Consider the following 217,589-nt stretch of genomic DNA (forward strand, 5'->3'; position numbering starts at 1 on the left):
GTCACAAAATGGGGAAGAACAATCAGCCAAATCACTCCATCACTCATAACAACACCAATCAACGCTGCAGTGAATTAACAGTGGACATGGCGTTGTCATATTGGCTTCACCCTTATCAACAAATGCTGATGCTCGGGCTTTTAGGGCAGAATGATGGGGTACGGAGGCGCGTTAAACATCTGCACAAACTGGGCTTAAGAACAGTACCGCTTCACTATCGATACGTTCCGCAAGATGCCGATACTAAATGTCTGGTTTCGGCATCTGGTTGTCCTCAAACATGAAAAGGACTAATTGGAGACCTTGGTTTGAGAGGATGGCTGTAATCGGTAATCTTCTTTATTAGGATCGGCAAAACAACATGATAGACTTAAGTAAAATTCGGCCATTGCGAAGAAGCCGCAACTACGAAATTTATCAGCATCCGTTTATTGAGCGCGCGCTGTTGAAAGTCCGGGTGGATGAACCGGTGCGTAACCACGTAATTCCTCGATATGCCGAGAGGCGCTATGGCAACCTCCGTCAGTGGAACCGGGAAGCAAACGAATACTTAGCCGCGTTGACACGAGGCTGCCCCGAGATTGAACGCCTTGCGGATTTTATGGGGTATGCTCCAACATCTCAAGGACCAGCGCTGGTGGTCGAAAAGATGACCGGTCCTGATGGCGATTTGGCGCCAACGCTGGAATCGGAACGGGCCGCATTGGGCGATGACATATCAGAGCGCAAACAGCTGCACAGTGAATTCATGGAACTCATGGACGACCTTGAACGTGGCCGGATTATCGTGGGCGACCTGAGTTTTGAAAACATTGTACGGGCGCAAGAGCGCAATGGAAAACTGGTCGTTATCGATGGCTTGGGCGAAAGAGTGCTGTTTCCGCTGACGTTGGTTTCTGACTTAGCATTCCGCAAATCCATCGAGCGCCGCCGGACGCGCATGGGCCAGGCATTTGGTCTAGGCTAATGACACCCGCTCTACGGCAATCAACAGGCGTCGATTTGGCTTCGCTGCCTAAGCCACCAGCTGAATAGGCGCCTTCCCGGCCTAACCAAACAAGGACCTGCTGGACCTAATCAACAGGGCTTGTCAGACGACTAGCCCTTTGCCGCGTCTATCAATTCAAAGAACTTTTTTCGAACCTGGCCGAGCTTACGGTCATTGTAACTACGAACCCATCTTCGCAGAGGAATGACTTGTTTAGACCCAAAGCTGTCAATCCAAACCCATCGCCCGGATCCGTCGGGCCATGTTTGATAGACAAGATTGCCAGTGTTCTTGTTGCTTATGATGACGCGTTCATCTGACAGTTGGTCGAAGTGACTATTGAGATCGCTCAAATGCTGAGGGGTGAGACGATCTTTGGCAATCAACTGACCCAGACTTGGGGAAAGCTGTCCATCCGGATCAGAAATGCGTTCATAGACAAGCGCCAAACCTTTGTCTGTCGGTGCGGTGCCAAACACCCTGCAAACGGGCATCCCTTCCGGACTTTCCTGATGGCGGATCATCAGAAAAAAGGCTTCATCAAACTCACGCATGAAACCCTTAAAAGCGGTAGCTCTGCGAAACAGTCGGTCATACCACTTGTCGGTTACAAGCCTCGAACCTGCATCCATCGTGTGAGGTTGCGGAACCTTTAACAGCAACCCCTTGTCAAATGGGTGTTCATATACGAATTGCCTGTTTCCCTTCGCGATAACAGGGTTGTTTCCTAGTTCAAGCAGAGTGGGATTTTGTTGGCATTTCATATTTTCTGTTTAAGTTGATTCCGAACCAACGCAAGTTGTTTTTTGACCATTGATATTGTTAGGTTAAACGCCGGAGAAAATTGCGATCATGATGCTTGGAGTTCAAGCTGCACAGGGACGGTCACCATCTTGATTGTTGCCGGGAACCTATGGGGTCGCCGCAGTATCCGTCGCTATGCCCCAGCGGATGCGCCCGATCTCAGGAAGGGTCAAGTCCAAACGCTGACCACCTGACTGTACCATCCGACACTCTTTGCAAGCGATGACAAACAACTTGGAAATACCGGTGCGGTGTCCTGAGTTTTCAGATCTTTCGACCCTTGCGCACCCGTAATTTTCCGTTTCGAGGAGGTTTCGGCTATCACTTCGTATTCATAAGCCAGCACCGGCGGGTAGGGCTCTATTGCAAACTTTTGGCTGTTGACGCGCTTAGCTTTAGAGCGTGGATGGCTTTCGATCCCAGCTAGTCGAAAGTCAGTTCATACTCTCTTTCAAAGGCGCGCAATATCCCAAGGATGTGATCCTCTTTGCTGTGTTCTATTATGTCAGATATGGCGTGTCCTGCCGTGATCTTGAAGAAATCATGGCCGAGCGTGGCGTTGCAGTAGGTCATACGACGCTGAACCGCTAGGTGACAAAACACGCTGGTGCCATCGCCGAACTAGCGCGCAGAAGTAAGGGACCGTTTAACCACTCCTGGCGGATGGACGAGGCTTACATCAAGGTGAAAGGCGCATGCGTTTATCTCTTTCGAGTCGTTGACAAAAGCGGAGCTAAAACAGCTGGCATCAAGGCCATAAACAAGATGCTAAAGGGCTTTGGATGCCCGATGCTAATTGAGATGCTCAGGCGGAAATATTTGAATGGCATTGTGGAACAGAATGATCGATTTATCAAAGGACGAACCCGCCCGATGCTCGTCTTCAAGTCCTTTGCTTCAGCTTCAGCCACTCTGGCAGACATCGAAGTCGCGCACATGATCCGAAAAGGCCAATTCACACCTGGACTTTGCCCCTTTCAACAGGTCGAAGAACTGGCGGCCTGACACCGCAGGTCGGATGCATTTCTCCGAGCTGTAAGAAACTTCGCAACAGAACCTTTCATGGGTGCCATAAGGATCATTGTCCTCGGTCAACCCGTCATATGCTTGGACGGCCTCAAGACTGGCCTTAAAGACTCTGGCCCTTCGTTATCGATTGCCGTGGTAAAGACCCAATGACCGCTGCTACCTGCAGGTTCACGCTTGCGGAATCCATCATTCTGTTCCACAGGCTGGGCGCTAATCTGCGTTTGTGACATGGTGGTTTCTGCGATTTGTGCATTCATGATAAAGCCCTCCTTCGACGATACGTTGGCCGATATGCACCCGGCTTGTCCGCCATCGTTTGAGTGTGGTCCAATGGACCAAAGGTGTGGGTTTCGCCCGAACGCCCATTGGCCGTGAGACATCGAAACCGGCACCTTTTGCGCGTTTTTTCCCTGGAAAGGAGCGGGGCCGATGGAAAAGACCCGTTTCTGATCTGAGGACTGGGCGTCAGACTGAAATTGGGGGAATTTGGGAGGGGCACGCACTCTGCGCGCGGGAGGAACCAGGATTTTCATGGTTTCTGCTTGAGGCGAATTGAAATGAGAAATTGGAGCCGGACCAACGGTGCGGCTCTCTCTTCGCGCCTTGCCCTGGACCGGTTCAGATACGAGAGATTTGACTCCCTGGCGCCCGGGAAAACAAGCGCCGCAGACCGCAAGGCGGTCTGCTATCGCAACGATTAGAGTCACGGTGAGCCGCGCGCCCCGCGCGAATTTTACCACGCCAAAGGCATGACACAGTCAGCGGTTAGATGCGTTGACTTGTTCCCAATTATAAAATCACTGGATCACGGCATTTAGTGTCACATGACATCCAATTCACAATATGATTGCGTTTAAGCAGGAGTACCTATTGGGAAACGATGTGAGGTTTGACCAAGCTGGTAGATTGGAGATAGATCCTCATATGGCTCACCACCCTATCTTATGGACATTCCGTCGCTGCCCGTACGCGATAAGGGCCCGCCTCGCATTGGCGAGTTCACGAGTTACAGTCGAGCTGCGCGAAATTCTCTTACGGGACAAGCCAGAGGCCTTCTTAAAAACATCCCCATCCGGAACAGTGCCCACGCTTCGACTTCCAGACAAAGTTATAGATGAAAGTCTGGAAATCATGGTTTGGGCGCTCCAACAAAATGATCCACAGCGGCTTTTAGACATGCCTCAAGAAGGTTGGGGTCTGATTACGGTAAATGATGGTCCATTCAAGGCGGCTTTAGATCACACAAAATACACCACACGGTATCCGGATTTAGACGCCAATGAGGAACGCAGGAAAGCGGCAAGCTACTTGCTCAGCCTCGACGAGCGGTTAGTCGGGAAGGCCTGGCTTTTCGGAGATCGCCCCACCCTTGCCGACCTGGCGCTTCTACCGTTTGTGCGCCAGTTTGCGCATATAGATCGGGCATGGTTTGACGTTCAGGAGTGGCCGAATCTAACAGCGTGGCTGGATCAATTCCTGGACAGTGAGATATTTTTGCTTGTGATGAGTAAATACGCAACTTGGTCAGAGGGCGACTCTCCGATTTGGTTCAAAGGCTAAGTCGAACACGTCGTATCTCGACCCACAGCCGACATCCAGCAGCCAACCGAGATGCTGCAGGTGCACCCCGCTTTGCCGCCATTCGCTACACCGACAAGATCAGAGGGCTGTCAAACTCAAAGATTGCGAAACCAAACAGCTGTTTATCGCAGTGCTGCTATTGGCCCCGTTGGTGAAATCTTGGGTGCAAGATTTAGATTCAGCTTTGAAACTCACCGTCGGACAACTCTCGAACGCAGTCCAGTAAGGCGCTTGAGTATCGAGACGTTTCGTCTTTCAACCGAAACAACGGCACGGATACGCTGACCGCAGCAATAGGCTGGGCATTTTCATCCAGGATGGGCGCTCCAAAACATGCAATGCCGGTTTCGTTCTCCTGATTGTCAAAAACGAACCCCTGCGCGCGGCATTGATTGATCTGCGCGCGCAATTGGATTGGATCCGTGGTTGTGAACGGGGTGATCGATTCCAGAGTCGCATTTTCCAGGAAAGCGGCCAGCTTTTCTTCAGGCAAAGCCGAAAGGTAGGCTTTGCCGACTCCGCTGGAGTGAAGCGGGACAAACGTTCCTATGGTCGAGTTCATGCGCACCGTCTCAAGGCTTTCGATCTTGTCGATATAAACAAGCCCGTCACCGCTTGGCACGGCGAGATGTACGGTTTCGCCCGTCTGATCCCGGACGCGACCCAAGGCATCCCGCGCCCTGTCACGAATGTCAGACTTGGCTAGCGCAGAACGGGCAAGATTGATCAGGCGCGGGCCGGGTTTGTAGCTTTTGTCCTTTAACTGCACGATCAGCCCTTCTGACTCCAAGCCATTTAGTAGGCGGTACAGCGTTGGGCGCGTAAAGGCGCATTCATCCAGAAGTTCGGCCAGAGTTGGCGGGTTTTTACAGTCGCAAATATGCTGCAACAGTCCGATGCTGCGCGCAAAGCTTTGGGTTCCCTGGACCTGTTTTGCCATTCCTACCTCTCCGATTGACGGGGTTTTTTGATGGTGTATATTCCATATGTTGAGCATGTTGTCCATATTGTGGAATTGCAAAACTGATCGCAATGGGTAGGAGCCGAAATGCCACTGACCGAAACTGACGAAAATCCTCGCGTGCCATACAAGCATCCGATGCCGCAGGATGCCTTGCCCGAGATTGTGATCCCTGACGCGCTGGCCGAAGATGATCCGCGCATGTGGGTGCAACAGGCTGAGCACGTGTTTTTTCGCCCGCTCTGCCTGAATGTCTCGCAAGGCTACTGGATGAACCTGCTGAAAGTCACCAAGTCCGGTGTTTTGTCGCGCCACCGCCATGCCTGCCCGGTGCATGGTTTCGTGCTGAAGGGGCGCTGGCACTATCTTGAGCATGATTGGTTTGCCGAAGAAGGCAGCTATGTATTCGAGCCGCCCGGAGAGACCCACACACTTGTTGTGCCCGATGATGTCCAGGAAATGATCACCTATTTTCAGGTCAACGGGGTGATGTACTACTGCGATCCCGACGGAAATCACCTGGGTTATGAGGATGTGTTCACTAAGATCGATATGTGCCGTGCGCATTTCGAAGAGGTTGGCCTTGGCGCTGACTACGTGAAAAATTTTATCCGGTAAGACATCATGAGCAATGTAACCTATGACTTCGCAGGCCGTACCGCCGTTATCACCGGCGGGGCAGCCGGGATCGGAGCCGAAATCGCAAGCCACTATGCGGCTGCCGGCGCCAACGTGGCGATCTGGGATCTTTCAGGACCAAATGACGCCCCCGCGGGTGCAATCGCTTGCAAAGTGGATATCAGCCAACCAGACCAGATTGCCTCAGCAGTTGCAGAGACCAGAAAAGCCTTCGGTGGCATAGATTTTCTGTCTCACAATGCGGGTTTCGCCGGCCCAACACTTCCGGTCGCGGAAAACGATCCGGCGGTCTGGGCCCGCGTAATTGAGGTCAACCTGATCGGGACTTTTTACTTGGCTCAAGCCATCGTTCCCGTGATGCAAAAGGCTGGCTTTGGTCGGATCGTCAACATGGCCTCGCTTGCAGGCAAAGAAGGCACCCCTAACGCCTCGGCCTATTCGGCGTCCAAGGCAGGCGTCATCGGTTTCACCAAGTCGATTGCTAAGGAACTGGCGCAGACTGATATTCGCGTCAATTGCATCGCACCCGCCGCCATCAAAACGGCGATCCTGGATCAGATGACGCCAGATTTCGTGCAAATCATGATCGACAAATCCCCCATGAAACGCCTCGGCTGGGTTGAAGAAGCAGCGCGCATGGTGATGTGGCTAAGTTCCGAAGATTGCACATTCAACACCGGCGCAGTCTTTGATCTCTCAGGTGGAAGAGCGACCTACTGATGGCGCACGTTCGGGATTTAACGCCTGGCCTCGTGGAAATGGCTGCAACTGTGGTGGCGGCACAGCATGGCCCCCAGGGCCTGTATGTTGTTCCCGATTTTTCATAGGCCTACGTGCGTGCAGCGCTGTCACAGCAGAAATACGACCTCCTCTGTTTTACCCATTTTGAAACTTCGACCGGATTGCAGCAACCGGTCGAGGCTCTCGCCAAAGTCGCCTCTGAGGCGGGCGTTCCTATTATGGTCGATAGTGTCAGCGCACTTTGCACATATCCCGCGCATTTGGATGGCTGGGGGGTGTCGGTGATGACGGCCGCCTCGCAGAAAGGGTTGGGCTCTGTACCGGGGGTCGGGATGATCGCCGTATGAGATGAAGCCTGGAACCTGATCAAAGCGAAACAGTCTCCGCGCGACGGCTTCACGGATGTAATCCGAAGGCGAGATCAATACGACGCCTCAAGAAATTGGCATCCAAGCCTGACATCCATGCCCGTGGCGGTCGTTCACGCGCTGGACGTCGCGCTGGATGACATGCTGAAAGAAGGGCTGTACGCCCGTCACGCCGAGGCACGCGATTTCTATCGCGATGGTCAGGCGGAAGTACCTAAATAACATCGTGGAACAGGACTGTCGCCTCATCAAGAGACACACTCGACCGATGTTAGGGTTCAAGGCCTTTGCTTCAGCGGTGGGTTCGGCACAAGTGTGGGTTTAAGTCGTTCAAATTCGATACGGCCACGCTTGTTAGGATCCAAGTCATCAACATGATCCGGGAACAGCAATTCTCTAGCGCAACGAACTCGAGCTTTCGGATGTCTGCTGGGATTACAGGATAACTTCGCCTGCCATAACGTCGACGCTGGTCTATCAAAAACTTTGCGACACAAGCCAGCAGGGATCTCATCTGGCAAGTTTTGGATATGGAATCCATCAGAAAGTTAGCGGAAAATGCTAACATTCAATGCGCAGATCGACCCAATAAGGGCGGTGATCGGAACCAGTTGCGCTGCAATCCACCCAGGCCCTCTCTACTGAATGGACCAAATCAGGAGTGATCAAACAATAGTCCAGCCGCAAAGGCTGTGCAGGTGCGCGATCAGGCGGGTCGGGCCACCACGTAAATCCGTCGCCATCGGATCTATTCTTTGCAACGACCCAGCTGTCCGCAAGGCTGTCCCAGTGTAGGTTGTGACCGGTCGCTATGTCAGGTTCGCCGGTCAAAGCAGTGTATTCCGGACTGTCAGGAACTAAATTGAAATCGCCCAGCATAATTGTACTATTGGGGGCTTTCGGCTCGTGTTCACCCTGAGACCAATCCATGGCGTGAAAATTTGCCAACTCGATAGGGTCATGCTTCGGTGCCGATCCGGTCCAAGATCCCCCACGAGCCTGCGCACCCTGATGCAGGGAAATCAGGTATTGCACCTGCAGCAACTTTTCTCGCCGGGACGCAGACGATAAATGCAGAGAATAGACCCGCAGCGGACCGCCCGGGGTGTCCAGGATACACTCCAGTGCGCCAGTCTCCATCCCAAGGCTGCAAGCGGTAGCAATCTTGGGTAACAGGTGGCGGCGCACCTCCAGGATGCGGTATTTAGACAGCAACATCACGCCGAATTGGCGACGGCGGTTTTCAACGCGGCCGTCTGTGCCGAAGCTGCTGGCGTCCATGTCGAACGCCGGAAAATAGCTCCAATGGTAGTCGGGCAGGAAACCCGCCAATTGTGTCGGCTGGTCTTCCATGCCACTGCGACGCCAGTTGCGCTCGATCTCTTGCAAGGCGATGATGTCGGCGCCGCGCACCTCATCGGCGATACGAGCGCAGTCATAAACCCCGTCCATACCCAGAGTGTAGCGGCTATTGTAGGTGACCAATTTCATGGAACTTCTCAATACAGCGACGGATTGTTTTGGGGCCGCCCGCCGCTGTTTTCCGGAGCTTTGATTACAGCAGCCAAGTCTTGACCAGAGCACCGTCGAACATAGTGCCACCACCTGGATCGCCTTCCCAACCGCCGATCTGTTCGCTGACCCCATCGATAAAATCATTGAACATCGGGATTATGGCGCCGCCTTCGTCGCGCACCATAAGACCCATCTCGTGGTAGAGCGATGTGCGCTTGATCGGATCAAGCTCTGCCTTGGCCTGCAACAGCAGTGCGTCGAAGTCTTCGCGCTTGAAGCGAGTATCGTTCCAGTCGGCATCCGATTTATAGGCAGTGGAGTACATCTGATCCTGCACCGGACGGCCTGCCCAATAGGACGCGCAGAATGGCTCTTTGTTCCAGACTTCGGACCAGTAGCCATCGCTAGGCACGCGCTGGATCTCAAGCGGGATACCTGCCTTGGCCGCACTTTGCTGATACAGCGCTGCGGCATCCACCGCGCTGGGGAATGCAGCGTCCGACACTTTCAGCACAATCGGTCCATCGTGACCGGATTTTTGGTAGTAATGGCGGGCTTGATCCGGATCAAAGCTGCGCTGCTCGATATCGCCGGAAAACAGCGGATAAGCAGCGTTGATCGGCATGTCATTGCCTACGCTGCCAAAACCGCGCAGCACCTTGTCGACCATCTCCTGCCGATCGACCGCCAGTTTCAGCGCCATTCGTAGGTCGTTGTTGGCAAACGGCGGCGTGTCGGTGTGCATGACAAAGACATAATGGCCGCGGCCCGATATGGTTTCGATCCGCAGGCCAGGCGCGCGACCCAGCAACTTGGCGATCTTGGGCGACACCCGGTTGATGAAATGGACCTGACCGCTCTGCAGCGCTGCCGCGCGGGCGGTGTCATCGTTCAACACCAGGATCTCAATCTCATCGGCGTGGCCGCGGCCCTCGTCCCAATAATTGGCGAATTTTTTGAATGCGTAGCGGGTGCCGGCTTCGTTGACCTCGACCGTGTAGGGCCCGCTGCCAATGCCTGCAGCCGGGAGCGCCATACCACCATCCGGCTGAACCACCAGGTGGTAGTCCGCCATCAGGTATGGAAGGTCTGCATTTGGTGTATCCAGGGAAACGCTAAAATAATCGCCATCCACCTTCATCGACTCGATGCCACGCATGATACCCAGCGCACCAGATTGTGCCTCTTCGTTTGAGTGGCGCTGCATGGTCTTAAGTACGTCGTCCGGCGTCAACGTTTTGCCGTTGTGAAATTCCACACCCTTGCGAATCTTGAAGGTCCAGGTCTTTGCGTCATCGGACGCCTCAACCGACTCCGCCAGGCGGGGAACAATCTCACCCTGAGGGCTGACTTCCACTAACAAATCGCCAAAGGCCGTGAGCACATTGGCTGTCACGGAACTGGCTGACAGTGCCGGATCCAGGCTATCGGTGCTGGCGCCGCCTTGCAGGCCCGCACGGATCATACCACCCTTTTTCGGACCTTCAGCTCGCACTGCAGAGGCCAGAAGGCTGTTAGCGCTGGCAGCGGCCACACCCAGCGCGCCAAGGCGGCCGATGAATTCTCGGCGGCTTATGAAGCCTTTGGCCGCCTGTTTCACATAGTGATTGATGATGTCAGACATGTTTTCCCCTGCTGGCGGCACCGGCCCCAGCAGGGCCATACAGCCTTCTTGTTGTTCATATGCCCAAGTCAGGGCATTCACAGATTTGTTGACAGAAAGTGGCTTTATTTACTACGTCCATTTGGGTTAAATGTTGCAAACCAATTTGGAGTTCGCACGTGCCAGGGCAAACCAAGCATTTTGCTCCGCTGCCATTTTTGAATTTGGATCGCGAGGTTGGCACACCACTCTATCTGCAACTGGTTCAGCACCTACGCCGGATGATCCAGAACGGGGAAATAAAACCTGGGCAGAAACTGCCCTCAACCCGCTGGCTAAAAGAACACCACGGAATAGCCCGCAGCACCCTTGTCGCCGCATTTGAGCAATTGGCCAGCGAGGGTTACCTGCAAAGCCAAACCGGTTCCGGAACTTTCGTCAACCCGGAGTTTCCAGGCCTAAACCCCAGCGTCAGGAACGTGCCGGAAACCACCCTTCCACCAAGGTTATCGAAGCGCGGCCAGGCGGTAACAGAGGGCCTGGATTCATCTTACTTTAATCCGGTCATAGTGCGCCCCTTCCTGGCCAACATTCCTGCCATAGATCTGTTCCCACACAAGATCTGGGGCCGGATCGAAAACCGAATCCGCAACCGGCTCGACAGTACGATGATGGCCTATGGCCAGCCCGGTGGTTTTGTGCCCCTGCGTGAGGCAATCTGTGATTACGTACTGAACCGGCGCGGCCTGAAATGCAGCCCGAGTCAGGTCATTGTCACTACCGGCTCCCAGCAGTCCTTGAATCTGATTGCTGCTCTGCTGCTAAACCCTGGCGACAAAGTGTTGATGGAGGATCCATCCAGCCCGGTGGTACGGGCTAGCTTTCTGGCTCAAGGCGGAGCCGTCGTTCCTGTCCCGGTGACTGAAACCGGTGCAGCCGTTCCGCCTGACGGCCCGAATTCTGATGGGGCACGTCTGGCCTATCTGACACCCTCCTGCCAGTATCCTCTGGGCGCCGTGATGCCGATAGCCCAGCGGTTAGAATGGATGGACTGGACCCGCCGCAATGATGCCTGGCTCATCGAGGACGATCTGGACAATGAGTTTATGTTCGGCGGACGCCCTGACCCGGCGATCTACTGCGACGACCACCATGCGCGTACCATCTACGTCTCCAGCTTCAACAACGCGCTCTTCCCGTCGCTGCGGCTTGGCTTCATCATTGCACCCCGGGCGCTGGCCAGGCCGCTGATGGCGCTCAGCGCCGTCACTGACCGCGGCCCCAACACATGGCTGCAGGCGGTGTTGGCAGAGTTTATTGAGCAGGGATATCTGAACACTCATATCCGACGCATGCACAGTGCCTATACACGTCGCCGCAAGGCGATGATTGACAGCTTTGCTCGCATTGCCAACCCGCTAGTGACCTTGCACAAGAACACTAGCGGGCTGAGAGTGATTGCAGACCTGCCTGCCAGCCTGCCGGATACGGAAATGCTGGATGGGTTGGATGCTCACGGCGTGGCGGCCTATGCGCTCTCATATTATTGCATGCAGCGGCAGGACTTGAATGGGTTATTATTGGGTTTTGGCTGCACCCATGAGGATGACATTCCGGCTGCGGTTGCGGGTCTTTGTTCAGGCCTCTCTGAATTCAACAACAATAAAATTTGAGGAAGCAGACTTTCACCTGAACAAAGTATTACCTTTTTGGGACTTGGGCATTGTCAGGTTGTTTTCATTTGACTGAGAGTTGCCATGCCGAGATGGTTTAGGCGGCCTGTTGGCCGCTGTACTGAGTCCACAGATTGACGGCATCCGCTCGTGAATGGCGATAAGAACAGGCTGAAAGACGGTTGCGTTTGGGTCGGAATAGGGCGGCGGTTTGATCGTAGACCGACAAGAACGGTTGCGCCTGAGAGGGTGACTTGAACTGGCCCATAACCTTCTGTCACCGCCTCGTATGTCCGTGCAAAGCCTCAACGCGATTGTTCAGGCGATGATCAGTCTCCGGGGCCGCTTCTGCCATCGCAGCGCGGCAAGAACGTAGTCTGTCCGTGATGGTCACGCGCGGTTGCCCAGGTCTTGAACGGCTTCCTGAATAAGCGCATCGCGGCGGCCTTGTTGCGACACGGCTGAACAAGGATATCAAGTGCGTCGCCGTTGCCATCGACCGTGCGCCACAGCCAATGTTTTCGACCATTGATAGGCACTACGACTTCGACGAGGTGCCATTTGTCCGCCGGACGTAGCCGATGACCGAACGCGGGAAACGGAAACCCCTGAGGCGGGACAGATCAGACTGATCCAACATGGCATCGCGCTACAACCGCAAACCCATTTTTACAACCTGGCAACGCCTTCTAACCACCAGGCACATCTGGGTTAGTCCCAATAGTTTTCGATTTGAGAGATAAATCCGGGAACAAAAACACAGCTCTTTGACCCATCACCAAAAAACTGATTGGCGACATGCACGCCTCCACTCTTCACATAGCGCGTCGTTGGCAGCATTTCTTCCCCTGCTCGACAGCTTCCAACTTAGCCAAGATGCATCTGGGTACGGTCGCAAAAATAGTTAGGTAAAAAAACAATTGAATGGATTTGAGTCGCGCCTAGGTTACGTCTTAAGCAGTGCGTGCCCAGGCGCGACGAGTTTTTACACAATAAAACCAAACGTGTGGGTGGCTAAAAATAAGTGAGAAAACCAGCTTGCTATCATGCGCAATCCTACCTGCTCGTAACTCGCAATTGTTTTGTTGTGTTGCAGGAAACTGGTGATGAAACCACGCTCAATGGTCAAAACGACTTGACCCATTCTAGACATTCGAACACTGCAAAAATTGGGATGACCGCTTCAGCAGAGCCGGACTTCGGACACTGCATAACATCGCACGGTTGGTTCGCCGTTCAGCAGGACCTAGAAGACCTTGGCCGCTTATCTCTCGGATGGATTTCCGAATTGGAAGTTCAACTGGCGGTTTGTCCTGAGGTAAGACAACGGCGTCCCCAAAGCCTCCTCTGCTTTTAAGATCACAGAAGCCGAAGCACGGGCGTCTTCACCTGCATCATGGTGATGAAACTCAAGGCCGAGGTATTTCTTAAGATTTGCCAACCCGTGCCCGCCGGCGCCCTTCAAGGACGGCCATGCCCGACGGGCAATCGACACGCTATTCGTCCAATGCGACGAGATCATTGGCAGCCCATACCGGGTACAAGCAGCCGTCATCGCCTTTTCATCAAACGTACTGTGTTGCACAAGATTGTGGGTGTTCAGGACTTCAAACAAGGATGCGTAAACCGTTGGGAATGTTCCAGCCCCAATCACGGTTTCGGCAGAAATCCCGTGAAGCTCAGTATTGAAAACCTCGAATGGTCCCTCGGGGTCAATCAGTACAGAATAGGTTTGCATGGAACCAGTGTCGCTAACAAAACAAAGCCCAATCTGGCATATGCTACCGATAGAATTGCTCGCCGTTTCGACGTCCAACGCAATAAATCGAAAAGGTCCGGCAGGCGGCGTACTAAGATGTCCAAATTTGTTAAATGTGTCCACCGTTTGAACGCTCTGAATCTGTCGGATTTCCTCAGCTTTCGCTGCCAGTTAGACAACTGAACATCTTAGTTTTTGCAGGTCGAATGGGTCTTGGCAAGCCGTTCTCGCGCGCAAGGAGTTTAGTCTGCCTATACGACGCTTCACTCACGGCCCATACCTGCCGTTCAGCGAGCAGCGCAAATGCCGTGGTGCGTCCGTCAAACCGGACTTTCGACCTGAGCGCTAGATCTGGAGGTGGTCGACTAGCACTCTGCGGACCAAGCGCCGATTCGTTGCAGACACACGAATGGCGGCTTTAGGAGATTTCCCTGCTTGATGTTGGGCGGCAGAGAAGCTGATCACCAAGCTGGAAGCTGTCGCACCTGACAAGTACCGGACGTCGTTTCTTCAGCCGGATGAAGTACTGGGAGCCGCGGCCATTCGCCTGGCTATTTGGCGCCGCCGAAAGATAGCCCTTATATTTTCGGAGCACTCAAGCCAAGAGACCCGTCGTGTGATCTGGCCCATACTGCTGGATTATAGGGACACCAGCCGCATCATCGCTGCATGGTGCGAGATGCGAGAAGGCTTTCGGTACTTTCGGACAGAACGGATCATTAAGGCGCAGGTCCTCAATGACAGCATTCCTCGGCGAATGGACCTACTTCGTGCAAAGTGGCGAAATGCAGCGGATGCAGAACGTAAGCGTTATGAAGAGGAGGCAAAAGACAAGGGTACGAAGGACCGCTTTGAGGAAGCAGCAGCGCAGCGGCAGGTTTGGGCCGTCCTCGTGTCAGATTTTAGCGAGGCAGAGGGCTTTGCCGCGATGGCACCGAGGTCCGTAAGGAGCCCTTTGTGCCTGATGCTGCTTTTTGCCCAAATGTCGGCTGTTCGAGCTTTGTCGATTTCCACCTATTCAGTTTCGCGGAGGGCCGTAGCGAAGCCAAATTTCACCGGACAAAGGCTGCCGTACTGCGAGAGGTGCCGCCGACGGGCGGAAACTTGATGTCTTTTCTCAAAACCTTGACGTGCCCGCACAATAAATCTGATCTGCGGATTGCCAAATTGGTCTCACACACAGCGCATCAACAGCGCCAAACCGAAAGGGACCAAGAAATGAAAAAGGCACTGATCACATCCGTCACTGCACTCGCCATTGTTCTGAGTGCTGGAATGTCCATGGCCGGTCCGTTGCGTGACCACGGTCGGGGCGGGAATGTACATGATGTTCGCTCAACGATTTCGCAAGCAATCAGCCACTCTGACCGGATGGCCAAAACCCAACAAAGCAATAGCATGGCTGACGGTCGCTTCGCTGTGACATCAAAGCAGGATCTGGGTCAAACCAATCTCTCCTCGACCCAGCAGCAGAGTACATATGGAACGAACTGGAGCTCGGAATTGCCCAATGTCGTAGCCATCGGTATTGCAGACGGTGGTAGTTACACTTGGATCATAGGAAATACGTCGGGTGGCGGCCTCGATGATAACCCAACCTGGATGCACCACCGGTAGCACATTGCGGACCTAGGCGGGTCTTCCTAGAGGAAACGCGACATGCCGCTATTTATCACCGGGCCCGGACAGCTAGTACCAGGATCCCGGCTGAACCGGTCTCTCCATGAGGCCGGTTCAGCACATTGTCCATTCGGTAAGAGAGCAAGGAAATCGACCTCGACCCAGTCCAAACTTTCGGCTGGTACAGCGTGTTTTTCGCGGTTGCGCGTGTTGATTTATGCCCAATCAAATTGGCGAGCGGTTGCCTCGAAGCCAATGCCTACCTGGCAGTGAACGCCCCACCAGATATTGCACTGTAGGCGGGTGCCAATTTGATGCCTTCCCTCAAAACCTTGACGTGCCCGCGCAATAAACCTGAGCCGCAGAATACCATGTTTATTGCACACACAGCGAAATGAACACGCTTAGCTGGAAGGTGCGAAATGATGAAAAACGTAATGATTGCATTTGTCACTGCATTCGCTATTGCTATGTGTGCTGGAATGTCCATGGCCGGTCCGTTTCGAGGCCATGACCAGCGCGGATAAGCACAGGACGTTCGCTCCGCAGTTTCGCAAGCACATAACCACGCTGGTACAAAAAATGTCAGTGATCGCAGTGTTTTGACAAACAGCGATGAACGTCGATATGACACAGTTTCCCTAAGGGAGAGGTTGCAGGCGGACAGTTGTTTGGCGGGCTGGAATTTGGCATCGACCATCTGTCATCAGGTGTCGGTAACCGCTTGGCCAGCGCCGATATCTCGGCCGTCGGCTACGATGCTACCCTCAGTGCACTTTTGGTTGCGGACAGTCAGTTTTATATCGACGGTCAGCTGCGCGATGGGTATTTCGACAGCCAGATAAGCCCGAACGGTGAGGCCGCCGTGGATGCCGATGACAGCGGGTATGAGATTTCCATTGAGATTGGCACGCCTGTTCATGCTGCTGAACGGCGTTGTTGAAGAACTCGACTAAGGAGAATTCACAATGTGAATCCATGTGATTAGGAGGGCGGAATGCCGAAGCCGACTCCCACTCGCCATCGCACGAAGAACTGGGCCAACTACAATGCTGCTCCGAGAATGCGTGCCTCGTTGTTGATTTGGATTGATCGGGGATGACCTGGCTGGCGCGGCCCGAAAGCTGTTCAAGTTGCCTCTGCGGCAGACTGCAGGTGTGGTTGCCAGCCTGCTGGAGTTGGCAGGGCTGGATTGGCTGGAGCTAGACTATTCGACCCTCTGCCGCAGGCAAAAGACACTCACCGTTCGGATCCCATGCCGACGGCCCCTTGAACCTCTTGGTCGACAGCAGGGGGATGACGTTCCTCGGCAATGGCGAATGGCAAACGCCCAAGCATGGCGCGTAACGCCGCACCAGCGGCGCAAAGTGCATCTGGCTATGGGCAAAGGGGACGTCAGACATCCGCGCGGCTGAATTCACTTCGAGCCGCGACAGCGGTAGCCCGGTCCTGCCGGACCTGATCAACCAAGTCCCGGAAGACCAGCAGATCGGTACGGTGATTGCCGATGGCGCATATGACACCCGACGATGCTACGCAGCCATCATCGAACGACAGGCCACCGCAATCATCCCGATCCGCAAAAACGGGCGTCTTTGGAAAGAGGACTGCCCGGCGGCCAGGCTCCGGAACGAGATCCTCCGCGCCGGTCAAGGGGCCAGCGCCGCGCGGAACGCGCGTCGTCTTCTCGACAAAATTCCGGTTCCTACCCCGCGTGAGGCACGCGTGGGTCCCTCCCGGATTTGGCCGTTCCGACCCCTTGACAGTTGTGGAACGTCACAGATCTTTGATCTCACTCGATGCCCAAAGCCTTAGTAATTCAGTGAAGCGCATCCTTCAATTCTGACCCAAACGTCAAGCATTTTTGACCCAACACAAATAGCAGCATTCTTCGACACTGCGGCCAATGCCCCATTCTCTCAGTCGCACTACAGCGACCAATACTTAGGGGTCGGGCGTTGACAAGCTCTTGGCCGGGCTGCGCTGTTAGTTGGCGATCACCCAGTGGCATTGCACTTGCCAATCATCACCAATGTTTAACACAACCCACCAGGCAGACAGAGTATTGGGGTCAGCTACCTCTCGTCGCTAGTGCCGTTTCGACCTGCCAACAAGAAATACCTAGTGAATTAAATATCAAATTTCATTGTCACCGAGTCTCAAAAATTGATTGGTATTGCAGAAACTTTTGACGCTTCGCTCAGCTCAGCTAGAGTGCCACAATGTTGCAGCCAATTTAAGGATCGGGGACCGGATGCCTCAATCGATTTTTGTTCTTGTGCATGGCCTCTGGCATGGCGGTTGGTGTTGGTCTCGGGTCGCCGACATCCTCCGGACACGGGGCCATCAGGTTCACACGCCGACAAATACCGGTGTCGGGGATCGGTCACATTTGATCAACGCAGAGATTACCTTGGAGACTTTTGCGCGCGACATCGAACAGCATATCTTGTTTGAAGACCTCCATGACCTGATTTTGGTCGGTCACAGTTTTGGCGGTGCCACGATTTGCGGAACCGGCGATAAGGTGGCTGAAAGGATTTCAAAGGTAATCTATCTTGATGCAGCAATATTGCAGCCGGGCGAGAGCTGGTTCGATTTGCTGGATTTCGAAATTGCCCAGGCCCGCCAGGATCTGGCCAATCAGTTCAGCAACGGCCTTAGTTTGCCCCCGGTTGACCCGGAAATTCTGGGTGTGACTAAGGCGGCGGACATCGCTTTCCTGAAGCCGCGCTTGACCCCACATCCTTTGGCAACGTTAAAGACGTCATTGGCCATGCAAAAGCCTGCAGGAAAAGGGTTGAACCCCCACTATATTCACTTATCAGATCCGCCCTATATGCCTGCAAACGGATCGCTCGACCGCGCGAGGCGATATGGCTGGCCCATTTCCGAAATTGCCGCCTGTCACGAGGCGATAGTAACCGCACCATTGGCTGTTGCCGATGAATTGGAGCGCATCGCGAACGAGAAATGACAGGATATCTCAAGTTCCCAATCTGGGTGAGTAAAAGCGAATTTAGTACACGGCTAGTGTTGTGATCTGGTAGTCAGATCTTCGGTATCGCCACTGTTGAGCACACAACAGTACTAGCCTTGACAGAATGGGCGTTGATCTTGTGCGGACACCAAAAACCCTATTGGCGCCGCAGGTCGGGACGTTCTCAACGTGAAGCAAAGTCAGTTCAGATCAACCGAACAAATTGATAATCACCCGTCAATTACTCACTGCAATAATGCGCCAGTTTTTGGGTAAAACCACCGTGACTTGCAGGCGAAGTCCAAAACCGTCGGGGCCCCCGCGTGGGCTTTCAGCTCAACACGTTGCGCCACTGCAAAGCTGAAGCGGCAGTTAGCGCCCGATTATGTTGCTACTTCGCTTCAGTGAGTGCCCGAACGATACAGACCCCTTGAGACGTATTTTTGCCGTCTGCCAGAAAAGCCAACTCTGCAGCTCTTTTAGACTTTGATGACTGGAGTTCAACTCGGGCTTCGGGTGAGAGCAATGCAACCATGCACTCAGCCAGTAATAGGTTTTGATTGTCAGTCATGTCGCTACGCGACAGGTATTTCACATAGCTGTCTGTTGCCAGCTGGTCTGCGGACACAAATTTTGCCGGTATCAACACGAGCGAGCAGATAGTAGCCAACCTCATTACTTTCACTGTTCGTAAGTTCCTGTCCGGTGTTTGAGCTTTGGCTGACGCTAATAAAAATCGCGCTTCGGTATACAGACTCCGTCGGGCCTGGCGCCAAACAGAGTACGCTTTTAATCGGCGACCAGCTTTGTCACCATTAGATCGACCCCTGTATTCGTACGATACCGACCTATGTTCACCTGCAAGGACGGCCCAGAGCCGGCATCCAACCCGTTGTTTTGATGCTGCAATCGCAACCCGTATCGCAGGCATTCGATGCACGTGCTCGACAAAGCATTCACAGTGATCTCCGAAATTCTGTTGCCTTGTGTTTGGCAAGGGCAAGGGAAACGATCGGCGGCAGATTATGCTCTTTTTTGGCATCGAACCATCGTTCACGGCACATATCTATCATTCAACCGGCGGGCACCGGACTGTGCGGCAAACGCACGCCTTGCTGAAGCAATAGGGCTTGATCGAAGGGCAATCGGCTTATTCTAATTGTTCTGCTGCTAGGGATTGGTGATGGTGGTGCCAAGGCAGCAAGTACAAGGGGCGCTGTTCGGCCAATGTTGAATATTCCGGAAGAAACGATCAATAACTGGCAGAGAATTGTGAACCTCATCGCCAAATTGGCGGATGTGCCTGCTAGTCTGGTGATGCGCACCCACACCCCCGAACACTCAGTCTTCGTCAGGAACGATACTGCGGACCACCCTTATGACGTCGGGCTGTGTTTCAGATTGAACGAAAAACTCTACTGCCATGGCGTTCTGGAACAGGGCGAATTGGTGGTGGAAGACGCGCAGTACGATCCCCGATGGGCGGACAATGACGACATGGAACACGGTATGAGTTTCTATGTCGGCTTCCCGCTCTACTGGCCGGACGGGTCTGTATTCGGGACAATTTGCGTTTTGGACTCGAAACTGAACCGACGTGCTCTGATGTTCCGCGAAGGGCTGAAAGAGTTTGCTCGCGTGATCGAAGCGGACCTTAAACTGCTTGTCGAAGCGGACCGACGCGTTCAGCTTGAACGACAACTTCAGGAAAGTCTGGATCAACTGGAAACACGTGTCGAAGAACGCACCGCCGAGTTGGAAGAGGCAAACATCGCCCTGCGCGTTTTGCTGCAAAGCGTTGAGCGGTCGCGCGATGACTATGACCAGAACATCATGCGACAGATCAAAGGAGTTGTCGCGCCGACTTTTGCCAAGCTGCGCAGCCGGGTCATAGGAAACGACGCGGCGCTGGTCTATCTTGATATTCTGGAAGAGAATTTAAGATCCATCACTGCCTCGATGTCCGACGAAAAGCGGGATGTGTTCGAACAGCTGACCCCGTCCGAACAGGACATCGCCCAAATGATTATGCGCGGCCAGACCACAAAAGATATTGCTCAGGTTTTGTCGCGTGAGCCGAGCACAATCGAGTTTCATCGCAACAACATACGCAAGAAACTGGGCTTGCGGAAAACGGGTCAGAACCTGCGTAGCAAGCTGCGGTCCCTGCAATAATCATGGGGATGATCCCCATGATTTACTCTTGGTTTTCTCACACTCATCTGACCGACTACCGTTGTTACCCTTTTGTCCATGGTGCCAATCCGGGTGCCGGGCAACTACAGGGAAACACATAATGGAACGAGAAGACCTAAAGCTGGAACCGACGTTGGTGAATGGCAAGAAAGACGATCTGACGCCAGGCCTTTCGCGACGTTCTTTTTTCATGGCCGCCGGAGCAGCAGGAGTGGGTGGTGCTGCGTCTTTGTTGTCCAGCACATCGGCTCAGGCGCAATCGACCGACTGGACCCAGCCGGGGAACAACAATGGTGTTATCGAATTGCAGAAAACCACGGGCACTGCTGTCGATGGCGATCTGGGGATCGACTTCTACGGCCATTGCGCGCTGAAATTCACCTCGCCGAGCGGGGCGACGGTGTTGTTCGACCCATGGCGCGATGACCCGTCCGGTGCCTGGGGACTGTGGTTCAAGAATGAATTCCCCGAGGTGCCAGTGGACATCTGCATGTCCACCCACACGCATTTTGACCACGATGCCATTCACCGCCCGGTCTCAACTATGGTGCTGGACCGGATGGTTGGAAACTTTGAGTTTGCCGATATCAAGATCACGGGGTTTGCCGACAAACACGCGTGCCAGGCTCCGGGTTGGTACAATTGGACAAACGCCTTGGCTGAATTCGGCGTTGAAGCCTGCCCGCCCAATAATGTTAGCCATATGGACATGGTGGTCTATGTGATCGAGGCCGGTGGGTTGCGAACCCTGATCTGGGGCGACAATAGGCACAACCCGCCGCAGGAATTCTGGGATGCCATCGGGGAAATCGACATCCTCACTCTGCCGGTGGACGGATCGCAACACATCCTCAGTTATGGTCAGGGCGATGATATCGTGTCGCGCCTGAATCCCAAAGTTATCATTCCGACACATTATCTGAGCGAGACCACCAGCTATACCCTGACCACCTTGCAGGACGCGGATGAGTGGGTGAAGTCCCAACCCAGCTACAAGATGTTGGACGGCGCCAATCTGTCGCTGAACGCGGCGGACGTTGCAGGAATGGACAAAGAGTTCATGTATTTTGGCAACCACGCCCAGACAGGGTAAGGGCTGGCTTTGCGCCCTTGCTCAACTCAGTAGAACGGCCAGCGAATTCTTCCGCTGGCCGCTCGTAGTTTCAAAATTTGTTTTCGAAAATAACATAGCTCGGCGAATTTCAGTCGAATTGAAGGCTCGCGGTCCAAACCTGCCTTTCACCGACCAATCAAATGCTGCGGTCGCAGCCTGCTTCGCCGTCATTCACTGCAAGTGCAAAGTTACGTGCACGCCGGAAGCCGGGAACGCAATAGAGCTGCCCTTAGAAGAAATACTTGATGCCAAAGTAAGGCCCGTGCCGGTCGGCGTCATAGGCGAATTCTCCTGAACTCAGCATGCCGCTGTAGTCGACGCTGAAATAGCGGCATCCAAATGTGAGGGCGGTTGTCTCTCAGGGTTGGAAATCAAAACCAACACTCGCACCGATTTGAAGGTCATTTCCGCCAGCAACGAAGCAATTCCGGGCCAGTTTTGGCTCAGTCGCCACATCCCGCGCTTGCCGATTACGGGTTCTATCCAATCCTGATCGGCGCCCAATACAGGCGGATTGCCAGGCGTCGGAGTGGAGATGTCTGTTTCCTAACTGATGGAGTTGTACCTCTGTCCCGCCTGAATATCGATTGCATACCGCTGGTTTTTTGCACCGAATGCTCCGTCAACGATACGGTAAGCACCTAGCACGCCAGACCATTTTGACGCACGTTTACGTTCAGCTCGGCACCCATCGAGCCAGGCAGCGTCGTATCCTGTTCGATGCCAACTTAGTTGGCGTCGACGATTATTCCAAAATCTCCATTCCATGCCTCATACCGGCCAGCCGCTGCGAAATCGAGCAAGTCCAGCACGTCGCCAAGATCTAGATCAGCGGCTTGACCAGCCACGGTGGATGTCCCTGTGGTTCGCAAGGGTGTGAATAGATAGAACGCAGCACCATGACCCCAGCTGGATTCGTCCTGGTCCGGCGCGGTCAGTGATTGAGCACAGGAAAGTGTCGGCAGCGTTAGAAGGCACGTCGCAAGCGCAATCACGCTGAAAATTATGCGGTAAGACGTAGCTTTGTCTTTGGGGTTCCTGAAACTTAGTAGTTGAATCTGAGACCGATTCCGACGCCTTGATCAAAAGGACGATCTGCTCCGATCCCGATCAGCACATCTGCATAGAGGGCAATACCGGGGCTAAGATTTTTGCCAATCTGAAACTCAGCGGTTGCAGGCCAGGCGTTGTTTTCCCAATCATAGGGCGCTTTGATATCTGCTTTGACCCAATACTCATCGCCAAACGGTTGAAGCGCAATCAGGCGCATTGCAGTTTGGCTGACATCAGTCGGGCCATTGTACGACGCGAAATGCTGGACCAAAGGGATCAGCGTCAGCCCGGTGTTTGTGTTGGCAAAGGCAAAGCCACCAAACGGGGCGATCTGATCCGACCCGGTGCCAATGCCTTCATCGGGGTCGCCAAAATCAAGGATCCACTCCAACCCAAGCGCGGATTTGACGGTCCAGGTGTCATTCAGGGGTTTCTGTGACGGGAAATAGATCAGCTTCAAACTGGTCTTTTCAAACCCGCTGAACCGTGCGCCAGTCGCATTTGTCGAATTGTAGTGGAGCTCATATTTCAGCTTCAGATCAGGGCGCAGCATATATGCGCCATCAATGAACACATCCTGACGGTCTGCCCCACCTTCAAGATCAAAATACTGATAACGAATGTCCGTGTTGTTGACAGCAGCCAATGGGTTCGACGCGTTTTCCTCAGCTCCGACAGCAATACCTGACATCAGCAACGCGGACGCCAGATATGAATGAACAACGAAATGGCGGGCCATCGTGTACCTAAAAACTTAGTGCGATTGGTGAGACGGTGGCTTTGCCGCCACCGTCCCAAGTTCGCTATTGCCAGCTGGAAAAGACTTCTCTGGTCAGTTCGCTTTCAGGGCGAAGGTTCTCGATACCTTCGTAAGGAACACCCTTTCCAAGTGGCAGATGCGGGTGTTTGGCAATGGTTTTTTGATGGCGCTTGACCATGTCCTGAAAGGACGCCCCTGACCACAGAGAGTACCCTACAAGGGGATGTTCTTCGCGTGGGTCACGGTAGACATTGAACACGGGAGCCGCCGCGCCGGGTTGCCCGGGGGCAGGCAGATGCATCTTGAACTCCTGCTTGACTACTGAGCGCAAGACCGGCCCCTCGTACACATAGACGTAATCGCGGCGCGAGTTGCCTTCGCCCTCAAGCAGCAGCGCGGTCTGGTCAATCCCGTCAATCACACGGTCGCGCGGAATGCGGTCGGTTGCCCCTGCAATCCGGGCAAAGGTAGTGAACAGATCCGAGACATGCACGATATCACCAGCTGCGCTTCCCGGTTCGATTGCTCCGGGCCACCGGATAAATGCATCTGTACGCACGCCGCCTTCCAGGTGCTGGGTCTTGCCGCCGCGATAAATCAGCTGGTTTAGACCTGATGTCCCCTCGTAGTGATACATCAAGCCATTGTCAGCCATGATCATGACGACGGTGCTGTCTGCCTTGCCAGTTTCATCGAGCTTGGCCAGAACTTCGCCAATCCAGCCGTCCAGAACCTGTAATTTGTCGGCATGGAAGCCACCATTGCGGGAAACGGCCTCATCAGGGTAGGCAAAGTTCAGCGGGTAGAGCGGCCAGTACTGCATGAAAAACGGGTCGTCCTGCGAAGCCAGCTTCTCCAGCTGCTCCAATGCCTGACGCTGATAGCGCAGGTTCATTTCCTCGTATTTTGCCTGTGTCCATTCTTCGCCCGGCGCTATGTCTACTTCGCGAGCAAGGCCGCCCGCTTCACCTTCTACGCCAGTTACCAGCCCGTAGGGTTTGAACCGCTGGTCCAATTGAAACTGGTTGGACTGACCCGACGCATGGAAGCCAAGCATGTTGTTGGCAACCATCGCATCTCGTGTCATCAAGCTGAGCTGAACCTGCTGATGCAAGGGAAAGGCCGCCCAGTCAAACCCCTGATTGTGCGGGTAGGATTGTTCAATATCGCCCTGATGCCATTTCCCGACATGGGCGGTGTTGTACCCTTCTTCCTTCAGGATTTCGGCAATCGTCACCTCTTCGGACGCCAGGCCTTCACCGACCAGAGCAACCTTGACCTCTTCCACGCCCGCGCGCACCGGGTGTCGGCCGGTCAACATTGCCGTTCGTGTCGGTGTACAGGACGGCTCGGTATACATTCTCATCAAGGACATGCCTTCTGTGGCAAAATCGTTGATGTTGGGTGTATCGAAACCGGTGACGTAGTTCATCGTCCGGTTGCCCATCTGACCGAAACTGACATCGTCAATCAGAATGTAAAGAATATTAGGTGGTTTGCCGCCATTGGCGCCGCGGATCTCGGAAAGCTTCGCTTCGATCTCCGTATCCTGAGCGTCCCATTGTTCGCCAAATTGCGCGCGGAGAAAGTGGAATTCTCCATCATGAATGATGGGCGCATCCTGAGCGAAGCCCGCGCCAGCCATCAGCACCATGGCAGAGGCATGTTTCCATATTGATCTCATCGGTATCTCTTCCCCATTTTCGAATTACATCTTTCCTGCGCGCCGCAGGGACTGGGCGATTTCATCCCTAAGACCATCCAGGGTCTCGCTGATGTCGCATTGAATCTGATACGATTGGCTTCCCGGCTCAGCATTCATGGAGAGATACTCGTCGCTGAGAAGCTGGTAGTCTTGGCAGATCTCATCGAACACAGTGTCCACGCGCCGTAAGTCCGCAATTGCGGCCTGGTGGTCGGGAAACAGCGTATCAAGTTCGAGGCCTTTCAATTTCGATGTCTCGTTCGATAGATCAGCAGATATACTGGAGTGTTGGACGAATTCACTTTTAACAATAGGTATATCGGGGCATAATACGGTGTAGTCATGGATGTAACTCGCTGAAAATATGGAAGTATTTAGAGACAAGTCACCTCCTCTGAATGAGGGCATTGCGCCTGACGCTGAGGATGTGCGGGCCGCACTTCAACGACTTGTCAGATCCTCGACTTTCGCAAGTTCACAGCGATTGCAGGACTTTCTTGTCTATGTGGTCGAGGAATCGCTTAATGGCCGCGCTAATGACATCCGTGCCAAAACCATCGCCATGGACGTCTACGGCGGGACCATGTCCGAGATGGCGCGTCGAGAAAATGTGGTGCGGGTGGATGCCGGTCGCCTGCGTCGCAAGCTGGCCGACTATTATGTCGAAGATGGCCGCGATGAAATCACTGTTTTCGATCTGCCAAAAGGCGGATACGCACCTGAGATCTCGATTAGGTCGCCCGGGACGGATCAGCCTGAATTTTCCGAGAGGGAAACTAAGAGGCACACCTGGCTTCGCCCGTTCGTTGGGATTACAGGGGTTTTCATTTTTATCTGTGTTGTTGCTGCAATTGCGTTAATGTCGACAAATCGTGGGGTTCCAGTCAACCTGCCAGTCGATGGCCTGAGCCAAGATGAGCGCAGCGCCATTTTTGATGCATCCCCCATGCGGCTTCAGGCCGTCAACCTGGCCAACTCAGGACGCGATTTGATTTTTCCGGCGTTGGAGCCCGCGCGGCTGAACGGAGCCCTGACAATATTCAAAGGGGCAATCGAAAACGACCGTAGCTATTTCGGAGGCCACGCAGGAGCCGCGCAGGTTGCAGCAACGATAGTGTTGGTTACACCGGACGCCGATCCGACCGGGGACATGCTGCGTTACGCGGACACACAGGCCAGCAGGGCCATTGAATTGGCACCCGAAACGGGGTGGAGCCAATCTGCAAAGGCCTGGGTCGAATTTACCAAGGGAAATTGGCCTGAAGCTATGGAGTTCTCGTACAGGGCACAGCGTTTAGCACCAAACGACGTGCACGTGCTGGAGTTCGTCTCACTGATCCTGTTGTACGCAGGTGAGTTCGAAGAAGTCGTGACGATCAGCGAAGATGCGCTGTCGAAAATAGATTTGGACCGGGGTTATGTGTTTCAGAACGCGATGGGGTCTGCAAAGTTTCATCTGAAGGATTTCGAAGGTGCCGTTTCCGCCTTTGAGCAGGTGACCGAAAAGGGCGGCCCCGTCGGCCCTGTGTCTGTGGCTTATCTTTTGGCGGCTCACCAGATGCTGGGTAACGAAAGTGAAGCTCAGGCCTTGGCGGATAAACTCTCGCGTGAGTGGCCTGACAGTCGGGTGGATATTTTATTTCAGAGACTGTTCGCGGACCGGGCATACGGAGTGGAATTAGGTGAAGCTATGAAACAAGCCAATTGGAAGCCAAAAGTTAACGAATGAAGCTCGTGTCTTGGCTATCGGAGCCATTCCAGTACGAACTAGCCACAGTGGTTGTTTAACCAAACATCGTTCCCAGCTAGGAAGTGGTATAGCTCACTGCCTCATTGCCGCTGGAGTTCGCAGACGGCCCTAACCGGACTTTCACTTTGAGGGGAAGATTTATTACCTTTTCTAGAAGTAGGCAGTCCTATTGTTCCTCACTCATCAGATCGCGAAGTAGTTCCGCATGGGTCTTTCTGGTCATCTGGCTTACGTTGAAACGTAGAAACGAGTTCTTGGATTGAGTTGGGCTAAAGACATTTCCGGGCGCCAGAACGACACCTTTCTTGAGAGCTTTTCGCGCTATCGCTGCAGCATCCTGTCCGTCTGGCAGCTCGCACCAAAGATAAAATCCACCTCTGGGTTTCACAAAAGGCCTAATGCCTAACGCTTCTAACTCGTCGGTTGCGCGGGTACGGGCGCGATCCAGTTTAGCCCTGAGCGCCTCCATGTGTTTGCGATAGCTACCGTCAGTGAGCGCCGAATGTAGCAATTCTGTCACCATAGGGCTTGGACCTCCGAAGCTGATCGCAACCTGAAGTTCGGTCAGGGAGACAATCCAGTCAGGACGCGCTGCAATAAATCCACATCGCAACGATGCCGACAGGGTTTTGGAAAAACTTCCAATCGTGAGAACACGGTTAAGCCCATCCAGGGAAGCCAGTCTTGGCGAAAGATCAGGTTCGAACTCAGAGAAAATGGCATCTTCCACGATTTGCAACTCATACGCTTCGGCCAGAGTCAGTACACGATGCGCAGTCGCCGCAGTTAGTGTCACACCTGTTGGGTTGTGCAATGCCGAATTGGTCAGATAGAGCCGCGGCCGCTCTTTCCTAAGCACGTTTTCAAATTGGGCAAGGTCGGGGCCGTTAGGCGTGTAGGGGACACTGACAATGGTACTCTGGTGTGCTCTCAGAAGGGCCTGAAAGTTGAAATAACATGGATCATCCACCAACACAGTATCGCCAGGCTTGAGTAGCAATCTGCAAATCAAGTCCAGCGCCTGCGATCCAGAATTGGTGAGCAAAACGGTATTGGGATCTACCTCTATGTTCTGGTCGCACAGCATTCGAGCCACATGCTGGCGCAGACCGGAATGACCCTGTGCACAGCTGTAATCTGTAAGCACATTGTCGCCTCCACGTGCCACACGGCGCATTGCTCGCCGTAGCGACTCGACAGGCATCCAATCGGCAGGCATCCAGCCACATCCAGGCTTTGCCATGTCCTGGCTGGCGTCTATCGATTGTCGCGCGACCCAAAGCGGATCAATCTCGCGCTCAAGCAGCGGTCCAGTTTGCGAAACCTCGAACGGTTGTACGCGGTCTGACACAAAAAAACCTGAGCCGCGACGAGCAAAGATAACTCCTTCAGCGGCCAAGACATCATAGGCCTCTACCACTGTCGAAGGCGACACGCCCAAGCGAGTCGCAAGGCCCCGGACTGAGGGAAGTTTGTCACCCGCACCAAGTGCCCGCGATCGAATAAGACGCGTGATATGTTCCATCACAAGAGCTCTACGGGTCGCAACGGCCATACTCGATCTCCTCTGTATGGGGCCATACAGCAGTACAGTTTTTTCCAATTGTATTGCTTTGTACCTGCGTTTGTCGCGCCACTCCAGCTACAAGGTTCAAAAAAGGACCGTTAATTTATGAACTCCTCGTTTTCTGGCTGGGGCAGCGGACTGCTCGGTGTATTGATCTTCAGTGGGTCACTTCCCGCAACGAGGGTGGCGGTCAGTGGCCTAGACCCGTTCTTCCTGACATCCGCCCGAGCGGTTCTTGCGGCTGTACTTGCGCTTTCCCTGCTGGCCTTTTTCAAAGAAAAGCTACCTTCGCGTGAGAACCTGTTTTCTCTTGTGGTTGTAGCCTTGGGTGTAGTGATCGGCTTTCCGCTTTTAACAGCGCTGGCGCTACAGCACATCTCCGCTGCACATTCCATCGTTTTCATTGGCCTCCTGCCGCTAGCCACCGCGACATTCGGCGTTCTGCGCGGCGGAGAACGCCCGACCGCGTTGTTCTGGGTATTCTCGATCCTTGGCAGCTCGGCCGTCGTCGGCTTCGCCCTCAGCCAAAGCGCTGAAGTATCACTCGTCGGGGACCTCTTCATGGTCGCTGCCGTCCTCGCTTGCGGGTTGGGCTATGCGGAGGGTGCACAGATATCGCGTCGCTTGGGTGGATGGCAGGTGATTTCCTGGGCGCTGGTCCTATCCTTACCTTTTATGGCGGCTTTCGCGATTTTGACATGGCCCCCTACATCAAACGGGCTGACCCTGCCGGTCTGGCTCAGTCTAGGCTACGTCTCTATCTTTTCGATGCTGGTCGGTTTTATCTTCTGGTATCGCGGTTTAGCACTAGGCGGCACAGCAGGTGTCGGACAGCTTCAACTTCTCCAGCCGTTCTTCGGCCTGATCCTCGCGGCTCTTTTGCTCGCGGAGCCCGTTGCGCCGTCCATGATCGGGGTAACGATCTTAGTGGTGATTTGCGTAGCCGGGGCAAAGCGTTTCGCCAGGCGGCCGATTCCGGACTCATGATCCAAGATTAAGATATCCCAGTGCACCCATCGAACCTGCCGTTCGCCGCAAGCGCGAGATAAGAGGCTCCAAGAATTCGCACAACCTCAGTTGAATTTTAGGTCAGGCTACGCTTCGGGACCCAACCAATCCTGTGTCTTACCGTCGGCCTTCAATTTCTGAGCGAGCAAGCTCAGCTCTTTGTAGATAATTCCTGCAGCAGGGTGCCAAGCGGCTACATCTTTCGCTTGTTGCGAGACGACAAAGGTGTCGCCTCGTGATGCGGGTCCCGTAAGCGCTCCCAGTGGTCCATAGGCGGCAACATTCTCACAGGTGGCATGAAGCAGCGTGGTGTTCAGTTGCTTTGCAATGTCATCAGGCACTCCCGCGGTAGCCCAGGCTTCACGCGCGATCGCCTGCAAAACCACAGTGAAGTTATTCGAAATCACGGCGGCCGCATGATAGAGGCTTTTGCTATCGGAATTGATATGAAATGGGATTCCACCAATCTCGGTCAGAAAGTCTTTGATAAAATCCAAGGCAGAAACTTCGCCCTCAATGCCACAAAGTGTTCCCTCGAATTGCTGGATCGCGGTTGCCGGCTCTGCGAACGTAAGTACCGGGTGCACGCTGGCCAGTCGCCAGGCTAGCTTCTGAAGCGGCGCCATTTCGTCTGCCGGGAAAAAACCACTGCAGTGAAACGCAACTGGAGGCGGTTCATTGACATCGTGTTGACCAACAACTTTTGCGAGTTCGGTTGCTGCAATTGAAATCTGAGAATCCGGCACCGCCAAAATCCACAGGTCGGCCGGCGCTAAGTCTGCATATTTCTCCACCGCTCTGCCCATTCCCGCAATTTGGGCTGCGTTTTGCGCTGATCTAAATCGAGGACTCAGTATGTCCTGAACCGAATACTTGGATGAGTGTCGCAAAAGGCCGAGGATGGTTTGCCCCACGCGACCGGCACCAACAATATTTACTCTGATTTTTGCCACTTAATGGCCTCCGACCTATACGCTCTTGCTTCCTTAGGGAACATGCTAAGCGACAGACTATTTCATCAACACCAATTTATCCAAGGCAACAATCAACCGGAGCGACCCATTCCTGCCGTTCGACCTTGGTCACCGTCGCCGGGACGCGACCCGTCAGAGGAGACATTCGCCGCGAGCGCGAAAACGGGGCCGGTCGAACTCAAAGTCAGCGGACAAAAACGGTCTTTTTTCCCTGGCCATAGTCCTCGGGCACAACCTCATGAGGCTCAAGAAATTGCTGAGATGGAGGGATAATTTCGTATGAGCGATACCTGAACTGCGACTCCTTGTTCGTCACCTGACCGGACCGTACGCCAGCATGATGGGCTCACAGCGGATGTTGTCGGATCGACGCGTGGCCCGCGCGGACGGGTTCCGAACTCTTGGATTGCCCAGCTCGCGTTAGCCCGTCAGATCTGTTTGGACTACTAGTCAACCGCCGACATACACACCCGACTTAGGCCGATAGAAAATCTTCTGATCGTGCAGCCGCCCAAGCAGATCCTGAATTCGGTGCAAGCTGTCATTCCGTTCTTTCTTTTCGTCTTCGCTTTCACCAGGGGCTCCAACCGACAATGAGGTTAGTGCGCGCCGCAGGGATACTTCAATCAGATCGATGTCCTCGACTGAGAGTTCGAACAAATCGTTGTATTGGGGCATTCTGGTTACTCCTACCCGGGCGTGGGTTTCCAGAGTGCATCACGTTCCAAAGTAAATCCACCCTTGCATGATGCGGTGCTCAAGGTGGCACTCAGAACTTTTTGGTTGCTGGCCAACCGTAATGATCGCCGTATTTTTAGCTTAAAAGACAGTGTTTTTTAAGCCGACAAACAGTGAATTCGCTGCGTTTGCCCGAATGTCGGCTATGCTAACGCCTGCCAACCTGATGATCGCCAATCCAGGCGCGCTGATCCCAGGTTGTGATTTCACTCGTCAACCACCTCATCACAGGCCCTTGGTCGGTCGCGTTTATTGTGAGGAAATCCACCGTCCTCAGGATCGCGTTCTGTGCGAATTCGTACTCCAAAACCTTTAACTCGCCGCCTAAGATTTCTCGCTCCACCGAAACGACCGGCAACTCTGCCCAGCCCAAGCCACCCATCACAAGCGCTTTTCTAGTGATCGGGGTACTTGAGGTCCAAATGTCCGGGCTGAAAATGCGGTCTCCAGCGATTGAAGCGACTGAACTCGGTTCCACCGCTTGACGGTATTGCGACAGGTCTTTCCGCCCCACGGTCGCCAGTTTAGCCAGCGGGTGGTCAGCGTGACACACGGGCACGACCCTCTGAAACCCGACGCCGAGGCATCTGTAGCTTTGAGCCTCCTTGGGTGCCTCACATACAAAAGCAGCGTCCGCATCACCTGATTGAACTGCCTTGAGAACAGAAGGCCTCGAAAGCTGCTCCACACGGAGTTCTAAGCATGGGAACTTATCGGCTGTGCCAGTTAACAGGCTTCGAACACGATCCACCAACAACCCATCTTCGACAAAGAAGGAAAACCTGGGCTCAATAGATCCGCTCAGCGCTTCGGCTTGCCCTCGGAGCATGTCCATGCTGCTCAATACCGACCTTGCGTGCTTCAGTAATGACTCACCGGCATCCGTTAACACGGGGCGATAGCCATCTCTGTGGAATAGCGACAGATCCAGATCGATTTCCAGATTGGAGATCGTCGCGCTGACGGCAGATTGTGCTTTGCCCAGTTTTCGCGCAGCGGCAGAGAACGAACCACACTCAACTGCGGTGACAAAAGCGCGTAACTGCTCGATCTCGGGCATTCGTAACTCCATCGGAAAATCGTATGGACTTTAACTTTCTATATCTATCCTTCCTCTGATTAAAAAGCGTCTGATCAAGAGATTTCTGCATTGAGGACACACGGTATGAAAGCGCACTCCCCATTGAGCTTGGCAGCGGTAATTGCGTGCACATTCACTGTCGGCACAGCGACCGCGCAAACAACAGCCTGCAGTACTGCTTTGGACATTGATCTGCCATCGGAGTGCAAAGACGTGACAGTTAGTCATCCGATCGACGGGCTTGAGAATTTTCGTGAACTCACGACACCTGATGCGGGGATCAAGCCCGGTGTGCTCTTTCGCTCGGATCAGTTGGACGGCCTTTCCGATGCCGCCATTGCCGAGCTGAATGGCCTCGCTATCGAGACCATCGTTGATTTGCGCACCCCGGAAGAACTGAAAACGTACCCAAACGCGCAGATTCCTTCGGTGGATTTCAACGTCAATCTGCCCATTGGCTCAGATCCAGCCGACATCGCCAAGATCATGCCCATCGAGATCGCGTCTCAAATCCGCCCAATGTGGTTTGAAGGCAAGTTCGATGAGATCGACCAGTTGCTTGCGGATCACGATGTCGACTTGCGCCAGATCAGGATTGACCGTTACCGGGATTTTGCGACCAAGTTTGATCCGCAAGTGTCCCGGTTCCTGCATCTGCTCACCGATGCGAACAACTTTCCGATGCTATTTCACTGCGCAGGCGGAAAGGACCGTACGGGATACATGGCGGCCGTCACCATGTTGACTTTAGGCTATTCCGAAGAGGATGCCGTGCGCGACTACCTGACCACCAATGCCTTCACCTACGACGAGCTCGAGCAACTGGTTGGCAAGGGCCCACACTCGCTGCGTCCGGCCTTCGGAGCGCATCCGGAACAAATCAAAGCCTCCCTTCAGGCGGTCAAGGATGCTCATGGTTCTTTTGACACTTATCGCCGCGATATTCTCGGCATTAGTGATGAAGAAGTGGAGTCGATTAGGCAAAACCTGCTTTTGCAGAACTGAGGCGCTGACAAAAGGATGAAATAGTTACAAAGGGTGGCCGCTCAATTTCTTCTCGCGGCGCGCAGCGTGGACCAATTGGCGGGGTGCGCCCGAAGTTCTTGACGACTTCAAGCTTGGGCATGGCGTGGTGGTAGCCGATGACGCCGGCAGCATTTCTCTGTCACCGGGCACCCTAACAAGAACTGACGCGAAACCTCAATCAGGCAATTGACGAACGGTTTGGTCTGTATGGCGGCAGCAAGTTTTATCATATCGCAGTCATTGTTGGCGGCTGCATGCTGGCCCCGCCAGGTGCACCGATCTTACTGAGCCCAAAGTCAGCCCTGATTGCCGAAGTTTCTATCTGGGATGATGCGCCAGACCATAAGCTGACCGATCAACCCAAACAATTCACAGTGCTTGAATAAACAACGCTGGCGTCCTTCATTGCAGGTTCAGCTCATATGCGCACGAAGCGGGAGCAGTTAGATGGCCTATCCGAAAACCCAGCTCAACAGATCGAAGCATGGCTTGTTCGGCAGCAAGAAGAAAATGCCTGGCTCAGTAGTCGCGGGATGGAAGGTCAGCCAGAACATCTGGAAGCGTCTTGGAACGATAAGAAGATGTTCGGCTCGCCAATAGCCGACATTCGGCAACCTGCGGCGTCAGTTGCTTCCGGGCTCGCAGCTGGCCTCGGAGCGAGCCCAGCATTGCCCCTACCACTTCTGTGTTAATCCAACTGACGATCCAAAGGACATCTGGCAAACTGCCTGTCGCTGCATCGCGACTTCACTGAACCAGTCGTCGTACATCGCGAAACATTTTTGGTACGTCCCAAGAACTATAAAGAATGTATTACGCAAATTTTGGACGCTCTGGAACGCATTGGGGCCCGAGAGGAATTGGCTCAACCAACCCTATCCACAGTAGAAACCGACGATGGGCTACTCCGTTCGTTAATCCCTCACCTTGCAGGAAACAAAAACGATCTTCTTCTTTTGTTTTTTGACCGCCTGAACGAGCGTGGGAAGGCGAAGTTAGGCACATTGATAACTATTGAGGGTCAAGACGTCTGCGCCGAACATGTATTGAATCTGCTTCTTGATGGTCTTCTAGGTGATGAACATCTCAGCAAAATGGTAGATGAGCTTTGGCCTTGCGCGAATTCAGACCAGTTTATTCAAGCGCGGTTATAGGGCCTGTATCACCGGATATGTGACGAATTGACTGATAGCATGGCGGCCGAAGGGAACGGCGTAGTCAAAGCTGATCGTTTTCATCAGTCCTAGAAATTTGAACCTTTAGCACCCAGGACATCAATTGAGGTGACGGCTAACCTGATCGAACAGGAACATCGGTTCATAAAACGTCGTATTCGGCACATGTGCGGGTTCAAATTGTTTAAATTCACCCCGGTTACTTTGGAAGTCATCGAGGTCTCCAATATGCTCCGGAAGAGGCAATTCCAGAACACAGTGACGTCTGGATTTCTGCTATTTGCAGAGATCGCAGAATATGTGCGACTAGTAAGTCGCCGCCTCAGACCGCTTTAGAAGTTTGCGACACATCCTGTCGCAGTGCATGATTTTGCAGCGGGGGCAGTGGTTCGGTCCACTAAGCTAAATGCAAAATGTTCTGGAAGCTCCCGAGTCAGTCTGGTCGAAATACCCTACACTTGGGTTTGGGAAATTTTCCGCCAATAAGAAGAGTAACACGCTAACAAGAAACAACACAGTGACAGCTTCGATGGAAGTAAGAATGCCAACCAGTTTTTTTAACTGGTCCTCCCAAAGGCGTAGGTAAACAGCAAGGAACTACGTTTCGCCGTTTTCTTGGCGTTAATAAAACGCAAAGATGCACCATAATTTACTGATTAATAAGCGCAAAAATTAAACATTAGGCTAATCCTAATGTTTGGTGAGGAAGTCAGTTATTAGAAGGATCGCGCTGCCCGTATATACCTGAGTGGAATTTCGCAATGCTCGGGGAGGCGCAATTGTCTGACAAGGTAAATATCGCGATCGACGTGCGGGATGCAGTAAAACGCTACGGCGATTTTACGGCGCTCAAGACGATCTCGCTGTCGATCATGGACAATGAGTTCTTTACACTCCTTGGCCCGTCCGGGTGCGGCAAGACAACTCTGCTGCGAATGATCGCCGGTTTCGAGGCCGTAACCGAAGGTGGCATCTACCTCTATGGTGATGAGATAGAGAACCTGCCGCCCAACAAACGCCCAGTTAATACAGTTTTCCAGAACTATGCGCTGTTTCCGCATATGACCATTCTGGACAACGTGGCGTTCGGATTGGAAATGCGGGGCAAGTCGAAATCCGAGGCACGAAAGAAATCAGGTGAGATGCTGGAGCTGGTGCAGCTTTCCCAATTCTCGGCACGTAAGCCCAGCCAGTTGTCGGGTGGTCAGCAGCAGCGTGTTGCGCTTGCCCGGGCCCTGGCACCGCAGCCCAAGGTTCTGTTGTTGGATGAACCATTATCTGCGCTGGACCTAAAACTGCGCAAGGCGATGCAACTGGAGCTGAAGCACCTGCAGCGCGAAACCGGGATCACCTTTATCTTTGTCACCCACGATCAGGAAGAGGCCCTGACCATGTCTGACAGAATCGCGGTCATGTCGGCAGGCGAGTTGCAGCAGCTGGGTGCACCAACCGATATCTATGAGCGTCCGCACAACATGTTCGTGGCGGATTTTATCGGCGAAACGAACCTTTTGGAGGTCTCCGTCGATGGTATTGATAACGGTCGCGCAACCTGCCATCTGGGCGGTGGGCATGAGTTGACTTGCAACGCCGTCGAAGGGGTTGGCGTTGGGTCCAAGGTCCACATGTCGATACGCCCCGAACGTCTGTATATGTCAGCCGAGCCGGTTGAGACCGAAGGCCTGCACGGGCGCGTGAAAGACAACATCTTTGTCGGCACCGACATCACCACAATAGTGCATCTGGACGAGGGTCCTGATTTTGTCGTGCGCACTTCGAATTCAGATCGCGGCAACAAGCGTATCTTCGAGCCGGGCGCCGAAATGTTTGTCAACATGGAGCTGGGGGCCGCGCGCCTCCTGGTGGACTGATGGCAGCGGGTGCAGCAAGCGGCGGCAGCGCAACGACAGACACATACAAAGAGGCCCGTACATGGCTGTTGTTGCCTGCATGGGTGACACTTTCCATTCTGGTGCTGGCCCCAGTTCTCATGATGCTGATCTACTCTTTCCTGACGAAAGAATTCCGCGGGGGTGTGATCTGGGAATTCTCTCTGGCTGCCTACGATCAATTCTTCTTTGATCGCGGCTTGTTCGGGGACGAGCCCCCCAAGATTGAGTGGACCTATATCACTATTTTCTGGCGCTCGATCTGGCAGGCGGCGGCGGCGACGCTGCTGAGCCTCGCGATCGGGTTTCCGACCGCCTATTTCATTGCGACCCGGTCCGAGAACATGCGTCCGGTCTGGGTATTCCTGATCACCATCCCGTATTGGGTGAACCTGTTGATCCGGACCGTGTCGATGAAATTCTTGCTGCGGGATCAGGGGCCGCTCAATGATTTTCTGATGAATATAGGCCTGATCGACAGCCCCCTGCACATTGTGAATACGAACTTCGCGGTGCAGCTGGGCCTGTTCTATTCATACCTGCCCTTCATGGTATTGCCGATTTATGCGGCGGTCGAACGCTACAACTTTGCTCTGTCGGAGGCCGCGGCGGACCTTTACGCGTCGAAATGGACGACGCTGCGGCGGATCCTGCTTCCTGCGGTCAAACCAGGCGTGTTTGCGGGCTGCATTCTGGTCTTTGTCCCTTCGATGGGATCGTTCCTTGCACCCGACCTGTTAGGTGGCGCCAAGAACTTCATGATCGGTTCACTGATCGAAGAACAGTTCAAGGGCAATGCTGGCAACTGGCCGTTCGGAGCGGCGGCATCGATGGTCCTGCTGACGATGGTGCTGATCATTCTGATGTTCTCGGCCCGGCAACAAGCCAAAGCCGACAAGGCGGGGGGCTGATCAATGGCAAGCAAGCAATTCGACATCAAGTCATATCCCGGATTCAAGGGTATTACACTGCTGTGTCTGGTCATCCTTTATGCGCCGCTGGTCGTGGTCACGATCTACAGCTTCAACGCGTCGCAATCACTGACCAACTGGGAAGGTGTATCGCTGCGCTGGTATGCAGATGTGTTTACCGGCCCGGAAAGTGGCAAGTTCAAAACGGCAGCGAAGAACAGCTTTATCATCGCCATCATCGCGGCAACTACGGCGACGACCATCGCGACCCTGGCGGCGACGGGGATGGTCCGCGGGGGTAAGTTCCGTTTTCGCACTGTGTCTTTCGGGTTGATCAGCCTGCCGCTGATGGTGCCGGAAATCGTGCTGGCGGTTGCGACCCTGATCTTCTTCAATTCGATCGGTTTCGAACGCGGGCTTCTGACGATCCTTCTGGCCCATATCGCGTTCTGCATTCCCTTTGCCTACCTGCCGATCTCAGCCCGCATGCAGGGGATCGAAGACAGCTATGAACAGGCGGCACTGGATCTCTATGCCACGAAACGGCAGGCATTCACCAAAATCCTTTTGCCATTGATGATGCCCGGCATCATCTCGGGCTTCCTACTGGCGTTCATCGTCAGCCTGGATGATTTCATCATCACCAATTTCGTGAAGGGTGCAGGCGTCGAAACGCTTCCTACCGCGATCTTTGGCTCGGTCAAGCAGGGGATCAAACCGAATATCATGGCGATTTCGACCATGTTGCTGAGTGTGTCCATCGTCATGGTCACGATCAGCTATTTCGTCAGCAAGTCTGACAACACAAAATAACCAACAGATGGAGAGTCACATGAAACATATGATGAAAAGCGGCGTCGCTGCTCTTGCCTTGGCCATTGGCGCAAATGCCGCAGCAGCCGAGGGCGAACTGGTTCTGTACCACTGGTTTGAATACATCCCGCAAGAGCTGCTGGACAAGTTCACCGAAGAAACCGGCATCACTGTCACCATGGACACTTACGATTCGAACGAGTCCATGTTGGCTTCGCTCAAGGCTGGTGGCATCGGCACTTATGACGTTTCTGTGCCTGGTGATTACATGGTCTCGATCATGGCGGGTGAAGGCATGCTGGACACGATCGCCGATGGTGAGCTGAAGAACAAAGGCAACATCGCCCCTGATTGGGCCGATCCCAGCTTTGACCCCGGCCGTCAATCTTCGATTCCGTATCAGTGGGGCTCGACCAGCTTTGCAGTTAACCGCGATGCTTATGACGGTGACATTCAGACCACCGACATCTTGTTCAACCCGCCGGCTGAATTGCAGGGTCGCATCAACATGCTGGACAGTCAGGGCGAAGTGATGGCCATGGCCGCGTTGCACATGGGCATTCCGCAGTGCTCCACAGATCGTGAACAGCTGAAGGCGCTGAACGCCATGCTGCAAGAAGCCAAACAGCATTGGGCCTCGTTCAACTCGGACACCGCGAAAGAGGTACTTGTCTCGGGCGATGCGGCCGTAGGTCAAATCTATGACGGTTTCTCTGCCAAGGCGCGCGAAGAAGGTGCCAACGTGGAATACGCCTATCCGACACAAGGTTACATTGCGTGGATGGATAACGTGGTTCTGCTAAAAGATGCGCCCAACCGCGGCAACGCGCTGATCTTCATGGATTTCCTGCTGGAACCTGAGAACATCGCTGCCGTGACCAACTTCGCGCAATACAACGCGGGCGTGAATGGAGTGGAGAGCTTTCTGGACCCAGCGCTGGCAGCGCAGCCTGAAAAGAATCCACATGCCAATGCCGGACCGGGTGTCTTTATCGAAGTTTGCGATGAGGAAACTCAGGCGGTGTACGATCAAATCTGGACCAATCTGAAGAAGTAATTCAGGTCACATACTTATCTTGAATGCCCCTGGTTTCCGCCGGGGGCAATTTGGTTTGTGGCAACCCCTTTGTTGATCTACCGCCTGATATCTTCGAGGATGCGATCCATCATTGCGTCGCAAGCGTTCAGCTGGCTGATCTCCAGGTATTCATCCGGTTTGTGGCCCTGACGTTCCATTGATCCGGGCCCGCAAACAACAGTCGGCACGCCCAGTTCGCTGAAGAACCCGGCCTCTGTACCGAAGGCCACCTTTGTGGTGACGTTGCTTTGCGCCAGTTTCTGCGCATAGGCAATGACGCCTTCGGTCTGGGCGACCTCCAGTCCGGGATAGGCGTTATACTGTTCAACCTCGATACGCGCCTCGGGACACAGGTCCTGATACTGTGCACCGACCCTGATGGCCGCCTCCTGAATTTGTGACAAGATGTCTTTGCCATGATCCGAGGCGACATGACGGTATTCAAATGTCAGTTCAGCGCGATCCGGCACAATATTCAACGCCTTGCCGCCAGACATCATGCCCACATGGAACGTGGTGTAGGGCACCGAATAGGCCGGGTCACTGTTGCCGCTTTTGGCATAGGTTTCTTGCAACGCGCGCAGTTCACCTACAAAATCAGTTGCCAGGTGCAGCGCGTTGACGAATTTCGGGGCCAGAGCTGAATGCCCGCTTAGGCCGTGGCAGACGGCACGTAGCGCGGCTTTTCCTTTGTGGCCTACGGCCACCTGCATCTCGGTCGGTTCACCCACAAAACAGGCGCGTGGCTGGCCCAGCATAGGGGCGAGCCGGTCCAACATGTGCTGGATGCCGACACAGCCGACCTCTTCATCATAAGAAAGCGCGATCTTGAGAGGTTCGCGCAGATCAGCCCCGGCGGCACGATCCGCCAACGCCATGACAGAAGCCACGTACCCCTTCATATCCGTGGTGCCACGCCCATAGACGCGATTGCCTTCACGGGTCAGGCGGAATGGGTCCTTGGTCCAACTTTGGCCTTCGACCGGGACAACATCAGTATGCGCGGATAGTAGTACGCCATCACCCGCAGGTCCTTTCTCGGCGTAAAGCCCGGTCTTGTCGCCACCAGGGTCGGTGATGCGATGAACGGTGAATCCGCGCGCCTCCAAAAACTCTTCGACATAAGCGGCAAGCTCAAGGTTCGAGTTTTTGCTGACCGTATCGAAGCCAACAAGCCTGTCGAGAATATCCAGGGTAGAGGTCATAGGATTGAACCTGTTTTTTGGTTTGACAGCCGCTTTGGTCTTGGCTGTGAGAGGGTCATTCTCTCCAAGCCTATACGACGGGCAAAATACTTAAATCTGGGAATGGCGAAGCAGAGGTTAGGAGATCTCTAAGTCACGCAATCACCCTTCGTCCTGCGCAAAAAGACCAGGAAGCGATCCTGAATCTACGGCATGAGCACAATGATCAATGAATGCTCTTGATGTGTTTGTTTCATTCTCGGCCCGCGCGCGCAGCAAGCCAAGACGCATTGGGCGCATTTCCCCGGCCAAGGGCACAAAGATCAGCTTTTTGCCATCCGGCGACAAAACGTTGAGGGGGCGGATGTTGGCAATCGAAAAACCGAACCCGTTCGCCACCAAAGATCGCATGACCGACATATCTGCGGTGCGCTCCGCGATATTCGGTTTGATATTGGCTTCGCGGAAAAAGGACAGAAAATACTCACCACTGAATGGCAGGTCCAGCAAGACCATTGGGCTGTCCTGCAGGTCGGGGATCGTCAGCTCGCTGCGATTTGCCAGCGGATGACCTTCGCTCAGAACGACATAAGGTGGCAGTTCATGGAGTGGCCGGAATTCGAGATCGGCGGGAATGTCCAGATCGTAAGTCAGGGCGATGTCCAGTTCAGCCCGGCGCAACTGGCTGAAAATAACGGCCTGATTCAGTTCACGCTGTTCGATACGTACATCGGGATAGGTGTCCTCAAAGTCGCGTCGCAACCCCGGTAGAACAATCTGAGCAAATGTAACCAGACACCCGACGGACAGGATACCCTGTACCTTCCCGGTGATTTCCCCGGCCAGTGTGGCCAGCAACTCGGCCTCGCGCAGAACGAACTCGGTACGTTCCATGATTTTGTGCCCGGCCTTGGTCAGCGACAGACCACGCGCGTGTTCGCGCACAAAAAGGGCGACGCCGAATTCCACTTCCAACTGGGTGATCGCCGCCGAGATCGACGGCGACGAGACGTTCAGCTTGTCGCTGGCGGCTGCGATGCTGCCTGCCTTTCCGACGGCCACAAAATATTCAAGCTGTCGCAGCGTGTATCTGAAAGGCAAAGGCGCATCTCCGCGGTCTTGCGGATCAAGCCTTGTACTTGATCCAAGTCGTTTTCAAAGCAGTATACTTTTCAAGCGAGTGCAATGACAAATCGCGCCCAAAGCCTGACTGCTTCATGCCTCCAAACGGCGTCATTGCAGACAGCGCGTCTACCGTATTCACCGAAACGGTCCCTGCCATCAGCTTGTCTGACACCCGGCAAGCGCGGGACAGGTTATCGGTCCAGACTGACGCTGCCAGCCCATAGACCGAGTCATTGGCCATCGTCACGGCCTGGTCTTCGGTGTCGAAGGGAATGACTGACAGGACGGGGCCGAAGATCTCATCGCGCGCCAGCGGGTTGTCATGGTCTACGTCGTCGAAGATGGTCGGTTGGACAAAGCAGCCCTTGCCATCCAATGTGATCCGTTCGCCCCCAGTCACAAGGTTGGCGGTTTTCTTGCCTTCCTCGACAAAGCGCATGATCCCCTGTGTCTGCTTTTCATCAACGATGGCACCCATTTTCGACGCCGGGTCCAGCGGGTCACCGGGTTGCATCGCCTGCGCACGGGCGATCAGCTTTTCGACAAACGCATCCTTGACCGAGCGTTCCACGTATAGCCGCGAATTGGCCGAGCAGACCTCGCCCTGATTGAAGAAGATGCCAAAGGCGGCCATGTCAGCGGCCGAGTCCAGATCCTCGCAATCGGCAAAGATCAGATTGGGGCTTTTGCCACCTGTTTCCGGCCAAACCTGTTTCAGATTCGACTCGCCCGAATACTGCATGAACATCTTGCCGATTGCGGTCGACCCGGTGAAGGCAAGGCAGTCCACATCCATATGCAGACCCAGCGCTTTGCCCGCAGTCACGCCAAAGCCAGGCACGACGTTGAATACACCATCCGGAACGCCAGCCTCAGCCGCCAGTTCCGCCAGTCTCAGCGCTGACAGGGGCGACTGTTCGGCCGGTTTCAGCACAACCGAGTTGCCGGCCGCAAGCGCCGCGGCGGCTTTCCATGTGGCCATGTCCAGCGGGAAGTTCCACGGTGTCACTGCTCCGATCACGCCCAGAGGAACACGTTTGACCAGCGCCAAATCGCCAGGCCCGGTTGGGGCGACTTCGTCATAGACCTTGTCGATAGTCTCGGCATACCACTGGAAGAAATGCGCCGAACCGGGGGCATCGATAGTGGCAGCATCCGTCACTAATTTGCCCATGTCGAGACTGTCCAGTAGCGCCATCTCTTCCAGATTGTCGCGGATCAGGTCGACCAGTTTCAGCATCACCGCCTTGCGGTCACCGGGGGCCATGCGCGACCAGCGGCCATCCTCGAATGCGGCGCGGCCTGCGGCGACGGCACGGTTGATGTCTTCCTCATCGCATTCGGCAACCTGAGTCAGCACTGCGCCTGTGGCGGGATTTATGCTATCAAAGGTCTTGCCCGATGTGGCATCGACAAACTTGCCGTCAATGAAAGCCTGCCCACGAAATGACAGACCGGCGGCGCGACTTTTCCAATCTTCGTGCGTATAATCCAACATGATGTCTCTCTCGCTGATTATTCGTCGCCGGGTACGCCATAAGAAGGCGCTTCTCTCGGGTCGAGCGCGCGCTGAATATAGGCGTCCAGCTGCGGTTTATAGATGTCCCAGGCGGTTGCGATGGCCTCAATCGGACAACCCTCGGTCCAATCGCATCGTAGATCGGCTACCGGCCAGCTGACCTTGTCGACGATCTTCATGCCTGCTGAATGTACCGGACCGGCCTCGCCCCCCGCGTCCAGACCGGCGCGCATGGCTGCGATCAGGCGGTCTCCGATATGACCCGAAGCCGACAGAAACCCGTCGACGATGGCCTGCGGGACGCCGTCGTTGTCCAGAAGATTGCCACCCGAGGCGACGTTTTCGGCCTGCGCTTGTGTCCAGATGCCAAGGCTGTTGGGACCGGAATGGATCGCCGTGCGTCCAGCGGTGTCCACGGCCAGAACCTGACGGTACTCAATGAATTTCATGCGGGCCGTCATCTCGGCGATGGCCTCAGGCGCGGTTTTACCTTGTTCCATCAGATCCAGCGTCAGCGGGCCAAGGCTGGGGTCGGTTACGTTCTGCGATGCGACAGCACCGACACTGGCGCGGGCAAACGAACAGCGGGCGGCCACGGCGGGTGAAGACGACGAAATCGCCAACCCGAACATGCCGGTATCGGCACAACGGGCGACCAGTGAAAAAGTCATATAGACCTCCTTAACGACAAAGACCGGGCTGCGCGGGGTGAGAGCGTAAGTGCGCAGCCCGGTATCCTCAAATGATCGGCAAGATCAGTCGGGAATGACTGCGGTGCCGTCAATCTCAACCAACCAGTCCGGGCGTGCGAGTGCCTGAACCACCAGCCCCGTCGAGCAAGGGTAGACCCCTTTGATATACTCGCCCATGGTGCGATAGACGGCCTCGCGGTGGCGGACATCAGTGATGTAGACGACGACCTTGACCAGATGTTCCATTGAACCGCCGGCCTCTTCGATCAGCTGCTTGATGTTCTGCATGACCTTGTGGGTCTGCTCGACCGGATCGTGGCTGTCGATATTGACCGCATCATCCAGGTTCTGCGGGCACTGGCCACGCAGGTAGACGGTTTTTCCACCTTGCGTGACGACGGCCTGACACAGGTCGTTATCGAGGTTCTGCTCGGGGTAGGTTTCTTTGGTGTTGAATTTGCGAATGCGAATGTGCGCCATTTCGGTGTCCTGTTGTCTTATTCTGCGGCTGCTGGGGCGATGATTGCCGCCTGACCATCGTAATCGGCATAGGCGCGCTGGATCGCAATCTGATCGGCTATGTATTTCGCATCGTGCCAAACGCCCCAAATGAAGGTGGAGCCACGACGTGACTGCCAAGGCAGGCCAAGGAAGTATATGTCAGGTTCGACCGAAACGCCGCGCTGGTGGATCGGCGCGCCTTTGGCGTCAAATGCGTCCGCCTTGATCCAACTGAAATCCTGACGGAATCCCGTGGCCCAGATGATCGTGGAAATACCTTTTTTGGCAAAATCGACTGACCCAAGCGGATTGGTCAAACAGTCCGGGTCTTCAAAGGGTTCGCGCGCCTCAGACTCTTCCGGCAGATCAATTCCGGTGCGTTCCACATAGGCGTCAGCAAGATCAAGCATCTCTAGATAATTGGCGTCGCCTGCGGCTACGTTGCGCTGTAGATCATCCGCGAAGCTGAGAACGCCGTTCTCGAAGTTTTTGGTCATACCAGTAAGGGTGACCCCCTCATTTCCAAGCCGGCGGAAATCCATCGTATGCCCACCATGGGCCCCGCTAACTGAGATGGTGACATGCTCGGTTCCGGGTTTTTGCGCAGCGATATCCCAAAGTCCCAGCACGCCCAGCCACCAGACATTGTCGCGACCGCGGTATCGGCGAGGCGGGCGGTCATGCGGACCAACCGACAAAAAGACCTTGCGGCCTGCGCGGTTCAACTCGTCCGCGATCTGCGCGCCGGACGACCCGGCACCGACCACCATCACGGCACCTTCTGGCAGTTGGTCGGGGTTCTTGTAGTAGAAGGAGTGGATTTGCTCGACACCAGCCGTTGCCGGCACGATCGGCGGAATGACCGGTTGCTGGAACGCGCCCGTGGCGGCCACAATGCGTTTGGCATGAATCTCGCCGGCAGAGGTTTCAACCTTGAAGCCTCCTTCACCCGGCAGACGTTCTGCTTTCAGCGCCTCTACACCTTCGCGAATGGGGGCTTTGACCATTTCGGCGTATTCGACAAGATATTTGGCAACCCGGTCCTTAGGCACGAACGCATCGGGGTCGTCGCCGTTGAACTGCAGGCTGGGAAAACGGTCATGCCAGGCCGGGCCATTGGCAACCAATGCGTCCCAACGACCGGTACGCCATGCTTCTGCAGTGCGGTTCTTTTCCAGAATGATGTGGGGCACATAGTTGTTTGCCAAGTGCTCGCTCAGCGCGATACCAGCCTGTCCGCCGCCAACAACCAGCGTATCCGTTTTCTCAATGGACATGTGTCGGTTCCCTATAACTGCATCTCGAATTGACCCTGAGAGGTCATTGCCATCGCTCATTACATGCCGGTCTTGGAGGACGAGCGATCACAATGGACCGAACGCCTTGCACTTTCAGAATTCGGACATCAGCACCTAACCGGTGAGCTAGCCGATACCTGGGTAACGGCCGCTTTGGATTGCCGCATTCTGTGCCACTCCAGCACGCTATGCACGTTTCCAGGTTAAGGTTTCACAAGTTCGAAACAGGTGAAATAACTGTCTAACTTACTCTTAATTAGGCTTTGGCTAACTTGTCGGGTTTTATGTTGAGCTCCCAGGCAGTTGCCTATTCTCCGACAGATAAGGCGCGATCAGGTAATACAGTTCCCCCTGCGAAGAGATCTGGCATTTCCGGTAAAGTTGCTTGCGCAAGACCTTTACGGTCTGGGGGCTAATGCCAAGTGTCAGGCCAATAGAAATCGACGAATGTCCTTGCAGGATCAACAGCGCCACCTGGGCCTGTCTTGGGCTTAGGCTGATGTCCTGCTCGGCGGACATGCGCCGGCGCAGTTGTTCAACGGTATCTTCCGGCTCACCTTCAATCGGGGGCTTGATGTCTGGCCAGTTCATTCTGACCAGCGCACTAACCACTGGCGCGATGTGTTTAGCCGCGCTGTAGTCTCTGGACGAGAACCGCGATGCGGTGGTTGCGTCCCTGCCGATACAGACTGTGATTGAACTGATCGGGGTAAGGCAGGCGAAATAAGCAAGCTCATCTGTCAGCGTTGTGTTGGCGTAGTAGGATTTGAAGTACTCGTTGCGCTGAAACTGATCAGGGGCGACATCGGTTAAACGATAAAGACCGTCTGCAGCGCGGCTTTGATGTAGGCCAAAGAACGGATCCAGCAGATAGGCTCCTTTGACATAGTGGCTGTCGATGCGCTCGAAAACGCGACTGTCGCGAGCGTGGGTCATCAGAACCTGGGGCGCACGATCCTTAAAAAAGGCGATGATCGCGAAGTTATCGAATGAGCATGTCGCATCCAGCCAACGGTGCAATGCATCACCGAAGCGTTCTGATCCGATTGCCATAATTGCGGTCGACAAGGCGTCTGGTGCCGAAATTTGTGACATATTCGGGTACCCCCCTGGGGGTATATACCCCCTGAAATCGCCAAAGTAACGTAAATACTCAATTTAGGTGGTATGTATCCGCCGGCGCGATCATGGCCCGAACAAGGGACGCGCCGGATCAGCAGAACTGCTACAGGAAAACAAAGGGGTTGATCATGGCTAAAGATACGCTCGACATTCTTTCGCAGGATAAGCACCTGATTCAGTCTTTCGCCGATCTGGACGCGCTAAAGAAGCAGGGCGCTCGCACCGTCATATCGCGGGCAAAGGGCGCCTACGTTTATGACAGCGACGGAACAGAGCTGATCGACGGAATTGGCGGTTTATGGTGCGTCAATATCGGCCATGGCAATGACGAGATGATTGCCGCGATCTCGGATCAGTTGAAAACACTGGACTATTACTCGACCTTCTACAACTTTACACACCCGGCAGCGGCGGCGCTGGCCGAGAAGATCGCTCAGCTTGCGCCGGGTCATCTGAATTCGGTCTATTTCAGCAATTCCGGTTCGGTCGCAAATGACAGCGCCATTCGGATGCTGCACCATTATAATATCCGCAAGGGAAAGCCAGAAAAGAAGCTGGTTCTATCGCGGCACGGCGCCTATCACGGATCGACTCATCTGGCGATGGCGATGACCACACCTGGCTATTCCGAAGGTTGGCACGCGGCCAGCGAACTCGTGCATCACCTGCGCTCACCCCACTACTGGCGCGAATGCGGCGAGATGACCGAGGGTGAGTTCCTTAACGATCTGATCGACGATCTGACCGCCAGTATTGAGCGGATTGGCGCAGAAAACATTTGTGCGTTCATCGCCGAGCCGATCCAGGGCGCAGGCGGTGTTGTGACCGCACCTAAAGGTTATCACAAGCGCGCGTGGGAGGTCTGTAAGGCCAACGATATCAAATACGTCGCCGATGAGGTCGTCACCGCCTTTGGCCGTCTTGGGCACTTTTTTGCCTCGGAAGATGTGTTCGACATGGTGCCAGACATCATCACCACGGCCAAGGGCTTGACCTCAGGCTATCAACCGCTTTCGGCCACGATCGTCTCGGATGATATTCACGAAGTGATCTCGGGGCCCGACGGTATGTTCCTGCATGGCATGACCTATTCGGGCCACCCTGCGGCTGCGGCGGCAGGTCTGACCAACATCGCGATTATGGAGCGCGAGCAGATCCCGCAGCGGGTGCAAACAACCGGTGCACGGTTCGAATCCAACCTGCGCGGTCTGACCGACATCGAAATGGTCGGCGAAGTGCGTGGCAGCCATTTCATGATGGGGATCGAATTCGCCAAGGACCGCGCCAGCAAGGAAAGTTATCCGGATGAGGCGCAAGTGGGGCTGAAAGTAGCCCAAGCCTGCCAGAAACGCGGCCTGATCGCACGCCCCTTGGGTAACGTGCTGATCTTGTCCCCGACATTGATCATGGACGAGCCAATGATTGATCGCATCGAAGCCATCCTGCGCGACGCCATCACAGAAGTTGCCGCCGGTCTTTAGATCTTGATTTACTGGGGGATGACGGCCCTCCGTGAACCCTATCAGCCAGCCTTAAGGAGCCAGCCATGCGCGATCCACGCTATGATATTCTGTTCGAGCCGATGCAGATCGGCCCTCTGACCGCTAAGAACCGGTTCTATCAAGTTCCCCATTGTAACGGCGGCGGATATCGTGATCCCTCAGCGGCGGCTGCGATGCGTGGGATCAAGGCTGAAGGCGGCTGGGGTGTGATCTTCACCGAGCAGTGCGAGATGCACCACACGTCTGAGATCACACCCTTTATCGAGCTGCGTCTGTGGGAGGACAAGGACATCCCGCAACTGCGCAAGATGTCGGAACGGATGAAAACACATGGCGCTTTGGCGGGCATTCAGCTGGCATATTCCGGCATCAACGGGCCGAACCTCTATACCAAAGAAGTGCCGCTGGCCCCTTCTGCCCTTCCCATTCGGACTTTCACAAACGACCCGGTTCAAGCCCGCGCGCTGGACAAGCAGGACATCAAAGACCTGCGCCGTTGGTTCGTGAACGCTGCCAAACGGTCAAAGGACGCAGGATTTGACTTGATCTGTCTTTATGGTGCGCACGGGTTTGGTATATTCCAACACTTCCTCAGCCGTGCCACCAACCAGCGCAGCGACGAATATGGCGGCAGTCTGGAGAACCGCGCCCGGTTCAGTCAGGAGGTCATCGCCGACATGCGCGACGCGGTCGGCGATACGATAGCGATCACGCTGCGGGTCAGCCTGGATGAAACCATCGGTGAGCTTGGCTTTTCGAACGCCGAGGTGCGTGACTATATTGAAATGAACAAGGACCTGCCGGATCTTTGGGATTTGGCGCAAGGAACTTGGGAAGACTGTTCTGGCCCTTCACGTTTCAAGGAAGAGGCCGCACAGGAAGAACTGGTGCGTGGTATTCACGATCTGACCGACAAGCCTATTGTCGGCGTGGGCCGGTTCACTTCACCAGACGTTATGGCCAAGATGGTCAAGTCCGGCACGCTGGATTTCATCGGCTGCGCCCGTCCATCTATCGCCGACCCGTTCCTGCCCAAAAAGATCGAAGAAGGCCGGATAGAGGACATCCGCGAATGCATCGGCTGCAACATCTGCATCACGGGTGACATGACAATGTCGATCAGTCGTTGCACCCAGAACCCGACCTTCATGGAGGAATGGCGCAAGGGCTGGCACCCCGAGAAGATGAACGAAAAAGGTGATAGCTCGAACGTGCTGATCGTGGGCTCGGGCCCTGCGGGGCTTGAGGCCGCGTGGGCGCTGTGTCGCCGCGGCTACGACGTTGCCGTGGCCGAGGCCCGCGACGTTATCGGAGGCCGTGTGGCGCGCGAACGTCTGTTGCCGGGCCTATCGGCCTGGGGTCGGGTAGTGGACTATCGTGACTATCAACTCAGCCAGCGCCCAAACGTGGAAATCTATCGCGAAAGCGAGCTGGATGCTGAAAGCATTCTGGAGTTCGGCTTCGAAAACATCTGTATCGCCACAGGAGCGACATGGCGCAACGATGGTGTCTCGCGTCAGCACGTTGTGCCGATGCCAATTGCTGAAGGCGCCAGGGTCTATACCCCGGACGATCTGATGGATGGCACAATCCCATCCGGCCGAGTGGTGGTGTACGACGACGACCACTATTATATGGGTGGTGTTCTTGCCGAACTGTTGGCCAAGAACGGCGCGCAAGTGACGCTGGTTACACCATCGGCTTATGTCAGTGACTGGACCAACAACACGTTGGAACAGATCGCCATTCATCCAAGGCTGGTCGACGCGGGGGTCGAGATCGTGCTCAACCAAGGCGTCACTGAAATCCACCCGGATCATGTGGTCTCAAACTGTGTCTACACCGATCGCACTTGGAAGATCGAGGCGGATGCTGTTGTGATGGTTGCATCCCGTCTGGAAAACAACGGCGTATTCAATGATCTGAAGGCACGCGAAGCGGATTGGGCAGATGCAGGCATCAAGTCGGTCAAACTGATCGGCGACGCCAATGCACCGGGTCCGATCGCTTGGGCAACCTATGCCGGTCACCGCTATGCACGGGAACTCGATGGGAAAGGTATCGGTGACGCTTTGCCCTTTCGCCGTGAAATTACAGAACTTGCGGTAGACTAATATCTTTGTGGGGTTTTGGCGGCGAAGTGTGAACTTTGCCGCCTTATGCGCCTGAATGTCATTTGACATCAGCGGAACACCAACAGACGCAACAAATCCGTTACGACAAAAAAATACTCTTTCTCAACTCAACGGCGAATTGCTTTCATTTGCTTACGAACTCAAAACGGTGTGAACATCCGCGTTAGGTTCGAAATTGATAGTGTAATGCACGCGCAGCGAAAGTCAGCGTTTCCGCAAAATCCCGACAATTCCGTCCGATAGACGTCGGTATGACCTACAGTTCGTTTTTTTTGAGATAACTACGGGTCATACCACCATTTATCTGAAGAAGTTGATGAGCCTGGTGCTGATTAACTATGTTCCCGGATCCAGGCCGTTTTCTCTCATTTTTCGTTGCTGTTGTTTGTGTTGTTGCCTTGAAGATAGTTGAATGGTGTCATCGCAACTGCTTAAACAACTTTGCGACAGATCCGCAAAAGACCCACAACATGACGAATCCCCCGCATGACTTACCGACGCCTGATCGTTTTCTCTATTACGTCGTAGGGCAATTCACGCTCATCATAAACACCGATAAAAATACCGACATCAGCCGCACTCCCGTCTCGCTTCTTCAGCAACGTTTCATTTGAAACTGTTGTACGTTGCGATGGACGGCGCGCCCATTCTGACAAGCGCTTCATGAACATGTTAATCACCTCAGCATGGCCCGGGTCGGCACCGAGATCATTCAACTCTTTAGGGTCGTTTTTCAGGTCGAACAATAACGGGCGAAACCCACCATCGGCAAAGATGAATTTCCAATCCTTGTCCGCCAGCATGAACAGGCGTGCTTGTTTGGGGTCAAGGCCCAGAGCAGCGGCTTCGGGCGTGGCGGAATAATCATATTCGCTAACCACATACTCGCGCCATGCCTTGGGGTTTTGGCCATACAGTAACGGCAGTAGCGAGCGGCCTTCGATAACGTGATCCGGGACATCGCTACCTGCCAGATCAACAAATGTTGCCGCCAGATCAATACTTTCGACCAGTGCGCTACTAACAGTGCCGCGTGTTGCGTCTGCTTCTGGTGACGGGTCATAGATGATCAGTGGAACGCGCACCGACGGATCATGGAAGAGATCCTTTTCACCCATCCAATGATCACCGAGGTAGTCCCCATGGTCGGAAGTCACGACAATCATCGTGTCTTCCATGTGGCCATTCTCTTCTAGCCAATTGAACAGGCGACCCATCTGATCATCAGCCTGTTTGATCAGCCCCATATAGGCGGGTATCACCTTTTCACGCACACCCGGCTTGCTAAAGGTTTGACCGATTTCGTTCTGCATGAATTGTTCATAGACAGGGTGAGGATTATGTAACTCGCCATCCGAGCGAACCACCGGCAAAACATCCACTGCCGTGTACATATCATGATACGGCGCTGGAACAATGTAAGGCCAGTGCGGCTTGATATAGGACAGGTGGCACATCCATGGCCCAGCGGAATTTGCATCCTGCGTTTGAATAAATTCAATCGCCTGTCCCGTTAGCCACGGCGTTTCGCTATCTTCTTCCTTAATGTTTGCAGGCTTATCAGCGTGCCGCATAAACCAACCCGAAGCGACACCACCATCTTCATTAACCCCGGCATTGGCATTGTGCTGCCAGGGGTTTTCAGCCTCATACCCCTGCCCTTTCAGATACTCATTATAAGGCGAACGTCTTTTGTCATAAAAGCCTTGCGGCCCCTCACCCCATAAGCCGTCATCACGGAGGAAGACATCAAAACCACATTCCGCGACACGTGCTCCGATCACGCCATCGCGCGAAATGCCCAGACGGTCCATCCCTGCCTGATCCACGCTCATATGCGTCTTTCCGATCAACCAACTATCCATCCCACGTTCGCGCAGATGATCGCCCAGAGTAACCTCTCCGACCTTGAGCGGAAAATTATTCCAGGCAGCGCCGTGGCTGTGTACGTAACGCCCTGTGTAAAAGCTCATCCTTGAGGCCCCGCAGATGGGCGATTGAACATAGCAATGGGAAAACCGCACTCCCTTGGCAGCAAGCGCATCCAAATGGGGGGTGTTCAAACTCGGATGTCCGGTGCAGCTCAGGTAGTCGTACCGAAGCTGATCGAACATGATAAACAGGATGTTTTTGGCTTTTCTGGTCATGTCGCCTTAACCACCCCGTCATTCATCCATTTGTCGAACTGTTTGAGTACAGCATCGCAGAAGGCGTCGTCATTGATATGGGCGTCAATTTCCGTAGTTGATGCAACCGCAGGCATCACGTTGCGGGCCTCATCAACCATTTCGGCAAGCGCTTCCGGGTCATGCGCTTCCTGGCCTTCGCGATCCCATTCCTCAACACCGCCGGTGGGCAGGAAAAAATGGGTTGGGCCAGTAGCCTGTTTCAAACGATCGGCCATTTCCCGAATAGCGGCCCGTCGCTCTTTTGCATTGAACACCGCACTTTTGATTAGGCGATTATGTTCGTGGAACGGACGGTCGGCATATTGATCGGGAATGTCCTGCCAACCGGCAAAATCCAAAAGATCCAGCGCGCCTGGGGCCACCATTTGTGGCACGCCCGCGCGCCCGGCATTTGTCAGCCGGTCCTGCCCCGAGGACACCAGCGAACCTGCGAGCATGTTGGCGAATTCCTGCATGCAGAAATCCATTACACAGCAGAACGCGCCCTCACCCGCAAGCTTCTCGAAGGCCATACCGCCCATGCCCGTTGAATGGAACACGGCCACTTCGTATCCCCGTTCTTCCAAAGCAGGTTTCAAAGTTTTCATATAACGCAGGCAGGATGAGCCCAACGAGGTCATTCCGATCATCGGGCGATCGCGCTGAGGGCGTTGGGCGGCGCGGGCGGCGCCTAAAACAGCGCCTGCGGCCTGGCTTAGCGATGAGCGGCAAACCGAGTTCATACCATAAAGCCCACCCGCCCAAAGGATCATCTGAATATCCGGCGCCAAACGGTGTGGCGGAATCAGCGGTGAAAAACTGACGGTGGAGACAATGTATTTCGGCACACCCATTGGCAAAGCCTGCGCACAATCCAGCGCCAGATCAGTGCCCATCGTACCACCAGTTGCGAGCATTCCATCCAATTTGCCGTCGGCGTAGACCTGCGCCACTAGCGTTGCTGCACCCCTCGACATCACGCGAAAAGCCTTGTTTTCGTCACCGAGCGCGATCACCTCTTCTATGGTCATACCACCGGCCGCGGCCACATCATGTTTGGAAATGTCTGTGGGCGTGGTCGGATCCCCAAGAACCGATACATCCATGGTCAGCACGTTGCCACCCTGCGCTGTGATGCATTCTTCGATGTAGCGCATCTCGGGGTCTTTGGTGTCATAGGTGCCGATCAGCAAGATAGTCTTTTCGCCCATGGTAATCTTCTCCTCGCAGGCTATCGTCTTACAGCTGAATCCAGGCTGTTTTCAGATCGAAATACTTTTCCATTGCGTGCAAAGACTTGTCGTGGCCGTTGCCCGACTGCTTTACTCCGCCCAAAGGCACTGTGCCGTCCGCGCCGCCATAAGTATTGACGTGAACGACGCCAGAGCGGATGCCCGCCACCATGCGATGTGCACGGCTCAAGTTTGCAGTCCACACGCCCGAGGCCAATCCATAAACGCTGTCATTGGCCAGGCGCAGTGCCTCATCTTCGTCCCTGAACGGTGTCACGGCCAGAACCGGACCAAAGACCTCATTGCGGAACAGATTGTCGGTCGGTTTGACCCCGTTCATTACAGTGGGTGCCATATAATAGCCTCCCGTTTCCGTCAGAATTCGGTCACCGCCGACACGGCGCTCAGCACCTTCAGCTTCGGCTTGGGCGACAAAATCCAGATTGCTTTCTAATTCCGGCAATGAGTGCACTGCCCCGATCTGTGTGTTCAAATCCAGCGGGTCGCCGACGCGGAAGGCCTGCGCGTGTTTAACGATCTCAGCGACGAAGTCTTCGTGAATATCCTCCTGCACCAGCAAGCGCGATCCAGCGACGCAAATCTGACCTGAATTTCGGAAAATACCTGCGGCGGAGACCTTGGCCGCCTGCGCGAGATCCGGGGCGTCGTTGAACACGATGTTGGGGGACTTTCCGCCAAGCTCCAAGTAGCAGCGTTTCAAGTTCGAGCGCGCGGAATATTCCAGAAGCCGCCGCCCTGTCGCACCCGAGCCGGTAAAAACCATGATGTCGACATCCATCGACAGGGCCAGTGTTTCACCAACCACGCTGCCTTTGCCTGTGACAACGTTCAGGACACCGTCCGGCACACCTGCCTCAAGCGCCAATTCGGCTAATCGCAAAAGTGATAGCGAGGCCGATTCCGCAGGTTTCAACACCACCGAGTTGCCCGCCGCCAGCGCCGGCGCGATCTTCCACGCACCGATCATCATCGGCATGTTCCACGGCACAATCGCCCCGACAACGCCGACAGGCGCGTGATGCACGAGACCCAGCACATTTTCAGCTGTGGGCGCAATCTGACCATAGATCTTGTCTATGGCCTCGCCATAATAGCGGAACGTGCCCGCAGCCGACATCGGCTCGGCCTTCATGGCCATGTTTATCTCAGTGCCGTTGTCCCGCACGCCCAAAACGGCCAGTTCCAAAGCGTGTTCTTCAATCAGATCGGCCAGTTTCAACAACACCTTCTTGCGTACAGAAGGTGCAGCCCGCGACCAGCGTCCGTCTTCAAACGCCGTGCGGGCCGCCGCAATAGCCCGCTCCATATCTTCGGGGGTGCCCTCGGCAATTTGCGTTAGAACCTGACCGTCAATTGGAGAAATGACATCCAGTTGCCCTCCTGCCGCTGCGGCCTCGTGACGCCCATCAATCAGAAGGCTCCGGGCCGGTACAGGCTGACCACGTAGCGCGTCGATGGCAAGTTGATCCATAGGTCGCTTATCCTTGCTGGTTCGGATTATCGGAATCCACGGGTTGCATCGTAGGTTCCGGCCGCAATTTGTTTTTGAATTCGAAATACAGCGTTCGGCAGTGCAGGATCAGGATCAGAACGATCAGACCAAACAGAATGGCCGCGATGGGCCGGTCGATGAAGTCGAGCGGCGTTTTGACCCGTGCCATTGCGCTGCGCAGCTTGGTTTCCATGATGCCGCCAAGAACCATGCCCAAAATGATTGGAACAATCGGCAGGTCCAGCCGTTTTAGGATCAGACCAAAGACACCAAATCCGGCCGCGATGGCGCAGTCGGTGATCGAATTGCGCAAGCTGTAGACCCCCACGAATGCCAAAATCAGGATCATGACACCAAGGAACCGGGTCGGGATCTGGATAATCTTCAGCAGCAGGTTCGTCGAAAATAACAAGAACACAAGAACGATCACGTTAAGCAGGATCAGCGCCATATACAGGGCCAATACGAAATCCATCTGATTTTCGAACAGCTGAGGTCCGGGGATCACGTTGTGGACATAAAACACCGACAGCATCATCGCCGTCAGCGCCTCGCCGGGAATACCCAGAGCCAGCAGAGGAATCATCGCAGCGCCTGGGACAGCATTGTTCGCCGCCTCGGACGCTACAAGTCCCTCGGGTGAGCCATCACCAAACTTTTCTGGGTTCTTTGACGTCTTTTGAGCATAGGTGTAGGACAAAAATTGCGATGTAAACTCGCCCGTGCCCGGCACCATGCCCATGAAAACACCGATACTTGAGGACACAGTAGCAACGCGTTTCACGCCCAGAAGTTCTTTGAGGCCAGCAAAGATATTGCCACTTACATGGGTGTCGCCTGGCGCGTGGTTCTTTTCCAATAGCAGCAGAAATGCCTGGCTAATCGCAAACAGACCCAGCACAACCACAATGAGATCAACGCCCGAAGCCAACCAACTTTGATCAAAGGTGAACCGGCGGGTGTATTTCACGGGCTCCAGCCCCACCGAATTCAGGAAAATACCGAAGGCCGCCAGCATACCAGCGGCAAAAATCTGCCCCCGGTGGGCCAGCACAACCAAAATGATGCCCAATAGCGCAGCCAGGAAAATCTCGCGGCTGCCGAAATGTGGGGCGACAAGGGCCAGAACCGGTGACAACACCATCAGACAGATGATCGCAAACACGCCCCCGAAGAACGAGGCCGAATACGCCAGAGACAGCGCACGGTGGCCCTGCCCCCGTTTGGTCATGGGATATCCGTCATAAGTGGTCAGTGCGTTCACCGCTGTACCGGGGGTGTTGATCAGAATCGCGGGAATGGCTCCGCCATACATGGACGAGCCGTAGATACCCAATAACAGGGTTAGTCCTACGATGGGCTCGAACGCAAAGGTGGCAGGCAACAGGATTGCGATGGCCACCGCCGCACCCACGCCGGGCAATGCACCGATGATGACGCCGCCGATCGAACCGATCAGCAGTGCGACGATTACCTGCCATTGTAGCAGGATCGAAATGCCGGAAAGAAGCGTTTCCATAGTGGCCCCTTACAGATAGGTCAGCGCAAAGGCGCGCACGGAATCCGGAAGGTATTCATAGACCGCTCCGGCGGGGATTTTGACCTGAAGAAAGCCACGGAAAACGATGGTGACCACAAAGCCGAACAACGCAGCTATTCCGATAGCATTTGCACCACGAAACCCTACACGAAGGGTCAGGAAGACTGCGAACAACATGGTTGAGAGCAGATATCCCAGCTGCGGAACCACCAGCACATAGATCAGGAAATAGGCAACATATTCGAACGACCGAACCCAGAACCCGACCTCGGTCCATCGGCCGCTGATCCGGTCTGACAAGGCCGAGCTAAGCCAATGCAGAAACCCGAACACCACCATGCACCAGATTGCAATTGTGGGCCAAAGACCCGGCTGCGCGAACCATTTGGTTCGTTTGACGACCTTGGTCTGATCACCGAGTTGGGATAACAGAAACACTGCGAATGCCAGAAACAGTACGGCGAAAACGACATCGCCGGGTCGGCGATATCTTTTGAACATGTCCTGTAAAGTCTTTGCAATCATCGTTTCCTCCCAACCTGAAAGAGGCGTGAGGCAGTGCCCCACGCCCAATCTGGATCTTACTCGCCCAGAATTTCTTCAATCTTAGCGAAAGAGGATTTGTCTTGCTCAATCTGAGCGTTGGATGCGTCTGGGTCCTGCCAGTAGATCAAAGCACCGGTTTCCTCAGCAAGCTGCTTGGCCTTGTCCGACTGCACCGCCTTTTGTGCTGCCGCGGTGATTTTTTCGCGTGCCTCGGGTGGAGTATCCTTGTGAACGAACAGGCCGTTCCACAATGCCAGCGGCAGATCCGGGTTGAGCTCGACGATCGTAGGCGTATCGGGGATCAGCGAAATCCGCTCGCCACCTATGCTCGCCAGAATGTTCACGTCATCCAGGCAAGGTAGAACAAGTTGCAACGTGGTGTTGATGACGTCCACGTCACCCGATGCCAGCGTGTTGCAATCCAACGCGTCAAAGGCTGCTTCACTTGCAAAATCAAATCCGCTGCTGACAGCAGCAGCAAAGGTGACCTGCGTGGGCGGCAAGACCGAGCCAAAGTGACCAAGCGCCAAATCGTTGTCCTTGCCGTGTTCCGCCAGTTCTTCCCAGTTCGAGAACGGCGCATCCTTGCTGGATGCGATTACGAATGGGTAAGTCAGAAAAATACCGATCGGATCAAACGGGTTCGGGTTCAGTTCAGGGATACCGATTTCCGGTCCAATGACGGGAACGCCAATGACGAAAGAACCAATAGTGTATCCGTCCGCCGGGGCGGTGGCGACTTCGACTGCACCTGGGAACGGACCGCCGCCGCCGCCAGGCTTGTTCACGACCGCGGCCGGGACGTCGTACATGGCTTGAAATTCGTCCGCGATCATTCGCGTCAGCACGTCCTCAAGATCGCCCGGAGGCCATGGAACCACGAAGGTTACCGGTTTCTCTGGATATTCTGCCAGTGCAGCGGTTGCTGACGCCACAAATGCGGCGGTTGCTAGAAATTTCTTCATTGACACCTCCCGTTAGTGGTTCAATAAATGAACCGCGTTAACAATAATAATGTTGCGTTGTTAAGTTAATTCTGTCAAGTATTACCTGACCGGGAGGAGGCAAAACACATGGGCACCGCACTTAATGCCTTGAAAATGCTAGAGTACTTTTCAAGCTCTCAGCCGGAAATCGGGCTGAGTCACATTGCGCGCCTGGCTGGTTTGAACAAGGCGACCGCCCTCCGCCACTTACGAGCACTGGAAGAGTTCGGCCTGATCGAGCAGAATCCGCAGACGAAATCATATGCCATCGGACCAGCTGCTCTACGGTTGGCCGCCCTGCGCGAAATCGCCAAGCCCGGCCTTGATGGTGCACGCCAGAAAATGCAGGCCGCGATGCATGAGGTTGGCGAAAGCCTGCACCTTACCCTGCTTGAGAAAGACACTCTACAAACCGCGTTGGTGGTTGAAACCACGCAGCACAGCGTTCGCGTAAGTCTTGACCCTAGCGAAGTTATTCCGGTCAACGCGACTGCTTCGGGATTATGCATGCTGAGCTTCGGTCCCGCTTTCCTTCTGGAACGCTTGGAATCCGACACACTCACCCGATTTACCGAGGCAACAATGACGGACCCAGAGATTATCCGTGACCGGGTTGCACAAATCGGTCAGGCGGGCTGGGCCAATAGTAATGGCAGCTTTGAAGATGGTGTCTTCGGATATGCGGCGCCTATCTTCGGTATTGATCAGATCGCGATTGGAACCATTGCGATTGCCGTTCCCGAAATTCGTGCAACCCGCGCGCGGCAGCCGCTGATTTTGACCTCACTCCACACGCTTTCGAAAGAACTGACCGCAAACTTTGGCGGCCAGATGCCCGAAACTTTTCCAACCGAATTCCACCCATGATTGACGGGCGGACTTAATCTCCGGAGACACGCTACATGAAAGACTCCAACTTTCTGAAGGAAAACAACGCCCGACATTTCTGGCAACCAATGGCGCACCCGGCCGACAGCCAGAAAAACCCGCCGACCATTCTGACCGGAGGTGAAGGGGTCAGCATCATTGATGTAGATGGCCACAAGGCGCTGGATGCAGTGGGTGGCTTATGGAACGTCAACCTGGGCTATTCCTGTGATCCGGTAAAGCAGGCCATCACCGATCAACTGAACGCGCTACCCTATTATTCAACCTTTCGCGGCACCAGCAACGACAAGGCGATCGAATTGTCTTATGAGCTGGCGCAGTTCTTTGCGCCTGACGGATTGACCCGTGCATTCTTTACTTCGGGTGGATCGGATTCCGTTGAGATCGCACTGAAACTTGCACGTCAGTTTCACAAAGTTCGAGGCGAGGCTGGCCGTACCAAGTTCATCAGCCTGAAACAGGGCTATCACGGCACCCACTTCGCGGCTGCCTCGGTCAATGGCAATCAGAAGTTCCGTGCGGCTTATGAGCCGATGATGCCGGGCTGTTTCCACGTGCCCGCGCCCTGGACCTATCGCAACCCGTTCGATGAGACGGACCCCGAGCGTCTAGCGCAGCTTTGCGTAAAAGCGCTGGAGGCCGAAATCGCATTCCAGGGTGCAAACACCGTCGCCGCATTTATTATGGAGCCAATCTTGGGCGCAGGCGGAGTGATCCCGCCGCACAAGAGCTTTATGCCCATGGTGCGTGAGGTCTGCTCGAAGCACGGAATTCTGCTGATTTCGGACGAAATCATTACTGCCTTTGGGCGTACAGGCAGCGAAAGTGGCGCGAGACATTGGGGGGTGCAGCCCGATATCATGACAACGGCCAAAGCCATCACAAACGGCTATTTCCCATTCGGCGCGGCAATGATCTCTGGCGCCGTTGCGGAGGTGTTCGAAAGCGACACTACCGGCAGAGCTTCTGTCGATCAGGGCTACACCTATTCCGGGCACCCGGTTGGCGCGGCCGCAGCCTTGGCCACGCTGGCCGAGATCAACCGCCTGCGGGTATGGGAAAACGCAGCTGCACGGGGTGATGAGTTATTTGCTGGGTTGAAAAAACTGGCCTACAAATACGACGTAGTCGGTGACGTGCGAGGGGGTGAAGGTCTGATGTGCGCGCTCGAGCTGGTTTCGGATCGCGCAACCAAGGCGCCAATTGCCAAACATCTTCCGCTGCAGGTTCAAAAAGCGACTTATGAAGATGGCGTGATGGTCCGTGTATCTGGAAACAACATCATATTGTCTCCGCCGCTGGTCATCACGTCTGATGGCGTAGCCAAGATCCTGTCAGCCCTGGATACAGGACTAGCGAGCCTGTAGTGATCACGCTGGCCCCGGTCTTCAAGGTCGGGGTCAAACCTTTACGGCCTGCAATTCCTCAAGTAGATCCAGTAGGTTGTCGATTTTTTCCTGTCCCATTTGCGCCTCGATTGTATTGTGAATCGCCAGCGAGGTCGCAAGGTTCTCTTCAAGAATTTGACGCCCCTCATCGGTGATCTTCACCATGGTGCGGCGCTTATCTGTGCTGCCCTGACGGCGGGATATCTGCCCATCAGTCTCCATCGTGCGTAGAATTCGCGTCAGGCTGGGAAGCAAAAGGCAGGCCTCATTTGCAATAGTGCTTTGTTCCACTTCGCCCATTTCGTCCAGAACACGAAGGATACGCCACTTTTGCTCGGTCAGCTGTATCCCCTGCAGCATATCCCGAATTGGGGCCATAACGGTTTCGCGTGCGCGCAGCAGGGCGATCGGAAGAGCGCGAGAGGTTCTCGTGGTATGGCTTTGTCGGTTCATTCCAGCCTTCTAGAACGCCATTTCAGGAATTGCAAAGATTAACAAAGCAAGTTCTTGACGGTCGTGATGCAATTTACTAAACATGTTAAGTAGTAAAGGAGAGATCATGCCACACTTCCACGTCGAATACTCCGGCAATCTGGACGATCGGGTCGACATCGGTGGCTTGTGCGAATGCATACGAGACACCGCTGCGGGGATTGATGCTTTTCCAATGCCGGGAATTCGCGTCCGCGCCACGCGTGTTGACTATTTTGCCATTGCGGATGGAGACCCCAAGCATGGCTTTGTGGACATCTCAATCCGCCTACGCGCTGGCCGTCCTGACGACGTTAAGAAGGACGCAACACAGCGTATCTTTGACGCGGTTGAGGCGTATCTGGAACAGGCCTTCTCGAAACACTCTATCGCGCTTTCACTAGAGATGCGTGACATCGACCCAGACCTTTCGCCCAAGACCGGCACAATCCGGAATCACTTGGCTGCGACAAAGCAGGAGACCTGACGCATGAGCGTACTGGATACGAATATCGAGAAACTGGCAGGCTTTCTGGCCCGGTTCAAAGAAACGGGCATCAAGAACCGTATCGCAGGCGAAGACCGGGATGGCGCAGCTGGCGTTTTCCAATCCACCTCTCCGGTGGACAAATCAGTAATCTGCAACGTTGCGCACGGTACGTCCGACGATATCGATGCGGCGGTCAAAGCGGCCCATGCCGCCTTTACTGAATGGCGCGACATGCCCGCCATCGAACGCCGCCGGATCCTGTTGAACGTTGCCGATGCCATCGAAGCCCGGGCCGAAGAAATTGCGCTGTGTGAATGTTGGGATACGGGCCAAACATTACGGTTCATGTCCAAGGCCGCGCTGCGCGGTGCCGAGAATTTTCGCTACTTTGCGGATCAGGTCGTGCAGGCTCGCGACGGGCAGCACCTGAAATCGCCGACGTTGATGAATATCACCACCCGTGTACCTATCGGCCCGGTTGGTGTGATCACTCCGTGGAACACGCCCTTCATGCTGTCGACGTGGAAAATCGCGCCCGCTCTGGCTGCGGGCTGCACCGTGGTCCACAAACCAGCCGAAGACTCGCCTTTGTCCGCCCGCCTGTTGGTGGAAATCGCTGAAGAGGCAGGGCTGCCCAAGGGCGTGCTGAATACCGTGAACGGTTTTGGCCCTGATGCTGGTAAGGCGTTGACAGAGCACCCCTTGATCAAAGCCATCGCTTTTGTCGGAGAAAGCCGGACAGGCAGCATCATCACAAAGCAGGGTGCCGATACGCTAAAGCGGATGCACTTGGAACTGGGTGGTAAGAACCCCGTTATCGTGTTTGATGACGCCGATCTGGACCGGGCTCTGGATGCGGTGATTTTCATGATCTACTCGATCAATGGTGAGCGCTGCACCTCGTCCTCGCGGTTACTGGTACAGGACACAATCAAGGAAGAGTTTGAGGCCAAACTGGTCGAGCGTGTGAACAACATCAAAGTCGGACACCCCCTGGACCCTGCAACCGAGATCGGCCCGCTAGTCACCGAGGAGCATTACGACAAGGTGACCTCATACTTCGACATCGCCGAAGAGGATGGTGCAACTGTCGCGGCTGGTGGCGTCAAGGTTGGTGATGACGGGTATTTCGTACGCCCGACATTATTTACCAACGCCAACAACGACATGCGCATCGCGCGAGAGGAAATATTTGGCCCCGTGCTAACTTCCATTCCCTTCTCGACCGAAGAAGAAGCGCTGCAAATCGCCAATGACACGCCCTATGGGTTAACCGGCTATGTCTGGACCAACGACCTTACACGCGCCCTGCGCTTTACCGATAGGTTGGAAGCTGGGATGATCTGGGTGAACTCGGAAAATGTTCGTCACCTGCCCACGCCTTTTGGCGGAGTGAAGGCGTCAGGTATCGGTCGCGACGGCGGTGATTGGAGCTTTGACTTCTATATGGAGCAGAAACACGTGGGCTTTGCCACTGGTCAGCACAAGATTATGCAGTTGGGAAAGTAACGCCTCTCGAGCGACGTCTGGACAAGATGCCGCTCGTTAAATGTTAGGATACGCGCGCGCATCTATGGTCCATGAACTCTTTGAGAGTCGGACCAAACGACGTCTGGTCGTCCGCTCTCCCTTCCAAAGCGGTCAGACGCCACCTTAAGTGAGGAGGAACTGTCATGGGAAAGATTGTACAGGCTGCTAAGATCACACATGTGCCGAGCATCTGGATGTCCCACACGATGCCGAAATACAAAGGTATCCGGCAACCTGCGATAGATGGTTACGCACGTCTACGTCAGGACGCGATTGACCGCGAGGTCGACACCTTCATCGTATTCGACACACATTGGATCACCAATCAGGGCTTTCACCTGAACACAAAAGAGCGCCACAAGGGGCGTTTTATTAGCCATGAACTGCCGCACATGCTGGCGGATATGGAGTTCGACTATCGCGGTGATCACGACCTTGGTGAAACCATCCTTGAAGTTCTGAGAGAGCGTGGGGAACGGGCACTGGGTCATTCGCATCCCGACATGGGAATGGAGTACGGTACCCTTTTGCCGATGCATTTTATCAATGACGATGTGAATGCCCGGGTGCTGCCAGTTGCGGTCAACCAGTTCTCGTCCATCGCTGAGAACCGCGTTTGGGGTGAAGCCATCGCCGAAGGCATCCGGCGTTCGAACCGCAATGTTTCTATTCTGGCCTCCGGGTCTCTAAGTCATGACTTCACGCCGAATGAGCGCTCGGTCGAGGGTCTGAACGCAGTGAATGGCGAGTTCAACCGCCAGATGGATATGCGCGTTCTCGAATTGTGGGAACAGGGCCGGTTCGAAGAATTCTTGGACCTTTTGCCTGACTACGCCAAGAAATGTACGGGCGAGTGTGCGATGAACGACACTGCGCTGCTGTTCGGTGCGTTGGGATGGGGCAGTTACAAAGGCGAGATCGACATCTACACCCCGTATTTCGGTAGTTCCGGAACGGGTCAGGCAAATATCAGCTTTTCGGTCTGAGGCCGAGACACGGGAATCCTGCAAATGACAGACTTACGTCTCGACGACCCCACGTTGCTTATTGAAGCGGCACGGGTTGGCTCCAAATGGGTCGGTGCCACTGAGGTATCCACCACTCTGGAAGTGACCAACCCGGCAACTGGTGATCTAATCGGACGAGTCCCCAATCTTGGGGCGGCCGAAACGGCCGAAGCAATCGCCGAAGCGCACCGTGCACAGAAGGGCTGGGCCAAGCTCACAGCAAAGGACCGCAGCCAAATTCTGCGCCGCTGGTATGACCTGATGATCGAAAACCAGGATGATCTTGGCGCTATCCTGACCGCCGAGCAGGGCAAGCCGCTGGCTGAGGCCAAGGGTGAAATCGCTTATGGTGCCAGCTTCATCGAATGGTTCGCTGAAGAGGCTCGCCGCGCCTATGGCGACGTCACCCCGGGCCACGCGCCGGATAAGCGGATCATCACCATCAAACAGCCGATTGGGGTTGTAGCCGCGATCACGCCGTGGAATTTCCCCAATGCCATGATCACGCGAAAGGCGGGACCGGCACTGGCGGCAGGCTGTTCCATGGTGCTCAAACCTGCCAGCCAGACGCCGTTCTCGGCTATCGCGCTGGCGGTTTTGGCCGAGCGAGCCGGGTTGCCTGCGGGATTGTTCTCGGTCATGACTGGATCAGCGCGCGACATCGGAGGTGAGATGACCTCGAGCAAAATCGTGCAAAAATTGACCTTTACCGGGTCCACCGAAATCGGCGCGATGCTTTATGCGCAATGCGCACCTACGATCAAGAAGCTAGGTTTGGAATTGGGCGGCAACGCGCCGTTTATCGTTTTTGACGACGCAGATCTGGACGCGGCCGTCGAAGGGGCGGTGATCGCCAAGTTCCGAAACAACGGCCAGACCTGCGTCTGCGCCAACCGCATCTATGTCCAGTCCGGGGTCTACGACACGTTCGCCGAAAAACTGGCCGCCAAGGTCGCAAAACTGCCGACTGGAAACGGCTTTGACGAGGGCACCGTCTTTGGCCCACTAATCGATCAAGCCGCAGTCGCGAAAGTGTCTGAGCATATCAAAGACGCAACCGCCAAGGGTGCAACAGTCACACTGGGCGGCAAGCCGCACGCCCTTGGCGGCACATTCTTCGAGCCGACCATCCTGATTGGCGTGACCGCAGACATGGCGGTGGCGACCGAGGAAACCTTCGGCCCAGTCGCGCCCTTGTTCAAATTCGACAGGGAAAGCGAAGTTATCGCAGCCGCCAATGATACCGAATTCGGCCTCGCCTCGTACTTCTATTCCCGCGACATGGCCCGTGTCTGGCGCGTGTCAGAAGCATTGGAATATGGCATGGTCGGGATCAACACCGGCCTGATCTCAACTGCCGAAGCGCCCTTTGGAGGCGTTAAGATGTCAGGTCTGGGGCGCGAGGGATCGCGCCATGGGCTGGATGACTTCATGGAACTCAAATACTTGTGCATGGGTGGCATTGACGCCGCCGAGGAGGCCTGATGCGCTTTGCAACTTTCACCGCAAACGGAGCAACTTTTTTCGGCGCGATCACCAAGGACGGTGCAATTGCGCTAAACGACGCCTTTCCCGATCAGGCCAGCCTTTATGAGGTGATCGCCGCGGGCACGTTTGAACAGTTGACCGAGGCCGCAGCAGGCCGGGAAGTAACCCACAAGGAATTCACTTACGAAATGGTGATGCCGGATGTCCGCCGCATCCTCTGCGTCGGAGTGAACTTTCCCGACCGCAACGCAGAATACAAAGACGGCAGCGAACAACCGAAATACATGTCGTTGTTTCCGCGCTTTGCCAGCGGTTTCACCGGGCACGACCGCCCGCTGATCCGTCCTCCAGAAAACCACACGCTGGATTACGAGGGCGAGGTCGTTATCGTGATTGGCAAATCCGGTCGGCGAATCTCACAGGAAGATGCCTATGACCACATCGCAGCCCTAACCTTGTGTAACGAAGGCACAATTCGCGACTGGGTCCGCCATGCCAAGTTCAACGTCACACAGGGAAAGAACTGGGACAATTCCGGTGCCATCGGTCCGTGGCTAGTGCCATTCACCGACGCGGCCCAGTTGGACGATGCCCGAATTCAGACCCATGTGAATGGTGAGTTGCGCCAGGACGATACGCTGAATCGCATGATGTTCCCGATAAGGCGCGAGATCGAATATATTTCGACCTTCATGACGCTTCTGCCCGGAGACATCATCGTCACCGGCACCCCGACGGGTGCGGGCGCGCGGTTTGAACCACCGAAATACCTGGCTCCGGGTGACGTAGTGGAAATCTCAGTCGAGGGCATTGGAACGCTGCGCAACACAGTCGAGGACGAACAGGTATGACCCCCGAAGATCATGCCCGTGCCGCAGCCGACTTGTTGCAGGCTGAACGTTCGCACGAACAGATTGGCCTTCTGACACTGCGCCATCCCGAAATGGGGATGAGCGACGCCTATGAGGTGCAGAACGCCATCTATCAACAGAAATTGGCCGAAGGGCGCAAGGTGATCGGCTGGAAAATCGGGCTGACCTCAAAAGCGATGCAATATGCGCTGAATATCGACATTCCCGACAGCGGAATTTTGTTCGATGACATGAAGTTCGATCACGGCGGAACCGTTCCTGCGGGCCGGTTCATCCAGCCCCGGATCGAGGCTGAGATTGCTTTTGTCATGAAATCTGCGGTAGGCGGAGAGAACGTCACCCGTGACGACATCATTGCCGCCACGGATTACGTCGCGCCTTCGATTGAAATCCTCGACACGCGTATTCAGCGTGTCGACCCCGCGACCGGACAAACACGTACCGTCTATGACACAATAAGCGACAACGCTGCCAATGCCGGCATCGTGTTGGGCCCCGAACGTCATTCGATAGATGCATTTGATTTGCGTTGGGTCGGGGCACTGACCTTCCGCAATGGTGAGATCGAGGAAACCGGTCTTGGCGCGGGTGTTCTGAACGACCCGGTCGAAAGCGTCGTCTGGCTGGCCCGTCGCATGGCGCAGTACGACCAGAGCTTAGAACCGGGCCAGGTGATCTTGTCTGGCAGCTTTATTCGACCCGTCGAATGCCCGCCGAGCACCGAAATCCATGCTGATTTTGGGCCATTTGGCTCGGTCGATATCAACTTTGCCTAAGGGAGGCCGGGATACCTGCGCCACTAAACGCTTTCAAGGCCGCGCTGCAGGCTGGTCAGCCGCAGGTCGGCTGCTGGATTGGAATGGCCGACACCTATGCCGCCGAAATCGCGGCCACGTCCCAGTTCGACTGGTTGCTCGTTGACGGGGAACACGCCCCAAACGATCTTCGCTCAATCCTGGAACAGGTGCGGGTCATCGAAGGAAGCGGCAGCCAACCGGTCGCACGCTTGCCGATAGGTGAAACCTGGATGATCAAGCAATACCTCGATGCCGGCGTTCAGAATATTCTGGTGCCGATGGTCGAAAGCGGAGATCAGGCACGGGATTTGGTACGGGCGGTGCGATACCCGCCCCACGGAGTTCGGGGCGTGGGATCAGCGTTGGCCAGGGCTTCGCGCTTTGCGGCGATCCCGGACTATCTGAAAACGGCTGATGAACAGATCTGCCTGCTTGTTCAGGTGGAAAACCGCGCCGGGTTAGAGGCACTAGACGATATTCTTGCCTCTGACGTTGATGGGGTCTTTCTCGGTCCCTCCGATCTGGCCGCTGACATGGGCCATATCGGTGATGTTGGTCATACAGAAGTGGTCGAGGCCGTTTTGGACGCAATAACTCGGGTCGTCGCGGCAGGCAAATTTGCCGGGATACTGACACTTGATCCGGCCATGCAGCGTAAATGTCTGGATCTGGGGGCGACCTTCCTGGCCACAAACATCGACGTAACTTTGTTCGCGCAGGCGGTGCGCCGGGCCGCCGATGAAGCCTTGGCGTTGCTACCTGACCAAAGCGTTTCGGGTGTTGCCAAAACGGAAGCGGCCAGCAAGTACCTGCAGCAATTGTGCAAGCACTGGTCCCACAAGGCCCAGGTGACTTTTGACGACAACCACGGCAGCGTGGAATTTCCGGGCGGAAACCGGCTGACCTTGGTCGCGGGTGAATCCAGCCTTTCGCTGACGGCTGAAACCGGCCCTCGCGGAGATCTGACCCGCTGGCAGGAAGTCATCGAAGCGCATCTGGTACGGTTTGCTTTTCGCGAAGACATTAGCATTGACTGGGTGGGCTGATCCCAAATCAACTACCGCCTGAAGACGACGACAAGGAACACTCATGTCAGATCCGGTTTATGTAATTGGCGATATCCATGGCCAACTGGGGATGCTTGAAGACGCACTGGACCGGATCGAACGGGATGGAGGGCCAGACGCCAAGATCGTGTTTCTTGGCGATTATACGGACAGGGGTGCGCAAAGTTGCGGGGTTTTGGATCTGCTGGTCCGAGGGAACGCCGACGGTAAGAACTGGGTCTTTCTACGTGGCAATCATGACCAGATGTGCGCAATGTTTCTGGAGGACTATCCGCGCAATGATGCGCGCCTGCTGGTCGGGTATCACTGGCTTCATCCTCGGATCGGCGGGATCGAAACGCTGCAGTCCTATGGGGTTGAAGCCACCAACGTGGACAGAATCTATCAAGTTCACGCCAAGGCCAAGAAGGCCGTCCCTCAGGCTCATATCGATTTTCTGAACGGGCTAAAGCCGTTCCATCAGGACGACGCATTGCTGTTCGTGCACGCAGGTATTCGACCCGGGGTGAAACTGGATCATCAAGACCACGACGATCTAATATGGATTCGTGAGGAATTCCTGAACCATACAGATCCACATCCATGGTTGGTAGTCCATGGCCACAGCCACGTGTCCGCACCTGAACATCATGGAAACCGTATCAATCTGGATACAGGAGCAGGCTATGGCCACGCCCTGACCACCGCCGTGTTCGAAGGCACCAAATGCTGTGCGCTGGATGCTGGTGGGCGTAGACTTGTGACCCACTGAGACAGACTCTGGCTCACATGGCGTAAAAATGTGGAGTCGCCGATGTCGTTTCTTTTTCAAAAGCTTCCCAACCATGATCGCCGTCAGCGCTAAGCCTTGAACCACCACATTGGGTCCATCAGACGCTTAATGGAACAGCAGTTCTTTACGGCGGTCGGCAGGATTGGCCGCAATAATAGCTGGAATGGACAACATTTTTCCACGCAAACAACTTTGAAAAAATCTTCGAATGCACTCAGCAACAATAGTTCAAACACGTAACTCCAAACGAAACGGCATTGACTTTAGTTTCATATGTAACGATATTCGTTGCAAATGAAACAAAACGAGTCACGTGAGCGACATACTTCGGGAGAACACAATGGCTAAGGCATTCGCATCTCAGGGGGATTTGGGTGAAAAGACGATTAGCTTCACCGAAGTGGGTGAAGGGCTTTGGGCCTTTACTGCTGAAGGTGATCCCAATTCCGGCGTGATCATCGGCGACAATAGTGTCATGATTGTCGAGGCGCAGGCCACGCCACGTCTGGCTGGCAAGGTGATTGAGAAGGTCAGAGAAGTTACCGACAAACCGATCACGCATCTGGCGCTAACTCACTATCACGCGGTTCGTGTTCTAGGCGCTTCAGCATATGGCGCAGATCAGGTTCTCATGTCCGAAACAACCCGAGCGCAGGTTGTCGAACGGGGTCAGGAAGATTGGGACAGTGAGTTTCAGCGTTTTCCACGTCTGTTCGAAGGCCATGAAAGCATTCCCGGACTGACCTGGCCCACCACAACCTTCAAGGATCGCATGAGCGTGTACCTTGGAAATCGACGCGTCGATCTTATGCATCTTGGTCGCGCTCATACTGCCGGTGACATCGTCATTCACGTCCCCGACCAGAACGTCATGTTTACCGGTGACATCGTCGAGTATCACTCGGCCTGCTATTGCGGCGACGGCCATTTCAACGATTGGGGTGGCACTCTGGACAATATCGCCGCATTTGACGTCGATGCTATCGCGCCCGGCCGCGGTGATGCTCTGCTCGGAAAAGACATGGTTGAAGCAGCAATCGAGTCTACCCGGGGTTTTGTCGAAAGCACCTATCGCCCGGCTGCTCGTGTCGCCGCTAGCGGCGGCACCCTGAAAGATGCCTGGGACGCTGTACGCGACGCGTGCGACCCGAAATTCGCTGACTACGCAATCTACGAACACTGCCTGCCGTTCAATGTTGCGCGCGCCTATGACGAAGCCCGCGGCATCGACACACCACGTATCTGGACGGCGCAGCGGGATCTGGAAATGTGGGAACAACTGCAAGGCTGAGCGCCTGAAGGGAGGGGATTTTCCAATGTTTGATGACCGTTACACGCTCGCCTACAAGAGCTATCCATACGAGAAATCGCCCGATCAGGATATTGACGCGCCGGTGCGTCACCCAGTTGTGGTCATGGGCGGCGGGCCGATCGGAGTCGCCGCAGCCCTGGACCTCGGCCGCCAGGGTATTCCGGTGGTTGTGCTTGATGATCATGAGGGCATCGGCATGGGCAGTCGGGCGATTTGTTTCGCAAAGCGCTGTCTGGAAGTGGCCGACCGCTATGGCTGCGGCGAACCGATGCTCGAAAAAGGCGTTGTCTGGAATCTCGGTAAGGTATTCCATCGCGATGACAAGGTATTCGAATTTAACCTGTTGCCGGAAGACGGGCATAAATACCCCGCCTTCATCAATCTGCAGCAGCCTTATTTCGAGCAATACATGATCGACCGTCTGCGCGAGCTGCAGGACAAGGGTGCCCCGATCCAGTTGCGTGGCAAGAACCGTGTGGACAGCATCGAAGTACACGACGATCACGTCACCCTGAAGGTGATGACACCGGATGGACCTTACACGCTTGAAGCGGACTGGCTTATCGGTTGCGACGGCGCCAACTCACCGTTGCGCGGGATGCTTGGTCTCGATTTCAGCGGTCGCGTCTTTCAGGACAGCTTCCTGATTGCCGATATCAAACTGAAAGGCGATCTGAATTTCCCTACTGAGCGCTGGTTCTGGTTTGAACCGACCCACGGCTCTGGCGCCTCAGCGTTGTTGCACAAGCAACCTGATGATGTCTGGCGGATCGACTTCCAGATCGGCTGGGATGTTGACCGCAAAGAAGAACTTAAAGAAGAGAATATCCGTCGCCGATTGGATGCGATGCTGGGGGATGTGGATTATGAAATGGTCTGGTCCTCTATCTACACCTTCCAGTGCAAGCGGATGGACAGTTTCCGCTCGGGGCGGGTGTTTTTTGCTGGTGATGCGGCGCACCAAGTCTCGCCCTTTGGTGCGCGTGGTGCCAATTCCGGCATGCAGGACGTGGACAATCTTGGCTGGAAACTAGGGTTGGTTATTCAAGGCAAAGCGCCGGAGAGCCTGCTTGACACCTACGATACCGAACGGGTTCACGGCGCGGACGAAAACATCCTGAATTCGACACGGTCCACCGATTTCATCACGCCGAAATCAGAAACCAGTCGGATATTTCGCGATGCAGTGCTCAGCCTAAGCGGAACGTATGAGTTTGCACGACCGATGGTAAACTCGGGTCGGCTGTCGGTTCCATGCGTCTACAGTGAATCCCGCCTAAATTCGGCCGACGCGCTGTCAGGCGGGCCCGAAAGGACGCAGCCCGGCGCCCCCTGCCCTGATGCCCCGTTGGGCGATGAATACCTGTTGTCGAAGCTGGGTGATGAGTTCATCCTTTTGACAATCGATGCAGAAGCACCTGAAGTTCTGGAGGTGGACGGGATTACGGCGCACCGCCTGGCTCTTTCGACCCGCGACGACCCGACCGGTCAACTCAGAAAACGCTATCTCGGCGAAGCCAGTTCGGCAGTCTACCTAATCCGCCCAGATCAGCATGTCGCTGCCCGCCGAGCGGAATACAACGAAACCCTAATGCGCACCGCCCTGCGCCGTGCGGCCGGTAAGGAAGTAAGCCAATGAGCGATCTGACCCTGGCACCGAATATCGACGGAACCGACGATTTCTACGCCGACCTGCTGGCAACGCATGAGGGCAAGACCAAGGCCGAGAGCGATACAATCAACGCGAGGTTAATTCTGATCCTGGCCAACCACATCGGCGACCGGGACGTCCTGAGCCAGGCGCTCAGGGCTGCCGACATCACATAATCCAAGGGAGGATACCATGAATATCAAACTGAAGGGCAACACCCTGCTGCTCGCCGGCATTGCAACCGCTGCAATGTCTATCGCAACGACTACTGTGGCAGAGACCAAACTGGCGCTTTCGAGCTGGCTGCCGCCGCGCCATCCGATCGTAGTTGAAGCAATCAAACCCTGGGCCAAGCAGGTGGAGGAAGTCACCGATGGCCGCGTGACTGTACGTGTGCTTGCAAAGCCCATGGGCCCGCCCCCGGCACACTACGACATGGCTGCCGAAGGTATCGCTGACATCACTTATGGCTTGCATTCCTTTACCACAGATGACCGTTTCACCCGCTCTCGGATCGGTCAGTTCTCGTTCATTGGTGACGATGCCGTTGCTGGCTCCAAAGCATTCTGGAATGTCTATTCCGGCCCGCTGGAGGCGCAGAAAGAACATGAGGGCACCAAGCTTCTGGGGCTCTTTGTGCACGGCCCCGGCATGTTGCACAACAATGTCCGTAAGATCGAAAAGACAGACGATTTCGCAGGTCTGAAGATCCGCGTGCCTGGCGGCTATATCTCGGATCTGATGTCCGGTCTCGGCTCCACAACGCTCTTCATGTCTTCGGGTGAGGTGTATGAAAAGCTCTCGCGCGGAGTAATCGACGGTGTGACGTTTCCCTACGACGCTCTGGCTGCATTCAAGCTGACCGAAGATGTCAAGTACACGATGCAAGTCCCCGGCGGCATCTACAACACTACTTGGTTCATGGTCATGAACGAAGACAAATGGAACGAGATCTCTGAAGAGGATCAGGCAGCCATCGAGGCGATTTCCGGTGAAGCCTTTGCCGCACTGGTTGGCGAAGCTTGGGTCGGTGCAGACGAGAAAGGCAGCGCCGCGGCTGAAAAGGCCGGGATCGAAATCTACGAAGCGCCAGCCGAAGTCGTTGATGCGATCAAATCACAGGCAGCAGATGCCGAAACAGCTTGGTCCGAAGCCATCTCGGCGGACGGCTATGACGGCACTGCTGCTCTTGAAGAAATGCGCAAACAAGCTGGCGTGGACTTCTGATCCATGGAGCGGCTTCGCCATCGTTTCCCCGACCAGCCCCCTGATGAGGGGCTGGACATCGGGCTGCTGCTCGACAGATCTCTGGGTGTCGGGGCCGCACTGATCCTGTTCAGCCTCGTCCTCATCACCTGTGTGGATGTAGTTGGGCGCTACCTGTTCAACGCACCGCTATCCGGTGCCTTCGAACTCACTGAAATACTGCTGGCAGCGCTCGTTTTCCTTGCCTTGCCACTGACGACAGAGCGCCGTGAACATGTCGAAGTCGACCTGCTGAATCTGGCGCTTGGACGCAAGACGCAACGTCTTTTGTCTGCGTTTGCAGGCCTGTTCTCTGCTGCCCTGTTAGCCACCTTTTCTTGGCGGCTTTTCACCCATGCGGCCAAGGCCGCACATGACGGCGCGGTGACCAACGCGCTTGAGATTCCACTGGCACCATTCGGCTATCTGGCTGGGGTCTCCTGCATGGTTTCGGCGTTCATCGCATTCCTGCGCGGATTACAACCCCCCATCGAACACGACACCGATCAAGATCACCTAGAGGGCGCCCCATGATTGAATCTCTGATCGGTTTTGCGATCCTTCTGGGACTTATACTACTGCGCGTGCCCATCGCCTTCGCAATGGCGGCCGTAGGCGGCTTTGGGTTTGCCTATATGCGTGGTTGGGAGCCTGCCTGGGCTATGACAGGGCAAGTGGCCTTTGACACTTCTTTGTCTTACTCCCTTTCGGTCATCCCTCTGTTCATCTTCATGGGCAATGTGTTGGCCGGCTCAGGCGTGGCACACGGGCTGTTCGCCGGTGCCGATCGGCTTTTTGGCAGGCTGCGCGGCGGACTTGCCATGGCTTCGGTCTTTTCTTGCGGCGGTTTCTCCGCGGTGTGCGGCTCGTCCCTGGCCACTGCTGCCACGATGTCAAAAGTCGCCATGCCTTCAATGCGTCGTTTTGGCTATGATGACCGGCTGGCGACAGGCTCTATCGCCGCGGGTGGGACACTGGGCATTTTGATCCCGCCTTCGGTGATCCTGATCATCTACGGCCTGTTGACCGAAACCAATATTGCCAAGCTTTTTATCGCGGGAATTGTGCCAGGTATAATTGGTGTGCTGTTTTATCTTGGCGCGGTTATGGTTGCGGTACGGTTGAACCCTTCTCTGGCTCCGGAGGAGGAAAACACCGAACCCATGAGTCGGGCTGACGTCATAGGCGTGATCTGTGTGCTGGGCCTTTTTCTCTTCATCATGGTTGGCATCTATGGTGGGTTCTTCACACCGACTGAGGCGGCCGGAATGGGTGCAGGCGCTTCGATCCTGATCGCCATTGCCCTCAGGACGATGACCTGGCGCAGCTTTTTCGCAGCTACGCTGGATTCGATCCGGGCTACAGCCATGATCTTTGCTGTGATCATCGGGGCCGAGCTGTTCACCAACTTCATAAACTACGCCGGACTGCCGGATGCCCTATCAGGCTTTGTTTTCGACAATGAATTGCCGGTCTGGGCGGTCATCGTGTTCATAATGCTGACCTACATGGTTCTTGGTTGTGTGCTTGAAAGCCTGTCGATGATCTTGCTAACAGTGCCGGTCTTTTACCCACTGATGTTTGAGCTTGAGTTTGCCAATGAACTCCTGCTCGATCCCGAAAACGCCCTGATCTGGTTCGCCATTGTGGTTGTTGTGGCCACTGAAATCAGCCTGATCACACCCCCGGTCGGTATGAATGTCTTCGTGCTGAAGGGCGTGTTGCAAGATGTCTCACTCGGAACGATCTTTCGCGGCGTGCTGCCATTCTGGATCGCGGACATCCTGCGGCTGACCCTGCTCATCCTTGTACCCTCCCTGTCACTCTGGCTGGTGGGGTTGATGTGAACGCCTGAGGCGATCGTACGTTGCCTTGGTCTTGAAAACTGCACCCTCGGAAAGGAGAAATCGATGAAAATCGAGAAGATCCATCACGTCGCTTACCGCTGCAAAGACGCAAAAGAGACGGTCGAATGGTATGGGAAAATGCTTAACATGGACTTTATCCTGGCCATCGCCGAGGATCATGTCCCATCTACGCATGAGCCGGACCCCTACATGCATCTGTTTTTGGATGCCGGGAATGGGAATGTTCTGGCTTTCTTCGAGCTGCCCACGAAGCCGGAAATGGGCCGGGATCCCAATACCCCGATCTGGGTGCAGCACATCGCCTTCAAGGTGAAGGATCGTGAAACGCTGCTTCAGTTCAAGGACCATCTGGAAGCTAATGGCGTCGAAGTACTCGGCGTGACCGACCATTCGATTTTCCATTCTATCTACTTCTTTGATCCTTCCGGCCATCGTATCGAACTGGCCTGCCCGGACCCGGAAGAAGAAGCGCTGCTGGAGCGCATGGACGAAGTGAAATGGCTTATGTTGGACGAGTGGTCGAAAACCAAGAAAGCTCCGAAACATGCCGATTGGCTGCATGCCAAAGAACTCAACAAGTCTGCCTGACGGGCATCCCGTGCCGGATAGGTTTCCGGCGCGGGAACCTATCTTTGGCAAAATCCGAGACGGTTGACCACAAATCAAGGAAGTCATGAAACTATACGGCTATTGGCGCTCGACGACCTCTTTTCGGGTCCGGATCGCATTGAATCTCAAGGGTGTTTCCTACAAAACGATCCCCGTCGACCTTGTTGCCGGAGAACAGCGCGCGCCGGACTACGTCGCGCTAAACCCCGGGAAGGGCGTCCCTACGCTGATCCTGCAGGACGGTCGTGCACTCACCCAATCGCTTGCGATCATCGATTATCTCGACGCCACCATACCCGAACCTTCGTTCCTGCCGGAGGACCCGTTCGAGCGTGCGCGGGTACAGGCTGCGGCCCATACCATCGCGATGGACATACATCCGGTTAACAACCTTAGAGTCACCGCGCATCTGAAGTCCCGGTATGGGCTTACGGCCGAAGATGGGATCGAGTGGTTCCGGCATTGGATGACAGAAGGTTTCCATGCCTACCAAGCGCTTTTGCCAGCTAACGCCACCTTCAGTTTTGGTGACAAGCCGGACCTTGCCGATATTTGCCTTGTCGCACAGCTTTACAATGCACATCGCTGGGGCGTCGATATGACTCCATTCGAACGGTTAATTGAGATCGAAGAGCGCGCATTCGCCCTGCCCGCTTTCGACGCCGCCCGACCTGAAAATCAGCCCGACGCTTCCTGAGAGAAATACACTGGCAGACCTCATTCTATTCTAGACAGCCAGCACTCCAGATGGCTTGAGTTGCGCATATTGGCTTATGTACCTATGTCTCCGACGCGGCCTTAAGCAGCGCAGTCACGCCTCGGTCCAGTGCTGCACGGTCCTCAGCCGACATGGAATTCAGCATCCCTTGCGCGCAAGCATCGACTTGTGGCAGCAACTGTTCGAAACGCCGATGGCCTTCCGGCGTACAATGATAAACCCTAATTCGGCGATCTTCTTCGGAAATTGCTCTGGTTATCAAACCTTTATCGTCAAGCCTCTGCGCGGCCCGGCTGACTTGAACCTTATCCAGAGTGGTGCGTTGCGAGAGTTCTAGAGAGGTCAGGCTTTTGGCATTGGCAAGTAGAAAAAGCAGGCGCCATTCCTCCCGTGATAGCCCGAATTCGCGCTGGTATACTTCCGTGAGTTTTCGTGAGAACGCTTCGGACGCCACGGCGAGGCGATAGGGAAAGAAGGAATCTAGTTGCATAAGAAACTATATGTCCGCTTTGTTTCACATGCAACGAAATTTCCTGCACTGATATTCGCCATCCTTATGCAGGTTGTTTTGCACACTACAAGCCGAAGTTGACGAAATCCCGGTTCCCAGTGTTTTGATTCCGTTGCGAAGATTTTTTCTGCTTGCCAGAAAACTGCGGATCCGCTGGATCAAGGTTCCAGATCGGCAATCTGCTGAAACGGACAGATTCCCAGCGTGAACCGACCTTTGCAAAATTTAGCAGTTCTGCAACGCAAAATCCCAAAAGCGAAAGTTGATCGTTGTGTCAGCTTCAGCTGCCAAGAAAGGTCAACACAAGCCTTGGATATAGGCACACACCGAGACTAGCGGAAACACTGGACCCGGAAGTGCAACAAAAACTATTAGCATTCTTGCAGAATACTTTTTACCATGCGGTCAAATTTGGGGGAATTGGATGCTCGATTTAATCATCAGACAGGCCAGCCTGCCAGATGGCAGCGGGCCGGTAGATATCGCGATCAAGGCAGACCGCGTTGCGGAAATTGCGCCTGATATCAAGGCTGAGGCGCATGAGGAGATACGGGCGGCTGGGCGTTTGGTTTCCCCTCCTTTTACGGACCCGCACTTCCACATGGACGCGACTCTAAGCCTCGGGTTGCCGCGCATGAATGTCTCGGGCACGCTTTTGGAGGGTATCGCGCTTTGGGGGGAATTGAAGCCCCTGCTGACACCCGAAGCGGTGATTGAGAGGGCCATTCGCTATTGCGACCTCGCTGTGTCGCAGGGGCTGCTGGCCATCCGTTCCCACGTGGATGTTTCATCCGCCCCGTTGGTGGGCGTTGAAGCGCTCTTGGAGGTACGTAAACAGGTTGCCCCCTATATCGACCTGCAACTGGTGGCATTCCCGCAAGATGGCCTTTACCGATCAGAAAACGCAGAGAGAAACCTGATCCAGGCGCTCGATATGGGTGTCGACGTGGTGGGCGGGATCCCGCATTTTGAACGCACGATGTCGGAAGGGGCTCGATCTGTCACAAGACTGGCCGAGATAGCGGCGGACCGCGGCCTGATGCTGGACCTGCACTGCGATGAAAGCGACGATCCTATGTCACGCCACGTAGAAACGTTGGCCTTTGAGACTACGCGCCTTGGGCTTGGGGGCCGTGTAACTGCAAGCCACGTCACTGCGATGCATTCTTATGACAATTACTATGCATCGAAGCTAATCCCGCTCATCGCAGAAAGCGGTATGAACGTGGTACCCAACCCTCTGATCAATATCACGCTGCAAGGGCGTTCGGACACCTATCCGCGCCGCCGAGGTCTGACCCGTGTGCCAGAGCTGCGCGCGGCCGGTGTAAACGTTGCCTTCGGGCAGGATTGCACAATGGACCCGTGGTATTCGCTCGGGTCCGCTGACATGCTGGAAGTGGCTCATATGGGTGTGCACGCGGTACCGATGACATCCCGGGAAGCGATGGAATGGGCATTCACATCGGTAACCCAAAATGGCGCCAAAGCCATGGGCCTGCCCGACCCGACGATCCGCGAAGGCGGCCCTGCCAGTATGGTTGTACTGCAGGCGCGTGATCCGATTGAAGCTGTTCGCATGAAACCCACCCGCCTTGCCGTAATCAAAAACGGCAAGGTGTTGGCCCGTACAGAACCCCGAATGGCGGCGCTTTCGTTGCCCGGCCGCCCCACGACCCTGGATCCCGCAGATTACGCGCCCAGGCCCAATACTCAGGAAGCTTAAGAACAAGAACAATTGCCACCAACAGAAGAGGATCTACCAATGAAACTCACCACAACCCGCCGTCAACTGATGGTCGGCGCTGCGGCCGCGTTGGCCGTGCCGGCTTATGTTCGTCGCGTGAACGCACAATCTGCGACCCGAGTCGCTGGCGTGCATATGTCTCCGGTCGAAAACGCGTGGAACAGTCGTATCCATGTAGCGATGCAGGAAGCCGCCGATGCTGGTCTGATCGAGTATGAGTTCTCGGAAGGTGTAGCTCCGACTGACTATCCCCGCGCGATGCGCGAGTATGCCGAAGGTGGTGCGCAAATCATTTGGGGCGAGTCCTACGCCGTGGAACGCGAAGCACGCGAAGTGGCGGGCGATTACCCGGATACCGCTTTCCTCATGGGCTCTTCCGGTGGGCCGGAAGGGGACAATTTCGGCGTCTTCGGCACCCGCAACCACGAGGCGGCCTATTTGGCCGGGATGCTTGCGGGCCAAATGTCAGAAAGCAACGTCTTCGGTTCGGTCGGTGGTTATCCGATCCCTGAAGTGAACCTGTTGATCAATGCCTTCCGAATGGGGGTGACCGAGGTGAACCCGGATGCCACCTTCGTCAACGGCTTTATCGGAGCATGGTTTGATCCGGCCCGCGCGCAAGAAGCTGCGATTGCCCAGATCGACGCGGGCGCAGATGTCCTGTTTGGTGAGCGCATTGGCACTGCGGATGCCGCCCAAGCGCGGGGTGTGAAGGCCATCGGTTCGCTTATCGACTATACGCCTCGCTATCCAGGCACAGTCTTTGCCAACGCGATCTGGAATTACGGTCCTACTATCGAGGCCATCGTAGCCGACGTTCAGGCCGGTAACCCAACGGGGCGCAACTACACAGAATATTCCTTCATGGCCCATGGTGGCAATGAGTTGATCTATGTCGCCGATGAAGTGCCTGCTGACGCCATCCCGGCAATGGAGGCTAAACAGGCCGCGATCCAATCCGGCGAATGGGATGTTCCAATCGACGAAAGCGAGCCCTCCTGATCCCGCGGGCTTTGACGTGACCGATGCCACGGCTCTTGCGGCCGCCATTACGTCAGGGCAGATCACTGCCTTCGACGTGATGGAGGCAAGCCTTTCTGCCAGCCACGCGCAGGCGGATTTGGGGGCCGTGGCATTTCTGGACGAAGACATGGCGCGCGCCGGGGCAAGGGCAGCAGACGCATTGCCATCTGACCAGCGCGGTCCGTTTCATGGGGTTCCGTTTTTGGTGAAAGACCTCGGTGGTTTCGCAAAAAGGCTACCTGCTGCGGCAGGATCCGCAGCAATCCGCGCACAAGCGCGTAAACCTGAAAGTGACAGTCGCCTGTTACAGGATTTGCGCCAAACTGGCTTGATCCCTTATGGCTTGACTACAACACCCCCATTTGGCCTTTCCCTGACATGCGAACCAGATGGCATGGCTGCGACCCGAAATCCATGGAATCCCGCGTTAACACCCGGTGGTTCATCTGGCGGCGCTGCGGCTGCCGTTGCAGGTGGTATCGTTGCAATTGCTCATGCCACTGATGCAGCCGGATCCATCAGAGTACCTGCTGCGTGTTGCGGTTTGACCGGGCTCAAACCGTCTCGTGGTGCGGTGCCCGGAGGCCCTGATTTTGCCAATCACCTGATGGGCATAGCATCTGAGTTGATCCTGGCGCGATCGGTCCGTGACGTGAAGACCGCCCTTGATGCTGTTGTCCAACCTATGGCCCCGGTGCACTTCCCAAAACGTCCCCGTGTCGCGGTGGCATTGCCGGATCGTTGTGGACCTGATCAGCGCAAAGCTGCGGAAGGTGCTGCCGACGCGCTGCGCGACGCAGGCTGTGAAGTGCATGATGTTCGTGCCCCCGACCGGATTGGGGCTGAGGCTCATGAAATCGCCCGAACCATACTGGCTGTTTCGTTGGCTGAGTGGCTGACCGCACTCAAGATCTCTGACGACCAGGTTCCACCGCTCGCAGCCGCCATGGCTACTGAGGGTCGTGCGACACCTGCCACCGCACTTTTTGCGGCCTCGCGACAGCTGGCACGCCTGACAAATCGCTCCCGCAAGCTTTTCAAATCCGCCAATGCCATCCTGATGCCGGTCCTCTCCTCTGCTCCGCCCGTTGTCGGCACTTTGGATCTGTCTGGCACTTCCACCGATGAACACATGGCGCGGCTGGAAGCTTTTGCCCCAAACGCCGCGCTTGCCAATGTTGCGGGCTTGCCAGCACTGGCGCTGCCTTTTGGCATGGCAAATGACCTTCCTCTCGGTGTGCAACTGATTGGTCCCACCGGCGCCGATTTCGCACTGCTAAAACTCGGTGCAATTATCGAGGCCCGCGCGCCCGCACTTTCCTTTCCGTCCCCAATCGCAGGCCTACCCGCATGACCAAGGTTCTGGAGCTTCACGGCATCACCAAGCGTTTTGGAACGCTTACCGCAAATGATGATGTGACCCTGACACTGGCAGAGGGGGAAATCCTTGCGCTTCTGGGTGAAAACGGCGCTGGCAAGACGACGCTGATGAATATCCTGTTTGGCCACTACGCAGCCGACGCAGGCACTGTCAGGGTGTTCGGGAAAGAGCTGCCTCCAGGCCTTCCACGTGCAGCGATCGAGGTGGGTGTGGGAATGGTTCACCAGCACTTCACGCTTGCGGGCAACCTCACCGTTCTTGAAAACGTCATGCTTGGCTCCGAACCCTTGACGCGCGCGCGATCCGCTCGTGGTGAGGCGCGCGAAAAGCTGTTGCAGATCGCAGAGCGGTTTGGCCTGCCCGTGAACCCCGAGGCCAAGGTTCGGTCGCTTTCCGTAGGAGAACGCCAGCGTGTTGAAATTCTTAAAGCGCTCTACCGTGACGCGCGCATATTAATTCTGGATGAACCTACTGCCGTTCTGGCCCGGCCCGAGGCGATGCGCCTGTTCGAGACCCTGCGCGACATGACGAAAGAGGGTCTCTCGCTTATCTTCATCAGCCACAAACTGCATGAGGTCATGGCTGCCTCTGACCGTGTGGCAGTGCTACGCGGCGGCAAGATGGTTGCAGAACGCAAAACCTCTGAAACCAACCCCGGAGAGCTGGCGGAACTGATGGTTGGCCGCAAAGTGGAACGGCCCGTACGCCATGACCATAAGATTGGCGCGCCAGTGCTGATTGCAAAAAATGTGCGCGTGGAAGAGGACGGTGAGTTGCGTCTGGATGACGTGTCATTCACCGTCCATACTGGTGAAATCCTTGGTATCGTTGGCGTTTCAGGCAATGGTCAGGCTTCGCTCGGCGGGTTGCTTTCTGGGCTGGTTCACCCAAGTGCCGGGCAGCTGACACTTCTGGACGAAGATATCGGTCATCTGGGGCCGCGCGGCATGATCCGTGCGGGGGCTGGTAGAGTACCAGAAGACCGGCACGCGGAAGGCGTAGTAGGCGAGTTGAGCCTGTGGGAAAATGCGGTGCTCGAACGGCTGCGCACACCAGAGTTTTCGCGCCGCGGCTTTGTCCGGCAAGGCGCCGCTCGCGATTACACCTCAGGGCTGATCGAACGTTTTGATATCCGTGGTGCCAGTCCCGACACGCGAACAAGGCTGTTGTCTGGCGGCAATATGCAAAAGCTTATCCTCGGTCGGGTCCTGACAAACGGACCGCGTTTTGTGCTCGCCAACCAGCCGACGCGAGGCCTCGATGAAGGGGCAATTGCCGCCGTTCATGCCGAGCTTTTGGCTGCACGGGCCGAAGGCGCAGCAATCTTGCTCATCTCTGAAGAACTGGAAGAAGCCGTGGCCCTGTCAGACCGTATACAGGCCATCGTTAAAGGGCGCTTGTCGGAGCCCATATCCGCCAACGAGGCTGACCCGCAACGTCTTGGCCTGATGATGGCGGGTGTTTGGAAGGAAAACGATAATGCGGCTTGAACGACGCACACATGTGCCACTGCACCTTGTGATCATTGCGCCGCTGGCCGCGATCTTTACTGCGTTACTTTTCGCTGCAGGTCTCATCGCAGCTGCGGGGGTAAACCCACTCACGGCGTATGGCGAAATGCTGACCGGTGCGCTTGGCTCCCGCCTTTCGATCACTGAGATGCTGACCCGCGCCACGCCGCTTATTTTCACGGGGCTTGCTGCGGCGGTCGCCTTCCGCGCGCGACTTTGGAATATCGGTGGCGAGGGACAGTTCTTTATCGGCGCGCTGGTCACCGCTTGGATCGGGCATTCGCTCGGGGTTCCGGGATGGATTGGTATCCCACTTCTAATGCTGGCAGGCATGGCTGCGGGCGCGGCTCTTTTGGCGGGACCTGCCTATTTACGCCTGCGTTTCGGGGTGGATGAGGTGGTGACGACCCTTCTGCTCAACTTCATCGTAATCCTTTTTGTGGGCCTCATGATTGAAGGCCCGATGCGCGATCCGTTGGCCTTTGGGTGGCCCTCTTCAGTGCCCGTAGACGGAGATTTTCGTCTGCCGGATCTGATCCCGCGCACGCGTCTGCATATCGGGCTGCTTTTTGCCATCGCAGCAGCAGGCGCCGTTTGGCTGATCCTGGCGCGCACCGTTTTTGGCGCTGAAACGCGCGCCGCAGGTTTGAACGCCAGTGCCGCTGCCTTTGCCGGAATATCCCTACCCCGAACGATCATGGGCGTAGCCCTGCTTTCGGGCGCTCTGGCGGGGCTCGCCGGGTCTGTCGAAGTCATGGGTGTTACAGCTGGGGTCACCACCACGATGAGCCCCGGTTTTGGTTATGCAGGCATCGTTGTCGCCATGCTCGCCGCTTTGCATCCGGCCGGCGTCGTTGCTGCCGCTGTTTTCGTTGCTACAGTCTTCGTTGGGGCCGACGCCATGAGCCGCGCGACCGGTGTTCCCAGTTTCATCGCTGATGTGATTGTTGCGCTCTGTTTGCTTACCATGATCGTGGCCCTTCTTTTCACAACCTACCGGGTGCGCCGATGAGTGATGCTATTGATCTGCTGCTGAATACCAGCCTGTGGGCTTCCGTGTTGCGTATTGCTACGCCACTCATATTCGGCGTCCTTGGCGCATTGCTCTGCGAACGTTCGGGCGTGCTCAATCTGGGGATCGAGGGGATTATGACCATGGGCGCGATGAGCGGTTGGCTTGCCGTCTACATGGGTGCACCTTTGCTCGCGGGCCTGATGATTGCCGCCCTTTGCGGCGCTGTGATGGGCTTGCTGCATGCCACGCTGACAGTTCCGCTTGGGCTTTCGCAACATGTATCGGGGCTTGGTATTACGCTGTTTGCATCTGCTTTGGCCTACTACCTCTACAGGCTACTTGTCGAAGTGGGTGACTTGCCCCCAACGATAGAGCCTTTCCAACCGCTCAATGTTCCGGGGCTTTCCGATTTACCTGTTCTCGGTCCGATCCTGTTTTCCCAGGCCCTGCCGACTTATCTGGCGCTCTTTGCTGTGGCTGCAATGGCGTATGTCCTTGCCCGAACACCACTAGGGCTGGCCATTCGTATGACCGGTGAAAACCCGCATGCGGTTGAGGCACAGGGGTTGAACCCCATCCGCATCCGCATCGGCGCAGTCGTTGTCGGATCGGCTTTGATGGCGGTGGGCGGGGCTTTCCTGACGACAACGGCGTTTAACAGCTTTTTCCCAGGTATGGTTCAGGGGCGGGGCTGGATTTGCATCGCGCTGGTCGTCTTCGCCAGCTGGCGGCCCGGCAAGGCGCTGGTTGGCGCCGTATTATTCGCATTCTTTGATGCATACCAGCTGCGGCTGCAGACTGCGATTGAAGGCGTACCCTACCAGCTCTTCTTGATGGCGCCTTACGTGCTTTCCATCGTTGCGCTCGTCCTCGTCGCACGCAGAGCCGAAATACCTGCGGCGTTGATGGCACCCTACCGGCGCGGTGAACGTTAGCGGCATTCGTTCGCACATATTCACCGGAATTGATCAAGATAAAAGACTTCGCGCTGCAAACCTGAACGCGTGTTGTCGCGTTAATTTGCGGCGCACCAAGGAATACTGATACTCGGATTGTTAAGGCTGAGCGACGACGTGCTGGGACACAAAAGCAATTCCGAACGGCTGAATGGGTTGCCGCGAACCTCTTATAACCACCTGGAGATCGATGGCCTTGCTTCGACCGTTCCCGTTTTCGGAATGGGAAATGGCTGTTTTCAGCGCGGTTATTGAGAACCTTGTGCGGCCAGAGATGCTCACGACAACTTCGTCAAGGTGCCAGACGTCGCCTTGTTGGCCCTGTTTCCAAAACCCCGGGCGAGGTGCATAAACAGACAAACTGCACATCCAGAAGAGATCATCAATGTTTTCACGCGATAAAATAAAATACGAACCCATCGATCTTCCTGACCACCTGGATTATTCGGCGGTTCAAAGCCTTGAAGAAGCCCGCGCATTCTATGCGCAAATGAAGCGGCGGCATACGGTTAGGGACTATTCAAGCAAGCCGGTTTCTCGCGAGGTGATTGAAGAGTGCATACGCACGGCGGGCACAGCGCCCTCAGGAGCAAACCATCAACCTTGGCATTTTGTGGCTATCTCGGCCCCCACCTTAAAGAAGAAGATCCGCGAAGCCGCCGAGGAGGAAGAGCGCCAGTTCTATGAAGGTGGAGCGGGTGACGAATGGCTGAAAGCGTTGGAACCAATTGGCACCAACGACAACAAACCGCATCTCGAGGAAGCCGCATGGTTAATCGTCGTTTTTGCGCAGCGCTGGGGCCATTTCGAGGACGGAACGCGTTTCAAGAACTACTACGTACCCGAAAGCACGGGCATTGCCTGTGGTTTCCTGTTGGCCGCACTACATCAGGCAGGCTTGGTCACTCTGACGCATACCCCGAACCCGATGAAGTTCCTCAATAAGATGTTTGATCGACCGGATAGCGAAAAACCAATCATGATCGTGGCAGTTGGTCATGCCGCGAAGGACGCAAAAGTACCTGCTGTGGCGAAGATCAAAAAGCCACTCGAAGAGATTCTGACGGTTGCTGATTAAGTGCTCCCGAACCATCGACGTCCCCGGCCCAAAACGGACATTGAACACTGAATTCAAAGGTTGCAGCGGCATCTCGAACAGCGAGTATTCACAACAAGAGCGCACGCTCTTCATTGGTCACCGATCCCCTCCGAGCCACCTACTTGTCGCTTCAAGCCCTTTTCGCAAGACATCGAACATTTGCTCAACTTCGCTCTCGCTAATGACAAGGGGCGGTGAAAGAACACACATGTTGATCACAGGTCGAACCAATAGCCCACGTTTCTGGCATTCGATATCGATCTGGCTACCAATCTCGTAGTCGCACCCCAGATCGCTCTGGGGATCACCATCGACTGAGCATTGAACGCATCCCATCAACCCCATGCCGCGCACATCGGTAACGATGTCAATCTGACCTAACTGCTGTAGCTGATCCTGAAAAATCGGAGTGACCCTTCGAACGTGTTCGAGAAGCTTTTCCCGTTCAATAATTTCCATACTTTTCAGACCAGCGGCTGCGCTGACTGGGTGACCAGAATAGGTATAACCATTAGAAAAGGTTGCGTCTTTTCCTGAAACATCTGCGATCAATCTATCCGAGATAATCGCAGCGCCCATCGGTGCATACCCAGATGTCATTCCTTTGGCACAGGTGATTATGTCTGGCTGAATGCCAAAAACTGCCTCCGAAGCAAACCAATGGCCCAATCGCCCGAAAGCCGTCACTACTTCGTCGGAAATGTATAGAATATCATACTTCCTGCAGATGTTTAGGCAGCTTTCGTGATATCCTTTTGGCGGCACGATCACGCCACCAGATGCCAGAACCGGTTCGGCGATAAACGCGGCAACATTTTCTGGGCCCAGCGTCACAATGGCGTTTTCCAAGTCCGAAACTTTCTCTTTCAGAAAGCTCTCTTCGCTTTGACCAGGTGCACGATAAAGCGGATTCACGTCTGGCAGGAAATGTGCGAGGTCATCCGCCTTGTCGAGCCAAAGCCGGTCGCGCTCTTTTCCACTGATGCTGGCCGCCAGATAAGTGCTTCCGTGATAGGCTTTTTGCCGTGAAATGATTTTCTTTTTCTTGGGGCGTCCCAAGAGGTTGTTGCGGAAATGGACAAACCGGATGGCAGTATCAACCGCAGTGGAACCGCCGGTGGTAAAAAAGACATTATTCAAGTCGCCCGGCGCACGTTTGGCGATTTCGCGCGCGAACCGCGCGGCAGTCGAGTTGGAGTTGTTAAAGGGCGAGAAATAAGCAAGGTTCCGAGCCTGCTCAGCCATGGCCTCTGCCATCTCCTCTCGCCCATAACCGATCTGGGTGCACCACATGCCTCCCGGTCCGTCGATCAAGCGTTCGCCTTTTTCGTTCACCACATGGATGCCGCTGGCACCTTCAATAAATGTCCGGGCGTTTTCGCCCAAGGTTGCCATCCCTTCCCACGGGTGCAAGAAGTGGTCGTTGTCCCAATGCTTGGCGTTAGAGTTATCCACGGCGGGCCATACTTTCTGCGCTCATCACAATTGGGAACTCTTCGCGCACCTGAGCGTCTGAAGCGCCGAAGTAGTTGGGGAAATGGCTGTCGAGTATGGAATTGGCCTTGTCACGGGCGCGGTCCAGCAGATCAGTTTTGCCTTCGTTTTCCCATGTATCTGTACGTTCACGATCCATGAGCCGCGGGTAGACAAATTCGGTGTTCATATAGTTCAACGTGTGTGGGTTGCCGAGGAAATGACCTGGGTCGATGGCACACTGGTGGATCACATCCACCGCCATGGTTTCATCTGTGACCTCTATCCCGCGCAACGATCGCAGGATCATACCACCTGCTTCGTCATCGATGACCATGCTTTCAAAACTGCATCCCATCAGGCTGCCGATCATCCCGCCGAACTCGCACAGCCGATTGGCACCAGCATGGGCGGCAAGCGTGAAGGTTAGCGCCTTTTCCAACCCGTATTGCGCGTCGGGTATTTTGGCATCTGTCATGCCTGCGCCAACGGATGTGGGAAGGCCATAGAAGTTGCCCATCTGAATGGCTGCCGCCCCGATCAGTGCCTGTTCGCCGCTGCCGCCGGTAAACGATCCGCTGCGCAGGTCTGTGATGAAGGGCCAGGCAGCAAAGCAGACCGGACAGCCCGGTGTGATGAGGTTTACAATGGCAACACAGGCCAGTGTTTCGGCTACGGTTTGAACCAGTGTTCCCGCAAGCGTCGCGGGGGCTGTGGCCCCGGCCTGAGGAGGCACTGCCAGATCGACAGTTAGCCCAAGTTTGGCAGTATCAATCAGGATTTCCATGTTCTCCTTGCCGATCCGCAAGGGGGAAACCATAGGGCAGCCACCAAATATGACGCTTGGCTTTTTCATGAAAGCCCCATCGCCACCTTGCGCCATATCGAACATGCGAATGGCATGTGGGATGTGGCTACGGTCGCGAAAGGTCAGACAGGCAGGTTTTTGGCTACCTGCGAGCATCGCATATATGGTGTTCATGTCGTGAGCGAAATCATCGGTCACGTCGGTGGCCAAAACCGTGTCGCCCAGCATATGAATGTTATCCAAACAGTCCACCAGACGAGTGAAATCATAAACATCGCGCAGGACCGAAGGGCGATAAGTTTTGGTCTCGGAATCGAAGGTTGTGACGGCGGTGCCAGAGTTGGCGAAATAGACACTCTCTGCCGAACAATGCATGTCGTCTTTGCCTTCACGCTCTCCGCGGGCATAGACGTAAAATTCCTTGGCAGCACCAGCCAGGATGTCGTCCATCAGGGCGCGCGGGAAGCATAGCCGATTGAGGTCATTCATCACCGCACCCTTGGGCAGCACCAGATCAAGCAGTTCCGGGAAATGGTCGGTGACGCCGGTGTTTTCCAGAACGGTCAGGGCCGCTTGGTGGATGTTCTCCATATCAGTTTGAGTCAGCGGTTTGTAGCGTCCGCCACTTAAGCCCCCACGAACGGCCTCATTGCCCGTGGTCGCCTCTTGCACCTTTATGCGCGCGGCGCGCCCACCACCACCGCGTCGGCGTGATTTTGCCTCAGCCATTACCGGCCATCCTTTGTTCTGGTTCCGGGCTGATCATAGCGAAATAGAAATCGTAAAAATCCTGGATCGCGGTTTCCATTTCGCCCAAGGGGCCCGGTTGGAAGTATTGAGAATTCACGCCGGACTGGTTGTGTCGAATGATGCGTTCGTCATCCAAAGATGTGACATGCCAAAGCCAGGTCAGGTCTTCCTTGTCGTAATCCTGGCCTTCTTCGGCGTCAGCGCGAACCAGCCAGACCACCTGAATGTCGGTTTCCTGTAGGCCACGTGGAACAAAGCGGTAACCCACCATGTGATCCGAATAGATCAGGAACCAATTCAATGGACCAATATCAAAGTCAGTTGCGCCACCGTCGAAGCCTTTCAGCGTTCCAAGCAATGGCGCAAGCGCCTCGCCCGATTTGCTGCCGGTTTTGTAACCTTGGTAAAGCGGGTAGCGCCGATAGTACCCGCTGGTGAATGGGGTGGGCGCAGCCTCGCCAAAAAGCGCCAATTCATCAGGCGTCAGCCCGACTTCTACAGCCTTTGCATTCAGCGGCTCGACCAAGCCAGCCATGTCTTGTGGCGATTTCAGGCTATGAGAGCGAGAGTATTCTTTGTGTGCTGGTCCGCAGTGGTAGCATTCAAGATAGTTCTCAACCGCCAGTTTCCAATTCGCTGGAACCGGAAATGACGCCGTATGCGCCACTTTCAGATCGTCAAAGCCATAGGGTTCGACGAGTGGCGAAAGCTGGCTGAGGACAGGATCTAGCGATGGCGTGTTTGCATCGGCACAGACAAAGATCAAGCCTTTGAAGACACTCACCTGAACGGGAAAGAGCCCGAATTTGGAGGGGTCAAAGTGTTCCCCCATGTTATGGCCTGCACGAAGTTTTCCCGATAGCTCATATGTCCAGGCGTGATACGGGCAAACTAGAACACGGGAGTTGCCGGACTGTTCAGTGCAGACGCGAGATCCACGATGGCGACAGACGTTCAAATGAGCGCGAACTTCGCCTTCACGGTCGCGAACAATAATGATGCTCTCCGGGCCATAGTCGAACAGAAAATAGTCTCCGGAGTTTGGGATTTGGCTGACATGCCCTGCCCAAAGCCAGTTACGGTTCCAGACCTGGGCAATGTCATAGTTATAGATGTCTTGCGAAGTGTAGAATTCACGCGGCAGCGCGTGGCCGTACTGGTGCGAGGCCATCAAAGCATCTAACTCAAACGGTCGGCTGTTCATCACGTCTCCTCCAAATCGATTATCTCGCGGCGAAACCAATCCTTGTCTGCTTCTGCCTTTGGGCGTTCAAAATCGCGTGCCGCGCGGTGGCCTGCGAAGACTGCGTCCACGATCAACCCCGGAGACGCGGCATCGCCAATGAGTTCGAGGGTTTTCAATCCGGTCCCTTGCAGGCTGTCATAAAGAGCCGTCTCGCGGTGGCGCTCGGTGACCAGAACCGTTGAGGCGCACGGTATGTCAGTTTCGCGGCCGGTAAAGGCGCACCCAATGCGCGCGATGTCACCTTCAACCGCCGTCAGCACCTGATTGCAGCGAATGTCGATACCAAGCTCGATCAGGCGGGCCTGAATACGAGGCTGCTCCAAAGTATTGACAGCGTAAGTTGAAACTAAACTCTCTGGCGTGACAAAGACCACCTGGTATCCGGCGGTCGCCAGTTTTTCAGCGATCACCCCTGCCAGATAGATATGGTCATCATCATAGATCATCACCGGTCCATCCGGGGGCAGAATGCCTTTCATGATGTCATCAGGCGTCAACACTTTGGCGGTTTGCTCGATCTGAGGCATATGGCGCTGCGTGCTACGGCCGATGCCGTCGGTACGCCAATGGCTGCCGGTGGCCACAAAGACGTGTTCGACGCCAAGCTCTGCTACCTGATCGCCATCAAGTCTGCTGTCAGTGAACAACTGAACGTTGCCGCGCTGCTTTAGGTCATTCAGGCGATAATCGACGACGCGGGACCAAGCCGCGAGGCCGGGAAGTTTGCTTTCCATTGCAACACGTCCACCAAATTCAGCTGAGGCTTCGGCCAAGGTCACCTGATATCCTCGCCTTGCCAATTGCGTGGCGCATTCAAGACCGGCGGGGCCACCGCCAATAACCAAAGTATCCGCGTTGCTCTTTTTCGGCGCAATGATCTCGGGGTGCCAACCGCGGCGCCATTCCTCACCCATGGTCGGGTTTTGAGTGCAGCGGATCGGGATGCCCAGATTGTCAGATGAGACGCAGATATTACAGCCGATGCATTCGCGGATTTCGTCAATACGGCCCTCTTCAATCTTTTTGGGAATGAATGGGTCCGCGATGGAAGGCCGCGCCGCTCCGATAAGGTCGACAATTCCCTTTTTGACCATCGACAGCATCATATCGGGGGACGTCAGGCGACCAACACCAACCACGGGTTTCCGTGTTACCTGTTTGACGTGCGACAGAAACGCGTTCTGATAGCCATCTTCTGGTTGAAAGCGAGTTGTGGCACTGTCATTGGACCAGTCGGCTACGTTCACATCCCATAGGTCAGGAACATCGGCCAAAAGCTCGACCACGGCACGGCCTTCTTCTGAAGCCTGCATGCCGTCAGCGCCCACCATCTCATCAATGGCAAAACGGAGCGCCACAGCGCAGCTGTCACCTACAGTTTCGTGGGTGTCTTCCAGCAGTTCGCGTGTCAGGCGCACACGGTTTTCAAGCGACCCGCCATATTCATCACTACGCTGGTTCATATGCGGCAGCATGAAATGTTGCGCCAAAGTCATGTTGTGTCCGGCATAGACGTAAATGATGTCAAATCCGGCATCTTTCGCGCGCAGGGCGGCCTCGCGGTGCCAGCGGCGGAACTCGCGAATATCAGCTTTATCCATGGCCTGCGCCTGCTTGGGATGCGTCGTATCGACAGACATCTCGGAAGGTGCAAGAACCGGAGCCCGGGTCAGCAGGTTCTGCGCATGGTTGCCATTGTGCACCAGCTGGATAGCTGCCAGCGCACCATGCGCATGTACCGCATCCGTCATCAGCCGCAACGCGGGAACATCGCGCCCGTCCCATAGCCGCCCCTCGGCGTAAGGAGACAGGTCTGAGGTTGGGTGAATCTCGGTCTCCTGATTGGAAACCACCGCCCACCCACCTTCGGCTTTCATCCCACGAACGGCGGCATCCGCCCGCGGTCGGACATGCCCCAGCCCGGTGCAATGTGGCACCTGATAAAAGCGATTTCTGGCTGTGACTGGCCCAATCTGAACCGGTTCAAAAAGCAGAGCATATGGGTTCGCGTTCGACATGTTCACGCGTTTTCCTGTATTTGGGATCCGGAGCCGTAAGGCCCCGGAAAAGTGGTTGTGTTAGAAGCCGGCTTTGATCCGTTCAAATTCTGCCAGCATTTTCGCCTCAAGCTCGGGATTCACAGCATCAAAGAACAAACTGCCTTCGAAGAAGCTTTTAGGGTCAGCAAAACCATAGGCTTCGATGTTGGCCTGATCGGCAACTTCGAACGCTTTTGCGTTGGAATGTGGGTAGCCCCAGTTGTCGATGATGTACTGACCGCTGGCAGGGTCAGTGAGCGCGTTCAACAGATCATAGACCTGATCGACCGGAGTCGTGGAAGACTTCAGATGCACGTAGCCGCACGCCCAAGTCGCAATGCCCTTATCGACATCACGCATCATCGCGGCAGGCACTTCGTTCCAGATCAGGTTCAGTTCTGACTGGTTCCAGGCCCAACCCAATTCGATCTCACCGCTGGTCATGGCCTGATCAAATTGACCCGCATCGGACCAGTAAAAGCGCATGTTCGGGTGGATCGAGCGCAGGAAATCAGATGCTTCCTTGAACTGCTCGTCGCTCAGATTGGTGTAATCGTCGGCGTTTCCAGTGGCCAGCGCAGCCAGGGCGTACGCAGATGACGCGGCATCCGGGACGGCGATCTTGCCTGCATAAGCCGGGTCCGCCAGCATTTGCAGCGAGATATCGTCGCCTGAGATTTTGTCGGTGCGATAGATAAGGCCCGTGTTCCCCCACTCGAACGGCAACATGTAAAGCTTGCCGTCTAGGACGATGGCGTCGACTTCCTTGATCTCGGGCAGAACATCGGCCCAGTTGGTCAGTTTGCTTTCATCCAGCGGCTGGATCAGGTCGGCTGCAACCCATTTCCGGACCGCGTCAGAACAAGGATGCGCCAGATCCGCCGTGAAACCCGAACTCAGTTTCGTAAAGGCTTCTTCCTGACTTCCGAAATAGGAATAGCTTGGCGCCTCATTCCCGTATTTTTCCATGTAGCTGGCAAAGAACCCGGGATCTTCATATCCCGACCAGTCAAAAACCGTCAGATCAGCGCCGCCTGCTATGGCACTTCCCGTACTTATCGCCGTCGCACATGCGAAGGCCGCAATTCCCTGAAGTCTCATTCTATCCTCCCACTATTTTACTTTGTGTCTGTACCTAGATCGATCACGCTTGCCCCCTGAAGCCCCAGCCAAACTGCGTCGCCGCGTTTGAAATCGACCGTGTGAAAATAATTTGGAACTGAGACCGAGATTGGTTTTTCAGCTCCCGCCACCTGAATGTGGTAGTGAATGTTCTCGCCATAGAAGGCGACGTTGCTGACAGTGCCTTGAACCGTTGACGGATAGTCTTCTGGTTTTTCAGCAGCGATTTCCAATTGTTCCGGGCGAATACCGATGTTCATGTCTTTAGAGCTGGTCGCAACGTTGGGGTTTCTCTCAATCTCAATCCGCCCGAAAGCAGCCGCATCAATCGACAATATATCGCCGGTTTCTCCCAACATCTGGGCAGGCAGTATGTTCATCTCACCGATGAAACTGGCCACTTGCTGATCACAAGGACGGGCATAAAGCGTGGTTGGTGTGTCCACCTGCTTGAGCCGTCCATTGAACATCACGCCAATACGATCGGACATGGTCATCGCCTCATATTGGTCATGGGTGACCATCACAAAGGTGATGCCAAGCGATTGCTGCAGGTTGCGCATTTCAAACTGCATCTGTTCGCGCAGCTTCTTGTCGAGTGCTGACAAGGGCTCGTCCAACAACAACACTTTGGGTCGCATGATCAGCGCACGGGCGAGCGCCACCCTTTGCCGCTGCCCACCCGACAATTCACTTGCGCCGCGATCCTGAAGACCGCCCAGCTCGACCATTTCCAGGGCCTCGGCTACGCGCTGGTCGATCTCACCCTTGGGCGCCTTGCCCCGTAATCCATAGGCCACGTTGTTCCCGACGTTCAGGTGCGGGAAGATCGCGTAGCTCTGAAAGACCATGTTCGTTGGACGGTTGTTGGCAGGCACACCTTCCATATCCTGACCGTCGATCAGCACGGTACCCGCGGTCGGTTCCTGGAAGCCCGCGATCATCCGCAATACCGTAGTCTTGCCGCATCCCGAGGGGCCGAGGAGTGAGAAAAACTCGCCCTCTTTGAGATCGAGATCGATCCCGCTGGCCGCGAGGAATGTGCCATAGCGCTTTTCGACGCCCCTGAGTTCTATGATGTTTCTGACTGTCATCGGACCTCTGATGCGGATGAGCGGCGGCGGAAGTACTCGGCCAGTACCAAAAGCAGAACCGAGGTAAGCAGCAGGATAGAACCCAAGGCCAAAACGTTTGGAAGCTTGGCGGGGAAACGGATCTGGCTCCAGATATAGACCGGCAGGGTTGGCTGGTTACCTGACAGGAAAAAGGCCAGGACGAACTCATCGAAGCTAACCGTAAAAGTGACCAGCATGCTGGCTACGATGCCGGGGGAAACGACCGGCAGCGTCACGCGGCGGAAGGTTTCGAACACGCCGACGCCCAGATCGTAAGATGCCTCTTCCAGCGACGCGTCGAAGTCATCAAAGGCAGACTTCAGGATCGAAACGGAAAACGGCAAGGCGAGGAACGTATGGCCCAGAACAACGGTCAGCAGAGATGGCTTGAGGCCGAGAAACAGAAACAGGACCAGCATTGAAGAGGCCACGATAATGCCAGGAATAACCAAAGGCAGCATCACCAGTCCTTCAGCTGCACGCTGACCTCGAAAACGGTATCGAACAAAGGCGCGCGCAGCGAACAGCCCCATGGCGGTGGATAGAAGTGCGACGACCGTGCCAACACCAAGCGAATTCCAAAGGGCCTGGATCAACGTATCCTGTTCGCCCAACTTCCGATACCAGTCCAGCGTCCAGCCCTTGATCGGAAAGGCAACAATTGTACCGCTGTTGAACGAGAACAAAGGTAGGAAAAGAACCGGCAGGTACAGAAAAACCAAATACAGAAAAGCATAGGCTGTCAGGGTCGAGGGGCGCTTCATCTGATCCTCCTCCCAAGCTGCGTGGCGGTAATGACAAACACGATGGCGACGAAACCGACTGACAGCATTGCGATCAGCGAAAGTGTGGCGCCGAGAGGCCAGTTGTTGGCGGCCCCGAACTGCACCTGAATAAGATTGGCAATCATCTTCCCGTCCGATCCGCCGACCAGTGCTGGGGTCACGTAGTCACCGACTGTTGGGATAAAGATAATCAGGCAAGCCGCAATGATCCCCGGGATCGTCAACGGTAGCGTCACCCGCATGAAGCGTTGCATAGGACTGTTGCCGAGGTCTGTGGCAGCCTCCAACAGGCTTGGATCGATCTTCTGCAACGAGACATAGATCGGCAGGATCGCAAAAGGTGCCCAGGCATGAGCAAGCGTCAGCACGACAGCGAATTCGTTGTATAGCAGGAAGTCGAGCGGTTCGTCGATCAGACCAAGCATCAGCAGTGCAGAATTCATCACCCCGTTGAACCCAAGGATGAGCTTCCAGGCAAATACGCGCAGCAGATAGCTGGACCAAAACGGAATAGTGATGAGCAGAAGCCAGATAGTCTTTTTCCGGGCCTTCATCGCGATGAAGTACGCAATTGGATATGCCAATGCGACAGTGACTACCGTAACTGCTCCGGCAATCCAGATCGACCTTAGCATTAAGTGTCGAACCAGCGGATCAGCAAGCGCGTCGCTATAGTTTTTCAACGTCGGTGTCTTGTCGAGCGTTACGTAGGTTTGGGTCCAGAACGAATAGGCGATCAGGATCACCAAAGGCGCCGCCACCAGAAACCCCACGTATGCCGTGGCTGGTGCGCTGAGGGTATACCCCCGGGACGCTTCGCTACGAAAAATCACCCTATCTCCCATCTCGGTACTTACGAGTCTCTAATGGACGATCGTCCATTTAATGTTGCGCCAGAAAGGCCTTTCGTGTCAATCTTCCTGTGAGCCACCCATATGAGAAGACCCTAAGCTGATGGAATCATTGAATAGAGTGAAAGATCCAAAAGGGAGAAAGCGTAGCTCGAAGCGCGATCCAGAGGCCAATAGGCAGCTTTTGATCAAGGCGACTTTGGACACGATTGCTGATATCGGAGTTACCGACACCTCGGTCAGTCGCATCTGCGAGCGCTCAGGTCTGTCGCGCGGAATGATCCATTTGCATTTTGGGGGGAAGGACAATTTGCTGACCGCAGCGGCCCAGCATTTCAGTACCGAGTATTATGCCGAGATGGACAGATTGACCGATCTTGGCTCGGATGCATCGCCCGAAGACCGAGTGATGGCTGTGATTGAGGCTGATCTGTCTGAAGCTTTGCTCAATCCACGAAGTACAAAAATCTGGCATGCATTCCGCGGCATCGCGAGCTCACACCCAGGCATTGCCCGTTACAGCAGCACTCAGGATCCCAAACTTGTCGAGACTTTGCGGCATGCGTTCACGGAGATAGCCCAGCAAAACGGGCATGATCCGAACTTGGTGAATGATGCCACCAGCGGAACGCTGGCCCTATTGGAAGGTATGTGGGTAAACTATCTTACCGATATGCAAGTTTTTTCGCGTCGACGTTCTGCTGGACTTATTCGAAGATTCTTAGCCGGACTTTTTCCCGGCAAATTCATTCTATGAGGCTTAGCGACGCTCGAAATTGATGTAGAGACAAAGCCCCTTTTTCGAAAGCCCACGACTGGTACTGGTGAGACCCCTTGCAACCAAGTGGTATCCATCCTGCCTTTTAAAAACCCGACATCCACTTTGCCATGAAGAGTTTTTCGAGATCAGGGGGTTATTGCCAGGATACATCACTGTTCGGTAGATCATCCCGGTGTAGGACCATCACCACATTTGGGCTGCTTGACGGCAAATGGTCAACCGCGTCCCAATCCCAAAGAACCAGATTGATGTCATCAGGCGTGGCCCCCGATGCGAAACTGTTCACCAGAACACCGGCGTAGCCTTCGCCTTTCAGACTTTCCGCAACATCATGAGTTGAAGGAATCAATTCCCTGTGCATCTCGGATTCCCAGTTATCATTGGCGAGATCCTCCCAGGAAATACCCAATGCATGTCTGGTATCACGGCTGGTCAGATCAGCGATATGAAGGCAATCAACCGCCAAAAAATAAAATGTATAGGGTTCTTGATTCAGGCTGAAACGCACCTCGCGCGCGGCTGTTTCATGGGAAAGCGACGTATATAGCGCGGGCTCACCGATCGGGTTAAACCGCCCACCGCGTCGCGCAGCCCCCTCCCCTGATGTCGGCAGGTACGACCAGCGCGGTTTGGCGGCACGGATGACAGTACGCTGCACCCGGATGGCATGCTTCAAGCGTAACCACCTTCTAGACGCCGCAGAATATGGGACTTCAACGCCGTGTTCTCTCCATCCTTTACGATTTCCTCAGGCGTACGCCCGCCAAACCCCACAATGGGCTCGGATCGATACCAAGCATAGGCCATAAGCGAGCTTCCAACAGCCGGTGCAACGGCGTTCAAAATCTCAACTAGATGACGCAATGATGTCTGGACCGATACGGAAGCTACACGCTGCCGCCGAGACAAGGATTCCGGAGCAATGCCTAAGGTCTCACCAATCTCGCGTTTGGTGGTTTTAAGATGCCGGGCCAGACGATCCGGTGAGATCAATCGGTCTTCTACAAGATCACGTAATTCCATATCGATCACTCCTGATGCCACAATATATGGACCAATTTATTGACAATCAAGGCTGCCCGGCCATTTGCCACGTACTTTGCAGCAAAAAATCAAGCCGCCTAGGCCGGTATGGTCATGGGTCCGCGCGATCCGAGATGAACAATGCGATCAACTTGGCAATGCCGTCTGATCCTTCCCCAACTGAAGTTGTCCGCTCTATATAGTTAGGAAACGGAGGATCAACTCTGCGGGACAAGTCGGGTACCTTCGGAATGGTGTATCGCTACTCTGCTGAGTGGCCTTCAATAACCTGACGAAGACCAATTGACTGAATGCTAAAAACTGACACAACTAAGACTAACAATCTTCTATGCAACTACAGCAGTATCGGCACTGAAAACTGTGATCAAACAAAGAGATATCGAGCGTGAAGTCGGGCAAACTTTGCAAAGGCTACGGCAGGAACGCAATCTGATCCTCTCTGAGCTGGCGACAACATCGCAGGTTTCGACCTCGATGATCAGCCGTATTGAAAACGGTAGCGTCTCTCCGTCTCTTGGCACGCTACAGGCATTGGCGGACGCGATGAATGTTCCTCTGATGGCCTTGTTTGCGGATACGGAAGTTTCGGCCGACGTACATCACGTCAAAGCAGGCGAAGGTCTCATGTCCCGGCGTATTACGCAGGGCCACGTGCATAACTACCTTTTACTTGGTAAACATGGCGGACCGGGAGGCCTGTTTCAATCTGCCCGTATTACCATTTCAAAGGACCAATCTGGGACATTGCCCAGTTACCAGCACGAAGGCTGTGTTTTTCTCTACATGATAATGGGCGACGCAATATACAGGTGTGGCACCGAGGATTTTGTTATGGCAACTGGCGATACCCTAAGCTTCGATGCCAAGCTGCGTCACGGGTTTTGCAAGATCGTGTCGGATGAGATCGAATTCATCACTGTATCAACTCGCCCGCAGTAAATTTAGACCGCGATTTGACACCCTCGAGCCGTATAACCTACCCGGACCGTTTCATATTCTTGTATTATGTGAAACTATGAATAATCCAACCGCATATCCCAATCAGGCACTGAGCCCCCATGAAAATTACGTTCAAACAGGTTGATGCATTTCGAACCGTCGTCTCCACCGGAACTGTAACCGAAGCGGCAGCGATGCTGGGCATCTCACAACCCGCGGTCAGCCGCCTGATCTCGGATTTCGAGGCCGAAGTCGGTTTTCAGCTGTTTCAGCGCTCGGGCCGGGTCCTGGTACCCACGGATGAAGCACGCTTGCTGGTGGAAGAGGTTCGGCAGGCCGTTAGCGGCATGGAGCACATAAAGGATTCCGCCACAGCCATTGGGAAGTTCGGTCACGCGCGGCTTAACCTGGTGATCACGCCGGGGGTGTCCTCTCAGCTTGCTCCGGATCTGCTTCAGGAGTTTTCAGCTACTTGGCCAAAAGCCATGGCCCGAATGGAAATCGCGCCCAGCGATGACGCCGTCGAATGGATGGTTTCGCAGAATTACGATTTCGGGATCACGACAACCCAACCCGCCAACCCGTCCTTTGACAGCCTGGTTATCCGGAACAGCGACGTCTGTTGCGTCGTTCCAACCGGCCATCCTCTGGCAGAGAAAACCATAGTTCAGGCGCAGGACCTGGCGGGTAAGAGCTTTATCTCATATATGCCGTCCTCACGCTTCCGGTTTGAGATTGACCAGTTTTTTGAGGCCAAAGGGATCTCACGTCAGATGCAGTATGAGACCCGCACTACCGACGCAGTGTGCCGTCTGGTCGCGCGCGGTCTAGGAGTTTCTGTTGTCGGAGCAAGCCTGGATTATCTCAAAACCATTCCCGATTGTGTCGCGCTGCCTTTTGCGGCGCCTCTGACGTTTCGAGCAGTCCTGTTCTGGTCCAAGAACAAGCCCTTGTCCGCCGTGGGACAGTCCTTTTTGAAGATCGTGCAATCGCAGATCAGCGACGATTAAGCGCCTCGCGAAAACTGGCTCGCGCCTGCGCGCTGTGGATATAGGCGTAGTCCCGAGGGTAAGGGGCACCTGCCGTCAGTTCCATCGAGACGAATTGCGGGCCGGTGGATGACAGAACCTGAGGCACCGCAGCTGAAAACTGATCCAGCTCGGTAAAGCGCTGCACACTGGCATACCCGGCAGCCCAGGCCATGGCCGCAAAATCAACCCTATCCGCACCAGGCAGGGGATGCGACCCGTTCACCTCATAGACCCGGTTAGCCGACAGAAAATGATAGAGGTTCGTTACTCCCGCATTGGCAATCGTCACCAATGTCCCAAGATTCATCAACAGGCTGCCATCGCCATCCAGAACGATGACCCGCCTGTCAGAATTGGCCAGCGCCAGACCCAGACCATGTGACGACGCCTGCCCCATCGCCCCGACGGCCACGTAATTTAGGTCGCGCGGATTCAGGGCAAGCCAGTCGAAACAGCTCTGATAAACAGCAACAACAATATCGTCATCACGGACATGAGGGATCAGGGCCTTAAGCGCTGCGTCGCGGTGCATGGTCATGATGCCTCCGGTGCTCGGCCGATCAGGAATATATGGGGTCTCGAAGTTGCATAAGCCGCTTCAATCGCCTGCGGGATATGCGCCTCGTCCCCCGGCCATTCGATCAGGGAATGTGACAGTTCCATCGCATCCAACACCGGCCGAACAATCCGCACCCCGTAAGAGGCAGATTGGTCCGGATGAATATGTGGCTCTTTACCCTGCAGGCCAACCATCATGACCACCGGCAGTTCATAATCGACGCCAATGGCCCGGATCGCATTCAATGAATCCATCAGCCCCGTTTGCTGCATCATCAGGATCGCGCGCGTGCCGTTAAAGGACATCGCCCCGCAGATGCTGACGCCCTCATCCTCCTTGCAGATCCGGGTCAGGCGAAATTCGGGATCTCGCGAGATCGGCCAGAGCAGCCCGTCACTGGTAACGATGTCCGGCAATGCCACGATTTCGCCAACACCCGCCGCTTTGATAGCAGCGATGATAGCCGCACCTGAAGGATGCTTGACCTGCGGCGTACATTCGGTCGGTAGAGGGGACGCAACCATCAGGCACCTCCGTCCAGAAATGCGGCAAGCCCATCCCGCGCCGCTTGCAGTTCATGCCTGTGACCGATGGTGATGCGAATAAAATCACGGTAGGCGGGTGAGGCGAACCGACGCACAGAAATCCCCTGTCCGCGCAGGAAAAGATCGGCCGCTTCGGCAGATTTCACAGGGTCCGGAAAATGAACCAGCACGAAATTGGCCTGACTTGGGACAACATGCAGACCCATTTCCGTTAGCGCGGCGCTAAGCCAGGCTCGGTTGTTCAAATTAGTCTCTCGCACGAAACGGGTATGTGCCGTGTCTTCCAGCGCCGCGACAGCCGCTGCGACCGAAGAGGACGCCACCGGGAAAGTCAGGCCGATCCGACGCACACTATCCACCACATCGTTGGACCCGTACATCCAACCAACACGCGCACCAGCCAGCCCGAATATCTTGGAAAATGTCCGGCACATGACCACGTTGTTGGCAGCCTCTACCAGCTTATGCGCGGGCTCATAATCTGCCGCATCGACATATTCCTCATAGGCAGCGTCCACGATCAGCAGGACGTTTTCCGGTAGCGCGGCATGCAGGCAGCGCAGCTCTGCGCTGTTCAGATAGGTGCCTGCCGGGTTCTCCGGATTGGCGAGGTAGACGATCCGGGTTCGTTCGGTCAACGCATCGATCATCCGGTCGACTGAAGGTTTGAATGCGTCATCCGCGACCGACACCACCTCGGCATCGTTGGCAAAAGCATAGTTGGGCACCTTGAGATAGCCATTGGCGCTGCGGATCAGCTCGGTACCTTGCCCTAGGTAGGCCCGGGCCAGACGGGCCAGCAGATCGTCCGATCCCTGTCCTGTGGTGATCCGGGCCGCATCCAACCCGTACTGCGCGGCAATCGCCGGGGCCAGAATATCGTCAGGGTTTTCCAAATAGCGCTCGACATTGCTGATTGCCGCACAAGCGGCAGCGCGGGCAGACGGGCTAGGACCAAACACGCTTTCATTCGAGTTCAAAAGAATCGCAGGCGGTGGAACGTCAGCAAACGCCCCTCCAATCATATGAGGTTTAATCCTGCCTATTCCTGTTTTTGCGAGGGTTATGCCCATCCAATTCCTCCGGCACCACCAGATGGCGGCAATGGCAATTTTCACCATATATCACATAGCGCCGCGTTTTAAGCAATTCACTTTCAAAAAAATTATGTTATGAAGACTGGGACTCAGCAAAAGAACCCGGATGACCGATACGTTTTCGCCCCAACACAGCAGGCTTCACCTGACCATCGATCTGGACGCGCCAGGCCGACAGTCCGGTGATCTGATGCTGAAATGGTCCGACAATGCCGTACCGTTGGGATACCACCCGATCCCGGTCATCAGCTTACGTGGCAAACCCGGACCTTCTGTTCTAATTTTGGGCGGCACTCATGGAGACGAATTCGAAGGACCTGCCGCGATCCTGCGGCTTGCGGCACAGCTGAACCCATCTGACCTGACCGGACAGGTGATCCTGATCCCGGCCTTGAACGCCCCTGCGTTTCTCGCCTCATCGCGGGTGTCGCCATTGGATGGGCAAAACCTCAACCGGGCTTTTCCTGGCACCGCGAATGGCGGCCCGACAGCGATGCTGGCGCATTTTGTTGAAACTGTACTACTGCCGCGCGTAGATGCCGCCATTGACCTGCACTCGGGTGGCAAGGCATCTGTATTCGAGCCCTGCGCCTTGGCAGCGCGGGGGGATGACGCGGATCTGACCGCTTCCAACATGGAACTAGCCTGCGCTTTCGGGTTGCCTCTGATCTGGGTGCTGGGCGCACATAACGATAACCGAAGTGTGAATGCCGCCGCCGCGCGGGTTGGGGTCCCGATGATCGCAGCTGAACTCAGCGGCGGGGGTGGTGTCGATCCGCATGCCGCGGACCTTGCTGAAACCGGACTCAAACGCTGTCTGAAGCATTTAGGTATCCTGCCCGGCGGTGCTCCGGACCCTGTTTCAACGCAATGTGTGGAAATCGCCGATCCATTGCATTCAGTCCATGCACCCGCAGATGGGCTGTTCGACCGACGCTGCACCGCAGGACAACAAGTCAAACGAGGCGATCTGGCAGGCACGCTGCATTTCCCCGCCGAACCGGAACGCTCGGTAGTCGAACTTAAATTTCCCACAGCCGGGCACGTTCTGGCTCATGGCAATCGTGGCATGGTGCGCCGTGGCGATCTGTTGGCATTGGTGGCTCAACCGCTGTCCGAGGAACGTTGAATGAAAACCTATTCCCCGTTCATTTCCGGTGCCTTTGTCGATTGGGACGGTGAAACCCTGCCCAGTATCGACCCCGCCACCGGTCAGGTGTGGAGCATGATCGCCCGTGGCGACACACAGACCGCCGACATAGCCATCCGGGACGCCGACCAGGCCTTCCGCAGCGGGCCATGGGCCAAAGCCGGGCCGACAGAACGGGCGGATATGCTGGACCGTTTAGCTGACATGCTGGAAACTCGGTGGGAAGACCTTGTCACACCCGAAATTCACGACAACGGCAAACGTATTACTGAGGTGCGCGGGCAGTTTGCCGGGTTGCACAGCTGGTTTCGATTTTTTGCTACAGAGGCACGCAAGCTGCGGCCCGAACCTCAGGCCAATTCCATCCCCGGTGTGCATAGCGTGGGCCACTTTAAGCCCTATGGCGTCGTGGTCGCCATCACGCCCTGGAATTCTCCGCTGATGATCCTTGCATGGAAGCTGGCCCCGGCACTGGCAGCTGGCAATACGGTTGTAGTGAAGCCCTCAGAAATGGCTTCGGCATCAACCTTGGAATTTGCACGCCTGGCACATGAGGCGGGACTACCGCCCGGGGTGCTGAACGTCGTCACCGGACTGGGTCATGAGGTCGGCGAAGCACTGGTCCGCCACCCTCTAACACGCAAGGTCACCTTTACCGGTTCGGACTTTGGAGGACGAAAAGTGGCTGAGGCTGCCTCAGCCGGTGTAATCCCGGCGGTGCTGGAACTGGGCGGGAAATCTCCGCAGGTGGTGTTTGCCGATTGTGACATGGACAATGCGGTCAACGGAATTCTGTCCGGCATCTTCCTGTCAAATGGCCAGACTTGCGTCGCCGGATCGCGGCTGATCGTTGAGGCCGTGCTGAAGGACAGGCTGTTATCCCGCCTGATCGACCGCGCCCGCACATTGCAGATGGGGGATCCGATGGACCCGGATACTCAGATCGCACCGCTGGCCAATGAACCGCATCTGCGAAAGGTTACGGCAATGATCGACCGCACCAAAGCCGACGGCGCGGTTTGCTTACTGGACGGCACCGCCACAACGGCAGGCAGAAATGGGTTCTATATCGGACCAACGGTATTCGACGATGTAACCCCCGGCATGCAGCTCTGGCGTGAAGAAGTGTTCGGACCGGTTCTGGCCATCACCTCTTTCACCACCGAAGACGAAGCCATCGCGCTGGCCAATGACAGCGACTACGGGCTGGCCGCCGGTGTCTGGACCACCGATGCCGACAAGGGCGCGCGGGTAGCCGAGGCAATCGAGGCGGGCACTGTTTACATCAACCATTATCGCAGCGTTGACCCTGCCTGCCCCATTGGTGGGGTCAAACTGTCGGGCTACGGGCGTGAATTGGGCCCGGACGCCATAAGGGATTTCTGTCAGGTCAAATCGATCTGGACCGGCACCACGCCGGTGTCCGATCCGTTTCCCTGACCACCGATACGCACGGAGGACGGCATGAACGATCATTTCTCAGCCCCCAAGGGCAATTTCCGCGGTCACGACCAACAAAAAGTCTGGCAACAGCAACCTGACCCGGAACTGACCGAGGTTGGCCCCGGCACTCCGTGCGGCGAATACCTGCGCCGGTTCTGGATGCCGGTGGCTATGACCGATCAGATTGGCGACCTGCCCTATCGCCTGCGTATTCTGGGCGAAGATCTGGTTCTGTTCCGCGAAAAGAAAGAAGGCAAGCTGGGCCTGACCCATCTGCATTGCTGCCACCGCAACATGAGCCTGGAGTTTGGCATCGTTGAGGAAGGCGGAATTAGATGCTCATACCACGGTTGGAAGTACGGTTTGGACGGCACCATTCTGGAAACCCCGTGTGAGCCGCCCGCCTCACAGGTCAAAAAAAAGGCCTGCCTGGGGGCTTATCCGGTGATCGAGTACAAGGGTTTGGCCTTTGCATTTATGGGCCCCCCTGACGAGCAACCCCCGTTCCCAGTAATGGACACATTTGACGAAGATGGCGACGAGTTGGTGCCTTACCTCATCAAATCCCCGTGCAACTGGCTTCAGGTGATGGAAAACGCATGGGACCCGTTCCATGTTGTCTACCTGCATACACTGGCTGTACGCAGCCAGTTCATCGACGCCTTTGCTGAAATGCCGATGATCGAGTTTCACGATAGTCAAACGGGCGATTTTTACACCAATGTCCGACGTGTCGAAGATATCGTCTGGGTGCGCATACATGACCATATGCTGCCGTCGTTCACGCAAAATGGCGGCCACTTCCCGGTGCCAGACGGGTCACGCTATTTTGGGCGCTGCGGGCTGTCGCGTTGGATAACCCCAATTGACGACACCAACACGATGGTCATCGCATGGCGCCACTTCCGGGATGCGGCGGCGAATGACGATCCAAAGGGCCTAACGGACAAAAGCAAAGTGGGCTTTGGGATGACGGACTTCTATGGCCAGGATCCTGATCGACCCTATGAGATGCGCCAGCGGGACCCCGGCGACTATGACGCCTGGGTCAGTCAGGGGCCGCGGAACGTCCATGCCCGTGAAAACCTCAGCTTTACGGATCGGGGCGTGGCCAAGGCACGCCGCCTGTTGCGCAACGCCATTCGAGCGTTGAAAGACGGTCAGTCCCCTCCGCAACCGACCGACAGCTTTGCCGGTCAGGTGATACCGACCTATGCCGGGGACACAATGCTACGCATCCCGCTTCAGGACGGCCGCGACGATAGTGCAGTGCTCAAGGAAATCTCGCATCGGGTAGCTGAGATCTACAAATCTGGCGACCAATTGCAGGGCGAGACCCGCAAGACGTTCATCGTCGATGCGCTGAAAAAGTACGAGGCAAGCTGGTCATGACCAATCGTGTTCCACATAATCCGGGTCGGGTCGACTGGTCCGGCGAAAACCCCGGCATTTATCTGAAACAGAACTCGACGCAGGACCACTATGGCACTCTGGCGCTGTTCTTCCGGGTGGTACTGTCGCCCTATGGTCGGGGCCATGCCGCATTGATCCTGGGCGCGCCGGATCAAGCGCAGGGTTGGCCGCACGCACCCAATCTGATCATGACGGACAACCAACGCATGATGCGCTGGATCGTGGATGGCTGGGTCACCAAGATGCCCACCTTTATCGGAAAGGCAGGCCTCGACGCGATGAGCTGGCTGGACTGTGACAGCGTCGAAAAACGCCCTGGCGATTTGAGATCGCGCTATTCCGAGACCCTGCGCGGCTCGGGCGTCACGGTCGAGATGATCTGGCAGGAAATGGGTCCACCCTTGCCGGTTGAGGTCACTAAGGAAAACTCGGCAACCAAAGAGCATGAGATGTATTCAGTGTTCCTCGAGGCCAAGGCGGCGCAGGTCGTCATCAACGGCACCCCGCTCCCCGGTCAGGTCGCAAGCCGCCAGTTCTTTGGCCGCACCATGTCTACCGCCTTTCTGGCCTTTTCCGAAACCTGGGTGACCCCGCAGGAGGATCTGTAATGCCGTTGAACGAACCGATCACCCCCGGGACAGTCGACTGGACAGGCGAGAACCCCGGCATCCTGCTGAAAGACGACAACAACAATTTCACCGCTATGGCGCTGTTCTTTCGCGTGGCATGGTCTCCGGTCGGTCAGGGTCAGGTGCTGCTGCTGTATGGAACGCCAGATCAAGTGGACGGCCCCCCGGAGGCACCGAACGTAATCCTGAGCGATAATCTCGACCTGACTGCCTTTCTGAAGACCAATTTCATCAGCAAACTGGCCGCTTTCGCAAATGCTCCCGCTTTTGCTTCTCTCCCCGAGATAGGCGCGCAGGTCGTCCGATCCTCGGGCGATCCGATGAGCCACCGCTATACCGAAACCATCGCCGGAGAAAACCTGACAGTTGAACTGGTCTGGGAAGGGCTCGAGCCGCCTCGCGCGCTGGAGCTGTCTCCGCATGAGGTCGCTTCGGGCGAGCAGAACATGTTCTCGCTACTGGTGCCAGCACATTCGGCTCAAATCATCGTTAATGGTCACGCATTGCCGGGCAAGTTGGGCACACGGGTGCAGGCTGGGTATGAAACAACGACTGCCTTCCTCTACTTCTCGGAAACATGGATCATACCGCCGGAGGATACTTGATGCTGCATCCGGCTGATCAGCTGGCGTTCGACAAGGCCATGGTGACACAACCGGTCTGGAACCGGTTCAATACAGCATCCGAGGCGCTGAGGTTGGACGAAAATGTACTGCTACATGCCGGTCCCGCCTTCGCCAGCCCGGATCAGATCACCGCGCCGATCCTGAACTCGGCCTGTGTCGCTGCAGTCTGGCAAGGGCTAGCACAGAATTTCGATCAGGCCGAGGCGATGATTAACGCAGGCGAGATCGTGCTGAAACCCGCGCAAGACCACGATGTCGTGACACCTCTGGCCGCCGTGGTCTCGGCGGATATGCCCCTGCACACAGTCTATGACGCGTGGCGTGGCCAACAACGTGTTTACGCGCCGATCAATGCAGGCAGCCGCCCAGCGATGCGTTTAGGGCTGAGGTCCGAGGCGGTGCTCAACCACATTCGCTGGCTCAACACCCGGTTTCTTGATGTTCTGGAGAAAGGGATTGCCGAAGGGATCGCGCTGGTCCCGCTGGCCGTGATCGGCCTGATGGGCGGGGATGATTGCCATGGCCGTACACCCGTGGCCGCACAGGCGTTGATTGCTGAACTCAAGGATCGCACCACCGGCGGGATCACGGATGACGACGTGTTGGCCTTTATGGACAGCTCGCCCTCACTGTTTCTCAACCCCTGGATGGCGGCGACCAAATGCATGATGAAACTGGCGGAGGGCATTGAAGGATCAAGCTTCGTCACCGCTGCAGGCGGCAATGGGCGCGAAGTTGGCATCCAGATCTCGGGCCTACCGGGCCGTTGGTTCACAATTCCGGCCAGCCCTCCCAAGGGGGCGTTTGACGTGGATTTGCCGCAGGTCCGCGCCCTTGGCGCGATCGGCGACAGTGCCGTGGTCGAGGCATTCGGGCTGGGGGCAATGGCCATAGATCTGAGCCCTGAACAAAAGAAGGGTCTGGGTGCCTATCTGCCCGACGACGCTCAAGCGCGAATGTCAGGTCTGTCAGTCGGAACGCATCCGTATTTCCGCGCCTTGGATGTTCGGCTGGGCAGCACGGCGCGGGGTGCCGTGGAACAGGGTTTGGGGCCTGTGATCGGGCTGGGCATTCTTGACCGATTGGGCGAGGCCGGTCGCTTGGGCGGTGGCATCTACGACATGCCAGTCGCCCCCTTTGCCGACGCGTTGAAAGCGCTGGAGGCATGACCGGGCTGAACCATCATTCTGCCCATGAACTTGCCACATTGATCCGGGCAGGTGAGGTGAAGCCTTCCGAGGTTATGGCGGCCCATTTGGACCGGATCACAAACCGTGAACCCGTCATCGGGGCTTTTCAAACCCTCGATGCGGACCGCGCCATGGAGCGTGCAAAGGCCGCCGATACTCTCCCCGTTGGTAGGAGGCTCCATGGCGTGCCGTTTGTGATCAAGGATATCATCGACACCGAAGACATGCCGACAGGATGGGGTAGCGACCTGTATGCCGGGCGCCGCCCCGACCGCAGTGCAGTCTGCGTTCAGGCTTTTTTGGACGCGGGCGCGATCCCAATCGGAAAAACCATCTCCACCGAATTCGCCTACTTCAAACCCGGTAAAACTGCCAATCCGGCGAATCCCGTGCATACGCCGGGTGGCTCGTCATCCGGCTCTGCCGCAGCTGTGGCCGATTTCATGGCTCCGCTCGCATTTGGTTCGCAAACCGCAGCCTCGCTGATCCGACCAGCAGCGTATTGCGGGGTCTGCGGGTTCAAGCCAACCACCGGACGGTATGTTCTGACGGGTGTCATGGGCTTGTCCCAAAGCCTGGATACACTCGGCCTTCTGGCTCGTGATCCCCGCGACTTTGTGCTGACCGATGCGGTAATGTGCCGAACTGACCCGGCACCGCCAGTTGAGTTCGACGAGGCTTTGCCTCGGATCAGCCTAATGCGCGGCCCGCACTGGCGGGACGGTTCGGTCGAGATGCGGGACACGTGCACGCGTGCGTTAGCCGCCCTTGCCGTAACGAGAGCCGAGACCGGCGAAATTGCTTTTCCACCCGTTTTTGCCGAACTTACGCAGGCTCAGATTACCGTCATGGGCTACGAGGTCGCGCGGCAGCGCGCTGCAGAATACGCTGTAGGCATGCCCGCCATCAGCCCGCAATTTCACGACCTTGTCACAGCGGGGCTGGCCGTTACCGACGCAGAATACCAAGCCGCGCTGGACCTACGCGACCGGGCGGGCGCGATGCTGGATCAGATGTTCCGGGATGTGGACGCTCTGTTGGTCCCGTCGGCCCCCGGACCAGCCCCTGCCGGTTTGGACGCTACTGGAGATCCGCTTTTTTCCCGGATGTGGAACCTGTTGCAGGTGCCTTCGGTCGCTTTGCCATTCGGGACCGACCAGAATGGCCTGCCGCTTGGCATTCAATTGATCGGACGAAAGGGTGATGACGCCCGCCTGCTGGACATCGCGGTCTGGGCCCATGAACACTTGTCGCAATGACCGCTTAAGGAATTAGGGGCAGCAGCAAAGCAAGTGATACGGGAATGCTGACGGCTGCTATCAACGTCTGCAACGTGACAATGGCCGCCATCAGCGGCGCGTCTCCACCCAAGTGCTTGGCCAGCGTGTACGAAGACGCACCGGTCGGCACCACCGAATAGACGACGGCGATCTGCAGAACCTCCCGCGGCAGTCCTACCAGCAATCCGATCACCAATACTGCCAGAGGGAAGACAATCATCTTGCCCGTGAAGGCCAGAATCAAGGGCAGCGCACTGGCGGCCATGGCCCGGACTCTCAGATTGGCACCGACAGCGAGCAATGTGATCGGCAAAGCGCCTGCACCCAGAACATCCGTCACATCATGCACGACCGCTATCCTGTCACCGATCAACTGGTTGGCACAGACCGCCAGAAAGATCGAAATCACGTACGGATTGCGCGCGAGTTCCCGCAGGACTGCAACGGCCAGGCTGTTGGTCCGGTCGCCTTTGAGCGCACCAACCATCAGAACCACCATGACGATATTAGTAGTGGGCACGAGAATTGCGGTCGCGAGGATCGCAATATCCAACCCCGCCGGCCCATACAAGTTGGCAGCCAGCGCAAGCCCGATGAATGAGTTATGTCGCGCGCTGCCTTGCAGGATCGAGGTGGCCTGCGGCGGCGCAAAACCCATCAAACGGGCACTAAGAAGCGCAAACAGAAGCGCCACAACGAACCCGCCCAGAATAGCAACCGAATAAAGACCCAGCGCCGACTTGTCCAACGGCGACAGGGAAATTTTGCTGAACAGAAGGCATGGCATCAGAACCCAATAGACAAGCTTGTCATTCAGGTTCCAGAAATCCGTACTGGGAATGCCGCCCTTGCGCAGGGCCAAGCCTAGCGCAATGATCAAAAAGATCGGCAGTATCGAGGTGAGTGTCGAAAGCATTACAATTCGCAGACAAAACTGGGCCGGCTCGACCGGACACTGTCATGACCGGCGTTTCTACGCAATACGATGTCAGATAGACCCGAGTTCCTCAGCCCGGGGTATCAGCATCATCGTCGATTACAGCCATCGCGTCGATCTCGACCAAAAGCGACGGATCGGCCAACCCCTGCACAACCACGCCTGTCGAACAGTGATGAACACCTTCGAACCAGCGATTGATCGCCTCGTAAACGGCCGGACGGTACGAAATATCGGTAACGTAGACAGTCAACTTGCAGACATCGGTCAAGCTTCCCCCGGCCTCTTCCATCCAGCGCTGGATGTTGCGGCAGGCCTGATCTGCCTGCGCGCCCGGGTCGCCTTCGCCAACCAGTGTGCCATCCATCAGCGTGCCGACCTGTCCCTGCATGAAAACAAAGTCACCCCGGGCGCGGATCGCTTTGGAATAAGTTGCTTTCGCATGATAGCGCGTCTGGTACTTGTGGATGTGCGTTCGAGCCATGCCGACCTTCCCCTCAAGCCGTGGCGCGGATCAGATAGTCTTCGACCATATCCGCAAAGCTTTGTTCGACCGCGAACTCAATACCATCCTGACACCGCATCACCAAAGCCTTGAGGCCAAATACTTCGGTATAGGAAACCGCGTCCGTCCCAAACACGCTGTCATGCAGGTCCATCGGGCAAGCAATTGACATCACCTGACCTGCATCTGGGCCAGTTATGCGAAAGAAGGTCATCGTGTCCGAGACCCGAACAATACTGATATCTGCCGGGCAGTCCGTGGGCTTCAGCCGGGCTTCCATCGCGTCTTCCTGTGCCAGTGGGGCGCGGGTGATCCAGTGGTTACGACCAATGTAGAACAGTTCGATGCGGTCCTTTTCTGTTCGGCTGTTGGGGCGGAGCGGCAAACTCGGCAAAGCGTCCCCGGCCCATTGCGATACGGCGTCAGGCGCGCCTTTGAGGTCGAACAGAGCCTTCAGGCCGCACCGTTCAATTGTGACGTCATAACTCATCTCAAGACCTCAGCAATTTGCCGTCGGGGTCGTGAAAGACCGGTTTCGTGACCGTGACCGGGATCACGTCATCCTTCAGCCGGACGTGGGCGGTTTCGCCCTGCCGCGCGTGGCCATCTTCCAGCAACGCCAGCCCAACCCAGCGGTTGTTTACCACGCTCCATACACAGGCAGTGACCAACCCGCCGGTGGCTTCTTTCCGACCTCCGGGCGTCAGTGGTGCACCTTCGGGGATTTGCTTGTTGGGATCATCCGCCAGAATTCCGACCAGCTCGCGCCGGGTACCGCCGCCTGACCTGCGCAGCTGGACCGAGCGTTTGCCCAGATAGTCAGGCTTTTTCTTGGACATCGCCCATCCCATTCCCAGATCATAGGCATCCACCGTACCGTCGACCTCATGCCCCAACGACAGGAACCCTTTTTCGACCCGCAGCACATGGCTGGATTCCGAACCCACAGGCAGGATACCAAAGGGCGCACCGACCTCCATCACCTTGTCCCAAAGGACCGCCATGTGGCGCGGGGCTACGTTGACCTCATAGGACAGTTCACCGGTGAAACTCACCCGCACCACCCGCGCCGGGAAACCAGCGACGGTGCCTTCGCGGAAGGACATGAAAGGGAACGCCTCGGGCGACAGGTCGATATCCGAGCCCAACGCCTGCAAAACTTCACGCGCCTTGGGACCACAGATAGTGGCATTATTCCACTGACTGGTGACAGTAGTGATCAGCACCTGCCAGTCGGGGAATTCGGTTTGCAGCAGCTTTTCCATATGCTGGTTCACCGCATCCGCGTGACCGGTCGAGGTTGAAATCATCCAGCGGTGCTCATCCAGTCGGAAGGCAACGCCATCGTCCAGGATCAAACCATCTTCAGACAACATCAACCCATAGCGCCCGTCACCCGGTTTCAGCGTGGACATAATGTTGGAGTAGATGAAATCTAGGAATTTCGGAACGTCCCTTCCCTTCAGTTCAAACGTGCCAAGAGGTGAGCCGTCATAGACGCCGACGCCTTCACGAACAGCGCGGCATTCGCGGTTTACCGCCTCTTGCAGGCCTTCACCCGGCTTCGGAAAATAGCCCGGACGCCGCCAGCGCGCGCCGGCTTCATACATCACAGCGCCGTTGTCCTTATTCCATTGGGTTACAGGGGTATGGCGATAGGGAAATAGCCGCCAGCCTTCCCGTAACCCGCCAATCGCACCGAACGAAACAGGCGTGTAGGGGGATCTAAATGTGGTTGTTCCAACCTCTTGCAGCGGCACGCTCTTTTGCATCGCAACAGTGCCGATGATGTTGATATTGCCGGTTTTACCCTGATCGATCCCCATGCCGCCGGTCGTGTAGCGCTTGACATGTTCCACATTGTCATAGCCTTCGCGCAGGGCCAGATGCACATCGCTGACCGAGACATCGTTCTGCACGTCCAAAAACGCCTTCCCGCGCTGTCCCGGCACGTTGACGCGCCAGAGAGGTTCGATCGCGTAGGCCAGGTCTTCGCCACCACCAACAATCCTATCCAGCGTCAGATCACCAGCCGCTGCGCCCACAGCGCGACAAGTCTGAACCGCCTCGTCAGGAACGAAGGCTGCCAGATCCTCATCAAATCGCAACGTGCTGCGGGATTGCGACCAAAGATGAACGGTCGGGTTCCAACCGCCGGAACAACCCAGCACATCACAGTCGATCCAGCGACCCGCCCCTCCGGTCACGGGAACGGCTTTGACTGCGCGCACACTTTTGCGCCCGCGCACGTCACCAGCAACGGTTGCGGCATGAACCGGAATATCCGGCACCAGCTCCAAAGCTTCAGGTGGAACGGTTTTGCGACAGTCGAGGATGGCCTCAACTTGCATACCGGCTGCTGCCAGATCGGCCGCCACGGCATAAACACTGTTGTTGTTTGTAAACAGCACCACACGCTGCCCGGGCTTAACGCCCCAGCGGTTGACATAGGCCTGTACCGAAGAGGCCAACATGACACCGGGTCGATCATTGTCACCAAAGACCATGGCACGTTCGGTGGCCCCGCTTGCGATTACAACTTCCCTCGCTCGCACGCGCCAGCTGCGTTCCAAAACTCCGTCCAGTTCGGGTTCGCGTTCGTTCACGATCATCAGATTATGCTCGCGGTAGGCCCAGACGGTTGCATTCTGCAGATGGGTGACTTTCTCCATCCCACGCAGCTCAGCCACCGCATCCGCGACCCAGTCCAAGGCCGAACGTCCACCGATAGACAGGTTGCGGTTCAACAAACTACCGCCCGCCTCGGTGCCCTCATCGGCCAGAAACACGCGTTTTCCGGCGCGACCAGCCTCAAGCGCCGCTTGCAGCCCGGCTGGGCCCGCCCCCGCGATCAGCACATCGGCATGGGCGTTTCGGGCTTCAAAATGGCCTGAAGCCGGGGGGCTTTCAGGTGCTGCCGCCAACCCTGCAGCCCGACGGATTGAAGGTTCGAACAGATGCCAGTTCGGCCATTTGAACGTCTTGTAGTAAAACCCTGCGGGGATAAACCGCGAGAGTAACTGATTGATCCCGCCCAGATCGAACTCGGGCGATGGCCAGCAATTGACCGAGCGTGCGCTGAGCCCGTCCCGAAGCGGCACCGTGGTCGCGGGACGGTTGCCCGAGGCATCCTCGCCGTCCAGTTCCACCAGCGTCGCAGGTTCTTCGACCCCGTGGCCCATAATACCGCGCGGGCGGTGATATTTAAAACTGCGGGCGGTGACACGAATACCGTTGGCCAGCAGGGCCGAGGCCAACGTATCGCCCTTGAACCCTTCGTATGGCTTGCCATTGAAGGTGAAATGCAATGGGCGGTTTCGGTCAATGCGCCCGCCTGAGGCGCGGCGGTTACGTTGTGCCATCGGGTGCCTCCACAATGTCATGGGTCCGTGTATCACGCCAGATCGTGAACCATTCACCGCATCCCCGTGCGTGCCACCATTTCTCCTGAACCGGACCCAGTGGATTCGGCGTCACCGTCAGATACTCGACCCATTCCTCATCGCTGACGGCATTGGGATCGGGGCGGACCGCCCCTACCGGGCCACCATGGATAAATTCGCTTTCATTGCGCTTGCCACAGAACGGGCAGGTTATAAGCATCATGATCCTGTCCTTTCCTATCGCGCTGTGGTGGTTCCGGCTTCCATTACGAAGTCCAGATGCCGAAACCTGCCCAGTGTGAAGGGTGCCATCAGCGGGTGCGGTTCACCTTTGGCCACCAGATGCGCCAGTGTCAGCCCGCCCGCAGGGATAGCCTTATACCCGCCCCACCATCCGGCGGTGACAAACAGGCCCGGCACATCCGTCTGATCCATGATGGGTGAGGCATCATGAGCAATATCCAGATGCCCGCCCCACTGCCGCATCAGTTTGAGCTTCTTGAAACTGGGGAAAAGCGACAGCATCGCAGTCACGGTATCCTCGAATACATGTTGCTTTATGTCTCGACGGAAGCTCTGCCCCATATCGGGCGCGCCGCCGATGACCATCTCACCTTTGTCGGACTGGCTGAAATAGAACCCGCTGTCCGGACAGTTCACGATCACATCAACCAGCGGCTTGACCGGCTCGGACACAAAGGCCGTCAGGTTCATCGTCCGCAGCGGAAGTCTGAGGTCCGCAGTTTCGGTCAGCGTCGTTGTATGGCCTGAGACTGCCACGACCACTTTCTTTGCGCGAACTGTGCCCCGGTTGGTCTCGACCCCTTCGATGGCCCCATCCGCCCCGCGTAGCAGGGATTGCACCGCTGTTTGCTGATGAATCTCAACCCCGCGCGCGTCAGCCGCGCGGGCATAGCCCCAGGCCACCGCATCATGCCGGTTCACACCTGCATCCGTATGAACCATGCCGCAAATCACAGGCAGCCGTGCATCTTGGCCGCCGCCAGTCAACGCAGGAATGCGGCGGCGCAATTCCTCGGTTGTGATCTGTTCGTAGGTCGAGCCGTAGATGTCCATCACCAACTGCCGCCGCCGCAGCTCGCGCAGCTTGGGCCAGGTCTGAACCACATCCACCATGGTTCGTTTGGAATGCATCATGTTGAAATTCAACTCGTCCGTGAGCCCTTCGTACATGGCGACGGATTTGACATAGAATGGGATTGACTCATCCCTCATGTAATTCGATCGAATGGTCACCGTATTTCGCGCGATGTTGCCGCCGCCCAACCAGCCGCGTTCCAACACGGCAACATTGGTGATGCCGAATTCCTTGGCCAGATAATAGGCAGTTGCCAGCCCGTGACCTCCTGCCCCGATCACCACGACATCATAGCGGTCTTTCAACGGCGGGCTGCGCCAGACCTGCGGCCAATTCCGGTGCCCGGTTAGCGCATTGCGGGCGAGCGAGAAAACAGAATAATTTTGCATGATGGTAATAATATTTATCACTATGCACATTTAGTCAATAAATTTATCGATATGCAAAACAACTCGCCACGGGTTCTATTCCAATGCGGAAATTGCGGCTAAGATAACGGAGAAAGGTGACGCAATGAGCTTCCGTGTGGAACAGTTCCATCGACGTCTTGCCGGCAAATGGTCGGCCCGGTCGCTTTGGCCCTGCTTCATCATAAACTGCCGCAGTTCACCCACCTCGTAACGCCAAAAAAACGGGCGCAACGCGCCTACCTTCTGCAACCGCCTCAGTAAATGAGGTGACAGAAATGGACGTTACATGACACAAACACCTGACCTGAAAACCGTTCAGAATATCTATGCGCGCGACGGAGTCGTGCTGCTGAAACAAGTGCTGTCGCAGGATTGGCTGAGTAAGCTGCGCCAGGCCGTCGATGACGAAGTTGCCAAAGGTGACCGTTACTTTGCTTACAAAAACATGCGTGAAAATCCCGGCGTGTTTCAAGACTATTGCCTGAATTCTGATATTGGGCAGCGTGTGGCAGAGGTAGCAAACAGCCCTTGGACCTCGCTGATCTACGACCAGATATTTGCCAAAGAACCGGGCACAAAAACACAAACGGGCTGGCATACGGATCAACCCTATTGGCCGGTCTCAGGCCCGATCATGACCATGTGGATTGCGCTGGACCCCGTGGACCCCGACAACGGTGCGTTGGAGTTCGTAAGAGGCTCGCATGCTTGGGGCGCCAAATACCGGCCCTTCAAAACGGACCAACTTGGGGGCTTTTTGCATTATCTGGAAGTGGACAACCCAGACTATATCGACATGCCCGATTTCGAAATGAATCGCGCTGACTACGACATCTTTCATTACCCGAAAATGAAACCAGGTGATGTGCTGGCATTTGACGGTATGATCGTACATTCAGCGATGGGCAACCGCACCTCAACCCGGCGCAGACGCGGCTATGCGATCCGGTTCGCTGTGGACGGCGCAACCTATGAGCCCCGCGATACTGTCACCGAATGGCTGCACGACGACAGCTTACGCCCCGGTGCGCCCTTCGCTGGGGGCCGGTTTCCAGTGATCTACAGTGCGACATAACAAGCAAGTGGCAAACTCCGCCCTTCTAGCCAAGAATTCGGTCGGCAGGGCGGGGTCAACTTCAAATAGCCCGATCAAGTGAAACTACATAAGTAACTTTCGCAGACGACGCCTCAAGCCGGAACTGTTGTACTCACAGGGGTGGTTTCGGCTTCGATCGCGCGATCAAGCGTTTTGCGAAACAGTTTGGCACCCGCGTCCAACCCGAGATCGATGTTGGGCGTCTTGGCGTACTTCATACCCTTGTGGACTTCTTCCAGAACGTCCTTGTCCTCAAGAAACGCCATGCGCGCACCGTCATTCATGAATTTGGACACTTCCGCATTTTCGGGATCGGAATTTCGGTGCTGAAACCAGAAGTATCTGGTGCGATCTTCATCGATTGGGGTCATGAAATTATAGGAGATATTGATGAACGTTTCAGCAATGGGTTGCTTGTCATACCCGCCGGTCCCGACCGGCGTATAGATGGATTTGTTCAGCCCGATCGCGGGCATGCACATCTCATAATGCTGCAGCCGGTCGCAATCGCCGTCAAATGCCACCAGTTTGGCGTAATAGGGCGATGGCGGTTTGTTTGCAATCCAGCGCGAGACGACGACGCCACGGTCGGTCCGCTCGACGTTTAGCGGCTCTTCATCCGTTCCAGCGCCTGCAAAAGAAGATACATGCACCCAGGCGACATGGCTGGGATCAAGCAGGTTGTCGCAGACCCACAGGTAATGGCAGTCGATATCCATTACCCCACCGTCGGTCTTGCCCCAGCTGTCATCGTCAAAATTCTCGATCGGGAACATCTTGTCGGGATCCGCAAGTTCCGGATCGCCCATCCATATCCAAAGGAACCGATACCGATCCACAACCGGATATGATCTAACCACCGCCCGCCGCGGGGTCATGCCGCGCTGCGTCGGACTGTCGGTGCACTTGCCCGTGCAGTCGAATTTAAGCCCGTGATAGCCGCATTCCACGACATCCCCGATAAGGTTGCCCTTGGACAGAGGCAGCTTGCGGTGCGGGCAAGCATCCTCCAATGCGACTGGCCTGCCATCCTCCTGCCGGTAAAGCACGATATTCTCGCCCAGAAACGTCTCGGCCTTCAGCTCGCGACCGATATCTTTGCTCCAGGCGGCGACATACCAGCAGTTTCTCAGATACATTGGAATGCTCTCCAGATTGTCAGATGGCTTGTGCAAGTATGGGCGGCAAGCCCATCTTGCACCATGCTGGAATGGTAATGACTCGTATAAGTCAGGCTAATTCCCAGCGCCCGCGGCTGGCGGAATGTCCGGCTGCGCCTCAACCTCGGCACGGATCCAGTTCAGAAACTCACCGACTTTCGGGCTGTCCTTAGTTTCATGGGGTCGAACCAGCCAATAAGACAGCGGAGACTGCGTCAGCTCCGGAATTGGTCGCACCAAACGTCCATCGCACAGCGTGTCGATGACCAGAGGTTCCCGCCCTAAAGCGACACCAAGCCCCTCGATGGCCGCCTGAACGACCAGATTGGATTGCCCAAACCTCCGTGTTCGCAAGGGCCACGGTAGCGTCAACCCGCATTGCCGCGCCCAGAAATCCCACGTTGGACTTGCGGGCCCATGATGCAGGTTCTCATCCACCAGCATTGTGTGCTGCGCCAGATCTCCGACCCCACGCAAGCTTGGTATCAAAGAAGGAGCGCAGACCGGAAACAGCTGCTCGGTCATCAGCAAATCGACCTGATAGCCAGGATAATCACCCAGACCATAGCGAATGCCGATATCCGCATCCGCCCCTGAAAACGGATATTGCCCGGTATCCGTGGCAATGGAAATCGACAGGTCCGGATGAGCAAGATCAAAGTTTAAAAGGCGCGGAAACAACCAGTTGAACGCAAAACCCGGCAGACATGAAATCACGATGGTCCTGTCGGTGCGGGTCTTGTCCCTCAGCTGGGTACAAACGTCCGAAATACGCCCCAACCCTTCAGAAATGGCCAGCGCCAGCAGTTCCCCTTCGCGGGTCGGACGCGATGACCGTGCACCACGTACCAGCAATTCGAGACCAAGCCATTCCTCAAGCGCCCGCACATGCTGACTGACCGCACTTTGGCTGACACCCAGCTCAGCTGCTGCCGGGGAAAAGCCGGAATGTCGGACAACTGCCTCGAAGGCGCGCAGGGCGGAATAGGGCAGGTTTACGATCATATTAGTCACCCTAATGTCAGGCATAATCACTTTCAAATAGATTAGGCGCATAACCCGAGCCTAATCTATACTGACCGGAACCCGTAGGAGACGCGAATGTCGGACATCACACCCGAGCGCGGCGCGCGAAATCTATTGACTAATTGCGCCCACGCAACGGCAGGCGACCGGTTGTTGATCGCTTATGAACCTCCCGAACATGGCTATTTCGATGCGGATAGTGTCCAAATCGTCACGCATGCCGCGCGATCCATGGGGCTGTCGGTTGATGCAGTGAACGTAGGTTTTAATCCGGACAATCCACACCTTTCCGCTGACCTCCTGGCGCGGTTCGAAACCGCCGATATCATCCTGTTTCTGGCCCGTCTCGGGGATCAGCTCCGGTTCTCGGAAATGCCACAGGGCAAGAAGATCATCGTCAGTTTCGCCCTGAGCCGTGAGCTTTTTGGCTCTGGTTTTTCCAACGGGCATCACGATGCCTTCCTCGACATCAAGGCAGGGATCAACGGCGTTCTGAATAGGGCCGCCGACGTGCGGGTCACCTGCCCTCTGGGCACGGACTTTCAGGGGCGGCCTGAGATGAAACCGGATACGACGGGCGATACGTCGATCCTGCGCTTCCCCATGTCGGTCTTCACGCCAGTCCCGGCACACAGCTTTTCGGGCAGGGTGGCGTTGAAATTTCTGACGGGCACCGGATCAAAATACTACGATGACTATACGGTAGAGTTCGAAAGACCGGTGTTTGCGATGCTGGAAAGCGGGCGCCTGACAGGGTTTGACGGCGATCCTGCCGACGCTGCACGGGCCGAAGCTCATTATGACCGGGTCGCGGGTCAGTTCGGCATCGACCGCAACTTCGTGCATTCCTGGCATGCGGGCATCCACCCGGGCTGCGGCTACCCATGGGATATGCGCGAGAATTTCGAGCGTTGGGGCGGGTCCGCTTTCGGCAATCCGCGTATTCTGCACTTCCACACCTGCGGTGCTTATGCCCCAGGCGAAATCAGCTGGAACGTGTTTGATCCGACGGTCGTGATTGACGGTGTGACCTACTGGGAAAACGGGGCTTTCCACGCCGACCGTCTGCCTGGCGGAGCCACCATTTTGGACAAACACCCCTGCGCGGCTGCCCTGTTCGCCGACCCCGATCTGGATATCGGTCTACGCCGCACTGGCTGAGCCTTCCCGCTTGATCGAACGCGTGCCATCGCGCTAAACTGATTGCAATAGGTCCACCTGACAAGGTCCTATGGTGCGGAGCACTCCCGTCTCCGGTGCCGGTACATGCGATGAGGGCACGGCCCCCGCACCGGCAAAAATGTGGAATTCACATGTCACAAGCAATCGTAACGCCCCTGTCTCAGGCACTGGCCGAAGGCAAGCTCACGCGTGAAGAACTGAAAGGACTCATGCAACGGTCCGACGGCCCCGGCCTGCGCCATCTGGCGCTTTGGGTACTGGTACTAGCTGGCACAACTACCCTTGTCACCCTAGCCTGGAACAGCTGGCTAATCTGGCCCGCAATGTTCCTGCAAGGCATCGTTCTGGTGCACCATTTCTCACTACAGCATGAATGCGTGCACTATACGGTGTTCCGAACCCGGTGGCTGAATGACTTGGTAGGTCAGATCTGCGGCCTGATCATCATTCTGCCACATCGGTTCTTTCGCTACGAGCATTGCGATCATCACACCTATACGCAACTGACCGGGGAAGACCCCGAATTGATCCCTTTGCCCGAAACAATGGGAAAATATCTGCTTTATCTGTCCGCCTTGCCCTATTGGCGCGGCAAATTCACGGAACTGTTTCGCCACGCCAGCGGCAATCTCAGCGAGACCGAGTTGCGGTTCATTCCGAAAGTCGAACATCAGGCCGTATATCGCGATGCCCGCAGAATGCTGGCTATTTATACGGCGATCTTTCTGGGCATGGCCATCACGGGTTGGTGGGGGTTGATCTGGTATTGGGTCATCCCCCTGTTTCTGGGCGAGCCGGTGATGCGCTTCATCCGGATGACCGAACATGTCGGTCGCCCGACCGTCGCGCAGATGTCGGAAAATACGCGCACCAATCTGGTTTCGGCACCGTGGTCCTTTCTGTGCTGGAACATGAATTACCACGCGGAACATCACTATGTCGCTTCGGTCCCGTTTCACGCGCTCCCGCGCTTGCATGAGAAGCTAAAAGACCACATCCATATTGAGCCCGGCGGCTATCTGGCTGCCCACCGCGAAATCCTGCGTCAGATCCGGCACAAGGAGGAAGCGTGATCCATGACAGATGTAAAACCGTGGAGGGACGTGATCGAGGCTGCTCGGTTGGAAAAAAATTGGGTCACACGGGTCGAACTCGGCTCACGTATCATCGCAATCTACGACACACCCGGTGGTATCTATGCCTCACTGGCGCTGTGCAATCATGGCGGTGCGGATCTGTGTGACGGGTATTTCGATGGCTATGTCATCGAGTGCCCCCTGCATCAGGGCGCGTTTGATGTGCGAAATGGGCACCCGGTTTCAGCGCCTGCTACGCGGCCGATGAAAGTGTTTGAATCCCGGGTCGAAAAGGGCATGGTTCAGATCAGAGCATAGCCCCGCTTGCCCTTAACCCGGTGCCGGCAACCCCGGCATCGGGACATATCCGGGCAAAGCCTCAACACGCGCGATCCATGCCCGCACCGCCGGGTATGGAGACATCGATATTCCACCCTGATACGCCAGAGCTATGTAAGGATAGCAGGCCAGATCTGCGAGGGTGGGACGGTCGCAGGCCAGCCAGCGATGGTCTGACAAGTGTTGCTCCATGATCTTCAGGGATTTCCGCCCAAGCGCCAGCGGCTCAGCCAGATCGGTGTCGCGTTCAAACAGAACAATCGCCCGGGCCATTGCAAGGCCGTGGAAGATTTCATTCACAGAAAACGACAGCCATTGCTGTATGTCGCCGTGTTCTTTCGGTGTGGTCGGGGCCCATTCGGCTGCGCCATATTTCTGTGCCAGATAGACCATGATGGCAGTACTGTCGCGCAGGACGAACCCATCATCGTCCAGAACCGGTACCTTGTTCAGCGGATTGACCTGCAAAAAAGCGCTCTGGTTTTGGTCACCGTTCAGCAGGTCTTCGTCGATGATCTGGTGATCCCGCTGCAGCATGGACAGTAACAGTCGTACTTTGTGACAGCTGCCCGAAAGCCGGAAATCATAGAGGCGTATCATACTGGCCTATATGTCAGCGCTTATCTGACCGTTTTTCAAGCCGCGCAAACAATCGGCTAAGGCCGAAGCAAACCACAAAGTAGAAAGCGGCCGTGGTGATCCACGCCTCAAATATCATGCGGGATGAGGCCACAAGCTCTACCGTTTTATAAGTCAGTTCCTGCACGGAAATCAGCGACAGGATTGAACTGTCCTTGATCAGCGATATGAACTGATTGGCAAGCGGTGGCACCACTTTCTTCATCGCCTGCGGCAGTACCACATAGCGCAGTTCCTGAAGGCGGCTCATACCGATAGAGCGCGCGGCTTCCCGCTGACCTTTTGGGATCGACTGGATACCGGCACGCACAATTTCACCAACGAATGCGCTCTCAAAAAGGGCCAGTACTATGACGCCCGAAACAAGCGACGGGAAGCGGCGCATTTCACCGAAGAAGAACTCCCACACCTGATTGTTTTCCTGCCGCGCGATTCCGCGCGCCCAGCGTTCCAGATTCAACGCATCGATCAGCTGTTGGGACAGGAAGAAGAAGAAGATGAAAACGACAACAACCGGCGGCACATTGCGCAAGAATTCCAAGTAGGTGCGCGCCAGCATGCGGATGGTCAGATTTGATGAACAGCGGGCTACACCCAGAATGGTGCCCAGGATCAACGCCAGAATTCCGGCATAGAGGCTGATGCGAACCGTTGCGGCCAACCCTTGCAGCAGCAAATTGGCAAAGTATTCCTCACGACCTGAATGCCAGCCGACAATGTAACTGGGGATGACGTCCCAGCGCCACCTATAATTGAGCGTGCCTTCAATCGACAGCCAGATATACCCGAAAAACACGAACAGAACCGCGGCGATCAGGTAGTCCGGCCATCTGAGTTTTTTGAGAAAGTCCTGCACGCGAGACGCTCCGTATCAGATCCGGGGGGCTGCATCGCTGCCCCCCGGGTGGGTCAGGGTTACTGGGCGACCTGGTCAGCCCATTCGTTTCCAGCAAACCAATAGTCATGACGTTCTTTCAGCCAACCGGAACGCCACTGCTGCGCGATCCAGTTGTTGAAATAGTTCATGGCGTCCGGGTCGCCCTTTCGCACACCAAAGGCTTCACCGCGCGGATCATAGAGATTTTCGAACGGCACACTCAGCGTTTCAGGGTGCAACCCAGCCTCGCGGTTCGGAGTTGGCTGCGCTGCCATGGAAGCATGAGCGTTCCCATTCAGAACCTCCTGAGTCGAGGCACCGTCTTCATCGAACAACAGCAAGGTCGCGTCTGGGAAGTTCTGTGCAATCACCGCCGCAGGTGTTGCACCACGCCGGGCGGCAAAGGTCACTTCGGGATTGTTGAAATCCTCAAGCGTCATGCCTTCAGTCATCGACTTATTGGCCAGAATGGCCAGACCCGAATAGGCGTATGGATCGGTAAAGTTAATGGTCAGGTTCCGCTGCGCTGTCACCGACATGCCCGAGATGATCACGTCGAAATTGCCTGAGACCAGCGCCGGGATGATACCATCCCAAGCGGTGGGCACGAATTCGACCTCAACCCCCATATCCTCGGCCAGCTGACGGCCAACATCCAGTTCGAATCCGATCAGATCGCCATTCTTGTCGCGCATCGACCATGGCACGAACAGCGACAGACCGATCCGGATCACGCCATCCTGCTTGATAGTTTCAATCACACTTTCGCTGGATAGTTCCTGCGTAGCGCTCTGCGCCCAGCCTGAGGTCGCCACACCGGTAGCCACGACCGCGCCGAGGGCAGCCCCGAGCATTCTGCGAGAAAGCTTCATCTTGGTTCTCCTTGTTGTCCGACATATTTTCTGGGTTATTGGTCGACGGCATATTTCTTCTCCAGATGGCTTACGCCAATCGACAGGATCAGGGTCACCACCAGATAAACCAGTGCGATGGTGAACCAGATTTCGAAACTCATGTATGTGTCTGAAATGATGTTGCGTCCGAAGGTCGTCAGCTCGGCCACCGCAATCACGCTAACAATGGCCGAAGATTTGATGAGGTGAACGACTTCACCGGTCATCGGCGGCAGCATGAAGCGGACGGATTGTGGCAGGATGATATAGCGATAAGTCTGGGACGGGCTCATCCCGATGGATTTAGCGGCCTCCCACTGGCCTGTGGGGACGGCGTTGATCCCGGCCCGGAAGATTTCCGAAATCAAGGCAGAATGGAAAACGGCCAGGGTAAGGATACTGGCCGTGTATCGGTCAAACCCAAAAATCGGCCCCAGAACATAATAGAAGAGGTAGAGCAGAACCAACAGCGGGATATTTCGGATCAGCTCCAGAAATCCAACCGCAACTGCGGACCCGATGACAAGATCCGACAGACGCAGCAACGCCACAAGCAGGCCTATAAGCATAGCCAGAATGAAAGCCGTGACCGACAATTTGATCGTCGCGACCAGCCCGATGGGAATTTCACCCCATTCAAACCCGACCTCGGTATTGCGATACAGAAACTGCGGCACCCGGTACCATTGCCAGTTATACCCCATGCCCTGCGCGCCGATATATGCACCATAGGCGATCAGCCCGACGATAACGGCATAGATCCCGACCGAAATCAGGGTCGAGTCAAAAAACCGCTTCAAAAAAGGCGGCTTTGGCAGCGGCTGACCTTTTGGCCGGGAAATGCCCAGATCGCTCATGTCAATGCGCCAAGATCTGATCTAGGAACAAACGGCAGCGTTCGCTCGAGGGGTTGGTGAAAAACTGTTCGGGTGGCGAAACCTCGACGATCTGGCCTGCCTCCATAAAGACCATCGTATCAGCGACCTTACGGGCAAAGCCCATCTCGTGAGTGACGACAACCATAGTCATGCCGGTATCGGCCAGCTCGACCATCACATCCAACACCTCATTGATCATCTCGGGGTCCAGCGCGGATGTCGGTTCGTCAAACAGCATGATCCGAGTTTCCATGCACAGAGACCGCGCAATTGCCACGCGCTGCTGTTGCCCGCCCGACAGCTGCGCCGGGTACTTGTCGGCCTGTTCCGGGATATGAACACGTTCAAGATAGTTGCGTGCAGTTTCTTCGGCCTGCGCCTTGGATATCCCGCGCACTTTCATCGGACCGATCGTCAGATTCTCTAGCACTGTCAGGTGTGGAAACAGGTTGAACTGCTGAAAGACCATACCGACTTCCTGCCGCAGCTCGCGAATTTCTTTGGCCCCGTCATAAACCTCGATCCCATCGATCACGAGGCGGCCGGAGTTGTGCCACTCCAGCCCGTTAAAGCACCGGATCAGCGTCGATTTCCCCGATCCCGAGGGACCGCAGATCACGACTTTTTCACCCTGATGGACCGTCAGATCGATGTTTTTCAGCGCGTGAAACGCACCGTAATATTTATCCAGATTGGTCACTTCAATCATCGGAGTGGCTTGGTTCATGTCGTACCTGCTTGGGTTCGGGACACCATGCGAATTTGTCTTTTGATGGACCGGGCGTGCAAAGGAGTTTTCTCCACCGTTCCTGCAAAGGCAGGCCGGCATGTCGTGGTGCCAGGCCTGACAAAACAGCCGAGGCCGGGCTGGCGCTGCGATTGTTTGCGGCAGTCGGGCAAGGCCTGAGCCTCCTCAAATACGTTGCACACTAATTAATATGGTTGCTTAATATGCAATACTCGTCAATAAAAAACTCAGAGGACAATTTATGATCTGCCCTCAGATAATACTGACGACCAAGGGAGGAACCGCAAATGTCTGCCTGGATCAGCATGATATCTGACGAAGATGCTGACTCGCATCTGAAGGCCACTTTGGATCTGGCGCGTACACCGCACGGCACTATCGACAATGTCATGCGGGTGCATTCCCTGCGGCCTAACACCATGAAGGGGCATGTGATTCTGTATCGAGCCTGTCTGCACGATGAGGCGAACAAAGTTCCCATGTGGTTTCAGGAAGTGATCAGTTCCTACGTATCCACTCTCAACACCTGCCCCTATTCCTATGCTAACCACTGGTCCAACGCCCGTCACCTGATCGACGACGCCATACGCGCCGACAAGATCGAAGCCGCACTCGAGGCACATCGCCCGCAGGATGCGTTCGACGGCGCACATTTGGCGGCACTGACCTATGCGGAAAAGCTTACACTTTCGCCGGGTACGATGGTCGATTCTGATGTGGCAGCCCTGAAACACACCGGTTGGGAGGACGGCGAGATTCTCGAAATCAACCAGATCGTAGGTTACTTCAACTACGCCAACCGGTTGCTGAATGGCCTTGGTGTCACCACCGATGGCGATGTGGTGGGGTATTATAGCAGCGACTGAAAGGACGGATCATGCAAGGAGACACTCCAGGCAGACAGATCGACCGTGCCATCGGCGCCTCGCTGAAGGAACTGCGGCAAAGTCGGAAGCAATCCGCGCGAAGGCTGGCAGAACAGTCCGGTATCTCAGCCGCTATGATCAGCCGGATCGAAAATGGGTTGGTTTCTCCCTCAATCGACACTCTGGCGGCACTGGCCGAAGCGCTCGAAGTTCCGATTGTTTCTTTGTTCCGCGAAGCGCGTACAGATCACACTGACTACACTCTCGTGCGCCATGGTGAGGGACTGAAATCAAACCGTATCTCGGCGGGGCACAGCCACGAATATGTCAATCTTTCACTGCATTCTCGTAAAGACCTGCGATTTCAGGCGCGTCGCGTGACTTTATTGCGCGAAGGCGGGCCGCCGCCCACTTATGTCGGCCACGGCGTAGTGTTTGTACAGGCACTCGAGGGCCAAGCCGTTTACCGATATGGCGAGGCCCGCTTTACGCTGTCAGCTGGCGATACGATCAGTGTGGACGCTGAACTCAACCACGGGTTCGAAGATGTTCTGACCCCTGTGTTTGTTTTTCTAACAGTTCAGGCCGAGCGCCCATGACACTCAGTTAACATGGCTCAGGCAATCGACCTTAATCTGACCCAAGGGTCCATTGCAGGCCATTTCCGAACATTGGCGATACCCGGCGCAGTCGGAATGCTTTTCAGTACACTGTACAACATCGTCGACATCTTCTTTGCCGGGCTGTTGTCGACTAGCGCCCAAGCTGGGCTGGCCCTTGGCTTTCAAGCTTTCTTCATCTCTATTTCCGTGGGCGTCGGGCTGGGTGCAGCTATGAGTGCACTGGTTGGAAACGCTCTGGGTGCAGGCGACAACCGAGCGGCACGACGCCTAGCGGCCCAAGGGATAACTTACGGAATCGTTGCGTCTTGCCTGCTTGCCCTGGCAGGGCTTTGGTTCGGCCCATTGTTAATCAAGCTTGTCTCGGAACCAGGCGTTTATCGTGAAGCCGGGCTTCGCTATTTCTATTGGTTGCTTTTGGCAATGCCGGGATTTCTTCTGGCTCATGGATGTAATGGCATCTTGCAGGCCCATGGCGACGCAGTGTCTATGCAACGGGCACTTATCGTCGCGTTTCTGGCGAACATCATCCTGAATCCCCTTCTGATCTACGGAATTCCGGGCGTGATTCCGGGCATCGGCTTCAACGGTTTGGCTTTATCCACGGTGATCAGCCAGACAGGCGTGATGATCTTTTTGATCCGGCAGGTTCTTCGGCGAAGGCGAATGAAACGTATGCGCGCGGCCTATTTCAGACCACGCCTAAAACGGTTTGCAGAAATTTCGCTGCAGGTTCTGCCCACTGCCTTTTCGTTTACGATCATGTTGTTGTCGGCCTTTGTGCTGCAGTTTGCGCTGAAGCTGTTTGGTGAACATGCAATTGCTGGTTATGCAATCGCTATACGGCTTGAACAGGTTTTGTTGCTGCCCATTCTGGGTGTCACGGGTGCCCTACTGCCAATCGCCTCACAGAATTTCGGTGCTCGGGACAGCCAGCGGGTGCGCGCCGCGTTGTTCTATTGCTGGCGAGTCGGGTTTTATATGTCGCTGGTTGCGATCCCGATCCTCTGGCTTGGTGGTCCCTTAGTGATGCGCCTTTTTACAGCGGACCCAGAGGTTGTACGCGTTGGTGTGGGATATCTACGAGTCGACAGTCTGATCCTGCCTTTTTACATGATGTTGTTTTCAATCAACTCACTTTTGCAGGCCTTCAAAAAACCTATTTGGACCGTTTGGATCAGCCTTTATCGCCAGGCCTTTGGGGTCGCGTTCTTTGTTTGGGTGTTTATTGGCATATTGGGATTCAACGAAACCGGGGTGTGGTTCGGAACGGCCGCGGCCGTAGTGACCGGCTGGATAGTCGCTATGGCGTTGACCATACGTATTGCGAAGACAGAAATCGGCGGTTTGTGGGTGCCTGCTACGGGGTGAAAAAAGGATGTGCAGCAAACTTTTTATCTGAATTGACAAGTGTGCAGGTTCCGACGTTTGTTCTCGGCGTTTAGTTCTTTAACAGTTTTCGGCATATTCTCTTTGAAAAGCGTTGCTAATCTGTTCGCGTTGCCCGTCTCGGATAGCGCGGTCCCATGGCTATACCGTCCTCTTTGCCGCGGCTGAAGGGCTTCCGTTTTCCTCGCGAAATCATCGCCTATACGGTGAGGGCATATCACTGGTTTGCTCTCGCACGGCAGATATCGAGGACCTGCTGGCGGTGCGTGGCGTCATTGCCAGTCATGAAGCGGTTCGTCTCAGGGTGAACCGCTTCGGGGCTCAGTTCGCGGCCTGTATCCGGCACGACCGGCCCCGGCCGCACGACAAATGGCATATGGACGAAGTGGTCGTCCCGATCAACGGCGTGAAACATTGGCTATGGCGTGCGATCGATGGCATTTGAGATGTACCCGACATAGTGATTCAACCTCGCCGCAGTGCCGAGGCTGCAAAGCGTTCCGTCGGCCGACTGGTTGCAACCTATGGCGAACCACGTGTCGTGATCACGGGCAAGCTGCGCAACTATATCAAGCCGACCAAGGCCATCGCGCCGGGCGCCGACCATGCGCGATACACTGCAATCGCTCTGCGCCAAATGAGAAAACTGGATCATCGGGTTTGTTATGGAGTTAGCATCTCGTTTGGCTATGCCACGGTCGGTATCGTCGGTTCAGCAGGACGATTTGAGTACACTGCCTCTGGAACCTCGATCAACATGGCCGCGCGGCTTTGCGACGTGGCCACCCACATTGAGATACTGATTTCCGCCCAAGCTTGGGCAGCCGTTGAAAGCGTAATAGAGACAGTAAGCGAGGGAGAGGTGGAGATGAATGGCATCAGGGAGCAAATTGAGGTCTTCGCTGTTGTTTCAGAGTAATTTCCGACGAGCTGCCAATTGCGAATTCGACTATTTTTGCGTGAACCTTGAGCGGGGCATTTCAGGCCCTACCGCATCGAGCTCTCACCGGCTGGCAGATCGGATGCTCCATGTTCACCCTTTGGTTCATGCTGCCCAAGCGTGGGCAGCCCAAAGCCGACCTTTAGAACGGTCTTCAAATGGTGCGGTCACAGCCCGCATTCCCGACTTTAGCTGAAACCGCAAAATCGCAATGGAACCATAATTTACTTGGTATGTTCTCTGTCAGCAAAAAGTCGAAACGGCTCCCAACTTTTGTCGGAAGCCGTGTTGTTGAAGATGAGGGTATTTAGAATATCAGGCGTGCCCACCACCGATCAAGCCGATACCCGAAGTCAGACCGAACCAAGCTTTGACCCGCAAGCCGACGGCCTTGATGATACCCATGGCCTGGATCCCGTGAGCGACAATTGTGCCTTCCATATCACCTTCAAAATTAGTGGTGTAGGATTGGACGATGCAACCACTGCCTGGTACCAAAAGATCGCGGTGCTCTGGGTGTACCAGGTCAAGATGAACAACGATCTGACCCCGTTTTGCCTTTTCACTCGGCTCGATCAGGCGACCGCTGGGCGCAAGCTGACCGGAAGAAATCGACTCTTGAATGCGTACGATCCTTGCGGGAAGAACGGTATTGCGCATCGAGATGTTGAAGTTGCTTTCGCATGCCACTTCTGCCGCCATTCCCTCGTACAATTCCGTGCGTGAAACCTGCGAGAAACCGGCAACGATACGTCCACGTTCAACATCTTTCCTGTCTGGCACGATGAGCATTGCGGGGCTCATTGCGGCTTGTGCGGCGCGTGATCCGACGTTGAGAGTGACCTGTTCTACCACTCCGTCAACGGAGCTGAGCGTCAGAGTTTTGGACAACTCCACTTGTGCTTGTTCCAGCGAAGCTCGTGCCGATGCAAGCTGTGCAGGCAATACGGCAGTCGCTTGAACTTGGGCCACACCCAATTGAGTTTCCGCGGCCTCAACTTCTGCTGATCGGGTATCCAAGGTGGCTTGTGCGCGTTCCAGCTGGCTCACTTGGAATGCAGCAGAGTTTTTGGCTTGAAGTGCGCGATGATCCATCAGGGACAGTTCGGCTTGCTCCCTTGAAGTAATCGCAGCATCAAGAACGGCTTGGGCGGTTTCGACTTGCAGTTCAGCTGCCAGTTTCGCGCTTTCTATTTCCTCAACTTTTCGCATCGCGAATTTTACGGCAGCCTCTTCGGAGGAGTTCTCAACTGCAAAAAGCGGGTCGCCCGGTTCGACACGATCTCCACCTTTTACATAGATATCGGTCACTGTTCCGCCGTTCTCGGCGACGACAGGAACGGTTCTGAAGGGCACAAGGCCAGTGTAGGACTTGGGGTAGTAGTAAAATACAGCAAAGAACACGATCAGGGCCAGGACGAACCACATGAATAGCGCCCGGTGAACGTTGTAGAGGGTGACTGGAATCCCGCGCCATTTAAGGTAGATCACGCGCAGGACAAACGGAAAAGAAGTGACGAGCAATTCGATCATTATACCAACTCCTCTTTCGAAGGCCGCCACCACAACATGAAGTCGCGGGCGATTGCAGTCAGGATCAACGCGCCTGGCAGCAGAATGCTGAAGTGGCTGAGCGCGGGCATCAATTCATATGCCAAGGCTATGGTAAGCATCACCGGAATGGTTGTGCGCAGCGGAGTGCCGATTGATTTGCGCTCCGTATAGCGTTCAAAGCGGGCATAGAGGTGTACGACCAGTAGGATCGCAAGGAAAAGAACAATCAGTCCGACCCAAGCATAGGTGTCAGTCTGATTGGGCGCGACCCACCATCTGGGGTCGCCGCCAGCGGCGAAGGCAGGAGTTGAGATGATGCCAAGTACAGGCGCCATCAGGAACGCGGGTGGTTTCATGTTTCAGGTCCTTGATTTACGCAGTCACGCGGTGCGTGAAGATTTTAGGTGTCTTGAGAACGTCAGTTCTCGGTCGGTTGTTGTGATGGTTCTGAGGGTTGTTCCGGCGGGGCGTAGGGGGGATCCCAGCGACGCCCGTTCGGTGTTTTCTCGCCAAGCGACGAAGCGTGCAGGCCGTAAATGTTGCCTCCGGACAATTCCTGTCTGGCAGAGACGTTGATTGCCTTAAAAACGCGGTAGTACCTTGCGAAGTAGATCATTGCCTTGTCCTTTCTGATGATCGGGACCTAACCGTCATCGCCCCCGCGATCCTTAGGGTTCTGGACATTTGTTGTTGGCTTTTGGACAATTGCAGGAATTACAGGGCGGTGTGTGCCCATCAGGGGAGGAAGCGAAAGTGCCACGGATCAGTGCATACAGACTGCAAAGTGTCGGGTTGCGTTATTCGCAAGAGCCCGGTGCGCGCATACCGTTTCCTGAAATTCTGGAAATGGCGGGGGCACCTTCGGATATCGTCAACAGCCCAGACGCCACTGTCGAACTGCTTCATGAAGCGGGCGCCGTTGAAACTGTGTGTCGTGTTTTGGAAGACAAGACCTTTGCCGCGCGGGTGGGGCTTTCTGCGCAAGGTCCCGGAACGCTTTTGGCTTACATTGTGCGGGCAGCAGAAACGGTCGAAGACGCGCTGGCATTGACACAGCGCTTTTATGCAATGCAAGACCCTGACCTGCATCTGGATGTTGTAGGGGCGCCAGATGAACCCAAGATCACGCTGGAAAGTAGCGTGATCCCGGCGCATCAATATCCTCGCCATCGCGAAATGCTGGTTTTCGGTCTCTATAAGCGCGTTCAACAGATCACCTCGGGCGGATTTGCCCCTATCTCAATCGAGTTGGAAACGGACGACGTCGAGCATTGTAAGCTGTTAGCCGAGTTGGCCGGGTGCGCCGTAGAAGGGTTCAAGTCCGGATATGCGTTGGCTCTGCCCCCAAACGGTATGAGCTTTAGGATTCCAACTGCAGACCCTACTTTGTTGGGGCATTTGCGTCGGCATGGGGAAGAGCAGCTAAAGGCTCAACCTGATGCGGTCCGAAGTCTGTCCGATCGCATTGTAGACATGCTCGGGGAACGCCTTCCTGGTCCAATACCAAACGGCGATCAAATAGCCGGAGAGCTTGGATTGACGCGACGCACAATGACCCGGCACCTTTCAGCCGAAGGAACAAGCTTTAAAGCACTTTTAGAGGGGGTGTTGTGCGACCTGTCCAAACGGATGCTTCGTAATGGGGAGGGTGTTGCCCGCGTTGCCTTCATGCTTGGATTTGCGGATCAGGCGGCCTTTTCAGTGGCGTTCAAGCGATGGACAGGTGAAACGCCAGCCAGGTTTCGTAAAGCTGGCCGCTAAGTCTCCTGACCGCTGCAGCGCGCGGGGCCGTAAGATGTCCAAGATCCACAAAACCTTGTCCTGTCCCCAAAAGAAAGCAGCCCATGGGGTCACCTAGTTCAATGGCACACGGCAGCCGCGGTGGTTGCTGACCCAGAACAAGGATGAACCTATGAAAACCTCGAAGAAACTCTTTATCGCCCCGATCTCCGGCGCACTTCTGATCACCATGGCAGCCACAGCTCATGCTGATTATGTCACCGATAAAGCCATCAAAGGCGCAGTTGTCGGCGCTACTGTCGCGGGCATTGCCGGCGAAAGCATCGTAGGCGGCGCAGCCGCCGGCGCTGCGGTTGGTGCCGTGGGCGGTGCGATCCAGAAGGACAATTTCGAAGACGCCCAGGACGAGGCACAAGAACGCCGCGACGACTTCAAAGATGACCATAAGGACTGGAACGAAGACTGAAACGCCATCCCAAACGCGCCGAAAAAAGGAGGAAACACAGCCGAACAAAATTGACCGGTCAGCATAAGGTCCATCGGCTCTGCGCTGTTAGCATCCAGACGCAAGGTGACTGACCACCCCGAACAGAACTCGCACAGTTTCTGATAGGTTGCCATCCAGCTCACAAACGAGCCGGGTGGCAACTTTGTTTGGGGCGTTTGAACACCAGCCGTTCCCCGACTTCGCGTTTCAAATTCCGCTTCCGTTCTTGCCCTTCTCGACCTGAGTTTTGTCCAAAATCCAAAAACAACCGTCCAGAACCCAAACGAACTCAAACGCCCTCTGCCCCAAATCCTGCTCATCTGAATAACATCGACGAGCTGGCAACCGAGGCAACCCAGGTGACTGCCGCTCTTTGCAATCCGACGCCAAAGGAAACGGCAATGAACCTACTAGCAAACTTTGACGCAGAGACCCTGGCACGCATCCAGTTTGCCTTTACTGTGTCGTTCCACATCATCTTCCCGGCCTTTTCCATCGGCCTGGCAAGCTTCCTGGCCGCCCTCAATGGCCTTTGGCTTTGGCGCAAGGACAAGGCTTACCTCAATCTCTTCAACTACTGGAAAAAGATATTCGCTGTCGGCTTCGCGATGGGTGTCGTGTCCGGCATTGTGATGTCTTACCAATTTGGCACGAATTGGAGCACATTCTCGGATACCGCCGGGCCTGTGATCGGGCCCTTGATGGCCTATGAGGTGATGACGGCCTTCTTCCTTGAGGCAGGCTTCCTAGGCATCATGCTTTTCGGTCGCGAACGCGTGGGTCCCGGCTTGCACATGATGGCCACGGCGATGGTTGCCCTTGGCACGCTGATATCGGCCACGTGGATTCTTTCGGTCAATTCCTGGATGCAGACCCCGGCCGGATTTGACGTCAACGAGCTGGGGCAATTCATCCCAGTGGATTGGTGGTCGATCGTCTTTAACCCGTCTTTCCCGTACCGCCTGACACACATGGTGCTGGCGGCATATCTCACCACTGCCTTTGTGGTGGCCGGGGTTGCAGCTTGGCACCTGCTATGCCGCAATCGAACGGCCGAGGTCACCCGCATGTTCTCGATGGCAATGTGGATGGCTGTTTTGGTTACTCCTCTGCAGATCGTCGCGGGCGACCTTCATGGTTTGAACACGCTGGAGCATCAACCGCAGAAAGTGATGGCGATGGAAGGTCACTTTGACAGCCATCCCGAAGGCGCGCCACTGATCCTGTTTGGCATTCCAAACGAGGATGAGAAGCGCGTGGACTATGCCATCGAAATTCCGAAGCTATCGTCGCTGATCCTGAAGCATGACCCCAACGCACCGCTTGACGGACTGGACACTATCCCCGACGATGAAGAACCCCCGGTCGCGATCGTTTTCTATAGCTTCCGCATCATGCTTTCCATCGGCTTTGCCATGTTGGGCGTCGGGTTGTGGTCGTTTGTTCAGCGGGTTCGGGGCCGCCTCAACGAAGATCGCTGGTTGCACCGCGCATCCGTCCTGTTGGCGCCTAGCGGATTTGTGGCGGTACTGGCCGGTTGGATCACCACCGAAGTGGGGCGCCAACCTTACACGGTGTACGGGCTGATGCGGACATCGGACTCCCTTTCCCAAGTGGATGCGCCTGCAGTTGCGGCGTCTCTGATTGCCTTCATCGTCGTGTATTTCGCGGTGTTCGGAGCAGGCACGTTCTACATGCTGCGTCTCATGGGAAAACCGCCTGTCGAAGACTTCCAGAAAGCTCAAAAACCCATTGAAATCTTTACCTTGGCGGAGGCAGCGTGATGCTTGAACTCTCGACAATCTGGGCAGGCATCATTGCCTTTGCCGTTCTGACCTATGTGATCCTGGACGGTTTCGATCTTGGAATTGGGATCCTCTTTCCATTCGCAAAAACCGAAAAGGACCGTGATGTCATGATGAACTCGGTCACACCGGTTTGGGATGGAAACGAGACGTGGCTGGTCATGGGCGGCGGAGGTTTGTTTGCTGTTTTCCCGTTGGCCTATTCTGTAGTGATGCCCGCGCTTTATGTGCCTGTCATCATCATGCTTCTTGCGCTTGTTTTTCGTGGTGTTGCCTTCGAATACCGATGGCGAACGGTACGCGGGCGCTGGCTTTGGGATGTTGCGTTTCACGGTGGTTCAACCGTGGCCGCATTGTGCCAGGGTATCGCGCTTGGCGCGCTGGTTCAGGGCATCCCGGTCGAAGGTCGGCTTTATGCAGGTGGATGGTGGGATTGGCTGACGCCGTTCTCTGTCCTGACAGGTGTGGCCCTTGTGATCGGGTATGCCTTGCTCGGCGCGACGTGGCTCAACATGAAAACCACTGGAAAGATTCAGCGTCAGATGCGCTCCTATGTCCGTCCGTTGATGCTTATGACACTCGGGCTGATCGGTCTCGTCAGTCTTTTAACCCCATTCCAAGACCCGATCTATATGGTCAGATGGTTTTCGTGGCCCGGCGTCGTTTTCACTGTGCTTGTGCCGGCTCTTGTAACTGCCATTGCATGGAAGCTCGATCGTGGCCTGAAGGAACAGCGCGACTATCAACCCTTTGTCTGCGCCATTGCCCTGTTCGTCGTGTGCTTCATTGGTATCGGGATCAGCTTCTATCCCTATATGCTGCCTCCAAGCCTTACGATTGCTGAAGCCGCCGCGCCAGACAGCAGTTTGGCTTTCGCTCTGGTCGGAGCAGTCATTCTGCTGCCGGTGATCCTGGCTTACACCGCTTACACCTACTGGGTTTTCCGCGGGAAGATCGATCCAGAGGAGAACTACCATTGAAAACGCTTAAACAAGTTTTCTGGTTCGGCGCGATCTGGTTCGGCAGTGTTTTGTGCCTGGCTATTGTCGCGTACGTGATCAGGTTGTTCATCACCTGAAATGCCAATGAAACCGCTACACCCGTGTGAACTTGTCCGGCTCGCGCAACCATTTGTCCATGCGCCAAAAGAAACTCAGTTCGTTCCCACCAAATTCCTGAGAACAAGCGGTCCGCGGGGGCGTCTCATCTTCAAAAATTCTAGGGGCTTTCATGCTTTCGCGTCCAAAGAACATTGCTGTGCGGTGAGATCAGATTGATCCGGCCCTGCCCACTCAATCAACGTAACGCCATGAAGGTCAATGGTCTAAAGTTTGCAACAGATCCCTTTCCGAGGTTGCCAACCTACCCAATGCGAATGCCATCACAGCTTGGTCGTCATTTTGTAACCGGAAGGAAAATAGAGTTTGGCATGAGTCACGTTGTTCTCCTCCAGCCAAGTGGTTCTTTCGACGGTAAACAAGGCCGTTCCTTCGTTTTCCCCCAGGAACTCCGCAACCTCCAGATTGGCGTTGGTCGCTGAAAACGTCAGTTCAACCTCGGTAAACGGAACCTCACGGACAAGCCACTCGTTTGGCCCAATTTCTTCGAACGACTGATCGCGTGCCTGAGGAATAGTCGCAAGATTGATCCAGCGCTCTTCGAACTGAAAGGCTTTGTTTGAGGCAAAGTGCATACATCTGAGATGCAGAACCTCACCCCCTTTTGGGATCTTGACCTGAGCACGCAACCAGCCGGGGGCGGCGATAACCTCGCGCTCAACAAGCGAATATCGATAGGTGGCCCCTAGGTTGGTGATTTCTTCCCGAATAAGCGGAATTGTGATCCGGGCCTGGCGCGTCGGGGCTGTTTTAACCCGTGTTCCTGCCTTGCGCTTACGCTCTAGAACGCCATCATCAACCAGTTCGCGCATTGCACGGTTTACCGTGGCCCGCGCACAGCCAAATTCCTTGGCAAGCTGAATCTCACCAGGCACTACCGCGCCGGGAGGCCAGGTGTTGTCGCGAATGCGGCCTAGGATGTTTGATTTTATATCCTGATAGCTCACCCGCACGACAAATGGCCTATAATATGTCTAAATTAATTGCATAATGTTTGTACTCGTATGCGGCTAGGGATTGCAACCGTCGGCACGCCTAATTCGAACAACAGCAAGCATACGCTGCCTTCCTATGACTAACCCGAAATGCGACCAGAAATGAAACATGTCCGAACCAGAACCCTGGAGCCCGTCTTGTGGAAAAACGGCTTGGGGACCACGCGAGAAATTGCACGGGGAAGTGGCGAGCAGGGCGTCGTCTGGCGTGTGAGCCTTGCTGACGTGGAGGCTGACGGGCCATTTTCCACATTTCCGGGCATGTCTCGTATCCTGACCGTTGTAGAGGGAGATGGCTTTGATCTGGTTGGCCCTGCGACACCGTTGAACGCGCGGTTTTCCGATCCACTCAGGTTTTCAGGCGATCTGGAATTGTGGTGCCGGCTGGAAGCGGGGCCAGTGCGTAATTTTAATGTAATCTTTGATCCTGTTCAGTGTGCTGCATCCGTAGATTGCCTGACCGGTGAGGACCCCCATAAGCTCCAAGCGGGTCCGAACGAAGTTCTGTGTCTGTTTTCAGTGTACAAGGGCTGCTCTATCGACGGAAATAGGGTTGAGCCCACTGAGGCTGCGATCCTCAAGGATGGCAATTTCACAACCATCGGTTTTGAGGACAGCATTACATTATTGGCGCGCCTCAAGAACCGATAGCGGGCAAGAGAACCTCAATCGACTATAGGAGGTAACTTAGCCATCACGCGTTGAAATTAGCCCGGGGTGCATTTTTGCGCGCGAAGTTCCGACAGGTGGCTCAGCAATGCGTTCGCTGTTTTCCACGTCACCTGCTCCTTTTCTTCGGCGGTCAGCGCAGCCGGAACAACCGCATGCGTATAAGGATCGTCCGTGAAGATCGGATAATCCGATCCCAGCATAATCCTGTCTGCGCCCAAAAGCTTAACAGCTGCCTCCAACGCACGTGGCCCAAGTGAAGCGCAATCGTACCAGAGCCGACGCAGACGCTGGGTCGGGAACGGATCATCCGGGTTGCGATGCCGCGCAATGCTTTCTAACCGCTCAAAAATAAAGGGGAGCGTGCCGCCCAAATTGACTATCTGAAAGGAAACAGCCGGGTAAGAATCCAACAGGTCTGACATGATCATGGTCAAGGCGACCTGAGAAGCGCTGGATTGCAGTTCCACTGCGGACAGTCGATATTGCGTCAGGTCCGCAGGGCGCGGCGGCGGGTTTTGCCCGACTTTCAGACCAGGGTGCAGCATGATGTGACAGCCGTATTCATTTGCCGCTGCCAATAGCGGTCGCAATGTGTCAGCTTCGGCCAAGGAGTTGAAATAGTTCGACGGCAAAATAATTCCCGGCAAACCCAGATCGCGACGAACACGGCGAAGCTCTGCACAGGCAATATCAAGATCATCCAGCGGCACTCCGGCCAACCCGATCAGGGCACCATCGCTATCAATTCCCAACTGGGCAAGGTGATCGTTAAAGGCAGAGATAACCGGTGCAATTTCCGTGGCGGGCAACAGATCAGCGCCAAGTGCTCCGGGGAAGGTCAGCAAGCGGTGCGTCAGTCCCTGCTTTCGCATTTCGGCCAGACACACTTGCGGGTCATGATAGGCATCGGTGAACGGAAATTCTCCATTCATCGCTGACATCACAGTGACACCATCTGTGCGTGTTCTGAGGCGAGGATGCGACTTTCGGGCGCGCAAAGTCTCGACCAGCCCACCACCGTAGTAATGGGAATGCATGTCAATGCGCATATCGGTCTCTCCTGACATCTCGATTATTGACGTAGCGCACAGAAAAGGCCCACCGATTGATTATCGCAGCGGGCCTTTTACAATGTCAAAGTCAGAACGTTACAGGCCCCATTTTGCGGCGGTCGCTGCGAAGAATCCCTGCGACTGACGCAGTTCGATCCAGCTGTTCACGTAGTTGATCCATACCTGATCACTTTGGGGCATCAGCATCGCGATCGGTGTCGGTGCACGCGCCTCGGCTACTTCAATCTGACGCAGGTTTGGGAATTTTTCGAGCAGGGTCGAACCTTCGATATTCGATGTGATGAAAACATCAGCGCGCCCTGCCAGAACCTCCTGGAAACCGCGCGCCGGGGCCTCAACGACCTTGATGTCAGCGTCAGGGAACCACTCGCGGACGCTTTTCTCAAAAGTCGTCCCCAAGGTGGTCGCAACCTTGACTTCCCCGTTGTTGATCGAGTCCCAATCCGAGAATTTTTCGGCGTTTTCTTCAGTCGTAAAGGGATAGATTTCAACTGAGATATAGCTATTCGAATACCCGGCAGCTTTCAGGCGGGGCGGGCTGATCGAGGCCGAACCTGTAATGTGATAGTTCCCAGCAACGACACCGTTTACCAAGGTCTTCCAATCCGTTGCCACGAATTCAAGCTCCACGCCCAGATCTTCGGCGAGCTGGGTCATGACATCGATATCATATCCCTTGTAGGAATTGGTCGCCGGATCCCGAACGGACATCGGGTTCCAGTCGCCGGTTGTCCCGACTTTCAGCACCCCATTGTTCAGTATGTCATTCAGAGCCGATTGGGCATTGGCCGCCCCTGTGAGCATTCCAAGTACAAGACCCGCGGCCAGGCCCATTGATTTCAGCAGCTTCATCGCTTCCTCCCCTTTTGTTCGCGCGTTCGCAACCAGATTTATGTCTGTATTTATCATATTTTGTATAGTTTTAATTTGAAGGCAAAGCTAGTCTTACGCTAACAATCTCAAAGGGGCAGGTCTATGTCAGATGCATCGCCGGTCATCACAATCCGCGACTTGAATAAGTGGTACGGAGACTATCACGCGCTCAGAGACATCAATCTGGATGTCGCGCTTGGGGAAAGAATTGTTGTATGCGGACCTTCGGGATCCGGCAAATCAACCCTCATCCGATGTGTGAATTCTCTGGAGGAGCATGATTCCGGTTCGATCACGGTCGACGGGATCAAAATGACGGACAAAAAGGCCGCCGAAGAAATCCGATCCGAGGTTGGCATGGTGTTTCAGCAGTTCAACTTGTTCCCACACCTGACAATTCTTCAAAATCTGACGCTAGGACCAATCAAGGCGCGTGGCCTGTCGAAATCGGACGCGGAAGAACGCGCAATGACATATCTCGAACGGGTCCGGATTCCTGATCAGGCGCACAAACGGCCAACCGAACTTTCCGGTGGTCAACAACAACGGGTCGCCATCGCACGCTCACTTTGCATGGAGCCCAAGATCATGCTTTTTGACGAGCCCACCTCGGCGCTAGACCCCGAAATGATTTCGGAAGTGCTCGACGTGATCGTGGATCTTGCCCAAGAGGGAATGACGATGATCTGCGTTACCCACGAGATGGGATTCGCGCGAAAGGCAGCGGACCGGATGATCTTTATGGATCAGGGCGAAGTGATTGAAACAGGTACACCCGAAGATTTCTTTGAGGCACCTAAATCAGAACGTTGCAAGCTTTTCCTCAGCCAGATCCTTCAGCACTAAGGGGTATCACATGAAACGTACAACGCTTGTCGCTCTTTGTGCGCTTGTTATTCTCGCCGGTTGTAGTTCTTCGGGCAACTGGGGATGGTACGTCGTCAACCCCTCGACAGAAACGGGTCAGAACAACATCCGATTTCTTTTGTCGGGTTTCTGGTCGACGATCAGCCTGTCGTTGATTGCCGCCGTTCTATCAATGGCCATCGGGCTTCTGGTTGCCCTGCCGGGCATGTCTTCAAACCGATGGCTGCGGTTACCAAGCAGGGTCTACATTGAATTCATCCGCGCCATACCGCTCCTGCCGATGTTGTTCTGGGTATTTTATGGATTCCCGGTTGTTCTGAAATCAATCGGTATCAATATCAGCATAGACGCGTTCTGGGGCGCGATCATCACTCTGGCCATTTCGGATAGTGCCTTCACCGCCGAGATCTACCGCTCGGGCATCCAGTCGATTGACAAGGGCCAAACCGAAGCAGCAAAGACTGTTGGCCTGAACTACCGCCAGACGATGCTGTATGTAATCCTGCCGCAGGCGATCAAGCGGATTCTACCCCCGTTGGCGAACCAGTTCATCTATATCGTAAAGATGTCCGCCTTTGCCTCGGTGATCGGGATGCAGGAGTTGACGCGCCGCGCCAACGAGTTGGTCGTGACGGAATACCGACCGCTTGAGATCTATACGCTTTTGATCTTTGAATATCTTGTTCTTGTCCTGATCATCAGCTTCTTCGTGCGCTGGCTGGAACGAAAAATGAGATCGGACGAAAGCCGCTGATCAATGAACAAAGCTGGCGAAATCCGCGGCGACAGCCTGCGCCGCGGCATTGACGAGTTCACGCCCGTGTTCGGGTCGGGCCAGTTCAGAATAGGACCCAACGCGTCCATCGGGAAAGTCGCGCCGATGTTCATCGGGCGGCCCATGGCGATCACCCGCGTGGGCCGCGATGAACTCGGCAGAAAGCTTGCGCGGAGGACTCGTGTCTCCGGCCTGAACAACGCGATGGGTGGCCTGCGTGATCGCGACCTCGGATGGGGTGGCGTGCATACCCTCCCAGTCGCCGTAGTAGCCACGTCGGAGTTTGTTTACCCGGTCAAAGTCCCACCAGCTCCGAATTCGGATTGTCGCACTTACGTCGTGTGCTGCCTTCCGCAAGGGCTCAAGGTTGGCACCGTGGCCGTTCAAAACATAGATCATCGAGAATCCATGATGGGCCAGCCCTTGCATAACCTCTCTCGCCAGATCGCAGTAGAGACCGGCGCTCAGCGAGACGGTGCCCGGAAAGCTCATGTTGAACGGCGCAGGGGCGTAAGCCAGTTCGGGTGCCACGACCGCGCCGGCGATATCGGCCGCAGCCCAAGTGATCTCGCGCGCGCAAATGGCATCCGTACCGATCAGACCGATGGGCCCGTGCTGTTCGACAGACCCGGTCGGCAGAATAACTCCCTTTTGGGTCTTGAGGTATGTCTCGACCTCGATCCAGGTCATCTCTTCCAATCGCATATTGCCAGCTAACAGAACCAGTCAAGAAAAGGAAAGACACGATGTCCTGGAGCGGATTTCTCACTGAAACAATGGGACGTATAGGCGTTTTGCAAAAACAGGCGCCGGGTATGTTCGAGGGGTTCAACTCGATGTCCAAAGCCGCCAAACGCAATGGCGTGCTGGATGAAAAGTCCAAGGAACTGATCGCCCTGGGTATCGCAATCTCGACGCGGTGCGACAGTTGTATCGGGTTTCACACCAAATCGCTTGTCCGGCTCGGCACCACCCGCGAGGAGTTTTGCGAAGCCTTGGAGATGATCGGCTATATGGGCGGCGGCCCTTCGATCGCCTTTGGCGCAAAAGCGCTGGAAGCGTTTGACGAGTTCACTGGCACCGGTGCTTAGGGGCCACACTGAGACAGCGTGTATCTTTTTCTGTCACCCGTCTGAGCTGTTGATCCACAGAACAGCACCTGCGACGGGATTTGTTGCAAACTTTGGATCATTGATCTTCATGGCGTTAGGTCATGTTGACAAATGGCGAGGCCAGAGGCGGATCGTCGGATATCGATGAATCTTAGGAAACTTTCCGCAGTCTTGTCGCAGCGAGTTGCGACACGCCAGCGTTCTTAAGCTTGTTGAAGCATCGTTCGACCAGGTTGCGCAGACGATACAGTGAGCGGTCCACGCAGACGCGCATTTTCCGGATTTTCCGCATGGGTATCTATGGACATGTTAACGGCACGATCTGGATTGCTGAGGATGAGTTGGGACCATTTCTCGTTTATGAGGATGCAGTTGCCACCGAAGGTCCGTTCGAATTGATTCTTACCGAATATGCTAGGACCGAAGCCAACGGCAACTAAGCTGAGCCTGCCGCCTCGCTCCGTCATTTACGTGCCGGAGCGACACGATAATATCTCCATCATTTTTGAGGGAGTTTGGCCAAAGAAATCACCCGGTCGAATTCAGCACCCAAGCAAGGTTGTTCCCCCTTTGAATCTCCGCAGACACCCAAGTTCAGCTAAGCGCACCACCGCACCGACTAGCGCACCACGCAGCATTAGGTAAGTTTCGGCCCTAAGTAGACTTCCAAGGACATACGTCCATACTGCAGTTGCAGCCCGCTTTCCAGGTATTCGCTACAATCGCAATAACTCGATCTTTTAGAATACATGGATCGCGGACGATCCGGACCTATGCAGAGCGCGAGCCAATGACCGCTTTCCCGGGCTTCAATTGAAACCCAGAGCTCAAATTGACATGAGCCACTTCTTGAAAATTCTCACCGTGACCCGCTCCTGATCGCCGGGGCGGCAGACGAAGTAGAGCCCACGATCCAATGGAACACGGCTTTTATCAAGGCGGATCAACCGTCCAAGTTTCAAATCCCTTTCCGCCAAGAGATGCCTTGCTAGTGCCACGCCCTGCCCGTCAATCGCGACCTCCAAAAGAACAGCGCTGTCCACGTACTTGATGCTCTGCACGTTGATCCGATTGGCATTCAAACCAACTTGCGCAGCCCAGCTTTCCCATCCCACGTTGAAGGCGTCGTGCAATAGTGGGAGGTCAGCCACATCCTGGGCGCGCATTGGCAATCGGGCTTTCTCAACAAGAGACGGCGCGGCCACGACAATCAATTCCTCTTGTCTTATCTGTTCATGATATAGCCTGTCCCAGCCAGGTTGCCCAAAACGCAAAGCGACATCGACCTCGGAGGATTCGAAATCCGCAAAGGTATCGTTTGTGTCCAACAACAATGCGATACCCGGATGTTCTTGCTGAAACGAGCTTAGCAACGGAACAAGCCATTTGAGCGCCAGCGATGTGGACAGCGACACCGTAATCGACTGGCGGTGATGTAATCGCTTTACCTCCATCACGCCCAGCTGCAATGCCGAAAATGCCCCATGTGTTGATTGATGCAGGCGTTCTCCGGCTTTCGTCAGTTCAACGCCATTGGGGCGGCGGTGAAACAGCGTCACACCAAGATGCAGTTCCAGCAGCTTGATTTGCCGACTGATCGCGCCATGAGTGACGTTGAGCACATCCGCCGCCTTGGTCAGGCTGGAGTGGGTTGCAGATTCGTCAAAGGCCTGAAGGGCACGAAGGTGTCTGAGGTTTTCCACGATGTGAGAAAATCTAACAGCAATGTTCATGAAACTCGATAGGTTTACCTAATTCCAAGAAGATACACTGCTTTCAGCACAAAAATTCTCACATACTCTGCATCTAGAGAAAGGAGACACCATGCCTGAAATCAAAGTCGCGCTGATGACAGGAACGGGACAAGGCATTGGCCGGGGCTGTGCCATTGAGATGGCGAAGGCAGGTTACAAGGTTTCGCTGATGTCTCCGTCCAATCGCTCGGTCGAACTGGCGGAAGAGCTTGGAGGCATTGGCCGCCGAGGCTCTGTTTTGGATATTGATGATCTGCAAGCGATGATCGACGACACCATGAGCAAATATGGACGAATTGATGCAATCGTCAGCAATATGGGCCACGGTGGCTCGGTGCCAGAAGCCATAAAGACGGTAGGGTTTGATCCCGACTTTGACGGGCCACTTTTGGAACTCAGCGACGAGTTGTGGCACGAAAGCCTGGACATGTATGTGCTGAACGTCGTCAAGATTGCCCGTATCGTCACACCCTTACTGATCGCACAGGGCGGCGGTGCTTTCGTGAACATCTCGTCCATGAACACAATCGAGCCGCGAGCCCCTTATCCGATGAGCATGTTGCGCGGTGCCCTGCATAGTTTCTCAAAGCTTTATGGGGATCGTTATGCACGGCATAACATTCGCATGAACAACCTGCTCCCCGGATTCTGCGAAAACGTAAACCTGTCTGAGCGGGCACGCCGGGAAATCCCTGCTCAGCGGCCGGCAACATTTGAGGAAATTGGGCAAGCTTGCGTGTTTCTTGCCAGCGATGGCGCCCGGTATATTAATGGCCAGAGCATACTGTCTGACGGCGGGATGAACCGGGCGGTACGATAGCAAAGAGGCGGGGTAGTATGATTGTTACAGCACTCAGTGAAATCCTTGGAACAGATCGCGATGTTTCTGGTCCGGGCTGGAACAGCAGAAGGTTATTGCTGGCGTCTGATGGAATGGGTTTTTCGCTCACGGATACGGTCATCAAAAACGGTGCCGAGCTTGAGCTTGAGTACACACATCATTTGGAGGCGTGCTACTGTATCGAAGGAAAGGGGCAGATCAGAGCGTCTGGTGAAGAAACATGGCATTCCCTTGAACCATTTACCCTCTATGCCTTGGACCAACATGACCGACATTTGGTGCGTGCAACAGAGGCTGATCTGCGACTTGTCTGCGTCTTCAATCCGCCGCTCAGCGGGCGTGAAGTACATCGCGAAGATGGAAGCTATGCCTCAATAGCATCCTGATGAAGGTGGTGATGTTTACGTAGTCCGATCGTTCACGCAGCGCGCAGCATCGGTCGACATGGGCTCAAACTGCACAATTGTGCTATCGTCACATGCGTGTTTCACAAACCACTGGCCAGACCCTCGGCCTCATGATTACTTGCGCTCTTACAGGCATCAAACAGCCAGGAGCCGCCCAATGACCAGGCAATACAGCTTTCCCGAGGGACATTGGAATTGGCCAATAAAGCTGACTCACCACCACGCAGTGCGTGCGGGTGACATGATCTTTACTGGCGGGCAAGTGGATTTGGATACCCAGGGAACGGTACGCAACATCGGCGATCTGGATGCGCAGGTGCGTAATTCGATGGCCTATATGCAGGATCTTCTGACTGACCTTGGCGTGGGTTTCAACGATCTGGTGCGGTTGGTTGTCTATTACGTCGGTGACGCGAGTGATGAGGCCCGGATGCTGAACCTTCTGGTCGATATCATCGGAAACGAAGTCAAACCCGTGGTTAATCTGATCAACCTGCCTGAACTCTGCTACCCTGACATGCTTTGCGAAATTGAAGGCGTCGCCATGCGCGCGCCTGATGGCAGCGCTCTGCCCCGTCAGAATTACCATCTCGATGCCCAATCACCCCTGCCTAAAGCCTTCTCGCATGTGGTGAAATGCAACGACATGATCTTTACCGGTGACATGACCGCCCGCTCCGCCGACGGATCAGTCACCCATCCCGGCGATATCGTGGCGCAAACCCGATTGATGATGGAGCGTCTCTCCCAAGCACTTCAGGCCGCAGGCGCAGGGATGCAGGATGTGGTCAAGGTCAACACGTTCTATCTTGGCGACGGCACAGCAGAAGATTGGGAAGTTTCGGCCAGCATCCGCGCCGATTATTTCCCTAATCCCGGTCCGGCGCCCACCGGCATTCCTGTGCCGTCCTTTCCCCATGACGGGCTGACGACACGAATCGCTGCTACAGCCTGCGCCCCGGGAGCGCACCACATCCGTCATGCCTGGCCTGACGGGCACTGGAATTGGACCACTGCACTGCCTTACAAACACGGAATCGGCTCCGGCCAATTAATCCATGTGGGCGGCCAGGTGGCACTGGATAAGCAAGCAAAGGTTCTGGAACCTGGCGACATGGTCGCCCAAACCCGTATCGCAATGGAGAATGTGGCTCGCGTATTGGATGAATTCGGCGCTACTCTGGACGATGTGGTCAAAGTCACCACCTTCTATCAAGGCAGCGCTTCGGCCGAAGCGCTACACGAAAACCTTCTGATCCGATCCAATTCCTACATCGCACCTGGCCCAGCCACGACAGGCATTCCGGTGCCCAATCTGATCTACGAAGACATGGTGATTGAGATAGAGGTGATCGCGATGCTTGAGAACGATAAGGAAGCGTGAATACACGTCAATCTTTCCTAGACGTGGCCGGCCCCTTCCGGACATTGAACACCCAGGCAAGTTTTTGCGGTCGCAGCCCGCTTTAATGTCATTCGCTGCAAGCGCATAATTTACCTACTAACAAATTTAGACATCGCGGGATTTTGCCGCCGATTCATTTCGGGTGCTTGCTGACGCAGTATCCGCGCGTAGTTGCGGTATTTTTGTTTTTGCGGCGCAGCGCGTGTCGTCGATCTGGTCATTCGCAGATGTCGAATTGAACGGAAACGAAACTGCAAATTCAACGCAGCCTGGTCAGAAAAGTAAGACACGTAACCAAACGAGAATTCGCCGCGCTTGTGCTAATGGCTGTCTGTGGAAAAAATGGTCGTTATCATTCCTGGCTAATTTGGCTGTTCCCTTGGAGACGGATTGTGGTCAACTGTCTCTCGACTTCGTCATCAAATTATCAGTGAAAAATTGAAATAAAAGTTAACCCGTTTCAGGCAGCATGTTCTTAAGTCGCGAAATTGTTGATCTGCTTACGCCCAGCATCCTTCCGATTTCTGCGGCAGTTTTGCCCATAGACAGCAGGGAAAGTGCCTCTTCGCGCTCCGTTGCAGTCAGTTTCTTGGGACGCCCTTTGCTCAGGCCGAAGGATCTGGGTCGGTCTTCGACAGTACGGCTTTCCAGATCGGCCAGCCCGAGTTCATAGTCGATGACGCCGGACAATACATCCAGAACTGTTTCCGCCCGTCCGCCTTCAGTGTTGATCCAAGGCTCGGACATAGATCGGAAAGCAGCTCCCTTTTCATGAACTTGCCGCAACAGGTTGACCAGTTCAGCGATGGAGTCGGCAATCGCAGATAGGCGCGAAACCACGATTACATCACCAGCGGACACATCCGCCAGAAAAGTTTCCAGTGTTTCTCCCCGGTCATTGCCGTCTTGTGTGGTATCACTCCAGATACGATCACATCCCTGGCGCTTCAGCTCGCTTAGTTGAACTTCACTTCGATACCATTTCGATGATACCCGCGCATATCCGATTTTTACCATTCTAAATCAATCTCGTAGAATTGGTTCCACAGTAAGTTCTTGACTTATGCACGCAATTATGAACGTTTATTTGCACGCAGTTCTGCACGAATATAGCGCTGAACCTGTGCAATGACAATCGCCTTAGCGAGTGACCGGGACTCAATGCAGCATTCTTTTACAGAAGCGCCCAGAGATGCCAGCCTTTACAATGAGGATCTGGCGCCGGTGCCTGTTGGAAAGCGCGATTGGGGTTGGTTTGAGTTGTTCAATGTCTGGGCCAATGATGTGCAATCACTGTTCGGATACACATTGGCCGCCTCACTGTTTCTGACTTATGGGCTGAACGGATGGACTGTGTTTGCGGGCATTGTTTTGGCCGGGTTCATCGTCATGGGACTGGTCAACCTGATCGGCAAGCCGAGTGTCAGATACGGCATTCCTTTCCCGGTAATGGCCCGCGCAAGTATGGGTGTGCGAGGGGCAAACTTCCCAGCTTTAATCCGCGCCGTGGTGGCAATCTTCTGGTATGGTGTTCAGACCTATTTCGCTTCAACCGCACTTGCACTTGCCATGGTCGCGTTGATCGGCACTCAGGGACCACCCGTCTTTCTTGGCCTCAGTGCTATTGAATGGATTGCCTTTCTGGCGGTTTGGTCCTTTCAGATTGCCCTGTTCTGGAACGGGATAGATCCGATTGTGGGTTTCCTCAATTTTGCAGGGCCATTCGTCTATGCAGTGATGGTGGCGCTGGCCGTCATGATCTGGATTGAGGCTGGTAACGACCTGTGGCGCGAGCTTGGAACCATCTTTCGTGGAACCGGCAGTTATCAAGGCAGTCAGTTAGGTGCATTTGCGGCGGTGGTCGGAACGATGATCGCCTATTTTTCGGCTGTGGTGATCAATTTCGGTGATTTTTCGCGGTTCGTACGCTCGGAACATGAAATGCGCAAAGGCAACCTGCTAGGCTTGCCGATCAATATCGCCTTCTTTTCTCTGATTGCTCTGATCGTCACAGCAGGAACCGTCGCGATCTGGGGCGAAGCGCTGACCAATCCCACGGCAATCATCGCGCGGATCGATTCTTTACCGTTGACGCTCTTGGCTGCGGCAACCTTCTTCGCCGCCACAGTTGGAATCAACCTTGTGGCAAACTTTATCCCACCTGCTTATGACCTTGCCAACCTGATGCCCAGCCGGATTAACTTCCGGGTCGCCGGCATCATCACTTCGGCCTATGCGCTGGTGATAGGCGGTTTATGGGTTTCGACCATCAGCCAGATCGGCATTCTGGGTTTTGTGAATACGCTTGGGGCCGTTCTGGCCCCAGTCTACGGCATCATCATCGCCGATTTTTATCTGGTGAAATCTGGCAATCTGGATGTTGATCAGCTGTTCTCGGCTGCGCGGGATGGTCCTTACTTTTACAGCAATGGCTGGAACATGGCGGCAATCGTGTCATTCATCCTTCCGGCCATATTTTCCGTTCTCACAGTCTGGGTCCCAATGCTGAGCACACTTTCGGGCTTTGCATGGGTGATCGGCGCAGGATTCGGAGGTGTGTTCTACTGGGCAATTGCAAAGCGTTGACTGGCTGAGACTTTAGCCAATTCGATGCCCGAGGGCAGAGAAGCCGATCACCGCTACGCGTGGTCGGACAGGGAAGGTTTGTCCCGGACAAAAGCTGAAATGGGATTGAACGTCGCAACCCTGCGACGGCAACGGTTCGGGTGGGATGCCTGAAGCGAAGGGCGACTTTTGTCGCAAACTCCGGGGGGCTTACCCCCGTATCAAAACGGGAGGAAATAATGGTAACTACAGCAACCTCTGTCGAAGGCGCAGGTACAACAGATCCGGAAGGCGATACGCTTAATCCGGTATCGCCCAATGAAAAAACATGGGGCGCATTTGCGATCTTCAACATCTGGGCCAACGATGTTCAATCATTGTTTGGGTATTCACTTGTCGCGTCGCTGTTCATTTCATACGGCGTTGGCGGTTGGACCGCCTTTCTGGCGCTTATTGTGGCCGGGCTGTTCGTCATGTGGATGGTGAATCTGTCTGGTGCACCAGGCGAGAAATACGGCATTCCCTATCCGGTTCTTGCGCGCGCCAGTATGGGTACGGCTGGGTCCAAGCTCCCGGCGGTGTTAAGGGCCACAGTCGCGGTGTTCTGGTACGGCGTTCAGGTCTATTTCGCCTCAACCGCCCTGTCACTTCTGATCCGTTCGATCACCGGCGCAGATGGCGGGGCCGAGATGCTAGGCCTGACTGGTATCGACTGGTTCGCCTTCTTCATCGTCTGGGTGTTTCACATCGTCATTTTCTGGCGCGGTATGGGCTGGGTCGAAACGTTCCTCAACTTCGCTGGGCCTTTCGTTTATTCGGTGATGATCGGCCTTGTGATTGTTCTCTGGCAGCGCTCAGACGGGCAGCTTCTGAGCACAACGGCAACGATCTTCTCCAATCCCGAAGGCACGTTCGGATCTGAGGTCAAAGGCTTTATCGCCATCTTCGGCACCATGGTTGCCTACTTCTCGGCTGTGATGATCAACTTCTCGGACTTCTCGCGCTATTCACGAGACAAGGCATCTATGAAGGCGGGTAATCTAGCTGGTTTGCCGTTGAACATGATCCTGTTCTCGGCCTTGGCGCTGCTGACAACCGGTGGTGCAGCCGTAGTCTTCGGTGAGGAGATCATCAACCCGACCGAGATCGTTGAAAAAACCGATAGCGTTCTGCTGGGCATTATCGCCGCCATCACTTTCTTCGCCGCTACGGTAGGTATCAATCTTGTCGCGAACTTCATCCCTGCGGTGAACGGCATCGCCAACCTCGCACCTGGGAAAATCAGCTTCCGTCAGGCAGGCCTGGCCACATCAGTCTTTGCACTGGTCATCGGTGGCCTGTGGACGGCCATAATCTCGAATATCGGCATCGCTGGGTTCGTGAATACACTGGGTGCAACACTGGCTCCGATCTTCGGAATCATGATTGTCGACTATTACATGATCCGCAAAGAAGAGCTGAACAGGGATGACCTCTACAACATGCAAGGGGGCGAGTACCACTATGGCAATGGCTGGAACGACTCGGCTCTGATTGCCTTCGGCGTCGCCTCGGTGTTTTCGGTCGCCACGGTCTGGGTCCCGGCCCTTGGCATACTGTCAGGCTACGCCTGGATCATCGGTGCAATCCTTGGCGGCGTTATCTACAAAGCCATGGCAAAGAAGAACGCTTAAGCATTTGGTAAGAGGTGGCGGGCAGTGCGCTGCCCGCCACAACATCCCCTGAAAGCAATTTTTATCGCTTACTTGTTACAGACAAGCTTCGGTCTTACGCCGCCGCAATAGCTGAGATTACACCGGGGATCGAGCATCGCCAGAACAAGGGCTTGAACAACCGAGTTGAAACCTCGCATCAACACACCCGCCAGCAGGAGAAGATCATGGGGCGGTTCAAGTCACCCGGACAGGCGCAAAAATTTCTGGCGCCTCATGACCAAATCTCCGCATTGTTCCGCCCAAAACGCCACCGCCTTTCTGCCAGTTCTTATCGTCACGCCCGAGCTGAACCCCTGAACGCCACTCTAATAACCCTGTGCTACAAACCACGAACAACCTGACAAATCCGTTGCGACATATTTGTGTTGGTTCTATTGCAAAGGTCCTGACGAACGAAGAGAACCCGCCATCACACTGTGGGATCAAACACCTAGACAAATCCCCCTGCGCATAAGAACCTGTGACCAAACAAAAACAGGGAGAAGATTGATGAAACTGATTGCTGGCCCAGCTCTGGCCTTACTTTTCTCGACGACCTCGGTGCTTGCTGCGGACGATGGGACCTGCGCCAAAGGCAAGACCCTAGCAGAGGGCACCCTGACAATCGCAACAGGTAATCCGGCCTACTATCCATGGGTAATGAATGACGCGCCCGATAGCGGCGAAGGATTTGAAGCTGCCGTTGCTTATGCCATCGCCGAAAAAATGGGCTTTGGCCAGGAAAATGTCACCTGGGTTCGCACAAGTTTTGACGAGGCGATTCAGCCCGGCGCAAAGAACTTTGATTTCAACATGCAGCAGTACTCGATTACTCCCGAGCGCGAAGAAATGGTCGATTTCAGCCTGCCATATTACACCTCGGCCATGGCGGTTTTGACAACCCAGAACGTTGTCGATTCCGGTGCAGAAGCGACGTTGGACGGCCTTAAGGATTTGAAGTGGGGCGCTGTGGCCACGACGACCGCGATCCCGATGCTGAACGACGTGATCCAACCGTCGAGTGAACCGCTGCTTTACAACGACAATGCTGATGTGAATGCGGCCATCATGGCTGGCCAGATCGATGCCGCAATTTATGACTTGCCTACGGCACTCTATCTGTCGGCTGTCGTGGTCGAAAACGGTGCATTGCTTGGCCAGTTCCCTCCGGGGCAATCCGAAAGTCCTGATCAATTCGGCCTTTTGATGGAAGAGGGCAACGCCTTGAAGGAATGCGTCAACGCGGCCATCACAGAATTGACCGAAAGCGGCGAGCTTGCCGCGATTGAAACCCAATGGCTGTCCGAGGCTACAGGTGTGCCGGTCATCGAGTAGATGGAAGAAACATCATTGCAAAAAGACTCGGTTGAGCGCCCTGCCGCGACGCCAACGCGTCGCGAGGTTTATGAAGCCGAGGTACGGCGTCGGTCAAATCGCATCGCGCTGATTTCAGTGGTCAGCGTGGCTCTTGCCATCGTCGTCCTCGTCCCGCTCGCCCCCGGCTGGGAGGCCGTACAACGCTCGTTTTTCAACGGCCGGGTCTTCGCCGAGACGTTTCCCGGATTGCTCGAAGCCTTTCTGATGAACGTGATGATTTTTGCGTGGTCTGCACCACTTATCGCGATCACGGGTCTGGTTATCGCGCTGTGTCGGGACACGCGCGCACCTGCACTTTTTCCGCTGCGGCTGTTCGGCATTGCATATACGGACATCTTCCGTGGCCTGCCAGTGGTTCTTGTTATTTACATTATTGGCTTTGGCGTGCCCGGGTTGGGCCTGCCGAGGCCCTGGAACAGCCCCTACATTTGGGGCACGCTGGCGCTGGTTTTGGTCTATTCGGCCTATGTGGCCGAGGTGATCCGCTCGGGCATTGACTCTATCCATCAGTCGCAGCGATCCGCCGCGGCCTCGCTGGGGCTAAGTGATCAGGACACCATGCGCTATGTGGTCCTGCCGCAGGCCATACGAAACGTCGTACCTGCCAATATGAACCTGTTCATCGCTTTGCAGAAGGACGTGGCGCTATTGTCCTTTATCGGCCCGGTTGAGATTTTCCGTCAGGCTGGTGTTTACAAATCGCTTTATGCCAATTTTACGCCTTATGTGGGCGCAGCGCTTATCTTTCTTGCGCTGACCATACCAGCAACGCGGTATGCGGACTACCTTATGAACAAGCAGAACAGGGCCCGTACATGACAGCGAAGTTATCCTTGCGCGGGGTGCGGAAACGGTTCGATGATCACGAGGTATGCAAGGGCATTGACCTGGATGTAGCTGAGGGCGAGATGGTGTGCCTGATTGGCGCCTCAGGCTCTGGCAAATCCACACTCTTGCGTTGCATGAACTTGCTTGAACCCATCGATGACGGCGAGATCTGGCTGGACGGGAAAGACATCTCTGAACCGGGACTGGACCCACAGCCGGTGCGTCAACAGATCGGCATAGTCTTCCAAAGCTACAACCTCTTTCCTCACATGACAGCGGCAGAGAACGTAATGCTCGCGCCACGTCGTGTACGCGGGCTGAGCAGAGACGACCTGCGCCCGCGGGTGACCCAGCTTTTCACGCGCTTTGGGTTGGGCGACCGGATGGAGCACTATCCAGACCAGCTATCGGGCGGCCAGCAGCAGCGAGTGGCTATCATCCGTGCGCTGGCGATGGAGCCACAGATCATGCTGTTTGACGAGATTACAAGCGCACTGGATCCCGAACTGGTAGGCGAGGTTCTGGACGTTCTGAGGGACCTGCGAAAGCAGGGTATGACCATGGTACTAGCCACCCACGAAATGGGTTTTGCACGTGAGCTGGCAGACAAAGTGTGTTTCCTTGATGCCGGACGCATCCTGGAACAGGGCCCGCCCGAGGTGCTCTTTTCCCAACCACACGAACCACGCACCAAGGCATTCCTTTCACGCGTGCTGTGATGCCCAAACGGGTTCTGTTGCGAAGTACTAACTGACCACAGCGATAGCTTAGTACCGGCGAGTTAAGCGGCCAACTCCGCGAACTGTTTGAAAGGACAGGTTTCGGATCATGTCGACCATCTCGATCTGGATTGGGTATCCAAGGCCCCTCAGCATCTTGTTTGTGGAATTGGTGCCAGCTGTGTTGGTACTGCTTTTGTCGACAACAAATTTGCGTGGTAGGCCGTTCATATCTAAGGAGCGGGAGAAGAACTTCGTCGCGATGGCCTTGTTCCGGCGCTTTGACGGCATGAAGTCACCAGTCTTACCGTTTTGCCGATGGCCCGATAAAGGCAAAGGGCATTATCCACTCAAAAGGTGAAACGATACTGGCCTTTTACAGCACCGCGAAATTTACGAACACGAATTGTGGACAACTTCCAAAAATAAAGGGCCCGACCACATGGGTCGGGCGACTGCAGGTCTGTCAGGATTTGGTTCACAATGGACGTAGGCGAACCAGCCTAGGGTCACAATACGCATCGACACTGTAGCCTTATCTGCTGGCAGCAGGGTTAGATCTTGCGTACCAGGCCGGGGCGATCTAGCAAAAACCCTTGGACATCGGTAACCCACCGTCTGTGGTTGTGATTTTCATCGTCGTGGCGCTAGCCGCCTATTTGTTGTTAGTGCTGACGTGACTAGACCGGCTCAATCTTGATGTTGTCCAGCCAGTAGTCGCCAAGCCCCCGAGTGTTGTTGAACAGCAGGACGTCATCTTCCGCACGTGCGGTAAAATTTGCCTCAAAAGTACCGGATTGCCCGGCCTCGACACTGAGAACGACGAGGGAACCGGTTGTGCTGACAGTGTTGTTGATACGAGCTGTGACGGTTCCATTGCTAGCGGATGCGTCGATATCAGCGGTTAACCGGTATTGCTGACCCTGTACCAGAGCGCTGACTTCCTGAGAAACCCTGATTGCCGCCGCCCCAGCAATGACACGCAGTCTTCCGGCTTCTATTGCAAGTGTAGTTGAACTGAATGGTGCCCAGCCAGTTGTTTCCGCTTCGAAGCTGCCGTTAGCCACCAGATTCAGTGACGCGGTGCCATGCCGCGACCGCGCGGCCAGTGATGTGATTGAAAGCCCTAGACTGATCATATCAGATCACCAGAGAGCCAAAATGCTGCTTGCTGAGTTACCGGTCGCGTGAATCCGAGTAAACCGCCCAGGCAGAAGAGTACCACTTGGGACGTTTTCATAGACTTCCGTCTCACCAAAAATCGTGGTTGCTGTGATATTGCCGCCATTTCCGACCCACAGCGCCCGAGTAGCGTTGGGGAGATCAACGGTATCGCTTGGGAAGACTGCGGCGTGATGTTCCTGAGGGCTATCCAGACCGGCGCGGAGATCTGCGAAATCGTCTGCCATTAGTTTTCTCCTTGGATGATTTGTGCGCCCGACCCGATGGGCTAATCTTCATTTCGAATGCGTAAGTTACTTCACGCACTTTGCAAAAAGTGTTTCCACCGCGTCCCCGCAGCTCAGAAATTCTTTACGATCCTGCGCCTACAAGATTTCAACGTGGCCGCCAGTGAACCAACCTCCAAAGAGTACGACCTAGCGTTTCCTCTTGAAGATAGTCCTGGCCTCGATATCCAGTTTTGTTTTGTGTCATACCTGCGGGCTTCCCCCGCGAAAGCAGGTTTGATGACGTTTCGGAACATGGCGTGTTTTTTTTAAGTTTGACAGCGATGTTCACAGTAAGACGTTTTCCTGTGAAACCTAGATTCCGCCGCTTGGTACGCCCTAACACCGGAAGCGCTTTGCCGAAACTTGCCAAGTGTCATTCAGGCTGATAGTGCGAGGCCGAACCAGCGTTGTTGGTTAGTAAAAATATGCAATTAGGCTAGGTATAATAGTTGTCTTTCGGGTTAATGGCCTTTGGCTACATGTCCGCCCTAGTCGCGTATTTGGTGGCCCAAAATTATGTCGTGAGCGCCAGACTTCTCCTCATTGTCCTCGCCGCACTTATGGTCCAGTTGCTTGCGGCAGCCGGTATTTTCATTGGCCCCGTGGCGGACACGATTGCATACGTTGACACAGTTAACTCGTGTCAATTCAACATTTTGCTGTGCGGTGATCGAGTTCATACATACATTTTAGGTTTCATGAGCACGTTCCTGGGGCCGTTATGGCCAGTCTTGCTCGGATGGTTTGCTTTTAAGTTACACAAGAAGTGCTTTGATATGGCCGGGGCGTTCAGGACGAATATCTTTTTCATGATCGCATTGACGTATACCGCTTACCAAACAGCAAGCGGTATGGGCGAGTGGACCTACTGCATTTTGGCGATCTACATCGCTTTCATTTCCATGAAACCGCCATCTTTCCTTCAGTCGCCCGCAAAATCAGTTAGATCGTCTTTGCTTGCGGTGGTCGCGTTCTTTACACTTGTGTTGGCGCACCCCGGTAACCTTTTTGTAGCATCAGTTTTCTTACGCAATCTCAAATTAATTCTGATTGCTTTGCTTTCTGCCGCCTTGCTGTTTTTTGTTTATTGGGACCTATTTGCTGCGTCTGTCTCCAAAGCCTACATTTTTTCAGGGCCTGATGCCGCGTTGTCAGCTGTTGAATCAAAGCTCCGAATTGCAACGGAAAGGGGCGATACCTCTTACGCAGGGTGGCTGCTTGTAAGTGGATTTCCATATGAAGCGAATGGCGTGGCTCTTGCGGTACTACAATTCACATTCCCGTTCTTTGCGCCCGACGCGGGCGCGATTTCGCTAGCAATAGGTGCAATCAGCGCACTCTTTTCAGTGTTGTGCGTTTTCTTGTGTTGGAAGTTGAGGTTAGCGCCCTTCTTTGTGGCGATCTCTGCCATTTTGATTTGCCACGTCGTGTTTGGCATCTCGTCATATACGCCAGGTGTCGGTTTACGCCACAAAGTCCCATTGTTCGTTTTCTTGCTGGCCGTTCACTATTACACTGAACGTCCTGTGTCAGACAGAAAACCCAGTCGCAACTTTCATCCGATACCAATCTAAACCGCGCCACACGACCTGTTTGGCTTGAGGTACGCAAAGATCCCGCCAAACAGGCCTTGACCACAACCTATTCACAAGAAAAAACAGGAACGGATTCTACACCCAAGCTGCCCGTACAAGGGACCGGGTCAGATTAAACTTTGGGATTTCAACTCGTTGAATACTAATAAGAAAATTGCAATAGGCGCAAATACATCGCATTACGTGTGGCAAGCACGCAGAAATCTAATTCGGGCAATCCAGAAAGAGGGTCATGACGTTGTCATCGTGGCACCAAAGGATGAATACACCGCGTCGCTGATGAAAATGGGTGCTTCCCATATAGACGTGCCTATGAAAATGAACAAGAATCCAGTGTCGGATTACATTCTTTACCGTCGATTTAGGGAGGCATTGCAGCAAGTTAGCCCAGATGTATACCTTGGCTATACGATCAAACCGAACATCTATGGCTCACTCGCTGCGCACCGGCTGGGCATTCCCACGATCAACAACATTGCGGGACTGGGTATGGTCTTTGTGTCAGACAATTTAGTGACACGAGTCGCCAAGGGCCTCTATCAAATGGCTTTAAAGCAAGCGGCTATGGTTTTTTTCCAAAACCCAGACGATCGCGAGCTGTTTATCAGCAACGGCGTCGTCCGGCACGATAAGCACGACCTATTGCCTGGCTCTGGCGTTGATTTAACGAAATTCGCCTACACTCCGCTACCTGAGGCAGGGCGTGGCGCACCTTTGCGCTTTGTGCTTATCGCGCGAATGTTGTGGGACAAGGGTGTGGGCGAGTTCGTGGAAGCCGCACGCGCTATCCGCCAACACCATGGCGATGTGCGCTTTTGCCTGCTGGGTTCTCTCGACAACGACAATCCGGCTGCTATTTCGCGCGCGCAGATGGATGACTGGGTACATGCAGGTGACATCGAATATTTGGGCTATTCGGACAACGTAGTTCAGGAAATCGTGGACTCGGACTGCATCGTGCTGCCCTCGGCTTATCCCGAGGGCACGCCACGCACCCTGCTCGAGGCCGCGTCTGTCGGTCGGCCGATTGTCACTACCGATGCCCCCGGTTGCCGCGAGACCGTGGATGATGGCGTCAATGGCTTCATTTGCGGTTTGCGTGATGCAGCGGACCTTCAGAACAAAATGGAGCGCGTGATTGAACTTTCGCCTCAGGCTCGCAGCGCGATGGGTCGCGCAGGGCGCTCCAAGATGGAGAACGAGTTCGACGAGAGCATAGTCATCGGCAAATACGTCCAGGAAATCCGAACGTTGTGTGGGACATGACACCTATCGACGTAGCGGCGCAGAAAACAAGGTAGCTCCGCAGAATATGGCGGCCAGAGATACATCATTGAAGCATTGCCCCGAGGCTCCAAACGCGGATCTCCACAACATTCACGACTAGACTTGGCCCCGCTGTGGGCAATCAAATTGTGGCCGTCCCTTCGTTCATTTTTTTTTCGGAGCGGCGGAAATACCTCAGCGGGCAAGCATTCCTGCAAACCTGTCGCTTCATAATAGAGGCTTTTGGAACACTCCGTTAGAACCGGCATCGCCGGCCCGGAATAACGTCAGGAGGGCAACGTATTGAGACTGTCACTCAAGAGGCAAAAATATGATCCGTGGTATTCTGAGTAAAAGCCTTGGGACTGGGGGCTTAAAGGTCTCACAGGCGCTGATGGGTGTCCTTGTAACTATTGTCATGACCCGGATTCTTGGTCTTGCTCAGTTTGGTCTTTTCTCTTTCGGTCTGGCCGTGGCTACCGGGCTTGCGATTCCGACGAAAAACGGCGTAACAGAGCTTGTCGTGCGCGAGGTTTCCCGAGCGGCTGCCGCAAACGATCCAGCCAAACTGCATGGCGTTTTACGTTGGGTTCTCCTTTTCAGCGCGTTCTATTGCGCCGTGGTCGGTGGAATCGTTGCGTTCGTCGCCATAACGTTCTTCCCGGCCAGTGATCTCGCGTTTTCAATTGCCATTTCAACACTGCTGTTGCCCGGGTTCTCCTTGATTGGAAACTGGTCCGGCGGTTTGCGCGGCTTGGGAAAGCCAGTGGCAGCGCTTTTTCCCGATACGGTGCTGCGTCCGGTCATTCTGATCATAATTTCACTCATCCTCAACGTATTGCTACCCGGAGCGATGACGGCAACCCATGCTACCTTAGCAATGGTTGCAGCAGTGTCTTTGTCAGCTGCGCTTAATCATTACCTATTTTGGCACAAAGTTCCTGCCGCGCTTGCTGCTACTGGGAACGCGAAGATTGAACATCGTGCGTGGCTACGATCTGCTCTACCATTTACTGCTATCGGCGGCGTGCAAGTAGCGACAAGGCAGGCAGATCTGATCCTACTTGGGCTCTTGGTCGGGGAAACGGCGGTTGGCGTCTATCGAATAGCCCTGCAAGGTGCAATGCTGGTGGCTTTTGGATCGCAGGCGGTGAATGTTGTGCTGGCCCCGCGTATCGCTCAGCTGCGCGAAGGTCGAAACCAGGACGAGTTAGTCGTCCTACTGCGTACCAGCATCGTATTGTCGCTTTGCGTGGCGGTGCCAGGGCTGCTGATTTATGCAGCCTTTGGTGAACAGATATTAGCCCTACTCTTTGGAACAGATGCCGTTGCTGCACTTATCCCCCTGTTGATCCTTTCGGCCGGCAATACTTTGGCTATGTTAAACGGCGCGGTCATCCCCCTGCTCAATATGACGGGCAACGAGAATCGTACTCTCATGTCGTTTGCACTGGCATTGGCGTCTACCATCGTGCTGAATTTGGCACTCATTCCGTTCTTTGGGACGAACGGCGCTGCCATGGCCGCATTCCTGGCCATCGTTGTCTCAAGTCTTGCACTGCGGCACGCAGCGATTACTAGTCTTGCGATTGATCCGCCCACCACTCTTTTCAGACAAAGGGCTCCTGAAAATGATCACGCCTAAAAACCCAAAACCTACTGCGCTTGTGGTGGGTCCGATGAAGTGTGGCACAAGCTGGATACACGAGTATTTCGAAAGTCGCAGGGACATCTGTCTTCCAAGTGGCGTCAAAGAGACGTTTTACTACGACAGGTACCATCACCGCGGGTTGGCATGGTATGAAAGACACTTTAGGCATTTCGCCCCCGACCAAAATGTCGCAATCATCGAAGTGGGTCCTTCTCTCTTTCATGCCTCTGGCACCGCCGCCCCGAAGATTTTCGAAGAATTAGGCGATATTCCAATTGTTGTGACTCTGCGCGATCCGGTAAAGCGGGCATGGTCGCATTACCAGCATATGGCCCGTGGCTACACAAAGCTTCCCGTGCATCAAGCCGTGCAAAAGTTTCCTGAGATCATCGAAGCAAGTCGGTATTCTGAGCACCTTCCAATCTGGAAGGCGCATTTCAGTAGGGTCACCGTTCTACAACAATCAGATCTTGCCGAAGATCCTGACGGCTATGTAAAGACACTTTCGAATGGGCTAAGTTTGCCGATCAAAGACGCTGGAAATATGGCCGCGCGGCGCGTCAATGAGGCGACGGCGCCCAGATCTTACGCTCTCGCACGTATTGGGCGTTATGGTGCTCGTGCACTACGGTTCATTGGGCTTTATTCGGTTGTAAACGCGCTCAAAAGTGCTGGCCTTAAATCGGTTTTTTTTAGTGGCGGCAAAACGGCGAAGCTGGCTGCGACCGACAGCGATTTGAATTTCCTCGAAGAGTTGCTGGCATCTGAACGGCAGTTCATGTCTTCGTACGTCGAGGGCACGAATTTGAAGTGATGTGTCGGCCGTGCTTAAAACTGGTTCATTGCTCATTGTATCCCTGCTGAATTGGGCAATACAGTCGCCTTCGCCCGACCAGATCTCCGGAAGCTCCTTCAGCGTTCTGCTAACTATTAAAGCCCGGTGAGAGGAACAGCCAAAGCCATTGCGGCGTCAAGATGCTTCGGAGACAAGTGGGGCAACTGAACCAGTGTAGGGCCAACATAGCTAGAACCATGAGTTTATTGAGTGTCGGAACCAAGGCCTCAAAAACAACCCAAGCCAGCCCGTTCAGGGCTTTACCGGCTAATCCATGTTGTGATTCTTCTTAGATATCGGCCGTTAGTTGCTGTAATATTTGTTGGCATACCCGCCGTATGAATAGCCGTAGTGCTTGGCGCTGCGAGCGTTGATCTGGCCCAAAACAAGACCGGTCAAGCGCTGGTTGTCAGTGTGGAAAAGTCGCATAGCTTCGGTGACATCCTGCTCGGAGGTGGCGTTCCATTTGACCGTCAACAACACTGCATCCGCATTGCGCGCAATCAGCCGAGCGTCAGATACCAACAGCGTCGGCGGCGTGTCGATCAAAATTATATCGTATATCTCACGCATCTCTTCCAAAAAGAGCCGGAATCGATCCGAAGCAATTAGATCCGCCGCATTCGCCGCAGTCTTCTCGCCAGCCAAAACATCGCAACCCAATAGCGGGTCATTAAAGATCGCCTCGTGCGCCTTTACATTCCCAGCCAGAACCGAAACGATCCCCTTCTTCGGCGCTTCCTGCAACTGTGCCGTCATCGTCAGGCGGCGGATGTCACCTTCAACCAGCAACACCTTCTTGCCGATTCCGACAAAGTTTTGCGCCAATGCCATAGAATTTGTCGTCTTGCCTTCTTCCGGCAACGAAGATGTCATCACGACAATCTGCGGTGGGCGGTCCACATTGGACAACATCAGCGAAGTGCGCAAGTTACGCACTGCCTCGGCTGCAGCGGAAGAGGGTTTGTTGACAAGATATTCCAGAACCTTGCGGCGCCCGCGAACAGGAAAAACCGGGATTTGGCCCAAAACACTGTACCCGGTTTTGCGCTCCATCTCGTGCGCCGTGCGATAACCTTTACGCCTTGTTTCGTTCAGCACAACAATAGCAGCACCCAACAAAACGCCCATAATGGCTGAGAAAGCAAGGATCACCGGTTTTCGCGGTTCCGACGGATCGCTGGGGACTACGGCGCGTGACAGCTGCCGGCTATCCGCTTTCTGAATTCCTTCCTGCGCGGCTGTCTCTTTCAGGCGTGCCAGGAAATATTCGTACAACAACCGGACCGCTTCTGCCTCGCGCCCCAGTTGTTGCAGCATGATCAAGTCTGCATTCTGCAGCGCGATACGTTCGCCCAACTCCTGAGATGATTGCGTCAAAGCCTGAACTTGCTGCGTCGCGCGCCTCGCCTCAAGCTCAGAGCGCGCAAGCAGGCGCTCAAAGGCGGTGTCAAACGCGACCTCACCCGTGTCGGATGCGTTGATCTGCGAGAATATGCGTTGTAACTGCGGGTCCTGGCTGGCTTCGACCTGGGCCGCGCGGCTATCAGCAGCTTCAAGTGCTTCATATCGCGCCTGGGCCGAGGCGCGAGTTGCTTCAGCCGATATGCTACGTTCGCGCAGATCCTTAAGCTGAACTTCCTGTAACTGAAGCGCTTCAGGTGAGATCAACGCCGTTGTTGCATTGAAATCATTGAACTGCGCTTCAGCAGTTTCTAACTCAACTTGCAGCTCGGCCACACGCACGGTCAGCCACGCAGTAGCCTGTTCTGTGGCTTCAAACTTCACTTCGATCTGGTTCAGGACGTAAAGCTCGACAATAGTGTCGGCAATCAATGCAGATTTGCGCGCCTCTTCGGTCTCCACCGTGACTGTAAAGACCAAGCTTTGCCGCACGTTTTTCACTGAAACTTTTTGCAGAATGGCCGAAACCACACCGTCCCGAATTTGCTGCTCGGCTATATCCTCGGGCACCTGTTCGCGGTCGCTCCCAACTCCAAGCAAGGATTTGATAAACTGCTTGACCCCGTCTAGCGCGGATACAGGTTGAAGCGCGGCGTTGAACTCGGGGTCCGATACCAAGTCCAGCTTGTCTACAACCTTGGCCATCAGGCCGCGCGACTGAAGAACTTGGAGCTCTGAATTGACCTCAACCGTATCTCCGGCAAGACCGCCCACTACGCTTTGAAGATCAACGACGCTGGCCTGTTCGGTTTCCAATATGACGACGGCTGTGGACCGGTATAGCGGGACAGAGGCCACAAACGCGTAATACGCGCCAAACAAAATTGCAGCTGTGGTGCACAGGGCAATAATCCACTTATCGCGCCACAAAATGCCGGCCAAAACTCCAAGGTCGATCGTGTCTTCTTCCGACGTGTCATTTATCGGGGTACGCCCGGATATAGTCGCTACGTCGTGTATCGGAGTTTGCTTCATATCAAGCTTAATGTCCCTGATGCCAAATATACGCAAAGCGCCTGCGCTTGCGCTCTCTACATGGCTGCGAAGCATAAATAAAGATCTCTACATGCTTTGGTCTAGAACCTCAGAAACACGGCAGAAATTACCGTTGAAGTGATACTAAATCTCTATGAAATCCACGCCGAATTAAACATGCAGCATCCATCAACACCATCTTGAGGCAGATGCTGCCATTGTACCCAAAGAACCGTCGACGCGACCTGTTTCCCAGCGGAATTGCGACGGTTCACTCGGTCTTCGTCTGAGTAACTGAAGCACATGAAAAGACCGAAGACCAAGCCGCGCTTACTGCCCGGACATATCGCGGGCTGTTCAAAGATTACAGCGCAGCGGTCCAGACCCGGTAACGCCCCTGCCCCGTTACCTCTCGGATCAAACCGCGCCCCATAAAACGGTCGATATTGCGTTGCACCGCAGCGCGCGAAGCCTGCGTCAGGTCCTCGGCAAGCGGCGCAGACACCATGGGCCATGCGGTCAGCGCGTCGATCAGGCGCGGTGGCGTGCGGCCGCTCAGGTCACTTGTCGCCTCGCGGGCGCGCTGATCCCAGGCGCTGACCCGATCCAGGTGCAACAAAGCCGCTAATATCGACTGCCCTGCCCCCCTGATCCAGGCCGCGAGTTTTTCCTGCGGCTCGCCAACCCCGCGCAACGCCCCCGGACCCGACAGCGCCAACGGCATGAAGATCGCCCCACCCCGCCCCATCGACGCAGCATGTCGGGCTGCAATAATTGCTGCCTCAGTGTCCTGACCAACACCTTCTGACAGGGCGCGCCAGGCATGAAACCCGATTGCGGCCTGTGTGACGGGATGCAAGCCTTCTGCGTTCTGCATAATCTCAGCCAAATCGGCGATCGCCTCTGGCATGTCTTCGATGCCCTGTGACATGCGATCAAGGAATGCGGTCAGGCCAGTGGCCCAGCCGTCCTCTGCCGGGCCAGCCCCCGCCGTCAGACGGCGCACGGCCCAGCCTGCCCGGAACATCGCCTGGACATCATCGCCGGTTGCGCCAATCCGTAATCCGACCCACAATGCAAGCCGGTCGACACCGATCCTATCCCCCGTCCACCAGCCCAGATCAGACACATCCATCAGCGCCAGCCGGTGTCCCCACCCTTTCGGCCCTGCGCGCAAACGTTCGTCCAACGCCCCAAACGTGACCGCCAGTTCCGCCAGTTCATAAGACAGCTCGGCCTGCGCCGCGCGCCAATCCCTTGGGTCAAACAGAAGGCGGCGATCGACTGCCGGACCGGGGGGCAGAAATACGTCCTGTGCCATACCTTCATCGGGAGGGAGGAACCAAAGATCATCTTCCTCAGCCGGGTCGATGTCATAGATGCTGGGAGGACCGATCGCGTCGTCATCCTCATCCGGGTCCGGCATCACAGGTTTCATCGTCATGCCCGCTATATTTCGGACATTTCGTGCGGTTCACAAGACGTATTCCGCCCTGCCCCCCGGTCAACCTGCGAATGTTGTGGTCAGAATGTTCAGTTGCTGGTCAAGATCGGTCTGCTCGCTGCTGCCGATTAGCATATAGCCATATCCATCCTGCGCCCATGTCGCAGTGGCAACACCACTTATCGCCGCAAGTTTGACATCCTTTGCCGGCGCACCTTCCCCCTGGCGGATCACACAGAAGGCCAGCGGCTGGCCCTGATCATCCGCAAAAACTACCTGGATCAGAGGTTTTCCCTTAAAGGACAGTACCTGAGCGCGCTTCAATTCCAGCCCGGGCAGCGTCTCAAGTGTGTCCCGGTTAAGCGACCGGCCCAACTGTGCCTCAGCCCGCGCAAATTGCGCATCCAGCGCAACCGGAGAACTGTCCAACGATTCAATCGTGTCCGGCGAATAAAGCGACTGATAGATTGCTGCCTGTTCGGCCCAACCCATTGGCTCTGGGCGTGTCGCCCAGAAAGTTGCGGACACGGCCACGACGGCAACCGACGCGGCAACTGCCATCAAGCGCCAGAGACCGCCTGAGGTGTCGGCCGTACTGACCGGCATTGGCTGCGGCAATTCAATCTTCGGTGCATCCGCAGGGATGTTTTCGAACACTGATTGCACCACAGGTGCCAGCGGGTCCAGTGTCATCAGGCGTTGTTCCAGTGCAAGATCGGTTTCGATCGCCGCTTCGATTGCGGCGGCCTCGGCCGCATCCGCATTGCCTTCCAGATACGCCCTCAGCGTCTCGTCGGAAAACTTCATTTGCCACTCCGTCGAACGGTGTCTGCCGCATCATGCTGCATCACGTTTTTCAGTTTCTGCCGGGCGTTGGACAACCGGCTCATGATAGTGCCTATTGGCACCTCCAGAAACGCGGCGGCTTCGCGGTAGCTGTATCCTTCAACAAACACAAGCATGACTGTCTCCCGCTGCGCTTCTGGCAACTCCATCACTTGTGTAAACACCTCAGCGGCGAAAATATTCGTTTCTGCATCCGGTCCGGTCGAAATTAATTCGGCTTCGGGTGTAACGGACAGCGCCTGGGCCTTACGCACAGAGCGTGCCCGCACCTCATTCAGCCAGATCGAGCGGCAGATCGTCATCAGCCAACTGTCCAGCCGATCATGCGACGTAACCTGATGATGACGCTCCAACGCACGCAGACACGTCGATTGCAAAAGATCGTCTGCGACGTCCGACGCCCCCGAAAGTGCAAGACCAAACCGCCAAACCCGTTTGGAATGCGTCTGGATTGCGCCGCGCACGGCCTGTTCGGAGGAAATATCGGGACTCATCGAATAAATCGCGACCTGTGTGTGTTTGTCATTCACGGACCGGGCCCGCGAGGTCAGGACTGACATAACCCGAGGAGGAAAGAAATGAAACTTCTGTTGAAGGCAGTCACGATTGCGTCGGCAATTGTTGCAACCCCGGTTCTTGCGCAAACTTGGACGCTGGACCCTGAAGGCTCGCATCTGGCCTATGGTTCGATCAAAAAAGACACCGTGGGTGAGGTAAACTCTTTCACAGGTCTCTCCGGTCAGGTTGGACCCGACGGGAAAGCCGATATTGAAATTGACCTGTCATCGGTGGAAACCAATATCGACATTCGCAATGAACGTATGGTCGAATACGTGTTCCAAAAAGCGGGTACAGCATCACTGACGGCGCAGTTCGACATGGCAGATGTAACGGCCCTGAGCGTTGGCGAAACCACGATTGTCGATGTCGAAGCGATGCTTTCGCTGGCAGGTACAGATGTAGCGTTTGATGCCGAGATGTTTGTGGCGCGCCTGTCTGAAACATCAGTCATGGTTTCAACAAATGACATGGTGTTCATCAGTACAGAAGATGCAGGCGTCGATGCTGGTGTGGAAAAGTTGATGGAATTGGCCGACCTGCCCGGCATCACCCGGACCGTACCCATTACAGCGCGTCTGATATTCAACCTGGACGAAAAGAAAGCCCAAGCCGAACCTGCCGCCACCGCCGTAACTGCTGCGGTTGCTATCGAAGGTGACGTCAAAGCAGGTAAGAAGGTGTTCCGTAAATGCAGCGCTTGCCACAAGTTGGACGAAAACCGCCATACGGTGGGCCCATCGCTTCACCGCATTATCGGCGCTACGGCGGGTCAAGCTGACGGATTTAAGTTCTCGGAACCTCTAAAGGGGTCGGGTATCGTCTGGACAACCGACACCCTGACCGCCTTTCTGGCGGATCCCAAAGGCACAGTTCCCGGCAACAAGATGCAGTTTCGCGGCCTGAAAAAGGAATCCGATATCGTGAATGTGATCGCCTATTTGCAAGCCGAAGCACAGGGTTAAACCTGAACCAATCCAATAAAGCGGGTTCCCTTTACACGCACCGCCACGCTATCCCTTGTCTGACCTCAGACAAGGGAGACGCGCGGCATGAGCGACACGGTCAAACTGACACTGGACGAGATCCGAAACCTCAGCCTGTCCATCCTGACCAAGTCGGGGTTTGGCCCGGAACACGCGGCCGCCATTGCCGATGTATTGACGACCTGCCAGGTCGACGATTGCCAATCTCATGGGTTGTTCCGCCTGTTCATGTGCAATGACACCATGAAGACCGGCAAGATTGACGGGCATGTGGCCCCGGCTCTTGCGCCTTCGGATAATGCCATTGTTCGTGTCGATGCGCGCGGAGGCATGTCTTTGCTGGCTTTTCGCGAAGCATTGCCTGTGCTGATCGAAAAGACCCGCACCCACGGCATCGCTGCAATGGCAATCAACCGCTGTTTTCACTTCTCGGCCCTTTGGCCCGAAGTGGAAAGTCTGTCTTCAGAAGGTCTGGCCGCGATGGCGATGGTGCCCAGCCACAGCTGGGTCGCACCGGCTGGGGGCACTCGGGGTAGTTTGGGTACGAACCCGCTGGCTTTCAGCTGGCCGCGTCAGGGCAAAGACCCATTCACGTTTGATTTTGCCACCAGCGCCTTTGCCCGTGGTGAGATTGAGCTTTATCACAGGGCGGGTAAGCCCCTGCCCGAAGGCGTCGCCATAGACAAATATGGAAATCCGACCACTGATCCGCAGACCGCGATGGAGGGGGCGATGCTCACCTTCGGCAGTTACAAAGGCTCGGCCTTGTCGATCATGATCGAGCTGTTGGCCGGTCCGTTGATCGACGACCTGACCAGCCTGGAAAGCATGGAGTTTGCCGAGGGCCAAGGCGGCGCGCCCTATCACGGCGAGATCATTCTGGCTTTTGACCCCGCCCAGTTCAGCGGTGGTCGTGCCGCAGCAAATGATGAGCGCGCCGAACGCTTGTTTGCCGACATCGTCGATCAGGGTGCGCGCCTGCCGTCGCAAAGACGTTTCGCTGCTCGCGCACACAACACCGCCCGTGGACACGTTGAGATCGCGAAAACCCTGTACGAAGATTTGCTGGTTTTGGCCGAATAGGTGTAAGGCCCGCGATCTTCTCTTTCCCTTAGCGGTGCGGCTGGCTAAGAAGTTCCTCCCAATTGAATTCAGGAGGCCCCCTTGGACCGCATCGCCCGCACCATCGCCACCGAAATCAACGCCCGCGCCGAACAGGTCGGTGCAGCGGTAAAATTGCTGGACGAAGGGGCCACGGTTCCATTCGTGGCGCGTTACCGCAAAGAGGTGACTGGCGGGTTGGATGACACGCAACTTCGAACTTTGTCGGACCGTTTGACCTATCTGCGCGAACTAGAGGCGCGGCGCGCAACCATCCTGAGTTCAATCAAGGATCAGGACAAGTTGACCGACGAGTTGGCGAAATCCATCGCGCAGGCAGACACCAAAGCCCAACTGGAAGACATCTACCTGCCCTATAAACCCAAGCGCCGCACCAAGGCGATGATTGCGCGCGAAAACGGGCTGGAACCGCTTGCCGATGCAATTCTATCGAACCGTTCCGCAGATCCCGAAGGGCTGGCAAAGGGTTACATTAGTGAAGCGGTTCCCACGACAAAGGACGCATTGAATGGCGCTCGGGACATAATCACTGAACGGTTGACTGAAAACGCCGCCCTTCTGGGTGAATTGCGGAATTTCATGCAACGCGAGGCCTTGCTGACCTCGAAAGTGATCGAGGGTAAACAGCAAGAAGGCGCCAAATTCAGCGACTACTTCGATCATTCAGAGCTTTGGGCCAAGACCCCATCGCACCGCGCCCTGGCAATGTTACGAGCTTCGAAAGAGGGGATCGTGACGCTGGACATCGCCCCCGAGCCCGAAGCTGGCGCCGCGCGAGCCGAAGCTATGGTGGCTGCTCATCTGCAGACACGCAGCGATGCACCCGGTGATAAATGGCTGCGGAAAGTTGCCGGCTGGACGTGGCGGGTAAAACTGTCCCTTTCGATGATGGTCGAGCTGATGGCCGATTTACGTAGCCGTGCGCAAGACGAAGCAATTCACGTTTTTTCCCGCAACCTCAAAGACTTACTATTCTCCGCACCTGCCGGCGCGCGGGCTACCTTGGGGTTGGACCCTGGAATCCGAACCGGCGTCAAAGCCGCAGTCGTTGATGCAACAGGCAAGGTGGTTGCGACCGAAACCTTGTACCCATTCCAACCCAAGAATGATTTGCGCGGATCGCAGGCGGCGATCCTGCGCTTGATCTCAGCCCATAAGATTGACCTCATCGCTATCGGCAACGGCACGGCGAGCCGCGAGACCGAAAAGATGGTTGCCGACACGTTAAAACTGCAGCCAAAGGGCGTCAAAACCCCAACCAAGGTTGTCGTTTCAGAAGCCGGAGCTTCGGTCTATTCGGCATCAGAATTGGCCGCGCGTGAATTTCCAGACCTGGATGTATCGCTGCGTGGAGCTGTTTCGATTGCCCGCCGCTTGCAGGATCCGCTGGCAGAACTGGTAAAAATCGAACCAAAATCCATTGGCGTCGGTCAATACCAGCACGACGTTGATCAACATCGCCTGTCACAGTCGCTGGCTTCCGTAATCGAAGACGTTGTGAATGCTGTGGGTGTGGATCTGAATACGGCCTCTGCCCCCCTACTCTCACACGTTTCTGGTCTTGGGCCCGGCCTTGCGGACGCTATTGTTATGCATCGTGATCTCAACGGCGCGTTCCAATCCCGCAAGGAGTTGCTGCGCGTCGCGCGTCTTGGGCCGCGCGCCTATGAGCAGTGCGCAGGTTTTTTGCGGATACGGGATGGCGTAGAACCCTTGGACGCGTCCTCGGTGCATCCAGAAGCATACAAAATTGCGAAACGGATCGTATCTGCCTGTGGTCGTGATATTCGCCAAATCATGGGGCATGACGGTGCCTTGAAAGGGCTGCGCGTAGAACAGTTCGTGAATGAAGATTTTGGCCTTCCGACCGTGCAAGACATTTTCTCAGAGCTGGAAAAGCCAGGTCGTGATCCCCGCCCTAGTTTCGTGACCGCTTCGTTTACTGATGGGGTCGAAGAGATTACCGATCTGAAACCTGGAATGGTGCTGGAAGGGACAGTCACCAATGTGGCCGCGTTTGGCGCTTTCGTCGACGTGGGCGTGCATCAGGACGGTTTGGTCCATGTCAGTCAGCTAGCGGACAGGTTTGTCAAAGACCCGCATGAAGTGGTGAAAACGGGCCACGTGGTCAAAGTCACTGTGGTCGAGGTTGACGTGCAACGCAAACGTATTGCTCTGACCATGCGAAAGGATGGCGGAGCCTCGGCGCGTCAAGAACAGGACGGCAAGGGTTCAGAAAAACGCCCATACCGACCAAAAGGGAAACAGGCGCAATACGCAAAATCAAAAGAAAACGCGCACCACAGCGCACTTGGTGACGCCTTAAAATCTGCGCTCAAAAAGCAATAGCCCTGGATGGACGTTATTGAAACAACGCTCAGGTGAAAGCTTCTGGTTCAAGCTCCTCCCAGAATTCAAATATCTTTGTGGCGTTCAACCCTGATCGCCACCCATGAGCTCTGAAATGTTCTCGGTCGAGATCATTATCAAGGCCCGATAGAAAGAGCCGCTTGTCGGCATCGCGTTGCGTTGGGTTTCGCCGCGAAACCAGGTCCTCAACAATTGCCAATCGTCGCGCACGTTCGGTCCGCTCTACAGTTCTTGCTTCGTATTCCTTGTCCTGCTGCTCTTGTTCGGCAGTCCTGCGTTTTACAGCTTCACCCACTGATGGGCCTGGCACCGCCGACGTCTTCTTTTCTGGCGCTTGATAGTTGTCCCGCAAGGCAGCGGACAGGAAACCAAGAGTCGATTTAACTCCATCCCTGCCCTTGGCATATTCGAGCTTTTCCCGAACATAGTCTTCGCCATGTTCAGAAATCCATTGTCGCGCCAACCTGTCGGACACACCTTGCTGGCGCAGCGTCTTGTAGATTGTCAGATTGCGAACGCCATCTTCATCATCAATCTCAAACATCGCTTTCTGCGGGTTACCCTTTATCAGGAACCGGATATCTGTAACTGTGCGGCCCTTCTTTTGGAATTCAGGCTCAATGAGAATATCAGAGCTTTTGTTAACTTCGGCAACAGCTGGTTTAATGATCTTGGCATTTAGGTGCTTGAAGCTGCCATAGTAATCGCTTCCGTCGACACCCATGAGCTTTCTGAAGACATCCAGCGCCCACCAACCCGTCGATCCTGTCCGGACAAATCGATAGCAATTTTCATAAAGCGCTAAGCCGTGTCCTGAACTAAAATTTCTCTGAATCTGGACATTTATTAACGCGTAGATTTTCGGATCATAAAGTTTCTGCGCCAATGCTGGTGAATATGCGTATTCACAGATTCCATTCTTCAACTTTGCAAAACTCAACAAAGATGAAACACCCCATTCCTGGCGCCCCTGCTCATCCAACATGTCCCATTCAGCGACCGTTTCAGCCAGAGCGCGCAAGCTTGCTCGCAACGTGTCAAAGTCGTTTGAGTTATATCCAACCATCATCGCCAACGTCCGGGCGTCAATTGTATGGGTCGGGGCGGACGTCAGCGCGTCATATGCATTCAACAACAAAACGTTCGACAACTTGCGTTGCAACAGCGTCAACTTCCCGCTGATGTGAATCGCGGCGACGTTTTTCTTAACTGTCTCCCGACGCAACGCGCCTGAGAGGTTGTCCATGTTTACTTGTGTATCCGGCATGATTCTGCCTGGCTGCTCGTTTGCTCATTATTTGCATGATAGGTACCTGAGTTGCAATCTATTTTAGGTGCCTATATACAGGATGACGCCGATCCCGTGGATGGGTACCTTTCGAAGTAAGCCCAAAAGTTATCCACAGAAACGCATGGGAAAGACTCGCACGAAGCAAAGAACACGCAAACTCTCGTGCCCTGAACCCCGATTTAGAGCCTTTTTCAAGGTAAATACTGGCGTCCTGAGAATCGGGACCCGTCTAACCGTAACTTGGCGCCATACGTCCTGTACTTGGGTACTTTTAATCCCGTATGCGGGTCCCCTTGACCCTGTAAATGGTTACTCAACAATATGTAATCTTTTGTATTAAAAAGATTTTTCCATCCCAAATATACTAAATTATACAAAGTAACTAAACGATTTGTTGCGTTCTGCTTTATTCATTATTCAAGTTTCGTGGCGAAACCCGGTCGCAGCTACAACTTCAGTGGAAAAAACGAAGAGGAAGGATAGCCTCTCCTCCAAATGTTCGCTACATTGCGCTATATACGCCGCCAAGGCGAACATTACCTGAGGTACCGACAGTGAATAAGAACAACCAACCTCCCCTGCCCCCTTATCTCAATCTCGATCCGGAAAAAGCAGCGGCAAAGTTACCTGATCCTATTGGAACTTCACGATTCGCTAAAGCTGCCACTTTCTGCGCAAAAGGGCGCGAGGATCTAGCCCGGAGAGGCTACGCACCCGACGGTGAAAAACGGCTACGTCGTTTCTCTATCTGGGAGATCACCAAGTACTTAATTCCCGTAGCTCCTGCTCACCTAAGACGTGTCCTCAAAGCAAATACCGAACTCCCACAAGGAGAGGGAGAAGCAGGTTCAAAGTGGTTTACTCTTGAAGAGGTTTTGACGCTTAGAAAACACTTTGCCGCAGAAGGTGTCAGTACTAAGGAATACTTGCCATATCGTCCGGAAGGCCTGCCTGCCAAAGTCGTATCAGTAGCGAACTTCAAAGGGGGCGTTGGCAAGACATCAACCGCTGCTCACCTTGCTATGTCTGCGGCATTAGATGGCTACAAAGTTCTGGTAATTGATCTAGATAGCCAGGGATCGATGACGTCAATTCTTGGCGGAACAGTTGCGGACGAGTGGCAAACAGTATTTCCGCTGATAGCCAAAGACTACGCGAGGGCTGTTCAAGAAGAGAACCGCGTCCGGCAGGTTGGCGGGCAGGCCGAAATCCCTTTGGATGAAACACTGCAAGAGGCGCTAGCAACAAGTCCAACTGATGTTATTCAGAAAACCCATTGGCCCAATATCGACCTTATAGGGGCCCAACTGAATTTGTATTGGGCAGAGTTCCAGATCCCGGTCTGGCGTATGGGGTTAAAAAGTTGGCCATTGTGGGATGGTCTGACCAACTTTCTTGAGACTGAAGGTGTTCTAAACGATTACGACATCGTATTCATTGATACCCCTCCTGCACTTGGGTACCTAACGATCAACGCATTGGCTGCAGCGGATATCCTTTTGGTCCCGCTTGGAGCGTCATTCCTGGAGTTCGATTCAACCGGCCGCTTCTTTGACATGCTGTATACGACGTTCGCAAGTATCGAAGATGGGGAGAACACTGCCCAGCGAGCAGCTGGATTGCCAGAGTTGAAGTTCGAATGGGATGTCGTTCGGGCAATCATTACCCGATTTGATGCCAGCCAACAGACAGATATGGCGAACGTGATCCAGGCGTATTTTGGCGACTTCATGAACGCTTACCGACAGGACTTCACTGCTTTGGTCGGGCAGGCGGGTGAACAAGTGAACGGTATTTACGAGGCTGACTACCGAGATTTTAACCGCGAAACCTATGTCCGTGGACGTGAAACTTTCGATCGTACCTACGCGGAATTCAAAGAAGTTCTAGTAGGTTGTTGGTGGCGGGATGCCCAAATGGGAGGAGAGTCGAATGGCTAAACGTAGAAGACTTGCTGTTCCAAACACAGCGGAATTAGAAGAGTTGGAGGTGGGTTTCGCCGCGAAACCTTCTTTGAACCCGTTTGACGGTACAACGCCCACACCACCGATTGCACAGGTAGCAGCAGAGGCTGCATCCTTAAGCGGAATGGCGACTGTCACGGACCGTGTGGAATTAGCCAAGGATCAAAGCGACGCAGCAAGGTGGCGAGACGCAAAGGATGCGGGTTTGGTGGCTGAAATGCTACCGATTGAGTCGATTGATGCTGAGTATATTCGTCGAGATCGGATGGTCGAAGACGAAGAGGCTATGGCAGAGCTCTTGGAGTCTTTGAGAACAAACGGGCTGCGTACACCTATTGAAGTGACGCGTGAAGGCGAAAGCTATGGTCTTATTTCGGGGTTCAGGCGCTTAGACGCATTTAGACGTTTGTCAAAAACTGATGATCGGTTTGCGACCATTCCTGCCTTCGTGAGAGGTGCCGGTTCGGGGCAGGGGGCTTACGTATCGATGGTCGAGGAAAATGAGCTACGCTCTAACCTAAGCCCATACGAGCGTGGACGTATTGCAGTTCTGGCAGTAGGGCAGGGGATATTCGAGTCTACCGAGGCAGCAGTTGATGTCCTGTTTGCAGCCGCCTCCAAAGCCAAGAGATCAAAAGTTCGCAGCTTTGCAATGGTCCATGAAGCTCTCGGTGACCTGCTGCAACATCCTGTGGCGCTTTCGGAGAAGGCGGGTTTAAAACTCGCATCGGCGCTGAGAGGGGGGGCTCAGAGCAAACTTCGTCGTGCACTGGCAGAGGCAGAGGTTATTGACCCTAAAACCGAATGGGACGCTCTGGAAAATGCAATGAAGTCGTCTCCTCCGCCTGCTACCGATAAGCCCCGTGGCGGGCGTCCGCAGCTAGTCCAACCGTTGACACCGATCAAGTTGGGTGGAGGGGGGACAGTACAGGCCGAGCTGTCACCAGATGAAGTTCGCATTCGAGTCCGAGTGCGGGGAGTATCAACCGAGGATGCTCAAGAACTGATAGAACAGATCGCGCGCCACCTTGGTTAGTTTTGTGGCGAAATCAGAACAAAGCGGATGATGTACGTTTCCATTGGCCGCATAACATCTAAAAGCTCGCGCAAATGCGAATCATCAATGTAGTGAGCAAAAAGCTGTTTTAATGATCATTATGGAAACTAGCGCTGTGCTATCATAAAACTCCTTGAACTCAAGTTTGCGACAGATCATGGCTGAGCGCGGTGAGAGGGGGGGCTGTCGCAAACTTTGCCTCTACCTGTCAGGTCGAGTGCGTTCCTGGTCGCGTGCACAAGAACATGACAGGAGCAGGCCGTGACAATCTCGTTGAAGGCGCGCATTTTCCGAATGACGTGATCACGCTCGCGGTTTTCTTCTACCTGCGGTTCGGAGTGTCTTACCGGAATTTGGACGAAATCATGGCCCTTTGCGCAGTAAGGCTATAGCCGCGCCATCTACTCGTCCAACAACCAGAATAGACTACTCAACATGACCCCCACATCTCAGGTGCTTGAACCATGTCGCCGAGATGGGGACAACAAATTTATTGGTCCAGAACCAAGGGTTTGCAAACGCAACGATCAGCTTTTTGAGACACAAATTAGGCCGTTTGGCCAAGTTCCAACTCGAAATTATCAAACGGTCGAACTGATGGGGCTCAGAACCGTGTCACAAGCCTTAAGATACGAAGTAAGATGTTATTTCTCCCACTCCTTTTACAAAATGAGTTTGCGCTTCCGCGTTGGACAAATGATCACCCAGTGCATCCTTGGTTTCCGCGGAGATGTGGATGTGCCCTGACCTTCCCGTGGCCTCGAGACGGCTGGCAAGGTTCACGGTTTCCCCCCAAACATCATAAATTGAACGTTTTCGCCCAATCAGACCAGCAATGACGGGTCCGGAATGGATACCGATGCGGATTTGCAAACCCGCGCTACTAACTGTGCTGTCGGACATCGCTCTCAGGATGTCACGTGCAAAGCTTATTGCCGCTAGCGCGTGGTCCTCGCGACGCAAAGGAATACCCGATGCCGCCATGTAGGCGTCTCCAATCGTCTTGATCTTTTCGATACCGTGCAGGGTGGCCAGGTCGTCAAATGCAGTGAACAAGTTTGACAACTCCAGGATCAGGTCACCGGCGTCCATGCGGGCTACTAGTGGTGTAAATTCCACGATATCCGCGAATATTATGGTGGCGCCGACGAAACGATCAGCGATGTTTGTCTCGCCATCGTTTAGTCGTTTGATAACCGGCGCGGGCAGCATCGAGTGCAGCAATTTGTCTGCCCTGTCACGTTCGTAGGTGATCTCATTTGTGAACGCCAATTCCTTGGCGCGCCAGCGACTGCGTTCCATGCAAGCATCGACGCGCGCGTGCAACAACACAGGATCGATAGGTTTTGGCAAATAGTCTTCAGCGCCGACACTGATACATTTGGCGATAGCGTTTGTCTCGTTCAGACCGGAAATCATGACCACGGGTATTTCGCGCCAAGACGGATCTTTTTTCATTCTTTCGAGGACGTCGATGCCATTTACCTCTGGCATTAGGATATCCAACAGAACAAGGTCGAAGCCCTCGCGATCTAGTGCTTCAAAAGTTTCGCTGGCCGAGTCGACCGATCGCACACTGTGTCCTCGGCGCTCTAGCAAACGAGTCAGGATTTCCCGATTGGCCGCCTCGTCATCGATTACCAAGATACGCCCGGTCAGAGCTTCGCGACCGGCATCTGAGCTCGCAAGGCTGCGTTCAAGGCTGGCCGCAATTTCCTGATCCCGGTCACTGTCCTCAGCGCTTGGCGGAATTTCCGCATCACTGATGGTGCTGTCGATCTGTAGCGCCAGCTTACGCGCTTCGCTCAGGATCGCGTTTATGTCGCTGCGAGCGGAAGGCTTCAGATCTGCCTCGAAATCATCCAGCACCATTTCCGAATACCCAATGATCGCGTTAATCGGTGAGCGTAGATCATGCCGTAATTTTGCCTGAGCGTCTTTGTCGGCCGAGATTTGGTGCGCACTTTTCCCCAACAATTCGATCATCTGGACAAGATTGCTGGCGGCGGCGCCAATCTTTTGCAAATCCTCCAACGCGGCTTCTGGCCCAGTTTTGCGTACCTCCTCGATCAGCAGGTTATGAAACCCTACGATCGCTTCTGACGGCCCATTGAGGTTTTGGGAAATGCGGGTAGCTAGTGCCAACTTGTCTTTTCGGTTCTTGGAAACCATGCCGCGCTACCCGTCCAGCAGTTTTTTAATAATCTCCAGCAACCCAGGCAGTTCGATCGGCTTGGTATAGAATTCGTCGCAACCTGCCTCCATGGCTTTGTCGCGATCACTTTGCATCGCATGGGCAGTTAAAGCGACAACTGGGATAGTTTTCGTGTCTGGGTTTGCTTTTATTTGTCTTGTCGCCTCCCAACCGTCGATTACTGGCAGGCTCATGTCCATTAAAATCAGGTCTGGTTTATCCGATAGGGCTTGTTCGACGCCAGCCTGACCATCGCGGGCCGATACGGTTTCGTATCCTTTTCTCTGCAGCCGGCGCGACAGCATATCAAGGTTCATATCGTTGTCTTCCACAATAAGTATCTTTGCCATCGCCTTAAACTTTCCGACTTATGAATAGTCCTGTAACTGACGTTTCAGCGCCGCAATCAGATCACCTCGACCGGTATCTCCTTTGCGGATGACCTCATCTGAATGGGCTTTCAACCAATCCAGTTCGTCCCGCGTCAGGTCCTTAGACGTGGCTACGATAACCGGCAAATCGGCAAGCCCATCAGTTGTGCGAACCGTTTTGAGAACATCAAAACCGTCCACATTAGGCATCATAATGTCCAATACCATCAGAGTCGGTCTTTTAGATTTCAACTGGCTGAGCGCGCCGTGACCGTCTGCCGCCTCACGCACTGTCCAACCATTGCGCGTCAAAATACGGCGAAACAGGTTCCGTGTTGACATATCGTCGTCAACGATCAGCACGTCTTTGGCGCGACCCGAGGCGATTGAATCTAGCGTTGCGATCAGCCGAGCAGGATCAATCGGCTTGATCAGGTGCTCGATCGCTCCAAAAGCAAGGCCCATGTCGCGATCCGCGACAATTGTGGCTAGGACGACGGGTGTCTCGCACAGCTTCGAGTCTGCCTTGAGTTCTTTCAACATAGACCAGCCGTCGCGTTCGGGCATAATAACATCCAGTAGAATGACGTCAGGCTTTTGCGCGCGTGCCGTTTTCATGCCCGCCTCCGCGTTCGATGCCATCAAGACATCATACCCTTCCTCGCGTACGATTTGTGCAACCGCGTTTCGTGCGTCTTCTTCATCATCCACGATCAGAACGCGGCCCAAAGCAGTGTCCGGTGACGCTTCACTGTGATCGTCAACCAAGGTGGACACAGCAGCATAACGCGCCGGAATTTCAAAAGAGAAGGTCGATCCAACACCCTCCTTGCTTTCAACTGTGATGTGCCCGCCCATCATACGCGTAAATTCCTGCGCAATGGCGAGCCCGAGCCCGGTGCCTCCGAAATTGCGCGTAGTAGACTGATCAGCTTGTACGAACGCCTGGAACAGCTTGTCGCGTTGCTCCGACGTCATTCCGATACCTTCATCTCGCACCGCAAATCGAAAGAAATCCGTATCATTCTTCCGGAGTTTAGAGACGAGAAGCTCGATCTTACCACCTTCAGTAAACTTCGCCGCGTTGGACAACAGGTTGAAAAGGTTCTGCCGGAGCTTGGTTTTATCGGTTTCGATCTCGTCAGTGTCTTCGAGATCACAAGAGAGAACCAGTTCATTTCCATTCTTGCTCACCAAGGGAACCACCGTCGACGCGACTTCGTCCAACAACGGCCGGAGTGCGAAGCGTTCCGGGTACATTTCCATTTTGCCCGCTTCGATCTTGGACAGATCAAGAACGTCGTTGATGAGCGAGAGCAGATGTCGCCCGGATGCCATGATCTTCTCCAGATCATCCGTCGCAGTCTCGAATCCCATGTCCTGAGCATCTTCAGACAGCATTTCGCTATAACCGATGATCGCGTTCAAAGGAGTGCGCAACTCGTGGCTCATGGAAGCCAGGAACTGGCTTTTGGCCGAGCTGGCGGCGATCGCCTGCGCGTTGGCATCTTCAAGTTGTTCCTGTTTGGACTTAAGGTCAGAAATATCGCTGTAAACAGCGACCGTGCCCCCGTCGGGCGTCTGGCGTTTCGACACCTGAATCCATGCGCCACCCAGCAAGACTTCTTGGCGATCTCCGTCAGGTCTGCGATGTCGTGCAAGCCGGCTACTAATCCACTCTTCGTCAGGAACATCGCCGGTATCCACCGATTTTCGTTCCAGTTGCAGCCGCAAGATGTCTTCGAACCGGGTGCCTGGAACCAGAATGTCGTCCACATGTGCGAAAATGCGGCGGAACCGATCATTGAAGAGTATGAGCTCGTCTTCGTTGTCGAACAATGCAAACCCGTCTGGAATTGTTTCAATTGCTGTCAGAATCGTATTGCGCTGCGCACGCGCTTCTTCTTCTAGTTCGCGCCGTTTGTCCTGGCTGTCGCGAAGCGCTCTTAGCGCTTGGGACATCCGACCTAGCTCATCAGGGCCTTCGGGCGGCAGCGCGACATCCCGTTCACCCCGGATTAGGCCTGAAATCGCAATGTTGATTGCATGCAGTGGTACAACGATCGACCTTAGAGCACGCCACGTAAGAAGCGCTCCCAATATCACAATGATAACACATGCAATGATCGCTCGGTTCATCGCTGCCTTGGCGGCAATCGTTGCTTCATTTCTGGTTTGGTCGGCGCTTTCAGATAGGTCATCGACCAATTGCGTCAGCGTCTTGTCGACGGCATCACTGGCCACTCGGGCCTGTGCAAGTAAAGTATTTCCCAGCACTCTGTTGCCGTCGGTGTAAGCATCGGCTGCTTGCATGGAAGTATCGTAATAGGAGTTTGCCTGCTCTTGTACGCTGGCTGCGGACTCGGGTGCAAAATCGGAGAGCTGTTCGAGGCTGCTATTGAGCTTTGTACTTGCTTCGTTGGCGCGCCGCTCAGAAAGGGTCAGTAAGCTGACAGAAAGATCCGTCAGCCAGTACCTCATTTCTCCAAATTGACGATCTGCCTGGCCTGCCACTTCCAGCCGGTGAAACTCAGTATTTGCGTCTTGTATGCGGGCTTGGTTACGCGCCAGATCGTAGACCATCACGATGGTGCTCACGACCAAAGCAGCTAACAAGAGCGCCGACAGTGATCCTATGCGCACCGGAATAGTATTTTCGGACACCCACCGCCAATTGTTACTCACACCAGATTCTTGTTTCATCTAAAAAGGGTTATGCTAATTGCACCCGCCAGATCACCAAGTTGCCCACCTTCCTTTGGGAAACCAGTCACATCCGTTTCACCCGCTGGCGATCCGTGGCATGAAAGACAGGACTCAGAGTAGTATTCTGGGATCAGCATACGGAAAGCAGGTGTTCCAGAAACGTTGGTTTCTTCGAAAAATGGCTGCCCTTCGGTCCAAGATGTGTCCTTGAACTTTTCCTCTATGACCGAGTTTTCCCAAGTATCCGGACGGGCCATGCGATTGCGGACAAGTTCTGAAGGCGCCGTTACCTTGACCATGGCAGATGTGCCAATTTCATCAGCGAACTGTTCATTTACCAACCGCGCAAAAACCGCCGGAATAAATCCTTTGAATGCCACTCCCTCGGCATTTATTATCTCTTGGTTTGCGTCGATTACCGTGACCATAGCGTCCAGCTGCGTTTCTGTAAGCTTTTGCTCCAGTGGGTCCAACCCATCATGCAGTGGTGGTTCACCATTGGCCTCCAAGTAGGCCTCAATAACTTGCTCGTAGAACACATCACCGGACAGCCCTTTGTCGGTAATATCCGGATTGTTGATTAAGTCCTGACTGTTCGACACGACACTTCTGCCGGCCCGTAGCACTGCCGCCAGTCGGTTGCCCGTTTCAACTTCTTCGGCGGTTTGCGCCGCAACACCGTCCAGACTAAGCGGACAGATTGTACTCAGAACGACCGCTGCTTTCAAAATTAGTTTTTTCAATAGACCAACGCCCCCACGTAAAGTCGAGTGCAGTGACAATAAGATAGACTAGCAAAAAATCGCCAAACTGTCTTATGAATTCGGCCCGAATGGAGTGTGCAGCCAAAAATGGCGTGTAGGATGTGACGGAAGAGCTAGTAACCGCGTTGCTTGTGCACCAAATAACTTTGTCCGAAAATCAGACATCGACCCTGCCTTTTGAAAAACCGATGCCGCCCGAAAGAGCCGCAACGCAAAGTGGCAAGATCGATCCGTGAACCATACCGAGACATTGCTAGCGAGGCTGGAACACAGGCACCGTCGCTGCCTGCCAAGACCTCCCTAACTATGTGCGCGAACTTTTTCGGGGTCGTAAATCGGGCTGGACACAATTGTTGCGTTTGTCGCGAAGTCATTTCCTGAAACCTTTAGCGTGGTTCCGATGGTAAGCTCGGGCTGAACATGCGCAAGGGCGAGCGATTTGCCCAAACGGTGCGAGAAGCAGGGGCTGTTGATGACGCCCACCGCCGCGCCATTCAATAACAGGGTTTCTCCGCCATCGACCATGTCAGAATGATCGATATCCAGGCAGAAGTTATTGACCTTTTCGGAACCTTTTGCAGTCATGACGGCCGATTTGCCGCGAAAATCGCCCTTGGATTTGTTGACAGTAAAGCCAAGGCCGACCTCCCAGGGCGTGTTGACTTCGGTCATGTCATATCCGTAGAATAGCAGCCCCGCCTCGATCCGCGCCTTGTCGAGTGCTGTAAAGGAGCAGGGCATGACGCCTGCCTCCGCCAGTTTGTCCCAAATGTCGGTGATCACAGAGCCATCGGCAAAAATCTCGTAGCCGCGTTCGCCGGAATATCCGGTACGCGAAATGCGGCAGGGATGACCAAAGAGCACAGCAGGCGCATGTTCAAAGTAGCCCAGTTTGGCGAGATCGATGTTGATATGAGCATTGAGGATATCCAGCGAGGCTGGCCCCTGCACGGACAGGTCATGCAAGTCGTCGGTAAATTCGACCTGGACGTCACTCCCTGCCGCCGAATTCTCCAGGAGCGCCATCGTGTTGCCCGAGCCATGCACGATCATCCATTCGTCACCGCTGTTGTTGGACACTATGGCATCGTCGGCGATCCCGCCCTCATCTGTCAGAACGCACAGGTAAGCCGCCTTTCCCGGTGTGACCTTGGAAAGATCGCGTGTGGTAAGGTGATCAAGAACCGCTTGGGCGTCAGGACCGCGCACGAACACCTTTTTCAGAGGCGACATGTCAAACATTCCCGCGCGTTCGCGAACCGCATCGTGTTCATCGTTGGGGTCGGTGCGGTAGGTCCAGGCGGTGCCCATACCATTCCAATCCTCAAGCCCCGATCCAAGCGCGGTGTGGCGGGATGCAAGCGCGGATGTGCGGCTAAGTTCTTCGGCCATGGGGGTTCCTCTCTCTAGTACCATTCGTCCGGCATTCGTGCTTTGCGATCTGACACGAAGTCTTCAAGCGCGGCTTGGATTTCGGGTTCCATTTCGGGGCATTGATAGTCGTTCAACATCTGACGCCACCGCCCAGTGGCACGTTGATCTGTTGTAAGAGCACCATTTTCGGACCAGGTTTCGAAGGGTCCGGCGTCAGAAATCTGTGGCTCAAAATTCGCCGTCGCATAGTGCCGTAGCGTGTGACTGGTCGACAGGAAATTTTCGCCCGGGCCCGTTTCAAAATAGGCATCACGGCCAAAGGCCTCGTCATCCGTTTCGAAGCCCTGCAACAGTTTCAGCATCGCGCCACAGTGGTCGAGATCCATGATGAATTTCTCGTAGGACATCACAAGCCCACCTTCGAGCCAGCCCGCCGCATGCCAAACCTGATGGGCCCCGGACAAAAGCGTGGACCACATTGCATCGGTGCTATCCTGCAACGCTTGCCCGTCGGGCGCATTGGAGGCGGTGATCTGTCCGCCGCCGGACCGCACAGGCACGCCAAGCCTTCGTCCCAATTGAGTAAGCGCCATCGTGGTCATGTTCGCCTCGGGCGATCCAAAGGTCAGAGCGCCCGTACGCAAGTTCATTGTGGAGTGGAACGAGCCGAAGACCACCGGACAACCAGGGCGCACCAGTTGCGCAAGCGCAATGCCAACCATCGCTTCTGCCAGAGTTTGCGCCGTTACCGCCGCCGGCGAAAGCGGCCCCATGGCACCCGCGAAAATCGCTGGGGAGACGCAGACACATTGGCCTGCCTCCGCATAGATACGCAGAGCCGACGACATGGAATCATCATAAACCAGCGGCGAATTGACGTTGATATTTGCCTGCATCACTGCGTGACACTTCATGAAGTCGCGCCCAAAGACTAAGCGAGCCACCTCGATACTATCCCGCGCACGCTCAGGTGCTGTGACAGATCCCATAAAGGGTTTGGTCGACAGCGTCAGATGCGCCAGCATCATGTCCAGATGTCGTTTGTTCACCGGTACATCTGTCGGCTCGACCACCGTGCCGCCGGAATGGTGCAGGGCAGGGGCAGTGTAGGCCAGTTTGACGAAGTTGCGGAAGTCCTCCAGCGTCGCATAGCGGCGGCCATTCGCCAGATCGCTGACAAACGGAGAGCCATATCCCGGCATCAGCACAACGTTGTCGCCGCCAAGTGTCACTGTTTTGGCCGGGTCTCGACCATGCAACTGAAATTCACAAGGGGCGGTAGCGCAAAGCGCGCGGACGTGACCCGGTTCAAACCGTACACGTTCGCCATCGATGCGTGCACCGGTTTGGGCGAAGTGATCAAGCGCGGTACGATCCCCCCGGAACTCGACACCAATATTGCTTAGAATCCAATCGGCTTGATCTTCGATCCGGGTCAGTGCCGTTTCGCTCAAAAGATTATATGCAGGTATCTTGCGCCCTGTGAACGGCGTGCTTTCAGAGGGCTCATTGTCACGGGCCAAGCGGCGTCGGCGCACGCGTCTGCGACGCCCCGCCGGTGTTGATGTGTCTGCTACAGCGTTCAAAGGGTCCAACGTCATCTTTTCGTTTCACGCAACTAGATGCAAATTTTGGGCTTAAAAAATTGCCTTGAAAATCGAAAATTTCTTTTCTCAGCGTTCAGAAAATTTGTACGCTGCACTCATGACTGCCCGCTTTTATCACCACGACTTGCTTAGGATATTTGCCGAGATCGCCCGCTATTCCAGCTTTTCGACGGCAGCGTCGGCGCTCAATATGACAAAGGGCGCGATCAGTTATCAGATCAAAACGCTTGAGGCCGATCTGGGGATGGCTTTGTTTCAGCGCACAACGCGCGGTGTCACACTCACCGGTGAAGGGCTGAAACTGCTCGCAATCTGCCAGACCCGATACGAAGAAATCGAAACCGAAATTCAGGCGTTGAAAGGGATTTCGTCGCGCTCTTTGACTGTTGGTGTCTCGACCTATTTCGCTGCGCGCTGGCTGTCGCCACGCCTGATGTCATTCATGCAAAACCACCCGGATGTGCAGCTTCGCATTCAACCGATGATCGAGTTTTCGCAGGCAGAGATGCAGGAAGTGGACCTGGCAATTAGGTGGGGCAACGGGAATTGGAGTGATGGCACCGTTACACCGTTCATGCATTTGCGGCCGTATCCAGTAGGTAATCGGGCGGCGGCCGACCTGGTGAATGAGTTGGGAATAGGGCCGGCAATATCGCAACTTACGTTGCTGAGAGATCGTGATGACAGCAGCGCTTGGTCAGATTGGCTGAACGCCGCAAAGCTTCCTCGGCAATCAAGGCGAGATGTGCTGATCGTTCCTGACCCGAATGTTCGGGTGCAAGCGGTCATCGACGGACAGGGCATCGCTTTGATGGATGACTTGGTTGGGGGCGATTTGAATGCGGAAAGGCTGTTTAGATTGTCGGAAACCGTTCTGCCTGAATACGGGTATTTCTTAGTTCAACCGCACAGAACCGCTCCAATTGGCGCAGTGCGGGCATTCTCGGATTGGGTTCAGAGCTAAGCCTGAAGTTTTTCCCCCTTGAGCGTCGCAAGGATATTATTATACGGCATATATAAAAATGTGTAGGAGATCCAGACGATGCCCACAGGACATATTATGATGGCAATGAGTCTGGACGGCTTTGTTGCAAGGTCGGATCACAGGCTGGATTGGTTGAATAAGCAACCCACCAAGGATGAAGATCACGGGTTCACAGCCTTTCAGGACAGTGTCGATGTGATCGTAATGGGGTCGGGATCGTACCGGACGGTTAGGGGGTTTGGAGCGTGGCCATACACGAAACCTGTGGTGGTTCTCAGTCGCTCGATGACAGCCGACGACATCCCTAATGACCTACGTGAGAAGGTTGAGGTTTCAGACAAAACACCAAACGAATTGATGATGAGCTTTGACGCGCGTGGTTTCAGTCGAGTTTACGTGGATGGCGGAGCAATCATCTGTTCATTCCTCAAAGCCGGGCTGATTGAAGACATGCGGATCACTTTGATTCCCATCCTAATCGGTGAAGGCATTCGGATATTCGGCGAGACACAAGGTGACGTTGATCTGGAACTGGTTTCGGTTAGCAGCTTTCCCTCTGGTCTGGTGGATCTCGATTACAGATTGAAAATCAGATGACGAAAACTGCCCCACCGGGGCGGCCGCCAAAGGCTGAGCAGCGCCTTTCGAAAAAGGTGATCCTGCAGACTGCATTGCCCATCGCCCAAAGCGCAGGTGTTGATACGCTATCCTTTCGCATACTTGCCGATCAACTCGGCGTCACTCCGATGGCCGTGACCTATCACGCAGGTAGCAAGAAACAGCTTTTGACCGATCTGGTGGAAGTGGCGTTTGCAGGCGTGTTGGATGGCGTGGGCGGAGGTGCTCCGGTCAAGCGTGCCCGCGCAATTATGGCGACTTACTATGGTTACGCTTTGAAGAACGCCAATCTACTCCGTGCCATCTTGGACGATGTGACGCTCATGAGCGCGGACCTTATGAACGTGGCGGTAGAACTAAAGGCCAGCACGGACCAACTTGAAAACAGCGATGGCGGTAACGTCCTTGTTCACGTGCTCATCGACTATGCACATGGGTTTGTACTCTCTGCATCCAGCGGAGAAAACAATCCGCTCACAATAGATGACTTTCTGTGTGGGATCGACTGGATTCTTGGTCAAGCGGCAGGTGATGTCAGGTCGATCTGAAATGAAGAACATACGCATCAGAAGCGCCCGCCGGAACAACGTAAAAGACGTGGATATCAACATGAGGTCATGTCTTCGCGTCCGCAGCGAATGGTAGCAATGCGAGCTGCAAGCGCAGCATGGCGAGACCTCAACAAGTGACCACTCTGGGCCGTCCCGGATCTTGGCCGACACCTACCTGCTATAATGGAAGCCGCAATGCGGCCCGTCGAACCTGCCGACCCCCGCGGGCGCAGAACCCTGGAGTTAGGTGCACTCACACACCGCGGTTAACTAGCACATTTGCAATTTCGACAAACTATCAAATGGTTCCCAGCCCGACGATGCGGTTCCCAGCGTTTTCTACACAGGTAATTTTTTTGAATGCTCTTTTGTTTAGCCGCATTCTGGCTTTCTCATCTCTAGGTCCCAAGCCAACCTAGTTGGCTCTCTGTTCTTATGCCCACATGCCATATATGGCGATATCTTTTGCGATTTGTGCAAACTCGACGTCTGGGGATTACTGATTGCCCAAACCTTCTTGATCGGGAAAACTACGGTTCTTAGACCCTCGTCGAGGACCCGTCACCTAATGTCCGATCTCGTTGAATGGCTGTCACGAATGAAGCTCCTTAATCTGGAGCCGGTTCTGGTCGAGAATGAGGTCGATCTTGATATCCTTTTTGATCTAACAGATGAGGATATGCGCGAGATCGGCCTTTCACTGGGCGCGCGAAAGCGGTTGCGGACTGCCATCGATGCTGGAGAACCCAATCAATCTCATTCTGACGCGACCAGTGTAACGGAAATCAAACGCGAGGCCGAGCGTCGCCATCTAACGACTCTGTTTGTGGATCTGGCCGGATCAACGGCATTGTCGGCGCGGCTGGACCCCGAAGACATGAGCGAGGTGATCAAGCACTATCAAAACACGGTCGCCGGTATTGTCACACGTTATGAAGGGAATGTAGCCAAATATATGGGTGATGGTGTCCTGTGCTATTTTGGTTGGCCGGTGGCGCATGAAGACGACGCCAACCGCGCCGCACGCTCCGCGTTGGAAATCGTAGGATCGATCGCCGAAATGTGCACCCCTGATGGGCAGGCACTATCTGCTCGAGCCGGAGTGGCGACCGGCATGGTTGTCGTCGGCGACCTCATCGGGGAAGGGGCATCGCGGGAAGAAACTGTTGTTGGCGACACGCCAAACCTTGCTGCACGCCTTCAGACATTGGCCGAGCCGGGGCAGGTTCTGGTTCCGGAATCGACAAAGCAATTGATCCAAGACACGTTCGAGTTAGAAGAGTTAGGTCATTTCGACGTTAAGGGATTGGACTCGCAGGTACCGGCCTGGAGGGTGGGAACTGAGCGCAGCCTAGAAAGCCGTTTCGAAACGGAAGATCTCAATCCCGTTCTGCCCATGATCGGGCGTAATCATGAATTGGGGCTGATCATGGAACGCTGGCAGCGCGCTACTTCTGGCGAAGGCCAAGTCGCTGTCCTGATTGGTGAGGCAGGCATCGGCAAGTCCAGGCTGACACGTGCCGTCATTGATGCGGTCTCAACGCAGGATCATTTTCGGATGAACTATCACTGCTCTCCTTATCACACGGATTCGAGTTTCTTTCCTGTTATCCAGCAGCTTACACACGCTATGAGCCACCAGAAAACCGACTCGGCAAGTGAAAAAATCGAAAAGCTCCGCCAGCAACTCCGGGCTGCCGACCCAAAGATCATTGCTGAACTCCTTCAGATTGAGGCGGGTCCATCCGCCGAAAAGCCCATTTTGACGCCACAACAACTTCGCGTCCGGATCATGGAAGAAACTTCGGCAGAAGTGCAGGCCCTTTCACGGGAAAAACCAGTTCTGCTGGTGGTGGAGGACGCACACTGGTGCGATGCCTCGACGCTTGCGATGTTAGAAGCATGTCTGGACCGGATTGCGGCCGAGCGGGTCATGATCTTGATTACGGCAAGGCCGACTTTCCAGCACGCTTTTGGAGGCCATCCAATTGTATCCAAGCTAACATTGAACCGGCTGGCCTCGGAGCAGATCGAAGGTGTTCTCGCAAAGATATCTGGTGGAAAAACCCTTCCCGACGAACTGATCAGGGAAATCATCCACCGAACTGACGGCGTGCCACTGTTTATCGAGGAGCTGACAAAGACCATATTGGAGTCCGGCGATCTTATTGAGACTGAGGACAGTTTCCAACTCACCGGTCCCATCGACCGGGTGACTATACCTGCGACATTGCATGATTCCCTCATGGCCCGGATCGACCGGCTTCAGCCGGTTAAAGAAATCGCCCAGATAGCCGCCTGCATCGGCCGAAGTTTCGACCGAGCCTCCTTGGCAAAAATCGCCCGCGTCGATGATCTGACGCTGGACGATGCGCTGGGACAGCTTGAGCGCAGCGAACTTGTATTTCGGCGGGGGATTCCTCCGGATGCGACATATGTATTCAAGCATGCTCTGCTTCGGGACGTAGCCTATGAAAGCTTGCTGAAACGCCGACGTCTGGAAATCCATCACCGACTTACGGATCTGTTTGAGGCTGACCCGAATGCACCCCCGGAATTGATCGCACATCATGCGACTGAGGCTGGGTTGAGGGAAAAGGCCATTGCTTTATGGGGCGAGGCCGCCAGAAAAGCTCAGGCCCGACCGGCATATATTGAGGCGGGAAATCACCTGCGAAATGCCCTGACGCTGGTCGCGGGTTTACTGGACAAACCGGATTGGCGCGAACGAGAGCTGGCGCTTCTGGTGCAACTCGCGCAGGTACATATCGCCAAGGATGGTTATGCATCAGCTGAAGCCAGCGAAGCATTCTCGAAAGCATTGGAACGGATAGAGGCAACCAAGGACCCGGAACTCACGGTCGCAATCTACTATGGGACCTGGATCGCGCCATATATCGGCAACGATCTGCACAAAGCGTTCGATCTGGTTTCGAGACTGGTAAAGGACGTGGCGAACGAACCTGACCCGATCCCAAAACTGATTTCTCGCCGGATGCGGGCTGCGACCCTGATCGCTAAGGGCCGGTCTGCTGAGGCACTTCAAGATCTCGAAGTCGCTTATGAGCTCTATCATTCGGCTGAGATCGTAGATTTCTCTACGAAATTCGCTCAGGATCCTGGTGTGCAGATCTGGTGCTACATGCTCCTTGCACAATGGATGTGCGGCGACGAAGACATGGCGCGGCAGACCTGCGACAAGGCTCTTGCCCGAGCCCGCGAGCTCAAACACGCCAACACAATCTGTTACGCAGGTCTGCACGCAGTCACCCTGACGATCTGGATTGGCGACATAGAAAACGCAACCGAGATCAATGAGGAAATGCGACGGGTCTCGGACGAGCACGACATGGCGTTGTGGAAGGATTTTGTTGCCATTCATGATGCTGTCCTAGCCTGCATGACCGATGTTCCCGGCGCTGTCCATCAACTGGACAAGGCCTTAGAAGAGTATCGCGCAAAAGGATGCTGGCTTTGGGTAACGCTCTATTTGGCTGAACACGCGAAAGCCCTTCTCAGGGCCGGTGATCCTAGCGCTGCCCAACGTACAGTGGATCGCGCATTGCGAGAACAGGATATCACAGGAGAACACTGGGCTGAGGCTGAGTTGCTCCGTATCAAAGGAGAAATCAGTGCAGCACAAGGAGATATCGATTCAGCAAATGCCGCCTTTGACCAAGCTATCTCGGTTGCCCAAAGTCAAAAGGCGCAAATGTTGATCGAGCGCGCGGTTCGTTCAAAACAAAGTCTCCGGGACGCAAACGGTTGAGCAAACGGTTTCCTCGTTCGGATCATGGAACGTGAGCCTGCCCTATCGCGTTGGCAATAGCCCGCTGAACCTGCTCTTCGACAGTACAGGCATCAAGGCGGTAGGGGAAGTTGGGTGGAACGCTCGCAATTTGTGCAACACAGCCTCGGATAAAAGCACATTGGTCATTGCCGATATTCGTTCTTATTGGATTTCAGGTCGCAATCCACACAACTTTAATTCTGTTCGCACCGCGCATCATCAACCGATATTGCGTGAGGGTTTGCCTGCACTGCATCCAATTTCTTCAACACTTCTGCTTTCCAGCCCGCTTTTATCTGAATTGCCAATTGGGACGGTGGTCGGTGGTCAGGTTCGAGGAGAGCGTATTCATATCTTAGCGGTTTCTCGAAAGGTAAAAAAATAAGCTTTCCGTTGGATAGATTAAGCTCTTTTTCAGTCGCAACAGTCAGCGGGTCAACGATGCTGCAACACTGCCCCGAACTGACAAAGGGGATAAGAGGTAGAAAATACTGGCAGGTAACAGTCTGATTGTACTCCGCGGCAACGTCCTCAAACTCCTGCCGGACTTTCCGTTGGAACGGGTGTGAAGGATGCAGGCCGCCCATTGGCGTTCCGTCAAGATCCGATAGTGTCAGGATCTTGCGCGACGCAAGAGGATGTTCACAGTCAATAGCACAGAAGCAATCAGCCCGGATAAGTTCAGCGGAATACTGGGGTTCTTTGCCGGCTGAATGCTCGAAGTCAGCAAAGCCGAAGTCGATATTTTGCGTCCCGGCAAGCTCCATAATCTGCGGTGAGCTGCGTGTCGAAAGCGTGATGCGAATATCGGGGTTTTCACCAACTGATTGGCTTATGAAACGTGGGAACAAAAAGGCAGATGGACCCGGCATCGTTGCAATATTCAAGCTTCCGGCATGCCCTTTGATGAGTCCTTCCATCGTGCTGGAGATTGTCGCCAGGCGGTCCAAAATACCCGTAGTTTCGGCTAAGAGATAGTGCGCCTCGGGGACTGGCACCAATCTTCTTCCCTTACGTTCGAACAACGTCAGACCCAATGTCTTTTCAAGGTTTTTCAACGCTAGGCTAATCGCAGGCTGCGTGCGATTTAGTTTCTTAGCAGTTTGAGAGATGGAGCCGGTCTCCATCACCTCACGAAATACAGTTAGCTGAGTTAGGTTCATATTTTTAAATATAAGCAAAACTTTAGTTTAGTGAAATATAACAAATTTGTATTTATGCAGTTTGTCTCTACGCTTGCGGGATCGAAGTTTGGGAAAACCAAAACCGAAATTCCAACAAGGGAGATGATAATGAAATTTGTGAAATGCTTGACTGGTCTTGCATTGGCGGGCGCGCTGGCAGCCCCTGCGCTGGCGCAGGACCCAACGTTCTTCCGTATTGGCACTGGTGGCGCTGGCGGCACTTACTTCCCCATCGGTGGCACCATCGCAAACGGAATCTCCGCCCCTCCGGGATCGCGCCCGTGTGAAGAAGGCGGCCAGTGCGGTGTTCCGGGCCTGATCGCGATCGCGCAATCCACCACCGCTTCGGTCTTCAACAATGCCGCCGTGCAGAACGGAGAACTTGAGGCCGGGCTGGCTGCAGCCGACGTCACCCGTTCGATGTATCTGGGTGAAGGTAAGTTCGAAGGTAAACCTCATCCCAAACTGCGCATCGTCGCCAATCTGTTCCCCGAAGACCTGCACCTGGTGCTTCCGGCCGGCTCGACGATTAATGATCTGAGTGATCTGGAAGGCAAGCGCGTTGGTATTGCGCAGGCTGGTTCCGGCACGCAGGTTGCCGTTTTGCAGATGCTGGATGCATGGGGCGTCAACCGTGACAACATGGATGAGGCCGAGCTGAACAACAGTCAGAGCGCCGAACGTCTGGCCGATGGTCAGCTTGATGCCTATTTCTATGCCGCAGGCTGGCCGGTTGCAGCGATGGTGCAGCTGTCTTCGACAAAAGGTATGAACCTGCATTCCTTCTCCGACGAAGATCTGGGCAAGATCAACGAGATCATTCCGGCCTATATCCCCTCAGCCATTCCAGGTGGCGTGTATGAAGGCATCGACGGCGAAACCAAGACCCCTGCTGTCAGCGCGATGCTAGTTGTGTCATCAGACCTGTCCGACGACCTGGTCTATGAGCTGACCAAGGCGATGTGGAACGACAACACCCGCAAGCTACTGGATAACGGTCATGCTAAGGGCAAGCAGATCACCCCTGATACCGCTCTGGATGGTGTCGAAGCACTGGGCGTTCCGCTGCATCCGGGTGCGGAGAAGTTCTACAAAGAAGCCGGACTTCTTCAGTAACCCGTTCTCATCTCAACTCATCGTCCGGTGCCCCTATTTGGGGCACCGCACACTCTAAATGCGCGAAATCAGGGGGCCATCATGTCCACGACTAAGAATCTTGATGACCACGAACTCACAGCCGAAGAATTAGCGGCCATCGAAGAACAGTTCGACGAGGGTGCTGCCGTCCGGCAGGTTACGCCGACAACCGGCAAGGTCCTGCGCATTGTGGCCCTGATCTTTGCGTTTTACGAATTCTTCACGGCCGGTTTTGGCCTGCCGGCAGATCACTGGCACATGGGCATCTATCTGGCACTGCTGTTCATTCTGGTCTACGCGACGATCCCGATTATCGGGGCCAAAAGCCTCTATGCTCTTAAGGTCAGCCGGTTCCGGATCGGCAACATCCCTCTTTACGATCTGGTCTTCATGGCCCTTGGGATCATCGCGGCGCTGTATGTGGGCGTCGCCTGGCGTGGCATTCCGTTTCTTGGGATTGAGGAACAGACCTTCCGAATGGGTAACCCCAACAGTTATGACGTGATTTTGGGTGTGATCATCATCCTGCTGGTGCTGGACATCGCACGCCGCACGCTTGGTTGGGTTCTGCCGCTGATCATCTGCGTATTTATCTCATACGCTTTGCTTGGGCCGTATTTCCCCGGATTGTTGCAGCATCCTGGCGTGAACTTCAAAACCTTCGTTTCGTCGATGTACTTTCCGCAGGAGGGCATCTACGGCGTCACGTTGTGGGTCGTCTCGACAATCGTTTTCCACTTTGTGCTGTTTGGCGTGATCGCGCAACGCACCGGGTTGGGGCAACTTTTCATCGATAACGCCACCATTTTGGCGGGCCGCTATACCGGCGGTCCGGCAAAAGTGTCGGTGGTATCCTCGGCCTTCTTCGGCACGATCTCGGGTTCTTCGGTGGCCAACACCGTATCAACCGGCGCGCTGACAATTCCCAACATGAAGCGCCTTGGATACCCCGGCCATTTTGCGGGTGGGGTCGAGGCTGCTTCCTCGGCGGGTGGTCAGATCACCCCGCCGATCATGGGTGCCGCTGCCTTTATCATGGCAGAGTTTCTTGAGGTTCCCTACACCACCATCGTTATTGCTGCGATTTTCCCAGCACTCCTGCACTATGTTGGCGTCTTTGCTGTCGTGCACCTGATGGCACGCAAGCTGAATCTCAAAGGTCTGACCAAAGAGCAACTGCCGCAGCTCAAAGCCGTCTGGGCCGAAGGCTGGGCCAACATAGTGCCCCTGATCGGCCTGCTAGTGGTTCTGTTCACGGGTTACACGCCCTTCATGTCGGCCTTCTGCGGCATATCACTTGCAGTAATCGCGGGCATGTCGCGCTTGAGGCAACCTCCGACGCTGATCTATGCGGCAGCGTTCCTCAGTTTTGTACTGTGGAAGTTCTCAGACGGCGGCTTTGACCTGACCATGACAACAATCCTGTGCGGATTGACGGTGGTCGCAACTATGAACCCTCAGAAACGCATCGAAGTGCCCGAGATGCTACAGGCGGTAGAATTGGGTGTGAAATACTCGCTGGCCGTGGGCGCCGCCGCTGCTGCGGTCGGTATCGTGGTAGGCGTGATCAACACCACTGGCATCGGGTTCCGCATCGGTTTCATGGTTACACAGGGCGCAGGCAACCTGGCATCGGATCTGTACAACATGATCTCGTTCGGCAGCTTCCAGTTCTTTGCGATGGAAGACTTACAATTGTTCATCTCATTGGTGTTCATCGCCGTCGTCTGTATCCTGATGGGCGCGGGCATTCCGACCACCGCGCTGTATATCATGCTGGTGTCAGTGGCGCAGCCTGCGCTGGCGCAACTGGGTGTTCCACCCATCGCCAGCCACCTTTTCGTGCTCTACTACGGTGTGGTGTCCGAGATTACACCACCGGTCTGTACTTCAGCCTATGCCGCGGCTGCCATTGCGAACTCAAACCCGTTCCGAACTGGTCTTTCTGCTTTCACCCTTGGATTGGGCAAAGTGATCGCGCCCATGGCCTTTGTCTATGCGCCGGTCCTGCTGTTCGTCTCGTCAACCGGGTTCAACCTATGGGAATTCACCTATACCGCGACCAGTTGCATCGCCGGGGTTATTGCCCTGTCTGCGGCTGTGGTTGGGTATTGGTTGAGTCCGCTGAATATTGCATCGCGCATTCTGTTGGCCATCGCTGGGATTATCTTTGTCGCGCCCAGCCTGACTGCTGATCTGATCGCGCTGGCCGTGGCATCACCTGTCATCGTCGCCCAACTGATCGCCCGCAATCGCAGTCACTCTCCGGCGTGAAACCATGACAGAACAAGTGACCATCATCGGCGCAGGGATCGTCGGCATTTGTTGCGCTTTGTCGTTACAGGAACGCGGCATTCCGGTTCGATTGATTGACCGTGGTGAACCAGGTCAGGAAACTTCTTTCGGGAACGCAGGTGTAGTGTCGCCGTGGTCAATCATTCCGCAAGCGATGCCGGGCATATGGAAATCTCTGCCCCAGATGCTACTGGACCCCAAAAGCGCGCTTTCGGTCAGAACCAGTTTCTGGCCAAAAATGATCCCTTGGGGGCTGCGGTTCTTGGGAAACTCCGGTGAAAAGTCAGTGCGCGAAATCTCGGACGCGATGGAGCTTTTGTGCCGCCCTTCCATCGACCTGTATCGTCGTCACCTTCAAGGCACCGGGCACGAAAACCTGATCACTGACAGCTACTATATTCACGCTTTTCGCCACCGGAAGCAGGCTGATCTGAACGGGCTTGGATATCTGATCCGCCAGGAAAAAGGAGGCGATCTGGAGCTTGTCGATGGTGCCGAGTTGCGTCGCCTGGAACCTGCACTGTCAGAGGAATTCAAAGCCGCGATCGTGATCAAAGGTCAGGCGCGCGTAACCTCACCAGGACGTGTGGGGGCAGTTCTGGCAGAAAAAGCGCGCTCGCAAGGCGCAGAAATAGTACAATCCGAAGTCACCAAACTGACACCGGCTGAAGATGGTGGTTGGCAGATTACAACCTCGCAGGGCACGTTGCGTGCCGCCAGCATCATCCTCGCGGCCGGTGTGTGGTCCGCCGACCTGCTGAAACCACTGGGGATGCCTGTGCCGCTTGTGGCCGAGCGGGGTTACCACGTCGAATTCCCTAAGCCCTCGGCCCAATTGAACAATTCGGTCATGGATGTAGACGCAAAGGTGGTCGCAAGTTCAATGCAGGACGGTCTGAGAGTCGCTGGCACGGCTGAATTTGGTAGCGTCGACGCGCCCGCTGATCCTCGCAAGAAAAAAATCCTGACCGAACAAGCCAAGGCCATGGTCCCAGGCCTCAATACAGGCGAGGCACAATTTTGGATGGGTCGACGCCCGTCCTTTCCGGACAGTTTGCCGGCCATCGGACCAGTTAACAGGCGGGAAGGGCTCTATACCGCGTTCGGGCATTCTCACTATGGGCTGATGATGGCCCCGAAAACTGGCGAGCTTGTGGCCGATCTTGTGTCCGGTCGCAGCCCAAACATCGATCTGGCCCCGTTTTCTCTGGCCCGGTTCTAAAGTTTCAAATCAGAAGGATCCGATGATTATGCCAATCTACAACGGTGGTCAGAACATCTGCGGGGCGTCAATTGGTGTACTGTGCCTTGAAAGCTATTTTCCAAAACCACCGGGCCATATCAAGAACCCTTCCAGTCTGCCATTTCCGGTTCTGTATGAGATGATCGACGGTGTGACGGTCCCGACCTTGCTGAACAACCCTTCGCCCGAGTTACTGGCACCGTTCATCGAAGGCGCCAAGCGGCTTGAGGCTGAAGGCGTGCGAGCCATCACAGGCAGTTGCGGCTTTCTAGCCTTGTTTCAAAAAGAATTGGCTGCTGCGGTTTCAGTGCCTGTCTTTGCCTCCAGCCTGATCCAAGTGCCGCTGGCCTTTCAAATGACCGGTGCCAACGCGCCAGTGGGCGTGCTAACTGCGGATGCATCCGCATTGACGCCCCGGCATTTCGAAGGTGTTGGTGCATCAGGTGTTCCTGTGGCCGTGAAGGGATTGGAGGATACAACAGAATTCGCCGAAGTGATCTTGCGGAACACGCGGACCCGGATGGACACGGACCTGATCAAGACCGAGGTCATGGATGCGGCCCGTAATCTGGTTCTTGAAGCTCCGGACATTCGGTCGTTGGTTTTGGAATGCACGGACCTGCCGCCTTACGCATCGCGGCTTCAGGAAGAGCTGCAGCTTCCTGTCTTTGACCTGACCACACTGGCGCAAATGGCGCACGCTGTGACGACCCGGGTGCCATACTTGGGAATGATGCCGTGGCAGCGCTGACCGTGCCAAAACAGTCAATGAAAGAGAAATAGAATGGACCCTGGCCGGGAACTCAGGATATCTGAGGCCTTGCGACATTGCTTTGGTCCCTAGGAGTTGTGAGTGTCCGTTGACTTGTCCATCCTGATGATTGCCATCTGCCTTGGCGCAATGCTGCAAGTCGGCGTTGGTATCGGGTTCAGCATCATCGCGGGACCGCCCATGATGATTTTGCTTGGCACGTCGACAGCGGTTCCCGTTTTGCTTTTGCTGAACACGTTTGTATCAGTGGTAGCGACGGACCGGCATGTTCTAAAAAACAACCATCAACTAATCCGCACCGCGGTCATTGGTTGCTGTGTTGGAGTTGCCGTCGGCCTTGTTGTGTATCCCTCTTTGAGCGAAGCATTTGTTCTTGCCCTGACGGCGTGTCTATTGCTGATCGGGTTGATTACGACCTTGCTCCCCTTGCGGGGATCCATTGGCAACGCTGGGTTTTCAGTCGTTACAGGACTGTCTGGGCTTGCGACTGTTTGGGCAGCGACACCGGGCCCTCTTATGGTGTTCGGTTTGATAGCTAAAGGCCGTTCCGCCAAAGAAGTAGCGAAACTGGTTCAACCGATAGCGTTGGTGGCATACGGCATAGCTTTCTTGTCGCACAATTTGTCCGAAACCCAAGCAATCTCATATGAACCGCAGTTAATAGGGTTCGTTGCGATCACTCTGATCGGCAGCATAATTGGTCGTGCAGCAGGCCCTTATTTGCCACAGCCGATCGTCATCGCAGTGATCCGCGTGGTATCCTTGATTGCCTGCTGCGTTCTGTTCCATCGGGCTTTTTCAATGGCTTAACCTTAAAGGTCACAAGATGACACGAAACAACAATCTGCACAGGTTTCCACGTGCCAAACTTATGTCGGGTCCAACCCCTTTGGAGCGTTTGGACAACTTGTCGGCAGAACTGGATATCGACCTTTGGCTGAAACGTGATGATCTGACTGGGCTTAGTTTTGGTGGCAACAAAACACGGCAGCTTGAATTTTATCTCGGAGATGCGCGTCAGCAGGGTGCTGATACCATACTGATCACCGGCGCCGTTCAATCCAATTTCGTTCGGTCTGCGGCCGCTGCGGCAGCCAAGCTGGGCATGCAATCCGTGCTTCAGTTGGAAGAGCGTGTCCCTGACATGGGGGCGGAGTACTATTCGTCCGGGAATGTGCTGCTGGCACAAATCCTTGGTGCCGAGCAAATGGGTTACCCTGAAGGTGAAGACGAAGCGGGAGCCGACGCAGCACTGCACGCGCGCGCAGTAGAATTGAAAGCCAAAGGTCACAAACCGTACGTTATTCATCTGGGGCTGGGCCATCCGCCCTTGGGTGCCTTGGGCTACGTCGTGGCCGGACAGGAATTGTATCAGCAGATGCCGGACTTCGACGCGGTCGTCGTCCCCTCGGGTAGCGGTGCCACACATGGCGGACTGCTGACCGGTCTGGCGTTAGAAGAAAGCACTGCCTCGGTGTTTGGGATTTGCGTGCGCAGAGATCGTGAAAAGCAGCAGGCCCGAATGAAGGCCGTTTTGCAGAAGCTTGCGGACTTGCTGGATATCGACGCAGGACTTCTACAGGACAAGATCGATGTTTTCGACGAAGCCTTGCCGCCGGGTTATGGCAAAGTGAATGCAATAACGCGCGCTGCATTGGAAAAGATGGCACGGACGGAAGGGGTTTTCCTTGACCCTGTTTATTCTGCGAAAACGTTCGCTGGTTTGCTGAACCTGGTCGAAAGCGGGAAGATCAAGCCAGGCGAAAAAATCGTATTGTTACATTCGGGTGGATTGCCCGCACTCTTTGGATATCAAAGTGAATTGATCGACAACCCAACTTGAAGCGTTCGCAGTCCTCATACGTTTCAGAAACTCGCTTGCCTTCATCTTTGGTGCCCAAACCAAACTCCTGAAACCCCAGCGATGAGCTATCTGTGTCTGCGTGGCATCGTGCTACAACGGCTAACCGAAAATCATAGGATCACGATTACGAGGTACACGGATCGAGGGCGAAGCTTCGGTTCTACGACTGGAGTACGGTGCAGAGCAAATTTAATCAGATTGAACGTTTGGCGATTCAATCGCCGCAACCACCGCCATCTCCTGAGCCACAATCACCTGAATCCTCGTCGGCGAAGGGGTCGTTGCATTCAAAAATTAGCGTCAGCTCACTTTTGGAGGTCAGGCTATTAAGCGTGATCACAAAAACGAAGAGAGGTACGCTTAGCCAAAGCACTCCAAACAAAAAACCGCCACTTTGAACGATGGAACTGGCGCCGATGCAAATGAACACCAGCAAGAAGATCAGCACTATGAAAGTTCCAACTCTGTTTTTCCGCTTCCAAATCCCTTTTGGGGGCGTTCCAAACAAGTCCGAATAGGCTTTGACTGTGGATTTGTAGTCATCCAGATGTTGGAGACCTTGACCGCCGGGGTTGTGATGTACTGGTTTGCCCAGCTTCTTGCAAAAGACGTCCCAATAGTCGCGGCTGTGTTGCATGTGCAAATGCCAAACCAAATCGACCGCCTTTGAGGGGACGTTGCGTTCTGGTCGGGTGGCACAAAGATACATGAACTTTTGATATTCGGCGATCGCCACATTGGCGGTATCGCGAGAGATGCGGTTTTCGGCCATTAGTTGTTCAATGAACGGCGAGCCTGCAGCATCATCAGGCATTTTATGCGTCTTAATCAGCTCCCATAGCTGAGTATTGAGAGAGGTCATCGGAGCCTCCTATGTTTTCTCTTTTTTGCAACTTTGGACTAGCGCACGAATATGACAGATATGTGACACGTGCGGGAACCAGCTTGCGACACTGAGGCCAGTGGCGAGTTCGGAGCCAAACAAACCTCCTTCTACATTCAGGCTGAGCGCCTTGAAAATCGGGCGCTACTTTTGGCGAAGTAATAGACTCCTGAGGTTTTTTGCGAGGTCACTCGACGCTGAAATTTCGCTTTTCTGCCGACAAGCTGGAAAACAAAAACTCGCAACCGAGTTGTTCAGAATTTGATCAGCACGAATTTAGATGTCAGCCACAGTGCTGCGATAAGGATTACGTAAGTTGAAAGAACCCAAGCGGTTGCTTCTCTAATAGGCAGGCTTTTCATCTGCATGTGATGATGCCCGGCCATTTGGTGCCCGTTTTGGCCTGCCATTTCGCTGTTTTCGTGGGAAACATGACCAAGTGCTGGTGCCGGGCCATCAGCACCGGGAAGTGTCATGCAACCGTGTTTCAGGTGGTTCGCCACCAACCATCGGTTCATTGGAAAGGCGACAACCGCACCGACAACAGTCGCAAGGCTCATGCGAAACCAGAATTGTGGGGTAAGCGGGTCCTCGGATCCCGGCCACGCAGCCGTAAGCAGAACCATCGTCGGGATCATTCCGGTCATAACCATGTTCATCGAAACCGTTTCTGCAAAGAGCGTCTTTCGAACGGCCTGCCCGTAACTCCCGAACATTGGCATCATCATCAGCGCCTGGAAGATAAACAAACCAGATACGAACCCAAAGGCATATTCGACCAAGATGTCCCACCCGTTTGAAAGGTCCAGGAAGTGGACGAGGATGGCAGCAAAAATGATGCCCGTGGCATCACCTGCAACGCAGTGCATTTCGCTATTGATACCTTGTTTCCAAGTTGCGCGCGTATACTGGTCGTGACCTCCCGGGAATGGGCGGCGACATGCAAGCAAGTAGAAGAACAAGCCGACCGGACCGGTGTATAACGTTACGAGTATCCAAGCGGTTCGCTGTACCCAACTCGTAACGCCGTTGCTGATCGAATCCCAAATGACAAAGCCCACGCTGACACCAGTCAAAAGAAACCAGACGAGCATCGCACCATTCAGCATATTAATTCCCTATGTTCGGCTGAAAAAACACCGCGGATCGGATTGCGCCAGTCATGTGTTGTCAATTGACCAACTGTCCGGATTGTCCCGAGTAACTCTCTATCTGCATCGATTGGGCCGACCGTTGTTTCGCGCGACCTGATTACCCCACCGCAACAGGTTGACGTTGCAATCGTCCCGATCAATCAGAACTTCGATCAGGCAAAGACCGTCATGATCCAGAGCTGTTTTGATGGCCTTGTCCAACTCGCCTTCTGTTTTCACCCTGCATCCCCAGGCGTTACCCTCTCCGGCGCCAAACACATCAATCAAACCGGCGTAGTCCCAATTCTTGATGGTGTTATATGGGCCATCGTGGATTTCTACTTCGATCGTGTAGCCGCCATTGTTGATGAGGAAAATAATTGGCTTTGCATCGTACCGGATCATGGTCGAAATCTCTTGGGCGGTCAGTTGGAACGAACCGTCGCCAATGCATGAGATCAACCGGCGCTTCCTGTTACCTAAGGCGTATCCCAGCGATGCACCGACAGACCAGCCAATGGATCCATACTGCATCTGCATCTCGAACCGCGTGCCCTCGGGCAGTTTGGTCTCTATGCCGTTGAACCATGAGTCACCCGTCTCCACGAGCAACGTGCTGTCCTTATCCAGCATCTTCTGCACGCGGGCGAATAGTTGGCGAACCGTCACCGGTGTTTCGGCTTCACCGGGTGCTGGCGGGTTTTGTTCGGTTCTGACACGTTCGAAGGCCGCGACAGCACTGCTGTTCGGCGTAAGCTTGTCAGTTAGCGCATCCAGAAATTCATCCATGCGGACATTGCTGAAATGTGTGTCACCCAACTGTATGGACGTTGGATGCACCATAACCGCTTTGCCGGGATCAAAACCAAGCTGATGACCCGTCGTAGTGTAATCGGTGAAAACAGGGCCGACAAACAGCAGCCCGTCGGCGGCATCGACAATTTCCCCACAGCCCGGCGTGCTGACCGGCCCCCAATAAATCCCCATGAAGCCTTCGCTTGTCTCAGGCAGAAAGCTCTTGGCGTTGGGCATAGATGCCTGGGCGTATTCGCAGGCCGCGGCAAGGCTGCGCAAGGGGCGTTCGGCCTGACCCGCGCGCACTTTGCTTCCCGCGACAAGTACTGGCCGCTCTGCCGTATTCAGGAATTCAGAAACTTGAGAGACCGCAGTCGCTAATGTGTTCGGATCACTGCTGGACTGCCTGGCGAAACTACGCGGTACAGGCGCGGACGTAGGTGCACCTGCAATGTTCGAGGCGATTTCGATATAGACCGGTTTGCGTCGAAGCATTGCGGTGTCTATCGCCCTGTCGATCGCGACAGGCGCAAGAGACGGATGATGAATCGTGACAGCCTCTGCAGTGACGCGGGCGAACATCTCGCGCTGGTAATCGTATTCAACCTCGCCAAGCGTGTGGTGCAGATATTCCCACTCGGCTTCTGAGTTTGTGTTCGGCCCACCGGAAATCGCGATCAATGGAAGATCTTCGGCATAGGCGCCTGCGACGGCATTCAAAAGGCTCAACCCTCCGACCGAATAAGTGACGACAGCCGCTGACGGCCCCCCGGTTGCGCGAGCATACCCGTCTGCTGCGTAGCCTGCGTTGAGCTCGTTGCAGCAACTGATCATCCGCAGATCCCGATTGCCAAGCAGCTCGTCCAGCAGCACCAAATTGTAATCGCCGGGAACCACAAAATAATCCGCAATTCCAGCTTCTTGCAGTCTCTTCGCCAGATATGATCCGACAGTCCAGCGCTCTGTTGCCATGCCATTACTCCAATACAATTTATCAAAAAGAACTTGGCACATCCTATTCACGAAAGCCGGATTCGCAAAACCAAGAGAGTTGCGCTTGGCTCTGTCACGGAGAAGCTGGAAGCCGAAATCTGTTTTGAACTAGTGGGTGCTGTCTGCGTCAAAACTCAGCTATCGGTCTGTGCGGCCACCCAGTCGAATGACATCGCGCGATAAAATCGACAGAAAAGATCCTGAGCCTGAATGGGCCTTTACATCAACTCGAACCACAGATTGGACAAATTTACTCTTTGTGGGCGTTTCTGCCGCTCCCTATTGGAAGTGGATAACAATGCAGTATGCTCGATCCACCGACCAACCAATTGTGTGTTTGGTTTCCGCTCGTTGCGCGTCCACTGAAGATTGTTGAGGGCACCCTCGGACGCGGGTCCATTTGGAGAGAAAAGCATGCCGGTAACCGGGCCACCGCTGGCCGCTCCCGCGGATTTAACGAACCTTTTTCGGCGGGGATTGTCGGCGGATCCCAAGGCGATTGCGCTTTACGCGTTGGACGGGGCTTTGACCTGGCAGGAGCTGGATACCGCCTGTACACGGCTGGCGCTTCGATATCTGAGCCTGGGGCTTAATCCGGGGGACCGAATAGCTTCGATTATGCCGAACCGCGCGGTGTTGGTGATCCATTATCTGGCCTGCATGCGGGCCGGTTTGGTGGCGATGCCGCTCAACTATCGCTATACGGCCGCGGATATCGACCATGCGCTTCGGTTGGCGACGCCGGCGGCGCTGTTGGTGCATGGCGAGCGCGCCAAGGATGTGGCCGCAGTGCCAGGCGTCGGGCGACTGCCTTTGGGGTTGATATCCTATGCAGGCGAAGTGGACGGGGCGCTCGTCTTGAAGGACCTGATGGACGGTGAGGTTGAGGGGACATTGCCGACGATTGGGGCGGACGCCCCGGCGTTTATATTTTTTACTTCAGGGACCACGGGCAAGCCGAAGGGCGTGACGCATAGCCATGCCAGCATGGGGGCTATGGTGGCAAGCAATGCTCAGGGGTTGGGGTTGGGACCCGGGGATGTGGTGCTTCCGGCGTCTTGGATTTCCCATACTGCCGGGTTGCGGCTGACGTTTGCTGGGCTTTGGGCTGGTGCCAGAACGAACGTAGTGCGGCAGTTTTCGCCCAATGAGCTCCTAGGGCTCCTGCGACAGACAAAGCCGACAGTGGCTCAGATATTGCCCGCGCCATTGGCTGCATTGGTAACGGGGCACGGTGCAGTGCGCGAAGACTTTGCTTCATTAAGAACGATGATGGCAGGTGGCGACAAACCCTCGCAGACACTGGTCGACGCCTTTGGTGCGTTGGCAGGTGTGCCGATCGGGGCGTTTTACGGAATGACGGAAATGGGGACGTCACATTCGAACACCCATGGAGGAGTAGAGAAAGTCGGTTCCATTGGATTGAACAATCCAGGCTATGTCTCGGCGCTTCGCGATGAGGCCGGGGTAGAGGTGCCCGTGGGAGTGGACGGCAGGCACTGGGTCAAGAGCCCGACTATGATGACGGGCTATTGGGACGATCCAGGTGCGACAGCGGCAGCGTTTCGGGATGGCTGGCTCGATACTGGCGATTTGATGCGACGGGATGAGGATGGCTATTTTTGGTTCCGGGGGCGGCAAAAACAGATCATTGTGCATGACGGCTCGAACATCAGCCCGGCAGAGGTGGAAGATGTACTGACAGCGCACCCCGCCGTTGCAGTGGCAGTGGTGGTTGGGGTGCGAGATGAGATGCACGGTGAAGATGTTTGGGGGTTTGTGAGCTTGGTCGAAGGGGCGAAACCGGTGCGCCCCGGAGATATCATCGCCTTCGCGCAGAAACAGATCGGATACAAGGCGCCGGATGTGGTTCGGATCGTTAGTGCATTGCCGCTGACCATGGGAGGCAAGTTGGACCGGATGGCGTTGAAGCGGATGGCGGCGAAAGAAAGCGGTGCCGCGCATATACTGTGATACCGTGGACGATCAGGTCGCAGATGCGAAATGCTGACCTGAGATAAGAAGCGGTGACGATGGGCAACGGAACTGAGGATCTCATTCCCTCAGCGCGGAATGCGGCATTGGAAGTCGAACCGCAACTTGTTGTAAATAGGCACTCTTAAGCTGCTCAAGCCCTACCGAAAGTATCCGCGCCCGAACAGTTGGGATTGCACGGTCAGGTGCCTTGAGGCACGGTGTGGTTCAACCTGGAAGGATGTTCATGGCCGCCGCAAAACCTACCAACCCGTGGCTCATATTGCTTGGCCTTGCGCTTGGCGTCAGCATATCCAACGCTTTTGGTCGCTTTGCATACGGACTAATCCTGCCATCAATGAAAAGTAGCCTTGGTTGGAGCCTCACTCAATCCGGGTGGCTCAATACGGCCAATTCGATTGGCTACATAGTGGGTTCGATTCTAACGCTTTTACTGATCCGGCATTTTTCTCCGTCGCGATTATTTGCAAGCGGAACTGTGGTGACCGCATTGTGCCTTTTGGCAACCGGGTTTGATGAGAGCCTCGTGTTTCAAACTGCTTGTCGTACTTTGGTTGGGTTGTTTGGTGCACTTTCCTTTGTGTCCGGCGGCGTACTGGCGGCATCGCTGTTCCAAACCAGCGCCCGAAAGAATGCGTTGGCCATCGCCTTATACTTTGGCGGTGGCGGTGGATTTGGTATCGCATTATGTGGCGCGATCCTTCCGAGTATGTTGGAGGTTTTCGGACCACAATATTGGGACTGGGCGTGGATCGGGGTCGGGTTGGCAGCCCTGGTCATTTGCCCATTTTCGGTTTGGGCTTCCACAAAATTGAACGAAACCGAACACGACGCCGCACTGCCTTCCATCCCGCCGGTGCGCAGAATGCTTGGCGAACTCGGCGGGTATGCGCTGTTTGGATTGGGTTACATTGTGTACGTCACTTTTATCTCGGTCTGGATGAAAGAGCAGCACTCCAGCGTCCTGTTGACCACCGCAACATGGATGGTTCTTGGGGTCAGTATTATGGCGTCTCCTTTTGTTTGGCGCGGGGTCTTGGCCCGCTTTCCATCCGGAACGCCGTTGGCGCTAATCCTTACCGGGGTCGCATTTGGATCAGCCCTGCCAATCTTGGTTCCATCTGGATATGGATTGATTTTGTCGGCACTGGTGTTCGGGCTATCGGTCTTTATGCCACCCACTGCAGTCACCAGCTTTGTCCGCCAGAACGTGGATCAGCAGGATTGGGGTGCAACCATAAGCTTTTTTACAGTTGTTTTCGCAATTTCACAGACACTGGGACCAATCGGGGCTGGTATCATTGGCGACTTAACCGGAGAAATAGGAGATAGCCTCGTCGTGGCTTCTGCGGTCCTGCTGGTGGGTGCCCTTTGTGCTGCGATGCAAAAGCCGCTCAGGCGTGAGGCGGCGTAGCCGTCGTATTCAGAACCATACTGATTCATTCCCTATTTGGACGCGGTGGGTTCTGAATGCGCAATGTGAGACCTTCCGGTCACTCCAACCTGACCTGCTTTAGGCAATCTCCTCATAATGCGGGGTCCAGAACTTCGCATCTATTGCCGCTTTCAAGTCATTCCCCGAGGATTTAGGCGCAACCCCATCCAACTGCGCCTGTTGACCAACGGCAAATGCGATAGCCTTGCCGACCTCGCGAATGTCCCCCACATCGGGCAGCAAGCTGGCTGTGCGATCGGACTTCGCAGGTGACAACGTGGCGAGCGCCTCGGCGGCGGCCATGAACATTCCGTCCGTGACGCGGCGCGCGCCTGACGCCAGCACGCCCAACCCCATACCGGGGAAAATGTAGGAGTTGTTGCACTGCGCGACATGATGCGTTTTGCCGTTGTAGACAACAGGATCAAACGGGCTTCCGGTGGCAACCAATGCATGACCATCTGACCAGCGTATAATATCCGCTGGTACGGCCTCAATTCGCGATGTCGGGTTCGACAGCGGCAATACGACAGGATGTTCTGTGTGAGCCGCCATCGCCCGAATGATCTCTTCAGAGAACAAGCCTGCCTGACCGCTGACACCCACCAATATGTTGGGTTTGGCCTGATTAATCACATCCAGCAGTGAAATATTACCATCGGACCAACTTTCCACTTTGGTGAGGGATTGGACGATTTGCGTTTGGAACGGCAGGAGGTCTTTCATCGCATCGGTTAACAACCCATTCCGGTCCACCATGTAGATACGCGCGCGCGCCTCGGTCTCGGGTAATCCTTGGCGGACCATGAGTTGAACAAGTTGCTCGGCGATACCCACTCCCGCTGATCCCGCTCCAAGAAACGCGATGGTAGCGTCCTTTAGTGGTATGCCAGTGACATTTGAGGCAGCCAGCAAAGTGCCCGCCGTTACCGCTGCGGTGCCCTGAATATCATCATTGAATGTACAGAGCTGATCACGATACCGCGCAAGCAGGGGTGCCGCATGTTGCTGAGCAAAATCCTCGAATTGCAGCAAAACATCCGGCCACTTGCGCTTTACCGCCTGTACAAAAAGATCGACAAAGTCAAAGTACTCATCGCCGCTGACGCGTTCATTCCGCCATCCGATATAGAGGGGATCTTCCAGCCGTTCTTTATTGTTGGTGCCGATGTCCAGTACCACCGGGAGCGTTACAGACGGGCTTATTCCGCCCGCAGCGGTATAAAGCGAGAGCTTTCCGATCGGAATTCCCATGCCGCCCGCGCCTTGATCGCCCAAACCCAAAATCCGCTCTCCATCGGTGACGACTATGGCCTCAACTGAGGGTAGGACGGCATTCTCAAGTATGTCATCGATCCGGTCACGCTCGGGGTAGGAAATGATCAATCCGCGTGGGTGATCGTAGATCTCACTGAACTTCTTGCATGCGTCACCCACGACGGGTGTGTAAATTATCGGCATCATCTCTGTTAGATGTCGCACCAATAGAGCGTAAAACAGAACTTCGTTGTCATCCTGCAGGCCACGCAGATAGACATGCTTATCCAGCGACGTCTCTTCACGTTCAAAGGCGGCATAGACGCGGTCAACCTGGGTTTCGAGCGTTTCGATGTGTGGTGGAAGAAGACCCAACAATCCAAACTTTTCTCGTTCGTTTAGAGAAAAGGCAGTACCTTTGTTCAGGAGCGGGTTTGCCACAAAGTGCAAATTTGCAGGATCAGTATTGGCCATAGGATGCCCTTTCGGATCGGCACGCACAGGTTGCACGCATCTGTCTGGTAAGGTCAGCATTATACGACAAAAAATGCAACGAGCTTGCGACTGGAACTTTTCGGATTGAGCCAACACACTCGCGCGCGATGGCGTGCCCGAGTAATTCGCGGCCCAGAACCGCCATTCGTCTCAGTTGCTCACGCTGCATTGCAGATTCCCCGAAGCGGATTTTGGCCGGGAATCTCATCCAACAGATAGGTCGCAAGCAGTTCGGAGTACTGCCAGTCTCTGGAGCTAGGGATAGTCAAAAGAGCCGTGTCCCAAATACGAAAATGTTAATCGGTCTACCGCTTCCATTGTGCCCGCACTCGACACCGCGGAACGATGGACACCCACAATCAATTCGCACGGAAGATGCTAACCTTTACGCTTTTTCCAACCGTTGCATTGACCAGCTAATGACCCCGCCCACCAAGATAAATCCGAGCAAACAACCAAGATAGACATTCATTTTTTCACCCGATGCATTGAACCCGGAATGCCCGAAATTCGAGATGGTTTCGATGGTCTGTTCAACACCAAATACTATACTGAGCCAGGTCAACCAGGGTGGAATATTTTTGGTCTCACCAAATCCCAGCACGGCAATTGCGCTGCCCCTTCTGACAGGCCGCTTGGATCATAAGCCAGGCCAGCCCAAGTCCACGCCTGAACTTTTGCCGTCAGAGTGAAACCAAAGACGCCGGCCAAAAAAACATAGCGATGAGGCACAGGAAGAAGGGCTGAGAACTGGCCAGAAAAAGTCATCAAACCGAGAGAGACAAATGTTGGAGACCAATGCGTTGCCGAAGAAGATTGTGATCGACAAAAACGGTGCCAACATTGCGAGCCTCAAGGCTACCAACAAATGCTGAAGAGCTTCGGTTGTCCGATGCCAATTGAGATGGTGAGCCGTTTGATGAAAGGGTGATCTTGCTCAATGATGCTATTCATGGATTTCCGCCTGACCACATCAATCAGGATCGGGTAGCCGAAACTGAGTGCCGGAGGTGGAGGAACACCGCTTGCAGGATCACTTCTTTTGGAAAATGCGCACCTTTGAATGAGATTGCCGCGGCTAGCTTCCGTCTATATCCGTAACGCCTTTTACACGATGGCCTCACCTCAGTTAGAAGGTAAAAAGTTTGCGACAAAGTCATTAAAGATCACGGTTCCTGACGCCGGACAGAACCCTTTTCACATTCAAGTTGGTTGTAGCAAACGCAGTTTTCAACGATCCCAATGGAAATGACGTCAAACAGTCGTCTCAGTTGTTGTGCTCGACGCTCAGGAAAACCAGTGTGCGCTCCTCTTGGCTCTTGTCTTTAATGGCAACCCGATAGACACGGATTCCGGCGTCCAATTCTCTAAGCTTATAGCTGTCGGGATGATTGACATGCGGATCGTTTGGAGCAGGAGTACCGTCTCGACAATGGGTTATTTCAGCCCATGTGTCGTCAAAGTAGCTTGCGGCCTCATCGCTTCTAAACTGAAATTCCCAATAGCACGAAACGCCGCGGGAATTACCTAAACCATCGAATGCCAGACATACCGACCCAAATGGCGCAACCCCGGTGTCATTAAAGCTCTCAAGTGCAGAGATTCGTGCGCATCCGGCAGCCAGTCCAATGGTCGGATGAACGAGTATAACCGTTAAAAGTGAAAGCCAAAAACACAACGAGACGCTATTGCGAGGTTCGATATCGGATGCTGGAGCGGGGCAGACAAAACTCTTGCTGTCGCGCAGTTTTGCGAAGGTCATTCTTCGCATACGATGCACCCTGACGGGAGACTCTCTGTGACCAACAGTTTTGTTAAGGAGTCGTCATTCTGCTGCATCAGGAACATCAACAATTGAATAGTTGCCCTTTACGCGTTCCTTTGTCGGGTCAAAATGAGGGAAAGGCACTATTTTGGCTTTCAGACGCTTTTGTTGGCCGTCCAGTTGCCCGATTTCAATGTCAGCTCCGACGACGGCATGAGTGACCGAAACCCGGCCTAACGCAATAACCTTGCCCAGAACGGGTGATTTCATCGCGCTGGTAATCTCTCCAACCTGCGCCTTTCCTAAACGCACACAATCGCCGGGCGAGGGGACCGTGCCGCCCTCAATCTCGAAACCGACCAGTTTGCGATGAGGATGGGTCTTGCGTTCTTCAATCGCTGTCCGCCCGATAAAATCGTCGGGCTTTGACTTCAGTGGAACGGTGAAGCCGATGCCAGCCTCGAAGGGATCGGTTTGATCGTCGAATTCGGACCCGGCAAAGATCAAGCCACCTTCGATCCGCACCATATCCAGTGCCGCAAGTCCAAGCGGAGCTATGCCATATTCCTGGCCAACCTCCCAGACGCGATCAAAGATCTCGACGGCATCTTTGGGATGGCAGAAGATTTCATATCCCAGCTCACCTGAATACCCGGTCCGAGAAATTACGACAGATGTCCCCTGCACATCACCAACCCGAGCCACGGTAAGCCGGAACCATGGCAGTTCTTCGATCGTCGGTTGCTGAGGCGGTGTCCAAAAGATCTTGGAAAGGATGTCGCGACTGTACCGCCCTTGAACCGCAATGTTGTGCAATTGATCAGTTGAATTGCGCACCCAGACATTCATATTGCGTTTGAGGGCCTGTTCCTGCAGCCACAATCCGCTCGTGTCATTCCCGCCAATCCAGCGAAAGTTTGTTTCACCCAATCGATAAACCGTACCATCGTCGATCATACCGCCGTGTTCATAGCACATCGCGGTATACACGACCTGACCAACGCTTAGCTTTTTCATGTTGCGGGTTACGCAAAGCTGCAACAGCTCTTCTGCATCGGGTCCGACAACTTCGTATTTCCGCAAAGGGCTGAGGTCCATAACCGCAACCTTGTCGCGGCAGGCCCAGTATTCGGCAATCGCGCCGTGATTGGTCATCGTGTCGGGCAGCCAATAGCCGTTATATTCGACGAAATCACGGGTGTGCCGTGCAAAGCAGTCGTGAAATGCAGTTTTCTTGGTTTCTTCCACATCCGCCTCCGCAGATTTTCTATAGCCGTAGGATCTTTTGAAATCCTCGGTCGCCTTGTAGGTTCGCACCTGAATATCGGTTGGATTCCAGCCATTTGCTGGATCAATGTCGCAGGGACAGCCGGTGCTGACGCAGACCAGATCGGTCAGCGCGCGCAACAAGACGAAGTCACCGGGGCGCGACCAGGGGTCGTCCATGCCAATGGCGTTGGTGTCGTCCAGCATCGTGTTGAAAAAGAAGTTGATTGCAGGCCAACCACCACGTGGTTTGATGCCATACTGATCCAAGTCTTTATTGATATTGTCCGAGCAATTCACGTGGCCAGGGTAACCGAGATCTTCATAATACCGCGCCGTACAGGCAAGGCCAAACGTGTCATGGCGTCCGCACGTATCCTGAACGATCTCTATCAGCGGTTCCTGATCTACTGACCAATACTTCGAAAAAATCCCCGGTTTTGGATACAAGCTGCCCATCAGGCTACGCGTTGTTGTGGGATCAATCTCGCGTTCGATCCCCTGATCCAGTGCCCGTCGGCTGAAGGCCTGAAAATCCGAGCACTCACGCCCGCGAACATCGACAATCTGAATGAACTCACCGGCCCTGACCTCGTACGAGTGGGCATTGCCCGGCTGAATATTGAAGTCCCTGAGCGGATCGGCCAGCGGTTCGGGTGGTCCCACATCGGGTTTTTCCAAACCGGGTGCAGAGCGCTGAATGTACAGGATGATATCCGTGGGAGGGTTGTTATCTTCGGGGCGCATCGCCTTGCCGGGTGCAGCCACGATCAGAAGGCCCTCACATTCGGCGACGAAATGCACCATGTCACCGGGGCGCGACCCGTCGGTAAACGCCCGGATCGCGTCACCTTTTCCGATGTCAAATCCGGCAACTTCCAGAGCGCGCAGCACTTTCTTGCCAGACGGCGATCCATTGGCCAGCGTCGCAATCAATCCCTCCGGACGTCCATGTCCCAAAGCACCCAGCATGGCCGCATCAGAACTTCGGTCAGGGGCGAAGAAGACCATCTCGGCCTGTTGCATCCCGTCGCGGTCCAACAAGGTTATCGTATCACCTTTGGAAACCGGAACAGCGCGCGACCCCATTCCGGGGACCGGGTGGCGTTCCGTTCCATGTGGCAGGATCGGAAGGCCGGGGGCCAGAACTCCGCTGCGTTCGAACGGAACTTCGAATACCGGCTTCACATTCATAGTGCATCTTCCTGAATGATCTCGGTTGCACCGCGGTGGGTGACAACCAATAGGCATCCCGCCTCGGTTCGCGAATAGTGGCTGGACCCAGCGCCGAGGCTGACAAAGTCGCCGCTGCGATAGCAAAATCCATCGTGATCTGTCAGATCGCCTTCGAGGATGAAGAACTCTTCTGGCCCATGGTGGATATGCGGGCTTGAACGTGTGCCCGCTGCCATCTTCATCAGATAGCTACCTTGCCCGGTTCCCTCATCAAAGCTGACATTCTTCCACCAGACTTGCTCGTCGGGTCGGCCTTCCATACGCATCCGGACAAATCCGGGATCGTCGAAACGGGTAACGGTGCGTGGGATTTGATGCTGTGCCATCTCAATCAAGCCCCAACCGTTTTTTGCGTTTTTCAGCCCAACTGCTGATCGCCATGTCAAAGGTCAGCGCCATCAGGGACACGTTCAGACCCAGCACAAAGTTCTTGCCCAGTTCGGTGCCCGCCAGTGTTCGCTGCAGCTCCTGCCCCAGATCCTGCGTGCCGATGAAGGCGGCAATGATAACCATAAAAAAGGCGAACATGATCGCCTGATTAAACCCGACCGCCATTGTCGGCAGTGCCAGCGGAAATTGCACCGACATCAGCTTTTGCCGACGGGTCGAGCCGGACATGTCTGCCGCCTCGGTCATTTCCGGCGGTACATTACTGAGTCCAATAATCGTGTACCGGATCAGCGGCACGGCGGCGAAGATCAGGATTGAGAACACAACTGCCACATCATTGACCCCAAACAGCATGATCGCGGGGATCAGGTAGATGAAGCTTGGGAAGGTTTGCGCGGTGTCGCAGGCCAGCAGGATGCTTTTGGACCAGCGGTTGGACCGCGCTGCAACAACGCCCAAGGGGATACCGATCATAGTCGCCAGCGCGACTGCTGAAATCACAGTATAAAGCGTGATGACCGACCGATCCCACCAGCCCGAGAAGGCGACAATCGTAAAGAAGATCGCGGCGTAGATGCCGGGCTTTCGGCCACCGACCCAATACGCAAAGGATACAACCAGCAGGATAAAAGCAGGAGTCGGAATGGCGAGTAGCGTATTCCGGAACGGGATCAAAACTTTGACGTTTAGGAACCAGCGCAGCCATTCGGTTGTGCCCTTGATCGCGTCTATGGCCAGGAATGACTTGATCACCACGTCGATTTCCTTGCCCTGGCTGAGATGCTGCTTGCGACCAACTTCAGCCAGGATCGGGAACACCTGTGCCAGCAGAGTAAATCCAACAAACAGACCCAGCGCGACCAGCGAAATCTGGTGCCGTTTCCACCACGGTGTCCCGCGTTCGAAGTGCACCGGCTGCTTGACGACCCAGGCCTTTGACATCCGATCCAACGTGACAGCCAGAAGGACGATGGTTACGCCAATCTCGAAAGAACGGCCCAGTTTGAAACTACCCATCATCGCCAGCAGTTTCGCGCCAAGACCGGGCATTCCGATAAAGGCGGTCAGAACAACCATCGCAAGACACAGCATGATCACCTGATTGACGCCGACCAGTACCTCGATCCGCGCGGCTGGAACGTAGACGTGGCGCAACATCTGCCAGCGTGTGCAGCCAGACATCTGGCCTGCTTCGATCACTTCGGGGCTGACCTTTTTCAGGCCCAGAGTGGTCATCAGGATCATCGGTGGGATGGCAAAGGTAATTGTTGCGACGGCCCCAGCTGTCGGTCCAACCTTAAAGAAGATCACTGCTGGCAAGAGATACGTAAAGAACGGCAGGGTTTGCAGTACGGACAGGATGGGTTTCAGCAACCGTTCGAACCAGCCGTATTTCCAGGCTGCGATGCCTAGTACCAGACCCAGCAAGAAAGCCAATGGTGCCGCAACCACGATGACGGACATCGTCTGCATGGCGATTTTCCACTGTCCGATTGCCGCGGTCCAGATGAAGGTGCCCGCGCCCAAGGCAGCCAACCGCCATCCACCAACGGCATAGCCGACGACGGCTGCCACAGCGGCAATCGCGGACCATGGGATCGGGCCCAGATAGGGCCAGCGACGCTTGCCCTCCAATAGGTTCGCCGAGGTATCCAGCAGAAACTCTAGCGGGCCTTCTGCAATAAAGCGGGTGACATAGATCAAACCGAGATCGTTTTGAATGAAGTTGAAAATCGCGTCCAAAACCTGTGCCGTTGGCGGGATTGCAGCCTCCGGAATGCGATTCAGCCACTCGGGCAGAATGCCAATTGCCTTAGCCAGGATCAGTGCAAGAGCGGTGACCAGCAGCGCGGTTAGGACTTTGGTTTGCCCCCACGGGCCGTCCCTTGTGTCCGATATGTCGGTGGACAGCGTCGCCATCATTCCGCCCCAAGCAGAACATTCAACGCGGTGTCACGTTCCAGAACCCCGGTGACAACGCCTTTGTCATTCGCGACCGGCAATAGGATGCGCTTGTCATTTACCAGTACCCGCGCCAATTCGTGAATAGTCGAGCCGCCATTGATCGGCGCGCCCTCCAAAGCATGACCATTCACAGGCTTTGCAAGCCCCTTCGCATGTACGACCCGGGCCTTGTCGACATCTTCGGTAAATTTGGCCACATACTCGGTGGCAGGGTTCATCACGATCTGATCGGGGGTGTCACACTGTTCGACCGCGCCGTTGCGCATGATGGCAATCCGATCGGCCAGACGCAGCGCCTCATCGAAGTCATGCGTGATGAAGACGATGGTTTTGCCCAGCATTTCTTGCAGACGGAGGAATTCATCCTGCATTTCACGGCGGATCAACGGATCCAGCGCCGAGAAGGGCTCATCCAGAAACCAGATATCCGGCTCAATCGCCAGTGATCGGGCGATACCGACCCTTTGCTGTTGACCGCCGCTGAGTTCACGCGGGAAATATTCTTCCCGACCTTCAAGGCCCACCAATTTGATGACCTCCAGTGCGCGTTCGCGCCGGTCGTAGCGATCTTGCCCGCGCATTTCCAACGGGAAGGCGACGTTGTCCAATACCGTGCGATGTGGCAACAGACCGAAGGATTGGAACACCATCCCCATCTTGTTGCGGCGCAGCTCAATCAGCTCGCGTTCAGTCAGGCTCATGATGTCCTGACCGTCAACTTCAATCGTTCCGCCTGTAATATCGTGTAGGCGTGAAAAACACCGCACTAGCGTGGACTTGCCTGATCCTGACAGGCCCATAATGACCAGCATCTCGCCACGAGCGACCTCAATCGAGACGTCCTTGACACCGGCGATGTACCCATCCGCGCGGATCTCATCGAAACTGCGGCCAGCGGCCAGAGATTTCAGATAGCTCTCTGGCGAGGGCCCAAACAGTTTCCAGACGTTTTTGGCTGAGATGACAGGCGCTGAGGCGGACATGGCTGCCTTTCTTTCGTGTTGAGCGCGGCCTTGCATCGCTGAGATGTTCAAGGCCGCGCCAGTTTCGGTGGATGCAACCGGATTATGTACTGCAGGCACTGATCCAAGGATCAATGACGGCGCGGTTGGCGTCCAGCCATTCTTCGGCTGCCTCTTCCGGCTCAAGCTCATCAGTGTCGACCAGCTTCGCCATCTCAGCAATCTGCGGGTTGGTGAAAGAAATCTCGGTCAGGGCGCAATACGCGGCCGGCCACTTGTCTTTCATGCCATCCCAAGCCGCCTTTTTCAGGTAACCCTCGGCAGGGTTGCCACAATCATACAGCGCTTCCGGGTTGGGACCCTTGGCTGGATCCTTGTCGCACCCATCTTCCCATGCCGGGAATTCAACGAACTCACCTGGCCAAACAGCTTCGGCGAAGTTTGGCGTCCAGTTAAAGACCAAAACCGGCGTTTTGTCTGCCTCTGCCGCGCCAATCTCAGCCCAAAGGGCTGCGGCTGAACCCGCATTGATCACCGTAAAGTTCAGATCCAGTGCTTCGGCGCGTTCTTTACCATGCTTCAACCAGTCGACCGGCCCATCCAGATAACGGCCCTTGTCACCGGTTTCGGCTGTGGCGAACAGGTGCGCACAGTCGTTCAGTGCCTGCCAGTCAGGCAGGCCCGGGCAGGATTCCTTGGTCCACATCGGATACCACCAATCCTCGCGCGTGACCGCATCATGATCGCCCGCATCATGCAGACCACCTTTTTCCAGTGCCGCGCGGTAGGATGCACCAAAGGCACCTTCCCAGACTTCCATCTCCAGCGCGACATCGCCCAAACGTACCGATTCATAGACGGCCTGACTGTCGGTGGTGACATATTCTACGTTGTTGCCCATCTCTTCGAAGATCAGGCCTACAACGTTCGACATCACGATCTGGCTGGACCAGTTGTGAATGGGGATTACGATCGGGTCGCTGCTGTCTTCGGCAGCCGCGCCAGTTCCCGCTACTGCTGCCAAGGTTGCAGCAGAAAGTAGGTTTGTAAGTTTCATGTTTGCTCCCTGAGTGACATTCATTTTTGAGTTGAGGACTCTTCCGGCCCCGAATTCATGCATTCTGCCTAAGATCGTCTAATGTGCAGAACAGAAATTTGAGGGGCTTTGACCATAATTTCTTGAGGCTAATCCGACTTTTTGCTATCTTAACAGACAGTTGCCTGATCGAATGTTGCCAGATGCGGGCAAATGTTTTTGATCGCGCCGTCGTCCAGCTCGGGAAAAGGCCCCCAAATGCCAAAAAAAGCGCCAGTCACCGGGAAAGTCTTGCCGCCGCTAGACTATTTGTTGGCATTTGAAGCCGCTGCCAAGGCACAGAGTTTTGCGCAAGCCAGCAAGGTGCTGAACATCTCAGAGACCGCAATCAGCCGCAAAGTACGCTTGCTGGAACAGCACTATGACGTGCCCTTATTCGTAAGGGGTCATCGTTCTGTTTCCCTTACTCAACAGGGTGCCATCCTATTGGCGACCGTGGAAAAATCACTGGACCTGATGCGGGATGTCAGCCGAGACATGCTGGCCAAGCATCAGGCAAATACGGTTTCGATCTCGGCGACCAATTCTGTTGCGTCTCTTTGGCTGATGCCGCAACTTCGCAAGTTCAACAAATCCAATGGCCGAATACGTATCTCTTTAGTGTCTTCTGACAGTGACGCAGAATGCCTGTCAGATTCTATGGACCTGACAATTCTGCGGGGGGATGGCGACTGGCCGGGGTACGAGGCAAAGCTTCTGTTCGGAGAAACCGTTTTTCCGGTTTGCAGCCCCGAGTACCTCAAAAGTAATCCCAATGCCGCGGATCTTTCTGCGTTACCGGAACTTGACCTTATTGAGGTCACCAGCGCGCATGCAGAATGGATGACGTGGCGTGCGTGGTTCAGCGGCAATGGTGTATCAACATCATCAATGGAACAGGCAGTCGCGTTCAACACTTACCCATTGTCAGTACAGGCAGCGGTTGATGGATTGGGCATTGCGTTGGGATGGGCCCATCTTGTTGACCCATTGCTTGAAAGCGGCGCTTTGGTCAGGCCAGTCCAGGGCGCATCGGTGCGAACGGAGTCAGGATATTACCTGCTGAAAAGGCCTTTCAACAGTGCTTTTCCAGAGCAGTTGATAGTCGAAGATTGGCTGCTGGGTCTTAGTGAAGGTCGGAAAAGATACGCCTGAATTGGGTTGTTGGTGGCTGGGCATTGATGGTGAGTTTGGCAACGGGCTGTTTGACCACTACAACTCACGTATTGACCCACGGGAATAATTATTTACCTTAAAGAAAAATGGACGAATCTGGGTTGGTGCGCAACCGATCCGGCCAAGACGTTGTCAGACTTTTCCAACCGGGGGTTTTGCCCAATGAGCTATAAATCGGACATTGAAATTGCGCGCGAGGCGCAGAAGAAGCCTATTCAGG

193 protein-coding genes and 10 pseudogenes are annotated in these 217,589 nt (G+C 55.0%); 113 read left to right on the forward strand and 90 right to left on the reverse strand.

Translation table 11 applies throughout. The features are described from left to right. Together AC2FJE_RS15475 and AC2FJE_RS15480 are read left to right on the forward strand one after the other, a co-directional pair. Nucleotides 1-284 (forward strand): hypothetical protein (locus AC2FJE_RS15475; protein ID WP_496756580.1); only part of this gene is annotated, 284 nt, incomplete at its 5' end. 77 nt (nt 285-361) lie between these two features. Next, nucleotides 362-967 (forward strand): YrbL family protein, encoded by a 606-nt coding sequence (locus tag AC2FJE_RS15480; RefSeq protein ID WP_282121617.1) that lies wholly within the window; start codon nt 362-364, stop codon nt 965-967. 131 nt (nt 968-1,098) lie between these two features. Here the strand turns inward: AC2FJE_RS15480 and AC2FJE_RS15485 are convergent, their stop codons facing one another. Further along, nucleotides 1,099-1,752: a YrbL family protein gene (locus tag AC2FJE_RS15485; protein WP_282121618.1), complete on the reverse strand. Its 654-nt coding sequence runs from the start codon at nt 1,750-1,752 to the stop codon at nt 1,099-1,101. A gap of 481 nt (nt 1,753-2,233) precedes the next feature. On the opposite strand from AC2FJE_RS15485, the pseudogene AC2FJE_RS15490 reads away from it, so the two are divergent. After that, nucleotides 2,234-2,797: pseudogene (locus AC2FJE_RS15490) on the forward strand (IS6 family transposase). An 894-nt stretch (nt 2,798-3,691) separates the two neighbouring features. Next, nucleotides 3,692-4,381 carry a glutathione S-transferase gene (locus AC2FJE_RS15495; protein WP_496761126.1) on the forward strand — a complete coding sequence of 230 codons (690 nt, stop codon included), beginning with the start codon at nt 3,692-3,694 and terminating at the stop codon, nt 4,379-4,381. Between the two features lie 199 nt (nt 4,382-4,580). Here the strand turns inward: AC2FJE_RS15495 and AC2FJE_RS15500 are convergent, their stop codons facing one another. Then, the gene (locus tag AC2FJE_RS15500) at nt 4,581-5,342 is read right to left on the reverse strand and encodes an IclR family transcriptional regulator (RefSeq protein ID WP_496761127.1); all 762 of its coding nucleotides are present in this window, start codon (nt 5,340-5,342) and stop codon (nt 4,581-4,583) included. Between the two features lie 108 nt (nt 5,343-5,450). On the opposite strand from AC2FJE_RS15500, the gene AC2FJE_RS15505 reads away from it, so the two are divergent. From AC2FJE_RS15505 to AC2FJE_RS15525, 5 genes and pseudogenes are all read left to right on the forward strand, one after another. Continuing rightward, the gene (locus tag AC2FJE_RS15505; RefSeq protein WP_496756588.1) at nt 5,451-5,981 is read left to right on the forward strand and encodes a 2,4'-dihydroxyacetophenone dioxygenase family protein; all 531 of its coding nucleotides are present in this window, start codon (nt 5,451-5,453) and stop codon (nt 5,979-5,981) included. A gap of 6 nt (nt 5,982-5,987) precedes the next feature. Then, on the forward strand, nt 5,988-6,722 hold the full coding sequence (locus AC2FJE_RS15510; RefSeq protein ID WP_496756591.1) for an SDR family NAD(P)-dependent oxidoreductase: 735 nt from the start codon (nt 5,988-5,990) through the stop codon (nt 6,720-6,722). A gap of 113 nt (nt 6,723-6,835) precedes the next feature. Then, on the forward strand, nt 6,836-7,090 hold the full coding sequence (locus AC2FJE_RS15515; RefSeq protein ID WP_496761128.1) for an aminotransferase class V-fold PLP-dependent enzyme: 255 nt from the start codon (nt 6,836-6,838) through the stop codon (nt 7,088-7,090). 117 nt (nt 7,091-7,207) lie between these two features. After that, nucleotides 7,208-7,333 (forward strand): hypothetical protein, encoded by a 126-nt coding sequence (locus AC2FJE_RS15520; RefSeq protein WP_496756596.1) that lies wholly within the window; start codon nt 7,208-7,210, stop codon nt 7,331-7,333. Next, a pseudogene (locus AC2FJE_RS15525) lies at nt 7,317-7,409 on the forward strand (IS6 family transposase); the annotation flags it as partial. The gene AC2FJE_RS15520 and the pseudogene AC2FJE_RS15525, both read left to right, overlap by 17 nt. A gap of 263 nt (nt 7,410-7,672) precedes the next feature. Here AC2FJE_RS15525 and AC2FJE_RS15530 read toward each other — a convergent pair. Next, nucleotides 7,673-8,602 carry an endonuclease/exonuclease/phosphatase family protein gene (locus AC2FJE_RS15530; protein ID WP_496756601.1) on the reverse strand — a complete coding sequence of 310 codons (930 nt, stop codon included), beginning with the start codon at nt 8,600-8,602 and terminating at the stop codon, nt 7,673-7,675. 64 nt (nt 8,603-8,666) lie between these two features. After that, entirely contained in the window at nt 8,667-10,250 is a 1,584-nt protein-coding gene (locus tag AC2FJE_RS15535; protein ID WP_496756605.1) for an ABC transporter substrate-binding protein, read from the reverse strand. 158 nt (nt 10,251-10,408) lie between these two features. On the opposite strand from AC2FJE_RS15535, the gene pdxR reads away from it, so the two are divergent. Beyond that, complete coding sequence (pdxR, locus tag AC2FJE_RS15540) at nt 10,409-11,902, forward strand: MocR-like pyridoxine biosynthesis transcription factor PdxR (RefSeq protein ID WP_496756607.1); 1,494 nt, start codon at nt 10,409-10,411, stop codon at nt 11,900-11,902. 97 nt (nt 11,903-11,999) lie between these two features. On the opposite strand, the pseudogene AC2FJE_RS15545 reads toward pdxR, so the two are convergent. Continuing rightward, nucleotides 12,000-12,474, reverse strand: a pseudogene (locus tag AC2FJE_RS15545) (IS6 family transposase); the annotation flags it as partial. A 692-nt stretch (nt 12,475-13,166) separates the two neighbouring features. Then, nucleotides 13,167-13,784, reverse strand: coding sequence for a 3'-5' exonuclease (locus AC2FJE_RS15550; RefSeq protein WP_496756612.1), 618 nt, complete (start codon nt 13,782-13,784; stop codon nt 13,167-13,169). Nucleotides 13,785-14,208: 424 nt separating this feature from the next. On the opposite strand from AC2FJE_RS15550, the gene AC2FJE_RS15555 reads away from it, so the two are divergent. The 7 genes and pseudogenes from AC2FJE_RS15555 (at nt 14,209) to AC2FJE_RS15585 (ending at nt 21,550) form a co-directional block, all read left to right on the forward strand. After that, on the forward strand, nt 14,209-14,769 hold the full coding sequence (locus AC2FJE_RS15555; RefSeq protein WP_496756912.1) for a WYL domain-containing protein: 561 nt from the start codon (nt 14,209-14,211) through the stop codon (nt 14,767-14,769). A 110-nt stretch (nt 14,770-14,879) separates the two neighbouring features. Next, nucleotides 14,880-15,278 (forward strand): hypothetical protein, encoded by a 399-nt coding sequence (locus AC2FJE_RS15560; RefSeq protein ID WP_496756615.1) that lies wholly within the window; start codon nt 14,880-14,882, stop codon nt 15,276-15,278. A 670-nt stretch (nt 15,279-15,948) separates the two neighbouring features. Further along, entirely contained in the window at nt 15,949-16,224 is a 276-nt protein-coding gene (locus AC2FJE_RS15565; RefSeq protein ID WP_496756619.1) for an autotransporter outer membrane beta-barrel domain-containing protein, read from the forward strand. 54 nt (nt 16,225-16,278) lie between these two features. Further along, a pseudogene (locus AC2FJE_RS15570) lies at nt 16,279-16,928 on the forward strand (IS5 family transposase); the annotation flags it as partial. A 607-nt stretch (nt 16,929-17,535) separates the two neighbouring features. Beyond that, nucleotides 17,536-18,258, forward strand: a complete 723-nt coding sequence (locus tag AC2FJE_RS15575) for an alpha/beta hydrolase family protein (protein ID WP_496756624.1) — start codon at nt 17,536-17,538, stop codon at nt 18,256-18,258. 1,230 nt (nt 18,259-19,488) lie between these two features. Further along, complete coding sequence (locus tag AC2FJE_RS15580) at nt 19,489-20,436, forward strand: LuxR C-terminal-related transcriptional regulator (RefSeq protein ID WP_496756626.1); 948 nt, start codon at nt 19,489-19,491, stop codon at nt 20,434-20,436. Between the two features lie 121 nt (nt 20,437-20,557). Next, nucleotides 20,558-21,550, forward strand: a complete 993-nt coding sequence (locus tag AC2FJE_RS15585) for an MBL fold metallo-hydrolase (protein WP_282170410.1) — start codon at nt 20,558-20,560, stop codon at nt 21,548-21,550. Nucleotides 21,551-22,616: 1,066 nt separating this feature from the next. Here the strand turns inward: AC2FJE_RS15585 and AC2FJE_RS15590 are convergent. The 3 genes from AC2FJE_RS15590 to AC2FJE_RS15600 all read right to left on the reverse strand — a co-directional run bounded on the left by AC2FJE_RS15590 (nt 22,617) and on the right by AC2FJE_RS15600 (nt 25,335). Then, on the reverse strand, nt 22,617-23,363 hold the full coding sequence (locus tag AC2FJE_RS15590) for a hypothetical protein (RefSeq protein ID WP_496761129.1): 747 nt from the start codon (nt 23,361-23,363) through the stop codon (nt 22,617-22,619). A gap of 64 nt (nt 23,364-23,427) precedes the next feature. Further along, the gene (locus AC2FJE_RS15595; RefSeq protein WP_496699029.1) at nt 23,428-25,068 is read right to left on the reverse strand and encodes a sulfatase-like hydrolase/transferase; all 1,641 of its coding nucleotides are present in this window, start codon (nt 25,066-25,068) and stop codon (nt 23,428-23,430) included. A 24-nt stretch (nt 25,069-25,092) separates the two neighbouring features. Continuing rightward, complete coding sequence (locus AC2FJE_RS15600) at nt 25,093-25,335, reverse strand: hypothetical protein (protein ID WP_496699031.1); 243 nt, start codon at nt 25,333-25,335, stop codon at nt 25,093-25,095. A 118-nt stretch (nt 25,336-25,453) separates the two neighbouring features. Between AC2FJE_RS15600 and AC2FJE_RS15605 the strand changes: the two genes are divergently transcribed. Continuing rightward, complete coding sequence (locus tag AC2FJE_RS15605) at nt 25,454-26,818, forward strand: tetratricopeptide repeat protein (RefSeq protein WP_496761130.1); 1,365 nt, start codon at nt 25,454-25,456, stop codon at nt 26,816-26,818. A gap of 187 nt (nt 26,819-27,005) precedes the next feature. On the opposite strand, the gene AC2FJE_RS15610 is transcribed toward AC2FJE_RS15605, so the two are convergent. Further along, a complete protein-coding gene (locus AC2FJE_RS15610) occupies nt 27,006-28,394 on the reverse strand; it encodes an aminotransferase-like domain-containing protein (RefSeq protein ID WP_496761131.1) in 1,389 nt (462 codons plus the stop codon). Nucleotides 28,395-28,511: 117 nt separating this feature from the next. On the opposite strand from AC2FJE_RS15610, the gene AC2FJE_RS15615 reads away from it, so the two are divergent. Next, nucleotides 28,512-29,393 carry a DMT family transporter gene (locus AC2FJE_RS15615; RefSeq protein ID WP_496756634.1) on the forward strand — a complete coding sequence of 294 codons (882 nt, stop codon included), beginning with the start codon at nt 28,512-28,514 and terminating at the stop codon, nt 29,391-29,393. Between the two features lie 107 nt (nt 29,394-29,500). On the opposite strand, the gene AC2FJE_RS15620 is transcribed toward AC2FJE_RS15615, so the two are convergent. The 3 genes from AC2FJE_RS15620 to AC2FJE_RS15630 all read right to left on the reverse strand — a co-directional run bounded on the left by AC2FJE_RS15620 (nt 29,501) and on the right by AC2FJE_RS15630 (nt 32,186). Next, nucleotides 29,501-30,367: a Rossmann-like and DUF2520 domain-containing protein gene (locus tag AC2FJE_RS15620; RefSeq protein ID WP_496756635.1), complete on the reverse strand. Its 867-nt coding sequence runs from the start codon at nt 30,365-30,367 to the stop codon at nt 29,501-29,503. A 471-nt stretch (nt 30,368-30,838) separates the two neighbouring features. Further along, nucleotides 30,839-31,066, reverse strand: coding sequence for a hypothetical protein (locus AC2FJE_RS15625; RefSeq protein WP_282170395.1), 228 nt, complete (start codon nt 31,064-31,066; stop codon nt 30,839-30,841). A gap of 208 nt (nt 31,067-31,274) precedes the next feature. Further along, the gene (locus tag AC2FJE_RS15630) at nt 31,275-32,186 is read right to left on the reverse strand and encodes a LysR family transcriptional regulator (RefSeq protein WP_282170394.1); all 912 of its coding nucleotides are present in this window, start codon (nt 32,184-32,186) and stop codon (nt 31,275-31,277) included. A 105-nt stretch (nt 32,187-32,291) separates the two neighbouring features. Here AC2FJE_RS15630 and AC2FJE_RS15635 point away from each other — a divergent pair, with 105 nt between their 5' ends. The 5 genes from AC2FJE_RS15635 to AC2FJE_RS15655 all read left to right on the forward strand — a co-directional run bounded on the left by AC2FJE_RS15635 (nt 32,292) and on the right by AC2FJE_RS15655 (nt 39,078). Continuing rightward, entirely contained in the window at nt 32,292-33,212 is a 921-nt protein-coding gene (locus AC2FJE_RS15635; protein WP_496761132.1) for a tyrosine-protein phosphatase, read from the forward strand. A 1,957-nt stretch (nt 33,213-35,169) separates the two neighbouring features. Then, entirely contained in the window at nt 35,170-36,279 is a 1,110-nt protein-coding gene (locus AC2FJE_RS15640; protein ID WP_496761133.1) for an ABC transporter ATP-binding protein, read from the forward strand. Then, complete coding sequence (locus tag AC2FJE_RS15645; RefSeq protein WP_108862424.1) at nt 36,279-37,208, forward strand: ABC transporter permease; 930 nt, start codon at nt 36,279-36,281, stop codon at nt 37,206-37,208. The genes AC2FJE_RS15640 and AC2FJE_RS15645 overlap by 1 nt, the downstream gene beginning before the upstream one ends. A 3-nt stretch (nt 37,209-37,211) precedes the next feature. Then, nucleotides 37,212-38,021: an ABC transporter permease gene (locus AC2FJE_RS15650; RefSeq protein WP_282120977.1), complete on the forward strand. Its 810-nt coding sequence runs from the start codon at nt 37,212-37,214 to the stop codon at nt 38,019-38,021. Between the two features lie 19 nt (nt 38,022-38,040). After that, entirely contained in the window at nt 38,041-39,078 is a 1,038-nt protein-coding gene (locus tag AC2FJE_RS15655) for an extracellular solute-binding protein (RefSeq protein ID WP_282153274.1), read from the forward strand. Nucleotides 39,079-39,155: 77 nt separating this feature from the next. Here the strand turns inward: AC2FJE_RS15655 and argE are convergent, their stop codons facing one another. The 7 genes from argE to AC2FJE_RS15690 form a co-directional block, all read right to left on the reverse strand. Beyond that, nucleotides 39,156-40,304 (reverse strand): acetylornithine deacetylase, encoded by a 1,149-nt coding sequence (gene argE, locus AC2FJE_RS15660; RefSeq protein ID WP_496756643.1) that lies wholly within the window; start codon nt 40,302-40,304, stop codon nt 39,156-39,158. Nucleotides 40,305-40,445: 141 nt separating this feature from the next. Further along, nucleotides 40,446-41,384, reverse strand: a complete 939-nt coding sequence (locus AC2FJE_RS15665; RefSeq protein ID WP_108862429.1) for a LysR substrate-binding domain-containing protein — start codon at nt 41,382-41,384, stop codon at nt 40,446-40,448. Nucleotides 41,385-41,409: 25 nt separating this feature from the next. Beyond that, complete coding sequence (locus tag AC2FJE_RS15670; protein WP_496699054.1) at nt 41,410-42,906, reverse strand: aldehyde dehydrogenase; 1,497 nt, start codon at nt 42,904-42,906, stop codon at nt 41,410-41,412. Between the two features lie 17 nt (nt 42,907-42,923). Continuing rightward, nucleotides 42,924-43,598 (reverse strand): DUF1028 domain-containing protein, encoded by a 675-nt coding sequence (locus AC2FJE_RS15675; protein WP_282153277.1) that lies wholly within the window; start codon nt 43,596-43,598, stop codon nt 42,924-42,926. A gap of 84 nt (nt 43,599-43,682) precedes the next feature. Beyond that, nucleotides 43,683-44,099, reverse strand: coding sequence for a RidA family protein (locus tag AC2FJE_RS15680; RefSeq protein ID WP_108862432.1), 417 nt, complete (start codon nt 44,097-44,099; stop codon nt 43,683-43,685). 17 nt (nt 44,100-44,116) lie between these two features. Next, nucleotides 44,117-45,397, reverse strand: a complete 1,281-nt coding sequence (locus AC2FJE_RS15685) for a flavin-containing monooxygenase (protein ID WP_282153278.1) — start codon at nt 45,395-45,397, stop codon at nt 44,117-44,119. Between the two features lie 303 nt (nt 45,398-45,700). Then, the gene (locus AC2FJE_RS15690) at nt 45,701-46,513 is read right to left on the reverse strand and encodes a helix-turn-helix transcriptional regulator (protein ID WP_282170383.1); all 813 of its coding nucleotides are present in this window, start codon (nt 46,511-46,513) and stop codon (nt 45,701-45,703) included. Nucleotides 46,514-46,668: 155 nt separating this feature from the next. Here AC2FJE_RS15690 and AC2FJE_RS15695 point away from each other — a divergent pair, with 155 nt between their 5' ends. Further along, nucleotides 46,669-48,021, forward strand: a complete 1,353-nt coding sequence (locus AC2FJE_RS15695) for an aminotransferase class III-fold pyridoxal phosphate-dependent enzyme (protein ID WP_496756646.1) — start codon at nt 46,669-46,671, stop codon at nt 48,019-48,021. 65 nt (nt 48,022-48,086) lie between these two features. Beyond that, on the forward strand, nt 48,087-50,156 hold the full coding sequence (locus AC2FJE_RS15700) for an oxidoreductase (RefSeq protein ID WP_496756648.1): 2,070 nt from the start codon (nt 48,087-48,089) through the stop codon (nt 50,154-50,156). A gap of 512 nt (nt 50,157-50,668) precedes the next feature. Here the strand turns inward: AC2FJE_RS15700 and AC2FJE_RS15705 are convergent. The 6 genes from AC2FJE_RS15705 to AC2FJE_RS15730 are packed head-to-tail and all read right to left on the reverse strand — an operon-like array spanning nt 50,669 to nt 58,141. Next, complete coding sequence (locus AC2FJE_RS15705; protein ID WP_496756652.1) at nt 50,669-52,324, reverse strand: sulfatase-like hydrolase/transferase; 1,656 nt, start codon at nt 52,322-52,324, stop codon at nt 50,669-50,671. Continuing rightward, nucleotides 52,321-53,556, reverse strand: a complete 1,236-nt coding sequence (locus tag AC2FJE_RS15710) for a Tm-1-like ATP-binding domain-containing protein (RefSeq protein ID WP_496756655.1) — start codon at nt 53,554-53,556, stop codon at nt 52,321-52,323. Before AC2FJE_RS15710 ends, AC2FJE_RS15705 begins: the two co-directional genes overlap by 4 nt. Before the next feature lie 28 nt (nt 53,557-53,584). Continuing rightward, on the reverse strand, nt 53,585-55,069 hold the full coding sequence (locus AC2FJE_RS15715) for an aldehyde dehydrogenase (RefSeq protein ID WP_496756659.1): 1,485 nt from the start codon (nt 55,067-55,069) through the stop codon (nt 53,585-53,587). Nucleotides 55,070-55,076: 7 nt separating this feature from the next. Further along, nucleotides 55,077-56,609 carry a tripartite tricarboxylate transporter permease gene (locus tag AC2FJE_RS15720; RefSeq protein ID WP_108859823.1) on the reverse strand — a complete coding sequence of 511 codons (1,533 nt, stop codon included), beginning with the start codon at nt 56,607-56,609 and terminating at the stop codon, nt 55,077-55,079. A gap of 9 nt (nt 56,610-56,618) precedes the next feature. Further along, a complete protein-coding gene (locus AC2FJE_RS15725) occupies nt 56,619-57,155 on the reverse strand; it encodes a tripartite tricarboxylate transporter TctB family protein (protein WP_058278614.1) in 537 nt (178 codons plus the stop codon). A gap of 56 nt (nt 57,156-57,211) precedes the next feature. Then, entirely contained in the window at nt 57,212-58,141 is a 930-nt protein-coding gene (locus AC2FJE_RS15730) for a tripartite tricarboxylate transporter substrate binding protein (RefSeq protein ID WP_058274540.1), read from the reverse strand. A gap of 108 nt (nt 58,142-58,249) precedes the next feature. On the opposite strand from AC2FJE_RS15730, the gene AC2FJE_RS15735 reads away from it, so the two are divergent. Continuing rightward, on the forward strand, nt 58,250-59,029 hold the full coding sequence (locus AC2FJE_RS15735; protein WP_496756664.1) for an IclR family transcriptional regulator: 780 nt from the start codon (nt 58,250-58,252) through the stop codon (nt 59,027-59,029). Between the two features lie 35 nt (nt 59,030-59,064). Then, the gene (locus AC2FJE_RS15740) at nt 59,065-60,417 is read left to right on the forward strand and encodes an aminotransferase class III-fold pyridoxal phosphate-dependent enzyme (protein WP_496756666.1); all 1,353 of its coding nucleotides are present in this window, start codon (nt 59,065-59,067) and stop codon (nt 60,415-60,417) included. Between the two features lie 33 nt (nt 60,418-60,450). Here AC2FJE_RS15740 and hpaR read toward each other — a convergent pair whose 3' ends face one another. Continuing rightward, nucleotides 60,451-60,891 carry a homoprotocatechuate degradation operon regulator HpaR gene (gene hpaR, locus AC2FJE_RS15745; RefSeq protein ID WP_058281156.1) on the reverse strand — a complete coding sequence of 147 codons (441 nt, stop codon included), beginning with the start codon at nt 60,889-60,891 and terminating at the stop codon, nt 60,451-60,453. 106 nt (nt 60,892-60,997) lie between these two features. Between hpaR and AC2FJE_RS15750 the strand changes: the two genes are divergently transcribed. From AC2FJE_RS15750 to maiA, 16 genes are all read left to right on the forward strand, one after another. Next, nucleotides 60,998-61,396: a 5-carboxymethyl-2-hydroxymuconate Delta-isomerase gene (locus AC2FJE_RS15750; protein ID WP_496756669.1), complete on the forward strand. Its 399-nt coding sequence runs from the start codon at nt 60,998-61,000 to the stop codon at nt 61,394-61,396. A gap of 3 nt (nt 61,397-61,399) precedes the next feature. Then, nucleotides 61,400-62,908, forward strand: coding sequence for a 5-carboxymethyl-2-hydroxymuconate semialdehyde dehydrogenase (gene hpaE, locus AC2FJE_RS15755; RefSeq protein WP_496756672.1), 1,509 nt, complete (start codon nt 61,400-61,402; stop codon nt 62,906-62,908). 164 nt (nt 62,909-63,072) lie between these two features. Next, a complete protein-coding gene (hpaD, locus tag AC2FJE_RS15760; RefSeq protein WP_109310904.1) occupies nt 63,073-63,915 on the forward strand; it encodes a 3,4-dihydroxyphenylacetate 2,3-dioxygenase in 843 nt (280 codons plus the stop codon). Between the two features lie 24 nt (nt 63,916-63,939). Further along, entirely contained in the window at nt 63,940-65,421 is a 1,482-nt protein-coding gene (locus tag AC2FJE_RS15765; RefSeq protein WP_496756675.1) for an NAD-dependent succinate-semialdehyde dehydrogenase, read from the forward strand. Further along, nucleotides 65,421-66,275, forward strand: a complete 855-nt coding sequence (locus AC2FJE_RS15770) for a fumarylacetoacetate hydrolase family protein (protein WP_109310902.1) — start codon at nt 65,421-65,423, stop codon at nt 66,273-66,275. Before AC2FJE_RS15765 ends, AC2FJE_RS15770 begins: the two co-directional genes overlap by 1 nt. Further along, nucleotides 66,272-67,072 (forward strand): 2-oxo-hept-4-ene-1,7-dioate hydratase, encoded by an 801-nt coding sequence (hpaH, locus tag AC2FJE_RS15775; RefSeq protein ID WP_496756678.1) that lies wholly within the window; start codon nt 66,272-66,274, stop codon nt 67,070-67,072. Before AC2FJE_RS15770 ends, hpaH begins: the two co-directional genes overlap by 4 nt. A gap of 44 nt (nt 67,073-67,116) precedes the next feature. Further along, nucleotides 67,117-68,139, forward strand: coding sequence for an aldolase/citrate lyase family protein (locus AC2FJE_RS15780; RefSeq protein ID WP_496761166.1), 1,023 nt, complete (start codon nt 67,117-67,119; stop codon nt 68,137-68,139). Nucleotides 68,140-68,182: 43 nt separating this feature from the next. Next, nucleotides 68,183-68,911, forward strand: a complete 729-nt coding sequence (locus tag AC2FJE_RS15785) for a metallophosphoesterase family protein (protein WP_496761134.1) — start codon at nt 68,183-68,185, stop codon at nt 68,909-68,911. A gap of 361 nt (nt 68,912-69,272) precedes the next feature. Then, nucleotides 69,273-70,223 (forward strand): MBL fold metallo-hydrolase, encoded by a 951-nt coding sequence (locus tag AC2FJE_RS15790; RefSeq protein ID WP_496761135.1) that lies wholly within the window; start codon nt 69,273-69,275, stop codon nt 70,221-70,223. A gap of 25 nt (nt 70,224-70,248) precedes the next feature. Then, nucleotides 70,249-71,883: an FAD-dependent oxidoreductase gene (locus AC2FJE_RS15795; RefSeq protein ID WP_496756687.1), complete on the forward strand. Its 1,635-nt coding sequence runs from the start codon at nt 70,249-70,251 to the stop codon at nt 71,881-71,883. Next, the gene (locus AC2FJE_RS15800; protein WP_496756689.1) at nt 71,880-72,071 is read left to right on the forward strand and encodes a DUF2783 domain-containing protein; all 192 of its coding nucleotides are present in this window, start codon (nt 71,880-71,882) and stop codon (nt 72,069-72,071) included. Before AC2FJE_RS15795 ends, AC2FJE_RS15800 begins: the two co-directional genes overlap by 4 nt. Before the next feature lie 16 nt (nt 72,072-72,087). Further along, nucleotides 72,088-73,122, forward strand: a complete 1,035-nt coding sequence (locus AC2FJE_RS15805; protein ID WP_472724818.1) for a TRAP transporter substrate-binding protein — start codon at nt 72,088-72,090, stop codon at nt 73,120-73,122. Nucleotides 73,123-73,125: 3 nt separating this feature from the next. Continuing rightward, on the forward strand, nt 73,126-73,674 hold the full coding sequence (locus tag AC2FJE_RS15810; protein WP_082637164.1) for a TRAP transporter small permease: 549 nt from the start codon (nt 73,126-73,128) through the stop codon (nt 73,672-73,674). Next, a complete protein-coding gene (locus tag AC2FJE_RS15815; protein ID WP_496761136.1) occupies nt 73,671-74,987 on the forward strand; it encodes a TRAP transporter large permease in 1,317 nt (438 codons plus the stop codon). The genes AC2FJE_RS15810 and AC2FJE_RS15815 overlap by 4 nt, the downstream gene beginning before the upstream one ends. Before the next feature lie 63 nt (nt 74,988-75,050). Then, nucleotides 75,051-75,596, forward strand: coding sequence for a VOC family protein (locus AC2FJE_RS15820; RefSeq protein ID WP_058274548.1), 546 nt, complete (start codon nt 75,051-75,053; stop codon nt 75,594-75,596). Nucleotides 75,597-75,681: 85 nt separating this feature from the next. Beyond that, nucleotides 75,682-76,314: a maleylacetoacetate isomerase gene (gene maiA / locus AC2FJE_RS15825; protein ID WP_496756691.1), complete on the forward strand. Its 633-nt coding sequence runs from the start codon at nt 75,682-75,684 to the stop codon at nt 76,312-76,314. 82 nt (nt 76,315-76,396) lie between these two features. Here maiA and AC2FJE_RS15830 read toward each other — a convergent pair whose 3' ends face one another. Next, nucleotides 76,397-76,825: a MarR family winged helix-turn-helix transcriptional regulator gene (locus tag AC2FJE_RS15830; RefSeq protein WP_058278632.1), complete on the reverse strand. Its 429-nt coding sequence runs from the start codon at nt 76,823-76,825 to the stop codon at nt 76,397-76,399. A gap of 445 nt (nt 76,826-77,270) precedes the next feature. On the opposite strand from AC2FJE_RS15830, the gene AC2FJE_RS15835 reads away from it, so the two are divergent. Genes AC2FJE_RS15835 through AC2FJE_RS15860 form a run of 6 tightly spaced genes read left to right on the forward strand, consistent with a single transcriptional unit; the run spans nt 77,271 to nt 84,458 of the window. Beyond that, nucleotides 77,271-78,572, forward strand: coding sequence for an amidohydrolase family protein (locus AC2FJE_RS15835; RefSeq protein WP_496756694.1), 1,302 nt, complete (start codon nt 77,271-77,273; stop codon nt 78,570-78,572). 39 nt (nt 78,573-78,611) lie between these two features. Further along, the gene (locus AC2FJE_RS15840; protein ID WP_282170363.1) at nt 78,612-79,595 is read left to right on the forward strand and encodes a BMP family protein; all 984 of its coding nucleotides are present in this window, start codon (nt 78,612-78,614) and stop codon (nt 79,593-79,595) included. Further along, nucleotides 79,564-80,970 (forward strand): amidase, encoded by a 1,407-nt coding sequence (locus tag AC2FJE_RS15845; protein ID WP_496699101.1) that lies wholly within the window; start codon nt 79,564-79,566, stop codon nt 80,968-80,970. Before AC2FJE_RS15840 ends, AC2FJE_RS15845 begins: the two co-directional genes overlap by 32 nt. Continuing rightward, nucleotides 80,967-82,487, forward strand: coding sequence for an ABC transporter ATP-binding protein (locus AC2FJE_RS15850; RefSeq protein ID WP_496756696.1), 1,521 nt, complete (start codon nt 80,967-80,969; stop codon nt 82,485-82,487). The genes AC2FJE_RS15845 and AC2FJE_RS15850 overlap by 4 nt, the downstream gene beginning before the upstream one ends. Beyond that, a complete protein-coding gene (locus AC2FJE_RS15855; protein WP_496761137.1) occupies nt 82,477-83,520 on the forward strand; it encodes an ABC transporter permease in 1,044 nt (347 codons plus the stop codon). The genes AC2FJE_RS15850 and AC2FJE_RS15855 overlap by 11 nt, the downstream gene beginning before the upstream one ends. Beyond that, entirely contained in the window at nt 83,517-84,458 is a 942-nt protein-coding gene (locus tag AC2FJE_RS15860; RefSeq protein WP_282170359.1) for an ABC transporter permease, read from the forward strand. The genes AC2FJE_RS15855 and AC2FJE_RS15860 overlap by 4 nt, the downstream gene beginning before the upstream one ends. Nucleotides 84,459-84,570: 112 nt before the next feature. Here AC2FJE_RS15860 and AC2FJE_RS15865 read toward each other — a convergent pair. Beyond that, nucleotides 84,571-84,750: pseudogene (locus tag AC2FJE_RS15865) on the reverse strand (IS6 family transposase); the annotation flags it as partial. A gap of 114 nt (nt 84,751-84,864) precedes the next feature. On the opposite strand from AC2FJE_RS15865, the gene AC2FJE_RS15870 reads away from it, so the two are divergent. Then, complete coding sequence (locus tag AC2FJE_RS15870; protein ID WP_282170358.1) at nt 84,865-85,557, forward strand: nitroreductase family protein; 693 nt, start codon at nt 84,865-84,867, stop codon at nt 85,555-85,557. Between the two features lie 117 nt (nt 85,558-85,674). Here the strand turns inward: AC2FJE_RS15870 and AC2FJE_RS15875 are convergent, their stop codons facing one another. From AC2FJE_RS15875 to AC2FJE_RS15910, 8 genes are read right to left on the reverse strand one after another with little or no spacing between them, the layout of a single operon-like run. Next, the gene (locus tag AC2FJE_RS15875; RefSeq protein ID WP_496761138.1) at nt 85,675-87,033 is read right to left on the reverse strand and encodes an aminotransferase; all 1,359 of its coding nucleotides are present in this window, start codon (nt 87,031-87,033) and stop codon (nt 85,675-85,677) included. Continuing rightward, nucleotides 87,026-88,588 carry a trimethylamine methyltransferase family protein gene (locus tag AC2FJE_RS15880; protein WP_496756705.1) on the reverse strand — a complete coding sequence of 521 codons (1,563 nt, stop codon included), beginning with the start codon at nt 88,586-88,588 and terminating at the stop codon, nt 87,026-87,028. The genes AC2FJE_RS15875 and AC2FJE_RS15880 overlap by 8 nt, the downstream gene beginning before the upstream one ends. Then, nucleotides 88,581-89,813 carry an aromatic ring-hydroxylating oxygenase subunit alpha gene (locus tag AC2FJE_RS15885; RefSeq protein ID WP_496761139.1) on the reverse strand — a complete coding sequence of 411 codons (1,233 nt, stop codon included), beginning with the start codon at nt 89,811-89,813 and terminating at the stop codon, nt 88,581-88,583. Before AC2FJE_RS15885 ends, AC2FJE_RS15880 begins: the two co-directional genes overlap by 8 nt. Continuing rightward, nucleotides 89,813-91,873, reverse strand: coding sequence for an oxidoreductase (locus AC2FJE_RS15890; protein ID WP_496756709.1), 2,061 nt, complete (start codon nt 91,871-91,873; stop codon nt 89,813-89,815). Before AC2FJE_RS15890 ends, AC2FJE_RS15885 begins: the two co-directional genes overlap by 1 nt. Nucleotides 91,874-91,933: 60 nt before the next feature. Then, complete coding sequence (locus tag AC2FJE_RS15895; protein ID WP_109310916.1) at nt 91,934-92,995, reverse strand: extracellular solute-binding protein; 1,062 nt, start codon at nt 92,993-92,995, stop codon at nt 91,934-91,936. Nucleotides 92,996-93,012: 17 nt separating this feature from the next. Next, entirely contained in the window at nt 93,013-94,110 is a 1,098-nt protein-coding gene (locus AC2FJE_RS15900) for an ABC transporter ATP-binding protein (protein ID WP_496756711.1), read from the reverse strand. Further along, complete coding sequence (locus AC2FJE_RS15905) at nt 94,107-94,895, reverse strand: ABC transporter permease (RefSeq protein WP_496690593.1); 789 nt, start codon at nt 94,893-94,895, stop codon at nt 94,107-94,109. The genes AC2FJE_RS15900 and AC2FJE_RS15905 overlap by 4 nt, the downstream gene beginning before the upstream one ends. After that, nucleotides 94,892-95,761 (reverse strand): ABC transporter permease, encoded by an 870-nt coding sequence (locus AC2FJE_RS15910; RefSeq protein ID WP_496761140.1) that lies wholly within the window; start codon nt 95,759-95,761, stop codon nt 94,892-94,894. Before AC2FJE_RS15910 ends, AC2FJE_RS15905 begins: the two co-directional genes overlap by 4 nt. 109 nt (nt 95,762-95,870) lie before the next feature. On the opposite strand from AC2FJE_RS15910, the gene AC2FJE_RS15915 reads away from it, so the two are divergent. Then, nucleotides 95,871-96,524, forward strand: coding sequence for a TetR family transcriptional regulator C-terminal domain-containing protein (locus AC2FJE_RS15915; RefSeq protein WP_496761141.1), 654 nt, complete (start codon nt 95,871-95,873; stop codon nt 96,522-96,524). 157 nt (nt 96,525-96,681) lie between these two features. Here the strand turns inward: AC2FJE_RS15915 and AC2FJE_RS15920 are convergent, their stop codons facing one another. Then, nucleotides 96,682-97,224, reverse strand: coding sequence for an RES family NAD+ phosphorylase (locus AC2FJE_RS15920; RefSeq protein WP_496761142.1), 543 nt, complete (start codon nt 97,222-97,224; stop codon nt 96,682-96,684). After that, a complete protein-coding gene (locus tag AC2FJE_RS15925) occupies nt 97,221-97,571 on the reverse strand; it encodes a hypothetical protein (RefSeq protein ID WP_282170348.1) in 351 nt (116 codons plus the stop codon). Before AC2FJE_RS15925 ends, AC2FJE_RS15920 begins: the two co-directional genes overlap by 4 nt. Before the next feature lie 381 nt (nt 97,572-97,952). Between AC2FJE_RS15925 and AC2FJE_RS15930 the strand changes: the two genes are divergently transcribed. Next, a complete protein-coding gene (locus AC2FJE_RS15930) occupies nt 97,953-98,531 on the forward strand; it encodes a helix-turn-helix domain-containing protein (RefSeq protein ID WP_282154130.1) in 579 nt (192 codons plus the stop codon). Between the two features lie 119 nt (nt 98,532-98,650). Further along, nucleotides 98,651-99,541, forward strand: a complete 891-nt coding sequence (locus AC2FJE_RS15935) for a LysR substrate-binding domain-containing protein (protein WP_282170347.1) — start codon at nt 98,651-98,653, stop codon at nt 99,539-99,541. On the opposite strand, the gene AC2FJE_RS15940 is transcribed toward AC2FJE_RS15935, so the two are convergent. Genes AC2FJE_RS15940 through AC2FJE_RS15950 form a run of 3 tightly spaced genes read right to left on the reverse strand, consistent with a single transcriptional unit; the run spans nt 99,528 to nt 101,739 of the window. Then, nucleotides 99,528-100,100, reverse strand: a complete 573-nt coding sequence (locus AC2FJE_RS15940; RefSeq protein ID WP_496761143.1) for a thiamine pyrophosphate-dependent enzyme — start codon at nt 100,098-100,100, stop codon at nt 99,528-99,530. The genes AC2FJE_RS15935 and AC2FJE_RS15940 overlap by 14 nt on opposite strands. Next, a complete protein-coding gene (locus AC2FJE_RS15945; RefSeq protein ID WP_496761144.1) occupies nt 100,097-100,645 on the reverse strand; it encodes a decarboxylase in 549 nt (182 codons plus the stop codon). Before AC2FJE_RS15945 ends, AC2FJE_RS15940 begins: the two co-directional genes overlap by 4 nt. After that, nucleotides 100,645-101,739, reverse strand: a complete 1,095-nt coding sequence (locus AC2FJE_RS15950; protein ID WP_496761145.1) for a pyridoxal phosphate-dependent aminotransferase — start codon at nt 101,737-101,739, stop codon at nt 100,645-100,647. The genes AC2FJE_RS15945 and AC2FJE_RS15950 overlap by 1 nt, the downstream gene beginning before the upstream one ends. Nucleotides 101,740-101,869: 130 nt before the next feature. On the opposite strand from AC2FJE_RS15950, the gene AC2FJE_RS15955 reads away from it, so the two are divergent. The 7 genes from AC2FJE_RS15955 to AC2FJE_RS15985 are packed head-to-tail and all read left to right on the forward strand — an operon-like array spanning nt 101,870 to nt 109,473. Beyond that, the gene (locus tag AC2FJE_RS15955) at nt 101,870-102,892 is read left to right on the forward strand and encodes a succinylglutamate desuccinylase/aspartoacylase family protein (protein WP_496756727.1); all 1,023 of its coding nucleotides are present in this window, start codon (nt 101,870-101,872) and stop codon (nt 102,890-102,892) included. Continuing rightward, nucleotides 102,893-104,353 (forward strand): aldehyde dehydrogenase, encoded by a 1,461-nt coding sequence (locus tag AC2FJE_RS15960; RefSeq protein ID WP_496761146.1) that lies wholly within the window; start codon nt 102,893-102,895, stop codon nt 104,351-104,353. Between the two features lie 24 nt (nt 104,354-104,377). Next, nucleotides 104,378-105,748: a Rieske 2Fe-2S domain-containing protein gene (locus AC2FJE_RS15965; protein WP_496756730.1), complete on the forward strand. Its 1,371-nt coding sequence runs from the start codon at nt 104,378-104,380 to the stop codon at nt 105,746-105,748. Next, entirely contained in the window at nt 105,745-106,377 is a 633-nt protein-coding gene (locus AC2FJE_RS15970; RefSeq protein ID WP_496706684.1) for a hypothetical protein, read from the forward strand. The genes AC2FJE_RS15965 and AC2FJE_RS15970 overlap by 4 nt, the downstream gene beginning before the upstream one ends. After that, a complete protein-coding gene (locus AC2FJE_RS15975; RefSeq protein ID WP_496756733.1) occupies nt 106,377-107,003 on the forward strand; it encodes a hypothetical protein in 627 nt (208 codons plus the stop codon). The genes AC2FJE_RS15970 and AC2FJE_RS15975 overlap by 1 nt, the downstream gene beginning before the upstream one ends. Continuing rightward, nucleotides 107,003-108,193: a YlbE family protein gene (locus AC2FJE_RS15980; RefSeq protein ID WP_496756735.1), complete on the forward strand. Its 1,191-nt coding sequence runs from the start codon at nt 107,003-107,005 to the stop codon at nt 108,191-108,193. Before AC2FJE_RS15975 ends, AC2FJE_RS15980 begins: the two co-directional genes overlap by 1 nt. Continuing rightward, nucleotides 108,190-109,473 carry an amidase gene (locus AC2FJE_RS15985; RefSeq protein ID WP_496756737.1) on the forward strand — a complete coding sequence of 428 codons (1,284 nt, stop codon included), beginning with the start codon at nt 108,190-108,192 and terminating at the stop codon, nt 109,471-109,473. Before AC2FJE_RS15980 ends, AC2FJE_RS15985 begins: the two co-directional genes overlap by 4 nt. Before the next feature lie 4 nt (nt 109,474-109,477). Here the strand turns inward: AC2FJE_RS15985 and AC2FJE_RS15990 are convergent, their stop codons facing one another. From AC2FJE_RS15990 to AC2FJE_RS16015, 6 genes are all read right to left on the reverse strand, one after another. Further along, nucleotides 109,478-110,410 carry an AEC family transporter gene (locus tag AC2FJE_RS15990; protein ID WP_496761147.1) on the reverse strand — a complete coding sequence of 311 codons (933 nt, stop codon included), beginning with the start codon at nt 110,408-110,410 and terminating at the stop codon, nt 109,478-109,480. 91 nt (nt 110,411-110,501) lie between these two features. Then, complete coding sequence (locus AC2FJE_RS15995; protein ID WP_496756741.1) at nt 110,502-110,915, reverse strand: RidA family protein; 414 nt, start codon at nt 110,913-110,915, stop codon at nt 110,502-110,504. Between the two features lie 13 nt (nt 110,916-110,928). After that, entirely contained in the window at nt 110,929-111,426 is a 498-nt protein-coding gene (locus tag AC2FJE_RS16000; RefSeq protein WP_496756744.1) for a sarcosine oxidase subunit gamma family protein, read from the reverse strand. 1 nt (nt 111,427) lies between these two features. After that, on the reverse strand, nt 111,428-114,298 hold the full coding sequence (locus tag AC2FJE_RS16005) for a 2Fe-2S iron-sulfur cluster-binding protein (protein WP_496761148.1): 2,871 nt from the start codon (nt 114,296-114,298) through the stop codon (nt 111,428-111,430). Continuing rightward, nucleotides 114,285-114,542, reverse strand: a complete 258-nt coding sequence (locus AC2FJE_RS16010; protein WP_282121036.1) for a sarcosine oxidase subunit delta — start codon at nt 114,540-114,542, stop codon at nt 114,285-114,287. Before AC2FJE_RS16010 ends, AC2FJE_RS16005 begins: the two co-directional genes overlap by 14 nt. 14 nt (nt 114,543-114,556) lie before the next feature. Further along, on the reverse strand, nt 114,557-115,807 hold the full coding sequence (locus AC2FJE_RS16015; protein ID WP_282154146.1) for an FAD-dependent oxidoreductase: 1,251 nt from the start codon (nt 115,805-115,807) through the stop codon (nt 114,557-114,559). A 307-nt stretch (nt 115,808-116,114) separates the two neighbouring features. On the opposite strand from AC2FJE_RS16015, the gene AC2FJE_RS16020 reads away from it, so the two are divergent. Continuing rightward, nucleotides 116,115-116,903, forward strand: a complete 789-nt coding sequence (locus AC2FJE_RS16020) for a phytanoyl-CoA dioxygenase family protein (RefSeq protein ID WP_496761149.1) — start codon at nt 116,115-116,117, stop codon at nt 116,901-116,903. 113 nt (nt 116,904-117,016) lie between these two features. On the opposite strand, the gene AC2FJE_RS16025 is transcribed toward AC2FJE_RS16020, so the two are convergent. Further along, complete coding sequence (locus tag AC2FJE_RS16025) at nt 117,017-118,063, reverse strand: aromatic ring-hydroxylating dioxygenase subunit alpha (protein ID WP_496756752.1); 1,047 nt, start codon at nt 118,061-118,063, stop codon at nt 117,017-117,019. 96 nt (nt 118,064-118,159) lie between these two features. Next, a complete protein-coding gene (locus tag AC2FJE_RS16030; protein WP_496756756.1) occupies nt 118,160-119,089 on the reverse strand; it encodes a LysR substrate-binding domain-containing protein in 930 nt (309 codons plus the stop codon). A 96-nt stretch (nt 119,090-119,185) separates the two neighbouring features. Between AC2FJE_RS16030 and AC2FJE_RS16035 the strand changes: the two genes are divergently transcribed. From AC2FJE_RS16035 to AC2FJE_RS16045, 3 genes are all read left to right on the forward strand, one after another. Continuing rightward, nucleotides 119,186-120,271, forward strand: coding sequence for a hypothetical protein (locus tag AC2FJE_RS16035; RefSeq protein ID WP_496756758.1), 1,086 nt, complete (start codon nt 119,186-119,188; stop codon nt 120,269-120,271). A gap of 152 nt (nt 120,272-120,423) precedes the next feature. Continuing rightward, the gene (locus AC2FJE_RS16040; protein WP_496706672.1) at nt 120,424-121,365 is read left to right on the forward strand and encodes a fatty acid desaturase family protein; all 942 of its coding nucleotides are present in this window, start codon (nt 120,424-120,426) and stop codon (nt 121,363-121,365) included. Nucleotides 121,366-121,368: 3 nt separating this feature from the next. Next, nucleotides 121,369-121,686, forward strand: coding sequence for a non-heme iron oxygenase ferredoxin subunit (locus AC2FJE_RS16045; RefSeq protein WP_496761150.1), 318 nt, complete (start codon nt 121,369-121,371; stop codon nt 121,684-121,686). Nucleotides 121,687-121,698: 12 nt separating this feature from the next. On the opposite strand, the gene AC2FJE_RS16050 is transcribed toward AC2FJE_RS16045, so the two are convergent. Genes AC2FJE_RS16050 through AC2FJE_RS16070 form a run of 5 tightly spaced genes read right to left on the reverse strand, consistent with a single transcriptional unit; the run spans nt 121,699 to nt 125,721 of the window. Further along, on the reverse strand, nt 121,699-122,307 hold the full coding sequence (locus AC2FJE_RS16050; protein ID WP_496756762.1) for a glutathione S-transferase family protein: 609 nt from the start codon (nt 122,305-122,307) through the stop codon (nt 121,699-121,701). Between the two features lie 13 nt (nt 122,308-122,320). Further along, nucleotides 122,321-123,202: an amino acid ABC transporter permease gene (locus tag AC2FJE_RS16055; RefSeq protein WP_282170329.1), complete on the reverse strand. Its 882-nt coding sequence runs from the start codon at nt 123,200-123,202 to the stop codon at nt 122,321-122,323. A 59-nt stretch (nt 123,203-123,261) separates the two neighbouring features. Continuing rightward, nucleotides 123,262-124,095, reverse strand: coding sequence for a transporter substrate-binding domain-containing protein (locus AC2FJE_RS16060; RefSeq protein ID WP_282121046.1), 834 nt, complete (start codon nt 124,093-124,095; stop codon nt 123,262-123,264). Nucleotides 124,096-124,130: 35 nt separating this feature from the next. Further along, on the reverse strand, nt 124,131-124,973 hold the full coding sequence (locus AC2FJE_RS16065) for an amino acid ABC transporter permease (RefSeq protein WP_496756767.1): 843 nt from the start codon (nt 124,971-124,973) through the stop codon (nt 124,131-124,133). Nucleotide 124,974: 1 nt separating this feature from the next. Further along, a complete protein-coding gene (locus AC2FJE_RS16070; protein ID WP_282121048.1) occupies nt 124,975-125,721 on the reverse strand; it encodes an amino acid ABC transporter ATP-binding protein in 747 nt (248 codons plus the stop codon). 308 nt (nt 125,722-126,029) lie between these two features. Here AC2FJE_RS16070 and AC2FJE_RS16075 point away from each other — a divergent pair, with 308 nt between their 5' ends. From AC2FJE_RS16075 to AC2FJE_RS16095, 5 genes and pseudogenes are all read left to right on the forward strand, one after another. Next, the gene (locus AC2FJE_RS16075) at nt 126,030-126,608 is read left to right on the forward strand and encodes a carboxymuconolactone decarboxylase family protein (RefSeq protein WP_496756769.1); all 579 of its coding nucleotides are present in this window, start codon (nt 126,030-126,032) and stop codon (nt 126,606-126,608) included. A gap of 11 nt (nt 126,609-126,619) precedes the next feature. Continuing rightward, nucleotides 126,620-127,207: a helix-turn-helix domain-containing protein gene (locus AC2FJE_RS16080; RefSeq protein WP_496761151.1), complete on the forward strand. Its 588-nt coding sequence runs from the start codon at nt 126,620-126,622 to the stop codon at nt 127,205-127,207. A 12-nt stretch (nt 127,208-127,219) separates the two neighbouring features. Further along, on the forward strand, nt 127,220-128,599 hold the full coding sequence (locus tag AC2FJE_RS16085; protein ID WP_282121051.1) for an MATE family efflux transporter: 1,380 nt from the start codon (nt 127,220-127,222) through the stop codon (nt 128,597-128,599). 155 nt (nt 128,600-128,754) lie between these two features. Next, nucleotides 128,755-129,242 (forward strand): annotated as a pseudogene (locus AC2FJE_RS16090) (IS6 family transposase); the annotation flags it as partial. Nucleotides 129,243-129,254: 12 nt separating this feature from the next. Beyond that, nucleotides 129,255-129,536, forward strand: a complete 282-nt coding sequence (locus AC2FJE_RS16095; protein ID WP_496761167.1) for an adenylate/guanylate cyclase domain-containing protein — start codon at nt 129,255-129,257, stop codon at nt 129,534-129,536. 336 nt (nt 129,537-129,872) lie between these two features. Here the strand turns inward: AC2FJE_RS16095 and AC2FJE_RS16100 are convergent, their stop codons facing one another. The 3 genes from AC2FJE_RS16100 to AC2FJE_RS16110 all read right to left on the reverse strand — a co-directional run bounded on the left by AC2FJE_RS16100 (nt 129,873) and on the right by AC2FJE_RS16110 (nt 131,727). Further along, nucleotides 129,873-131,090, reverse strand: coding sequence for an HlyD family secretion protein (locus AC2FJE_RS16100; RefSeq protein ID WP_282121052.1), 1,218 nt, complete (start codon nt 131,088-131,090; stop codon nt 129,873-129,875). After that, nucleotides 131,090-131,467, reverse strand: a complete 378-nt coding sequence (locus tag AC2FJE_RS16105) for a hypothetical protein (protein ID WP_058273728.1) — start codon at nt 131,465-131,467, stop codon at nt 131,090-131,092. Before AC2FJE_RS16105 ends, AC2FJE_RS16100 begins: the two co-directional genes overlap by 1 nt. 62 nt (nt 131,468-131,529) lie before the next feature. Then, on the reverse strand, nt 131,530-131,727 hold the full coding sequence (locus AC2FJE_RS16110; RefSeq protein ID WP_496761152.1) for a hypothetical protein: 198 nt from the start codon (nt 131,725-131,727) through the stop codon (nt 131,530-131,532). 137 nt (nt 131,728-131,864) lie between these two features. Here AC2FJE_RS16110 and AC2FJE_RS16115 point away from each other — a divergent pair, with 137 nt between their 5' ends. From AC2FJE_RS16115 to AC2FJE_RS16135, 5 genes are all read left to right on the forward strand, one after another. After that, a complete protein-coding gene (locus AC2FJE_RS16115) occupies nt 131,865-132,872 on the forward strand; it encodes a helix-turn-helix domain-containing protein (protein ID WP_282170324.1) in 1,008 nt (335 codons plus the stop codon). 151 nt (nt 132,873-133,023) lie between these two features. After that, nucleotides 133,024-133,317, forward strand: coding sequence for a glycine zipper domain-containing protein (locus tag AC2FJE_RS16120; protein WP_282121054.1), 294 nt, complete (start codon nt 133,024-133,026; stop codon nt 133,315-133,317). Between the two features lie 422 nt (nt 133,318-133,739). Next, nucleotides 133,740-135,122, forward strand: a complete 1,383-nt coding sequence (locus AC2FJE_RS16125; protein WP_496756773.1) for a cytochrome ubiquinol oxidase subunit I — start codon at nt 133,740-133,742, stop codon at nt 135,120-135,122. Beyond that, complete coding sequence (gene cydB, locus AC2FJE_RS16130; protein WP_496756775.1) at nt 135,122-136,123, forward strand: cytochrome d ubiquinol oxidase subunit II; 1,002 nt, start codon at nt 135,122-135,124, stop codon at nt 136,121-136,123. Before AC2FJE_RS16125 ends, cydB begins: the two co-directional genes overlap by 1 nt. Continuing rightward, nucleotides 136,120-136,221, forward strand: a complete 102-nt coding sequence (locus AC2FJE_RS16135) for a DUF2474 family protein (protein ID WP_109311912.1) — start codon at nt 136,120-136,122, stop codon at nt 136,219-136,221. Before cydB ends, AC2FJE_RS16135 begins: the two co-directional genes overlap by 4 nt. A gap of 303 nt (nt 136,222-136,524) precedes the next feature. Here the strand turns inward: AC2FJE_RS16135 and hutC are convergent, their stop codons facing one another. Further along, nucleotides 136,525-137,208: a histidine utilization transcriptional repressor HutC gene (gene hutC / locus AC2FJE_RS16140; protein WP_496756777.1), complete on the reverse strand. Its 684-nt coding sequence runs from the start codon at nt 137,206-137,208 to the stop codon at nt 136,525-136,527. Between the two features lie 150 nt (nt 137,209-137,358). On the opposite strand from hutC, the gene AC2FJE_RS16145 reads away from it, so the two are divergent. Beyond that, complete coding sequence (locus tag AC2FJE_RS16145) at nt 137,359-137,907, forward strand: HutD/Ves family protein (protein ID WP_496756780.1); 549 nt, start codon at nt 137,359-137,361, stop codon at nt 137,905-137,907. Between the two features lie 56 nt (nt 137,908-137,963). Here AC2FJE_RS16145 and AC2FJE_RS16150 read toward each other — a convergent pair whose 3' ends face one another. Further along, on the reverse strand, nt 137,964-138,977 hold the full coding sequence (locus AC2FJE_RS16150; RefSeq protein ID WP_496756782.1) for an amidohydrolase family protein: 1,014 nt from the start codon (nt 138,975-138,977) through the stop codon (nt 137,964-137,966). 99 nt (nt 138,978-139,076) lie between these two features. Continuing rightward, nucleotides 139,077-139,853: a transporter substrate-binding domain-containing protein gene (locus tag AC2FJE_RS16155; protein ID WP_496756784.1), complete on the reverse strand. Its 777-nt coding sequence runs from the start codon at nt 139,851-139,853 to the stop codon at nt 139,077-139,079. Nucleotides 139,854-139,976: 123 nt separating this feature from the next. Here AC2FJE_RS16155 and AC2FJE_RS16160 point away from each other — a divergent pair, with 123 nt between their 5' ends. Together AC2FJE_RS16160 and AC2FJE_RS16165 are read left to right on the forward strand one after the other, a co-directional pair. Continuing rightward, a complete protein-coding gene (locus AC2FJE_RS16160) occupies nt 139,977-140,720 on the forward strand; it encodes an amino acid ABC transporter ATP-binding protein (RefSeq protein ID WP_496699188.1) in 744 nt (247 codons plus the stop codon). 10 nt (nt 140,721-140,730) lie between these two features. Next, nucleotides 140,731-141,495 carry an amino acid ABC transporter permease gene (locus AC2FJE_RS16165; protein ID WP_496699189.1) on the forward strand — a complete coding sequence of 255 codons (765 nt, stop codon included), beginning with the start codon at nt 140,731-140,733 and terminating at the stop codon, nt 141,493-141,495. On the opposite strand, the gene AC2FJE_RS16170 is transcribed toward AC2FJE_RS16165, so the two are convergent. Beyond that, a complete protein-coding gene (locus AC2FJE_RS16170) occupies nt 141,496-142,206 on the reverse strand; it encodes a creatininase family protein (protein WP_496761153.1) in 711 nt (236 codons plus the stop codon). Between the two features lie 56 nt (nt 142,207-142,262). On the opposite strand from AC2FJE_RS16170, the gene AC2FJE_RS16175 reads away from it, so the two are divergent. After that, nucleotides 142,263-142,607, forward strand: coding sequence for a carboxymuconolactone decarboxylase family protein (locus AC2FJE_RS16175; RefSeq protein WP_496756788.1), 345 nt, complete (start codon nt 142,263-142,265; stop codon nt 142,605-142,607). Between the two features lie 120 nt (nt 142,608-142,727). Here the strand turns inward: AC2FJE_RS16175 and AC2FJE_RS16180 are convergent. Next, nucleotides 142,728-142,926: pseudogene (locus AC2FJE_RS16180) on the reverse strand (IS5/IS1182 family transposase); the annotation flags it as partial. Between AC2FJE_RS16180 and AC2FJE_RS16185 the strand changes: the two are divergent. Then, entirely contained in the window at nt 142,919-143,068 is a 150-nt protein-coding gene (locus AC2FJE_RS16185) for a hypothetical protein (protein WP_282170433.1), read from the forward strand. The pseudogene AC2FJE_RS16180 and the gene AC2FJE_RS16185 overlap by 8 nt on opposite strands. A gap of 387 nt (nt 143,069-143,455) precedes the next feature. Here the strand turns inward: AC2FJE_RS16185 and AC2FJE_RS16190 are convergent, their stop codons facing one another. Further along, the gene (locus tag AC2FJE_RS16190; protein WP_496756790.1) at nt 143,456-144,361 is read right to left on the reverse strand and encodes a LysR substrate-binding domain-containing protein; all 906 of its coding nucleotides are present in this window, start codon (nt 144,359-144,361) and stop codon (nt 143,456-143,458) included. Nucleotides 144,362-144,452: 91 nt separating this feature from the next. Between AC2FJE_RS16190 and AC2FJE_RS16195 the strand changes: the two genes are divergently transcribed. The 3 genes from AC2FJE_RS16195 to AC2FJE_RS16205 all read left to right on the forward strand — a co-directional run bounded on the left by AC2FJE_RS16195 (nt 144,453) and on the right by AC2FJE_RS16205 (nt 147,014). Further along, nucleotides 144,453-145,202, forward strand: coding sequence for an SDR family oxidoreductase (locus AC2FJE_RS16195; protein ID WP_496756792.1), 750 nt, complete (start codon nt 144,453-144,455; stop codon nt 145,200-145,202). Between the two features lie 17 nt (nt 145,203-145,219). Beyond that, nucleotides 145,220-145,609, forward strand: a complete 390-nt coding sequence (locus tag AC2FJE_RS16200; protein WP_496756794.1) for an ectoine synthase — start codon at nt 145,220-145,222, stop codon at nt 145,607-145,609. Nucleotides 145,610-145,787: 178 nt separating this feature from the next. Continuing rightward, nucleotides 145,788-147,014: a RidA family protein gene (locus tag AC2FJE_RS16205; protein ID WP_496756796.1), complete on the forward strand. Its 1,227-nt coding sequence runs from the start codon at nt 145,788-145,790 to the stop codon at nt 147,012-147,014. Nucleotides 147,015-147,485: 471 nt separating this feature from the next. Here AC2FJE_RS16205 and AC2FJE_RS16210 read toward each other — a convergent pair whose 3' ends face one another. After that, nucleotides 147,486-148,052: a recombinase family protein gene (locus AC2FJE_RS16210; protein WP_282170309.1), complete on the reverse strand. Its 567-nt coding sequence runs from the start codon at nt 148,050-148,052 to the stop codon at nt 147,486-147,488. 144 nt (nt 148,053-148,196) lie between these two features. Between AC2FJE_RS16210 and AC2FJE_RS16215 the strand changes: the two genes are divergently transcribed. From AC2FJE_RS16215 to AC2FJE_RS16240, 6 genes and pseudogenes are all read left to right on the forward strand, one after another. Further along, entirely contained in the window at nt 148,197-149,621 is a 1,425-nt protein-coding gene (locus AC2FJE_RS16215) for an NCS1 family nucleobase:cation symporter-1 (RefSeq protein ID WP_496706651.1), read from the forward strand. 218 nt (nt 149,622-149,839) lie between these two features. Continuing rightward, a complete protein-coding gene (locus AC2FJE_RS16220) occupies nt 149,840-151,273 on the forward strand; it encodes an NCS1 family nucleobase:cation symporter-1 (RefSeq protein ID WP_496756801.1) in 1,434 nt (477 codons plus the stop codon). A gap of 65 nt (nt 151,274-151,338) precedes the next feature. Continuing rightward, a pseudogene (locus AC2FJE_RS16225) lies at nt 151,339-151,656 on the forward strand (DDE-type integrase/transposase/recombinase); the annotation flags it as partial. Nucleotides 151,657-151,801: 145 nt separating this feature from the next. After that, nucleotides 151,802-152,629: an ABC transporter substrate-binding protein gene (locus AC2FJE_RS16230; protein WP_496756804.1), complete on the forward strand. Its 828-nt coding sequence runs from the start codon at nt 151,802-151,804 to the stop codon at nt 152,627-152,629. Next, nucleotides 152,630-153,490: an amino acid ABC transporter permease gene (locus AC2FJE_RS16235; protein ID WP_109311164.1), complete on the forward strand. Its 861-nt coding sequence runs from the start codon at nt 152,630-152,632 to the stop codon at nt 153,488-153,490. Continuing rightward, nucleotides 153,487-154,218, forward strand: coding sequence for an amino acid ABC transporter ATP-binding protein (locus AC2FJE_RS16240; RefSeq protein WP_282121067.1), 732 nt, complete (start codon nt 153,487-153,489; stop codon nt 154,216-154,218). Before AC2FJE_RS16235 ends, AC2FJE_RS16240 begins: the two co-directional genes overlap by 4 nt. A gap of 680 nt (nt 154,219-154,898) precedes the next feature. On the opposite strand, the gene AC2FJE_RS16245 is transcribed toward AC2FJE_RS16240, so the two are convergent. Both AC2FJE_RS16245 and AC2FJE_RS16250 read right to left on the reverse strand, forming a co-directional pair. Continuing rightward, nucleotides 154,899-155,357 (reverse strand): hypothetical protein, encoded by a 459-nt coding sequence (locus tag AC2FJE_RS16245; RefSeq protein ID WP_496761154.1) that lies wholly within the window; start codon nt 155,355-155,357, stop codon nt 154,899-154,901. Nucleotides 155,358-155,363: 6 nt separating this feature from the next. Continuing rightward, nucleotides 155,364-155,627: a spike base protein, RCAP_Rcc01079 family gene (locus AC2FJE_RS16250; RefSeq protein ID WP_282170302.1), complete on the reverse strand. Its 264-nt coding sequence runs from the start codon at nt 155,625-155,627 to the stop codon at nt 155,364-155,366. 521 nt (nt 155,628-156,148) lie between these two features. Here AC2FJE_RS16250 and AC2FJE_RS16255 point away from each other — a divergent pair. The 4 genes from AC2FJE_RS16255 to AC2FJE_RS16270 all read left to right on the forward strand — a co-directional run bounded on the left by AC2FJE_RS16255 (nt 156,149) and on the right by AC2FJE_RS16270 (nt 160,995). After that, the gene (locus AC2FJE_RS16255) at nt 156,149-157,243 is read left to right on the forward strand and encodes a hypothetical protein (protein ID WP_282170301.1); all 1,095 of its coding nucleotides are present in this window, start codon (nt 156,149-156,151) and stop codon (nt 157,241-157,243) included. 204 nt (nt 157,244-157,447) lie between these two features. Beyond that, the gene (locus tag AC2FJE_RS16260) at nt 157,448-158,530 is read left to right on the forward strand and encodes a glycosyltransferase family 4 protein (RefSeq protein WP_496756809.1); all 1,083 of its coding nucleotides are present in this window, start codon (nt 157,448-157,450) and stop codon (nt 158,528-158,530) included. A 331-nt stretch (nt 158,531-158,861) separates the two neighbouring features. After that, the gene (locus AC2FJE_RS16265; protein ID WP_282170299.1) at nt 158,862-160,175 is read left to right on the forward strand and encodes an oligosaccharide flippase family protein; all 1,314 of its coding nucleotides are present in this window, start codon (nt 158,862-158,864) and stop codon (nt 160,173-160,175) included. Continuing rightward, nucleotides 160,162-160,995 carry a sulfotransferase domain-containing protein gene (locus AC2FJE_RS16270; protein WP_496761168.1) on the forward strand — a complete coding sequence of 278 codons (834 nt, stop codon included), beginning with the start codon at nt 160,162-160,164 and terminating at the stop codon, nt 160,993-160,995. Before AC2FJE_RS16265 ends, AC2FJE_RS16270 begins: the two co-directional genes overlap by 14 nt. Before the next feature lie 324 nt (nt 160,996-161,319). Here the strand turns inward: AC2FJE_RS16270 and AC2FJE_RS16275 are convergent, their stop codons facing one another. The 4 genes from AC2FJE_RS16275 to AC2FJE_RS16290 all read right to left on the reverse strand — a co-directional run bounded on the left by AC2FJE_RS16275 (nt 161,320) and on the right by AC2FJE_RS16290 (nt 166,275). After that, the gene (locus AC2FJE_RS16275) at nt 161,320-163,455 is read right to left on the reverse strand and encodes a GumC family protein (protein WP_496756816.1); all 2,136 of its coding nucleotides are present in this window, start codon (nt 163,453-163,455) and stop codon (nt 161,320-161,322) included. Nucleotides 163,456-163,819: 364 nt separating this feature from the next. Further along, complete coding sequence (locus AC2FJE_RS16280; RefSeq protein WP_496761155.1) at nt 163,820-164,893, reverse strand: helix-turn-helix domain-containing protein; 1,074 nt, start codon at nt 164,891-164,893, stop codon at nt 163,820-163,822. 66 nt (nt 164,894-164,959) lie between these two features. After that, on the reverse strand, nt 164,960-165,706 hold the full coding sequence (locus tag AC2FJE_RS16285; RefSeq protein ID WP_282121596.1) for an anti-sigma factor: 747 nt from the start codon (nt 165,704-165,706) through the stop codon (nt 164,960-164,962). Further along, nucleotides 165,703-166,275, reverse strand: a complete 573-nt coding sequence (locus AC2FJE_RS16290) for an RNA polymerase sigma factor (RefSeq protein ID WP_282121595.1) — start codon at nt 166,273-166,275, stop codon at nt 165,703-165,705. Before AC2FJE_RS16290 ends, AC2FJE_RS16285 begins: the two co-directional genes overlap by 4 nt. A gap of 48 nt (nt 166,276-166,323) precedes the next feature. Between AC2FJE_RS16290 and AC2FJE_RS16295 the strand changes: the two genes are divergently transcribed. The 3 genes from AC2FJE_RS16295 to AC2FJE_RS16305 all read left to right on the forward strand — a co-directional run bounded on the left by AC2FJE_RS16295 (nt 166,324) and on the right by AC2FJE_RS16305 (nt 170,760). Beyond that, nucleotides 166,324-167,268 (forward strand): c-type cytochrome, encoded by a 945-nt coding sequence (locus AC2FJE_RS16295; RefSeq protein WP_282121594.1) that lies wholly within the window; start codon nt 166,324-166,326, stop codon nt 167,266-167,268. 87 nt (nt 167,269-167,355) lie between these two features. Beyond that, a complete protein-coding gene (locus AC2FJE_RS16300) occupies nt 167,356-168,372 on the forward strand; it encodes an Ldh family oxidoreductase (protein ID WP_282170292.1) in 1,017 nt (338 codons plus the stop codon). Between the two features lie 81 nt (nt 168,373-168,453). Continuing rightward, entirely contained in the window at nt 168,454-170,760 is a 2,307-nt protein-coding gene (locus tag AC2FJE_RS16305; protein ID WP_496756824.1) for a Tex family protein, read from the forward strand. Between the two features lie 28 nt (nt 170,761-170,788). On the opposite strand, the gene AC2FJE_RS16310 is transcribed toward AC2FJE_RS16305, so the two are convergent. Further along, the gene (locus AC2FJE_RS16310) at nt 170,789-172,048 is read right to left on the reverse strand and encodes a replication initiation protein (RefSeq protein ID WP_282121591.1); all 1,260 of its coding nucleotides are present in this window, start codon (nt 172,046-172,048) and stop codon (nt 170,789-170,791) included. A gap of 578 nt (nt 172,049-172,626) precedes the next feature. On the opposite strand from AC2FJE_RS16310, the gene AC2FJE_RS16315 reads away from it, so the two are divergent. Both AC2FJE_RS16315 and AC2FJE_RS16320 read left to right on the forward strand, forming a co-directional pair. Further along, nucleotides 172,627-174,012 (forward strand): AAA family ATPase, encoded by a 1,386-nt coding sequence (locus AC2FJE_RS16315; RefSeq protein WP_496761156.1) that lies wholly within the window; start codon nt 172,627-172,629, stop codon nt 174,010-174,012. Continuing rightward, entirely contained in the window at nt 174,005-175,072 is a 1,068-nt protein-coding gene (locus AC2FJE_RS16320; RefSeq protein ID WP_282170289.1) for a ParB/RepB/Spo0J family partition protein, read from the forward strand. Before AC2FJE_RS16315 ends, AC2FJE_RS16320 begins: the two co-directional genes overlap by 8 nt. A gap of 645 nt (nt 175,073-175,717) precedes the next feature. On the opposite strand, the gene AC2FJE_RS16325 is transcribed toward AC2FJE_RS16320, so the two are convergent. The 6 genes from AC2FJE_RS16325 to AC2FJE_RS16350 form a co-directional block, all read right to left on the reverse strand. Next, nucleotides 175,718-177,265 (reverse strand): adenylate/guanylate cyclase domain-containing protein, encoded by a 1,548-nt coding sequence (locus AC2FJE_RS16325; RefSeq protein ID WP_496761157.1) that lies wholly within the window; start codon nt 177,263-177,265, stop codon nt 175,718-175,720. Nucleotides 177,266-177,271: 6 nt separating this feature from the next. Next, the gene (locus AC2FJE_RS16330; protein WP_058273434.1) at nt 177,272-177,637 is read right to left on the reverse strand and encodes a response regulator; all 366 of its coding nucleotides are present in this window, start codon (nt 177,635-177,637) and stop codon (nt 177,272-177,274) included. Nucleotides 177,638-177,655: 18 nt separating this feature from the next. Then, nucleotides 177,656-180,343, reverse strand: coding sequence for a response regulator (locus AC2FJE_RS16335; RefSeq protein WP_496761158.1), 2,688 nt, complete (start codon nt 180,341-180,343; stop codon nt 177,656-177,658). 14 nt (nt 180,344-180,357) lie between these two features. Beyond that, on the reverse strand, nt 180,358-180,966 hold the full coding sequence (locus AC2FJE_RS16340; protein WP_496761159.1) for a Tll0287-like domain-containing protein: 609 nt from the start codon (nt 180,964-180,966) through the stop codon (nt 180,358-180,360). Between the two features lie 462 nt (nt 180,967-181,428). Beyond that, nucleotides 181,429-182,520, reverse strand: coding sequence for an aminomethyl transferase family protein (locus AC2FJE_RS16345; protein ID WP_496761160.1), 1,092 nt, complete (start codon nt 182,518-182,520; stop codon nt 181,429-181,431). A gap of 14 nt (nt 182,521-182,534) precedes the next feature. Beyond that, a complete protein-coding gene (locus tag AC2FJE_RS16350; protein ID WP_496756830.1) occupies nt 182,535-184,103 on the reverse strand; it encodes a trimethylamine methyltransferase family protein in 1,569 nt (522 codons plus the stop codon). A 103-nt stretch (nt 184,104-184,206) separates the two neighbouring features. Here AC2FJE_RS16350 and AC2FJE_RS16355 point away from each other — a divergent pair, with 103 nt between their 5' ends. The 5 genes and pseudogenes from AC2FJE_RS16355 to AC2FJE_RS16375 form a co-directional block, all read left to right on the forward strand. Then, nucleotides 184,207-185,073, forward strand: a complete 867-nt coding sequence (locus AC2FJE_RS16355; protein WP_496756834.1) for a LysR substrate-binding domain-containing protein — start codon at nt 184,207-184,209, stop codon at nt 185,071-185,073. Between the two features lie 78 nt (nt 185,074-185,151). Beyond that, nucleotides 185,152-185,691 (forward strand): dihydrofolate reductase family protein, encoded by a 540-nt coding sequence (locus AC2FJE_RS16360; protein WP_496761161.1) that lies wholly within the window; start codon nt 185,152-185,154, stop codon nt 185,689-185,691. Beyond that, nucleotides 185,688-186,260, forward strand: coding sequence for a TetR/AcrR family transcriptional regulator (locus AC2FJE_RS16365; RefSeq protein ID WP_496756849.1), 573 nt, complete (start codon nt 185,688-185,690; stop codon nt 186,258-186,260). Before AC2FJE_RS16360 ends, AC2FJE_RS16365 begins: the two co-directional genes overlap by 4 nt. A 571-nt stretch (nt 186,261-186,831) precedes the next feature. After that, nucleotides 186,832-190,032, forward strand: coding sequence for an ATP-binding protein (locus tag AC2FJE_RS16370; protein ID WP_496756863.1), 3,201 nt, complete (start codon nt 186,832-186,834; stop codon nt 190,030-190,032). 31 nt (nt 190,033-190,063) lie between these two features. Next, nucleotides 190,064-190,159, forward strand: a pseudogene (locus tag AC2FJE_RS16375) (IS5/IS1182 family transposase); the annotation flags it as partial. An 88-nt stretch (nt 190,160-190,247) separates the two neighbouring features. Here AC2FJE_RS16375 and AC2FJE_RS16380 read toward each other — a convergent pair. Continuing rightward, nucleotides 190,248-191,216 carry a LysR family transcriptional regulator gene (locus AC2FJE_RS16380; protein WP_496756866.1) on the reverse strand — a complete coding sequence of 323 codons (969 nt, stop codon included), beginning with the start codon at nt 191,214-191,216 and terminating at the stop codon, nt 190,248-190,250. A gap of 129 nt (nt 191,217-191,345) precedes the next feature. On the opposite strand from AC2FJE_RS16380, the gene AC2FJE_RS16385 reads away from it, so the two are divergent. From AC2FJE_RS16385 to AC2FJE_RS16410, 6 genes are all read left to right on the forward strand, one after another. Then, on the forward strand, nt 191,346-192,353 hold the full coding sequence (locus tag AC2FJE_RS16385; protein WP_113788396.1) for a TAXI family TRAP transporter solute-binding subunit: 1,008 nt from the start codon (nt 191,346-191,348) through the stop codon (nt 192,351-192,353). Nucleotides 192,354-192,434: 81 nt separating this feature from the next. After that, complete coding sequence (locus AC2FJE_RS16390) at nt 192,435-194,648, forward strand: TRAP transporter permease (protein ID WP_496756870.1); 2,214 nt, start codon at nt 192,435-192,437, stop codon at nt 194,646-194,648. A 4-nt stretch (nt 194,649-194,652) separates the two neighbouring features. After that, nucleotides 194,653-195,891 carry an NAD(P)/FAD-dependent oxidoreductase gene (locus tag AC2FJE_RS16395; protein ID WP_496756873.1) on the forward strand — a complete coding sequence of 413 codons (1,239 nt, stop codon included), beginning with the start codon at nt 194,653-194,655 and terminating at the stop codon, nt 195,889-195,891. Between the two features lie 28 nt (nt 195,892-195,919). Then, nucleotides 195,920-196,663: an aspartate/glutamate racemase family protein gene (locus AC2FJE_RS16400; protein WP_496761162.1), complete on the forward strand. Its 744-nt coding sequence runs from the start codon at nt 195,920-195,922 to the stop codon at nt 196,661-196,663. Nucleotides 196,664-196,789: 126 nt separating this feature from the next. Further along, entirely contained in the window at nt 196,790-197,494 is a 705-nt protein-coding gene (locus AC2FJE_RS16405) for a TSUP family transporter (protein ID WP_496761169.1), read from the forward strand. A gap of 16 nt (nt 197,495-197,510) precedes the next feature. After that, complete coding sequence (locus AC2FJE_RS16410; protein ID WP_496761163.1) at nt 197,511-198,527, forward strand: D-cysteine desulfhydrase family protein; 1,017 nt, start codon at nt 197,511-197,513, stop codon at nt 198,525-198,527. A 235-nt stretch (nt 198,528-198,762) separates the two neighbouring features. On the opposite strand, the gene AC2FJE_RS16415 is transcribed toward AC2FJE_RS16410, so the two are convergent. From AC2FJE_RS16415 to AC2FJE_RS16425, 3 genes are all read right to left on the reverse strand, one after another. Beyond that, nucleotides 198,763-199,410, reverse strand: a complete 648-nt coding sequence (locus tag AC2FJE_RS16415; RefSeq protein WP_496756884.1) for a glycine-rich domain-containing protein — start codon at nt 199,408-199,410, stop codon at nt 198,763-198,765. Nucleotides 199,411-199,685: 275 nt separating this feature from the next. Continuing rightward, the gene (locus AC2FJE_RS16420) at nt 199,686-200,540 is read right to left on the reverse strand and encodes a DUF4396 domain-containing protein (RefSeq protein ID WP_496707499.1); all 855 of its coding nucleotides are present in this window, start codon (nt 200,538-200,540) and stop codon (nt 199,686-199,688) included. Between the two features lie 99 nt (nt 200,541-200,639). Beyond that, nucleotides 200,640-202,331 carry a thiamine pyrophosphate-binding protein gene (locus AC2FJE_RS16425; protein WP_496756886.1) on the reverse strand — a complete coding sequence of 564 codons (1,692 nt, stop codon included), beginning with the start codon at nt 202,329-202,331 and terminating at the stop codon, nt 200,640-200,642. Between the two features lie 435 nt (nt 202,332-202,766). Between AC2FJE_RS16425 and AC2FJE_RS16430 the strand changes: the two genes are divergently transcribed. Beyond that, nucleotides 202,767-204,326 (forward strand): class I adenylate-forming enzyme family protein, encoded by a 1,560-nt coding sequence (locus tag AC2FJE_RS16430; protein ID WP_496761164.1) that lies wholly within the window; start codon nt 202,767-202,769, stop codon nt 204,324-204,326. 247 nt (nt 204,327-204,573) lie between these two features. Beyond that, nucleotides 204,574-205,761, forward strand: coding sequence for a YbfB/YjiJ family MFS transporter (locus AC2FJE_RS16435; protein WP_496756895.1), 1,188 nt, complete (start codon nt 204,574-204,576; stop codon nt 205,759-205,761). 99 nt (nt 205,762-205,860) lie between these two features. Here AC2FJE_RS16435 and AC2FJE_RS16440 read toward each other — a convergent pair whose 3' ends face one another. Further along, complete coding sequence (locus AC2FJE_RS16440; RefSeq protein ID WP_496761165.1) at nt 205,861-207,513, reverse strand: NAD-dependent malic enzyme; 1,653 nt, start codon at nt 207,511-207,513, stop codon at nt 205,861-205,863. Nucleotides 207,514-207,919: 406 nt separating this feature from the next. Beyond that, nucleotides 207,920-208,138 carry a hypothetical protein gene (locus AC2FJE_RS16445; protein WP_496756900.1) on the reverse strand — a complete coding sequence of 73 codons (219 nt, stop codon included), beginning with the start codon at nt 208,136-208,138 and terminating at the stop codon, nt 207,920-207,922. 184 nt (nt 208,139-208,322) lie between these two features. Here AC2FJE_RS16445 and AC2FJE_RS16450 point away from each other — a divergent pair. Beyond that, nucleotides 208,323-208,444, forward strand: a pseudogene (locus tag AC2FJE_RS16450) (IS6 family transposase); the annotation flags it as partial. Between the two features lie 357 nt (nt 208,445-208,801). On the opposite strand, the gene AC2FJE_RS16455 reads toward AC2FJE_RS16450, so the two are convergent. The 6 genes from AC2FJE_RS16455 to AC2FJE_RS16480 all read right to left on the reverse strand — a co-directional run bounded on the left by AC2FJE_RS16455 (nt 208,802) and on the right by AC2FJE_RS16480 (nt 216,175). Next, nucleotides 208,802-209,296: a hypothetical protein gene (locus tag AC2FJE_RS16455; protein ID WP_496756902.1), complete on the reverse strand. Its 495-nt coding sequence runs from the start codon at nt 209,294-209,296 to the stop codon at nt 208,802-208,804. Between the two features lie 63 nt (nt 209,297-209,359). Next, nucleotides 209,360-211,759 (reverse strand): trimethylamine N-oxide demethylase, encoded by a 2,400-nt coding sequence (locus AC2FJE_RS16460; protein ID WP_496756904.1) that lies wholly within the window; start codon nt 211,757-211,759, stop codon nt 209,360-209,362. Next, nucleotides 211,756-212,127 carry a cupin domain-containing protein gene (locus tag AC2FJE_RS16465; protein WP_496725128.1) on the reverse strand — a complete coding sequence of 124 codons (372 nt, stop codon included), beginning with the start codon at nt 212,125-212,127 and terminating at the stop codon, nt 211,756-211,758. The genes AC2FJE_RS16460 and AC2FJE_RS16465 overlap by 4 nt, the downstream gene beginning before the upstream one ends. 1 nt (nt 212,128) lies before the next feature. Next, complete coding sequence (locus AC2FJE_RS16470) at nt 212,129-214,111, reverse strand: ABC transporter permease (protein ID WP_496756907.1); 1,983 nt, start codon at nt 214,109-214,111, stop codon at nt 212,129-212,131. Beyond that, the gene (locus AC2FJE_RS16475) at nt 214,111-215,139 is read right to left on the reverse strand and encodes a quaternary amine ABC transporter ATP-binding protein (protein WP_058277106.1); all 1,029 of its coding nucleotides are present in this window, start codon (nt 215,137-215,139) and stop codon (nt 214,111-214,113) included. Before AC2FJE_RS16475 ends, AC2FJE_RS16470 begins: the two co-directional genes overlap by 1 nt. A gap of 82 nt (nt 215,140-215,221) precedes the next feature. Then, complete coding sequence (locus AC2FJE_RS16480; protein ID WP_058277107.1) at nt 215,222-216,175, reverse strand: ABC transporter substrate-binding protein; 954 nt, start codon at nt 216,173-216,175, stop codon at nt 215,222-215,224. A gap of 237 nt (nt 216,176-216,412) precedes the next feature. On the opposite strand from AC2FJE_RS16480, the gene AC2FJE_RS16485 reads away from it, so the two are divergent. Continuing rightward, nucleotides 216,413-217,348 carry a LysR substrate-binding domain-containing protein gene (locus AC2FJE_RS16485; RefSeq protein WP_108862480.1) on the forward strand — a complete coding sequence of 312 codons (936 nt, stop codon included), beginning with the start codon at nt 216,413-216,415 and terminating at the stop codon, nt 217,346-217,348. Nucleotides 217,349-217,589: the final 241 nt, after the last annotated feature.

The organism is Ruegeria sp. CDSC002, assembly GCF_059610905.1.

Coding starts and splice junctions, on each gene's coding strand:
- AC2FJE_RS16010 (WP_282121036.1), bottom strand. CDS start 114,542: ATGATGCTTATAACCTGCCCGTTCTGTGGCAAGCGCAATGAAAGCGAA.
- AC2FJE_RS15710 (WP_496756655.1), bottom strand. CDS start 53,556: ATGGGCGAAAAGACTATCTTGCTGATCGGCACCTATGACACCAAAGAC.
- AC2FJE_RS16035 (WP_496756758.1), top strand. CDS start 119,186: ATGTCGGACATCACACCCGAGCGCGGCGCGCGAAATCTATTGACTAAT.
- AC2FJE_RS16435 (WP_496756895.1), top strand. CDS start 204,574: ATGGCCGCCGCAAAACCTACCAACCCGTGGCTCATATTGCTTGGCCTT.
- AC2FJE_RS15635 (WP_496761132.1), top strand. CDS start 32,292: ATGAAAGCGCACTCCCCATTGAGCTTGGCAGCGGTAATTGCGTGCACA.
- AC2FJE_RS16170 (WP_496761153.1), bottom strand. CDS start 142,206: ATGACCTGGATCGAGGTCGAGACATACCTCAAGACCCAAAAGGGAGTT.
- AC2FJE_RS15805 (WP_472724818.1), top strand. CDS start 72,088: ATGAATATCAAACTGAAGGGCAACACCCTGCTGCTCGCCGGCATTGCA.
- AC2FJE_RS16065 (WP_496756767.1), bottom strand. CDS start 124,973: ATGAGCGATCTGGGCATTTCCCGGCCAAAAGGTCAGCCGCTGCCAAAG.
- AC2FJE_RS15675 (WP_282153277.1), bottom strand. CDS start 43,598: ATGACTTTTTCACTGGTCGCCCGTTGTGCCGATACCGGCATGTTCGGG.
- AC2FJE_RS15790 (WP_496761135.1), top strand. CDS start 69,273: ATGGCTAAGGCATTCGCATCTCAGGGGGATTTGGGTGAAAAGACGATT.
- AC2FJE_RS15975 (WP_496756733.1), top strand. CDS start 106,377: ATGCCGTTGAACGAACCGATCACCCCCGGGACAGTCGACTGGACAGGC.
- AC2FJE_RS15935 (WP_282170347.1), top strand. CDS start 98,651: ATGAAAATTACGTTCAAACAGGTTGATGCATTTCGAACCGTCGTCTCC.
- AC2FJE_RS16440 (WP_496761165.1), bottom strand. CDS start 207,513: ATGGCCAATACTGATCCTGCAAATTTGCACTTTGTGGCAAACCCGCTC.
- AC2FJE_RS16235 (WP_109311164.1), top strand. CDS start 152,630: ATGGAAGAAACATCATTGCAAAAAGACTCGGTTGAGCGCCCTGCCGCG.
- AC2FJE_RS16310 (WP_282121591.1), bottom strand. CDS start 172,048: ATGCCGGATACACAAGTAAACATGGACAACCTCTCAGGCGCGTTGCGT.
- AC2FJE_RS16380 (WP_496756866.1), bottom strand. CDS start 191,216: ATGAACCTAACTCAGCTAACTGTATTTCGTGAGGTGATGGAGACCGGC.
- AC2FJE_RS15580 (WP_496756626.1), top strand. CDS start 19,489: ATGTTGAATATTCCGGAAGAAACGATCAATAACTGGCAGAGAATTGTG.
- AC2FJE_RS16480 (WP_058277107.1), bottom strand. CDS start 216,175: ATGAAACTTACAAACCTACTTTCTGCTGCAACCTTGGCAGCAGTAGCG.
- AC2FJE_RS15715 (WP_496756659.1), bottom strand. CDS start 55,069: ATGGATCAACTTGCCATCGACGCGCTACGTGGTCAGCCTGTACCGGCC.
- AC2FJE_RS15770 (WP_109310902.1), top strand. CDS start 65,421: ATGCGCTTTGCAACTTTCACCGCAAACGGAGCAACTTTTTTCGGCGCG.
- AC2FJE_RS15705 (WP_496756652.1), bottom strand. CDS start 52,324: ATGACCAGAAAAGCCAAAAACATCCTGTTTATCATGTTCGATCAGCTT.
- AC2FJE_RS15585 (WP_282170410.1), top strand. CDS start 20,558: ATGGAACGAGAAGACCTAAAGCTGGAACCGACGTTGGTGAATGGCAAG.
- AC2FJE_RS16105 (WP_058273728.1), bottom strand. CDS start 131,467: ATGAAACCACCCGCGTTCCTGATGGCGCCTGTACTTGGCATCATCTCA.
- AC2FJE_RS16385 (WP_113788396.1), top strand. CDS start 191,346: ATGAAATTTGTGAAATGCTTGACTGGTCTTGCATTGGCGGGCGCGCTG.
- hpaH (WP_496756678.1), top strand. CDS start 66,272: ATGACCCCCGAAGATCATGCCCGTGCCGCAGCCGACTTGTTGCAGGCT.
- AC2FJE_RS15955 (WP_496756727.1), top strand. CDS start 101,870: ATGACCGATACGTTTTCGCCCCAACACAGCAGGCTTCACCTGACCATC.
- AC2FJE_RS16430 (WP_496761164.1), top strand. CDS start 202,767: ATGCCGGTAACCGGGCCACCGCTGGCCGCTCCCGCGGATTTAACGAAC.
- AC2FJE_RS15855 (WP_496761137.1), top strand. CDS start 82,477: ATGCGGCTTGAACGACGCACACATGTGCCACTGCACCTTGTGATCATT.
- AC2FJE_RS16160 (WP_496699188.1), top strand. CDS start 139,977: ATGTCAGATGCATCGCCGGTCATCACAATCCGCGACTTGAATAAGTGG.
- AC2FJE_RS15915 (WP_496761141.1), top strand. CDS start 95,871: ATGGAATCATTGAATAGAGTGAAAGATCCAAAAGGGAGAAAGCGTAGC.
- AC2FJE_RS16295 (WP_282121594.1), top strand. CDS start 166,324: ATGAAACTTCTGTTGAAGGCAGTCACGATTGCGTCGGCAATTGTTGCA.
- AC2FJE_RS15500 (WP_496761127.1), bottom strand. CDS start 5,342: ATGGCAAAACAGGTCCAGGGAACCCAAAGCTTTGCGCGCAGCATCGGA.
- maiA (WP_496756691.1), top strand. CDS start 75,682: ATGAAACTATACGGCTATTGGCGCTCGACGACCTCTTTTCGGGTCCGG.
- AC2FJE_RS16025 (WP_496756752.1), bottom strand. CDS start 118,063: ATGTATCTGAGAAACTGCTGGTATGTCGCCGCCTGGAGCAAAGATATC.
- AC2FJE_RS16125 (WP_496756773.1), top strand. CDS start 133,740: ATGAACCTACTAGCAAACTTTGACGCAGAGACCCTGGCACGCATCCAG.
- AC2FJE_RS16175 (WP_496756788.1), top strand. CDS start 142,263: ATGTCCTGGAGCGGATTTCTCACTGAAACAATGGGACGTATAGGCGTT.
- AC2FJE_RS16050 (WP_496756762.1), bottom strand. CDS start 122,307: ATGATACGCCTCTATGATTTCCGGCTTTCGGGCAGCTGTCACAAAGTA.
- AC2FJE_RS15610 (WP_496761131.1), bottom strand. CDS start 28,394: ATGGCCGTTGCGACCCGTAGAGCTCTTGTGATGGAACATATCACGCGT.
- AC2FJE_RS16155 (WP_496756784.1), bottom strand. CDS start 139,853: ATGAAGCTGCTGAAATCAATGGGCCTGGCCGCGGGTCTTGTACTTGGA.
- AC2FJE_RS15615 (WP_496756634.1), top strand. CDS start 28,512: ATGAACTCCTCGTTTTCTGGCTGGGGCAGCGGACTGCTCGGTGTATTG.
- AC2FJE_RS15740 (WP_496756666.1), top strand. CDS start 59,065: ATGAAAGACTCCAACTTTCTGAAGGAAAACAACGCCCGACATTTCTGG.
- AC2FJE_RS15630 (WP_282170394.1), bottom strand. CDS start 32,186: ATGCCCGAGATCGAGCAGTTACGCGCTTTTGTCACCGCAGTTGAGTGT.
- AC2FJE_RS15845 (WP_496699101.1), top strand. CDS start 79,564: ATGTTCCAATCGACGAAAGCGAGCCCTCCTGATCCCGCGGGCTTTGAC.
- AC2FJE_RS15590 (WP_496761129.1), bottom strand. CDS start 23,363: ATGGCCCGCCATTTCGTTGTTCATTCATATCTGGCGTCCGCGTTGCTG.
- AC2FJE_RS16100 (WP_282121052.1), bottom strand. CDS start 131,090: ATGATCGAATTGCTCGTCACTTCTTTTCCGTTTGTCCTGCGCGTGATC.
- AC2FJE_RS16165 (WP_496699189.1), top strand. CDS start 140,731: ATGAAACGTACAACGCTTGTCGCTCTTTGTGCGCTTGTTATTCTCGCC.
- AC2FJE_RS16330 (WP_058273434.1), bottom strand. CDS start 177,637: ATGGCAAAGATACTTATTGTGGAAGACAACGATATGAACCTTGATATG.
- AC2FJE_RS15685 (WP_282153278.1), bottom strand. CDS start 45,397: ATGTCCATTGAGAAAACGGATACGCTGGTTGTTGGCGGCGGACAGGCT.
- AC2FJE_RS16265 (WP_282170299.1), top strand. CDS start 158,862: ATGATCCGTGGTATTCTGAGTAAAAGCCTTGGGACTGGGGGCTTAAAG.
- AC2FJE_RS15605 (WP_496761130.1), top strand. CDS start 25,454: ATGGAAGTATTTAGAGACAAGTCACCTCCTCTGAATGAGGGCATTGCG.
- AC2FJE_RS16200 (WP_496756794.1), top strand. CDS start 145,220: ATGATTGTTACAGCACTCAGTGAAATCCTTGGAACAGATCGCGATGTT.
- AC2FJE_RS15945 (WP_496761144.1), bottom strand. CDS start 100,645: ATGGTTGCGTCCCCTCTACCGACCGAATGTACGCCGCAGGTCAAGCAT.
- AC2FJE_RS16190 (WP_496756790.1), bottom strand. CDS start 144,361: ATGAACATTGCTGTTAGATTTTCTCACATCGTGGAAAACCTCAGACAC.
- AC2FJE_RS15725 (WP_058278614.1), bottom strand. CDS start 57,155: ATGATTGCAAAGACTTTACAGGACATGTTCAAAAGATATCGCCGACCC.
- AC2FJE_RS15795 (WP_496756687.1), top strand. CDS start 70,249: ATGTTTGATGACCGTTACACGCTCGCCTACAAGAGCTATCCATACGAG.
- AC2FJE_RS16345 (WP_496761160.1), bottom strand. CDS start 182,520: ATGGCCGAAGAACTTAGCCGCACATCCGCGCTTGCATCCCGCCACACC.
- AC2FJE_RS16485 (WP_108862480.1), top strand. CDS start 216,413: ATGCCAAAAAAAGCGCCAGTCACCGGGAAAGTCTTGCCGCCGCTAGAC.
- AC2FJE_RS16400 (WP_496761162.1), top strand. CDS start 195,920: ATGCCAATCTACAACGGTGGTCAGAACATCTGCGGGGCGTCAATTGGT.
- AC2FJE_RS16475 (WP_058277106.1), bottom strand. CDS start 215,139: ATGTCCGCCTCAGCGCCTGTCATCTCAGCCAAAAACGTCTGGAAACTG.
- AC2FJE_RS15690 (WP_282170383.1), bottom strand. CDS start 46,513: ATGTCACAAATTTCGGCACCAGACGCCTTGTCGACCGCAATTATGGCA.
- AC2FJE_RS15640 (WP_496761133.1), top strand. CDS start 35,170: ATGCTCGGGGAGGCGCAATTGTCTGACAAGGTAAATATCGCGATCGAC.
- AC2FJE_RS15870 (WP_282170358.1), top strand. CDS start 84,865: ATGTTTTCACGCGATAAAATAAAATACGAACCCATCGATCTTCCTGAC.
- AC2FJE_RS15670 (WP_496699054.1), bottom strand. CDS start 42,906: ATGTTGGATTATACGCACGAAGATTGGAAAAGTCGCGCCGCCGGTCTG.
- AC2FJE_RS15990 (WP_496761147.1), bottom strand. CDS start 110,410: ATGCTTTCGACACTCACCTCGATACTGCCGATCTTTTTGATCATTGCG.
- AC2FJE_RS15730 (WP_058274540.1), bottom strand. CDS start 58,141: ATGAAGAAATTTCTAGCAACCGCCGCATTTGTGGCGTCAGCAACCGCT.
- AC2FJE_RS15735 (WP_496756664.1), top strand. CDS start 58,250: ATGGGCACCGCACTTAATGCCTTGAAAATGCTAGAGTACTTTTCAAGC.
- AC2FJE_RS16390 (WP_496756870.1), top strand. CDS start 192,435: ATGTCCACGACTAAGAATCTTGATGACCACGAACTCACAGCCGAAGAA.
- AC2FJE_RS16145 (WP_496756780.1), top strand. CDS start 137,359: ATGAAACATGTCCGAACCAGAACCCTGGAGCCCGTCTTGTGGAAAAAC.
- AC2FJE_RS15595 (WP_496699029.1), bottom strand. CDS start 25,068: ATGAGATCAATATGGAAACATGCCTCTGCCATGGTGCTGATGGCTGGC.
- AC2FJE_RS16250 (WP_282170302.1), bottom strand. CDS start 155,627: ATGGCAGACGATTTCGCAGATCTCCGCGCCGGTCTGGATAGCCCTCAG.
- AC2FJE_RS16350 (WP_496756830.1), bottom strand. CDS start 184,103: ATGACGTTGGACCCTTTGAACGCTGTAGCAGACACATCAACACCGGCG.
- AC2FJE_RS16460 (WP_496756904.1), bottom strand. CDS start 211,759: ATGAATGTGAAGCCGGTATTCGAAGTTCCGTTCGAACGCAGCGGAGTT.
- AC2FJE_RS16300 (WP_282170292.1), top strand. CDS start 167,356: ATGAGCGACACGGTCAAACTGACACTGGACGAGATCCGAAACCTCAGC.
- AC2FJE_RS15880 (WP_496756705.1), bottom strand. CDS start 88,588: ATGGCTGAGGCAAAATCACGCCGACGCGGTGGTGGTGGGCGCGCCGCG.
- AC2FJE_RS16045 (WP_496761150.1), top strand. CDS start 121,369: ATGACAGATGTAAAACCGTGGAGGGACGTGATCGAGGCTGCTCGGTTG.
- AC2FJE_RS15900 (WP_496756711.1), bottom strand. CDS start 94,110: ATGACAGTCAGAAACATCATAGAACTCAGGGGCGTCGAAAAGCGCTAT.
- AC2FJE_RS16085 (WP_282121051.1), top strand. CDS start 127,220: ATGGCTCAGGCAATCGACCTTAATCTGACCCAAGGGTCCATTGCAGGC.
- AC2FJE_RS16070 (WP_282121048.1), bottom strand. CDS start 125,721: ATGAACCAAGCCACTCCGATGATTGAAGTGACCAATCTGGATAAATAT.
- hpaE (WP_496756672.1), top strand. CDS start 61,400: ATGAGCGTACTGGATACGAATATCGAGAAACTGGCAGGCTTTCTGGCC.
- AC2FJE_RS16320 (WP_282170289.1), top strand. CDS start 174,005: ATGGCTAAACGTAGAAGACTTGCTGTTCCAAACACAGCGGAATTAGAA.
- AC2FJE_RS16370 (WP_496756863.1), top strand. CDS start 186,832: ATGTCCGATCTCGTTGAATGGCTGTCACGAATGAAGCTCCTTAATCTG.
- AC2FJE_RS15885 (WP_496761139.1), bottom strand. CDS start 89,813: ATGAACAGCCGACCGTTTGAGTTAGATGCTTTGATGGCCTCGCACCAG.
- AC2FJE_RS15560 (WP_496756615.1), top strand. CDS start 14,880: ATGAAAAAGGCACTGATCACATCCGTCACTGCACTCGCCATTGTTCTG.
- AC2FJE_RS16470 (WP_496756907.1), bottom strand. CDS start 214,111: ATGGCGACGCTGTCCACCGACATATCGGACACAAGGGACGGCCCGTGG.
- AC2FJE_RS16405 (WP_496761169.1), top strand. CDS start 196,790: ATGATTGCCATCTGCCTTGGCGCAATGCTGCAAGTCGGCGTTGGTATC.
- hpaD (WP_109310904.1), top strand. CDS start 63,073: ATGGGAAAGATTGTACAGGCTGCTAAGATCACACATGTGCCGAGCATC.
- AC2FJE_RS16220 (WP_496756801.1), top strand. CDS start 149,840: ATGGTAACTACAGCAACCTCTGTCGAAGGCGCAGGTACAACAGATCCG.
- AC2FJE_RS15965 (WP_496756730.1), top strand. CDS start 104,378: ATGAACGATCATTTCTCAGCCCCCAAGGGCAATTTCCGCGGTCACGAC.
- AC2FJE_RS16285 (WP_282121596.1), bottom strand. CDS start 165,706: ATGAAGTTTTCCGACGAGACGCTGAGGGCGTATCTGGAAGGCAATGCG.
- AC2FJE_RS15505 (WP_496756588.1), top strand. CDS start 5,451: ATGCCACTGACCGAAACTGACGAAAATCCTCGCGTGCCATACAAGCAT.
- AC2FJE_RS16040 (WP_496706672.1), top strand. CDS start 120,424: ATGTCACAAGCAATCGTAACGCCCCTGTCTCAGGCACTGGCCGAAGGC.
- AC2FJE_RS16455 (WP_496756902.1), bottom strand. CDS start 209,296: ATGACCTTCGCAAAACTGCGCGACAGCAAGAGTTTTGTCTGCCCCGCT.
- AC2FJE_RS15650 (WP_282120977.1), top strand. CDS start 37,212: ATGGCAAGCAAGCAATTCGACATCAAGTCATATCCCGGATTCAAGGGT.
- AC2FJE_RS16215 (WP_496706651.1), top strand. CDS start 148,197: ATGCAGCATTCTTTTACAGAAGCGCCCAGAGATGCCAGCCTTTACAAT.
- AC2FJE_RS15510 (WP_496756591.1), top strand. CDS start 5,988: ATGAGCAATGTAACCTATGACTTCGCAGGCCGTACCGCCGTTATCACC.
- AC2FJE_RS15520 (WP_496756596.1), top strand. CDS start 7,208: ATGCCCGTGGCGGTCGTTCACGCGCTGGACGTCGCGCTGGATGACATG.
- AC2FJE_RS15905 (WP_496690593.1), bottom strand. CDS start 94,895: ATGAAGCGCCCCTCGACCCTGACAGCCTATGCTTTTCTGTATTTGGTT.
- AC2FJE_RS16030 (WP_496756756.1), bottom strand. CDS start 119,089: ATGATCGTAAACCTGCCCTATTCCGCCCTGCGCGCCTTCGAGGCAGTT.
- AC2FJE_RS15970 (WP_496706684.1), top strand. CDS start 105,745: ATGACCAATCGTGTTCCACATAATCCGGGTCGGGTCGACTGGTCCGGC.
- AC2FJE_RS16425 (WP_496756886.1), bottom strand. CDS start 202,331: ATGGCAACAGAGCGCTGGACTGTCGGATCATATCTGGCGAAGAGACTG.
- AC2FJE_RS15890 (WP_496756709.1), bottom strand. CDS start 91,873: ATGTCGAACGCGAACCCATATGCTCTGCTTTTTGAACCGGTTCAGATT.
- argE (WP_496756643.1), bottom strand. CDS start 40,304: ATGACCTCTACCCTGGATATTCTCGACAGGCTTGTTGGCTTCGATACG.
- AC2FJE_RS16080 (WP_496761151.1), top strand. CDS start 126,620: ATGCAAGGAGACACTCCAGGCAGACAGATCGACCGTGCCATCGGCGCC.
- AC2FJE_RS15810 (WP_082637164.1), top strand. CDS start 73,126: ATGGAGCGGCTTCGCCATCGTTTCCCCGACCAGCCCCCTGATGAGGGG.
- AC2FJE_RS15800 (WP_496756689.1), top strand. CDS start 71,880: ATGAGCGATCTGACCCTGGCACCGAATATCGACGGAACCGACGATTTC.
- AC2FJE_RS16240 (WP_282121067.1), top strand. CDS start 153,487: ATGACAGCGAAGTTATCCTTGCGCGGGGTGCGGAAACGGTTCGATGAT.
- AC2FJE_RS16365 (WP_496756849.1), top strand. CDS start 185,688: ATGACGAAAACTGCCCCACCGGGGCGGCCGCCAAAGGCTGAGCAGCGC.
- AC2FJE_RS15895 (WP_109310916.1), bottom strand. CDS start 92,995: ATGAGACTTCAGGGAATTGCGGCCTTCGCATGTGCGACGGCGATAAGT.
- AC2FJE_RS16325 (WP_496761157.1), bottom strand. CDS start 177,265: ATGGTTTCCAAGAACCGAAAAGACAAGTTGGCACTAGCTACCCGCATT.
- AC2FJE_RS16015 (WP_282154146.1), bottom strand. CDS start 115,807: ATGCAAAATTATTCTGTTTTCTCGCTCGCCCGCAATGCGCTAACCGGG.
- AC2FJE_RS16075 (WP_496756769.1), top strand. CDS start 126,030: ATGTCTGCCTGGATCAGCATGATATCTGACGAAGATGCTGACTCGCAT.
- AC2FJE_RS16465 (WP_496725128.1), bottom strand. CDS start 212,127: ATGGCACAGCATCAAATCCCACGCACCGTTACCCGTTTCGACGATCCC.
- AC2FJE_RS15910 (WP_496761140.1), bottom strand. CDS start 95,761: ATGGGAGATAGGGTGATTTTTCGTAGCGAAGCGTCCCGGGGGTATACC.
- AC2FJE_RS15985 (WP_496756737.1), top strand. CDS start 108,190: ATGACCGGGCTGAACCATCATTCTGCCCATGAACTTGCCACATTGATC.
- AC2FJE_RS15850 (WP_496756696.1), top strand. CDS start 80,967: ATGACCAAGGTTCTGGAGCTTCACGGCATCACCAAGCGTTTTGGAACG.
- AC2FJE_RS16210 (WP_282170309.1), bottom strand. CDS start 148,052: ATGGTAAAAATCGGATATGCGCGGGTATCATCGAAATGGTATCGAAGT.
- AC2FJE_RS15925 (WP_282170348.1), bottom strand. CDS start 97,571: ATGGAATTACGTGATCTTGTAGAAGACCGATTGATCTCACCGGATCGT.
- AC2FJE_RS15485 (WP_282121618.1), bottom strand. CDS start 1,752: ATGAAATGCCAACAAAATCCCACTCTGCTTGAACTAGGAAACAACCCT.
- AC2FJE_RS15835 (WP_496756694.1), top strand. CDS start 77,271: ATGCTCGATTTAATCATCAGACAGGCCAGCCTGCCAGATGGCAGCGGG.
- AC2FJE_RS16245 (WP_496761154.1), bottom strand. CDS start 155,357: ATGATCAGTCTAGGGCTTTCAATCACATCACTGGCCGCGCGGTCGCGG.
- AC2FJE_RS16060 (WP_282121046.1), bottom strand. CDS start 124,095: ATGAAGCTTTCTCGCAGAATGCTCGGGGCTGCCCTCGGCGCGGTCGTG.
- AC2FJE_RS15960 (WP_496761146.1), top strand. CDS start 102,893: ATGAAAACCTATTCCCCGTTCATTTCCGGTGCCTTTGTCGATTGGGAC.
- AC2FJE_RS16205 (WP_496756796.1), top strand. CDS start 145,788: ATGACCAGGCAATACAGCTTTCCCGAGGGACATTGGAATTGGCCAATA.
- AC2FJE_RS15535 (WP_496756605.1), bottom strand. CDS start 10,250: ATGTCTGACATCATCAATCACTATGTGAAACAGGCGGCCAAAGGCTTC.
- AC2FJE_RS16280 (WP_496761155.1), bottom strand. CDS start 164,893: ATGAAACCTGTGATGCCGGACCCGGATGAGGATGACGACGCGATCGGT.
- AC2FJE_RS16275 (WP_496756816.1), bottom strand. CDS start 163,455: ATGAAGCAAACTCCGATACACGACGTAGCGACTATATCCGGGCGTACC.
- AC2FJE_RS16185 (WP_282170433.1), top strand. CDS start 142,919: ATGGGTATCTATGGACATGTTAACGGCACGATCTGGATTGCTGAGGAT.
- AC2FJE_RS15820 (WP_058274548.1), top strand. CDS start 75,051: ATGAAAATCGAGAAGATCCATCACGTCGCTTACCGCTGCAAAGACGCA.
- AC2FJE_RS15940 (WP_496761143.1), bottom strand. CDS start 100,100: ATGACCATGCACCGCGACGCAGCGCTTAAGGCCCTGATCCCTCATGTC.
- AC2FJE_RS15840 (WP_282170363.1), top strand. CDS start 78,612: ATGAAACTCACCACAACCCGCCGTCAACTGATGGTCGGCGCTGCGGCC.
- AC2FJE_RS16005 (WP_496761148.1), bottom strand. CDS start 114,298: ATGGCACAACGTAACCGCCGCGCCTCAGGCGGGCGCATTGACCGAAAC.
- AC2FJE_RS15695 (WP_496756646.1), top strand. CDS start 46,669: ATGGCTAAAGATACGCTCGACATTCTTTCGCAGGATAAGCACCTGATT.
- AC2FJE_RS15645 (WP_108862424.1), top strand. CDS start 36,279: ATGGCAGCGGGTGCAGCAAGCGGCGGCAGCGCAACGACAGACACATAC.
- AC2FJE_RS15830 (WP_058278632.1), bottom strand. CDS start 76,825: ATGCAACTAGATTCCTTCTTTCCCTATCGCCTCGCCGTGGCGTCCGAA.
- AC2FJE_RS15625 (WP_282170395.1), bottom strand. CDS start 31,066: ATGCCCCAATACAACGATTTGTTCGAACTCTCAGTCGAGGACATCGAT.
- AC2FJE_RS15785 (WP_496761134.1), top strand. CDS start 68,183: ATGTCAGATCCGGTTTATGTAATTGGCGATATCCATGGCCAACTGGGG.
- AC2FJE_RS16360 (WP_496761161.1), top strand. CDS start 185,152: ATGCCCACAGGACATATTATGATGGCAATGAGTCTGGACGGCTTTGTT.
- AC2FJE_RS16270 (WP_496761168.1), top strand. CDS start 160,162: ATGATCACGCCTAAAAACCCAAAACCTACTGCGCTTGTGGTGGGTCCG.
- AC2FJE_RS16255 (WP_282170301.1), top strand. CDS start 156,149: ATGTCCGCCCTAGTCGCGTATTTGGTGGCCCAAAATTATGTCGTGAGC.
- AC2FJE_RS15950 (WP_496761145.1), bottom strand. CDS start 101,739: ATGGGCATAACCCTCGCAAAAACAGGAATAGGCAGGATTAAACCTCAT.
- AC2FJE_RS15700 (WP_496756648.1), top strand. CDS start 48,087: ATGCGCGATCCACGCTATGATATTCTGTTCGAGCCGATGCAGATCGGC.
- AC2FJE_RS15480 (WP_282121617.1), top strand. CDS start 362: ATGATAGACTTAAGTAAAATTCGGCCATTGCGAAGAAGCCGCAACTAC.
- AC2FJE_RS16420 (WP_496707499.1), bottom strand. CDS start 200,540: ATGCTGAATGGTGCGATGCTCGTCTGGTTTCTTTTGACTGGTGTCAGC.
- AC2FJE_RS16120 (WP_282121054.1), top strand. CDS start 133,024: ATGAAAACCTCGAAGAAACTCTTTATCGCCCCGATCTCCGGCGCACTT.
- AC2FJE_RS15655 (WP_282153274.1), top strand. CDS start 38,041: ATGAAACATATGATGAAAAGCGGCGTCGCTGCTCTTGCCTTGGCCATT.
- AC2FJE_RS16395 (WP_496756873.1), top strand. CDS start 194,653: ATGACAGAACAAGTGACCATCATCGGCGCAGGGATCGTCGGCATTTGT.
- AC2FJE_RS15765 (WP_496756675.1), top strand. CDS start 63,940: ATGACAGACTTACGTCTCGACGACCCCACGTTGCTTATTGAAGCGGCA.
- AC2FJE_RS16355 (WP_496756834.1), top strand. CDS start 184,207: ATGACTGCCCGCTTTTATCACCACGACTTGCTTAGGATATTTGCCGAG.
- AC2FJE_RS16000 (WP_496756744.1), bottom strand. CDS start 111,426: ATGAGTTATGACGTCACAATTGAACGGTGCGGCCTGAAGGCTCTGTTC.
- hpaR (WP_058281156.1), bottom strand. CDS start 60,891: ATGAACCGACAAAGCCATACCACGAGAACCTCTCGCGCTCTTCCGATC.
- AC2FJE_RS15860 (WP_282170359.1), top strand. CDS start 83,517: ATGAGTGATGCTATTGATCTGCTGCTGAATACCAGCCTGTGGGCTTCC.
- cydB (WP_496756775.1), top strand. CDS start 135,122: ATGCTTGAACTCTCGACAATCTGGGCAGGCATCATTGCCTTTGCCGTT.
- AC2FJE_RS15680 (WP_108862432.1), bottom strand. CDS start 44,099: ATGGCGCACATTCGCATTCGCAAATTCAACACCAAAGAAACCTACCCC.
- AC2FJE_RS15575 (WP_496756624.1), top strand. CDS start 17,536: ATGCCTCAATCGATTTTTGTTCTTGTGCATGGCCTCTGGCATGGCGGT.
- AC2FJE_RS16110 (WP_496761152.1), bottom strand. CDS start 131,727: ATGATCTACTTCGCAAGGTACTACCGCGTTTTTAAGGCAATCAACGTC.
- AC2FJE_RS15720 (WP_108859823.1), bottom strand. CDS start 56,609: ATGGAAACGCTTCTTTCCGGCATTTCGATCCTGCTACAATGGCAGGTA.
- AC2FJE_RS16195 (WP_496756792.1), top strand. CDS start 144,453: ATGCCTGAAATCAAAGTCGCGCTGATGACAGGAACGGGACAAGGCATT.
- AC2FJE_RS16150 (WP_496756782.1), bottom strand. CDS start 138,977: ATGCGCATTGACATGCATTCCCATTACTACGGTGGTGGGCTGGTCGAG.
- AC2FJE_RS15750 (WP_496756669.1), top strand. CDS start 60,998: ATGCCACACTTCCACGTCGAATACTCCGGCAATCTGGACGATCGGGTC.
- AC2FJE_RS16415 (WP_496756884.1), bottom strand. CDS start 199,410: ATGACCTCTCTCAATACTCAGCTATGGGAGCTGATTAAGACGCATAAA.
- AC2FJE_RS15530 (WP_496756601.1), bottom strand. CDS start 8,602: ATGAAATTGGTCACCTACAATAGCCGCTACACTCTGGGTATGGACGGG.
- AC2FJE_RS16095 (WP_496761167.1), top strand. CDS start 129,255: ATGAGAAAACTGGATCATCGGGTTTGTTATGGAGTTAGCATCTCGTTT.
- AC2FJE_RS16410 (WP_496761163.1), top strand. CDS start 197,511: ATGACACGAAACAACAATCTGCACAGGTTTCCACGTGCCAAACTTATG.
- AC2FJE_RS15980 (WP_496756735.1), top strand. CDS start 107,003: ATGCTGCATCCGGCTGATCAGCTGGCGTTCGACAAGGCCATGGTGACA.
- AC2FJE_RS16020 (WP_496761149.1), top strand. CDS start 116,115: ATGACACAAACACCTGACCTGAAAACCGTTCAGAATATCTATGCGCGC.
- AC2FJE_RS15995 (WP_496756741.1), bottom strand. CDS start 110,915: ATGGCTCGAACGCACATCCACAAGTACCAGACGCGCTATCATGCGAAA.
- AC2FJE_RS15815 (WP_496761136.1), top strand. CDS start 73,671: ATGATTGAATCTCTGATCGGTTTTGCGATCCTTCTGGGACTTATACTA.